This is a genomic window from Pseudomonas sp. PDM18 (assembly GCF_014852585.1).
Lineage (GTDB): Bacteria > Pseudomonadota > Gammaproteobacteria > Pseudomonadales > Pseudomonadaceae > Pseudomonas.
In genome coordinates this window covers 1-228,865 of sequence record NZ_JACVBX010000009.1, presented here as the reverse complement: position 1 = coordinate 228,865, position 228,865 = coordinate 1, and the positions used below count along the sequence as shown (strand labels likewise).

196 protein-coding genes, 3 tRNA genes, 1 pseudogene and 1 riboswitch are annotated in these 228,865 nt (G+C 64.9%); of the genes and pseudogenes, 110 read left to right on the top strand and 90 right to left on the bottom strand.

Annotation, left to right across the window (positions count from 1 at the left end):
- The first annotated feature begins 71 nt into the window (after positions 1-71).
- On the top strand, positions 72-857 hold the full coding sequence (locus IB274_RS19350; RefSeq protein WP_192433820.1) for a sulfite exporter TauE/SafE family protein: 786 nt from the start codon (positions 72-74) through the stop codon (positions 855-857).
- A 19-nt stretch (positions 858-876) separates the two neighbouring features.
- Here IB274_RS19350 and IB274_RS19345 read toward each other — a convergent pair whose 3' ends face one another.
- Entirely contained in the window at positions 877-1,893 is a 1,017-nt protein-coding gene (locus IB274_RS19345; protein ID WP_192433818.1) for an AraC family transcriptional regulator, read from the bottom strand.
- Positions 1,894-2,039: 146 nt separating this feature from the next.
- On the opposite strand from IB274_RS19345, the gene IB274_RS19340 reads away from it, so the two are divergent.
- From IB274_RS19340 to IB274_RS19315, 6 genes are all read left to right on the top strand, one after another.
- Positions 2,040-3,515, top strand: coding sequence for a flavin-containing monooxygenase (locus IB274_RS19340; RefSeq protein WP_192433816.1), 1,476 nt, complete (start codon positions 2,040-2,042; stop codon positions 3,513-3,515).
- On the top strand, positions 3,499-4,461 hold the full coding sequence (locus IB274_RS19335) for an alpha/beta hydrolase (protein WP_192433814.1): 963 nt from the start codon (positions 3,499-3,501) through the stop codon (positions 4,459-4,461). Before IB274_RS19340 ends, IB274_RS19335 begins: the two co-directional genes overlap by 17 nt.
- Positions 4,458-5,219 carry an SDR family oxidoreductase gene (locus tag IB274_RS19330; RefSeq protein ID WP_192433812.1) on the top strand — a complete coding sequence of 254 codons (762 nt, stop codon included), beginning with the start codon at positions 4,458-4,460 and terminating at the stop codon, positions 5,217-5,219. The genes IB274_RS19335 and IB274_RS19330 overlap by 4 nt, the downstream gene beginning before the upstream one ends.
- Positions 5,220-5,252: 33 nt before the next feature.
- Positions 5,253-5,936 carry a VIT1/CCC1 transporter family protein gene (locus tag IB274_RS19325; RefSeq protein ID WP_192433810.1) on the top strand — a complete coding sequence of 228 codons (684 nt, stop codon included), beginning with the start codon at positions 5,253-5,255 and terminating at the stop codon, positions 5,934-5,936.
- Positions 5,937-6,212: 276 nt separating this feature from the next.
- Positions 6,213-6,551 (top strand): ribonuclease E inhibitor RraB, encoded by a 339-nt coding sequence (locus tag IB274_RS19320; protein WP_045208619.1) that lies wholly within the window; start codon positions 6,213-6,215, stop codon positions 6,549-6,551.
- A gap of 215 nt (positions 6,552-6,766) precedes the next feature.
- Entirely contained in the window at positions 6,767-7,471 is a 705-nt protein-coding gene (locus IB274_RS19315) for a type 1 glutamine amidotransferase (RefSeq protein ID WP_192433808.1), read from the top strand.
- A gap of 160 nt (positions 7,472-7,631) precedes the next feature.
- Here IB274_RS19315 and IB274_RS19310 read toward each other — a convergent pair whose 3' ends face one another.
- The 5 genes from IB274_RS19310 to ydcS form a co-directional block, all read right to left on the bottom strand.
- A complete protein-coding gene (locus IB274_RS19310; protein WP_192433806.1) occupies positions 7,632-9,056 on the bottom strand; it encodes a gamma-aminobutyraldehyde dehydrogenase in 1,425 nt (474 codons plus the stop codon).
- A 166-nt stretch (positions 9,057-9,222) separates the two neighbouring features.
- Positions 9,223-10,044, bottom strand: coding sequence for an ABC transporter permease (locus IB274_RS19305; protein WP_192433804.1), 822 nt, complete (start codon positions 10,042-10,044; stop codon positions 9,223-9,225).
- On the bottom strand, positions 10,034-10,885 hold the full coding sequence (locus IB274_RS19300; protein ID WP_225614938.1) for an ABC transporter permease: 852 nt from the start codon (positions 10,883-10,885) through the stop codon (positions 10,034-10,036). Before IB274_RS19300 ends, IB274_RS19305 begins: the two co-directional genes overlap by 11 nt.
- Before the next feature lie 47 nt (positions 10,886-10,932).
- Positions 10,933-11,952: an ABC transporter ATP-binding protein gene (locus IB274_RS19295; RefSeq protein WP_192433802.1), complete on the bottom strand. Its 1,020-nt coding sequence runs from the start codon at positions 11,950-11,952 to the stop codon at positions 10,933-10,935.
- 276 nt (positions 11,953-12,228) lie between these two features.
- Positions 12,229-13,401, bottom strand: coding sequence for a putative ABC transporter substrate-binding protein YdcS (gene ydcS / locus IB274_RS19290; RefSeq protein ID WP_192433800.1), 1,173 nt, complete (start codon positions 13,399-13,401; stop codon positions 12,229-12,231).
- Positions 13,402-13,726: 325 nt separating this feature from the next.
- Here ydcS and IB274_RS19285 point away from each other — a divergent pair, with 325 nt between their 5' ends.
- The 4 genes from IB274_RS19285 to IB274_RS19270 all read left to right on the top strand — a co-directional run bounded on the left by IB274_RS19285 (position 13,727) and on the right by IB274_RS19270 (position 17,703).
- On the top strand, positions 13,727-15,139 hold the full coding sequence (locus tag IB274_RS19285) for a circularly permuted type 2 ATP-grasp protein (RefSeq protein ID WP_192295392.1): 1,413 nt from the start codon (positions 13,727-13,729) through the stop codon (positions 15,137-15,139).
- Between the two features lie 2 nt (positions 15,140-15,141).
- The gene (locus tag IB274_RS19280) at positions 15,142-16,092 is read left to right on the top strand and encodes an alpha-E domain-containing protein (RefSeq protein WP_192433797.1); all 951 of its coding nucleotides are present in this window, start codon (positions 15,142-15,144) and stop codon (positions 16,090-16,092) included.
- Positions 16,089-16,898: a transglutaminase family protein gene (locus IB274_RS19275; protein ID WP_192433795.1), complete on the top strand. Its 810-nt coding sequence runs from the start codon at positions 16,089-16,091 to the stop codon at positions 16,896-16,898. Before IB274_RS19280 ends, IB274_RS19275 begins: the two co-directional genes overlap by 4 nt.
- Positions 16,899-16,968: 70 nt before the next feature.
- Positions 16,969-17,703, top strand: a complete 735-nt coding sequence (locus tag IB274_RS19270; RefSeq protein ID WP_192433793.1) for a proteasome-type protease — start codon at positions 16,969-16,971, stop codon at positions 17,701-17,703.
- Positions 17,704-17,938: 235 nt separating this feature from the next.
- Here IB274_RS19270 and IB274_RS19265 read toward each other — a convergent pair whose 3' ends face one another.
- Positions 17,939-18,742, bottom strand: a complete 804-nt coding sequence (locus IB274_RS19265; RefSeq protein ID WP_192433791.1) for a cytochrome c — start codon at positions 18,740-18,742, stop codon at positions 17,939-17,941.
- Positions 18,743-19,413: 671 nt separating this feature from the next.
- Between IB274_RS19265 and IB274_RS19260 the strand changes: the two genes are divergently transcribed.
- The 4 genes from IB274_RS19260 to IB274_RS19245 all read left to right on the top strand — a co-directional run bounded on the left by IB274_RS19260 (position 19,414) and on the right by IB274_RS19245 (position 24,377).
- Positions 19,414-20,619: an acetyl-CoA C-acetyltransferase gene (locus IB274_RS19260; protein WP_192433789.1), complete on the top strand. Its 1,206-nt coding sequence runs from the start codon at positions 19,414-19,416 to the stop codon at positions 20,617-20,619.
- Positions 20,620-20,636: 17 nt separating this feature from the next.
- Positions 20,637-22,781, top strand: coding sequence for a 3-hydroxyacyl-CoA dehydrogenase NAD-binding domain-containing protein (locus IB274_RS19255; RefSeq protein ID WP_192433787.1), 2,145 nt, complete (start codon positions 20,637-20,639; stop codon positions 22,779-22,781).
- A 100-nt stretch (positions 22,782-22,881) separates the two neighbouring features.
- Complete coding sequence (locus IB274_RS19250; RefSeq protein ID WP_192433784.1) at positions 22,882-23,436, top strand: cysteine hydrolase family protein; 555 nt, start codon at positions 22,882-22,884, stop codon at positions 23,434-23,436.
- 203 nt (positions 23,437-23,639) lie between these two features.
- Entirely contained in the window at positions 23,640-24,377 is a 738-nt protein-coding gene (locus tag IB274_RS19245) for an amidotransferase (RefSeq protein WP_192433782.1), read from the top strand.
- A 101-nt stretch (positions 24,378-24,478) separates the two neighbouring features.
- On the opposite strand, the gene IB274_RS19240 is transcribed toward IB274_RS19245, so the two are convergent.
- The 4 genes from IB274_RS19240 to IB274_RS19225 all read right to left on the bottom strand — a co-directional run bounded on the left by IB274_RS19240 (position 24,479) and on the right by IB274_RS19225 (position 27,151).
- Positions 24,479-25,450 (bottom strand): magnesium and cobalt transport protein CorA, encoded by a 972-nt coding sequence (locus IB274_RS19240; protein WP_192433780.1) that lies wholly within the window; start codon positions 25,448-25,450, stop codon positions 24,479-24,481.
- A gap of 91 nt (positions 25,451-25,541) precedes the next feature.
- Positions 25,542-25,763: a hypothetical protein gene (locus IB274_RS19235; protein WP_192433778.1), complete on the bottom strand. Its 222-nt coding sequence runs from the start codon at positions 25,761-25,763 to the stop codon at positions 25,542-25,544.
- Positions 25,764-26,110: 347 nt separating this feature from the next.
- Complete coding sequence (locus IB274_RS19230) at positions 26,111-26,302, bottom strand: hypothetical protein (protein WP_192433776.1); 192 nt, start codon at positions 26,300-26,302, stop codon at positions 26,111-26,113.
- A gap of 159 nt (positions 26,303-26,461) precedes the next feature.
- Positions 26,462-27,151, bottom strand: coding sequence for a crotonase/enoyl-CoA hydratase family protein (locus IB274_RS19225; protein ID WP_192433773.1), 690 nt, complete (start codon positions 27,149-27,151; stop codon positions 26,462-26,464).
- Between the two features lie 237 nt (positions 27,152-27,388).
- Here IB274_RS19225 and IB274_RS19220 point away from each other — a divergent pair, with 237 nt between their 5' ends.
- Complete coding sequence (locus tag IB274_RS19220) at positions 27,389-28,663, top strand: hypothetical protein (protein ID WP_192433771.1); 1,275 nt, start codon at positions 27,389-27,391, stop codon at positions 28,661-28,663.
- Positions 28,664-28,685: 22 nt separating this feature from the next.
- Complete coding sequence (locus IB274_RS19215; protein ID WP_024765462.1) at positions 28,686-28,970, top strand: GNAT family N-acetyltransferase; 285 nt, start codon at positions 28,686-28,688, stop codon at positions 28,968-28,970.
- A gap of 121 nt (positions 28,971-29,091) precedes the next feature.
- On the opposite strand, the gene IB274_RS19210 is transcribed toward IB274_RS19215, so the two are convergent.
- Both IB274_RS19210 and IB274_RS19205 read right to left on the bottom strand, forming a co-directional pair.
- The gene (locus tag IB274_RS19210) at positions 29,092-30,168 is read right to left on the bottom strand and encodes a 3-deoxy-7-phosphoheptulonate synthase (protein WP_138216372.1); all 1,077 of its coding nucleotides are present in this window, start codon (positions 30,166-30,168) and stop codon (positions 29,092-29,094) included.
- A 180-nt stretch (positions 30,169-30,348) separates the two neighbouring features.
- Entirely contained in the window at positions 30,349-30,768 is a 420-nt protein-coding gene (locus tag IB274_RS19205) for a PilZ domain-containing protein (protein ID WP_192433769.1), read from the bottom strand.
- On the opposite strand from IB274_RS19205, the gene IB274_RS19200 reads away from it, so the two are divergent.
- From IB274_RS19200 to cysB, 5 genes are all read left to right on the top strand, one after another.
- Entirely contained in the window at positions 30,767-31,153 is a 387-nt protein-coding gene (locus IB274_RS19200; protein WP_192433767.1) for a thioredoxin, read from the top strand. The two genes, IB274_RS19205 and IB274_RS19200, sit on opposite strands and share 2 nt — an antisense overlap.
- Positions 31,153-32,100, top strand: coding sequence for a putative 2-dehydropantoate 2-reductase (locus IB274_RS19195; protein WP_192433765.1), 948 nt, complete (start codon positions 31,153-31,155; stop codon positions 32,098-32,100). Before IB274_RS19200 ends, IB274_RS19195 begins: the two co-directional genes overlap by 1 nt.
- 17 nt (positions 32,101-32,117) lie before the next feature.
- Complete coding sequence (locus IB274_RS19190) at positions 32,118-33,029, top strand: 5'-nucleotidase (protein ID WP_192433763.1); 912 nt, start codon at positions 32,118-32,120, stop codon at positions 33,027-33,029.
- Positions 33,030-33,125: 96 nt separating this feature from the next.
- Positions 33,126-33,611: a universal stress protein gene (locus tag IB274_RS19185; protein ID WP_192433761.1), complete on the top strand. Its 486-nt coding sequence runs from the start codon at positions 33,126-33,128 to the stop codon at positions 33,609-33,611.
- Between the two features lie 167 nt (positions 33,612-33,778).
- Complete coding sequence (cysB, locus tag IB274_RS19180; RefSeq protein WP_192433759.1) at positions 33,779-34,753, top strand: HTH-type transcriptional regulator CysB; 975 nt, start codon at positions 33,779-33,781, stop codon at positions 34,751-34,753.
- A gap of 56 nt (positions 34,754-34,809) precedes the next feature.
- On the opposite strand, the gene IB274_RS19175 is transcribed toward cysB, so the two are convergent.
- The 3 genes from IB274_RS19175 to IB274_RS19165 all read right to left on the bottom strand — a co-directional run bounded on the left by IB274_RS19175 (position 34,810) and on the right by IB274_RS19165 (position 37,237).
- Complete coding sequence (locus tag IB274_RS19175) at positions 34,810-35,994, bottom strand: MFS transporter (RefSeq protein ID WP_192433756.1); 1,185 nt, start codon at positions 35,992-35,994, stop codon at positions 34,810-34,812.
- 77 nt (positions 35,995-36,071) lie between these two features.
- Positions 36,072-36,416 carry a hypothetical protein gene (locus tag IB274_RS19170; protein ID WP_192433754.1) on the bottom strand — a complete coding sequence of 115 codons (345 nt, stop codon included), beginning with the start codon at positions 36,414-36,416 and terminating at the stop codon, positions 36,072-36,074.
- 86 nt (positions 36,417-36,502) lie between these two features.
- Positions 36,503-37,237, bottom strand: a complete 735-nt coding sequence (locus IB274_RS19165) for a phosphoadenylyl-sulfate reductase (protein WP_192433752.1) — start codon at positions 37,235-37,237, stop codon at positions 36,503-36,505.
- A 189-nt stretch (positions 37,238-37,426) separates the two neighbouring features.
- Between IB274_RS19165 and thrH the strand changes: the two genes are divergently transcribed.
- A complete protein-coding gene (gene thrH / locus IB274_RS19160; RefSeq protein ID WP_024765701.1) occupies positions 37,427-38,044 on the top strand; it encodes a bifunctional phosphoserine phosphatase/homoserine phosphotransferase ThrH in 618 nt (205 codons plus the stop codon).
- 58 nt (positions 38,045-38,102) lie between these two features.
- Here the strand turns inward: thrH and pabB are convergent, their stop codons facing one another.
- Positions 38,103-39,446 carry an aminodeoxychorismate synthase component I gene (pabB, locus tag IB274_RS19155; protein WP_192433750.1) on the bottom strand — a complete coding sequence of 448 codons (1,344 nt, stop codon included), beginning with the start codon at positions 39,444-39,446 and terminating at the stop codon, positions 38,103-38,105.
- 162 nt (positions 39,447-39,608) lie between these two features.
- Between pabB and IB274_RS19150 the strand changes: the two genes are divergently transcribed.
- The 7 genes from IB274_RS19150 (at position 39,609) to IB274_RS19120 (ending at position 50,443) form a co-directional block, all read left to right on the top strand.
- Positions 39,609-42,317, top strand: coding sequence for a LuxR C-terminal-related transcriptional regulator (locus IB274_RS19150; RefSeq protein ID WP_192433748.1), 2,709 nt, complete (start codon positions 39,609-39,611; stop codon positions 42,315-42,317).
- A 1-nt stretch (position 42,318) separates the two neighbouring features.
- Positions 42,319-45,042 (top strand): helix-turn-helix transcriptional regulator, encoded by a 2,724-nt coding sequence (locus tag IB274_RS19145; protein WP_192433746.1) that lies wholly within the window; start codon positions 42,319-42,321, stop codon positions 45,040-45,042.
- A gap of 231 nt (positions 45,043-45,273) precedes the next feature.
- Positions 45,274-45,729 carry a DUF6160 family protein gene (locus IB274_RS19140; protein WP_045208563.1) on the top strand — a complete coding sequence of 152 codons (456 nt, stop codon included), beginning with the start codon at positions 45,274-45,276 and terminating at the stop codon, positions 45,727-45,729.
- Between the two features lie 90 nt (positions 45,730-45,819).
- Entirely contained in the window at positions 45,820-46,581 is a 762-nt protein-coding gene (locus IB274_RS19135; protein ID WP_192433744.1) for a C39 family peptidase, read from the top strand.
- 48 nt (positions 46,582-46,629) lie between these two features.
- Positions 46,630-47,634, top strand: coding sequence for a transporter (locus IB274_RS19130; protein WP_192433742.1), 1,005 nt, complete (start codon positions 46,630-46,632; stop codon positions 47,632-47,634).
- 18 nt (positions 47,635-47,652) lie between these two features.
- Positions 47,653-49,251 carry an outer membrane protein transport protein gene (locus tag IB274_RS19125; RefSeq protein ID WP_192433740.1) on the top strand — a complete coding sequence of 533 codons (1,599 nt, stop codon included), beginning with the start codon at positions 47,653-47,655 and terminating at the stop codon, positions 49,249-49,251.
- Between the two features lie 55 nt (positions 49,252-49,306).
- Positions 49,307-50,443 carry a MalM family protein gene (locus tag IB274_RS19120; RefSeq protein WP_412548436.1) on the top strand — a complete coding sequence of 379 codons (1,137 nt, stop codon included), beginning with the start codon at positions 49,307-49,309 and terminating at the stop codon, positions 50,441-50,443.
- Between the two features lie 157 nt (positions 50,444-50,600).
- Here the strand turns inward: IB274_RS19120 and IB274_RS19115 are convergent, their stop codons facing one another.
- The 6 genes from IB274_RS19115 to IB274_RS19090 form a co-directional block, all read right to left on the bottom strand.
- A complete protein-coding gene (locus IB274_RS19115; RefSeq protein ID WP_024765708.1) occupies positions 50,601-51,587 on the bottom strand; it encodes an alpha-L-glutamate ligase-like protein in 987 nt (328 codons plus the stop codon).
- A 3-nt stretch (positions 51,588-51,590) separates the two neighbouring features.
- Positions 51,591-53,123, bottom strand: coding sequence for an inactive transglutaminase family protein (locus IB274_RS19110; RefSeq protein WP_192433736.1), 1,533 nt, complete (start codon positions 53,121-53,123; stop codon positions 51,591-51,593).
- A 4-nt stretch (positions 53,124-53,127) separates the two neighbouring features.
- Positions 53,128-53,670: an ATP-dependent zinc protease gene (locus IB274_RS19105; protein WP_081520578.1), complete on the bottom strand. Its 543-nt coding sequence runs from the start codon at positions 53,668-53,670 to the stop codon at positions 53,128-53,130.
- Between the two features lie 283 nt (positions 53,671-53,953).
- Positions 53,954-54,847, bottom strand: a complete 894-nt coding sequence (locus tag IB274_RS19100; protein WP_192433734.1) for a DUF2950 domain-containing protein — start codon at positions 54,845-54,847, stop codon at positions 53,954-53,956.
- A gap of 10 nt (positions 54,848-54,857) precedes the next feature.
- A complete protein-coding gene (locus tag IB274_RS19095; protein ID WP_192433732.1) occupies positions 54,858-56,474 on the bottom strand; it encodes a DUF3300 domain-containing protein in 1,617 nt (538 codons plus the stop codon).
- Positions 56,475-56,628: 154 nt separating this feature from the next.
- Complete coding sequence (locus tag IB274_RS19090; protein ID WP_017516884.1) at positions 56,629-57,447, bottom strand: pyruvate, water dikinase regulatory protein; 819 nt, start codon at positions 57,445-57,447, stop codon at positions 56,629-56,631.
- A gap of 166 nt (positions 57,448-57,613) precedes the next feature.
- Between IB274_RS19090 and ppsA the strand changes: the two genes are divergently transcribed.
- From ppsA to IB274_RS19050, 8 genes are all read left to right on the top strand, one after another.
- On the top strand, positions 57,614-59,983 hold the full coding sequence (gene ppsA / locus IB274_RS19085) for a phosphoenolpyruvate synthase (RefSeq protein WP_192433730.1): 2,370 nt from the start codon (positions 57,614-57,616) through the stop codon (positions 59,981-59,983).
- Positions 59,984-60,048: 65 nt separating this feature from the next.
- Entirely contained in the window at positions 60,049-61,023 is a 975-nt protein-coding gene (locus IB274_RS19080; RefSeq protein WP_192433728.1) for an alpha/beta fold hydrolase, read from the top strand.
- A 96-nt stretch (positions 61,024-61,119) separates the two neighbouring features.
- A complete protein-coding gene (gene rraA, locus IB274_RS19075; protein WP_024765711.1) occupies positions 61,120-61,608 on the top strand; it encodes a ribonuclease E activity regulator RraA in 489 nt (162 codons plus the stop codon).
- 101 nt (positions 61,609-61,709) lie between these two features.
- Positions 61,710-62,708, top strand: coding sequence for a zinc transporter ZntB (locus IB274_RS19070; protein ID WP_081516451.1), 999 nt, complete (start codon positions 61,710-61,712; stop codon positions 62,706-62,708).
- 54 nt (positions 62,709-62,762) lie between these two features.
- Positions 62,763-63,011 carry a hypothetical protein gene (locus tag IB274_RS19065; RefSeq protein WP_017516812.1) on the top strand — a complete coding sequence of 83 codons (249 nt, stop codon included), beginning with the start codon at positions 62,763-62,765 and terminating at the stop codon, positions 63,009-63,011.
- Positions 63,012-63,013: 2 nt separating this feature from the next.
- Positions 63,014-63,838 (top strand): mechanosensitive ion channel family protein, encoded by an 825-nt coding sequence (locus tag IB274_RS19060; protein ID WP_045208529.1) that lies wholly within the window; start codon positions 63,014-63,016, stop codon positions 63,836-63,838.
- A 73-nt stretch (positions 63,839-63,911) separates the two neighbouring features.
- Complete coding sequence (sigX, locus tag IB274_RS19055) at positions 63,912-64,502, top strand: RNA polymerase sigma factor SigX (RefSeq protein ID WP_138216354.1); 591 nt, start codon at positions 63,912-63,914, stop codon at positions 64,500-64,502.
- 109 nt (positions 64,503-64,611) lie between these two features.
- Positions 64,612-65,670, top strand: coding sequence for an OmpA family protein (locus IB274_RS19050; RefSeq protein ID WP_192433726.1), 1,059 nt, complete (start codon positions 64,612-64,614; stop codon positions 65,668-65,670).
- Between the two features lie 68 nt (positions 65,671-65,738).
- On the opposite strand, the gene cobA is transcribed toward IB274_RS19050, so the two are convergent.
- The 11 genes from cobA to acnB form a co-directional block, all read right to left on the bottom strand.
- Positions 65,739-66,476 carry a uroporphyrinogen-III C-methyltransferase gene (gene cobA / locus IB274_RS19045; RefSeq protein ID WP_192433725.1) on the bottom strand — a complete coding sequence of 246 codons (738 nt, stop codon included), beginning with the start codon at positions 66,474-66,476 and terminating at the stop codon, positions 65,739-65,741.
- Positions 66,473-69,226, bottom strand: a complete 2,754-nt coding sequence (locus IB274_RS19040; RefSeq protein WP_192433723.1) for a nitrate reductase — start codon at positions 69,224-69,226, stop codon at positions 66,473-66,475. The genes cobA and IB274_RS19040 overlap by 4 nt, the downstream gene beginning before the upstream one ends.
- A gap of 32 nt (positions 69,227-69,258) precedes the next feature.
- On the bottom strand, positions 69,259-69,588 hold the full coding sequence (gene nirD / locus IB274_RS19035) for a nitrite reductase small subunit NirD (RefSeq protein WP_192433721.1): 330 nt from the start codon (positions 69,586-69,588) through the stop codon (positions 69,259-69,261).
- Between the two features lie 53 nt (positions 69,589-69,641).
- Entirely contained in the window at positions 69,642-72,092 is a 2,451-nt protein-coding gene (nirB, locus tag IB274_RS19030) for a nitrite reductase large subunit NirB (protein WP_192433719.1), read from the bottom strand.
- Positions 72,093-72,360: 268 nt separating this feature from the next.
- Entirely contained in the window at positions 72,361-74,031 is a 1,671-nt protein-coding gene (locus tag IB274_RS19025) for a bifunctional protein-serine/threonine kinase/phosphatase (protein ID WP_192433717.1), read from the bottom strand.
- Between the two features lie 116 nt (positions 74,032-74,147).
- Positions 74,148-75,359 (bottom strand): nitrate/nitrite transporter, encoded by a 1,212-nt coding sequence (locus IB274_RS19020; protein WP_192433715.1) that lies wholly within the window; start codon positions 75,357-75,359, stop codon positions 74,148-74,150.
- Positions 75,360-75,672: 313 nt separating this feature from the next.
- Positions 75,673-76,101 carry a thioesterase family protein gene (locus IB274_RS19015; RefSeq protein WP_192433713.1) on the bottom strand — a complete coding sequence of 143 codons (429 nt, stop codon included), beginning with the start codon at positions 76,099-76,101 and terminating at the stop codon, positions 75,673-75,675.
- Positions 76,102-76,199: 98 nt separating this feature from the next.
- Complete coding sequence (locus IB274_RS19010) at positions 76,200-76,892, bottom strand: polysaccharide lyase family 7 protein (protein WP_192433711.1); 693 nt, start codon at positions 76,890-76,892, stop codon at positions 76,200-76,202.
- A gap of 237 nt (positions 76,893-77,129) precedes the next feature.
- Entirely contained in the window at positions 77,130-77,708 is a 579-nt protein-coding gene (locus IB274_RS19005) for an ANTAR domain-containing response regulator (RefSeq protein ID WP_192433709.1), read from the bottom strand.
- 2 nt (positions 77,709-77,710) lie between these two features.
- Positions 77,711-78,913 (bottom strand): CmpA/NrtA family ABC transporter substrate-binding protein, encoded by a 1,203-nt coding sequence (locus tag IB274_RS19000; protein WP_192433707.1) that lies wholly within the window; start codon positions 78,911-78,913, stop codon positions 77,711-77,713.
- 395 nt (positions 78,914-79,308) lie between these two features.
- A complete protein-coding gene (gene acnB, locus IB274_RS18995) occupies positions 79,309-81,918 on the bottom strand; it encodes a bifunctional aconitate hydratase 2/2-methylisocitrate dehydratase (RefSeq protein WP_192433705.1) in 2,610 nt (869 codons plus the stop codon).
- A gap of 381 nt (positions 81,919-82,299) precedes the next feature.
- Here acnB and IB274_RS18990 point away from each other — a divergent pair, with 381 nt between their 5' ends.
- Positions 82,300-82,776 carry a DUF1289 domain-containing protein gene (locus tag IB274_RS18990; RefSeq protein ID WP_192433703.1) on the top strand — a complete coding sequence of 159 codons (477 nt, stop codon included), beginning with the start codon at positions 82,300-82,302 and terminating at the stop codon, positions 82,774-82,776.
- 61 nt (positions 82,777-82,837) lie between these two features.
- Here the strand turns inward: IB274_RS18990 and IB274_RS18985 are convergent, their stop codons facing one another.
- Positions 82,838-83,701 carry a universal stress protein gene (locus IB274_RS18985; RefSeq protein ID WP_192433701.1) on the bottom strand — a complete coding sequence of 288 codons (864 nt, stop codon included), beginning with the start codon at positions 83,699-83,701 and terminating at the stop codon, positions 82,838-82,840.
- A 173-nt stretch (positions 83,702-83,874) separates the two neighbouring features.
- Here IB274_RS18985 and IB274_RS18980 point away from each other — a divergent pair, with 173 nt between their 5' ends.
- Positions 83,875-84,486: a tRNA-(ms[2]io[6]A)-hydroxylase gene (locus tag IB274_RS18980; RefSeq protein WP_412548433.1), complete on the top strand. Its 612-nt coding sequence runs from the start codon at positions 83,875-83,877 to the stop codon at positions 84,484-84,486.
- A gap of 69 nt (positions 84,487-84,555) precedes the next feature.
- Here the strand turns inward: IB274_RS18980 and IB274_RS18975 are convergent, their stop codons facing one another.
- The 3 genes from IB274_RS18975 to IB274_RS18965 form a co-directional block, all read right to left on the bottom strand.
- Positions 84,556-85,884, bottom strand: a complete 1,329-nt coding sequence (locus tag IB274_RS18975; protein ID WP_192433698.1) for an SPFH domain-containing protein — start codon at positions 85,882-85,884, stop codon at positions 84,556-84,558.
- Between the two features lie 123 nt (positions 85,885-86,007).
- Positions 86,008-86,730 (bottom strand): UDP-2,3-diacylglucosamine diphosphatase, encoded by a 723-nt coding sequence (lpxH, locus tag IB274_RS18970; protein WP_192433696.1) that lies wholly within the window; start codon positions 86,728-86,730, stop codon positions 86,008-86,010.
- Positions 86,731-86,734: 4 nt separating this feature from the next.
- A complete protein-coding gene (locus tag IB274_RS18965) occupies positions 86,735-87,241 on the bottom strand; it encodes a peptidylprolyl isomerase (RefSeq protein WP_192433694.1) in 507 nt (168 codons plus the stop codon).
- A 121-nt stretch (positions 87,242-87,362) separates the two neighbouring features.
- Between IB274_RS18965 and IB274_RS18960 the strand changes: the two genes are divergently transcribed.
- Positions 87,363-89,045, top strand: a complete 1,683-nt coding sequence (locus IB274_RS18960; RefSeq protein WP_192433929.1) for a glutamine--tRNA ligase/YqeY domain fusion protein — start codon at positions 87,363-87,365, stop codon at positions 89,043-89,045.
- 3 nt (positions 89,046-89,048) lie between these two features.
- Positions 89,049-90,437 carry a cysteine--tRNA ligase gene (cysS, locus tag IB274_RS18955; protein ID WP_192433692.1) on the top strand — a complete coding sequence of 463 codons (1,389 nt, stop codon included), beginning with the start codon at positions 89,049-89,051 and terminating at the stop codon, positions 90,435-90,437.
- A gap of 63 nt (positions 90,438-90,500) precedes the next feature.
- Here cysS and folD read toward each other — a convergent pair whose 3' ends face one another.
- Positions 90,501-91,355 carry a bifunctional methylenetetrahydrofolate dehydrogenase/methenyltetrahydrofolate cyclohydrolase FolD gene (gene folD / locus IB274_RS18950; protein ID WP_192433690.1) on the bottom strand — a complete coding sequence of 285 codons (855 nt, stop codon included), beginning with the start codon at positions 91,353-91,355 and terminating at the stop codon, positions 90,501-90,503.
- A 262-nt stretch (positions 91,356-91,617) separates the two neighbouring features.
- Between folD and IB274_RS18945 the strand changes: the two genes are divergently transcribed.
- The 9 genes from IB274_RS18945 (at position 91,618) to IB274_RS18905 (ending at position 100,567) form a co-directional block, all read left to right on the top strand.
- Positions 91,618-91,694 (top strand) — tRNA-Arg (locus IB274_RS18945).
- A 31-nt stretch (positions 91,695-91,725) separates the two neighbouring features.
- Positions 91,726-91,801, top strand: a tRNA-His gene (locus IB274_RS18940).
- Between the two features lie 52 nt (positions 91,802-91,853).
- Positions 91,854-91,938 (top strand) — tRNA-Leu (locus IB274_RS18935).
- A gap of 142 nt (positions 91,939-92,080) precedes the next feature.
- Positions 92,081-93,391: a trigger factor gene (gene tig / locus IB274_RS18930; RefSeq protein ID WP_192433688.1), complete on the top strand. Its 1,311-nt coding sequence runs from the start codon at positions 92,081-92,083 to the stop codon at positions 93,389-93,391.
- A 93-nt stretch (positions 93,392-93,484) separates the two neighbouring features.
- A complete protein-coding gene (gene clpP / locus IB274_RS18925) occupies positions 93,485-94,123 on the top strand; it encodes an ATP-dependent Clp endopeptidase proteolytic subunit ClpP (RefSeq protein ID WP_138216336.1) in 639 nt (212 codons plus the stop codon).
- Positions 94,124-94,230: 107 nt separating this feature from the next.
- Complete coding sequence (gene clpX, locus IB274_RS18920; protein ID WP_192433685.1) at positions 94,231-95,511, top strand: ATP-dependent Clp protease ATP-binding subunit ClpX; 1,281 nt, start codon at positions 94,231-94,233, stop codon at positions 95,509-95,511.
- A gap of 133 nt (positions 95,512-95,644) precedes the next feature.
- Positions 95,645-98,041, top strand: coding sequence for an endopeptidase La (gene lon / locus IB274_RS18915; protein WP_192433683.1), 2,397 nt, complete (start codon positions 95,645-95,647; stop codon positions 98,039-98,041).
- A gap of 136 nt (positions 98,042-98,177) precedes the next feature.
- Positions 98,178-98,450, top strand: coding sequence for a nucleoid-associated protein HU-beta (gene hupB / locus IB274_RS18910; RefSeq protein ID WP_003087931.1), 273 nt, complete (start codon positions 98,178-98,180; stop codon positions 98,448-98,450).
- 227 nt (positions 98,451-98,677) lie between these two features.
- Positions 98,678-100,567 carry a SurA N-terminal domain-containing protein gene (locus tag IB274_RS18905; protein ID WP_192433681.1) on the top strand — a complete coding sequence of 630 codons (1,890 nt, stop codon included), beginning with the start codon at positions 98,678-98,680 and terminating at the stop codon, positions 100,565-100,567.
- Positions 100,568-100,654: 87 nt separating this feature from the next.
- Here the strand turns inward: IB274_RS18905 and fabI are convergent, their stop codons facing one another.
- The 8 genes from fabI to gloB all read right to left on the bottom strand — a co-directional run bounded on the left by fabI (position 100,655) and on the right by gloB (position 111,490).
- Complete coding sequence (fabI, locus tag IB274_RS18900; RefSeq protein ID WP_192433679.1) at positions 100,655-101,452, bottom strand: enoyl-ACP reductase FabI; 798 nt, start codon at positions 101,450-101,452, stop codon at positions 100,655-100,657.
- 33 nt (positions 101,453-101,485) lie between these two features.
- Positions 101,486-103,090, bottom strand: a complete 1,605-nt coding sequence (locus tag IB274_RS18895; protein WP_192433677.1) for an ABC transporter ATP-binding protein — start codon at positions 103,088-103,090, stop codon at positions 101,486-101,488.
- 1 nt (position 103,091) lies between these two features.
- A complete protein-coding gene (locus IB274_RS18890; protein ID WP_192433675.1) occupies positions 103,092-104,111 on the bottom strand; it encodes an ABC transporter permease in 1,020 nt (339 codons plus the stop codon).
- Positions 104,112-104,115: 4 nt separating this feature from the next.
- The gene (locus tag IB274_RS18885; RefSeq protein WP_081516482.1) at positions 104,116-105,198 is read right to left on the bottom strand and encodes a microcin C ABC transporter permease YejB; all 1,083 of its coding nucleotides are present in this window, start codon (positions 105,196-105,198) and stop codon (positions 104,116-104,118) included.
- Positions 105,198-107,063, bottom strand: coding sequence for an extracellular solute-binding protein (locus tag IB274_RS18880; protein WP_192433673.1), 1,866 nt, complete (start codon positions 107,061-107,063; stop codon positions 105,198-105,200). Before IB274_RS18880 ends, IB274_RS18885 begins: the two co-directional genes overlap by 1 nt.
- Complete coding sequence (locus IB274_RS18875) at positions 107,060-108,889, bottom strand: extracellular solute-binding protein (protein WP_192433653.1); 1,830 nt, start codon at positions 108,887-108,889, stop codon at positions 107,060-107,062. The genes IB274_RS18880 and IB274_RS18875 overlap by 4 nt, the downstream gene beginning before the upstream one ends.
- 116 nt (positions 108,890-109,005) lie before the next feature.
- Complete coding sequence (locus tag IB274_RS18870; protein ID WP_192433651.1) at positions 109,006-110,616, bottom strand: LysM peptidoglycan-binding domain-containing protein; 1,611 nt, start codon at positions 110,614-110,616, stop codon at positions 109,006-109,008.
- A gap of 79 nt (positions 110,617-110,695) precedes the next feature.
- Positions 110,696-111,490, bottom strand: coding sequence for a hydroxyacylglutathione hydrolase (gloB, locus tag IB274_RS18865; protein WP_192433649.1), 795 nt, complete (start codon positions 111,488-111,490; stop codon positions 110,696-110,698).
- 89 nt (positions 111,491-111,579) lie between these two features.
- Here gloB and IB274_RS18860 point away from each other — a divergent pair, with 89 nt between their 5' ends.
- From IB274_RS18860 to nudC, 9 genes are all read left to right on the top strand, one after another.
- Positions 111,580-112,335, top strand: a complete 756-nt coding sequence (locus IB274_RS18860) for a class I SAM-dependent methyltransferase (RefSeq protein WP_138216456.1) — start codon at positions 111,580-111,582, stop codon at positions 112,333-112,335.
- An 11-nt stretch (positions 112,336-112,346) separates the two neighbouring features.
- A complete protein-coding gene (gene rnhA, locus IB274_RS18855) occupies positions 112,347-112,790 on the top strand; it encodes a ribonuclease HI (protein ID WP_192433647.1) in 444 nt (147 codons plus the stop codon).
- Between the two features lie 72 nt (positions 112,791-112,862).
- The gene (gene dnaQ / locus IB274_RS18850) at positions 112,863-113,600 is read left to right on the top strand and encodes a DNA polymerase III subunit epsilon (protein WP_192433645.1); all 738 of its coding nucleotides are present in this window, start codon (positions 112,863-112,865) and stop codon (positions 113,598-113,600) included.
- 192 nt (positions 113,601-113,792) lie between these two features.
- Positions 113,793-116,045: an Orn/Lys/Arg decarboxylase N-terminal domain-containing protein gene (locus tag IB274_RS18845; RefSeq protein ID WP_192433643.1), complete on the top strand. Its 2,253-nt coding sequence runs from the start codon at positions 113,793-113,795 to the stop codon at positions 116,043-116,045.
- 106 nt (positions 116,046-116,151) lie between these two features.
- Positions 116,152-118,338: a putative bifunctional diguanylate cyclase/phosphodiesterase gene (locus IB274_RS18840; protein WP_192433640.1), complete on the top strand. Its 2,187-nt coding sequence runs from the start codon at positions 116,152-116,154 to the stop codon at positions 118,336-118,338.
- Between the two features lie 191 nt (positions 118,339-118,529).
- Positions 118,530-119,873 carry an amino acid permease gene (locus IB274_RS18835; protein ID WP_192433638.1) on the top strand — a complete coding sequence of 448 codons (1,344 nt, stop codon included), beginning with the start codon at positions 118,530-118,532 and terminating at the stop codon, positions 119,871-119,873.
- A 238-nt stretch (positions 119,874-120,111) separates the two neighbouring features.
- A complete protein-coding gene (locus IB274_RS18830) occupies positions 120,112-120,924 on the top strand; it encodes a crotonase/enoyl-CoA hydratase family protein (RefSeq protein WP_192433636.1) in 813 nt (270 codons plus the stop codon).
- A gap of 42 nt (positions 120,925-120,966) precedes the next feature.
- Complete coding sequence (locus tag IB274_RS18825; protein WP_192433634.1) at positions 120,967-122,640, top strand: ferrous iron transporter B; 1,674 nt, start codon at positions 120,967-120,969, stop codon at positions 122,638-122,640.
- Positions 122,640-123,479, top strand: a complete 840-nt coding sequence (gene nudC, locus IB274_RS18820; RefSeq protein ID WP_192433632.1) for an NAD(+) diphosphatase — start codon at positions 122,640-122,642, stop codon at positions 123,477-123,479. Before IB274_RS18825 ends, nudC begins: the two co-directional genes overlap by 1 nt.
- Positions 123,480-123,646: 167 nt before the next feature.
- Here nudC and IB274_RS18815 read toward each other — a convergent pair whose 3' ends face one another.
- Complete coding sequence (locus IB274_RS18815) at positions 123,647-124,429, bottom strand: TSUP family transporter (RefSeq protein WP_192433630.1); 783 nt, start codon at positions 124,427-124,429, stop codon at positions 123,647-123,649.
- Positions 124,430-124,584: 155 nt separating this feature from the next.
- Here IB274_RS18815 and IB274_RS18810 point away from each other — a divergent pair, with 155 nt between their 5' ends.
- Entirely contained in the window at positions 124,585-125,229 is a 645-nt protein-coding gene (locus tag IB274_RS18810) for a hypothetical protein (RefSeq protein WP_192433628.1), read from the top strand.
- 153 nt (positions 125,230-125,382) lie between these two features.
- On the opposite strand, the gene IB274_RS18805 is transcribed toward IB274_RS18810, so the two are convergent.
- From IB274_RS18805 to IB274_RS18790, 4 genes are all read right to left on the bottom strand, one after another.
- Positions 125,383-126,150, bottom strand: coding sequence for an SDR family oxidoreductase (locus tag IB274_RS18805; RefSeq protein WP_192433626.1), 768 nt, complete (start codon positions 126,148-126,150; stop codon positions 125,383-125,385).
- A gap of 168 nt (positions 126,151-126,318) precedes the next feature.
- Positions 126,319-127,386 (bottom strand): phosphotransferase family protein, encoded by a 1,068-nt coding sequence (locus tag IB274_RS18800; RefSeq protein ID WP_192433624.1) that lies wholly within the window; start codon positions 127,384-127,386, stop codon positions 126,319-126,321.
- 334 nt (positions 127,387-127,720) lie between these two features.
- A complete protein-coding gene (locus IB274_RS18795; RefSeq protein ID WP_081516542.1) occupies positions 127,721-128,032 on the bottom strand; it encodes an SCP2 sterol-binding domain-containing protein in 312 nt (103 codons plus the stop codon).
- A gap of 58 nt (positions 128,033-128,090) precedes the next feature.
- A complete protein-coding gene (locus tag IB274_RS18790) occupies positions 128,091-128,801 on the bottom strand; it encodes a histidine phosphatase family protein (RefSeq protein WP_192433622.1) in 711 nt (236 codons plus the stop codon).
- 211 nt (positions 128,802-129,012) lie between these two features.
- Between IB274_RS18790 and sohB the strand changes: the two genes are divergently transcribed.
- Together sohB and IB274_RS18780 are read left to right on the top strand one after the other, a co-directional pair.
- On the top strand, positions 129,013-130,041 hold the full coding sequence (gene sohB / locus IB274_RS18785; RefSeq protein WP_192433620.1) for a protease SohB: 1,029 nt from the start codon (positions 129,013-129,015) through the stop codon (positions 130,039-130,041).
- Between the two features lie 74 nt (positions 130,042-130,115).
- The gene (locus tag IB274_RS18780; RefSeq protein WP_192433618.1) at positions 130,116-131,108 is read left to right on the top strand and encodes a YhdH/YhfP family quinone oxidoreductase; all 993 of its coding nucleotides are present in this window, start codon (positions 130,116-130,118) and stop codon (positions 131,106-131,108) included.
- A gap of 33 nt (positions 131,109-131,141) precedes the next feature.
- On the opposite strand, the gene IB274_RS18775 is transcribed toward IB274_RS18780, so the two are convergent.
- Complete coding sequence (locus IB274_RS18775; RefSeq protein ID WP_192433616.1) at positions 131,142-131,996, bottom strand: alpha/beta fold hydrolase; 855 nt, start codon at positions 131,994-131,996, stop codon at positions 131,142-131,144.
- An 11-nt stretch (positions 131,997-132,007) separates the two neighbouring features.
- Complete coding sequence (locus tag IB274_RS18770; RefSeq protein ID WP_192433614.1) at positions 132,008-132,445, bottom strand: hotdog fold domain-containing protein; 438 nt, start codon at positions 132,443-132,445, stop codon at positions 132,008-132,010.
- A gap of 126 nt (positions 132,446-132,571) precedes the next feature.
- Between IB274_RS18770 and IB274_RS18765 the strand changes: the two genes are divergently transcribed.
- Positions 132,572-133,150: a TetR/AcrR family transcriptional regulator gene (locus IB274_RS18765; RefSeq protein WP_192433612.1), complete on the top strand. Its 579-nt coding sequence runs from the start codon at positions 132,572-132,574 to the stop codon at positions 133,148-133,150.
- Positions 133,151-133,308: 158 nt separating this feature from the next.
- On the opposite strand, the gene IB274_RS18760 is transcribed toward IB274_RS18765, so the two are convergent.
- The 5 genes from IB274_RS18760 to IB274_RS18740 all read right to left on the bottom strand — a co-directional run bounded on the left by IB274_RS18760 (position 133,309) and on the right by IB274_RS18740 (position 138,114).
- Positions 133,309-133,812 (bottom strand): DUF934 domain-containing protein, encoded by a 504-nt coding sequence (locus IB274_RS18760; protein ID WP_192433610.1) that lies wholly within the window; start codon positions 133,810-133,812, stop codon positions 133,309-133,311.
- Positions 133,796-135,454 carry a nitrite/sulfite reductase gene (locus IB274_RS18755; protein ID WP_192433608.1) on the bottom strand — a complete coding sequence of 553 codons (1,659 nt, stop codon included), beginning with the start codon at positions 135,452-135,454 and terminating at the stop codon, positions 133,796-133,798. The genes IB274_RS18760 and IB274_RS18755 overlap by 17 nt, the downstream gene beginning before the upstream one ends.
- A 256-nt stretch (positions 135,455-135,710) precedes the next feature.
- Entirely contained in the window at positions 135,711-136,208 is a 498-nt protein-coding gene (locus tag IB274_RS18750; protein ID WP_192433606.1) for a PaaI family thioesterase, read from the bottom strand.
- Between the two features lie 315 nt (positions 136,209-136,523).
- Complete coding sequence (locus IB274_RS18745; RefSeq protein ID WP_192433604.1) at positions 136,524-136,739, bottom strand: DUF2970 domain-containing protein; 216 nt, start codon at positions 136,737-136,739, stop codon at positions 136,524-136,526.
- Between the two features lie 49 nt (positions 136,740-136,788).
- Positions 136,789-138,114, bottom strand: a complete 1,326-nt coding sequence (locus tag IB274_RS18740; protein ID WP_192433602.1) for an MATE family efflux transporter — start codon at positions 138,112-138,114, stop codon at positions 136,789-136,791.
- 230 nt (positions 138,115-138,344) lie between these two features.
- Positions 138,345-138,432: riboswitch (cyclic di-GMP riboswitch) on the top strand.
- Positions 138,433-138,553: 121 nt separating this feature from the next.
- Here IB274_RS18740 and IB274_RS18735 point away from each other — a divergent pair.
- The 4 genes from IB274_RS18735 (at position 138,554) to IB274_RS18720 (ending at position 140,554) form a co-directional block, all read left to right on the top strand.
- Complete coding sequence (locus tag IB274_RS18735; RefSeq protein ID WP_192433600.1) at positions 138,554-139,153, top strand: hypothetical protein; 600 nt, start codon at positions 138,554-138,556, stop codon at positions 139,151-139,153.
- Positions 139,150-139,680: a GTP-binding protein gene (locus IB274_RS18730; protein ID WP_192433598.1), complete on the top strand. Its 531-nt coding sequence runs from the start codon at positions 139,150-139,152 to the stop codon at positions 139,678-139,680. The genes IB274_RS18735 and IB274_RS18730 overlap by 4 nt, the downstream gene beginning before the upstream one ends.
- A 32-nt stretch (positions 139,681-139,712) precedes the next feature.
- A complete protein-coding gene (locus tag IB274_RS18725) occupies positions 139,713-140,123 on the top strand; it encodes a roadblock/LC7 domain-containing protein (RefSeq protein WP_192433596.1) in 411 nt (136 codons plus the stop codon).
- Positions 140,124-140,194: 71 nt separating this feature from the next.
- Positions 140,195-140,554 (top strand): hypothetical protein, encoded by a 360-nt coding sequence (locus IB274_RS18720; protein WP_024763315.1) that lies wholly within the window; start codon positions 140,195-140,197, stop codon positions 140,552-140,554.
- 81 nt (positions 140,555-140,635) lie between these two features.
- On the opposite strand, the gene IB274_RS18715 is transcribed toward IB274_RS18720, so the two are convergent.
- From IB274_RS18715 to metH, 3 genes are all read right to left on the bottom strand, one after another.
- The gene (locus tag IB274_RS18715) at positions 140,636-141,997 is read right to left on the bottom strand and encodes an FAD/NAD(P)-binding protein (protein WP_192433594.1); all 1,362 of its coding nucleotides are present in this window, start codon (positions 141,995-141,997) and stop codon (positions 140,636-140,638) included.
- 173 nt (positions 141,998-142,170) lie between these two features.
- Positions 142,171-142,521 carry a 50S ribosome-binding protein YggL gene (locus IB274_RS18710; RefSeq protein ID WP_081516557.1) on the bottom strand — a complete coding sequence of 117 codons (351 nt, stop codon included), beginning with the start codon at positions 142,519-142,521 and terminating at the stop codon, positions 142,171-142,173.
- Positions 142,522-142,706: 185 nt separating this feature from the next.
- Positions 142,707-146,399, bottom strand: coding sequence for a methionine synthase (metH, locus tag IB274_RS18705; protein WP_192433592.1), 3,693 nt, complete (start codon positions 146,397-146,399; stop codon positions 142,707-142,709).
- A gap of 222 nt (positions 146,400-146,621) precedes the next feature.
- Between metH and IB274_RS18700 the strand changes: the two genes are divergently transcribed.
- Positions 146,622-148,859, top strand: a complete 2,238-nt coding sequence (locus tag IB274_RS18700; RefSeq protein ID WP_225614934.1) for a fatty acid cis/trans isomerase — start codon at positions 146,622-146,624, stop codon at positions 148,857-148,859.
- A gap of 164 nt (positions 148,860-149,023) precedes the next feature.
- On the top strand, positions 149,024-149,608 hold the full coding sequence (gene nfuA, locus IB274_RS18695) for a Fe-S biogenesis protein NfuA (RefSeq protein WP_184597512.1): 585 nt from the start codon (positions 149,024-149,026) through the stop codon (positions 149,606-149,608).
- Between the two features lie 222 nt (positions 149,609-149,830).
- Here the strand turns inward: nfuA and IB274_RS18690 are convergent, their stop codons facing one another.
- From IB274_RS18690 to lpdA, 10 genes are all read right to left on the bottom strand, one after another.
- On the bottom strand, positions 149,831-150,997 hold the full coding sequence (locus IB274_RS18690; protein WP_192433588.1) for an MFS transporter: 1,167 nt from the start codon (positions 150,995-150,997) through the stop codon (positions 149,831-149,833).
- Positions 150,998-151,006: 9 nt separating this feature from the next.
- A complete protein-coding gene (locus tag IB274_RS18685; protein ID WP_192433586.1) occupies positions 151,007-151,249 on the bottom strand; it encodes a DUF1272 domain-containing protein in 243 nt (80 codons plus the stop codon).
- 29 nt (positions 151,250-151,278) lie between these two features.
- Entirely contained in the window at positions 151,279-152,283 is a 1,005-nt protein-coding gene (locus IB274_RS18680) for a GlxA family transcriptional regulator (protein WP_192433584.1), read from the bottom strand.
- A gap of 84 nt (positions 152,284-152,367) precedes the next feature.
- Complete coding sequence (locus IB274_RS18675) at positions 152,368-155,421, bottom strand: efflux RND transporter permease subunit (protein ID WP_192433581.1); 3,054 nt, start codon at positions 155,419-155,421, stop codon at positions 152,368-152,370.
- Positions 155,421-156,503, bottom strand: a complete 1,083-nt coding sequence (locus tag IB274_RS18670) for an efflux RND transporter periplasmic adaptor subunit (RefSeq protein ID WP_192433579.1) — start codon at positions 156,501-156,503, stop codon at positions 155,421-155,423. The genes IB274_RS18675 and IB274_RS18670 overlap by 1 nt, the downstream gene beginning before the upstream one ends.
- Before the next feature lie 151 nt (positions 156,504-156,654).
- Positions 156,655-157,200, bottom strand: coding sequence for a DUF4256 domain-containing protein (locus tag IB274_RS18665; protein ID WP_192433577.1), 546 nt, complete (start codon positions 157,198-157,200; stop codon positions 156,655-156,657).
- A gap of 63 nt (positions 157,201-157,263) precedes the next feature.
- Positions 157,264-158,265 (bottom strand): two-component system response regulator, encoded by a 1,002-nt coding sequence (locus IB274_RS18660; RefSeq protein WP_192433575.1) that lies wholly within the window; start codon positions 158,263-158,265, stop codon positions 157,264-157,266.
- Positions 158,262-161,945: a PAS domain S-box protein gene (locus tag IB274_RS18655; protein WP_192433573.1), complete on the bottom strand. Its 3,684-nt coding sequence runs from the start codon at positions 161,943-161,945 to the stop codon at positions 158,262-158,264. Before IB274_RS18655 ends, IB274_RS18660 begins: the two co-directional genes overlap by 4 nt.
- Before the next feature lie 315 nt (positions 161,946-162,260).
- Positions 162,261-162,530, bottom strand: coding sequence for a hypothetical protein (locus IB274_RS18650; protein ID WP_026079120.1), 270 nt, complete (start codon positions 162,528-162,530; stop codon positions 162,261-162,263).
- A 244-nt stretch (positions 162,531-162,774) separates the two neighbouring features.
- Positions 162,775-164,175, bottom strand: a complete 1,401-nt coding sequence (gene lpdA / locus IB274_RS18645) for a dihydrolipoyl dehydrogenase (RefSeq protein WP_192433571.1) — start codon at positions 164,173-164,175, stop codon at positions 162,775-162,777.
- A 210-nt stretch (positions 164,176-164,385) separates the two neighbouring features.
- Between lpdA and IB274_RS18640 the strand changes: the two genes are divergently transcribed.
- The 5 genes from IB274_RS18640 to IB274_RS18620 all read left to right on the top strand — a co-directional run bounded on the left by IB274_RS18640 (position 164,386) and on the right by IB274_RS18620 (position 168,013).
- Positions 164,386-165,507 (top strand): M14-type cytosolic carboxypeptidase, encoded by a 1,122-nt coding sequence (locus IB274_RS18640; RefSeq protein ID WP_192433568.1) that lies wholly within the window; start codon positions 164,386-164,388, stop codon positions 165,505-165,507.
- Between the two features lie 289 nt (positions 165,508-165,796).
- A complete protein-coding gene (locus IB274_RS18635) occupies positions 165,797-165,952 on the top strand; it encodes a hypothetical protein (protein WP_192433566.1) in 156 nt (51 codons plus the stop codon).
- Between the two features lie 337 nt (positions 165,953-166,289).
- Positions 166,290-166,682 (top strand): hypothetical protein, encoded by a 393-nt coding sequence (locus tag IB274_RS18630; RefSeq protein ID WP_192433564.1) that lies wholly within the window; start codon positions 166,290-166,292, stop codon positions 166,680-166,682.
- A 145-nt stretch (positions 166,683-166,827) separates the two neighbouring features.
- Complete coding sequence (locus IB274_RS18625; protein WP_192433562.1) at positions 166,828-167,280, top strand: PaaI family thioesterase; 453 nt, start codon at positions 166,828-166,830, stop codon at positions 167,278-167,280.
- 175 nt (positions 167,281-167,455) lie between these two features.
- Positions 167,456-168,013 (top strand): hypothetical protein, encoded by a 558-nt coding sequence (locus IB274_RS18620; RefSeq protein WP_192433560.1) that lies wholly within the window; start codon positions 167,456-167,458, stop codon positions 168,011-168,013.
- A gap of 202 nt (positions 168,014-168,215) precedes the next feature.
- Here the strand turns inward: IB274_RS18620 and IB274_RS18615 are convergent, their stop codons facing one another.
- Positions 168,216-168,722, bottom strand: coding sequence for a BRO family protein (locus tag IB274_RS18615; protein ID WP_192433558.1), 507 nt, complete (start codon positions 168,720-168,722; stop codon positions 168,216-168,218).
- Positions 168,723-169,441: 719 nt separating this feature from the next.
- Here IB274_RS18615 and IB274_RS29705 point away from each other — a divergent pair.
- Positions 169,442-170,722, top strand: a complete 1,281-nt coding sequence (locus IB274_RS29705) for an S-type pyocin domain-containing protein (protein ID WP_412548435.1) — start codon at positions 169,442-169,444, stop codon at positions 170,720-170,722.
- A complete protein-coding gene (locus IB274_RS18605) occupies positions 170,722-170,979 on the top strand; it encodes a bacteriocin immunity protein (RefSeq protein ID WP_192433556.1) in 258 nt (85 codons plus the stop codon). Before IB274_RS29705 ends, IB274_RS18605 begins: the two co-directional genes overlap by 1 nt.
- 464 nt (positions 170,980-171,443) lie before the next feature.
- Here the strand turns inward: IB274_RS18605 and IB274_RS18600 are convergent, their stop codons facing one another.
- The 4 genes from IB274_RS18600 to pobA form a co-directional block, all read right to left on the bottom strand.
- Complete coding sequence (locus tag IB274_RS18600; RefSeq protein ID WP_192433554.1) at positions 171,444-172,598, bottom strand: catalase family protein; 1,155 nt, start codon at positions 172,596-172,598, stop codon at positions 171,444-171,446.
- A 268-nt stretch (positions 172,599-172,866) separates the two neighbouring features.
- Positions 172,867-174,774, bottom strand: coding sequence for a di-heme-cytochrome C peroxidase (locus tag IB274_RS18595; protein WP_192433552.1), 1,908 nt, complete (start codon positions 174,772-174,774; stop codon positions 172,867-172,869).
- A 191-nt stretch (positions 174,775-174,965) separates the two neighbouring features.
- Positions 174,966-175,202 carry a hypothetical protein gene (locus IB274_RS18590; RefSeq protein ID WP_192433550.1) on the bottom strand — a complete coding sequence of 79 codons (237 nt, stop codon included), beginning with the start codon at positions 175,200-175,202 and terminating at the stop codon, positions 174,966-174,968.
- 469 nt (positions 175,203-175,671) lie between these two features.
- Entirely contained in the window at positions 175,672-176,856 is a 1,185-nt protein-coding gene (gene pobA / locus IB274_RS18585) for a 4-hydroxybenzoate 3-monooxygenase (RefSeq protein ID WP_192433548.1), read from the bottom strand.
- Positions 176,857-176,972: 116 nt separating this feature from the next.
- Between pobA and IB274_RS18580 the strand changes: the two genes are divergently transcribed.
- From IB274_RS18580 to IB274_RS18490, 19 genes are all read left to right on the top strand, one after another.
- Positions 176,973-177,842, top strand: a complete 870-nt coding sequence (locus IB274_RS18580) for a helix-turn-helix domain-containing protein (RefSeq protein ID WP_401090810.1) — start codon at positions 176,973-176,975, stop codon at positions 177,840-177,842.
- A 6-nt stretch (positions 177,843-177,848) separates the two neighbouring features.
- The gene (gene pcaQ / locus IB274_RS18575) at positions 177,849-178,778 is read left to right on the top strand and encodes a pca operon transcription factor PcaQ (RefSeq protein WP_192433545.1); all 930 of its coding nucleotides are present in this window, start codon (positions 177,849-177,851) and stop codon (positions 178,776-178,778) included.
- A 117-nt stretch (positions 178,779-178,895) separates the two neighbouring features.
- Positions 178,896-179,615 carry a protocatechuate 3,4-dioxygenase subunit beta gene (gene pcaH, locus IB274_RS18570; protein WP_192433543.1) on the top strand — a complete coding sequence of 240 codons (720 nt, stop codon included), beginning with the start codon at positions 178,896-178,898 and terminating at the stop codon, positions 179,613-179,615.
- Positions 179,616-179,627: 12 nt separating this feature from the next.
- Positions 179,628-180,233 carry a protocatechuate 3,4-dioxygenase subunit alpha gene (pcaG, locus tag IB274_RS18565; RefSeq protein WP_192433541.1) on the top strand — a complete coding sequence of 202 codons (606 nt, stop codon included), beginning with the start codon at positions 179,628-179,630 and terminating at the stop codon, positions 180,231-180,233.
- Entirely contained in the window at positions 180,223-181,302 is a 1,080-nt protein-coding gene (zapE, locus tag IB274_RS18560) for a cell division protein ZapE (RefSeq protein ID WP_192433539.1), read from the top strand. Before pcaG ends, zapE begins: the two co-directional genes overlap by 11 nt.
- A gap of 292 nt (positions 181,303-181,594) precedes the next feature.
- Positions 181,595-182,437: an IclR family transcriptional regulator gene (locus IB274_RS18555; protein WP_017519476.1), complete on the top strand. Its 843-nt coding sequence runs from the start codon at positions 181,595-181,597 to the stop codon at positions 182,435-182,437.
- Between the two features lie 290 nt (positions 182,438-182,727).
- Positions 182,728-184,077 carry an MFS transporter gene (locus IB274_RS18550; protein WP_192433537.1) on the top strand — a complete coding sequence of 450 codons (1,350 nt, stop codon included), beginning with the start codon at positions 182,728-182,730 and terminating at the stop codon, positions 184,075-184,077.
- 276 nt (positions 184,078-184,353) lie between these two features.
- On the top strand, positions 184,354-184,866 hold the full coding sequence (locus tag IB274_RS18545) for a GspH/FimT family pseudopilin (protein WP_192433535.1): 513 nt from the start codon (positions 184,354-184,356) through the stop codon (positions 184,864-184,866).
- A gap of 8 nt (positions 184,867-184,874) precedes the next feature.
- Positions 184,875-185,420 (top strand): type IV pilus modification protein PilV, encoded by a 546-nt coding sequence (pilV, locus tag IB274_RS18540; protein WP_192433534.1) that lies wholly within the window; start codon positions 184,875-184,877, stop codon positions 185,418-185,420.
- 1 nt (position 185,421) lies between these two features.
- Complete coding sequence (locus IB274_RS18535) at positions 185,422-186,198, top strand: PilW family protein (protein ID WP_192433532.1); 777 nt, start codon at positions 185,422-185,424, stop codon at positions 186,196-186,198.
- The gene (locus IB274_RS18530; protein WP_192433530.1) at positions 186,195-186,737 is read left to right on the top strand and encodes a PilX N-terminal domain-containing pilus assembly protein; all 543 of its coding nucleotides are present in this window, start codon (positions 186,195-186,197) and stop codon (positions 186,735-186,737) included. The genes IB274_RS18535 and IB274_RS18530 overlap by 4 nt, the downstream gene beginning before the upstream one ends.
- 28 nt (positions 186,738-186,765) lie before the next feature.
- A complete protein-coding gene (locus IB274_RS18525; RefSeq protein ID WP_225614927.1) occupies positions 186,766-191,103 on the top strand; it encodes a pilus assembly protein in 4,338 nt (1,445 codons plus the stop codon).
- 12 nt (positions 191,104-191,115) lie between these two features.
- Complete coding sequence (locus IB274_RS18520) at positions 191,116-191,529, top strand: type IV pilin protein (protein WP_192433528.1); 414 nt, start codon at positions 191,116-191,118, stop codon at positions 191,527-191,529.
- Between the two features lie 221 nt (positions 191,530-191,750).
- Positions 191,751-192,704 carry an AraC family transcriptional regulator gene (locus tag IB274_RS18515; protein WP_192433526.1) on the top strand — a complete coding sequence of 318 codons (954 nt, stop codon included), beginning with the start codon at positions 191,751-191,753 and terminating at the stop codon, positions 192,702-192,704.
- A 191-nt stretch (positions 192,705-192,895) separates the two neighbouring features.
- Positions 192,896-193,339, top strand: coding sequence for a cupin domain-containing protein (locus IB274_RS18510; protein ID WP_192433524.1), 444 nt, complete (start codon positions 192,896-192,898; stop codon positions 193,337-193,339).
- 150 nt (positions 193,340-193,489) lie between these two features.
- The gene (gene benA / locus IB274_RS18505; RefSeq protein ID WP_192433522.1) at positions 193,490-194,857 is read left to right on the top strand and encodes a benzoate 1,2-dioxygenase large subunit; all 1,368 of its coding nucleotides are present in this window, start codon (positions 193,490-193,492) and stop codon (positions 194,855-194,857) included.
- On the top strand, positions 194,857-195,342 hold the full coding sequence (benB, locus tag IB274_RS18500) for a benzoate 1,2-dioxygenase small subunit (protein WP_225614926.1): 486 nt from the start codon (positions 194,857-194,859) through the stop codon (positions 195,340-195,342). Before benA ends, benB begins: the two co-directional genes overlap by 1 nt.
- Positions 195,343-195,496: 154 nt before the next feature.
- A complete protein-coding gene (gene benC, locus IB274_RS18495) occupies positions 195,497-196,507 on the top strand; it encodes a benzoate 1,2-dioxygenase electron transfer component BenC (protein WP_192433518.1) in 1,011 nt (336 codons plus the stop codon).
- Positions 196,508-196,695: 188 nt separating this feature from the next.
- Entirely contained in the window at positions 196,696-197,469 is a 774-nt protein-coding gene (locus tag IB274_RS18490; RefSeq protein ID WP_192433516.1) for a 1,6-dihydroxycyclohexa-2,4-diene-1-carboxylate dehydrogenase, read from the top strand.
- A gap of 18 nt (positions 197,470-197,487) precedes the next feature.
- On the opposite strand, the gene IB274_RS18485 is transcribed toward IB274_RS18490, so the two are convergent.
- Positions 197,488-198,360: a LysR family transcriptional regulator gene (locus IB274_RS18485; RefSeq protein WP_192433514.1), complete on the bottom strand. Its 873-nt coding sequence runs from the start codon at positions 198,358-198,360 to the stop codon at positions 197,488-197,490.
- Between the two features lie 148 nt (positions 198,361-198,508).
- Between IB274_RS18485 and IB274_RS18480 the strand changes: the two genes are divergently transcribed.
- The 9 genes from IB274_RS18480 (at position 198,509) to pcaC (ending at position 206,941) form a co-directional block, all read left to right on the top strand.
- Positions 198,509-199,630 carry a muconate cycloisomerase family protein gene (locus IB274_RS18480; RefSeq protein ID WP_192433512.1) on the top strand — a complete coding sequence of 374 codons (1,122 nt, stop codon included), beginning with the start codon at positions 198,509-198,511 and terminating at the stop codon, positions 199,628-199,630.
- 41 nt (positions 199,631-199,671) lie between these two features.
- Positions 199,672-199,962 carry a muconolactone Delta-isomerase gene (catC, locus tag IB274_RS18475; protein ID WP_081516603.1) on the top strand — a complete coding sequence of 97 codons (291 nt, stop codon included), beginning with the start codon at positions 199,672-199,674 and terminating at the stop codon, positions 199,960-199,962.
- 46 nt (positions 199,963-200,008) lie between these two features.
- The gene (gene catA, locus IB274_RS18470) at positions 200,009-200,941 is read left to right on the top strand and encodes a catechol 1,2-dioxygenase (RefSeq protein ID WP_192433510.1); all 933 of its coding nucleotides are present in this window, start codon (positions 200,009-200,011) and stop codon (positions 200,939-200,941) included.
- A 388-nt stretch (positions 200,942-201,329) separates the two neighbouring features.
- Entirely contained in the window at positions 201,330-202,178 is an 849-nt protein-coding gene (locus IB274_RS18465) for a CoA transferase subunit A (protein WP_192433508.1), read from the top strand.
- A complete protein-coding gene (locus IB274_RS18460) occupies positions 202,178-202,960 on the top strand; it encodes a CoA-transferase subunit beta (protein ID WP_138216258.1) in 783 nt (260 codons plus the stop codon). The genes IB274_RS18465 and IB274_RS18460 overlap by 1 nt, the downstream gene beginning before the upstream one ends.
- Entirely contained in the window at positions 202,957-204,162 is a 1,206-nt protein-coding gene (pcaF, locus tag IB274_RS18455; protein WP_192433506.1) for a 3-oxoadipyl-CoA thiolase, read from the top strand. Before IB274_RS18460 ends, pcaF begins: the two co-directional genes overlap by 4 nt.
- A 98-nt stretch (positions 204,163-204,260) precedes the next feature.
- Positions 204,261-205,631, top strand: coding sequence for a 3-carboxy-cis,cis-muconate cycloisomerase (locus tag IB274_RS18450; protein WP_192433504.1), 1,371 nt, complete (start codon positions 204,261-204,263; stop codon positions 205,629-205,631).
- Positions 205,632-205,640: 9 nt separating this feature from the next.
- On the top strand, positions 205,641-206,429 hold the full coding sequence (gene pcaD / locus IB274_RS18445) for a 3-oxoadipate enol-lactonase (protein ID WP_192433502.1): 789 nt from the start codon (positions 205,641-205,643) through the stop codon (positions 206,427-206,429).
- A 113-nt stretch (positions 206,430-206,542) separates the two neighbouring features.
- Entirely contained in the window at positions 206,543-206,941 is a 399-nt protein-coding gene (gene pcaC, locus IB274_RS18440; protein WP_045208224.1) for a 4-carboxymuconolactone decarboxylase, read from the top strand.
- A 387-nt stretch (positions 206,942-207,328) separates the two neighbouring features.
- Here the strand turns inward: pcaC and IB274_RS18435 are convergent, their stop codons facing one another.
- From IB274_RS18435 to IB274_RS18385, 11 genes are all read right to left on the bottom strand, one after another.
- Positions 207,329-209,284, bottom strand: coding sequence for an acetoacetate--CoA ligase (locus IB274_RS18435; RefSeq protein ID WP_192433500.1), 1,956 nt, complete (start codon positions 209,282-209,284; stop codon positions 207,329-207,331).
- A gap of 94 nt (positions 209,285-209,378) precedes the next feature.
- Entirely contained in the window at positions 209,379-210,149 is a 771-nt protein-coding gene (locus IB274_RS18430) for a 3-hydroxybutyrate dehydrogenase (RefSeq protein WP_192433497.1), read from the bottom strand.
- 58 nt (positions 210,150-210,207) lie between these two features.
- A complete protein-coding gene (locus tag IB274_RS18425; protein ID WP_192433495.1) occupies positions 210,208-211,599 on the bottom strand; it encodes a GntP family permease in 1,392 nt (463 codons plus the stop codon).
- 79 nt (positions 211,600-211,678) lie between these two features.
- A complete protein-coding gene (locus IB274_RS18420) occupies positions 211,679-212,944 on the bottom strand; it encodes an OprD family porin (RefSeq protein WP_192433493.1) in 1,266 nt (421 codons plus the stop codon).
- A gap of 310 nt (positions 212,945-213,254) precedes the next feature.
- Positions 213,255-214,679, bottom strand: coding sequence for a sigma-54 interaction domain-containing protein (locus tag IB274_RS18415; RefSeq protein ID WP_192433491.1), 1,425 nt, complete (start codon positions 214,677-214,679; stop codon positions 213,255-213,257).
- Between the two features lie 122 nt (positions 214,680-214,801).
- On the bottom strand, positions 214,802-215,704 hold the full coding sequence (locus tag IB274_RS18410; protein ID WP_192433489.1) for a hydroxymethylglutaryl-CoA lyase: 903 nt from the start codon (positions 215,702-215,704) through the stop codon (positions 214,802-214,804).
- 157 nt (positions 215,705-215,861) lie between these two features.
- Positions 215,862-217,817, bottom strand: coding sequence for an acetyl/propionyl/methylcrotonyl-CoA carboxylase subunit alpha (locus IB274_RS18405; protein WP_192433487.1), 1,956 nt, complete (start codon positions 217,815-217,817; stop codon positions 215,862-215,864).
- Positions 217,817-218,629 carry a gamma-carboxygeranoyl-CoA hydratase gene (locus IB274_RS18400; protein ID WP_192433485.1) on the bottom strand — a complete coding sequence of 271 codons (813 nt, stop codon included), beginning with the start codon at positions 218,627-218,629 and terminating at the stop codon, positions 217,817-217,819. The genes IB274_RS18405 and IB274_RS18400 overlap by 1 nt, the downstream gene beginning before the upstream one ends.
- 10 nt (positions 218,630-218,639) lie before the next feature.
- Complete coding sequence (locus IB274_RS18395; protein WP_192433484.1) at positions 218,640-220,247, bottom strand: carboxyl transferase domain-containing protein; 1,608 nt, start codon at positions 220,245-220,247, stop codon at positions 218,640-218,642.
- A gap of 114 nt (positions 220,248-220,361) precedes the next feature.
- A complete protein-coding gene (locus IB274_RS18390) occupies positions 220,362-221,525 on the bottom strand; it encodes an isovaleryl-CoA dehydrogenase (protein ID WP_024765596.1) in 1,164 nt (387 codons plus the stop codon).
- Positions 221,526-221,693: 168 nt separating this feature from the next.
- Positions 221,694-222,098: a MerR family transcriptional regulator gene (locus tag IB274_RS18385; RefSeq protein ID WP_081516619.1), complete on the bottom strand. Its 405-nt coding sequence runs from the start codon at positions 222,096-222,098 to the stop codon at positions 221,694-221,696.
- Positions 222,099-222,348: 250 nt separating this feature from the next.
- Here IB274_RS18385 and IB274_RS18380 point away from each other — a divergent pair, with 250 nt between their 5' ends.
- From IB274_RS18380 to IB274_RS18360, 5 genes are all read left to right on the top strand, one after another.
- On the top strand, positions 222,349-224,247 hold the full coding sequence (locus IB274_RS18380) for a sigma-54-dependent Fis family transcriptional regulator (RefSeq protein ID WP_192433481.1): 1,899 nt from the start codon (positions 222,349-222,351) through the stop codon (positions 224,245-224,247).
- Positions 224,247-225,974 carry an ABC transporter ATP-binding protein gene (locus IB274_RS18375; RefSeq protein ID WP_192433479.1) on the top strand — a complete coding sequence of 576 codons (1,728 nt, stop codon included), beginning with the start codon at positions 224,247-224,249 and terminating at the stop codon, positions 225,972-225,974. The genes IB274_RS18380 and IB274_RS18375 overlap by 1 nt, the downstream gene beginning before the upstream one ends.
- On the top strand, positions 225,964-226,635 hold the full coding sequence (locus tag IB274_RS18370) for a S8 family serine peptidase (RefSeq protein WP_192433477.1): 672 nt from the start codon (positions 225,964-225,966) through the stop codon (positions 226,633-226,635). Before IB274_RS18375 ends, IB274_RS18370 begins: the two co-directional genes overlap by 11 nt.
- Before the next feature lie 187 nt (positions 226,636-226,822).
- Positions 226,823-228,139: an NAD(P)/FAD-dependent oxidoreductase gene (locus tag IB274_RS18365; protein WP_192433475.1), complete on the top strand. Its 1,317-nt coding sequence runs from the start codon at positions 226,823-226,825 to the stop codon at positions 228,137-228,139.
- A gap of 63 nt (positions 228,140-228,202) precedes the next feature.
- Positions 228,203-228,730, top strand: coding sequence for a DUF3828 domain-containing protein (locus IB274_RS18360; protein WP_192433473.1), 528 nt, complete (start codon positions 228,203-228,205; stop codon positions 228,728-228,730).
- 24 nt (positions 228,731-228,754) lie between these two features.
- Here the strand turns inward: IB274_RS18360 and IB274_RS29700 are convergent.
- A pseudogene (locus IB274_RS29700) lies at positions 228,755-228,865 on the bottom strand (IS110 family transposase); the annotation flags it as partial.

The window sequence follows — 228,865 nt, the reverse complement described above, 5'->3', positions numbered from 1 at the left end:
ATGAATTATAAGAAAACTCGTTATCCTGCCGCCCACACCACGAGGTGATCAGTTTTCGTCAGGACGCGTAGATGGATGTTGGCAATATCGGTTTCGTAATCGCGGGTCTTGTCGTTGGCTTTATCGTTGGAATGACTGGTGTCGGCGGCGGTTCGCTGATGACGCCGATTCTCCTCTGGTTCGGTATCAATCCCGCTGCCGCAGTGGGCACCGACCTGCTCTATGCCGCCATCACCAAGTCCGGCGGCGTCCTGGTTCACCGCAACAACGACAACATCGACTGGCGCATCACCGGCTGGCTGGCCTTGGGCAGTGTCCCGGCGGCGGCGCTGACGCTGCTGTTCCTGCACAGCCTGCACACCGATACCGCGGCGATGAACGCCGTGATCAAAAACGCCCTGGGCGTCGTGCTGCTGCTCACCGCGCTGGCGGTGCTGTTCAAGAAGCAGGTGCTGGCCTTCGCCCAGCGCCATGCCGGCGACAGCTTCCACTTCAGCGGCTCGAAGCTGAACACCCTGACCGTGATCACCGGCGCCATCCTCGGCGCGATGGTCGCGTTGACCTCTATCGGCGCTGGTGCGCTGGGCACCGTGGCGCTGTTCATCCTCTATCCCTTCCTCGCCACCCGCCGCCTGGTAGGGACCGAGATCGCCCACGCCGTACCGCTCACCCTGGTCGCCGGCCTCGGCCACGCCAGCATGGGCAACATGGACTGGGGCCTGCTGGGCTACCTGCTGATTGGCTCGCTGCCGGGCATCTACGTCGGCAGCCACCTGGCTGGGCGTATTCCGGACGGCATCCTGCGGCCGTGCCTGGCGGTGATGTTGGCAATGATCGGCTACAAGCTGGTCTTCTAAGCGCTCGTTTGCCCTGCGTTCAGTTGCGGCGGAAACGCCCCGGAGTCACGCCTTTCCAGCGGCGGAAGGCGTGGATGAAGTTCGACACCTCGCCATAGCCGAGCCGCTCAGCAATCTCTTCCAGACGAATCGCTCCGGTGGCCAGTAATTCCTCGGCCAGCGCCTGGCGCACCTCGTCCAGCAAAGTGCGATAACTGCTGCCCTCGGCTTCCAGCCGGCGGCGCAGCGTGCGCGACGTCATGTGCAGTTCGTCCGCCAGTTGTTCCATGTCCGGCAGCCGCCCCGGCGTGCCCAGCAGCCGATCACGGATCTGCCCGGACAGCCCTGTGCGCACCTGGCGCCTGGCGAGCAGGGCGCGGCACTGTTCCTCGCAGCGGCGCGCCACCTCAGGATTGGCGCCGGGCAGCGGCATTTCGAGGATGTGGCTGTCGAAGACGATGCGGTTCTCTGCCTGGCCAAAGAGTGGCGTTACGCCCAGTTCGTCGATGTAGGGCTGCAGGTCGGCCGGTGCCTCGCGGCGAAACAGCGCCTGGCGGATCGGCGGCGGCTGGTTGGTCAGGTCGCGCTGGATGCGCAGCACGCCGCCGCCGTCGCGGTCGATGAGAAAGTCGCGCAGGTCCTCCGGCACCGCTGCATCGTCCAACACCAGATGCGCCTCGCCGTCGTGCTCCTCCAGCGTCATGCGGTGGAAGGCGTAGGTCAGGTCGAGGTAGCGCAGGCCCAGGTGCGCCGCGCTGAGGAAGGTCGAGCTGCTGAGCAGGGCGAAGCCCCAGATGCCGTACGTATTCAGGTGATAGCGCAGACCGGCCTTGAGGCCGATGCCGGGGCGCTGGCCGATCTGCCGGTTGATGTTGCGCAGCAGCTCCAGTTCCTGCGCGGCTTCCACCTCGGCGCCGGGGTCGGCGAGCACGCCGATATCCAGGCCGGTGCCGTCCAGGCACTGTTCCAACGTCATGCCATGGTCGAGGCCGAACTGGGTCATTAGCTGCACGCTGATGGCGCTGCGCCTGGATGACCAGGCTGGAGTGGCAGGCATCGGGACCTCGGCTTTCAAGTGACCGAAAATCAGGGGTGACCGAAAGTCACAATTTTATGTCCGACTATGCCATAACCCGCCGTAGGAAGTCGCACTAGGATGTTGTCATCCGCCGCCGTGCGGACTTCGAAACCGGGAGCACAACAATGACAACACCTTCCCGTCGATCGGCCGCCCCGCGCGTGCTGATCATCGGTGCCGGCTTCGCCGGCCTGGGCCTGGCGATCCGCCTGCAGCAAGCGGGTATCCAGGACTTCCTGATCCTCGAAAAGGCCGCCGACGTCGGTGGCTGCTGGCGTGAGAACGTCTATCCGGGCGCCGCCTGCGACGTGCCTTCGCACCTGTATTCGTTCTCCTTCGAACCCAAGGCCGACTGGTCGCGTAAGTTCGCGCCACAGGCGGAAATCCTCGACTACGCGCGGCACTGCGCGGACAAGTACCGCTTGCGCGAGCACATCCGCTTCAACTGCGAAGTGCGCGAGGCGAGCTTCGACGAAGCGGTCGGCGAGTGGCGGGCAATCTGCGCCGATGGCGAGGAGCTGCGCGCCCAGTCGCTGGTCTGCGCCCTTGGCCAACTGAGCCGCCCGCTGATCCCGAAGCTGCCGGGCATCGAATGCTTCCAGGGCAAGGCGTTCCACTCCGCGCAGTGGGACCACGGCACGCCGCTGGAGGGCAAGCGCGTCGCGGTGGTTGGCACCGGCGCCAGCGCCATCCAGTTCGTCCCGCAGATCGCTCCGAAGGTGGCCGAGTTGCTGCTGTTCCAGCGCAGCGCCGCCTACGTGATTCCCAAGCCGGACCGCCTCTACGCCGACTGGGAGCGCCGTATCAAGGCGCGCCTGCCCTGGCTGCAGCGTCTGGACCGCGGCCTGAAGTACATCCAGCACGAGGCACGCGCTCTAGCCTTCACCGTGTTTCCGCCGATGATGAAAATCATGCGGATCAGCTTCCACCTGCACATGCGCAAGAGCATCAGCGATCCGCAACTGCGCGCGCGGCTGGAGCCCGATTACCCCATGGGCTGCAAGCGCATACTGATCAGCAACGACTATTACCCGGCGCTGGCGCGCAGCAACGTGAAGCTGGTGGACGCCGGTATCCGCGAGGTCACCGAGGACGCCATCGTCACCCGTGACGGTGTGCGGCATCCGGTGGACACGATTATCTACGGCACCGGTTTCGCCGCCACCGAGTTCCTCGCACCGATGCGCATCACCGGCCTGGGCGGGCGCGAGCTGAACCAGGCCTGGAGCGATGGCGCGGAGGCCTACAAGGGCATCAGCGTCAGCGGCTTCCCCAACTTCTTCATCCTCTACGGGCCGAACACCAACCTGGGGCACAACTCCATCATCTACATGCTGGAGAGCCAGTTCCCCTACGTGCTCAGTTGCCTGCAGCGGATCCAGCACGACGGCCTGAAGTACCTGGACCTCAAGGCGCCAGCGCAACAGGGCTTCAACCGCCAGTTGCAGCACGACCTGCAGCACACCATCTGGGAGCGCGGCTGCAGCAGCTGGTACAAGACCGCCAGCGGACGCAACACCGTGAACTGGCCGGGCTTCACCTTCCGTTACCGCCAACAGACCCGTCAGCCGGAGTTCGCCGACTATGACTGCATCCGTTGAACCGCAACTGCCGCAATCGACCCGCCAGAAGCTGCTGACGGCCACTCTGCGCGGCGCGCTCAACCTGCTGTTCCGCGGGCTGATGGGCCCGCAGTTGCCGGTGAAGGCGCAGCGCGCCCTGCTGCGCGGGCTGACGGCCGCCACGCTGACGCCGCGAGGTGTGTACCGGGAGCAGACGACGCTGGGTGGCGTTCCCGCCGAAGTCTGGCGACCGGAAGGCGTGGGCGAGGGCCGGGTGATTCTCTATCTGCACGGCGGCGCCTACCTGATCGGCTCGCCGGCCACGCACCGGGCAATCACCGCCAACCTGGCGCGGCGCTGCAAGGCCGAGGTCTGGGTGCTCGACTACCGTCTCGCCCCCGAATACCGTTTCCCCGCACAGCGTGACGACGCCGTGGCGGCCTACCGCGCTCTGCTGGACAAGGACATTTCCGCACCAGGCATTGCGGTGGCGGGGGATTCCGCCGGCGGCCACCTGACTCTGCAACTGGCCTTGGAGGCCAAGGCGCAGGGCTTACCGGCGCCGGGCGCGCTGGTGACCTTCTCGCCGGTGACCGATCTCTCCAACGAGCACCTGCACGCTCCAGCGGCGGGCGACCCGTTGATCACCCGCGCCTGGATGGACAGCGCCATGCAGATGTTCTGCCCGCCGGGCGTGCCCCGCGCGGACGCCCAGCTGTCGCCGCTGCACGCCGATCTCAGCGGCCTGCCGCCGCTGCTGATCCAGGTTGGCGAGGACGAGGTGCTGCGCAATGACAGCCTGCGCTTCGCCGATGCCGCGCGGCGCTATGGCAATACGGTGCAATTGCAGCGCTTCCCCGGATGCTGGCATGTGTTCCAGGCTCATGCCGGGCTGCTGGACGTAGCCGACCGTGCGTTGCAAGACGTTGCCAAATTCCTCGCCGGGCACTTGCGGGCCGGCAATCCGCAAGGAACGCCTCTATGAACACCATCCTGATCAGCGGAGCGGCCTCGGGCATCGGTGCCGCCACTGCAAAACTGTTCCACCAGCGCGGCTGGCGCGTAGGCTTGATCGATCTCAATCCCGAACCGCTGGCGGCTCTGGCTGCCGAACTAGGCGGCGCCTGGCAGCGTGCGCTGGATGTCACCGACGCCGAGGCAGTGACGGCGGCGGTGCGCGAGTTCGCCGAAACCAACGGCGGCCACCTCCGCCTGCTGTTCAACTGCGCGGGCATCCTGCGCTTTGGGCGCTTCGAGGACATCAGCCTCGCGGAGCACAACCGCATCATTGCCATCAATGTGCAGGGCGTACTCAATTGCTGCTATGCCGCGCTGCCGTTCCTCAAGCGCACGAAGGGCGCGCAGGTGCTGAACATGGGGTCCGCGTCCGGGCTCTACGGTGTGCCGCTGATGGCCAGTTACTCGGCGTCGAAGTTCGCCGTGCGCGGGCTGACCGAGGCGCTGGAGCTGGAATGGCGCGAGCTGGGAATCCGCGTCGCCGACCTGATGCCGCCCTTCGTGCGCACGCCGATGGTTGCCAGCCAGACCGTCGAGCCGCCGGTGTTGCGTCGCCTCGGCGTTACCCTGGTGGCCGAAGATATCGCCAAGGCCGCGTGGCGGCAGGCCCAGAGCGGCGGTGTGCATCGGCCGATAGGTGCGATGTTCCGCGCGATGTACTGGTCCGGACAGTTGTCGCCACCGGCGATCAACCGCTGGGTCATGGCCTGGCTCAGCCGCGCCTGAGTAGACTGCAGGGGCGGCGAAGGAGGCCGTCCCATGCAGCAGAACCCTGAACCTCAGCCATCGGCCTGGCAGCGCGTGCTGCAGGACATCACCTCGCCCTTCGACCGCATCAGCGAGATGACCTACGGGGTGATCATGACCCTGACCATCATCTCGGTGATTTCCGCCGCCAGTGCAGGGGCGAGCCGGCAGGACCTGATCGTCGCCGCGCTGGGCTGCAACCTGGCCTGGGGCCTGGTGGATGCGCTGATGCTGCTGGTACGCCTGCGGGTCGAGCGGGTGCACCAGCACAGCCGGCTGCGTGCCCTGCGCGGTACTTCCAGCGATATCGATTTCCGCGAGGGGCTCGACGAGTTCCTGCCACCGCGACTGGTGGCCGCGCTGCAACCCGACGAAGTCTGGCGGCTGCGCCAGCGCCTGATGCGCTCCGAACTGGGCACCGGGCAACTGCGTCATGGTGGTGCCGAGGTCTGGCTGGCGGCTTTGCTGATCGTGCTGCTGGTCACCGGTATCACCCTGCCGCTGATCCTCCCGCTATGGCTGGTGCCGGACGACCGGCTGGCGCTGCGCGTGGCCCAGGGCATCGGCGTCGCCATGCTGTTTGGCCTGGGCTGGTTGCTCAGTCGTTGGTCAGGTGACTCGCCTTGGCCGGGTGCACTCGGCTTCATGGCGCTGGGTATCGCCATGACCGGCTTGTGCATCGCGCTGGGTGGCTAGCGGCGATGGATTGGGGTATCGCCGCCTGTCGCCGGCGAACGGCGCAAAACGTCAAAGTGGCGGCACGTACCGCCCTCAGGCGCTACTCTGAGCAAAGTGGCTGGGAGATTTCCGCTGCGCCGCTCGGCGCGTTCGGCGGAGTTGGCCACCATTTCGGGGGACGTTGCATCATTTGACGTTTCCCGGCGGCACACTGAAGTGCCCGGAATGCGCCCACTCAGGGCGTGTTCGTTGGCGGGGAATACACTCTGAACGTCTCGACAGGAGGTGCGTACCATGGAAAAGCCCCTCTCGGAGGATATCAGCGTCAACGTGTTGCGCCGGATGAAGGAAGGTGGCTTCGATTTCGCTCGTATTCATCCCATCGACTTTTTCGCCATCTTTTCCGATGAACAGAACGCCCGCAAAGCTGCCCGGCAGTTTCGCGGAGAGTCGCTGAGAACCCAGGTCGAAGCGCGCGATGACGGCGGCTGGAACCTGCAGATCAGCAAGGTGATGTTCGCCACCCATGCCGCCATCGGCGATTTCGAACACGACCTTGAGGAAGTCGTGGTGCCACTGGGCGGTACGCTCGATGGATGGGGCGTGACCCAGGAGGTCACCTCCCTGCGTTGATCGCAACACGTCGTTGAGCCGTCTTTCGACGGCCGATCTTCTACCCGCGCTCTTTACCCGTAAGAATGAAAATGCGCGCCGTTGCCAACTGTGACGGCGCGCCTTTCTTCGCCCGGCAAACGTCTCCAGGGCGGCAGCCGTGCAAGGACGAGCTTGCGGGCACGCCCGGTTTCCTCATCGCCACCGATGCGGCAGACTGCCGCGCGGAGGTGACCATGACCGATATCCTGATCCTGACGCACGTCGATTTCTGCCCGCCCGGCCACCTGGGCGCGCTGCTCGACCGTCTGCAATTGCCGTTCGATGTACGCCGTGCCGACCTGGGCGAGCTGCAGGGCTACGACCTGGAGCGGCCAAAAGCCGTTGCCATCATGGGCGGGCCCATGAGCGTGAACGATGACCTGCCATGGCTGCGGGACGAGATCAGTGCAATCCGTCGCTTCATCGAGCGCGACGTACCGATGATCGGCCACTGCCTGGGCGGCCAGCTGCTGGCCAAGGCGCTCGGCGCCGATATCCACCGCCTGCCGTACACCGAGATGGGCTGGCAGCCGATGCGCCGCCAGGAAGGGCAGAGTCCGTGGCTGGCGCACCTTCCCGAGGAATTCCCGATCTACCAGTGGCATGGCGATACCTTCGACATTCCCGAAGGCGCCACCCGCTTGCTGTCCAGCCCCTGGTGCGAGAACCAGGGCTTCAGCTTCGGTGAACGCATCCTCGGCCTGCAGGGCCATCCGGAGATGACCGAGGAGCTGGTGAGCGGTTGGGTCAATGACTTCCCGGAATACCAGGACCCCAGCCAGCCGAGCCAGGAGTGCGCGGAAGCGATGCTGGCCGAGCTGCCGCAGAAGGTCGCGGCGATGAACCGCGTGGCGGAGGGGTTCTACCAGCATTGGCTGAAGCTGGCCGGGTTGGTCTGATCCTGCTGTTTCGGCACGGCGGCGAGCCATCGCGGGCAGAGTCCGCTCTACGCTGCGGTGACGCTTTTCGTAGGAGCGAGCTTGCTCGCGAACCCGCCCCCGCAGCGGGGGGTTGTTCGCGAGCAAGCTCGCTCCTACAGGTAAAACACTCCCGTGCAGCTCAATGCTTGAACATGATGTGCCGCGCGATGGTGTAGTCCTCCAGGCCATACATGGACAGGTCCTTGCCGTAGCCGGACTGCTTGAAGCCGCCGTGGGGCATCTCGCTGCACAACATGAAGTGGGTGTTCACCCAAGTGCAGCCGTACTGCAGCCGCGCCGCCACCCGTGAGGCGCGGCCGACATCCTTCGTCCACACCGACGAGGCCAGTCCGTAGTCGGAGTCGTTGGCCCAGCGCACGGCTTCGTCGGCGTCGCTGAACGGGGTCACCGATACCACCGGACCGAACACTTCGCGGCGGACGATCTCGTCGTCCTGCTGCGCGTTGGCCACCACCGTCGGTTCGTAGAAGAAGCCGTTGCCACTGACCACTTTGCCACCCGTGGCGATCTGGATGTGCGGGCTGGCCTTGGCGCGCTCGACGAAGCCGGACACGCGGTCGCGCTGGGCCGCAGTGATCAGCGGGCCGAGTTCGGTACCGGGGTCGTTCTGCAAGCCCGTCTTCAGGCTCGACACGGCGCTGGCGAGGTCGGCGACGAAGTTGTCGTACACCTTCTTTCCGGCATAGATGCGGCACGCGGCGGTGCAGTCCTGCCCGGCGTTGTAGAAGCCGAAGGTGCGGATGCCGGCGATCACGTCTTCCAGGTCGGCGTCGTCGAAGACGATCACCGGGGCCTTGCCGCCCAGCTCCATATGCAGGCGCTTCACGCTGTCGGCGGCGCTCTTGATGATGGCCTTGCCGGTGCCTACGGAGCCGGTCAGCGAAACCATGCGCACCAGATCATGGCTGACCAGCGGCGCGCCCACGCTCGGGCCGCGGCCGAACACCAGGTTGACCACGCCGGCGGGGAACAGCTCGGCGATGAATTCGGCCACCCGCAGGGCAGTCAGCGGCGTCTGCTCGGAAGGCTTGAGCACCACGCAGTTGCCGGCGGCGAGCGCCGGGCCGAGCTTCCACGCGGCCATCATCAGCGGGTAGTTCCACGGCGCGATGGAGGCGACCACGCCCACCGGGTCGCGGCGGATCATCGAGGTGAAGCCGGGCAAATACTCGCCGGCGGCGGAGCCGGGCAGCACGCGGCAGGCGCCGGCGAAGAAGCGGAACACGTCGGCGATGGCCGGGATCTCGTCGTTCAACGCGGCGGCGTAGGGCTTGCCGCAGTTGTCGGATTCCAGCCGGGCCAGTTCCTCGGCGTGTTCCTCGATGCGGTCAGCGAGGCGCAGCAGGAGCATGGCGCGGTCTTTCGGGGCGGTCTGCGACCAACCGTCGAAGGCTGCGTCGGCGGCGCGCACGGCGCTGTCCACCTGGGCTTCGCTGGCCTCGGCGATCTGGCCGATCACGGCGCCGGTGGCGGGGTTGAGGATGTCCAGCGGGGCGCCTTCGCCGGCGACGAACTGGCCGTTGATCAGGAGTTTGGTTTGCATGGGGGCTCCTCCTTCAATGGGTTTCCCCTCACCCCAACCCTGGCTGCGCGCCCCGCTCCTGAGGGAGAGGGGGCTGTCCTCTGCGCGGTGGTATCCCGCTGCACGGATGCTCCCTCTCCCTTCAGGGAGAGGGCGGGGGAGAGGGCGCTTCGCAAAACGCCAGGATTCATTTCCCGCCCCCCGCCACGTCGCTGGTCCCGCGCGTCAGGTAGTAGGCGCCAAGAATGGGCAGCATGGTGGCGAGCATCACCAGCATGGCGACGACGTTGGTGATGGGCACGTCGCGCGGGCGACTCAGCTGGTTGAGCAGCCACAGCGGCAGGGTGCGCTCGTGGCCGGCGGTGAAGGTGGTGACGATGATCTCGTCGAACGACAGGGCAAAGGCCAGCATGCCGCCGGCCAGCAGCGCCGTGGCGATGTTCGGCAGGATGATGTAGCGGAAGGTCTGCCAGCCGTCGGCGCCCAGGTCCATGCTCGCTTCGATCAGGCTGAAGGAGGTGCGGCGGAAGCGGGCGATCACGTTGTTGTAGACGATCACCACGCAGAAGGTCGCGTGGCCGATGACGATGGTCAGGAAGCCGGGTTCGATCCCCAGCGTCTTGAACGCCGACAGCAGGGCGATACCGGTGATGATGCCGGGCAGCGCGATGGGCAGGATCAGCATCAGCGAGATGCTCTCCTTGCCGAAGAAGTCGCGGCGGTACAGCGCGCCAGCGGCCAGGGTGCCGAGGACCATGGCGATCAACGTGGCGACGCAGGCGATCTTCACCGACAGCCAGATGGCGTCGAGCACGTCGCCGCGCTGGAAAGCAATGCTGAACCACTTCAGGGTGAAGCCCTGCAGCGGGAAGCTGTAGGCCGACTCCTCGGTGTTGAACGCGTAGAGCAGGATCACCAGGATCGGGAAGTGCAGGAACACCAGCCCGCCCCAGGCCGCCAAGCGCAGGAACCAGGAGGGCCGATCGGTGGAGTGTGCGTCAGAGCGCATCGAAGGCCCCCAGTCGCTTGGCGATGGACAGGTAGACGGCGATCAGCACGATGGGCACCAGGGTGAAGGCCGCCGCCAGCGGCATGTTGCCCACCGCGCCCTGCTGCACGTAGACCATGGTGCCGATGAACAGCCCGCTGGGGCCGACCAGTTGCGGGATGATGAAGTCGCCCAGGGTCAGGCTGAAGGTGAAGATCGAGCCCGCCACCACGCCGGGGAAGGCCAGCGGCAGGATCACCTGGAAGAAGGTCTGCCGCGGGTGCGCACCGAGGTCCGCCGAGGCTTGCAGCAGCGAGGGCGGCAGGCGTTCCAGGGCGGCCTGGATCGGCAGGATCATGAACGGCAGCCAGACGTAGGTGAACACCCAGAAACGGCCCAGGTGCGAGGTGGACAGCGTGTTGCCGCCCACGGCTGGCACTTGCAACAGCAGGTCCAGCAGGCCGAGCAGGTGCAGGTGCTCGATCACCCAATAGAGGATGCCGCCCTTGGCCAGGATCACTGTCCAGGCGTAGGCCTTGACGATGTAGCTGGCCCACATCGGCAGCATCACCGCGATGTAGAAGAACGCCTTCTCCTTCGGCCCGGCGTAGCGCGCCATGTAGTAGGCGATGGGGAAGGCGAGGACGGCGCTGGCCACCGACACGGTAATCGCCATGCTGAAGGTGCGCAGGACGATGTCGTAGTTGGCCGGGTTGAACAGGGCCTGGTAGTTGGCCAGGGTCAGGTCCGGCGTCACCGCCATGGTGAAGTCGTCGAAGGTGTAGAAGCTCTGCCAGAGCAAGGCGAACAGCGAGCCGATGTAGATCACCCCGAACCACAGCAACGGCGGGATCAGCAGCATCAGCAGATACAGCGTGCTGCGCCGGTAGAGGAAGCTGGAGATCGCCCTCACGGCGCCGGTTCCTCGAGCAGCGGCACCAGCGCGCTGCGCGCCCAGCAGGCGGTCACCGCGTCACCCGGTTTCGGCCGTTGCTCCTCTCGCTCGCCATTGGGTAGGGCGGCCACCAGACGCACGCCATTTTCCAGTTCGATCTCGTAGCGGCTGCTGGCACCCATGTACTGCACGTCGAACAGCGTGCCGCTGACTTCCAGCTCGCCTTCGCCGGCGCGGCCGAAGCGCACGTGCTCGGGGCGCAGCGAGTGCGGGCACGACTCGCCCAGCAGGCGTTGGCCGAGGTCGCCGCGCAGCACGTTGGCAGTGCCGACGAACTCGGCGACGAAGCGCGTGGCGGGGCGCCGGTAGAGGTTGCCGGGGGTGTCGACCTGTTCGATGCGGCCCTTGTTGAACACCGCCACGCGGTCGGACATGGACAGCGCTTCGCTCTGGTCATGGGTGACAAAGATGAAGGTGATGCCGAGCTGGCGTTGCAGCTTCTTCAGCTCCACCTGCATCTGTTCGCGCAGCTTCAGGTCGAGCGCGCCGAGGGGTTCGTCCAGCAGCAGTACGCGCGGGCGATTCACCAGCGCACGAGCGAGGGCGACGCGCTGGCGCTGGCCACCGGAGAGCTGCGCCGGCTTGCGCTTGCCGTAGCCGGCCAGGGCGACCATGCCGAGGGCCTCTTCGGCGCGGTGGTAGCGCTCGGCCTTGGCCACGCCTTTCACCTTCAGGCCGTAGGCGACGTTGTCCAGCACGCTCATGTGCGGGAACAGCGCGTAGTCCTGGAACACCGTGTTCACGTCGCGCTCGTAGGGCGGCAGGCCCGACGCTTCCGCGCCATGGATGCGGATGGAGCCGGAGGTGGGCTGCTCGAAACCGGCGATCAGGCGCAGGCAGGTGGTCTTGCCCGAGCCGGAAGGGCCGAGCATGGAGAAGAACTCGCCGTCGCGGATCTCGATGGACACCGAATCGACGGCGCGCACCTCGCCATAGTGACGGCTCACGTCAGTGAATTGGACGGCTGTGGTCATGCTGCTGGCTACCTGAATGGCGGGGCTGCATCAGAAAAGGTAGCGCATGGGGGGAAGGGCGCTTGGTCAGCTGGAGATCATGGTGTGGCTCATATCGCGCTCCCTCTCCCTAACCCTCTCCCTGAAGGGAGAGGGGACTGTTCGGCGAGCGCGGTTGATTCACCACTCACTGCGAAAACGAAGTTTCCGGCTGGCTCAGCTATCAGCTCCCGCTCGAACGACTCCCTCTCCCTTCAGGGAGAGGGCTGGGGAGAGGGGCTCTCAATCGCGGAAGTGTCACCGGCCCCCCATGATCGCAATGTAATCCTGCGTCCACCGGCTGTACGGCACGCACTGCCCCTGGGAACACTTGGCCTGCGGGGTCTTCCAGAAGGCGATGCGATCGAACTGGTCGTAGCCGTTGGTGGCGCAACCCTGGGCGCCGAGCAACTGGCTGCCGGTGCAGCCGTCCGGCACGGCCGGTACCGAGCCGAACCAGGCGGCGACGTCGCCCTGCACCTTGGGTTCCAGCGACCAGTTCAGCCACTTGTAGGCGCACACCGGGTGCTTGGCGTCGACGTGCAGCATGGTGGTGTCGGCCCAGCCGGTGACGCCTTCGCCGGGGATGGTGGAGGCGATCGGCTGCTTCTCGCCCAGCAGCGCGTTCACCTGATACGGCCAGGAGCCGGAAGCGGCCACGCCCTCGTTCTTGAAGTCGCTCATCTGCACCGTCGCGTCGTGCCAGTAGCGGTGGATCAGCTTCTGCTGTTCACGCAGCAGCTTGAGCGCGGCGGCGTACTGTTCCTCGTTGAGCTCGTAGGGGTCCTGGATGCCCAGCTTGGGCTCGGCGGTCTTCAGGTAGAGCGCAGCGTCGGCGATGTAGATCGGGCCGTCGTAGGCCTGCACGCGGCCCTTGTTGCTCTTGCCGTCGGGCAGCTTCTGTTCGCTGAACACCACACTCCAGCTTTCCGGCGCCTTGGGGAAGACCTTGGTGTTGTACATCAGCACGTTCGGCCCCCACTGGTAGGGCGTGCCGTAGTGCTTGCCGTCCACCGTGTGCCAGGGCGCGTCCTGCAGGCGCTGGTCGACGTTCTTCCAGTTGGGCACCAGGGCGATGTTGATCGGCTGCACGCGCTTGCCGTAGACCAGCCGCAGCGAGGCGTCGCCGGAGGCGGTGACCAGGTCGTAGCCGCCCTTGGCCATCAGGCTGACCATCTCGTCGGAGGTGGCGGCGGTCTTCACGTTGACCTTGCAGCCAGTGTCCTTCTCGAATTGGCTCACCCAGTCGTAGTTCTTGTCGCTCTCGCCGCGTTCGATGTAGCCGGGCCAGGCAATGATATCGAGGGCGCCTTCGGGGTTGCCCAGCTGCTTGAGCGCCTCGGCGGCCTGCAACGAACCGCTGGCGAGCAGGCTGATGCCGGCGAAAGCCAGCGCCGCGACTTTCGCTGAAGACAATTGCACGGATGACATGGACGGACTCCTGTTGTTCTTCGTGTGGGAGCCACTGCGGAACCAGCGCGCAGAAAAATGGCACCTCCGTTCACCGCTGCGTGTCCATGGGGAATGGCCACGCTCTTGCAGCGTAGTTCTGGCCCCGGAGGCTGACAAGCGAGCCCCGGCGCGGCCCGTGGGCGCAAAAAGGGCGCAGCGCACGCGGCCTGCAGCGGTTTCGCACCATGGCAGTGCGGTCTGCGCCAACAGCCTTTGCAAGTCATTGAATGGACAGGAAATCGACCTCTGGCACGAGCCTTGCGAAGCTCTGTTGCCGAGTGAGAGCGGCAACAAGGAGTGGAAGATGGCTCGGGTGTTCTATGACGAAATGCATGACGCCGCTGGCGCCTGCCGACCGCACTACACGGAGTTCGCCCGCTGGCTGGCGGACATGCCCGGCGAACAGCTGCAGCAGCGCCGCCGAGAGGCCGACCTGCTGTTTTATCGCGCGGGTATCACCTTCACCCTCTATGGCGACGACCAGGGCACCGAGCGCCTGATCCCCTTCGACACCATCCCGCGCAGCATCCCCGCCAGCGAGTGGAAGATCATCGAGGCCGGCTGCATCCAGCGGGTGCAGGCGCTCAACCTGTTCCTCGCCGACCTCTACCACGACCAGCGCATCCTCAAGGAAGGCCTGATCCCGCCCGAGCAGGTCCTGGCCAACGACCAGTACCAACTGGCGATGCAGGGCCTGGACGTGCCCGGCAACGTCTACGCGCACATCGCCGGCATCGACCTGGTGCGCGACGGCAACGGCGCCTACTACGTCCTCGAAGACAACCTGCGCACTCCCAGCGGCGTCTCCTACATGCTGGAGAACCGCAAGATGATGATGCGCCTGTTCCCCGAACTGTTCGGCGCCCAGCGCATCGCGCCCATCGACCACTACCCGAACCTGTTGCTCGACACCCTGCGCCAGGCCAGCGAAGTGGAGCAGCCCTGCGTGGTGGTGCTGACGCCGGGCCGCTTCAACAGCGCCTATTTCGAGCACGCCTTCCTTGCGCGCGAGATGGGCGTGGAGCTGGTGGAAGGCGCCGACCTGTTTGTCCGCGACGAGCGCGTCTACATGCGTACCACCTCCGGCCCGATGCCGGTGGACGTGATCTACCGGCGCGTCGACGACGACTTCCTCGATCCGCTGGCCTTCAACCCCGACTCCATGCTCGGCGTGCCCGGCCTGCTGGCCGCCTATCGCGCGGGCAACGTGGTGCTGGCCAACGCCATCGGTACTGGCGTGGCCGACGATAAATCCGTCTATCCCTACGTGCCGGAAATGATCCGCTTCTACCTCGACCAGGAACCGATCCTGCACAACGTTCCGACCTGGCAGTGCCGCCGGCCGCAGGACCTGTCCCACGTGCTGGCGCACCTGCCCGAGCTGGTGGTGAAGGAAGCCCAGGGCTCCGGCGGCTACGGCATGCTGGTCGGGCCGGCCGCCAGCAGCGCCGAAATCGAAGCCTTCCGCGCCCGGCTGATGGCGCGTCCGGAGGCGTACATCGCGCAGCCGACCCTGAGCCTGTCGACCTGCCCGACCTTCGTCGAGAACGGCATCGCCCCGCGCCACATCGACCTGCGGCCGTTCGTTCTGTCCGCGCCGGACAACGTGCGCCTGGTGCCCGGCGGGTTGACCCGCGTGGCGCTGCGCGAAGGTTCGCTGGTCGTCAACTCGTCACAAGGTGGCGGTACCAAGGACACCTGGGTGGTGGGGGATTAAACATGCTCAGTAGAACCGCTTCCGACCTGTACTGGATGTCGCGCTACCTGGAGCGCGCCGAGAACCTCGCGCGCATGCTCGACGTGTCCTACTCGCTGTCGCTGATGCCCCAGGACGGCCGTGGCGATGGCCTGGAGGAGCTGGCCATGCCGCTGCTGATCACCGGCAACCTCGACGCCTATCTCGCCCGCCACGGCGACCTGCACGCCGAACGTCTGCTGAACTTCTTCGCCCTCGATGCGCAGAACCCGGCGAGCATCTATTCCTGCTTCGGCGCGGCCCGTGCCGGCGCCCATGCGGTGCGCGGACGGATCACCACCGACATGTGGGAGAACATCAACGCCACCTGGCTGGAGATGCGCGACATCGCCCACCAGGGCCTGCTGCGCTACGGCATCAGCCACTTCTGCGAATGGGTGAAGGACCGCTCGCACCTGTTCCGCGGCGCCACTTTCGGCACCAGCATGCGCAACGATGCCTTCCACTTCATCCGCCTGGGCACCTACATCGAGCGCGCCGACAACACTCTGCGCCTGCTCGACGCACGGCATCAGGTGCTGGGCGAGCACAGTGCCGGCCCGGCCGAAGGCACGGCGCGCGGCTACTACCAGTGGACCGCGCTGCTGCGCGCGCTGTCGGCGTTCGAGGGCTACACCGAGCTGTACCGCGACGCCCTCAACGCACGGAATATCGCCGAACTCCTGCTGTTGCGCGAGGACGTCCCGCGCTCGCTGCTGGCCTGCGCCGAAGAGCTGCGCCAGATCCTCGCCAGCCTGCCCGGCATCAACGGCCGCCCGGCCCAGCGTCTGGCCGCCGAACTGGAGGCGCGGGTGCGCTACACCGGTATCGACGAAGTGCTGGGCAGCGGCCTGCATCCCTGGATCACCGACCATATCGGGCTGGTTCGTCAGCTCGCCAACGCCATTCACAGCTCGTACCTGGAGGCCGCATGAAACTCTCCATCCGCCATGACACCACCTACCGCTACGAAGACCAGGTGCGCGCGAGCATCCAGTACCTGCGCCTGACCCCGCAGGAAAGCGAGCGCCAGCACGTGCTCGACTGGCAGCTGCACCTGCCGCGCCCGGCGCATCCGCAGCGCGATGCCTACGGCAACATCCTCCACGTGCTGACCCTGGACGAGCCCCACGAGGCCATCGTCATCGCCGCCCACGGCCAGGTGGAGATCGACGTGGAGAACGAGCGCGAGCACGATCACCTGTCGCCGCTGCCGTTCCTGCGCAGCACCCGCCTGACCCAGGCCGACGGCGCGCTGCAGGAGTTCGCCCGCGCCCAGTGCGCCGAGCGGCGCGACCGCAAGGCGATGATCAGGCTGATGCAGGCCTTGAACGAGCGCATCGCCTACGTGCCCGGTTCGACCCAGGTCGACAGCACTGCCGCCGAAGCCTTCGCAGCGGGGCAGGGCGTCTGCCAGGACCACGCCCACGCCTTCCTCGCCTGCCTGCGCCACCTGGGCGTGCCGGCGCGCTATGTGTCCGGCTACCTGTATACCGACGTCGAGGACCACCTGGCCAGCCACGCCTGGGCCGAGGCCTGGCTCGACGACGCCTGGTACAGCTTCGACGTGACCAACGTGCTGGACCGCCCGGAGCGCCACCTGAAGCTGGCGGTGGGCCTGGATTACCTCGACGCCTGTCCGGTGCGCGGCATGCGCCGGGGCGGCGGTGGCGAGCAGATGCACGCCCGCGTCACCGTGGCGCCTGGGCATCTGCAGCAGATGCAACAGGCGCAGCAGTGATGAGGTTGCGTGGCACAAGCGTCGGCACCGGCATAAGATCGGTGCCAGTTCCCGCCGCCATGAGAAAGCCATGACCTACTGCGTCGCCATGAACCTCGCCCAGGGCCTGGTCTTCGTTTCCGATTCGCGCACCAACGCCGGCGTCGACAACATCGCGGTGTTCCGCAAGCTGCATATCTTCGGCACGCCGGGAGAGCGCCTGATCGTGGTGCAGAGCGCCGGCAACCTGGCCACCTCCCAGTCGGTGATCAGCACGCTGCGCCAGCGCATGGGGAGCGACGGGCCCAACCTCGGCACGGTGGAAAATCTCTTCGAGGCCGCGCGCCTCGTGGGTACGACGCTGCGCGAGGTGGTCGATCATGACGAGAACATCGGCCAGAACCAGGGTGTCGACCTGGGCAGTTCCTTCCTGGTCGGCGGGCAGATAGGCACTGAAGTGCCGCGCCTGTTCAACGTCTACCCACAGGGCAACTTCATCGAGTCATGCCGTGATACGCCGTACTTCCAGATCGGCGAGAGCAAGTACGGCAAGCCGATCATCGACCGCGCCATGAGCTACGCCACGCCGCTGGAACAAGCCCTGCGCTGCGCGCTGATCAGCTTCGACTCGACTATCCGCAGCAACCTCTCGGTGGGCATGCCGCTGGACCTGCTGGTGTACCGCGAGGGCAGCCTGGAAGTGCCGGCGGGGTACCGCATCCAGGAGGGCGACCCATACTTCGAGGGCATTCGTAACCAGTGGGGCGCCGGGCTGCGCCAGTTGCTGGGCGAACTGCCGGCGCCGCCGGGGGATTACTGGCACTGAGGCCTGGTTAAGCATCTGCGCTTGAGCTGAAACCCCTCACCCCAGCCCTCTCCCAAGGGGAGAGGGAGCCGTCCGTGCCGGCTGACGCGGTCGTTTCATCCTGCTCCGAACGGTCCCCTCTCCCTCTGGGAGAGGGTTAGGGTGAGGGCAATCCCTTGCGCCGATGCACCCAGAATTTTCGATGGATGCTCTGCAGGAGTGAGCATGCTCGCGAGCCATTACCGTGCCGGTTTGGTTACCCGCCAGCCTTCACCTTCCGCCCCGCCATGTGCTTCAGGTAGGCGACTATCTGGTCCAGTTCTGCATCGCTGATCACATCGGCGGCGAAGCCTTTCATCCGCGCTTCCGGCCAGTGCCGCAGGCTCTGCGGGTCACGGATGTACTGCTTGAGATAACCCGGCGCGAAGTACTCGGTGGGGTTGTGCGGCAGGTTCAGGTCCGGGCCGAACTGAGAGTCGCCGGCGCCGTTCAGACGGTGGCAGGCCAGGCAGTTCTTCTGGAACTGGGCGAAGCCCTTCTGCACTGATTCCGGCGCATTCTTCGCCGGCAGCAGCGCCGGGAAGCGCTCGGCCAGCGGCTTGAGGTAACGAATGCTGGCGACCTGGAAGGGCCATTGCTCCGGGCCGATGCCAGCGGCTTTCGGATCGCTCCACACCAGGTAGAAAGGCCCGGCGGATGGCTTGCCCTCGGCCAGCGGGGGCCAGGGTTTACCCGACTCCTCGATGGCCAGCCAGGCGCGCGAACCTTTTTCTGCCAGCAGCGGCGCGGCCGGCAGTTCGGCGGCGAATCCATCCAGCGCCACGGCCTGCAGGTGGTCGGCCGGCTGCACACCTTGCAGCAGCGCCGCCAGCGGCACCGCGCGGTAATGCATGGTGCGGTTGTAGGAGACGTCGGCGGGAATCTCGATGTCCTGCGCCTTTGGGTTGGCCAGCAACTGTTCCGTGCTCAAGTCGTGCTTGCCGTCGGGCAATTCCAGGGTGAGCGTGGCGGCGAAGGTGGTGGGGCAGAGCAGGAGCAGCGTCAGCAGCAGTGGGCGCATGGTCGCATCCGTGGCGGGAGTGGGCCGCGGAACATTAGCAGAGGTGCGGGCGTAGCAGGAGGTAGGTGGCTCCCGCGCTGCGTTGACCGTGGCTCGCGGATGGCGGCGCGCGGTACGCAGCGGCGGGGTAGCCGGGTGTTGGCCCTAGCCGACCAGACGACTCAGATTGGGGATGATCAAGACTACAGTGGTTGCGAACACGATCAGGCTAGCCTGACGCCATTTTCTCGATTGTTTGTCCATGATGTCCTTCCGCCTTTCTTGTTCTTGGCACGGCTCACTCACGGCCTGTTGATAGTGACGCGCATGCCTTGGCTTCTGGTTTATCGAGCCGAGCCGGCAAACCCGGCAACGGCACTCTTCGCATCATCTGCCTGATTGAGTCTAAGCCTAGTGCCGCGCGGGCTTAGACCATCTGGCAGCAAGTCCTGCAGCTTCAGGCATATTCCCTCTATATGACCGAATCGTGACAGCTGCGTTCAGCTTTTCGACCGCTCGTCCATCTTCCCCGACAGGCCCTTTCCAGAGCCTTCGAGCTTTTCGCCGCCGGTCGGTCGCTGAGCGTGGCGGTCAATTGCGCTGAGCGCTGCGGTCATTGCCCCTTGCCGATACGCCGCTAAGGTAGGCCGACACGCCACGCCTGCGTGACGACAACTCTAAGAGAGAACGCCATGACCGAAGCATTCATTTACGACGCGGTGCGTACTCCCCGCGGCAAAGGCAAGAAGGACGGCGCGCTGCACAGCGTCAAGCCGGTCAACCTGATGGCCGGTGTCCTGCGCGCGCTGCAGCAGCGCAACCAGCTCGACACCGCCCAGGTCGACGACATCGTCCTGGGCTGCGTGACCCCGGTGGGCGACCAGGGCTCGGACATCGCCAAGACCGCCGCGCTGGTCGCCGACTGGGACGAGCAGGTCGCCGGCGTGCAGATCAACCGCTTCTGCGCCTCGGGCCTTGAAGCGGTCAACCTGGGCGCCATGAAGGTGCGCTCGGGCTTCGAGGACCTAGTGGTGGTCGGCGGCGTGGAATCCATGTCCCGCGTGCCCATGGGTTCGGACGGCGGCGCCTGGGCGCTGGACCCGGAAACCAACCTGCACACCAGCTTCGTCCCCCAGGGCATCGGCGCCGATCTGATCGCCACCCTGGAAGGCTTCAGCCGCGCCGACATCGACGCCTTCGCCCTGCGCTCCCAGCAGAAAGCCGCCAAGGCCCGCGCCGAAGGGCTGTTCGCCAAATCCCTGGTGCCGGTGACGGACCAGAACGGCATCGTCCTGCTCGACCATGACGAATTCATCCGCGCCGACTCCACCCTCGAAGGACTCGGCGCGCTCAAGCCCAGCTTCGAGATGATGGGGCAGATGGGCTTCGACGCCAGCGCGCTGCGCAAGTACAGCTACGTCGAGCGCATCGAGCACGTGCACACGCCGGGCAACAGCTCCGGCATCGTCGACGGCGCCACCGCCATGCTCATCGGCTCCGAGGCCAAGGGCCGCGAGCTGGGCCTGAAGGCCCGCGGGCGCATCGTCGCCACCGCGGTGACCAGCACCGACCCGACCATCATGCTCACCGGCCCCGCGCCGGCCACCCGCAAGGCGCTGGCCAAGGCCGGGCTGAAGGCCGAGGACATCGACCTCTACGAGGTCAACGAAGCCTTCGCCTCGGTGGTGATGAAGTTCATGAAGGACATGGGCGTGCCGGAGAGCAAGGTCAACGTCAACGGCGGCTCCATCGCCATGGGCCACCCACTTGGCGCCACCGGCTGCATGATCCTCGGCACCCTGCTGGATGAGCTGGAGCGGCGCAATTTGCGCTACGGCCTGGCCACCCTCTGCGTGGGCGGCGGCATGGGTATCGCGACGATTATCGAAAGGGTTTGAGGCCGGAGAACAAGAAAATGACCGACGCCATCCGTTATGAGAAAGGCCAGGACAATATCGTCGTCCTGACCATGGACATGCCCGGCCAGAGCGCCAACACCATGAACGGTGTGTACCGCGAGGCCATGGCCGCCACCGTGGCGCGCCTGGAAGCCGAGAAGGAGTCGATCGCCGGCGTGGTGATCACTTCCGCGAAGAAGACCTTCTTCGCCGGCGGCGACCTCAATGAACTGATCAAGGTGACCAAGGCCGACGCCCAGGCCTTCTATGAAGGCATCCTGGTGCTCAAGGGTCAGCTGCGCCGTCTGGAAACCCTCGGCAAGCCGGTGGTCGCCGCCATCAACGGCGCGGCCCTGGGCGGCGGCTGGGAAATCTGCCTGGCCTGCCATCACCGCATCGCCCTGGATGAAAGCCACGTCCAGCTCGGCCTGCCGGAAGTCACCCTCGGTCTGCTGCCCGGTGGCGGCGGCGTGGTGCGCATGGTGCGTCTGCTCGGCCTGGAGAAGGCCCTGCCGTACCTGGCCGAAGGCAAGAAGGTGCGCCCGGACCAGGCGCTCAAGGCCGGCCTGGTACACCAGCTGGCTTCCAGCCGCGACGAGCTGCTGAGCAAGGCCCGCGAGTGGATCGCCGCCAACCCGGCCGCCAAGCAGCCGTGGGACAGCGCCGGCTACAAGATCCCCGGCGGCACCCCATCCAGCCCGGCTGTGGCGCAGATGCTGGCCATCGCCCCATCGGTGCTGCGCGACAAGACCAAGGGCTGCTTCCCGGCGCCGGAGAAGATCATGTGCGCCGCGGTCGAAGGCGCGCAGGTGGACTTCGACACCGCTCAGCTGATCGAGGCGCGCTACTTCACCGAGCTGACCACCGGCCAGGTGGCGAAGAACATGATCGGCACCTTCTGGTTCCAGCTCAACGAGATCAACGCCGGCAAGTCCCGCCCGCAGGGTGTCCCGCCGCAGCAGACGAAGAAGGTCGGGGTGGTCGGCGCCGGCATGATGGGCGCGGGCATCGCCTACGTCTCGGCCGCCGCTGGCATCGAGGTGGTGCTCAAGGACGTTTCCCTCGAAGCCGCCGAGAAGGGCAAGGCCTACTCCGCCGGCCTGCTGGACAAGAAGGTCGGCCGGGGCCAGATGAGCGTCGAGAAGCGCGACGCCTTCCTCGCGCGGATCAAGCCGACGGCCAGCGATGCCGATTTCGAAGGCTGCGACCTGATCATCGAAGCGGTATTCGAGGACCGTGGCCTGAAGGCCAAGGTCAGCGCTGCCGCCGAATCCGCCGCGCAGCCCGATGCGGTAATCGCCTCCAACACCTCGACCCTGCCGATCACCGGCCTGGCCGAAGCCGTGGCGCAACCGCAGAAATTCATCGGACTGCACTTCTTCAGCCCGGTGGACAAGATGCCGCTGGTGGAGATCATCCGCGGCGAGAAGACCGACGACGCCACGCTGGCTCGCGCCTTCGACTTCGTCCTGCAGATCAAGAAGACCCCGATCGTGGTTCACGACAGCCGTGGCTTCTTCACTTCGCGCGTGTTCGGTACCTTCACCAACGAAGGCCTGGCCATGCTCGGCGAGGGCGTGTCGGCGGCGATGATCGAGAACCAGGCGCGCCAGGCCGGTATGCCGGTGGGCCCGCTGGCGATCAGCGACGAAGTGTCGATGAGCCTGATGACCCACATCCGCGAGCAGACCCGCAAGGACCTGGAGGCCGAAGGCAAGCAGTTGCCCAAGCATCCGGCCTTCGCCGTGGTGGACCTGATGGTCAACGAGTACAAGCGTCCGGGCAAAGCTGCCGGCGCTGGCTTCTACGACTATCCGGCCAACGGCAAGAAGCACCTGTGGCCGGAGCTGAAGCAGCGCTTCGAGAAGGCTGACGCGCAGATATCCGCCGAGGATGTGCGCGACCGCATTCTCTTCGTGCAGGCGATCGAGACGGTGCGCTGTGTGGAGGAGGGCGTGCTGACCTCCACCGCCGACGCCAATATCGGCTCGATCTTCGGCATCGGCTTCGCGGCCTGGAGCGGCGGCGCGCTGCAGTTCATCAACCAGTACGGCCTGAAGGACTTCGTCGCTCGCGCCCAGTACCTGGCCGAGCAGTACGGAGAGCGCTTCCTACCGCCGGCGCTGCTGTTGGAGAAGGCGGCGCGGGGCGAGAGCTTCTGAGGCGTTCTCCTCTGAATGAGAAAACCGGCCCGAGTGGCCGGTTTTTTCTTGCCCGAGCAAATCGTAGGATGGCGCCTTCCCCATCAGCAGGATCGCCCCGATGACGCCTCCCGCCTTGTTGATCATCGACCAGCAGAAAGGCATGCGTGACAGCCGCGAGCCGCGCAACCACCCGCAGGCCGAGCAGCGCATCGGCGAACTGCTGGCGGCCTGGCGCCGGGAAGGTTGGCCGCTGGTTCATATCCGCCACATGTCGCGCACGCCGGGCTCACCGTTCTGGCCGGGACAGCCGGGCGCCGAGTTCCAGGAGGCGCTGGCGCCGCTGGAGCATGAGCACGTGGTGGAGAAGAACGTCCCCGACGCTTTCATCAACAGCGGGCTGGAGCGCTGGCTGCGTGTGCGGGACATCGGGGCGCTGGTGATCTGCGGGGTCAGCACCAACAACTCGGTAGAGGCCACGGCGCGTTCTGCGGGCAACCTGGGCTTCGCTGCGCAGGTCGTCGCGGACGCCTGTTTCGCCTTCGACAAGCGCGATTTCAACGGTGTGCAACGCAGCGCCGAGGAAGTTCACGCCATGTCGCTGGCCAATCTGCAGGGCGAGTACGCGCAGGTGCTGGAGACGAACTTGGTGCTGCAAAGGCTGTCCATCGGCTGAATCCTTGCCAACCGGCCGTCACCCCTGTGCATCCGTGCAATTGAAGGAAGTCGGTTTTTCCGGTATTTCCCCTGAAATTCCTGCACAAGAATCCGCTCGGCATCTTGTGTGGTGAAAAAATAGGGCGTAATTTTCACGCGCGTTTCATCAGTGTCAGGAAAACCATCCTTATCAGCCGCTAACCCCCCAGGAATCACCCCTGCATGTCGTTGCACATCTGCATTCTGGAAACCGACATCCTCCGCCCCGAACTCATCGATCAGTACAAGGGCTATGGCTGGATGTTCCAGCAACTGTTCGCCAAGCAACCCGTTCCGGCCGAATTCACGGTCTACAACGTGGTGGAAGGGCATTACCCGCCCGACGATGAGAAGTTCGACGCGTATCTGGTGACCGGCAGCAAGGCGGACTCCTTCGGCACTGATCCCTGGATCCAGACCCTCAAGGACTACGTGCTCAAGCTCTACCAGCGTGGCGACAAGCTGCTGGGCGTGTGCTTCGGCCATCAGTTGCTGGCGCTGGTGCTGGGCGGCAAGACCGAGCGCGCGAGCCAGGGTTGGGGAGTGGGCATCCACGACTACCGCATCGAGGAGCAGCCGCAGTGGATGAGCCCGTCGCTGGGCGATGGCCTGACCCTGCTGGTCAGCCACCAGGACCAGGTCACCGAGCTGCCCCATGGCGCGCGTCGCATCGCCTCCAGCGACTTCTGCCCGAACGCGGCCTACGCCATCGGCGACCAGGTGCTGTGCTTCCAGGGCCACCCGGAGTTCCAGAGCGACTATTCCCAGGCGATCCTCGAACTGCGCAAGCACATCTTCAGCGAGCCGGTATTCCAGTCCGGCATCGACAGCCTCTCGCGCCCGCACCAGGGAACGGCAGTCGGCGAATGGATGATGCGCTTCGTCCAGCAAGGTCGCGATGAGAAGAAGAGCGCGGCCTGATTCCTGCCGTGTTGACTGAAAACGCCGCTTATTCGAGCGGCGCTTTTGTTTCTGAAGAGCGCCTTGCAGGTGCTTATCCTGGGCATGGCCGTCTGGCCGGACTAAAGCCAATCCGCCTGCTTGAAGCTGATGTAGAGTCCGACGCAGCCCAGCGCCAGCAGCCCCATGATCAGGAAGTAGCCATAGTGCCAGTGCAGTTCCGGGATGTACTCGAAGTTCATCCCGTAGATGCCGGCCACGGCGGTGGGGAAGGCGAGGATCGCCGCCCAGGCGGCGAACTTGCGCTGCACCACGCTCTGCCGCGAGGATTCCAGCGCCAGCCCGACCTCGATGGTCTGGCTGGCCACGTCGCGCAGGGTGGTGAGGTCTTCGAGCAGGCGGTTCACGTGGATCGCCACATCGCGGAAGTAGGGTCGCATCTGCTTGTCGATGAAGGGGAAGTCCAGGCGCTGCAGCTCCTGGCAGATCTCCACCATGGGCGCGGCGTAGTGCTTGAGCTTGAGCACCTCGCGGCGCAGGCCGTAGATCTTCTCGATCTGTTCCTGGGTCAGCGACTTGCGCAGCACCTGCTGTTCCACCTCTTCGATTTCCGCGCGGATCGCCTCGACCACCGGCTCGTAGTTGCTCATCACGAAATCCAGCAGGGCGTAGAGCACGAAGTCGGTGCCATGGGCCAGCAGCAGCGGTCGCGCCTCACAGCGCTGTCGGACCTGGGCGTAGGACTGGGAGAAACCGTGGCGTGCGCTGATGATGTAGCCGATTCCGGCAAAGAGATGGGTTTCGACGAACATCAGCCGACTATCGGCGCGGATCGGTGAGTAGATGACGATGAACAGCGCGTCACCGAAGGTTTCCAGCTTCGGCCGGCTGTGCTTTTCCAGCGCGTCTGACACGGCCAGTTCGTGCAGGTTGAACTGCCGTTGAAGATTGAACATCTCTTCCGGCGTTGGCTCCTGCAGGCCGGTCCAGACGAAGTGGTCGGGCTGGCACGCCCAGCGGTAGCCGTCCTCCAGCGGGATGTCGGAGACCTTGCGGCCCTTGCTGTAGACGGCGGAAGCAATGACTCGGCCCATGCTGAAGCCCACCCTGCTGCGGATCGGTCGGGAGTCGTTCTGCTGGGATTGAGTGTTGGCCAGCCTGGCGCGACGCGCCAGCGCAGCGGAATCAGGAGTGAGGTGTGAGCGCTTCCTGAAGGCCCTGCAGAGCCACTGGCACCGCCTGGTTGAAGCGTTCGAAAAGCCCACTGCGGTCGATGTTGTCCACTGGGGCACGGCGCGCGTCGTCGAAGCCGGCGCTGAGGGCGGTGACTACCAGGATCACGATGGTGTAGAGCCCCAGGACGGCGAGGGCGCCGTTGCGGGCGTAGCGGTGGGCTTGGCGGTTCATGCTGGCGACTCGGGCTCGGGGAAGTGATGGCCTAGTGTCGCTTTGGTCAATTCGATTGAATAACGATGCCGGTTGGTTCTCGGTATCAGGCAGATTGATAGATAGCGGCGCTACGACCAGACGCAAGGAGGTGAGTGGCGGGACGCTATCGGAGGTTTTCGGGACTCTGGCGGGCTTCATGGCTGCTTGACCCTCGTCAGGGAGAGGAGGCGACGGGCGTGGCGGCCGTCGAAAAGCACTGAGAGTGCGTCATCGTCTCTGAAAGGCCCGGCATCACGCCGGGCTTTTCGCTTCGGGCAGGGCTGCATGACGTCACCTGCGGCAGGCGGCTGGCGGGATGGGAGGTTTCAGCCCTGCTTGGAAGCGGCTTCGACATTCACCTGGCTGGCGGACTGTTCGGACTGCTGTTGCCCGATAGCGGCCTGGGTCATGTGAACCATGCGGTCCTGCATCAGCGGCGATTCTTCGGCGAAGCTGGCTTGGGCGGCAAAGGCGGTAGCGGCGGCAAGTACACTGGCGGCGATGATGTTGAGTTTCATGATGAACACCTCTGGGTTGGTTTGTTTCGGGTTCATCCATAGGTTAATGCGTAATAATTTTTGAAAAATAGCAAAAAGGCTTAATCAGTATTGCTATTTAGGTAATAGTGATGGCATGAAAAAGCCCGGTACCAGGCCGGGCTTTTTGTCATCGGGCGATCAGACCAGGTGGTTCCGGTCCAACTCGATGGACTTGTCCAGGGTTTCCAGCAACTGCTTGCGCACTTTCAGCTTGGTGTTGCGGTGGGCAGTCATGTTCAGCTTCTTCAGGTGCTGGGCGGCCTCCAGAGCAGCGGCCTGGAGTTGTTCGACCGGCACCACCTTGTCGAGGAACCCGGCGTCCACGGCGTCGCGCGGGTTGAACATTTCGGCGTTCACCACGGAGCGGGTGAAGGCGGAGCGGCGCAGTCGGTCACGGGCCAGTTCGATGCCGACGTGGTGCATGGTCATGCCGATGGCCACTTCGTTGAGGCCGATCTGGAACGGGCCGTCGACGCCGATACGGTAGTCCGCCGAGAGCAGGATGAACGCGCCCTTGGCTACCGCGTGGCCGGTGCAGGCGACAATGACCGGGAACGGGTGGGACAGCATGCGGCGGGCCAGGGTGGAGCCGGACGCCACCAGGTTCACGGCGTTTTCCGGGCCGGAGGTCATCACCTTGAGGTCGTAGCCGCCGGAGAGAATGCCTGGCTGGCCGGTGACGATGACGATGGCACGGTCCTTTTCCGCCTGGTCCAGGGCCTGGTTGAAGGCTTCGATGACCGCCGGGGAGATGGCGTTCACCTTGCCGTTGTTCAGGGTCAGGGTGGCGATGCCGTCTTCGAATTGGTAGCTGATCAGCTCACTCATGGCAGAGGGTCCTGGGTTGCAGTCCTTGGGTTGGAAGTGGCCAGAACATACTGACGCGGGCCTGGTGCGTAAAGCGTTTTGACTGACTGATGAGTCAGCTGCATGCCACTGGATTCGGGCGATTTCTGTGCGCTGTGCACGCAATTTCCGACTGCATTCGTGGAGAGGTCTCAGGCGTACTGTTAAGCTGCCACTATCCCTACGCGCTGCTCTCGCACAATCCAGGATGTGCCTGCCATGTCGAAGATTCTCAAGTGGTCCCTTTTTGCCGTCGTGGCGATCGCCCTCATTATCAAGGCGTCGCTGTGGCTTTCCGTGCGCAGTGTGGTGAACGATGCCATAGCCCGCGTCTCGCCGTTCATGGACATCACCTATGGCGGCATCTCCTCGTCGTTCGACGGCCGGGTGGGATTGCAGAACGTGGTGATCAGGGTGCCCATGGCCGGCGACAGTCTGAAGGTTTCCCACGCCCAGCTGACGTTCAATGGGCTGCGCGAGCTGCTGAGCTTCAAGGAGCGCCTGGATGAGGGCAAGCTGCCGGAGCAGTTGGCAGTGGACCTGAAGGGTGTCGAGTTGCAGATCCACGGTCCTTTCATGCAATCGCTGTATGCCCAGCCGGCAGAGAAGAGTGCCTTCACCGCCATGAGCGAAGTGGCCTGCGACAACGTACGCAATATCGGCGTCGACGAATTGCTGCAGATGGGGTACCGCACCCTCGAGTCGGATATCGAATTCTCCTACCGCATGCAGCCAGGTGCGCAGACCCTGACCTTCGACCTGCGCAGCGATACCCGTGACATGCTGGACATGCACACCAGCATGACGCTGATAAACGTTTCCGAGCGTCCCGGCGACATGCGCGTGAACCCGCCGCGGGTCTCCCAGGTCGTTATCGAGATGAACGACAACCAGTACCAGCGCCGGGTCAGCGAATTCTGCCGCGGCAAGCTGGGCGTGGATCAGAAGGCCTATACCGCGCTCTCGCTGGAGAAATTCGACAAGTCCCTGCGCCAGCAGCGCATCGCACTCGACAAGCCGGTACTTGAGGCTTATGGCCGTTACCTGGAAGATCCGCGCTCGCTGCGCATCGAGTTGACGCCGAGCGAAGGCATGACCTGGGGCGGTCTGCAATTTTTCAAGCCGAAGGATGTGATTCAGATGCTGCATCCGGTCGTCTTAGTGAACCAGCAGTCAGTCACACCGCTGGGGTTCGCCTGGGTCGATCCGGTTAAGGAAAAACTCACGCCGGAAAGCCAATATCAAATGGTTTCGGCCCCGGAAACGGTTGAGTCGCAGGCCAAAACGCAGCAATATGAGTTCGTTAGCGTTGAAAGCCTTGCCCAGTACACTGGCAAGCGCCTGCAGTTCATCACGTTTGATGGTGCCTATTATCAGGGTGTGCTGCACAAGGTGGAGAACGGCCGAGTCTATATCACTGTCCTGATCGGGACGGGCTCGGCGGAAATGTTCCTCCGCCTGAACAAGATCAATCAGGTGCGGGTCATGTTGTGAGGCCCTGCGAAGGAGAGAGCAAGTGAGTGAGTCGTTGTCCATCCAGCATGATGAAACCAGCCATCAGTTCGTAACGACTGTTGATGGTCATCGCGCCTATCTGGCCTACATGGATCTGGGCAAGCAGACGCTCGACATCTATCGCACCTTCGTTCCGGACAGCCTGCGTGGCCGTGGTATCGCCGCCGCACTCACCGAACATGCGCTGCAGTTCGCCGAGCGCAAGGGCTACAGCGTCATCCCGTCGTGCTCCTACGTCGAGCGCTACCTGGAACGCCGCCAGCGCCACACCGATACCGCGCTCTGACTTTCAGCGCGCAGAAATAAAAAAAGCCCGGCCAATGCCGGGTTTTTTGTGCCTGCAGAATTGTTGCAGCGCCAAAGAAAAGCCGGGCTGATGCCCGGCTTTTTCGTGCGTGCCTGGAGTGTCAGCCGCGCTGGCGCTTGGGCAGAACTTCCTTGAGCTTGGCGTGCATGCTGCGCACGGCCTTCTCGGTGGTGTCCCAGTCGATGCAGGCATCGGTGATCGACACGCCGTACTGCAGCTGGCACAGGTCCTTCGGGATCGGCTGAGCGCCCCAGCCCAGGTGGCTTTCCACCATCAGGCCGACGATGGAGTTGTTGCCTTCGGCGATCTGGTTGGCGACGTTGTCCATCACCAGCGGCTGCAGGGCCGGGTCCTTGTTGGAGTTGGCGTGGCTGCAGTCGACCATCACGTTCAGCGGGATCTTCGCTTTGGTCAGTTCCTGTTCGCACAGGGCGACGCTGACCGAGTCATAGTTCGGCTTGCCGTTGCCACCGCGCAGCACTACATGGCCGTAGGCATTGCCCTTGGTGGTGACGATAGAGACGCCGCCTTCCTGGTTGATACCCAGGAAGCGGTGCGGGCTGGAAACCGACTGCAGCGCGTTGATCGCCACGGTCAGGCTGCCATCGGTGCCGTTCTTGAAGCCGACCGCCGAGGACAGGCCGGAAGCCATCTCGCGGTGAGTCTGGGATTCGGTCGTGCGCGCGCCGATGGCCGACCAGCTGATCAGGTCCTGCAGGTACTGCGGGGAGATCGGGTCGAGCGCCTCGGTGGCGGTGGGCAGGCCCATCTCGGCGAGGTCGCGCAGCAATTGGCGGCCGATGTGCAGACCGTCCTGGATCTTGAAGGAGTCGTCCAGGTACGGGTCGTTGATCAGGCCTTTCCAGCCAACCGTGGTGCGCGGTTTCTCGAAGTACACGCGCATCACAAGGAACAGCGTGTCGGAAACTTCCGCGGCCAGCACCTTCAGGCGCTCGGCGTATTCGTGGGCGGCCTTGATGTCGTGGATCGAGCAGGGGCCGATCACTACGAACAGGCGGTGGTCCTTGCCATCAAGGATGTCGCGGACGACCTGGCGGCCGTTGGCGACGGTGCGCAGGGCGGCGTCGGTCAGGGGGATTTCGCGCTTGAGCTGCTCCGGCGTGATCAGTGTCTCGTTGGAGGCAACGTTAAGGTCGTCGATCTGTAAATCAGCCATCGTGGTACTCAATCAGGTCACGGGTGCCGGCCGCCAGAAATCCCCGTGCGATGGGGCGCAGGCAGAGGTGTCGCTAAGGGGAACCCGAACCTTAACCGTTCAGGCAGCGCCTCGACAATGGCTCGATGCAGGAAAATGCCCGCAACACGGGCATTTGCGCGACTTTCTGCGGGGTGCCGATCAGACCGCGCAAAACATTGGGAAGTCGGCGGCGTTCTGCGCGATCCACTCCAGTGCCAGGGTCTCGAACGGCAGGCTGGCGCCGCTGGCCTGCTCCCGCTGGCGGCGGTACTGCTCTATCTGGCAGACCTGCTCGACCATGCGCGCCCGGAACAGAGTGTCCTCGTCGATGAAGGCAATGCCCACACGGTAGTCGCTGGCCTGCTTGCGGCTCCAGGCGATGACGCCGGGGTAGCAGGCGGAGTCGCCCAGCAAGGGGATGCGCAGCTCGATAGAGGTGCCGCGGCGAAAGCCCCGTGGCGAATTGCACGCGACGCCGCCGAGGCTGATATTGTGCAACCGCTGGCGCGGCAGGAAAGTCTGTTTGCGGATGACCAGCTCGACCGGGAAATCGCAAGGGTGACGCAGGAACTGACGCATGACGGAACGCTCCGACTGCAATCTTTATAGTGGTGGCACCTTGAGTATAGTGCCGGCCCACGAGCTGACCGACCTGGACGCCGACCGCCGGCTGCTGGAGCTGCCGGGCGTGTCGCTGCTGATTTTTACCGGGGAAGGCTGCTCTACCTGTCGCTGGGCGAGGCAAGTGCTGCCGGAGTTCGGCCTGCCCATCGACCGCCTGTGCTGGATCGACGCTGGGCACAGCGGCGGGCTGGTCGAGCGCTACGAGGTCTTCCACTTGCCGTCCCTGTTCCTGGTGCGCGACGGCCACTTCCTGGGCCCCGTCCATTCGCCGCTGCGCCCTGAACCTCTAATCCAAGCCCTGCGCGCCGCCCTGGCGCGCCCTGCTGAGGAATTGCCTTGATGAATCTGCGAATCGGCATCATCGGAACCGGCGCCATTGGCGGCTTTTACGGCCTGATGCTGGCCCGCGCCGGCCATGACGTTCATTTTCTGCTACGCAGCGAGTATCCCACCGTCGCGCAGAACGGCTTGCGCCTGAACAGCCAGGTGCACGGCGCGCTGAGCCTGTCGCCGGTGAATGCCTACGATGACGTGGCGAAGATGCCGCCCTGCGACTGGCTGCTGGTGGGCGCCAAGACCACCAGCAACGCCGATCTCGCGCCGCTGATCATTCAGGCCGCCGCGCAGGGCGCCAAGGTCCTGCTGTTGCAGAACGGCCTTGCCGTGGAAGACGAACTGCGCGCGCTGCTGCCCGAACACATTCACCTGCTGGGCGGGCTCTGCTTCATCTGCGTGCACCGCGCCGAGCCGGGCGTGATCGAACACCAGGCCTTCGGCGGGGTGAACATCGGCTATCACTCGGGTTCCGCAGCGGAGGCCGAAGCTCGGCAGGCGATCGTGGAGGAGGGCGCCGCGCTGTTCCGTAGCGCCGGCCTGGACTCCAACGCCATGCCCAACCTGGAGCAGGCGCGCTGGCAGAAGCTAGTCTGGAATATCCCCTACAACGGGCTATCCGTGCTGCTCGACAGCGGCACGCGGGCGATCATGGACAACCCCGACAGCCGCGCCCTGGTGGCCGAGCTGATGGAGGAAGTCATCGCCGGCGCCGGCGCCTGCGGGCATTCGCTGCCCCAGGGCATCGTCGGGGCGATGCTCAGCTCCACCGATGCCATGCCGGACTACCTGCCCAGCATGTACCATGACTTCGCCCAGCGCCGGCCGCTGGAGCTGGGCGCAATCTACGCGGCGCCTCTGGAGGCCGCACGCAGGGCCGGACGTGAACTGCCTAAGATCGAGGCGCTGTATCGCGCGCTGCGATTCATCGACGCACGCAACCGGACTCGCTGACGAACACCGGGGGAAACATGGCAAAAGGGCTGGGCGACAAGCTGGTAGTGGCGATCTCCTCGCGGGCGCTGTTCGACCTCCGGGAAAGCCATCAGGTCTATGAAAGCGAGGGCGTCGAAGCCTATCGCCAGTACCAGATCGACCGCGAGGACGAAGTCCTGCCGCCGGGCGATGCCTTTGCTCTGGTGCAGAAGCTGCTCGCGCTGAACGGCGGGACCGATAGCGCACCGGTGGAGGTCGTACTTGTGTCGCGCAACAGCGCCGACACCGGCCTGCGCGTGTTCAACTCCATCCAGCACTACGGCCTGGGTATCTCCCGCGCCGCCTTCGTCGGCGGCCGCAGCCCTTATCCCTACCTCAAGGCGTTCAACTGCCACCTGTTCCTCTCCACCCATATAGAGGACGTGCGCAATGCGCTGGACGCCGGCTTCGCTGCCGCGACCATCCTGTCCGGCGGCACCCGCCGGGAAGCCAGTGGCGAATTGCGCTTCGCCTTCGACGGCGATGCGGTGCTGTTCTCCGACGACTCCGAGCGCGTCTACCAGCAGGGCGGCCTGGAAGCCTTCCAGACCCACGAGCGCGAGTCCGCCCGCGAGCCGTTGGGCGGCGGGCCGTTCAAGCCCTTCCTGAAAGCGCTCAACCGCGTGCAGCAGGCCTTCCCGCAGGAGTCCTGCCCGATCCGCACGGCATTGGTCACCGCGCGCTCCGCACCGGCCCACGAGCGGGTGATCCGCACCCTGCGCGAGTGGGACATTCGTCTCGACGAATCGCTGTTCCTCGGTGGCCTGGACAAGGCCGCCTTCCTCGAAGCCTTCGCCGCCGACGTGTTCTTCGACGACCAGCCGATGCACTGCGAGATGGCGCGGGAGGTGGTGGCGACCGGCCATGTTCCCCACGGCGTGAGCAACGAGCAGAAGGTCTCGGGATAGCCGCCCGGCCGCGACATCCGGCCTTCTCGGAGCGATTCGCGTTCTCCTGCTACGCTGCTGGATAGGCCCCGCCGCGCAGGCAGTCGAGGAGGCCTTATGATCCGAACGATTCTCTACGCCACCGACCTCGGTCTTTACGCCCCCTATGTCCTTCAGCACGCACTTTCGCTGGCCCGTGCCTACGGAGCCGAGGTGTATGTCGTGCACGCGGTAGAACCGTTGGGGTTGTTCGCCGAATCCGTCCTGCAGACCTATCTGGACGAAGGCACGCTGAAGGAGATGCGTACCAACGGCCTGACCAACGTCATGGGCAGCATCGAGCAGCGGGTTATGGAAGGGTTCCGCGATGAACTGGGGGAGGCGCGCCAGGACGCCGAGCTGATCCGCTCGGTGCGCGTGGTGCAGGGGGATGCGCCGATGGTGATTCTCGACGAGGCCAAGCGCCTGGACGTCGACATCATCGTCGCTGGCAGCCACAGCCACGGTGATGGGCTGAACGCGCCGCTGGGACGCACCGCTGCGCGCCTGGTGCAGCTGGCCGAAGTGCCGGTCTACCTGGTGCCGATGCTGCAGCACCGCTGAGAGCTTTGTGACGATACGTCGGCCAAGCCCGGAATTTCCGTGGGGCTTTAGACGAATGGCATGCACGGCGAAAAAAAACGTCTAGTTTTATTCCTTAAACCATTAATATGGTTATAAAACGACAAGGCCCTGATCGCGGGTCGCGACATTCATTTCGAGGAAAGTCCATGAAGCTTCAACAACTGCGCTATATCTGGGAAGTCGCGCACCACGATCTGAACGTCTCGGCCACTGCCCAAAGCCTGTACACCTCCCAGCCCGGTATCAGCAAGCAGATTCGCCTGCTGGAAGACGAGCTGGGTGTCGAAGTCTTCGCCCGCAGCGGCAAGCACCTGACCCGCGTCACCCCGGCTGGCGAGCGCATCATCACCACCGCCGGCGAGATCCTGCGCAAGGTCGAGAGCATCAAGCAGATCGCCCAGGAATTCTCCAACGAGAAGAAGGGCACGCTGTCCATCGCCACCACCCACACCCAGGCGCGTTACGCCCTGCCCGGCGTGATCAGCGGCTTCATCAAGCAGTACCCGGACGTCTCCCTGCATATGCACCAGGGCACGCCGATGCAGATCGCCGAGATGGCCGCCGACGGCACCGTCGACTTCGCCATCGCCACCGAGGCGCTGGAGCTGTTCGGTGACCTGATCATGATGCCGTGCTACCGCTGGAACCGCTGCGTGATCGTGCCCCAGGGCCACCCGCTGACCAAGGTGCCGAAACTGACCCTGGAACTGCTCGCCGAGCAGCCCATCGTCACCTACGTTTTCGGCTTCACCGGCCGCTCCAAGCTCGACGAAGCCTTCAACCAGCGTGGCCTGGTGCCGAAGGTGGTGTTCACCGCCGCCGACGCCGACGTGATCAAGACTTACGTGCGCCTGGGCCTGGGCGTGGGCATCGTGGCCCACATGGCGGTCGATCCGAAACTGGACAACGATCTGGTGATGCTCGACGCCAGCCACCTGTTCGAGTCCAGCGTGACCAAGATCGGTTTCCGTCGCGGCACCTTCCTGCGTGGCTTCATGTGCGACTTCATCGAGAAGTTCGCCCCGCACCTGACCCGCGACCTGCTGGCCAAGGCCGTGCAGTGCCACAACAAGACCGAGCTGGACGAGCTGTTCGACGGCATCGAGTTGCCGATCTACTGATCGCGGCCCGTACCCGAAAAAAGCCCGGCATCTGCCGGGCTTTTTCATTGCTGACTTCAGTGGATACGCCAGCGCAGCAACAGCAGGGCGGCGAAGGCGAGTGCCGCGCCAATCAGAAAGGTCCAGCTGGCGCCGAAGCTCTGCCACAGCCAGCCGGCCAGTATGCTGGCCAGCAGCATGGCGACGCCGCTTGCCAGGTTGAACACACCGAATGCGGTGCCCTTGAGATCGGCTGGCGTGGTATCGGCGATCAAGGTCGCCAGCAGTCCCTGGGTGAAGCCCATGTGCAGGCCCCACAGTGCGACGCCGACGAGCATCAGCGGCGTGGAGTCGGCCCAGGCCAGCAGCAGGTCGGCCGCCACCAGCAGGAGCATGCCGATAGCCAGCAGGCCGGTGCGGTCGGTGCGGTCCGACCACCAGCCCACCGGGTAGGCCGAGAGCATGAATACCAGGGCCATCACCACCATGACGATTGGCGTCCAGGCCATCGGCAGGCCAATGTCCTGGGCGCGCAGCACCAGAAAGGCTTCGCTGAAGCGGGCGAGGGTGAACACCGCGCCGATGCCGACCACCCACCAGTAGCGCGCCGGGAAGCTGAGCAGCGCATCGCGATGGATCGGCGAGCGGAAGCGCTGGGTGCCTTCCGCCTGTTCCGGTTCCTTGACGAAGAAGATGATGGCCAGCACCGCGATGCCGGCGGGAATGCAGGCGAACCAGAACACCAGCGGCAGGTTGTTGCCCAGCCAGAGCATCAGCACGATGGCCAGCAGCGGGCCGGCGAAGGCGCCGACGGTATCCATGGACTGGCGCAGTCCGAAGCACGCGCCACGGATCGACGGCGGCGAAACGTCCGCGATCAGTGCATCGCGTGGTGCGCCGCGGATGCCCTTGCCGATACGGTCGAGCAGGCGCGCGGCGAAGATGGTCTCGCCGGAGGTAGCCAACGGGAACAGCGGCTTGGACAGCGCCGCCAGGCCATAGCCGAACAGCACCAAGCCCTTGCGCCGACCGAGGAAGTCGCTGATGGCGCCGGAGAACACCTTGACGATCAGCGCGGTGGCTTCGGCGATGCCTTCGATCAGGCCCACCGCGACCATGCTCAGCCCCAGACTACCGACCAGAAACAGCGGCAGCAGGCTGTGCAGCAATTCGGAGGACACGTCCATGAACAGGCTGACAAAGCCCAGCGCCCAGACTGTGCCGGGAATGCGAGGGTGTGTGGAGTCCGAGCCGTCTGCCATGAGTTACATCCTTGTACGTCAGGGAAGGAACAAACAGTCTGGCCGGACGGGCATCAAGAAAGCGTCAAAGGCGGCGCTCAGAGGCGATCGAGGTCGTCGCGCTGGGCCAGTTCGGCCAGGGCTTCGCGGGAGTCCAGCGGGAGTTCGCCCCGGCCTTCGAGCACTTCGTGGAGGAAGCTCATGAACACCGTGTAGACGACCTCGTGGCCGTCATCGTGGCGGACGACGAAAAAGGGTGCGGTGTCCACGCCGTACTGCGCGGCGACCAGCCAGCCGGTGCTGGCGGGGTTGCGCTCGTCGGCGACCAGGGTGCGGTCGATTCGACTCAGATAGCCGCCCTTGACCAGGCGTTCGTGGACTTCGCGGCACTTGCGGCAGTCCTGGCCATCGGCCAGGACTTTCTTCACCAGGGTGATACGCATGGGATCGGCTCCGTCGCAGGCGTGCAGGCGTCCGATCCTGGGCTGCGGGCTGACAGGGAATATTCCGTCAGCGAAAGGGTAAGACCTCAGGCCTTGCTGATCAAATTGCCAGCGTGCAGGCCGCACTCTTTCTGTGTGGCTTCTTCCCACCACCAGCGGCCTTCTCGCTCGTGCTGGTTCGGCAGTACCGGGCGGGTGCACGGCTCGCAGCCGATGCTGATGAAGCCGCGCTCGTGCAGGCTGTTGTAGGGGATTTCCAGCATGCGGATGTAGGCCCAGACCTCTTCGCTGCTCATGTTCGCCAGCGGGTTGAACTTGATCAGCGGTTTCTCCGGGGTGGAGAAGGCGCCGTCCAGTTCGACCACGGCGACTTGGCTGCGGGTGCCGGGGCTCTGGTCCTTGCGCTGGCCGGTGGCCCAGGCGGTCACGGTGGACAGCTTGCGCTTGAGCGGCTCGATCTTGCGGATGCCGCAGCACTCGCCATGGCCGTCCTTGAAGAAGCTGAACAGGCCCTTTTCCTTGACGAACGGCTCCAGTAGACGCGGGTCCGGAGTCATCACCTCGATGGCGATGCCGTAGTGCTCGCGAACCTGTTCGATGAAGCGGTAGGTCTCCGGGTGCAGGCGGCCGGTGTCGAGGCTGAACACCTTGACGTTCTTGTTGAGCTTCCAGGCCATGTCCACCAGTACCACGTCCTCGGCACCGCTGAAGGAAATCCACAGCTCATCGCCGAAGTGCTCGAAGGCAAGCTTCAGGATGTCCTGTGGGGCTTTACTGGCATAGCTCGCGGCGATTTCCGCGATATCGAACGGGAGGCTCATCAGGCGGTATTCCTAGTTTTAATGGCGCAAGGCGCTCTGTGGGCGCGATGGTAGCAAAGAGGGGAATATGCCCCTAAATAACCATCAGGAAGGTTGACTGTGGTGTTTGGGTATAAGTGGCGCGTTGCACGGGTTGGAGCGAGCGGCTAGAGTGCCGCCTCTCAAGTCAAACCTGCGGGGAAATCGTTCGTGGAAATCGCCTGTCTCGACCTGGAAGGGGTTCTGGTTCCGGAAATCTGGATCGCCTTCGCTGAAAAAACCGGTATCGAAGCGCTGAAGGCGACGACCCGTGACATCCCGGATTACGACGTGCTGATGAAGCAGCGTCTGCGCATCCTCGACGAGCACGGCCTGAAGCTGTCCGACATCCAGGAAGTGATCGCCACCCTGAAGCCGCTGGAAGGCGCGGTGGAGTTCGTCGACTGGCTGCGCGAGCGCTTCCAGGTGGTGATCCTCTCCGACACCTTCTACGAGTTCTCCCAGCCGCTGATGCGCCAGCTCGGTTTCCCGACCCTGCTGTGCCACAAGCTGATCACCGACGAAACCGATCGTGTGGTGGATTACCAACTGCGCCAGAAGGACCCGAAGCGTCAGTCGGTCATCGCCTTCAAGAGCCTGTACTACCGTGTGATCGCCGCCGGCGACTCCTACAACGACACCACCATGCTCTCCGAAGCCCACGCCGGCATCCTGTTCCACGCGCCGGAAAACGTGATTCGCGAGTTCCCGCAGTTCCCGGCCGTGCACACCTATGAGGACCTGAAGAAGGAATTCCTCAAGGCGTCCAACCGCCCGCTCAGCCTGTAATACCGGCTGTGACGAAAAAGCCCCGCTGATGTGGGGCTTTTTGTTTTCTACGTTTCTGTCAGAGGCTTTCCAGGGTCCGCAGCAGCACGCCCACCTTGGTCAGCGATTCCTCGTATTCCTCTTCCCAATTCGAGTCGGCCACGATGCCGCCGCCGGCCCAGCAGCTCGCCTGGCCGTCCTTGACCAGTACGGTGCGGATGGCGATGGAGCTGTCCATTTCGCCGCGCACGTCGAGGTAGAGCAGGCTGCCGCAGTAGATGCTGCGCTGGGTCGGCTCCAGCTCGTCGATGATCTGCATGGCGCGGACCTTCGGTGCGCCGGTGATGGAGCCGCCGGGGAAGCTGCCTTCGAGCAGGTCCAGCGCGTCCTTGCCGTCCGCCAGTTCGCCACGCACGCTGCTGACCAGGTGGTGGACGTTGGGGTAGGTCTCCACCGCGAACAGCTCGGGCACACGCACGCTGCCAGGGCGGCAGCTGCGGCCCAGGTCGTTGCGCAGCAGGTCGACGATCATCAGGTTCTCGGCACGATCCTTCTCGCTGGCGAGCAGGGCATCGGCATTCTGTCGGTCGGCCTCTGGGGTGTCGCCGCGCGGGCGGGTGCCCTTGATCGGGCGGGTTTCCACCTGCTTGCCGTGGAGCTGGATGAAGCGCTCCGGCGACAGGCTGAGGACGGCGCCTTCAGGCAATGCCAGGTAACCGGCAAAGGGCGTAGGACACGCCTCGCGCAGCGCGCGGTAGGCCAGCCAGGGCGAGCCCTGGCAGGGCGCACGGAAGCGCTGCGTGTAGTTCACCTGGTAGCAGTCGCCAGCGAGGATGTAGCCATGCACCCGCTCCAGCGCTTCGCGGTACTGCTCGCGGCTCAGGTCCGGACGGAAGGGCGCAGCAAGCTGGAAGGGCGGCAGCGCTTCATCGTCGTGGGCGTTCTCGAACAGCGCGATCAGACGCTCCCGCTCGCTCGTCGCCAGTGACGGGTGGATAACCAGCTGGCTGCTGCGCTCCTCGTGGTCGGTGACCAGCGCCCAGGCATACAGGCCCAGGCGTGCGTAGGGGAGAGCGAGGTCGTCGAGGTTCGGTTCGGGCAGGTGCTCGACGCGCCGGCCGAAGTCATAACCGAGATAACCGATCATTCCGCCGACGAATGGCAATTGGTGATTGTCCGGGACTTTTGCCTCGCCCAGGCTCTGCAAGGCGGCTCTTGCGCGGGCGAAGAAGCGCTTGGCCGATTCGTCGGCGGTTGGTGCCAGTTCTGCCAATGGCCAGGCGCTCAGAAGGTCATAGCGTCCACGTGTGGCAATGGGTCGACCGGCGTCCAGGAGTACGGCGCCGGGTGCCCGATGAATCAGGGCGAAGCGTTCGCCCGGGTCTTCCCGGTAAGGAAGCGGGTACAGAAAACAGTCAGGCATGGGTAACAGCGTGCAGGCAAATGAGGTGATCAGGTCGGCTGAAGTGTCGATCCTAGAGCTATTTCTTCAGTTTACGTAGGAAAAGCATTCTGATAAGAAGTGACGAATCCCACGCGGACAGTGCTCCGTACCAACAACGATAATGACATAGGGATACAGGCCGTGGATGTAGTGCTCGAGCCCGCAGCCGGCAGCCTTCTGCGCTCCAGATTAACACCCCCTCGGGTGCCTGCTGATTATTTGATTCGTCCCGAGGTCCAGAATGCCCTGGACCGACATCCTTATGCCTCGATCCTGTCGTTCTCGGCGCCCGCCGGCTTCGGCAAGACCACCGCACTGGCGGCGCTGGCCGGCAAGCGTGCAAGCGAAGGCCACAAGGTCGCCTGGCTCTCGCTGGAGAGTGACGACGACGATCCCGGTCGTTTCTGCCTGAAGCTCATCCAGGCCCTGGCTACCTCCGTGCCGGGCACTGGCGAGGATGCGCTGGGCTACGTGCACAACACCATGCGTGTGCCAGTGGTCGCGGTCATGGAAAGCCTGCTGATGGACCTCTCCCGCGACGAGCGCAAGGTCCTGCTGGTACTCGACGACCTGCATGAGATCACCCATTCCGATGTCTTCGCCGGCCTCAATCGCCTGGTGCAGTACGCGCCGCCTGGCCTCACCCTGGCCATCGGCAGCCGCTCCCAGCCGCCGCTGAACCTCGCCACCTGGCGGGCCAAGGGCCTGCTGCTGGAAATCGGCCAGGACGAGTTGCGCCTGTCCCGCGACGAAACCCGTGAATACCTGGCCCGCGATGGCCTGCAACTCGAAGATAGCTGCCTGCAGTCGTTGCACAACCAGACCGAAGGTTGGATGGCGGGGGTTCACCTGGTCAGCCTGTGGTTGCGTCAGCAGCCGGGCGCTCCGGAAGACCTCAAGCTGCTCAGCAACGACAAGGCAGCGGTCGGGGATTACCTGCTGCGCGCGGTGTTCGAACGTCTGCCGGCCGATGTGCAGGGCGCGCTGCTGTCCCTGGGGATTGCCAATCGCCTGAACGGCGACCTGGCCAACACCCTGACCGGTCGCCAGGACGGCCAGGCGTTGCTGGAGCACCTGGACAGCATGCAGCTGTTCCTCCTGCCGCTGGACCGCGACCGCCAGTGGTACCGCTTCCACCAGCTGTTCGCCGACTTCCTCCGCGCCCGCCTGCGCGAGCGTGATCCGGAGCGCTTCAAGCAACTGCACTTCAACGCCAGCCTGTGGTTCACCAACCACCACATGCCGACCCTGGCCATCGAGCACGCCTGCCTCGCCGAAGACCCGGAGATGCTCGCCGCGCTGGTCGATGGCTGCGGCCTGGAGCTGATCAACCGTGGCCAGCTCTACCTGATCTCGCGCTGGCGCAAGCACGTGCCGAACGAGATCGCCGAGCGCTACCCGATCCTCGTGCTCAGCGACGTCTGGACCCGCGCCACCGAGCTCAGCCTTCCCGAAGCCAACCGTATGATCGACGAGTTGCTGGCGCGCTGGGGCGACGCACGCGGCAGCGGCCCGATGGGTAACCAGTACCTTTCGGCGCTGGCGGTTAAAGCCGTGCTGGCGCTGCAGAAAGATGACCTCGAACAGTGCATCACCCTGGCGCGCAAGGTGGAGAGTCAGTTGGGGCAGAACTCGGCGTTCCTCGAGGGCGCGATTCTGCTGATCGGAGCTTTCGCTCAGGTCGTGCGTGGCCAGGCTGAACAAGCGCGTCGCCTGATGGGGTTGGCGCAGCAGCGCAACCACTTCCTCGACGGCCGCTATCTGCACATGCAGCAATGCACCATCGAGGTGGTGCTGGCGCTGGAGCAGGGCCAGGTCAAACAGGCGCAGATGCTCATCGAGCGCGTGCGCGAGCAGGCCATGCCGCTGTTCGACAAGCGCTCGCAGGCTCTCGCGCTGCCGGCCATCGCCGAAGCGCTGACGGCCTATTACCGCACCGAGCTGGATGGCCTGGAAGAGCGCCTGCGCTGGGCGCTGGGCCGGGTCGACGTGGTCAACCCGATCGACCTCTATGCCCAGGGCATGCAGTGCCTGGCGCGCATCCAGCGCCTGCAGGGGCGCGGCAAGGAGGCGCTGGCCACCCTCGGGCTGATGCAGACCCTGGCTTCGCGCAACCAGTCCTGGCGCTTCTTCGCCATGGCGGTGGGCGAGGAGATCAACCTGATCCTCCAGGAGACCGCCACCGACCGCTGCAAGCGCGCCGAGCAGCGGCTAAAGGCGATCGACTGGGCGAAGCTCGCCAGTCACTACAAGCAGATGCCGTTCAACCCGGTGCTCTGGGTGCAGGGCATCAGCCGCGTGCGCCTGCTCCAGGCGCGCGGGCACTTCAGCGAGGCGCTGCACGAAATCACCCAGCTGCGCGGCATGCTGCAGCCGGGCTGGCACGGCCTGCAACGGCTGCGCCTGGATCTGCTGGCGGCCCTGAGCTACCAGCGCCTGGGTTACCAGGAACGTTCCCACAGCCTGCTCGGACAATGCCTGGTCGGCGCCGAGCGGGAAGGGGTGCGGAGCATTTTCATCGAGGAAGGCGAGGGGATTCGCCAGTTGCTGCAGCAACTGGAATCCACCGAGCGACAACCGGCGCTGCAGGTCTTCATTCGCGGAATGTTGACCGTCTGGCCGGGGCAGGAAGCACGCAGGTCCCCCGAAGTGCTCGAAGAAGGTCTGACCGACCGCGAGCGCGAAGTGGTATGCCTGGCGGCCCAGGGACTCTCCAACGAGGAGATCGGCCAGCAGCTGTCGCTGGCCCTGGGCACCGTCAAATGGCACCTGCACAACATCTACGAGAAGCTCAAGGTGCGCAATCGGACCCAAGCGATACGCCGTGCCCGCGAGCTGAGTCTGCTCTGACATGACGACCCTGACCACACTGCCGCAGCAACCCTTGCCGCTGCTGCGTACCAAACTGTTCCCGCCGCGCACCGACAGCGATTCGCTGTTGCCGCGCCGCGCCCTGATCGACCGCCTGTACGCCAACCGCCAGCAGCGCGTGCTGATCCTCAGTGCGCCGGCCGGGTTCGGCAAGAGCACTATTCTCAGCCTGTTCCGCCAGCGTCTGCTGGAGGGTGGCGCGCGGGTTGCCTGGATGTCCTGCGACGAGGGCGACAGCGAACCGCAGCGTCTGGTGCAGTACCTGGTGGCGAGCATCCGCAGCGTCGAGGCGGATTTCGGCACCAACACCTCGAACCTGCTGCAGTCGGATATGACCCTGCCGTTGGAAGGCATCATCGACGCCTTCCTTTCAGACCTGCGCCGCCTCGACGGACCGATCTACCTGCTGCTCGACGACTTCCACCAGATCCGCCACCCGGCGCTGGCACATGGCGCGCGTTACCTGATCGAGCACCTGCCGGACAACATCCGCCTGGTCACCAGCACCCGCTATCGCCCGCGCTTCCTGGTCGACGAACCGGGCCTGGCGCCCTGGGCCTTCTGCCTGAGCGGCGACGACCTGCGCCTGACCCGCGAGGAAACCGACACCTTCCTCACCGGACTCAAGGGCCTGGCGCTGAACGACAGCGAGCTCAAGCTGCTGCACAAACGCACCGAGGGTTGGATCACGGCGCTGCACCTCGCCGCCCTGGCGCTGGCGCGCAACCCGGACCGCGCGGCGCTGCTCAAGGGGCTCTCCGGCACCGAGCGCGACCTCGCCGATTACCTCGCCGAGGATGTGTTGCGCAGCCTGCCCGAACCGCTGCAGCAGTTCCTCGACCAGACCTCGGTGCTCGACGAATTCTGCGCCGAGCTGTGCAACGCCCTGACCGGGCGCCGCGATGGCCTGGACATGCTGATGCGGCTGCAGAACGAGCAGTTGTTCATCATCCCGCTGGACGACCAGCGCGAGTGGTTCCGTTACCACCACCTGTTCGCCGAGTTCCTCCAGGGCCGCCTGGCGCGCAACGCCGACCCGACGCCGCTGTTGCACGCCGCCGCGCGCTGGTGCGAGGGCCGCGACATGGCGGACCGGGCGATCAAGTACGCCCTGCGCGCTCGTGACTATGCCTTCGCCGCCGACCTGCTGGAGCGCCAGGGCGCCAAGCTGATCGCCGGCAACCGCGTGTACGGCATCCTCGGCATGCTCAGCAGTATTCCCGCCGAGGTGATCCGCGAGCACCCGGTGTTCCAGATCTTCTATGCCTGGCAGCTGGCCTTCGAGCAGAAGTTCGCCGAGGCCGAGGCGCAGATCGAAGAACTCAGCGTCCGCCTGCTGCAAGGGCAGGGCAAGGTGCGCCACTTCGGCATGGCCGAACTGCTCGCCGTGGCCCAGGTGCTGAAGGCGCTGGTGTTGCTCTACCAGGACAAACTGGAGGCCTGCCTGAAGGTGGCGCGCCAGTGGCTGGCGCTGGTGCCAGGCAACCAGCCGGTGTTCCGCGCCAGCCTGTCATGCATCCAGGCGGCGGCCTATGCGCTGCTGGGTGACTACGCCGAGGCGGCCAATGCCATTGGTGTCGCCCGCGATTGCCTGCGCATGGCCGACAGCGAATACCTGCAGGTCGTCGTCAGCATGATCGAGGCGCTGATCTGCAAGGAGCGCGGTGAGCTGGAGCGCGGGCGGACTATCGCCGAGAGCGCGCGCAGCCGCGTGGAGCGGGTCTTCGGCCGGCGCAGCCGGGTCGGAGGACCGTTGTCCCTGGCCTATGCGGACCTGCTGTACGAGCAGGATCGCCACGCGGCAATCCTCGCCGAACTGCCGCTGGCCACCACCTGGCGCGACGTTGCCACACCGGTGGAGCTGATCAGTCGTGGCCAGTTGGTGATGGCCAAGGCGCGATTCTTCGCTGGTGAGGCCGAACAAGGGTTGGCCCAGCTCGACGAATGGCTGGTTGGCCTGCAGTCGCCGGGCTACGAGCGGGTGCATGCGCTGGCCATGAGCTGCAAGGTGCAGCTGCTGCTGTGGATGCGCCGGCCCAACGAGGCCGAGCGCGTGTGTCTGCAACTGGCGCGGCACCTGTCAGGGCTCAACGCCGAACGCTACGCCGATGCCCACGCGGCGCTGGTGATGGCGGAGGCGCGCCTGGCGCTTTCCGAGCGCCACGCCGAACGTGCGCAGCAGCGTCTGGAATCGTGCCTGGCGGGCTTTACCTCGCCCTATCAGCGCGACCGGCGGCTGCGTCTTTCGCTGTTACTTTCTGTGGCGTATTGGCAGAAAGGTAACAGCGAAAAAGCCTTCGCTCTGTTCGCCCCCACCCTCGAGGAAGCCTGGAACCTGGGTTACCGGCGCCTGTTCCAGGACGACGCCCTGTGGCTACTGCCGCTCTGGGAGGCCTGGAAAGGCGCCGAACCCAAGCGCGCATCGGCCTGGCAAGGGGTGGCCGAGATGCTTCGCGAACAGTGCCGCAGGCTCTCTGTAGATCCTGAAAGTTTCGATGAAAATCAAGATGTTAGCCATCGCGAGCGGGAAATCCTGCGGCTCGTGGCGGCGGGTTTGTCGAACCGGGATATCGCCCAGGCGGTGCATCTGTCGGAGGCCACCATCAAGTGGCATCTGCACAACCTGTTCGCCAAGCTCGGCGTGCGCAGCCGCACCCAGGCGGTACTCAAGGGGAAGAGTCTGGGACTGCTCAGCGAAGCTTGAGTCGGAAGGTTGGTTTTGCGCCATCCCTTGGATGGGCTGGCAGGTTCACGGCGGGTCAGTAGCTTGGAGACCAGGACGAGAAGCTTCGTGCTTCACGAATCCATACCCGCGGCGCCTAAGGAAGAAGTCGGGGGTCTGGAAGATCGGCATCAGCCGGTCAACCTGCAGCGGGGTAGGACGCCCCTTGCAGTGCCTGGGGCAACCCCACCTGAACACTGGAGAGTTATAACAATGAAAATCAAGCAACTGGTTCTTGCAAGCGCAGTTCTGGCCGCTCCGTTCCTGGCACATGCCGACATGAAATCCATGGATGACGCTGCACTGTCCGGTATCACCGGCCAGGATGGCATCAGCATTTCCGGTACCTTCAACGCCTCCATTGGCGCTGTCACCTACAAGGACGCCGACACCAACGGCGGTTCCCTGGTCCTGCAGGGTATCCACCTGCCGAGCGTGACCATCGCCGACAACGCCCCGATGACCGTCGACGTGGTGAAAACCAACATCACTCCAGTTGGCGGCGGCACTGCCGTAGCCACCGAGCAACTGGCCATCGGCCTGCCCACCGTGACCGGCGACGTTACCATCGACGCCGTCAAGGTCGGCGCCACCGGTGCCAGCATTGGCTCGCTGACCGTTTCCAACCTGAACCTGGCGGGCTCGACCGTGAAGGTCTGGGGTCACTGATCCCGAAGGTTGCAGCGCAGTACCCCTCGCCGGCGCTTGCCGGCGAGGGTCTTCCAGGAATGATTTCCAGTATTTGAAGCGAGGGGTGGGATGTTCGAGATTCTGCTGGGAAGCCTGTTGGGCCTGTTCGGATTTACCCAGGCCGTGGATACCAAGCCGCAACAGCAGGGCACAGTGAACATCTCGCAGTCGCTCACGCCCAATGGTCCCTTCCGTGAGTCGGTCCAGCTCGAGCCGATGAGCCAGGTGCAGTTCCGCAATGTCATCCGCCAGGCCTACGACTACAGCTGCGGCTCGGCGGCGTTGACCACACTGCTGGACTACTACCTGGGCCGCAACCTGGAAGAGCGTCAGGTCATGGAAGGCCTGATCAAGTACGGCGAGGCCGACAAGATCGTCCAGCGCCGTGGATTCTCGCTTCTGGACATGAAGCGCTATGCCGCCGCACTCGGCTACAAGAGTGGCGGCTTCCGTGCCGAGTTCTCCGACCTGGACTCGCTCGAACACCCGGCGCTGGTGCCGATCCACTATGCCGGCTTCAAGCATTTCGTCGTGGTCCGCGACGTCTACAACGACCACGTCTTCGTTGCCGATCCTGCCTTGGGCAACATCAGCTTCACCCGCGCCCGTTTCGAGGAAATCTGGGACCAGAACGTGCTCTTCGTCATCTACCCCAGCGGCCAGGAACCCAAGAATGCCCTGGAACTGAAGGAGGCCGACATGCGCCTGGTGGATGACCGGACCGTCAGCCTGCTCGCATTCCGGGAATTCCCGGAGATGAGCAAGCTCACCCAGAACCAGATTGGCGAAGCCGCCTCGAAGGGGGATGTCCAGTACATCCGGCGCAAGTGATTGTCCGATCGGCCCATACGAATAAGAACAAGACCAGGGGATAGCAACATGGATTTCAAGGGGTTTGCGTGCGTTGCCGCTCTGGCCTTGCTGGCAAGTACCAGCACCTTCGCCGAGGAAGCGACAACCGAGGATGCGCGTGATGCGCTGGCCAAGAAGGATACCGATGCCGATAGCGCCAAGGCGCTGGAGCAGGTATTCCAGGCCGCCGAGAAGAGTTACACCCTGCTCAAGAAAGGTGAGCGCCAGCTGACCTATGGCTTCGACTACACCCTGATGCGCGACACACGCTTGCAGGCCGTGCGCAGTGGCGAGAACGTCTACAGTGTGCTGGCCCAGAGCGAGGCGCAGCACACCTTCACCAACTCGTTCACCTTCGACTACGGCATCTGGGACAACCTGACCTTCAGCATGCGCCTGCCGTTCGTGGCCAAGTACGACACCGAACGCGACATCCATGCCTACAGCCTGGGCGATGTGTCAGCGACCCTGCGCTGGCAGCCCTGGGCCGCGCGCCGCGGCGCTCCGGTCACCACGCTCTACGCGACCCTCGGCCTGCCGACTGGCGACAGCCCGTACAAGGGCAACGTGCAGGACGACGTCTCCACCGGAAACGGCTTCTACAGCCTCGGTGCTGGCGCCAACATGTCCTACGTGATCGACCCGGTCGTGCTCTACGGCTCGCTCGGTTACACCTACAACATGAAGGTCGATGACATCCACCAGAACCAGTACGGCGAAGAGCTGGAGAAGGTGGTGCCGGGCGATACCGTCAACTTCGCCATGGGCATGGCCTACGCGCTGTCCTACGACGTTTCCCTGGCCACCTCCTACCAGATGGCCTACTCGTTCAAGAACAAGTACTACTTCAACGACCGGTCGGTGGAAGCACCGGAGCAGACCAGCGCGATCATGAACTTCTCGCTGGGCCTGCGAACATCGCCGGACTACATCGTCAACGTGAACGCCGGTTTCGGTCTGACCGAAGACTCGCCGGATGTACTGCTGGGGCTTTCCCTTCCCCTGGATATCCAAGGCCTCAAGGCCCAGTAACCGACGAGCGACCAACACATGACTATGCGCATTTCGCCCCTTGCGGTGGCGATGGCAGGGGTAAGTCTTGGCTGGGCGACGTTCGCCCACGCCCAGCTCGCCAACGACCTGACCATCGGCAACCCCAAGGCCATGGCCATGGCCAACGCGGTCACGGCCGACTCCACCGGCATCGACGCGGTGCACTACAACCCCGCCGCCCTGACCAAGCTCAAGGGCCGCCAGACCCAGCTCAAGCTGATCACCGGGGTCATGGATATCCGCGCCGGCTTCAAGGCGCCTTCGGACTATGGGTCTTCTGCCTTCGGTCTGGACGACGACCCGGTCGCCGGCGAGAACAGCCGTACCCTGACCCCGACCATGTATTTGCCAGGCCTCGGCGGCATGACCGACATGCCGCTGCTGGTGGCACCGCTGGCGGGCCTGTCGATCAACCCGCCGGGCTCCAAGTTCACCTTTGCCACCAACGTCTACGCACCCCAGGCGCTGGGCTATTCGCGCGACTCCGACAGCGATCCGGCGCGCTACGAAGGCCGCCGCGTCTCGCTGCAGCGCATCACCTACTTCTCGCCCTCGGTGGGCTACGAGGTCAACGACGACCTGTCGGTGGGCCTGAGCGTCGGTTTCTCCCACCAGGCCATGGCGCTGGATACCGACTTCCGCAACCCGGGCCTGCTCACCGGCCTGCTGCAGACCCTGCACGACACCACCTGCGTGCCCGGTGCGCAGGAGATCGTCGAGCTGGTGTTCAACGTCTGTGGTGGGCGAATCGGCCCCTACGACTCGCTGGCGAACCTCAAGTTGGACATGCAGCAGACCCTTTCTCCGAGCTTCAACCTCGGCGTGCTCTGGGAGCCCTACGACTGGCTGGCCTGGGGCGCGACCTACCAGAGCGAGTCCCGCATGCACCTCAAGGGCAAGTACCGCGTCGACTACACCAAGGACTGGCAAGGCTTCTGGTCCGGCATGCAGAACTCGATCTTCGGCGCCTTCCTGAGCCCGCTGTTCCCCTATGGCAACGCCGAGGAAGAGCACGGCGTGGCGACGCTGAACATGGTCAACCCCGACAGCTTTTCCACTGGCATCAAGCTGCGCCCGTTCGACAAGTGGCAATTCAACTTCGACCTGAAGTGGACCGATTACAGCGACTGGAACAACTTGGAAATCAAGTTCGACAAGGAACTCGACCTGCTGCGCATCGCCAAGAACTTCGCCCCCAACGGCGCCACCGACCACAGCATCATTCTCGACCGTGGCTACCAGGACACCTGGAGTTACGCCATGGGTGTGCAGTACGACGTCAACGACCGCCTGCAACTGCGCGCCGGCTACGAATACCGCCCCTCGGCGATTCCCAAGGACAAGGCCGACGCCCTGGTCCCGATCGGCGACGCCGATCTCTACGGACTGGGCCTGGGCTACCAGTGGGACAAGGACACGGTGATCGACCTGGGCTTCAACTACTTCGTCTCCAAGCAGAGCATCAAGGCGGGCACCAGCTGCAACCTGAACTGCACCGGCATCGACAACCTGGTGTACAACCCCTATGCCGGCCTTGATGTCAGCACCACGGTGAAGGCCTACGTCTTCGCCATGACTTACCGCACCACCTTCTGAGGGCATGGACATGGGCAGGTTGACCCTCCTGATTTCCTGCATCGCCGTCGTCGGCATGAGCGCATCGGCGCAGGCTGCGAGCGGCCGCTACCTGTCATGGATCGACGACAGCGGCCAGGTGCACAACACCTTCGTCGACGCCAACTACGCCCAACAGCAGCGCCAGGCGGACAGGCGCATCGACCAGAGCGACCGCGCGCGACTGATCGACCTCAGCGCCACCCAGTGGCCTGGCAGCCGGCCGGCGGGGGAGAGCAAGCGCCGCTACTTCACCTGGGTGGACGCCCAGGGCAACCTGCAGAACAGCTTCTACGCCGCTGGCCAGGTCGCACCCGGTCGCGCCGATTACGTGCTGCCCAACGGTGATCACTCTTCCGAGTACATCGACGCGGAATCCTATGAGGACCGCGGTTTCGTCCGCAGTGAGAACGGCAACCCGTACTTCACCTGGGTCGATGACAAGGGCCAGGTGCGCAACTCGCCGATCACTGCGGAACAGCGGGGGGCGATGTTCCGCCGCGGCGAACAGGGCGGCAGCAATATCGCCTTCACCGAAGGCCGGCAGATCGACCTGAAAGGGCGGTCGAACAATTTGCCGGGGCTCGACGGCATGGGCGAGCAGACTGATGCCATGAAGGCGCTGCTCAAGGGCAGCGGCAAGACCCTGGACGACCTCTACGTCGACCTGCAGCGGCGCTGCTGCGACCAGATGGGCGACGGTGACTTCACCGAGCTGTCGGTGGAGGAGCCCCGCTACGAGGAGCTGAACAAGTTCTCGCCGAGCTTCGACTTCCCCATGGGCAAGAGCTACTTCGTGGCGATGAAGCTGCCCAGCTCACAGCACGTCTACGGCTTGCGCGTGCGCAGCTTCGCCAACCACCAGGTGGTCTACCCGTCGCTGCTGTTCCTCGACGAGCAGAAGCGCCCGACGCGACTGGTGAGCGATGCGGTGTACAAGCTCAACCCGGAGACCTGGTACCGCTATGCCTTCATCGAAGGGACTATCCCGGTGCGCGCCAACCAGGGGGAGCGCTACGTGCTGCTGCTGACCACCGACGAGGACCGCAGCCTGCAGACCCTCGACAACAAGCCTTACAAGCGCCCGCTGGAAGACCTGGCGGTGAACGAGGCGGGGATGAAGGTGCGCGAGCACGGCGATCAGGGTGGGTTCGAGTTGGCCGTAGTGCGCTGAAGTCGTTCCGTAGGGCGGATAACCCGGAACGGGTTATCCGCCAGCCTTCACGGCGCATAACGCCGTTGGCGTTATGCGCCCTACGCGCCACAGCCTGAATGAGCGTGAATGAAAAAGCCCGGCGAATGCCGGGCTTTTTTTTGTGGGGCAGGGCGCCTCAGACTTCCTTCGGATGCACGTGGCCGAAGAGCTGCTGGGAGAAGCGCACGCGCTCTTCTACGGTTTCCTTCACGCCCTTGGCTTCCAGCTCGGCGATATGCGCCTCGACGGCATGGGTGCGCAGGGTCAGGCCGCAGTCGTTGGCGATCTGGATGTTCAGGCCGGGGCGGGCGTTGAGCTCAAGAATCAGCGGGCCCTTGTCCTGGTCCAGCACCATGTCCACGCCGATGTAGCCCAGGCCGCACAACTCGTAGCAGCCGGCGGCGAGTTTCATGAAGCCGTCCCAGTTGGGCAGCTGTACGCCGTCCACTGCGTTGGTGGTGTCCGGGTGCTTGCTGATCTTGTTGTTCAGCCAGGTGCCGCGCAGGGTCAGGCCGGTGGCCAGGTCTACACCCACGCCGATGGCGCCCTGGTGCAGGTTGGCCTTGCCGTTGGACTGGCGGGTCGGCAGACGCAGCATCGCCATCACCGGGTAGCCCATCAGCACGATGATGCGGATGTCCGGCACGCCTTCGTAGCTGATGCTCTTGAAAATCTGGTCCGGGGTCACGCGGTACTCGATCAGCGCGCGGTCGCGGTGGCCGCCCAGGGAGTACAGGCCGGTGAGGATGCTCGACAGCTGGTGCTCGATTTCCTCATGGCTGATGATTCGCCCGGAGACCGTCTTGTAGCGCTCCTCGAAGCGGTCGGCGATCACCAGGATGCCGTCGCCGCCGGCGCCCTGCGCCGGCTTGATCACGAAGTCGCTGCGCTCGCCGATGATTTCCGGCAGGCGCTCGATCTCCTTCTCGGTGGAGATGATCCCGTACATTTCCGGTACGTGGATGCCCGCCTCGATGGCGCGCTGCTTGGTGATGATTTTGTCGTCGACGATCGGATACAGGTGCCGCTGGTTGTACTTGAGCACGTAGTCCGCGTTGCGTCGGTTGATGCCCATGATGCCTTTGGCTTCCAGGGCTTTCCATCGCTTGATCAGGCCGAACATGGCTTAGTCCTTGAGGAAGGCTTTGAAGCGGAACAGTTCGGTCAGGCGGTAACCGCGGTAGCGACCCATCGCCAGCATGAACGCCACCAGAATCAGCAGCACGGCCGGGAAGGTGAACACGAAGTACACCAGCTCCGGGACGCGCATCAGGATGTGCGCCAGGGCGGCGGCGAACAGGGTGCCGATGGCGGCCTTCATGGCGTGGGCGGCGCCGCGCTCTTCCCAGGTGATCGACAGGCGTTCGATGCTCATGGTCAGGATCACCATCGGGAACAGGGCGACCGACAGGCCGCTCTCGAAGCCGAGCTTGTGGCTGAGCAGGCTGATGGCGGCGATCATCACCACCACGAAGGTCAATACCACCGACAGGCGCGGCAGCATCTGGAGCTTCAGGTGTTCCAGGTACGAGCGCAGCGACAGGCCCAGCGCGGTGATCACGGTGAACAGGCCGATACCCCATTGCAGGCCGGTCTCGCGGAAGGCGAGGGCGATCAGTACCGGGGTGAAGGTGCCCAGAGTCTGCAGGCCGATCAGGTTGCGCAGGATCAGGATCACCAGCACGCCGAACGGGATCATGATCATGATCTGGAAGGTCTGCTGGGTGGACAGCGGCAGGCCGTAGAGCGAGTACTCGAGGAAGGCCGCGTCGGTGTTCTCGTCCGACAGCTTGGCCAGGCGGATGGCGTTCATCTCGCTGCTGTTGAGGCTGAAGCTGACCTGGGCCTTCTTGCCACCTTCGATGGACAGCAGGCTCTCGTCACCCAGCCACCAGATCAGGCGATCGTTGGGCAGGCCGCGCTCGCCGGTTTCCGGGTTGAAGTACAGCCATTCCTTGCCGTTGTAGCTGCGCAGCCAGAGTTCGGGCTGCTGCGGCTGATTGGCGACCAGGCGGATGGTGTGCACGCGCTCCAGCGGCACGTGGGCCACCGCGAGCAGGGTTTCGACCACGTGGGAACGCTTGTCCAGGCTGGTGTCGCCGGCCAGCAGCAGTTTCACGTTGTCATCGTTGAGGTTGTTGGCGCGCTTGATGGCTTCGCTGACGAAGGTCTCGACGTCCGCAGAGTGCTGGCGGATGGGCGCGATCAGGGCTTCGGCGGCGATCTTGTCCGGGCCTTCCAGGGGAAGGCTGTCGCGGAAGATCGGGCCCTTTTCCTTGGCCTTCTCGGTGGCGCCGGCATAGCGCTTGGTCAGCACCAGGCGGTAGTAGAGGGTCTGCTGGCCGTTGGCGCGGCGCGAGGACCAGGTCACCTTGCGGTTGCCGTCGGAGCGGTTGATGCCCACACCGTAGTTGTTGGAGACGAAGCTCTCGTTGAGGCTGACGTAATCCTGGGCCAACGGCGGCACGAACATCTGCACCTTCACCGGAGTCTTCGGCGTGGCGACGAACTCGACCTTGGCGTCGATGTTCCACAGGTCGTCGGTCTCGGCCTCGGTCATGGGAATGCCGAGGACGAAGATCTGGTAGGCGGTGATCGCGACGCCCAGCGTCAGCAGGATGGCGATCAGGACCTTCAGATGCAGGGTAAGAGAGCGCATGGGATTACTCGGCAGGTTTCGCTACGGGTTGGCAGCCGGGCTTGCCGGCAGCGTATTTCAGGCTCGGGTCGACCAGGGCGCCGAAGCGCTTGAGCGCGTCGGAGCCGATCAGAAGCGGGTATTGGAAGGCGCTGCGGTCGGTAAGGTTCACTTCGATGGTGCGCAGGGCCTTGCCCATGCACAGCTGAAGCTCGATGACCGGACGCGCGGTGTAGGCCTTGCCTTCGTCGGGGTCGTAGTCGCCGTGGCGGCGCTTGATCTTGCTGATGCGCGCCAGGGGTTTCTCGATCGGCTGGCTGTCGGCGGTGTCGGTGGCCAGGTAGAAACGCACCCAGGTCTCGCCATCGCGCTTGAAGCGCTTGATGTCGCGGGCACTGAGGGAGGCGGTCTTGGCCCCGGTGTCGAGCTTGGCGGCGAGCTCGATGTCCAGGTCGTTGATCCGGGCGTACTCGTTCAGGCCATAGACGGTCTTGCCGGCAGCTGCGCTGATGCCGGGAAGCAGGAAGATGCTCAGGAAAAGGAGCAGGGCAGTGGGCTTGAGTCTCATGGGCCTTGATGAGTGAGTGGCCGCAAAGCCTTGAAAAGAAACGCCCCGGTCGTCACCCCAAATAGCTGTGGCCGGCATGCCGGCCGGCGTGGCCTGGTGACGCCAGGCAATAGCGCGCCGAATTCTACCATGTGGTTTTTCGCTGGCGACAGTCGGTTGGCGCGTTGGCAGGGTATTTGTTTCAGGCGTATGACGGGGCCTTGCGCGCCCGTCGAGTGCCGGGCGAGCGACGGGCTCTGCCAGAACCCGTCCGACCGCCGGACAGTCGGACGGGTTCAGTCACTCAGGGCTTTTCCTCCTCGGTGGTGACCTCGGTCCAACTGCTGTCCGGGTCGAAACGGCTCATCTTCTTGGCGATCTTGTCGCTCTCCGGGCCGAGGTTCTTGGAGAAGATCTCGCCGTCGTGGCTGATCATGAAGCTCATCACGCCGCTGTCGCCGTACTTCACCGGCCAGGCGATCAGGGCGAAGCCGCGGGTCATCCTGCCGCCGATCTTGTAGTCGTAGGCGCCACCGGGGGCCGAGGGGCCCTGGGCGGTGAGGATGCGGTAGTGGTAGCCATGCCAGCCGTCGCCCGGCAGGTCGTCGCCGAACAGCGGGCCGAGCGGGCTTTCCTCGCCGCCGTCTTCCTCCGGCCAGTACAGACCGTCATGGTGCCCGTCGCTGCTGACGAACTTCTGCGCGTATTCCAGGACGCCGTCGCCGTTGCGGTCGACCTCGGCGTAGTCCATCTGCGCATCGTGGTACGCCTGCACGGCTTCCAGGGTCGACTCCTCGTTGCGGCCGATGCGGCGAATGCGGATTTCTTCGCCGCCAGCCTTGGCATTGAAGGCCCAGCCGTTCTTGTCGTGGACGATCGGCAGGGGCAGGGTCCAGGGATCGTTGCCGACGACCAGGTGGGCGAGGTGCGGGTTGTCTTTCTCGATCTGGTGCTTGTCCTTGTAGTGGGCGAGGAAGGCGTCCACTTCATCCCGGTCGATGCCGGCGGTCGGTATATAGCTCTGCCAGTCCTTGCCCAGCAGGGCGGCCAGGCGTTCGGGGTCGGCCTTTTCGGTGCCGAGCGCGGCAATGAAGGCGTCGGCGGCCGCGTCGGGGGTGGGGAAGCTGTCCTGGGCCAGCAGGCTGGCGGGCAGGGCGGCGAGGAGGGCGAGCGCCAGCAGGCGCGATGCGATGGGCATGGCTCGTCTCCTAGCGGCGCCGGCCGCCGCCGGAGGGCGCGCGGGCAGGACGTTGGACGGTGTGGCCGGCGCGGGCAGCCTGCGGGCGGCTGGCTGCGGCGCGACTGACTTGGCCGCGGTTGGCAACTTCGCGGGACTGTCTGGGATTGTTGGCGCCGGCAAAGGCATTGTTGCGCGGGGCCTGGGTGCGGGCATGCTGCTGGCGCGCCTGTTCACGGATCTGCTGGTTGTTCTGAGTCCGCGGCCGTTGCTGTGCCTGGTTGCTGCGGTTCTGCACCTGGTTCTGAGCGCGCTGGCGGTTTTCCTGCGTGCGGTTCAGCTCGCGGGTGGCGGCCTGCGCCCGATCACGGGCTTGGGCGTTGTCTCGGTTGCCTTGCTGCAGACGCTGCTGGGCTTGCGGGTTGTCCCGCAGGTCGCGGGTCGCCGCCTGGGCGCGCTCGCGGGCCTGGGCGTTGTTTTGCGCCGGTGGGGCAATGCCGCGTTGGCTCAGGCTTTCCCTGGCCTTCGCGCGTTCCTGGGTGCGCGTCGAGTCGAACCCGCGCAGGGCATCGCGCTGCTCGCTTCCGGCCAGCCGGCGGTTGTACTGCGCGCGGCTGGCAGAGTCGCGGTAGGGCACTCCGTTGCGGTAGGTCGGGTTGTGCTGCCACTTTGCCCGGTTGCCGTTGACGTTCCCGGTGAAGTCTCGGTTTACATTCCGGTTCACGTTCCGGTTGCTGTTGAAGTTGTTGTAATGCTCCACATCGACGTCGATGTCATGGTCGTCCCAGTCGCAGTCACCCCACAGCGAGCCGACGATGGCGACGCCAGCGCCGAACGCAAGGCCGGTGGCCAGCGCCGTGGCCACCGGGTATTCGGGCGGCGGTGGGTAATAGACAGGCGGGCTGGCGGGATAGGGCCAGGATCCGTAGACCTGCGTGGGGTTGTAGCTGGGCACGTAGACCACTTGCGGATTGGCGGGCTCGATGATGATCGTTTGCGCCGCTGCCGGTTGCTGCACTACTACGGTGTCTCCACCGGAAGCGGGCTGCGCCGGTGCCGGCTGGGCGGCCGGCTTGATGGTCACGGTCTGCTGCTCGTTCGACTGCAGGTTGCCGGCGGCCTGGGCCTGACGACGCAGGCGCTGGATGGAATCCATCACCGCATCGGGCTGGGCGAGGAAGGCATCGCCGACGCGTTGCACCCAGGCCGGGTCCTGCCCCAGCGTGGCGAGCACCAGGGGGAAGGCGACCAGCGACTGGACGCTGGGGTCCCAGGGTTGGTTGGCGACCTGTTTCACCGCGTCATCGCCTACCGCCTTGGGATTGGCCTTCGACCAGGCTGCGGCGTCGGCCACGTTACCGGGGTAGGTGGTGGCCATCAGCACCTGGGCCAGCAGCGAGTCGGGATACAACGCCAGCGGCGCGAGCATCTGGTCCAGTTCCTCGACGCTGAACACCGCCTGCGAGGGCGCGGCAGCGGGCGCGGCTGGAGGCGGAGCAGGGGGCGCTGGCGGGGGAGGCGCTGTCGCGGTGGGCGGGCTGGAGGGTGGTGTGGCGGCCGTGGCGGTCTTGGCGACGGGCTTGTCGCCCGAGTCGCAACCCGTCAATGCCAACAAGGCGACCAGAATCAGGTACTGACATTCTCGCATGGCGCTCTCCTGTGCCGGGAATGCCCGATCCGTGAAAACTGCCACGGGTAAAACGCGGGTTCAGAGAATGATAGGCGCCCGAATGAAAGGCTGCAGAAAGTCGAACGGCCGGTGATGCCGGCCGTCGGTTGGGGGATTTTTACGCGGTGGACGGTTACTTTAGCCGGCGCTCGACGCCTTTCTCGACGAGAATCTTGGCGGAGATCTCCTCCACCGAGAAATGCGTCGAGTTGATGTAGGCGATGTTCTCGCGGCGGAACAGGTTCTCCACCTCGCGAACCTCGAATTCGCACTGGGCGAAGCTGGCGTAGCGGCTGTTGGGCTTGCGCTCGTGGCGGATGGCGGTGAGCCGGTCCGGATCGATGGTCAGGCCGAACAGCTTGTGCTTGTAGGGCTTGAGCGCGTTGGGCAGTTGCAGGCGCTCCATGTCTTCTTCGGTCAGCGGGTAGTTCGCCGCGCGGATGCCGTATTGCAGGGCCATATAGAGGCAGGTGGGTGTCTTGCCGCAGCGCGAGACGCCGACCAGGATCAGGTCGGCCTTGTCGTAGTAGTGGGTGCGGGCGCCGTCGTCGTTGTCGAGGGCGAAGTTCACCGCATCGATCCGCTCCATGTAGTGCGGGTTATGGCCGATGCTGTGGGATTTTCCGACGGAATACGACGAGTCTGAGGATAATTCTTGCTCGAGCGGGGACAAAAAGGTCGAGAAGATGTCAATCATGAAACCGTTGGATTGCGCCAGGACCGAACGGATCTCACGATTGACGATGGTATCGAAGATGATCGGTCTTGCCCCGTCTGCCTCCGCAGCCCGGTTGATTTGCTGTACCATGACGCGCGCCTTTTCTTCGGTATCGATGTAAGGTCGTGTCAGTTTGGTGAAGTTGATGTTCTCGAACTGCGCCAGAAGGCTCTGGCCGAGGGTTTCGGCAGTGATGCCGGTGCCGTCGGAAATGAAGAATGCAGTTCGTTTCATGTGCGCTGCGGGCCTTATAGGTAGGATCGAATCCTGGTTATGATAGGCCCCGCGTTTGCAAGGCCCTTTGCCGGGGCATTCTCACCCATTTTTCCGGCTCCGGCCAGACAGGGTGGGGCCGCGCCGACTTGTATGACCTTTTCCAACACTTAGTGGAGAGATCACCTTGGTAGAGTACGTAGTTTCCCTCGATAAGCTCGGCGTCCATGATGTCGAACATGTGGGGGGCAAGAACGCATCCCTGGGCGAAATGATCAGCAACCTCGCCGGTGCCGGCGTTTCCGTACCGGGTGGCTTCGCCACTACCGCCCAGGCCTACCGTGACTTCCTCGAGCAGAGCGGCCTGAACGATCGCATTCACGCGGCCCTCGACGCCCTGGACGTGGACGACGTCAATGCCCTGGCCAAGACCGGCGCGCAGATCCGCCAGTGGGTGATGGACGCCGAGTTCCCCGAGCGTCTGGATGCTGAAATTCGCAAGGCCTTCGCCGAGATGGCTGGCAGCAACGACAACATGGCCGTGGCCGTGCGTTCCTCCGCCACCGCCGAAGACCTGCCGGATGCGTCCTTCGCCGGCCAGCAGGAGACCTTCCTGAACATCCGCGGCGTGGACAACGTGATCCGCGCGGCCAAGGAAGTCTTCGCCTCCCTCTTCAACGACCGTGCCATCGCCTACCGCGTGCACCAGGGCTTCGACCACAAACTGGTCGCCCTGTCCGCCGGCGTGCAGCGCATGGTCCGCTCGGAAACCGGCACTGCCGGCGTGATGTTCACCCTGGACACCGAGTCCGGTTTCCGTGACGTGGTGTTCATCACCGGCGCCTACGGCCTTGGCGAGACCGTGGTGCAGGGCGCGGTGAACCCCGACGAGTTCTACGTCCACAAGCCGACCCTGGAAGCCGGCCGCCCGGCCATCCTGCGTCGCAACCTGGGCAGCAAGGCGATCAAGATGATCTACGGCGACGAAGCCAAGGCCGGCAAATCGGTCAAGGTGGTCGACGTGGAGAAGGCTGATCGCGCCCGCTTCGCCCTGTCCGACGCCGAAGTGACCGAGCTGGCCAAGCAAGCCCTGATCATCGAGAAGCACTACGAGCGTCCGATGGACATCGAGTGGGCCAAGGATGGTGACGACGGCAAGCTGTACATCGTGCAGGCCCGTCCGGAAACCGTTAAGAGCCGTTCCAGCGCCAACGTGATGGAACGCTACCTGCTCAAGGAAAAAGGCAAGGTCCTGGTCGAAGGCCGCGCCATCGGCCAGCGCATCGGCGCCGGCCCGGTGAAGGTGATCCACGACGTTTCCGAGATGGACAAGGTCCAGCCGGGCGACGTGCTGGTCTCCGACATGACCGACCCGGACTGGGAACCCGTGATGAAGCGCGCCAGCGCCATCGTCACCAACCGTGGCGGCCGTACCTGCCACGCCGCGATCATCGCCCGTGAACTGGGTATCCCGGCAGTCGTCGGCTGTGGCAACGCCACCGCGGCGCTGAAGGATGGCCAGCGCGTGACCGTATCCTGCGCCGAAGGCGATACCGGCCTGATCTACGAAGGTGAACTGGGCTTCGACGTCCGCCAGAACTCGGTCGACGCCATGCCCGACCTGCCGTTCAAGATCATGATGAACGTCGGCAACCCGGATCGCGCCTTCGACTTCGCCCAACTGCCGAACGAAGGTGTGGGCCTGGCCCGCCTGGAATTCATCATCAACCGCATGATCGGCGTGCACCCCAAGGCGCTGCTGAACTTCGCCAGCCTGCCGGCGGACATCAAGGAAAGCGTCGAGAAGCGCATCGCCGGCTACGACGATCCGGTCGGTTTCTATGTCGAGAAACTGGTCGAGGGCGTCAGCACACTGGCCGCCGCTTTCTGGCCGAAGAAAGTCATCGTGCGGCTGTCTGACTTCAAGTCCAACGAATACGCCAACCTGATCGGCGGCAAGCTCTACGAGCCGGAAGAAGAGAACCCGATGCTCGGCTTCCGTGGCGCCTCGCGCTACATCAGCGAGTCCTTCCGCGACTGCTTCGAGCTCGAATGCCGCGCGATGAAGAAGGTCCGCAACGAGATGGGCCTGACCAACGTCGAACTGATGGTTCCGTTCGTCCGTACCCTCGGCGAGGCCTCCCAGGTCGTTGACCTGCTGGCCACCAACGGCCTCAAGCGTGGCGAGAACGGCCTGCGCGTCATCATGATGTGCGAGCTGCCGTCCAACGCCCTGCTGGCTGACGAGTTCCTCGAGTTCTTCGACGGCTTCTCCATCGGCTCCAACGACCTGACCCAGCTGACCCTGGGCCTGGACCGTGACTCGGGCATCGTCGCGCACCTGTTCGACGAACGTAACCCGGCGGTGAAGAAGCTGCTGTCCAATGCCATTCAGGCGTGCAACCGCGCCGGCAAGTACATCGGCATCTGCGGCCAGGGCCCGTCGGACCACCCGGACCTCGCCAAGTGGCTGATGGAGCAGGGCATCGAGAGCGTGTCGCTGAACCCCGACTCGGTCCTCGACACCTGGTTCTTCCTCGCCGAAGGCCAGGCCTGACGGTTCCTTCTCCATCCTGAGAGGGGCGGGTGATTTCACCCGCCCTTTTTTATGCAAGCGATTCCATGCAAAGCAGCAGTCAACTCTTCCCCGTCGCTCTAGTCAGCGCGGAATTGCGCGGCGACCTCACCGAGGACGTCTACCGCCTCAAGCCGAACAACAGCCCGGACTCCAGCGTCGAGCTGGCGGTCACCCGTCTCGGTCGCCCCGAAGGGCGGCGTGGCGTGCCGGTGATCCTGTTGCACGGCAGCTTCTCCAACCGCCGCTTCTGGTTCTCGCCCAAGGGTATCGGCCTGGGTGCGTATCTGGCGCGCGCCGGCTTCGATGTCTGGGTCGCCGAGATGCGTGGCCATGGCCTGTCGCCGCGCAACGAGGATTACGATCGCAATCGCGTCGCTGACTACGCACGTTTCGACCTGCCGGCCATTGCCAATTTCGTGGTCGAGCAGAGCGGTCAGATACCGCACTGGATCGGGCATTCCCTGGGCGGCGTCACTCTGGCTGCAGCGCTGGGAGGTGGCTACCTGAACGAGCAGCAGGCGGCCAGCGCGGCGCTGTGCGGCAGTCAGATCAGCCGTACCTACTGGCCGTTGAAGCTGCCGCCCGTGGCCTGGAGTGGGCGCTTGCTGCTCAAGCGTATGGGCGGGCTGTCCGGTTCGCGGCTCAAGCGCGGTCCGGAGGACGAGCCGTTGGGACTCGCCCTCGAGGCCCTGCACTGGTACAGCCTGTTCGGCCGCTTCGGCGAGAAGGACAACGACTGGTGGGGCGGTTTGCAGAAGGTTTCCCTGCCGGTGCTGGCCATCGGCTCCGATGGCGATATCCAGGACCCGGCCTGGGCCTGTCGCAAGTTGCTGGAGCAGTTCGGCTCCGAGATTCGGCAGTTCCTGCACCTGGGCCGCCGCCACGGCTTCTCGGAAGATTTCGGCCACGTCGAGATGCTGATCAGCAAGGGGGCCCAGCGTGAAGTCTGGCCGCTGCTGCAGTATTGGCTGGAGCACAGCGGCTTGCCGGAAGGGCAGGGCGCTCTGGCGCAGGCTTGAGCTTGACGTGGCAGGGAGTAGACTGTGACGCCATTGCGGCTTTCGGTCACATCCAGGCCTGAAACCCTGCCGGATTTCATCAAGAGGAGCTTCTCCATGCATTACGTCACCCCCGATCTGTGCGATGCCTACCCGGAGCTGGTCCAGGTCGTCGAGCCGATGTTCAGCAACTTCGGCGGACGGGACTCCTTCGGTGGCGAAATCGTCACCATCAAGTGCTTCGAGGACAACTCGCTGGTCAAGGAGCAGGTCGAGAAGGACGGCAAGGGCAAGGTCCTTGTGGTGGACGGTGGCGGCTCGCTGCGCCGTGCACTGCTGGGTGACATGCTGGCCGAAAAGGCCGCCAAGAGCGGTTGGGAAGGTATCGTGGTGTACGGCTGTATCCGTGACGTCGACGTGATCGCCCAGACCGATCTGGGCGTGCAGGCGCTGGCCAGCCACCCGATGAAGACCGACAAGCGCGGCATCGGCGACCTCAACGTGGCCGTGACCTTCGGGGGCATCACTTTCCGCCCGGGCGAGTTCGTCTATGCCGACAACAACGGCATCATCGTTTCGCCTAAAGCATTGAAAATGCCGGAATAATTCGAACCTTCCCGCTAAAGTTCGGGTCAATGCCGGGAGCGGGAGCTTCCGGCATTTTTCATGGGGCCTCGCGCAAGCGACCTTGAGCGAAGGAAAAGGGCATGCAGCAGTACGAGAGCGGCACGGAACGCGGATTGATCGACGGCTTCGTGCTGGACGGCCACGGTGGTGGCCGGCGGATCACCCGCAGCGAGTTGCCGCTGCTGGATCTCAAGCCCGAGGAAAGCCTCTGGGTGCATTGGGATCGCGGTGTGCCCGAAGCTCAGTCCTGGCTGCGCGAGTCCAGCGGCCTGAATGAATTCGCCTGTGACCTGCTGCTGGAAGAGGCCACCCGTCCGCGCCTGGTCGACCTGGGGGGCGAACGCCTGCTGCTGTTTCTGCGCGGGGTCAACCTGAACCCCGGCGCGGTGCCCGAGGACATGGTCTCGCTGCGGGTCTATGCCGAGTCGCAGCGGGTGATTTCCCTGCGTCTGCGTCCGCTCAAGGCCGTAGCCGACCTGCGCGCCGACCTGGATGCCGGCACCGGCCCGAAGACCGCCTCGGAAGTGGTGCTGTACCTCGCCCACTACCTCACCGACCGCGTCGATACCCTGATCGGCGGCCTGGCTGATCAGCTCGACGCGATGGAAGAGGCCATCGAGGAAGACGAGCGCAGCATTCCCGACCAGCACCAGCTGCGCACCTTGCGGCGACGTGCCGCGGGATTGCGCCGTTACCTGGCGCCGCAGCGGGAAATCTACTCGCAGATGGTCCGGTTCAAGGCTTCCTGGACGGTGGCCGACGACGCCGACTACTGGAACGAGCTCTACAACCGCCTGACCCGCAACCTGGAAGAACTGGAGCTGGTGCGCGAGCGCATCAGCCTGATCCAGGAAGCCGAACATCGTCGAATTACCGAGCGGATGAACCGCACCATGTACCTGCTTGGTATCATTACCGGCTTTTTCCTGCCCATGAGCTTCGTGACCGGTCTCCTGGGCATCAACGTCGGCGGCATTCCCGGCTCCAGCGCACCTTACGGCTTCGCCGTGGCCTGCCTGGTGATCCTCGGGATAGTGGCTTTCCAATGGTGGATATTCCGCCGCATGCGTTGGCTCTAGGTGTGACTTTCGAGGTGGTGGGGGCGTCAAGCACCTCACACAGGCGAGGTGCGTATGCACGACCCATTTGAAGAATCCTTGCGCGATCTGCTGCGAATGCCCCCGGAACAGCCGGGAGACGACTCGCGCCTGGATCGCGTCCTGAAGACCGCCAACCGCCAGGTGGGCGCGGGCGATCTGTTCAGCCTGATGGGGCATTGGTTCCAGGCCCTGTCCATCGGCGTGAGTCGAGGCGCCGCACATCTTGCACCCGTCTCGCGCCACGCGCAGAATTCCGCCCCTTCCGCTGACAAGGCCGACTGAACATGCAATTCGACATCTGGACGCAAAGCCTGCTCACCGCCATGAACACTCTGTGGGGTAAGCTGGCCGGGTTCATCCCGAACCTGCTCGCCGCGCTGGTGATCGTGCTGCTGGGCTTCGTCGTCGCCAAACTGCTCGATGCGCTGCTTTCCAAGCTGCTGGCCAAGCTCGGCCTGGATCGCCTGATGGCGGGTACCGGCCTGACCAAGCTGCTGGCCCGCGCCGGCATCCAGGTGCCGGTCTCGACCCTGATTGGCAAGATCATCTACTGGTTCGTGCTGCTGGTATTCCTCGTTTCCGCGGCGGAATCCCTCGGTCTGCAGCGCGTCTCGGCAACCCTGGACATGCTCGCGCTGTACCTGCCCAAGGTGTTCGGGGCGGCGCTGGTGCTGATCGTCGGCATCCTGCTCGCCCAACTGGCCAACAGCCTGGTGCGCGGCGCGGCCGATGGTGTCGGCCTGGAATACGCCAACGGCCTGGGTCGCGTGGCCCAGTGGCTGGTCATCATCATCAGCATCTCGGTGGCCATCGGCCAGCTCGAGGTCAAGACCGACCTGCTGAACTACATCATCGCCATCGTGCTGATCACCATCGGCCTGGCTGCCGCCCTGGCCCTGGGCCTGGGCAGTCGTGAGGTGGCAGGGCAGATCATCGCGGGTATTTATGTGCGGGAGCTGTATCAGGTCGGACAACAGGTGAAAGTGGCTGATGTCGAAGGCATCATCGAGGAAATTGGTACCATCAAGACTATCCTGCTGACAGACGAGGGTGAGCTGGTGTCGATCGCCAACCGCATCCTGCTCGATCAGCGTGTAACCAGTCGCTGAAGATGATGACCGATTACCGGTACGGCTTCCTGAAAGCCGCGCCGGACGCTGACTTGACCTGGCCCGACCCGACTTGAACAAGCCGCAATCACTGTCCTTGCGCTATGACCCGCGCCAGCTCACCGACGAGGAGCTGGTGGAGCGTTCCCACGAGGAGCTCTACCACGTGACGCGGGCCTATGAAGAGCTGATGCGCCGCTACCAGCGCACGCTCTTCAACGTCTGCGCGCGCTATCTGGGCAATGACCGGGACGCCGATGATGTGTGTCAAGAGGTCATGCTCAAGGTGCTGTATGGTCTGAAGAACTTCGAGGGGAAGTCGAAGTTCAAGACCTGGCTGTACAGCATCACTTACAACGAGTGCATTACCCAGTATCGGAAGGAACGGCGTAAACGCAGATTGCTCGATGCGCTGAGTCTGGATCCCATCGAGGAAGCTTCTGAAGAGAAAGCTCCGAAAGTCGAAGAACGGGGTGGACTAGACCGCTGGCTAGTTCATGTCAATCCCATTGATCGGGAAATCCTCGTGCTTCGATTTGTTGCGGAACTGGAGTTCCAGGAGATCGCCGACATCATGCACATGGGGCTTAGCGCTACGAAGATGCGCTACAAACGTGCACTCGATCGAATGAGAGAAAAGTTTTCGAATGTGACGGAATCTTAGTCCGGGAAATATTGTCTCTCTGTTTGGCAAGTTCTGATAAACTTGCCACCCAAGTTGTACGGCCTATGGTTAGGACAACTTATTGACCACCAAGATGGGGATTTAACGGATGAAACTGAAGAACACCTTAGGCGTCGTAGTTGGCTCGCTGATCGCCAGCGCCGCTGTCAATGCCTTCGCTCAAGGCCAGGGCGCCGTCGAAGTCGAAGCATTCGGTAAGCGCTACTTCACCGACAGCACCCGCAACATGAAGAACGCGGACCTGTACGGCGGCTCCGTTGGTTACTTCCTGACCGACGACGTCGAGCTGGCTCTGTCCTACGGTGAGTACCACGACGTACGTGGCACCTACGAGACCGGCAACAAGAAGGTCCACGGCAACCTGAGCACCCTGGACGCCATCTACCACTTCGGCACTCCGGGTGCTGGCAACCTGCGTCCGTACGTTTCCGCAGGTATCGGCCACCAGAGCCTGACCAACATCAGCGATGCCAATGGCAGCCGTCAGAACCTGACCATGGCCATGATCGGCACCGGCCTGAAGTACTACTTCACCGAGAACTTCTACGCCAAAGCCAGCCTCGACGGTCAGTATGGCCTGGAGCAGCGTCAGAACGGTCACCAGGGCGAGTGGATGGCTGGCCTGGGCGTCGGCATGAACTTCGGCGGCGGCGCCAAGCCGGCCCCGGCTCCCGAGCCGGTTGCTGAAGTCTGCTCCGACTCCGACAACGACGGCGTCTGCGACAACGTCGACAAGTGCCCGAACACCCCGGCCAACGTCACCGTTGACGCCAACGGCTGCCCGGCTGTTGCCGAAGTCGTTCGTGTTCAGCTGGACGTGAAGTTCGACTTCGACAAGTCCAAGGTTAAAGAGAACAGCTACGCTGACATCAAAAACCTGGCTGACTTCATGAAGCAGTACCCGTCCACCTCCACCACCGTTGAAGGCCACACCGACTCCGTCGGCACCGACGCCTACAACCAGAAGCTGTCCGAGCGTCGTGCCAACGCCGTTCGTGACGTACTGGTCAACGAGTACGGTGTTGAAGGCGGCCGCGTAAACGCTGTTGGTTACGGTGAGTCCCGTCCGGTTGCTGACAACGCAACCGCCGAAGGCCGCGCTGTTAACCGCCGCGTAGAAGCCGAAGTGGAAGCCCAAGCCAAGTAATTGGTCTGAGCTGACGAGAAAAACCCGGCCTAGGCCGGGTTTTTCTTTGCCTGCAGGAAATGTGAGCTTCAGGCGGAGCGGGCCAGGATTGCCTGCTGGGCAGCGGCGGCGACTTCGCCGATCACCAGGATTGCCGGGCTCTTCAGGGCGAAGCTATGGGCGTCTTCGAGCATGTCGCCCAACTGGCTGCGGTATTCGCGTTGGGTGGGCAGGGAAGCGTTCTCGATCATCGCCACCGGCGTGCCGGCCGCCATGCCGCCTTCGAGCAGTCCGTCGCGGATTTCCGCCAGTTTCGCCACGCCCATGTAAACCACCAGCGTTGTTCCGCCTTCGGCCAGGCCGCGCCAGTTCAGTGGGCTGTCGTCCTGGGTGTGCGCGGTCACCAGGGTCACGCCCCTGCTGACGCCGCGCAGGGTTACGGAGATGCCGCACTGAGTCGCTGCTGCCAGCCCGGCAGTGATGCCGTTGACCAACTCGCAATCGATACCCCGCGCAATCAGCCAGTCAGCTTCTTCACCGCCACGGCCGAAGATGCACGGATCGCCGCCTTTCAGGCGTGCGACGCGGCGCCCCTGGCGGGCGTAGCGCAGCATCAGGCGGTGGATAAAGTCCTGCGGGGTGGAGCGGCAGCCGCCGCGTTTCCCGACGCAAATCACTCGCGCCGAAGGGCTGTGCTCCAGCACCGCCGGATTCACCAAGTCGTCGATGAGCACCACGTCGGCCTGAGCCATGGCCCGGACGGCCTTCAAGGTCAGCAGCTCCGGGTCCCCGGGGCCGGCGCCGATCAGCCAGACTTTTCCACTCATGCCGTTCTCCTCAGGCTGCCGTCTTCGCGGCTTGATTCAGGCGTATCTGCCAGTGGCTCTTGAGCCAGTAGGCGCTTGATTTCCGGTACGCAGGAGCCGCAGGCGGTCCCGCACTTGAGCTCACATTTGAGGCCTTCCAGGTCAAGGCCCTTGTCGATTCCGGCCTGGATGCGGCTCTGGCTGACGTTCAGGCAGTTGCACAGGGTCTTGTCCGCTGCTGCGCCGGCTTTGCCCGGGGCAGCACTGAGCGGGGCGAGCAGCCAGCGGCGCAGTTCCTGGTCGGCGCGGCCTTCCTTCCACAATTCGCGCAGCCAGGCGCGAGCGGCGGTTTCACCGGCGAGCCGCAGCGAGACGATTTGCGATTGTTCGATACGCACGCGTTTGCCGACGGTGCGGCGCGGGTCGTCATAGGCCATGACCGGGCCGGAACCGAGGTCGAGCAGGGCGTCGATACGGGCCAGCCACTCCGCACTGGGGGCTTCGTGGTGTGCGGCACGGATCACCAGTGCCGGGCGTTCACGGCCGGTAGGGCTGAAGCTGGCGTAGCGCAGGTCTTCGAACAGCGGGCGCAGGGCGTCGAAGCGCTTCTGCACCTCACCTTCCACCAGCGCGAAGAACTGCCAGGGCAGCTCGATGCGGCTGACCTCGACCGTGGCGTGTTTCAACTCGGGTTGGCGGGACAGCGGGTCCACCGCAGGCAGGGTGAGCACGTTGATGCCCAGGCCCTTGAGGAAGCGGTCGCCCCAGTGCATCGGCAGGAAGGCCTGGCCGGGGCGCAGGCGGTCGTCAGCCTGCACCGGCAGCACCAGTTCGCCCCGGCGGCTGTGCAGGCGCACCAGTTGGCCGTCGCGCAGGCGCCGGCGGCGCAGTTCATCCGGGTGCAGGCCGAGCACGGCTTCTTCCACGTGGCCGAACAGTTGCGGCGCGGTGCCGGTGCGGGTCATGCCGTGCCACTGGTCACGCAGGCGGCCGGTGTTGAGGATCAGCGGATAGCGCGCGTCACGCTGCTCTTTCGGCGCGCGGTAGGGCTCGGCGATCAACCGGGCGCGGCCATTGGCGGTGGGAAACTGGCCGTCGCCGTACAGGCGCTCGGTGCCGCACGTTGCGCCGGGGCGGAACGGCCATTGCTGCGGTCCGCGACTGTCCAGCAGCGCGTAGTCGATGCCGGAAAGGTCGAGGTCGTGCTCACGGGTCAGCAGTTTGTATTCGTCGAACAGTGCGGACGGCGAGTCGAAGTCGAACAGGCTGGGTTTGCCGGGACGCAGGCGATGCTCCAGGCGGCGGGCGAAGTCGCAGACGATGTTCCAGTCCGCCCGTGCTTCGCCGATGGCCGGGATGGCCTGGCGCACGTGGCTGATGCGGCGTTCGGAGTTGGTCACCGTGCCTTCCTTCTCGCCCCAGCTGGCGGCCGGCAGCAGCAGGTCGGCGTAAGGGCAGGTCTCGCTGGTGATGAAGGCTTCCTGGACAATGACGAGGGGGCAGGCGGCCAGGGCTTCGCGCACGCGGGTCTGGTCCGGCAGTGATTGAGCCGGGTTGGTGCAGGCGATCCACAGGGCCTTGATGCGCCCGTCGCGTACGGCGTCGAAGAGTTCGATGGCGCTCAGGCCGGGGTTCTCCGGCAGTTGTTCGACACCCCAGTAAGCCGCCACTTCGGCACGGTGTTCGGCGTTGGCCGCCTCGCGGTGGCCGGGCAGCAGGTTGGATAGGCTGCCGGTCTCGCGCCCGCCCATGGCGTTGGGCTGGCCCGTGAGGGAGAAGGGGCCGGCGCCGGGGCGGCCGATCTGCCCGGTGGCCAGGTGCAGGTTGATCAGCGCGCTGTTCTTCGCGCTGCCGGTGGTGGACTGGTTCAGCCCCATGCACCAGAGCGAGAGGAAGGAAGGCGACTGGCCGATCCACTGGGCTGCGCGCTGCAGGTCATCGACGGCGATGCCGCAGATTTCCGCCACGGCCAAGGGCCCGTAGTCGCGCACTAGGGCTTTGAGTTCATCCAGGCCGTCGGTGTGGGCATCGATGAAGGCGCGGTCGATCCAGCCTTCCCAGAGCAGGATATGCAGGATGCCGTGGAACAGCGCCACGTCGGTGCCGGGCAGGATCGCCAGGTGCAGGTCGGCTTGCTCGGCAGTGTCGGTGACGCGCGGGTCGATGACGATCAGCTTCATCTGTGGGCGACGTGCGCGGGCCTCTTCCAGGCGGCGGAACAGCACCGGGTGGGCGTAGGCCATGTTGCTGCCGGCGATCATCACGCAGTCGGCCAACTCGATGTCCTCGTAGCTGCAGGGTTGGGCGTCCGCGCCCAGGCTGCGCTTGTAGCCGACCACTGCCGAGGACATGCACAGGCGCGAGTTGCTGTCGATGTTGTTGGTGCCGACCAGGGCGCGGGCCAGTTTGTTGAAGGCGTAGTAGTCCTCGGTCAGCAACTGGCCGGAGACGTAGAAGGCCACGCTGTCCGGGCCGTGCTCGCGGATGGTTTGGGCGAAGACGCCGGCAGCATGCTCCAGCGCGGTGTTCCAGTCGGTGCGGGCGCGCGACAGGCCCTTGCCCAGGCGCAGCTCCGGGAACTGCGCGCGGGCATCCGCATCGCCGGTGAGGTGCAGGGTCGAGCCCTTGCTGCACAAGCGGCCGAAGTTGGCCGGATGCTGCGGGTCGCCCTGAACGCCGAGGATGCGCTCGTCGTCGTGCTCGATCAGTACACCGCAACCCACGCCGCAGTAGCAGCAGGTGGAGGCGGTGGTGCTAAGGTTCGGAGTCATGGCGCGGCCTCGCTCTGAATCAAATACTGGGGTCAGGCGCAGTGGGCCAGGTTGTCGCGCAGGGCCAACAGCACGCGGCCATCCTCGATCTTCACCTCGTGGCGATGGGCGCAGCCCTGGTCGGGCGCCACGGCCTCGCCGCTTTCCAGTTCGATCTGCCAGTTGTGCAGCGGGCAGGCCACGCGCTTGCCGTAGATCAGGCCCTGGGACAGCGGTCCGCCCTTGTGCGGGCAGCGGTCGTCGAGGGCGAAGACCTCGTCATCGGAGGTGCGGAAGATCGCGATGTCGCCCTTGGGGCCGGCGATGACGCGCGAGCCCAGCGGGTTGATGTCGTCCAGGGCGCAGATGTCTAACCAGTTCATGGGGTGTCTCCGGCAATCGGGTAGGGGCCCCGGTGGCGGGGCCCGGCGGGCACTCAGGCGGGTTCCAGCTGCTTGAGAGGAATCCGTTCGAATTCCTTCTTCAGCGGCTGCTGGGCGATGCGCTCCTGCCACGGGTCCTGCTCCAGCGACAGGGAGAACTGCAGGCGGGCATTGAGCGCCTTGCGGTTTTCCGCGTCTTCCAGCACGGCCTTCCTGATGCGCTCCATGCCGACCCGCTGCAGGTAGTGCACGGTGCGTTCGAGGTAGAAGGCTTCCTCGCGGTAGAGCTGGAGGAAGGCGCCGCTGTACTCGCGGACCTCGTCGGAGGTCTTGAGCTTGACGAAGAACTCCGCCACCTCGGTCTTGATCCCGCCGTTGCCGCCGATGTACAGCTCCCAGCCCGAATCCACGCCGATGATGCCGATGTCCTTGATGCCGGCCTCGGCGCAGTTGCGCGGGCAGCCGGAGACCGCCAGCTTGACCTTGTGCGGCGACCACATGTTGAACAGGTCGTGCTCGAGGTCGATGCCCAGCTGGGTCGAGTTCTGCGTGCCGAAGCGGCAGAACTCGCTGCCGACGCAGGTCTTCACGGTGCGGATGGACTTGCCGTAGGCGTGGCCGGAGGGCATGTCCAGTTCCTTCCAGATCGCCGGCAGGTCGTCCTTCCTGATCCCCAGCAGGTCGATGCGCTGGCCGCCGGTGACCTTGACCATAGGTACCTGGTACTTGTCGGCGACGTCGGCGATGCGCCGCAGTTCGGCGGCGTTGGTGACGCCACCCCACATGCGCGGGACCACCGAGTAAGTCCCGTCCTTCTGGATGTTGGCGTGGGCGCGCTCGTTGATCAGGCGCGACTGCGGGTCATCCTTGGCTTCGCCCGGCCAGGTGGAGATCAGGTAATAGTTCAGCGCCGGGCGGCAGGTGGCGCAGCCGTCCGGGGTGCGCCAGTCCATGAAGCGCATGGCGCCGCTCAGGGTGATCAGGTGATGGTCGCGGATCGCCTGGCGCACCTGGCCGTGGTTGAGGTCGCTGCAGCCGCAGATGGCTTTTTCGCTCTTGGGCTTCACATCCGCCGCGCCGCCCACGGTGCTGATCAGGATCTGCTCGACAAGCCCGGCGCAGGAGCCGCAGGAGCTGGCGGCCTTGGTGTGCTTCTTCACCTCGTCGACGCTGAACAGGCCGTTCTCCTGGATCGCCTTGACGATGGTGCCCTTGCACACGCCGTTGCAGCCGCAGACTTCGGCAGTGTCAGGCATGTTCGCCGCACTGTTCTGGCCCTGGTGGCCGACGTCGCCGATGCTGCTCTCGCCGAACATCAGGTGGTCGCGGATTTCGCCGACGTTGTGGTTCTCGCGGATCTGCCGGAAGTACCAGCCGCCATCGGCGGTTTCGCCGTAGAGGCAGGCACCGACCAGCACGTCGTCCTTGATCACCAGCTTCTTGTACACGCCGCCGATGGGATCGGAGAGGGTGATGGTCTCGGTGCCTTCGCCGCCCATGAACTGGCCGGCGGAGAACAGGTCGATGCCGGTGACCTTGAGCTTGGTGGAGGTCACCGAGCCCTGGTAGCGGGCGAAGCCGAGCATGGCCAGGTGGTTGGCGCAGACCTTGGCCTGCTCGAACAGCGGGGCCACCAGGCCATAGGCGATGCCGCGGTGGCTGGCGCATTCGCCCAGGGCGTAGATGCGCGGGTCATAGGTCTGCAGGGTGTCGTTGACCAGGATGCCGCGGTTGCAGGGCAGGCCGGTCTTCTCCGCCAGTTCGGTGTTGGGGCGGATGCCGGCAGCCATCACCACCAGGTCGGCGGCGATCGTTTCGCCGTCCTTGAAGCGGATGGCGCAGACGCGGCCGCTGCCGTCGTCGATCAATTCTTCTGTGTGGGTGTTCAGGCGGAACTGGATGCCGCGCGATTCCAGCGCTTCCTGCAACAGCTTGCCGGCGGTGCGGTCCAGTTGGCGCTCCAGCAGCCAGTCAGAGAGGTGCACCACGGTGACGTCCATGCCGCGCTGCTTGAGGCCGTTGGCCGCTTCCAGGCCGAGCAGGCCGCCGCCGATGACCACCGCGTGGCTGTGGGTGCCGGCGGTGTCGATCATGGTCTGGGTGTCGGCGATATCGCGGTAGCCGATCACGCTCTGCAGGCGGCTGCCCGGCACCGGCAGGATGAAGGGATTGGAGCCGGTGGCAATCAGCAGTCGATCGTACTCGGCCTCGGTGCCGTCTTCGGCATAGACCTTGCGGCGATGACGGTCGATGCGGGTGACCTTGCGGTTGAGCAGCAGGCGGATGCCGTTCTCGCTGTACCAGTTGAGGTCATTGAGGACGATGTCCTCGAAGGCCTGCTCGCCGGCCAGTACGGGGGAGAGCAGGATGCGGTTGTAGTTGGGGTGGGGCTCGGCGCCGAACACGGTGATGTCGTAGAGGTCAGGTGCGATCTTCAGCAGTTCTTCCAGGGTCCGCACACCGGCCATGCCGTTGCCGATCAGTACGAGCTTGAGCTTTTTCATGTCAGGGCTCCGTCACGCAATCGCGGAAAACAAAAAAGGCGTCCCGCCGGTTACCCAGCGAGGACGCCTTTGTCCAAGTCCCGATCGATCGGGAAGTGCGAGCCTCTTCGTTGAGGGACGCGCTTTTGTAGATTGTTGAAACGGTTATTGCAGGGGTTGTGCCAACTTACTCAGTGCCTGGCTTTCGCGGCTTTGGGAGGCTTCCTTCGGCATTCCGGCTTTGACTGTTGCACTGAGGTGATGCGCTGCGAACCGAACTGGTGCGACTTCAGCCCCCGTGTAGCAGCCAGAACAGCAGCCCCAGGTTGATCGCCAGCGAGGCCAGTGCGACGCCGCGCCAGACCCGCAGCGGCTCGCGTTCCAGCAGAGGACGCGGACGCGCCGGGGCCTGCCGTTCGCCTTGCTCCAGGGCAAGCAGGCATTCCTCGGCGGTTTCGAAGCGCTGCTGCGGCTGGGCGGCGATCAGTTTCGCCAGCCAGTCGTCGAGCCAGGCCGGTACGTCCGGGCGATAGCGGCTGGCCGGGGTGGCCGTGCCAAAGCGCGGATGCTGGAAGGCTTCGATCTCGCCGTAGGGGTAGTGCCCGCAGAGCAGTCGGTAGAGCGTGACGCCGGCCGCATAGAGGTCTTGGCGGGCCTCCGGCGCCGCGCCCTGAAAGGATTCCGGTGCGAGGTAGCTCGGGGTGCCGGGCAGGTCGTGCGGGTCTTCCTGGGACAAGCCGGGGCAGTAGGCCAGGCCGAAGTCCAGCAGGCGCAGCTCGCCGTCGTCGGCCCAGTGCAGGTTTTCCGGCTTGATGTCGCGGTGCAGGATGTTACGCCGGTGCAGTTGGCCCAGGCCGCGCAGCAGGCGCTGGGCGAGGTCGAGCCAGTCGGGCAGGTTCAGCGGGCCGTCGAGCTTCAGGTGCTCGTCCAGGGTCTGCCCCGGATGCTCGCGCATCACGTAGTACAGGTGCTGCCGTTGCGGCAGGCTGTGCAGTTCGGGGAAGTAGCGGCCCTGCACGCGGCGCAGGAACCACTCCTCCAGCAGCAGCGCCTGGGCGGCTTCCGCGGAGTCGCGCAGTGCCGGCGGCAGGGTCTTGAGCAGCCAGGGACGGTTCTGCCGGTCGCGCACGCGGTAGATCAGCGATTGGCGCGACTGCGCCAGTCGTCCCTCCACCTGCCAGCCTTCGAACTCCTGGTCGTCCCGCAGTGCGGGCGGCGCGGGCCAGTGGTCGAGTTGGGCGAGGGCGTCGCCGAGGCTCGCGGGCGGCAGTTCGTCCACCTGCAGGAGCAGGGCGCTGGCGTTGTCCTGGCTGCCGGCCAGGTGGGCGGCGCTGACCAAGGCGTCGGCGCAGGCCTGCAGGCTCTGTGCGTCCTCCAGCAGGCGCTGGATGGCGCTGTCGCCCAGCGCGGCCCAGATACCGTCGCTAACCAGCAGGAAGCTTTGCCCGGCCTCCAGCTCGCCGTCGCAGTAGTCCACCACCAGGTGCTGGTCGAGGCCCAGCGCGCGCTTGAGCACGTGCTGCATGCCGGGCTGTTCCCAGACATGGTCCTGGGTCAGGCAATCCAGTTGCCCGGCTTGCCAGCGGTACAGGCGGCAGTCGCCGACATGGGCGAAGGTGAAGCGCCGGCCCCGTAGGACCAGCGCGGTGAGGGTGGTAAGCAGCGGCTGGCCGCCGCCGTTGGCCTGCAGCCAGCGGTTCTGCGAGATCAGCAGGCGGTCGAGTGCCTGGGCGACGGCCCAGGTCTCGGGGGTGGCGTAATAGTCGGCGGCCAGCGCCTGCAGGCTCAGGCGCGCGGCCAGGCCGCCGTCGGCGCAATGGCTGACGCCGTCGGCGATGGCGAACAGGTGTCCCTTGCTGGCAGCCAGCCCGGCGGGCGGGGTGACCACCCGCAGGGCATCCTGGTTCTCGTCGCGCGGGCCGGTGGCGCTGGCCTGGGCAAAGGATAACTGCAAGGTCATCGCCACCACCTGTAGGAGCGAGGGGGACGCCATCGTTGTTGCTCGCGAACTGATTTCCAGGCGACTTCGGTGTCAAGCGGTTCGCGAGCAAGCTCACTCCTACAAAGGCGCATCGTTCAGACTCGCGCCGCGGTAACGGCCGCGCTACCCCAGGTGGTGCGCCAGCGGGCTTTCACCGCGTGCAGGCCGAACCAGGCCAGTACGCCGAGGCTGGCGAACAGCCAGAGGCCGATCTGGTAGTCGCCGGTGGCCTGCTTGATTGCGCCCAGACCCGCCGTCAGGCAGAAGCCCCCAATGCCGCCGGCCATGCCGATGAGGCCGGTCATCACGCCGATGGTCTGGCGGAAGCGCTGCGGCACCAGCTGGAACACCGCGCCGTTGCCCGCGCCGAGGCTGAGCATGGCGACCACGAAGAGGCTCAGTGCTGCCACCGCGCTGGGCAGGTGGAAGCCCACGGCGGCGATGCAGATCGAGGCGACGGTGTACATCACCAGCAGGCTGCGGATACCGCCGATGCGGTCGGCCAGGGCGCCGCCCAGCGGACGCATCAGGCTGCCGGCGAAGACGCAGGCGGCGGTGTAGTAGCCGGCTTTCACCGGGTCGAGGCCGTACTGGTCGTGGAAGTAGCCGGGCAGGGTGCTGGCGAGGCCCAGGAAGCCGCCGAAGGTCACGCTGTAGAAGAACATGAACCACCAGCTGTCGCGGTCGCCCAGGGCCTTCAGGTAATCCGCCAGTGACTTGACTGGCGGGCGCTCCGGGGCGTTGCGGGCGAGCAGGGCGAACACCACCAGGGTGGCCAGCAGCGGGATCAGCGCGAAGCCGAAGACATTCTGCCAGCCGAACGCGGCGGCGATAGCCGGGGCGAACAGCGCGGTGAGCACGGTGCCGGAGTTGCCGGCGCCGGCGATGCCCATGGCCTTGCCCTGGTGCTGCGGCGGGTACCACTGCGAGGCCAGCGGCAACGCCACGGCGAACGAGGCGCCAGCCATGCCCAGCAGCACGCCGAGGATCATCGCCTGCTCCAGGCTGTGGATACCCAGCCGCCAGGCGCCGAACAGCGCGCTGATGACGATCACTTGGCCGAGGATGCCGGCGGCCTTGGGCGACCAGCGATCGGCCAGCAGACCCATGAGGAAGCGCAGGATGGCGCCGGAGAGGATCGGCGTGGCGACCATCAGCGCGCGCTGCTGGGTGGTCAGTTGCAGGTCGGTGGCGATCTGCACCGCGAGCGGGCCGAGGACGTACCAGACCATGAAGCTCAGGTCGAAATACAGGAAGGCGGCAAACAGGGTCGGCGCATGGCCGGCTTTCCAGAAACTCGTGTTCATCGAACACCTCGTCAGCAACGGTAGAGGAGCCCGGTCATGCGCCGCGTGGCAGCCGCCGGGTTCGAGAGGATCCTGAGCCCCTGCGCCGGGGCAAACGAAAAAGGCGTCGCTCCACCCACCGCACTGCGCGGGTGTGGATGCGACGCCTTTGTCGAAGTCGGGTAATCGCCGTTGATTACCATCGCCTTGTGTAGAGCAAGGCGCGGGCCAGGATGAAAAATCCCAGTTGGATCAAGGGGATGGATAGTGAGGTCGGATCATGGATGATCCATCGAAGGGCGCGCCGTGCCGCGGCGTGCCCTCTACTGGAGCGTCAGGCGATCCAGTTAACGTTGGGGAAGGTGTCGCGGAAGGCCTCGGGGATCGGTACGACCTTGCCGATCTTGTAGTCGAAGAACACGAAGCCCGACTTGGCCATGGCCACCAGGGTGTCGTCGGCTGGGCGGGTGATGCGGAAGATGATGTCGCCGCCGTACTTGTTGAAGTCCATCACGCCGACCTCGAACAGCAGCTGGTCGCGGGCGTGGGCCTCGGCGCGATAGGTGGTGGCGAGATCGGTGACGATGATGCCGGTCTCGCGGATGCCGTAGTCGAACAGGAAGCGCGCACGGGCCTCGGAGATCATCGAGATCATCGAGTCGTTGCCCAGGTGGTTGGCGCCATTGATGTCGGTGACGCGGACGGTGAGCTTGGTTTCGTAGATGAAGAGTTCTTCGGGGAATTCCAGTTTCAGGCGGGCCATGGCGGTCTCGGTGACAAGGCAACGGGTGGTGCGGATGTGCTGCGCATTCTACGCGCAGTCCGCGCGCCCCGCGCCTCATCAGGCCAGTGAATGGCGAATCAGCGGTGCGCCGAGTTCAGGTGGAAGACGGTCACCCGCGCGCCCTCGCTGTTGTCGCCGTAGTTGTCGTTGATGTAGGCCCCGGCCTTGAAGTAGAGCAGTTGCTTGGACCAGGTAGTGCTGAGGATCTTGCGGTAGTAGTTGGCCCGGCCGTCGGAGGTTTCCACGCGAATCGCCAGGTTGCCCACCGAGGTGACGCGCAGGCTGTAGTTGAAGGTCTGGTCCAGGGCTATGTTGTCGATCAGCGGGACGTTGATGCTGGCGCTGTCGTCGGGGTGGTTGCGCACCAGTGCTTCCAGTCGTCCGCTCTCCAGGGTGGGCAGGTAGTGGTACTGCAGCTTGACCAGCGGCTCGCCGTCGCCGGTATAGGGCGAGCGGCTGTGGATCTGGCCGATGATGATCTTGTTCTTCGAGGGCACCTGCTGAACGCTCATGGTCACGCGCAGCTCGTTGTCGCCCTGGGTGTAATACCAGTTGGAGACCTCGCCGTTGGACAGGGTCTCGCGCAGCTCGCTGCGCGGGTAGACGCTGTCGGAGGTGTGCGAGCCGGTGACGGGCACCCAGAACACCACCTGGCTGCCGCCGCGCTGGAAGTAGCGGCTCTGGTAGCCGCGGGCAATCTGCTCGGTGGTGACTTCGGTGGGGCGAGGGTCGGTGGGAACGCTGAGGTTCCAGGTGGAGAGGTCGATCATGGGCTTGCCCTTGCTGAGCCGCGCAGGCGGCGAGGTCGGGTGGGCGCCGAGGTGCCTAGCCGGCGGCGGCCACTTCGATGCGCCATCGAACCCTGCCGATGACGCTCCTGGGGCCCGGCCAGAAGACCGGGCGGCCGCAGAATAGGGCGTTGCGGGCGGGGCGGGGGCCAGCTCGGCGACTGGCGAAATGATCGCGCCGTGCCGCCGCTGGCAGATGGCCGGCCCCTGCTGGCAGCCTCAGGGGCCGAGCATCTCGTGCATCGCGATGATCTGTTCCGCCACCTGCGCCAGCTTCTGCTGGCGGCCCATGGCCTGGCGGCGCATCAGGGTGTAGGCCTCTTCCTCGGTGCAGCCTTTCATCTTCATCAGCAGCCCCTTGGCCAACTCGATGCGCTTGCGCTCGGCCAGTTGCTGCTCACGGGCCTGCAGTTGCGCGCGCAAGGCCTGGTCGCTCTCGAAGCGGGCCATGGCGACATCGAGGATCGGCTGCAGGCGCTCGGCCTGGATACCCTCGACGATGTAGGCGCTGACCCCGGAGCGGATCGCCTGGCGCATCACCTGTGGGTCGTGCTCGTCTGTGAACATGACGATGGGGCGCGGCTGGTCGCGGCTGACCAGTACCACCTGCTCCAGCACGTCGCGGCCGGGGGATTCGGTGTCGATCAGGATCACGTCGGGTTGCAGCGCTTCCACGCGCTGCGCCAGGTCAACCGTGAGGCCGGATTCGTCGATGACCTCGAAGCCGCTTTCCATCAGGGCGGCCTTGAGGCGCCCGACCTTCTTCGGGGTGTCGTTGATCAGCAGGACGCGCAGCATGCTCAACCTCGCTCCGCCAGGGCATTCAGCTCGAAGCTGCGGGCGTAAGCGGCCGGGTCGCTGCCGTCCCAGAGCCGGCCGTCGATCAGGGTCGAGGCGCGCATCGGGGTATCCGGCACGCTGACGCCGATGGCGCTGGCGGCTTCTCGGTAGAGGTCGAGTTGCTGGACCTGGCGGACGATGCCCAGGTAATCGACGTCTTCGCGCAACAGGCCCCAGCGGCGGAACTGGGTCATGAACCACAGTCCGTCAGAGAGCCAGGGAAAGGTCGCGTGACCACCACTGAAGAAGCGCAACGAATGCGCGTCCTGCCAGGCATGGCCGAGCCCGTCCTGGTAGCGGCCGAGCAGGCGCGGCTCGATGCTGGCGAGCGGGGCGTCGACGTAGTCTTCGCTGCTGATCAGTTGGGCAGCGCTGCGCAGGTTGTCGGCGTTGGCTTCGATGAAGCGGCTGGCATCGAGCAGGCTCATGATCAGTGCGCGGGCGGTATTGGGATATTCCTCGACGAAGGCGCGGGTGGTGCCCAGGACCTTCTCCGGGTGGTCCGGCCAGATCTGCTGGCTGGTGGCGAGGGTGAAGCCCATCCCTTCGTCCACCGCCAGTGCGCCCCAGGGACCGCCGGCGCAGAAGCCGTCGATGCGCCCTGCTTTCAGGTGCTCGACCATCTGTGCCGGCGGCACCACCAGGCTGCGCACGTCATGCAGGGGATGGATGCCGTGGCTGGCCAGCCAGTAGTAGAGCCACATCGCATGGGTGCCGGTGGGAAAGGTGTGCGCCAGGGTGAGTTGCGCACCATTCTGGCGCACGTGGCTTTGCAGTGCCTCGGCAGAGGTCACGCCATCGCGCATCAAGGGGGCGGAGAGGTTGATCGACTGGCCATTCTGGCACAGGCCCATGAGCACGGCCATGTCGGTAGCTGGGGCGCCGCCCAGGCCAAGTTGTAGGTCGTAGATGAGCCCGTAGAGGCTTTGCGCGGCGTCCAGTTCGCCGCTGAGCAGCCGATCGCGCAGGGCGGCCCAGGAGTTTTGCCGCTGCAGGTTGAGTGTCAGGCCGTAGGGCTGGCCGAAGCCCTGGGTAGCAGCTACCACCAGAGAGGCGGAGTCAGTCAGGGCCATGAAGCCCAGGTTGAGCGCAGTCTTCTCCGGGGCATCGGAGCCGGCCACCCAGGCCAGGCTGTCGGGCAATGGGCTGGTGCTGTCGATCATCTCCACCTCTGAGCACGTGATCCATACAAAAAAGCGCCGCGCTGCCTGCCGTCAAAGGAAGGTAGCCGCGACGCCATTGTCGGGGGCGGTCCATCGTTGGGCCGCAGGTAGCAGGAGTCGAGCAAGTGCTGTGCCAGTGGCAGTGCGGAAAAAAAAGAAGCCCCGCCATGGAGGCGGGGCGCAGAGGAAGGGAGCGCACCTCTGGAGGGTTCCACAAGGGCACCTGAGCACGGATATCGGCAGGAGCCTGTCGTCCACCTTAGACCCGGTAGCCCGTGGCGCAACCGGTCAATAAGTATTAGGCCCATCGTTAGGAGAGGGCGTGAGCGCTCTATTCCGGGTCCTGGAAAAGAAAAGCCCCGCACGAGGCGGGGCTTTTCATCACGCTAGGAATCTCAGACCTGGACGGCCGGGATCTTCGCGTTGGCTGCAGCTTCGCGGAACTCGGCGATCTGGTCGAAGCTCAGGTAGCGGTAGATATCGGCAGACATGCTGTCGATGTCCTTCGCATAGGCCATGTACTCCTCGACGGTCGGCAGCTTGCCGATGATCGAAGCAACAGCGGCCAGCTCGGCGGATGCCAGGAACACGTCGGTGGCGTCGCCCAGACGGTTCGGGAAGTTACGGGTCGAAGTGGAGACCACGGTGGAACCGGTCTGTACGCGAGCCTGGTTACCCATGCACAGCGAGCAGCCCGGCATTTCCATGCGCGCGCCGGCCTTGCCGTAGATGCCGTAGTAGCCTTCTTCGGTCAGCTGGTGGGCGTCCATCTTGGTCGGCGGAGCCAGCCACAGACGGGTCGGAATGCCACCCTTGACCTTGTCCAGCAGTTTGCCGGCAGCGCGGAAGTGACCGATGTTGGTCATGCAGGAGCCGATGAAGACTTCATCGATCTTGCGGCCTTCGACGCTGGACAGCAGACGGGCGTCGTCCGGGTCGTTCGGAGCGCAGAGTACCGGCTCCTTGACGTCGGCCAGGTCGATCTCGATGACCGCTGCGTACTCGGCGTCCTTGTCGGCTTCCAGCAGTTGCGGGTTGGCCAGCCAGGCTTCCATCGCTTGCGCGCGGCGCTCCAGGGTACGGGCGTCGCCGTAGCCTTCGCCGATCATCCAGCGCAGCAGGGTGATGTTGGACTTCAGGTACTCGGCGATGGCCTCTTCCGGCAGCTTGATGGTGCAACCGGCAGCCGAACGCTCGGCGGAGGCGTCGGACAGCTCGAAAGCTTGCTCGACGGTCAGGTCGTTCAGACCTTCGATCTCGAGGATGCGGCCGGAGAAGATGTTCTTCTTGCCCTTCTTCTCAACGGTCAGCAGGCCAGCCTGGATGGCGTAGTACGGGATCGCATGGACCAGGTCACGCAGGGTGATGCCCGGTTGCAGCTTGCCCTTGAAGCGCACCAGAACCGATTCCGGCATGTCCAGCGGCATGACGCCGGTGGCAGCGGCGAAGGCGACCAGGCCGGAACCGGCCGGGAAGCTGATGCCGATCGGGAAGCGGGTGTGCGAGTCGCCGCCGGTGCCGACAGTGTCAGGCAGCAGCATGCGGTTCAGCCAGCTGTGGATGATGCCGTCGCCCGGACGCAGGGAAACACCGCCGCGGGTCATGATGAAGTCCGGCAGGGTGTGGTGGGTCTTGACGTCGATCGGCTTCGGGTAAGCAGCGGTGTGGCAGAAGGACTGCATCACCAGGTCGGCGGAGAAGCCCAGGCAAGCCAGGTCTTTCAGCTCGTCGCGGGTCATCGGGCCGGTGGTGTCCTGGGAACCGACGGTGGTCATCTTCGGTTCGCAGTAGGTGCCCGGACGTACGCCCTGGCCTTCGGCCAGACCGCAGGCGCGGCCAACCATCTTCTGGGCGAGGGTGAAGCCCTTGCCGCTGTCGGCCGGCGCTTCCGGCTTCTTGAACAGGTCGGACGCAGGCAGACCCAGCTCGGCGCGGGCCTTCTCGGTCAGGCCACGGCCAACGATCAGCGGGATACGGCCGCCGGCGCGGACTTCGTCCAGCAGAACCGGGGTCTTCAGCTCGAAGGTGGTGACCACTTCGCCGCTGTCATGACGCACGACCTTGCCTTCGTACGGGTACACGTCGATGACGTCGCCCATGGCCAGGTTGGTGCAGTCGAATTCGATCGGCAGGGCGCCGGCGTCTTCCATGGTGTTGTAGAAGATCGGGGCGATCTTGGTGCCGAAGCAGAAGCCGCCAGCGCGCTTGTTCGGAACGTAGGGGATGTCGTCGCCGAAGAACCACAGCACCGAGTTGGTGGCGGATTTACGGGACGAACCGGTGCCGACCACGTCGCCGACGTAGGCAACCGGGAAGCCTTTGGCCTTGACGGCTTCGATCTGCTTCAGCGGGCCGACGGAGCCCGGCTGGACCGGCTCGATGCCGTCGCGAGCCATCTTCAGCATGGCCAGGGCGTGCAGCGGGATGTCAGGGCGCGACCAGGCGTCCGGAGCGGGGGACAGGTCGTCGGTGTTGGTTTCGCCGGGGACCTTGAACACGGTCAGGGTCAGCTTCTCGGCGACGGCCGGACGGGCCTTGAACCACTCGCCTTCGGCCCAGGATTGCAGCACGGCCTTGGCGGCGGCGTTGCCTTTCTTGGCGCGCTCGGCGACGTCGTGGAAGGCGTCGAACATCAGCAGGGTGTGCTTCAGTTGCGCGGCGGCGACTTCGGCCAGCTCGGCGTTGTCCAGCAGCTCCACCATGGTGGCGATGTTGTAGCCGCCCTGCATGGTACCCAGCAGCTCGAGGGCGCGGGTCTTGGAAATCAGCGGGGAAGTGGCCTCACCCTTGGCGACGGCGGACAGGAAACCGGCCTTGACGTAGGCAGCTTCGTCCACGCCCGGCGGTACGCGGTTGGTGATCAGGTCGAGGAGAAATTCTTCTTCGCCGGCCGGCGGGTTCTTCAGGAGTTCGACCAGACCAGCGGTCTGTTCGGCGTTCAGCGGCTGGGGCACGACGCCCTGGGCGGCACGCTCTTCTACGTGTTTGCGATAGGCTTCAAGCACAGTATTTCCCTCATCAGTGGTCCCGGAGGACGCGTATCCAGGAGACCCCTCCGATCCATTCGTCAGGCATGGTGGACGGTAATCCACTGACCTACGACGGCACCGGCGATCTCCGGGCAGAAGCTGTTTTCAAAGTTTTACGCCGGGTGGCCTGGGACTGATGGGTCTGGGCGCTTGAGGGAGGCGCCCAGACCGCGCGGCTGCCGGAATCTGTGCTTCGTGACGCTTTGAAAACAGCTTCTTTCGGACAATGACGCCAAAAAGGCGCAGCCATTCTAATGGAATTAATGGGGCTTGGTAAGCCGAATTGCGTGGCGCCAAAGGGTGATCTTGCCTAGACAAAGGGCTAACATGCCCGCTTTGCCAGCTATCTGCTCAGCCATGTCTTCGCAACGCATCAAAACCCCCTGTGTCGGGCTCTGCTCGACGGTCTATGGCGACCTGGTCTGCCGTGGCTGCAAGCGCTTCCACCACGAAGTGGTGAACTGGAACCGCTATGGCGACGAAGAGAAGCGGGCGGTCCTGAGCCGTCTCGAGATCCTGCTGACGCAGGTGATGATGGCCAAGCTGGAAGTCTTCGATGCGTCCCTGCTGCGGAGCCAGCTGGAGCAGCGGCAGATCCGCTTCGTGCCCGAGCAGTCGCCCTATTGCTGGGCCTACCAGCTGATTGCCCGGGGTTCGCGGATGATCAACCAGGTGGAGGCCTACGGCTTGGCGCTGCTGCCGGAGTTCCGCGAATGGCCGTTGCCGGATCTGCGCGACGCCATCGACAAGGAGTTCTTCATCCTCTCCGAGGCGCATTACGAGCGGTACATCGCGCCGAGCTTCCTGGCTGACGGGCTGGAAGCGCGGCTCTGAGCTTCACGTTGCGATAAAAAAGAAGCCGCCCGAGGGCGGCTTTTTTCGTCGCGGCGCTGGATCACGGCTTGGCGACCAGTTCCTCCAGGTGGGCAATGATGTCGTCCGGCTTGAGGACCAGGATGTCGCTCTCCAGCGAATCCAGCACCACTTCGGCGGTGTTGCCGATCAGCGCGCCAGATAATCCGGTGCGCGCCACGCTGCCGATTACTGTGACCGCTGCGTCGAGATTATGCGCTGCGCGGGGAATCAGTACGTCCGCCGGGCCTTCCTCGATATGCAGGTGCTGATCGTCGACGCCGTATTCGGCCTGGAACGCCTTGCACGCCTCGCGGTACTTGGCCTCGATGGTCTCGCTGAGCTGGAAGGTCGGGTCGGCGGCCGAGAGCATGGGCGAGGGGTGCGCGCTGATGACGTGCAGCTGGCCGTGGGCGAGGCCGGCGATGTCGTAGGCGTGGCTGACGATCCCCGCATGCAGGGTGCGGTGCTCGACGTCATTGTTGCCCACATCCACGGCGGCGAGGATGTTGCGCCCGGCCCAGGGCAGGCTGGTCTTCACCAGCAGTACCGGGGCGGGGCAGAAGCGCAGCAGCTTCCAGTCGTCCGGGGTGAGCAGGGCTTTCTTCAGCGGGTTGTCCGGGCTGTGCTGCTTGATCACCAGCCCGCAGCCTTCGGCCTGCTGCTCGGCGATGATGGTCTGGTGCAGGTTGTCCTTCCAAGCCTGGCGGCTGGAGGCGCTGAAGCCCTCCTGGCGCAGCACCTCGGCGACTTCCTCGAGCTTGACGCTGTAGTCGGCGCGCCGCTCGCAGGCCAGCAGGTGCAGGTGCGACTGGGTCACGCTGGCGATCAGGCGGGCCCGTTTCAGCGCGAGACCTTCCGGCTGGTCCGGGTCTACGACTACGAGGATGCTACGGATGGCTTGCATGATCGTCTCCCTTCGTGCGCGTTGTTTATGTGGAACAACTGTAGTCGGGATATCTCGTTCATGACGTTGAGGCATATCAACGCCGGAAGCTGGTTCCGCGCGGTGGCATTCGTATAATGCTCCGCCTTTATGACACCGGCCAGCCGGTGGGTCGCGAGCTCGGAGTTTTGAAAATGCTGTCTGAAATCAGGGAATTCCTCGGTTGTGCCACGCCGGATGCGTGGGTGGAAGCCGCGCTGCGGGATCAGGCGGTGATGCTGATCGACCACAAGAACAACGAGTTCAAGGCCGCCAGCACGGCCCTTGCCCTGATCGCCAAGTACAGCGCCCATGAGGAGCTGGTGAACTTCATGTCGCGCCTGGCGCGCGAGGAGCTGCGTCACCACGAGCAGGTGCTGGCGATCCTGAAGAAGCGCGGCATCCCCCTGCGGCCGATCTCCGCCGGCCGCTACGCCTCCAGCCTGCGTACCGTGGTGCGCAACCACGAACCGCAGAGGCTGGTGGATACCCTGATCGTTGGCGCTTTCATCGAATGCCGCAGCTGCGAGCGTTTCGCCGCGCTGGTGGATCACCTGGACGCCGACCTGGCGAAGTTCTACGGCTCGCTGCTGAAATCTGAGGCGCGGCACTTCCAGGGCTACCTGAGCCTGGCGCGCCGCTATGGCGATGAGGCCGACATCGACCGCCGTGTGGCGGAGATCCGCGAAGTGGAGGCTGGCCTGATCCAGTCGCCGGACAGCGAGTTCCGTTTCCACAGCGGTGTGCCGGTCGAGCTGGCAGCCTGATCTTTCTGCCGAAATAAGAAAGCGCCCGACTGGGCGCTTTTTTTTATTTCGGCTCTTCGTAGGAGCGACTCAGTCCTTCACCTTCAGATCCAGCGCCAGATCGCGCGCGGCCTTGGTCGCCAGGACGCCCATCAGCTGGCCGATTTCATCCTGGCGACTGCTGGCACTGTTCTGTCCGCCGGCCATCATCACGCTGGGGACGGGCGCCTGGGCGGCAGCTTCGGCCCAGACCTTGTTGATGGCAATCAGCGCGTCCAGCTTGGGCTGCAGCGCGCCGTCCGCCTTGATCACCGCTTCGCGGGCGTAGGCATCGGCGTCGGCGGTGATCTTGGTGGCTTGCGCCGTCACGGCAGCCTTGTCTCGCAGCAACTCAGCAGTTTGCTTCTCGATCTCGGCGCGCTGCCTCTCGCGCTCAGCGTTGATCACCGCCAGCTGCTTCTCGGTTTCCGCCTGGGTGGTGCGCTCGATCTGGTCGCGCAGGGTTTCCTGGCGCTTGGCTTCCACTTCCTTCTCGCCGCGGGCGGTAACCAGCAGCTTCTCTTCCTCTTCCTTCAGGCGGTTCTGACGAGCGACGGCCAGCTCGGCCAGCGCCTGCTGGACCTTGACCATGCGCTGCTTGTACTGCGGATTCGGGTCGACGTTGGTGATGCGTGCTTCCACCACTTCCACGCCGAACTTGCGGAACTGCTGTTGCTTGCGGACCGGGATGCCCTTGGCATCAGTGACTTTCTCGGTGACGAACTGGCTGGCGTTGTTGTCGCCGAAGCTGCCCTGTTCGGTGCCGGCCTGGAGGATGGCGGTCTGGTGCGGTACGGCACCACGCGGGCCACGGACCTCCTTGCGCTTGATCAGGTACAGGCCGTCGTTGAGCTGGTTCTCGAACTCCGCGGCGAATTCGCTGCGGGCGCCGGCATAGTAGTCGTCGGCGGTCATCAGCGAGGCGGTAGCCTGCAGGGTTTCCTTGATCGCCGGGACCAGCGCGGTACGGATGAAGTTGTCCGGGTTGCGGTATTCCTGGGCCATCTTCAGGAACTGGTCGCCGCCGGGGAGGCGGAAGCGCGCCGAGGATTCGACCTTGGCGTCTACGTTGCCGAGGAAGACGATGGGGAAGGCTTCGATGGTGGCACCCAGCCCATCGTTATCCGGGTTGTTGTCGTTCTCATCCATGATCAGCACGGACTGCACGCTGATGGCCTTCTTCCAGGTGGTGGCGCGGCCGAACCACTTGGTGGAGTAGCCCACGTCGTCGACGATCTTCTCGTCGCCGAAGATGGTCCGCACGTGGGTCATGAAGCCGGCTTCGTTATAGAAGAAGACGCCGTTGAACAGGATGAAGGCGGCGGCGACCAGTGCCAGGGGCAGGGCGCCGAACTTGATGAGGTTTCCCTTGCTGAACATGTTTCTTCCTTGAGTGAGCAAACCGCGAATGCTGCGCAAGGCGGTCGGTGCCGGTCAAGGAGAAATGTCTGACAGTGCGGCTGGGTTAACGCCAAAAGGCCACCATTGCGGTGGCCCGGAGCGTCACAGCGGGAACGGTGCCTGCTGCAGGCCCTGCTCGTCAGCCTCCAGGGCCCAGCCTTGGCTGTCCCAGTCGCCGAGGACGATGCGTCGCGCGGGGCGGCCGTCGATTTCCAGTTCGTGGACGGCGGGGCGGTGGGTGTGGCCGTGGATCAGAATGCGTACGCCTTTGTCGCGCATGATCTTCTCCACTTCCGCCGGGGTGACGTCGACAATCTCGCTGGCCTTCATGCGGGTCTGCGTGCGGCTTTCCTTGCGCAGCTTGCGCGCCAGCTTGTGGCGGGTAGCCAGTGGCAGGTTGCGCAGGATGAACAGTGAGAGCGGATTGCGCAGCCAGCGGCGCAGCTTCATGTAGGCCGCGTCGAGGGTGCACAGGCTGTCGCCATGCATCAGCAGGATTTTCTCGCCGCCCAGGTCGATCAGGCTCGGGTCGCGCAGCAGGGTGCAGCCGGCTTCCCGGCAGAAGGCCTGGCCAATCAGGAAGTCGCGGTTGCCGTGCATCAGGAAGATGCGCGTGCCGCTGTCGGACAGCTCGCGCAGGGCGCGGGCGATGGAGTGCTGGAACTCGTCCATGCCGTCGTCGCCGATCCAGGCTTCGAAAAAGTCGCCGAGGATATACAGCGCCTGCGCCCTGCGGGCTCGGGTGGAGAGGAAATGCAAGAACGCCCGGGTGATATCCGGGCGTTCTGCTTCGAGATGCAGGTCCGAGATGAACAGGACGCTCATCAACTCACTCGCCGATGACTTCTGCTTTCTCGATGATCACGTCGTCGGCCGGTACGTCCTGGTGGCCGGAGCGCATGGTGGTGGCGACAGTCTTGATCTTGTTGACCACGTCCATGCCGTCCTTTACTTCACCAAACACGCAGTAGCCCCAGCCCTGTACGGTCGGCGCGCTGTGGTTGAGGAAATCGTTGTCGGCGACGTTGATGAAGAACTGCGCGCTGGCCGAGTGCGGCTCCATGGTGCGGGCCATGGCGACGGTGCCGATCTTGTTGCCGACGCCGTTGTTGGCTTCGTTCTTGATCGACTTGCGGGTGGACTTCTGCTTCATGCCCGGCTCAAAACCGCCGCCCTGGATCATGAAGTTGTTGATCACGCGGTGGAAAACGGTGTTGTCGTAGTGGCCGGCCTTCACGTACTCCTTGAAGTTGGCCACGGTTTCCGGCGCCTTGTCGTCGAAGAGTTCAAGGGTGATGTCGCCGAAGTTGGTCTGCAGTTTGACGGTGGTAGGCATCAGGGAATTCCGCTCTTTGAAAAAATCGAAGGCCTGTCAGGGGGTTGACAGCTTCGGCTATGATAAGCGCTTTGGTTTGGCTGGCCTACCCTGGCCGAACACCAGCATGATCAAGGACACCATGAGCAAGCCTACCGCCGATACGAAAGAAGCCACTGTTGCCGCCAACTTCCTGCGCCCGATCGTTGCGGCCGACCTGGAAAGTGGCAAGCACCAGAAAATCGTCACCCGCTTCCCGCCGGAGCCCAACGGCTACCTGCATATCGGTCACGCCAAGTCCATCTGTCTGAACTTCGGCCTGGCCAAGGAGTTCGGCGGTGACTGCCACCTGCGCTTCGACGACACCAACCCGGCGAAGGAAGACCAGGAGTACATCGATGCCATCGAGGCCGATGTGAAATGGCTGGGCTTCGACTGGGCCGGCCAGGTGCGCTATGCGTCCAACTATTTCGATCAGTTGCATGATTGGGCGGTAGACCTGATCAAGGCCGGCAAGGCGTTCGTCTGTGATCTGAACGCTGAGGAAATGCGTGCCTACCGTGGCTCGCTCACCGAGCCGGGCAAGAACAGCCCGTTCCGCGAGCGCTCGGTGGAAGAGAACCTGGACCTGTTCGCCCGCATGAAAGCCGGCGAGTTCCCGGACGGCGCCCGCTCGCTGCGCGCGAAGATCGACATGGCCTCGCCGAACATCAACCTGCGCGACCCGATCCTCTACCGCATTCGCCACGCCCATCACCACCAGACTGGCGACAAGTGGTGCATTTACCCCAGCTACGACTTTACCCACGGTCAGTCGGACGCCATCGAGGGCATCACCCACTCCATCTGCACCCTGGAGTTCGAGGATCACCGCCCGCTGTACGAGTGGTTCCTGGCCAACCTGCCGGTCCCGGCCCAGCCGCGCCAGTACGAATTCGCGCGCCTGAACCTCAACTACACCATCACCAGCAAGCGTAAGCTCAAGCAACTGGTCGATGAAAACCACGTGCATGGCTGGGACGACCCGCGCATGTCGACCCTGTCCGGCTACCGCCGCCGCGGCTATACGCCGGCGTCGATCCGTACCTTCTGCGACATGATCGGCGTGAACCGCGCCGGTGGCGTGGTGGACATCGGCATGCTGGAGTTCGCCATTCGTGACGATCTGGATGCCAACGCCGGCCGCGCCATGTGCGTGCTCAAGCCGCTGAAAGTGGTCATCACCAACTACCCCGAAGGCCAGGTCGAGAACCTCGAGCTGCCGCGCCATCCGAAGCAGGACATGGGTGTTCGCGTGCTGCCGTTCAGTCGCGAGATCTACATCGATGCCAGTGACTTCGAGGAAGTCCCGCCGGCCGGCTACAAGCGCCTGATCCCGGGTGGTGAGGTACGCCTGCGCGGCAGCTACGTGATCCGCGCCGACGAGGCCATCAAGGATGCCGCCGGCAACATCGTCGAATTGCGCTGCAGCTACGACGAGAACACCCTGGGCAAGAACCCCGAGGGCCGCAAGGTCAAGGGCGTGATTCACTGGGTGCCGGCTGCCGAGAGCGTCGAGTGCGAAGTGCGCCTATACGACCGCCTGTTCCGCTCCGCCAATCCGGAGAAGTCGGAAGAGGGCGGAAGCTTCCTCGACAACATCAACCCGGACTCCCTGGTGGTGCTCAAGGGTTGCCGCGCCGAGCCGTCGCTGGCCAGCGCCACGGCCGAGGACCGCTTCCAGTTCGAGCGCGAGGGCTACTTCTGCGTGGATGCCAAGGACTCCAAGGCTGATGCCCTGGTCTTCAACCGCACCGTGACCCTGCGCGATTCCTGGGGGCAGTAACGGATGGCTGACTTGCAGATCTACAGCACGCTGTCCAAGACCAAGGACCGCTTCAAGCCGCTGGTGGGCAACCAGGTGCGCATGTACGTGTGCGGCATGACCGTGTACGACTTCTGCCACATCGGTCATGCCCGCGTGATGGTGGCGTTCGACGTCATCGCCCGTTGGCTGCGCCATCGCGGCTATGACCTGACCTATGTGCGCAACATCACCGACATCGACGACAAGATCATCCGTCGGGCCCAGGAGAACGGTGAATCGTTTGAAGACCTGACTGCTCGTATGATCGCCGCGATGCATGAAGACGAGGCGCGCCTGTCGGTCCTGCGTCCGGACATCGAGCCGCGCGCCACCGGCCATATCGCCGGCATGCACGAGATGATCCAGACGCTGATCGACAAGGGTTACGCCTACGCGCCGGGCAATGGCGACGTCTACTACCGGGTCGGCAAGTTCGCCGGCTACGGCAAGCTGTCGCGCAAGAAGATCGAGGACCTGCGCATCGGTGCGCGGATCGAGGTCGACGAATCCAAGGAAGACCCGCTGGACTTCGTGCTCTGGAAGGGCGCCAAGCCCGGCGAACCGAGCTGGGAGTCGCCCTGGGGGGCCGGGCGTCCGGGCTGGCACATCGAGTGCTCGGTGATGTCCACCTGCTGCCTGGGCGAGACGTTCGATATCCACGGCGGCGGCCCGGACCTGGTGTTTCCGCACCACGAGAACGAGATCGCCCAGAGCGAGGCGGCCACTGGCAAGCTCTATGCGGCCAGTTGGATGCACGCCGGCGCGGTGCGCGTGGATGGCGAGAAGATGTCCAAGTCCCTGGGTAACTTCTTCACCATCCGCGAGGTGCTGGAGAAGTACCACCCGGAAGTCGTGCGCTTCCTACTGGTGTCCAGCCACTACCGTAGCCCGATCAACTATTCCGAAGACAACCTGAAGGAAGCCAAGGGCGCGCTGGAGCGTTTCTACACCGCGCTGCGTGGCCTGCCGCAGGCGGCTGCCGCGGGTGGCGAGGAGTTCGTCGAGCGCTTCGGTGCCGCTATGGACGACGACTTCGGTACGCCGGAAGCGGTTGCTGTGCTGTTCGAGATGGTCCGCGAGGTCAACCGCTTGCGCGAAAGCGATCCGGCGGCAGCGGCTGCATTGGCGGCGCGCGTGCGCGAGCTGGGTGCTCTGCTGGGTGTTCTGCAGCTGGATGCCGACGAGTTTCTCCAGGCTGGCGCAGCTGGCAAGGTCGATGCGGCGCAGGTCGAGGCGCTGATCCAGGCTCGCCTGGATGCCCGCGCGTCAAAGAACTGGGCCGAGTCCGATCGCATTCGTGAAGAGCTGACCGCTCTGGGCGTGGTGCTGGAAGACGGCAAGGGCGGCACTACCTGGCGTCTTGCTGAGTAATAGCTTCCCGGGAATGAAAAAGGCCGCTGATCAGCGGCCTTTTTCTTGCTCGTCGAAAACCTGTCAGCTGTGCAGGTGCTCTGCGGCGTACAGGGTGTTTTCAAGCAGGCAGGCGCGAGTCATCGGGCCGACGCCGCCCGGAACCGGGGTGATCCAGCTGGCGCGCTCGGCAGCCACGTCGTACTCCACGTCGCCCACCAGCTTGCCGTCTTCCTGGCGATTGATGCCCACGTCGATGACGATGGCGCCTTCCTTGATCCATTCGCCCTTCACCAGGCCTGGTTTGCCAGCGGCAACCACGACCAGGTCGGCGCGACCGACGTGTTCGGCCAGATCACGGGTGAAGCGGTGAGTGACGGTGACGGTGCAGCCGGCCAGCAGCAGCTCCAGTGCCATCGGTCGGCCGACGATGTTGGAAGCGCCTACTACGACCGCGTCCAGGCCGTACAGGTCGACACCGGTGCTCTGCAGTAGGGTCATGATGCCCTTAGGCGTACAGGGGCGCAGCAACGGGATGCGCTGAGCCAGGCGGCCGACGTTGAAGGGATGAAAGCCGTCCACGTCCTTGTCCGGGCTGATGCGCTCCAGTAGTTGGGATGCATCGAGGTGGGCGGGGAGGGGCAGTTGGACGAGGATGCCGTCAATGGCCGGATCGGCGTTCAGGCGGTCGATCAGCGCCAGCAGCTCTTCCTGGGTGGTGCTGGCGGGGAGGTCGTACGCCTGGGAGAGGAAGCCGACCTCTTCACAGTCCTTGCGCTTGTGCGCGACATAGACCTGAGAGGCGGGGTCGCTGCCGACCAGGATCACAGCCAGGCCGGGGATGCGCAGTCCTTGCTGGCGGCGCTCATTGACGCGTTGGCCAATCTGCTGGCGGAGGCTGGCGGCGATCGCTTTGCCGTCGATCAGTTTTGCAGTCATGTCGGGGGGATAACCATTAAGGCGGGTGAAAAGAAGGCGCGCATTTTCGCATGCTGCCTCCATAAGGCAAAGGCGGGAGCCCCTGATTTGGCGTAACTCCTTTATCTCTTTGAATTTTTTTTAAAAAAGTTGTTGACGGGGTATGGTCTCATCGATAACATGCGCCCCGCTTGCCGAGCACAGCCTGAAACACGAAAGAGGCAGTGCCAACCGATTCGGTGGTTTCCACTGAGTCTGCTTAGCAAGGGTTGCCGCCACTAAAGCGCCCGTAGCTCAGCTGGATAGAGCATCCGCCTTCTAAGCGGATGGTCGCAGGTTCGAGTCCTGCCGGGTGCGCCAAGTGGCGTTCGGTACAAGCAAGTGTAATATGGTGGGCGTAGCTCAGTTGGTAGAGCACAGGATTGTGGCTCCTGGTGTCGTGGGTTCGATTCCCATCGTCCACCCCATATTCCGAAGCGCCAGGCCCAGAGCCTGGCGTTTTCGTTTCTGCGGTACCCTGCGGACGTGGTGAAATTGGTAGACACGCCGGATTTAGGTTCCGGTGGCGCAAGCTGTGAGAGTTCGAGTCTCTCCGTCCGCACCATCTTCTTTCCATAAGCTCTCGCATCCGTGAATTTCCGCAGCTTCCGCTCGGGGTGACTTCTGCATTTCTAGCTACTAGAATGCTTGCCCTTGATTCTGGGAGCCGGAAGGACCGGCTTACGTCTGTGCCACGAGGAATATCCATGCAAGTTTCCGTTGAAAGCACCTCCGCTCTTGAGCGCCGCATGACCGTTGGCGTGCCGGCCGAGCGCATCGAGACCGAAGTCAGCAAGCGTCTGCAGCAGACCGCTCGTCGCGCCAAGGTTCCTGGCTTCCGTCCCGGCAAGGTGCCGATGAGCGTGATCCGTCAGCGCTACGAAGCCGCCGCTCGTCAGGAAGCCCTCGGTGACCTGATCCAGGAAACCTTCTACGAAGCCGTGGTCGAGCAGAAGCTGAACCCGGCCGGTGCTCCCTCCGTCGAGCCGAAAGTGTTCGAGAAAGAGAAGGGCCTCGAGTACATCGCTACCTTCGAAGTCTTCCCCGAGTTCCAGGTTGCCGGTTTCGACGGCATCAAGGTCGAGCGCCTGCAGGCTGACGTGGCTGACGCTGATCTCGACAACATGCTGGAAATCCTGCGCAAGCAGAATACCCGCTTCGAAGCTGTTGACCGTGCCGCTCAGAACGACGATCAGGTAAACATCGATTTCGTTGGCAAGATCGACGGCGAGGCCTTCGCTGGCGGTTCCGCCAAGGGCACCCTGCTGGTGCTGGGCTCCGGCCGCATGATTCCGGGCTTCGAAGAAGGTCTGGTTGGCGCCAAGGCCGGTGAAGAGCGTGTTCTGAATGTGACCTTCCCCGAGGACTACCAGAACCTGGATCTGGCCGGCAAAGCCGCCGAGTTCACTGCTACCGTCAACAGCGTCGCCGAGCCGAAGCTGCCGGAACTGAACGAAGAGTTCTTCGCTCTGTTCGGCGTGAAGGAAAGCACTCTGGAAGGCTTCCGCACCGAAGTTCGCAAAAACATGGAGCGTGAGCTGCGTCAGGCCATCAAGTCCAAGGTGAAGAACCAGGTGATGGAAGGTCTGGTCGAGACCAACCCGATCGAAGTTCCGAAAGCCCTGATCGGCAACGAAGTCAATCGTCTGCGCGTCCAGGCTGTCCAGCAGTTCGGTGGCAACATCAAGCCCGACCAACTGCCGGCCGAGCTGTTCGAAGAGCAGGCCAAGCGCCGCGTCGTGCTGGGCCTGATCGTCGCCGAGCTGGTCAAGCAGCACGAGCTGAAGGCTGACGAAGCCCGCGTTCGCGAAATGATCGAAGAGATGGCTTCCGCTTATCAGGAGCCGGAACAAGTTGTTTCCTGGTACTACAAGAACGACCAGCAGCTGAACGAAGTTCGTTCGGTTGTACTGGAAGAGCAAGTTGTAGATACTGTCCTGCAGAAGGCCAATGTGACCGACAAGCAGGTATCCTACGAAGAAGCGGTCAAGCCTGCAGAAGCTCCGCAAGCGGCCTGATCCAACGCTTCGTTCGATTGTCACAAGCCAGCCTTCGGGCTGGCTTGTGCGTCTATAGAGACATGAATTTTTATTAGGGAGTGATCGTCGGACATGCATAATCCTTATATGCCGCAAGTTCCGAACATTCAGGCCGCTGGTGGTCTGGTGCCGATGGTGGTGGAGCAGTCCGCCCGCGGTGAGCGTTCCTACGACATCTATTCGCGCCTGCTGAAGGAGCGGATCATCTTTCTGGTCGGCCAGGTTGAGGACTACATGGCCAACCTCGTGGTTGCCCAATTGCTATTCCTCGAAGCCGAGAACCCGGACAAGGACATCCATCTCTACATCAACTCGCCGGGTGGTTCCGTGACCGCTGGTATGTCGATCTACGACACCATGCAGTTCATCAAGCCCGACGTATCCACCATCTGTGTGGGGCAGGCGTGCAGCATGGGTGCACTGCTGCTGGCTGGCGGCGCCGCTGGCAAGCGCTACTGCCTGCCGCATTCGCGCATGATGATCCACCAGCCGTTGGGCGGCTTCCAGGGACAGGCTTCGGACATTGAGATCCACGCCAAGGAAATCCTCTTCATCAAGGAGCGTCTGAACCAGGTGCTGGCACACCACACCGGCCAGCCGCTGGACGTTATTGCACGCGATACCGACCGTGACCGCTTCATGAGTGGCGAGGAAGCCGTCAAGTACGGTCTGATCGATCAGCTCTTCACCCAGCGTCCTGCTGCCAGCTGAGTCTCTCCGCACTGCCGCGGCCGGTAATCCGGCCGCTCGCGGGCTTGAAAATGCCTGCGAATGCCTTCATCTTGTCCTTCACGTATATCCCCGATTGGAACGATCGAATGACTGACACCCGCAACGGCGAGGACAACGGCAAGCTGCTGTATTGCTCCTTCTGCGGCAAGAGCCAGCACGAAGTGCGCAAGTTGATTGCCGGCCCCTCGGTCTTTATCTGCGACGAGTGCGTCGACCTGTGCAATGACATCATCCGTGAGGAGGTGCAGGAAGCACAGGCGGAGAGCAGTGCGCATAAGCTACCGGCGCCGAAAGAGATCCGCACCATCCTCGATCAGTACGTGATCGGCCAGGAACGTGCCAAGAAAACCCTGGCAGTAGCGGTTTATAACCACTACAAGCGCCTGAATCAGCGTGAGCGCAAGGACGATGTCGAGCTAGGCAAGAGCAACATCCTGCTGATCGGGCCGACCGGCTCGGGCAAGACCCTGCTTGCCGAGACATTGGCCCGTCTGCTTAATGTTCCCTTCACCATCGCCGATGCCACCACCCTCACCGAGGCTGGCTACGTGGGCGAGGACGTCGAGAACATCATCCAGAAGCTTCTGCAGAAGTGCGACTACGATGTCGAGAAGGCCCAGATGGGTATCGTCTACATCGACGAAATCGACAAGATCTCGCGCAAGTCCGACAACCCGTCGATCACCCGCGACGTGTCCGGCGAAGGCGTTCAGCAGGCTCTGCTGAAGCTGATCGAAGGTACCGTGGCTTCCGTGCCGCCCCAGGGCGGCCGCAAGCACCCGCAGCAGGAGTTCCTGCAGGTCGACACCCGTAACATCCTGTTTATCTGCGGTGGCGCGTTCGCTGGCTTGGAAAAGGTCATCCAGAACCGTTCTACCAAAGGCGGCATCGGATTCAACGCCGAGGTTCGCAGCCAGGAAGCGGGTAAAAAGGTGGGGGATGCGCTTCGCGAAGTCGAGCCGGAAGATCTGGTGAAGTTTGGCCTGATTCCGGAGTTTGTCGGTCGTTTGCCGATCATCGCGACGCTCGAAGAGCTGGACGAAGCTGCGCTGATGCAGATTCTGACCGAGCCGAAGAACGCGTTGACCAAGCAGTACGCCAAGCTCTTCGAAATGGAAGGTGTGGACCTTGAGTTCCGCCCGGACGCACTCAAGGCCGTTGCCCGTCGCGCGCTGGAGCGCAAGACCGGCGCCCGTGGCTTGCGTTCGATCCTCGAAGGCATCCTGCTCGACACCATGTACGAGATCCCCTCGCAGAACGACGTCAGCAAGGTGGTGATCGACGAGAGTGTCATCGAGGGCTCCTCCCAGCCGCTGCTGATCTACGAGAACAGCGAGCAGCCGGCCAAGGCTGCACCTGACGCCTGAAACCAGAAGGGGCCCTAGGGCCCCTTTTTTCTTCCCATCTACCGCGCTTGTTTTTTCCTAGCCCTAACCCCATCTTAGGCCGAAGGGTCCAATCCCATAGTTTTGGCCAAGTGCCGCTGTAGAGCCGAATATCATGAAAACACTCGTCGAGTTGCCCCTGCTCCCCCTGCGTGACGTAGTGGTGTATCCGCACATGGTCATCCCGCTTTTCGTGGGGCGAGAGAAATCAATCGAGGCCCTCGAGGCCGCCATGACCAGCGACAAGCAAATCCTGTTGCTGGCGCAGAAGAATCCGGCCGACGATGATCCGGGCGCCGATGGGCTGTACCGCATGGGTACCGTCGCCACCGTTCTGCAGCTGCTAAAGCTACCCGATGGCACCGTCAAGGTATTGGTCGAGGGCGAGCAGCGCGGCCAGGTAGAGCGCTTTATCGACGAGGAAGCCTATTGCCGTGCGGAGGTTTCGATCATTGACGAGGCGACCGTCGGCGAGCGCGAATCCGAAGTCTTCACCCGCAGCCTGCTCAGCCAGTTCGAGCAATATGTGCAGCTGGGCAAGAAGGTCCCGGCGGAAGTCCTGTCCTCGCTCAACAGCATCGACGAGCCTGGCCGCTTGGTGGACACCATGGCTGCCCATATGGCGCTGAAGATCGAGCAGAAGCAGGAAATCCTCGAAATCACCGAGCTTTCGGCCCGCGTCGAGCACGTGCTGGCCATGCTGGATGCCGAAATCGACCTGCTGCAGGTCGAGAAGCGCATCCGTGGCCGCGTGAAGAAGCAGATGGAGCGCAGCCAGCGCGAGTACTACCTCAACGAGCAGATGAAGGCCATCCAGAAAGAACTGGGTGACATCGACGAAGGCCACAACGAAGTCGAGGAGTTGAAGAAGCGCATCGACGCCGCCGGCCTGACCAAGGAAGCCATGGCCAAGGCCACTGCCGAGTTGAACAAGCTCAAGCAGATGTCGCCGATGTCCGCCGAGGCGACCGTGGTACGTTCCTACATCGACTGGCTGGTGAATGTGCCTTGGAAGGCCGAGAGCAAGGTGCGTCACGACCTGGACAAGGCCGAGGACATCCTTGACGCTGACCACTATGGCCTGGAAGAGGTCAAGGAGCGCATCCTTGAGTACCTCGCTGTCCAGAAGCGCGTGAAGAAGCTCAAGGGGCCGGTGCTCTGCCTGGTTGGCCCGCCCGGCGTGGGCAAGACCTCGCTGGCCGAGTCCATTGCCCGTGCGACCAACCGCAAGTTCGTGCGCATGGCCCTGGGCGGTGTTCGCGACGAGGCCGAGATTCGCGGTCACCGTCGTACCTACATCGGTTCCATGCCCGGTCGTCTGATTCAGAAAATGACCAAGGTGGGCGTACGCAACCCGCTGTTCCTGCTCGACGAAATCGACAAGATGGGCAGCGACATGCGCGGGGACCCCGCGTCGGCGCTGCTGGAAGTGCTCGATCCTGAGCAGAACCATAACTTCAACGACCACTACCTCGAAGTCGATTACGACCTCTCCGATGTGATGTTCCTCTGCACGGCGAACTCCATGAACATTCCGGCAGCGCTGCTGGACCGCATGGAAGTCATCCGCCTGCCGGGTTACACCGAAGACGAGAAGATCAACATCGCCGCGAAATATCTTGTACCGAAACAGACTGCGGCCAATGGTCTCAAGAAGGGCGAGGTTGTCTTCGAAGAAGCGGCTACCCGTGACATCATTCGCTATTACACCCGCGAAGCCGGTGTGCGCAGCCTTGAGCGCCAGATCGCCAAAGTATGCCGCAAGGCGGTCAAGGATGGGGGTAAGGCCAAGCGCATCGAAGCCGTAGTGACTCCGGATTCGCTGGAAAACTATTTGGGTGTGCGCAAGTTCCGCTACGGCCTGGCCGAGCAGCAGGACCAGATTGGCCAAGTCACCGGCCTCGCCTGGACCCAGGTGGGCGGCGAATTACTGACCATCGAATCGGCCATGGTTCCCGGCAAGGGCGCACTGACCAAGACCGGCTCGCTGGGCGACGTCATGGCGGAATCCATCACCGCTGCGCTGACTGTTGTTCGTAGTCGTTCGAAGAGCCTGGGCATCGCACCAGACTTCCACGAGAAACACGATATCCACATCCACGTGCCGGAAGGTGCGACGCCGAAGGACGGCCCTAGCGCGGGCATCGGCATGTGCACCGCACTGGTTTCGGCGATCACTCAGATCCCGGTCCGTGCGGACGTTGCCATGACCGGCGAAATCACCCTTCGGGGTCAGGTGCTGGCCATTGGCGGTCTGAAGGAAAAACTTCTGGCCGCGCACCGGGGTGGAATCAAGACAGTCATCATTCCCGAGGAAAACGTACGAGACCTTAGGGAGATTCCGGATAATATTAAGGCCGATCTCGTTATTAAACCGGTTAAATGGATTGACGAAGTCCTGCAAATTGCGCTGCAATACGCCCCGGAGCCCTTGCCCGATGCGGCTCCCGAGATGGTTGCAAAGGATGAGAAGCGCGAGTCTGATTCCAAGGAGCGAATCAGCACGCATTAGTTGGGGGGCTTTCTTGACACTGTTTTTGAGCCCTTGTTATAAAGCGGCACTTGCTTTGTCAGTTGGCAAACCAGCACCTGCTTTTGCTTACACCTAACACATAGAAACATACTCAACAGAAATAAGGGGACTTAGAGTGAACAAGTCGGAACTGATCGATGCTATCGCCGCATCTGCTGATATCCCGAAAGCTGTTGCCGGTCGCGCTCTGGACGCGGTGATCGAGTCTGTAACTGGCGCCCTGAAGGCTGGTGACTCCGTCGTACTGGTAGGCTTCGGCACCTTCGCTGTCAAAGAGCGCGCTGCTCGCACCGGTCGCAACCCGCAAACCGGCAAGCCGATCAAGATCGCTGCTGCTAAGATCCCGGGCTTCAAGGCCGGTAAAGCCCTCAAGGACGCTGTCAACTAAGCGTCTTTTTGGACTTGACCTGGATCGGTTCAACTTCGGTTGGGCCCGGTCACGGAGCGATGACCCGGCTGGCGTAGGTCGGTTGGAATCATCAGGGGTCACGGGCTAAATGCCCGCAAGCTCCACCAGTTACGAGAAGGCGCATCCTCGGATGCGCCTTTCTTATATCCGCTTTTTTCCACGCCGCGCCGCCATTGACGGTGGGCCGTGGCCGCGTCGGGGGCCGCATGCTGCAAAACATCAGGGACAATTCCCAAGGCTGGATCACCAAGACCATCCTGGGCGTGATCGTTGTCCTCATGGCTTTGACCGGGTTCGATCAGATCATTCGCGCAACCCATCACGAGAACGTCGCTGCTCAGGTCAACGGTGATGACATTAGTCTGCCGGAACTGCAGCAGGCTGCGGACATGCAGCGTCGCCAGCTGATGCAGCGTCTGGGCAAGGACTTCGATTCGTCCATGCTCGACGACAAGCTGCTCAAGGACTCCGCGCTGAAGTCGCTCATCGAGCGCAAGCTGATCCTGCAGGCTGCCCAGAACGACAAGTTCGCCTTCTCCCAGCAGGCGCTGGATCAACTGATCCTGTCGACCCCTGAGTTCCAGGTGGACGGCAAGTTCAGCGCCGAGCGTTTCGACCAGGTCATTCGCCAGATGGGCTATGACCGAATGCAGTTCCGTCGCATGTTCGGCGAGGAAATGCTCATCGGTCAGCTGCGCGCCGGTATCGCCGGTACCGGCTTCGTCACCGATGACGAGCTGAATGCCTTCGCTCTCCTGGAGAAGCAGACCCGCGACTTCGCCACCCTGACCCTCAAGGCCGACCCGGCCAAGAGCAAGGTCGAGGAAAGCGAGATCAAGGCGTACTACGACGCTCATAGCTCCGAGTTCATGACGCCCGAGCAGGTCACCATCGATTATGTCGAGCTGAAGAAGTCCGCCTTCTTCGACCAGGTGGAGGTGAAGAAGGAAGACCTCGATGCCCTCTATCAGAAGGAGATCGCCGGTCTGGCCGAGCAGCGCGACGCCGCGCATATCCTGATCGAGGTGAACGACAAGCAGAACGACCAGCAGGCCAAGGCCAAGATCGACGAGATCAAAGCACGCCTGGACAAGGGTGAAGACTTCGCCAAGCTGGCCAAGGAGCTGTCCAACGACACCGGTTCCGCCGCCAACGGTGGTGACCTGGGCTTCGCCGGTCGTGGCGTGTATGACCCGGCCTTCGAAGAGTCGCTGTATGCACTGAAGAAGGGCGAAGTCTCTGCCCCGGTGAAGACCTCCTACGGCTGGCACCTGATCAAGCTGCTAGGCGTCGAAGCACCGGAGGTTCCGACCTTCGACAGCCTCAAGGCCAAGCTGGAGCACGAAGCCAAGACCCAACTGGTCGAGCAGCGCTTCGTCGATGCGACCAAGCAGCTGGAAAGCTCCGCCTATGAAGCCTCCGATCTGGGCCAGCCGGCTCAGGACCTGGGTCTGAAGGTGCAGACCAGCAAGCCGTTCGGCAAGGAAGGTGGTGAGGGCGTGACTGCCAACCGCCAGGTCATCCAGACCGCTTTCAGCGCTGAAGTGCTGGAAGAGGGCGCCAATAGCGGCGCCATCGAACTCGACCCGGATACCGTGGTCGTGTTGCGCGTGAAGGAGCACCACAAGCCTGAGAAGGAAACCCTGGAACAGGTGAGTGCCGATATCCTCAAGCGTCTGCAGGTCGAGCACGCCGCCACCGATGCTAAGGCTCGTGGCGAAGCGCTGCTGGCTGGTCTGCGCGACGGCAAGATCCCGCTGACCCAGGCTCAGGAAGGTCAGGACTGGAAAGTCGTGGAAGCGGCAGCCCGTGGTCAGGAAGGTGTCGACCCGGTGGTGCTGCAGAGCGTGTTCCGCATGGCTCGTCCGGAAGGTGCCGGCAAGCCCAGCCTGGGTGGCGTCGCACTGCAGAACGGCGACTTCGTGCTGGTCAAGCTCAGCGGTGTGAACGAGCCTACCGCCAAGCCGACCGAAGAAGAGAAAGCGATGTACCAGCGCTTCCTTGCCTCGCGTAGCGGCCAGGACGATTTCGCTGCGTTCCGTCGCTACCTGCAGGATCAGGCGAAGATCGAGAAGTTCGACGACGCCAAGAAGTAAAAAACAGGGGCCGCGCAAGCGGTCCTGGTTTTCAGTAGAAAGAAAAAGGCCGCTGATGCGGCCTTTTTCTTTGCCCGGTTGAAAGCCTCAATCGTCGCTCAGCGGACCCATCGCCGTGGTGTTGAAGCCGCCATCGACATAAAGAATTTCGCCGCTGATACCGCTGGCCAGGTCCGAGCAGAGGAAGGCGCCGGCGTTGCCGACCTCATCAATGGTGACGTTGCGCCGCAGTGGGGTCTGGCGCTCGTTGGCGGCGAGCATCTTGCGGAAGCTCTTGATGCCTGACGCTGCCAGGGTGCGGATCGGGCCGGCGGAGATGGCGTTGACGCGGGTGCCTTCCGGGCCGAGGCTGGCGGCCAGGTAGCGCACGCCGGCTTCCAGGCTGGCCTTGGCCATGCCCATGACGTTGTAGTTGGGCATCGTGCGATCGGCGCCCAGGTAGGAGAGTGTCAGCAGGCAGCCGTTGCGGCCCTGCATCAGTTCGCGGCCGGCCTTGGCCAGGGCGACGAAGCTGTAGGCGCTGATGTCGTGGGCGATGCGGAAGCCGTCGCGGGTGGTGACTTCGGTGAAGTCGCCGTCGAGCTGCTCGCCCGGTGCGAACCCCACCGAGTGGACGATGCAGTCCAGGCCGTCCCACTGCTTTGCCAGTGCGGCGAACACGGCTTCGATGTCTGCATCGCTGGCCACGTCGCAGGGGAAGCACAGCTCGGCGCTGGAGCCCCAGCCGGCGGCGAACTCCTCGACGCGGCCCTTGAGCTTGTCGTTCTGGTAGGTGAAGGCGAGCTCGGCGCCTTCGCGGTGCATCGCCGCGGCGATGCCGGAGGCGATGGACAGCTTGCTGGCGACACCGACGATCAGTACGCGTTTACCGGCGAGAAACCCCATGTCATTGCTTCCTTGTCTGCAGCTGGTTCAGCCTTACGTGGGCACCATGAAGGCTGCCTCCAGTAGTTGCTGTGTGTAGGCATGCTGTGGCGCGGCAAAGACGTCTTCGGCCATGCCCTGTTCGACCACCTTGCCGTGGCGGATCACCATCAGCTGGTGACTGAGGGCTTTCACTACAGCCAGGTCGTGGCTGATGAACAGGTAGGTCAGGTTGTACTTGGCCTGCAGTCCGCGCAGCAGTTCGACGACCTGGCGCTGCACGGTGCGGTCCAGTGCCGAGGTCGGTTCGTCCAGCAGGATCAGCGCCGGCTTGAGCACCAACGCGCGGGCGATGGCGATGCGCTGCCGCTGGCCCCCGGAAAACTCGTGGGGGTAGCGGTGGCGGGTGTCCGGGTCGAGTCCGACTTCCTTGAGCGCCTCGATGATCGCCTGCTCGCGTTCCTCTTGCGTGCCCATGCCGTGGATCTCCAGACCTTCACCCACGATCTGGCCCACCGACATGCGCGGGCTGAGGCTGCCGAACGGGTCCTGGAAGACTACCTGCATCTCGCGGCGCAGTGGCCTGACTTCCGCCTGGTTCATGTCTTCGATGGCCTGGCCCTCGAAACGGATGCCGCCCTGGCTGTTGATCAGTCGAAGGATAGCCAGGCCGAGCGTCGACTTGCCCGAGCCGCTTTCGCCGACAATGCCCAGGGTCTGGCCGCGTGGCAGGCTGAAGTCGATGCCGTCGACCGCCTTGACGTGGTCGACGGTCTTGCGGAAGACGCCTTTCTTGATCGGGAACCACACGCGCAGGTCGTCGACCTCCAGCAGCGGCGCTCCAGGCTCGTTCTGCGCGGGGGTGCCACTGGGCTCGGCACCGAGCAATTCGCGCGTGTAGGGGTGCTGTGGGGCCGCGAAGAGGGTATCGCAATCGGCCTGCTCGACGATGCAGCCGCGTTTCATCACGCAAACGCGATGGGCGATGCGCCGGACGAGGTTGAGGTCGTGGGTGATCAGCAGCATCGCCATGCCCAGGCGCTGTTGCAGGTCGCGCAGCAGGTCGAGGATTTTCAGCTGTACCGTGACGTCCAGCGCCGTGGTCGGTTCGTCGGCGATCAGCAGCTCCGGCTCGCAGGCCAGCGCCATGGCGATCATCACCCGCTGCCGCTGGCCGCCGGACAGTTCGTGCGGGTAGGCCTTGAGTCGGCTGGCGGGGTTGGGAATGCCGACCAGATCGAGCAGCTCCAGCGTGCGTGCGCGGGCCTGGTTGCCGCTCATGCCCTTGTGCAGTGCGAGCACTTCGCCGATCTGCTTCTCGATGGTGTGCAGCGGGTTCAGCGAGGTCATGGGTTCCTGGAACACCATGGCGATGCGGTTGCCGCGGATGCCGCGCAACTTGCGCTCGGGCAGCTTGAGCAGGTCCTTGCCGGCGTAGTGGATGCTGCCGGAGGGATGGCTGGCGGTGGGGTAGGGCAGCAGGCGCAGGATGGAGTGCGCGGTGACTGACTTGCCGGAGCCGCTTTCGCCTACCAGCGCGAGGGTCTCGCCCTTGCGGATGTCGAAGCTGATGTGTTCCACCGCGCGGACCTGTTCGTCGCCGCAGAGGAAGTCGACGGAGAGGTCGCGGACTTCGATGAGGTTCTCGTTCTGGCTCATGTCACTTCCTCGGGTCGAAGGCATCGCGGGCGGCTTCGCCGATGAACACCAGCAGGCTCAGCATCACGGCCAGCACCACGAAGGCGGTGATGCCCAGCCAGGGCGCCTGCAGGTTGGACTTGCCCTGGGCAACCAGCTCGCCCAGCGACGGCGCGCCGGCGGGCAGGCCGAAGCCGAGGAAGTCCAGGGAGGTCAGGGTGCCGATCGCGCCGGTGAGGATGAAGGGCATGAAGGTCAGGGTGGAGATCATCGCGTTGGGCAGGATGTGGCGGAACATGATCGCCCCGTTGCGCATGCCCAGGGCGCGGGCGGCGCGTACGTACTCGAGGTTGCGGCCACGGAGGAACTCGGCGCGCACCACGTCCACCAGGCTCATCCAGGAAAACAGCAGCATGATGCCCAGCAGCCACCAGAAACCCGGCTGTACGAAGCTGGCGAGGATGATCAGCAGGTAGAGCACCGGCAGGCCCGACCAGATTTCGAGGAAGCGCTGGCCGAGCAGGTCGATCCAGCCGCCGTAGAAGCCTTGCAGCGCGCCCACGGCGACGCCGACGATGGAGCTGAGCACGGTGAGGATCAGGGCGAACAGCACCGACACGCGGAAGCCGTAGATTACTCGCGCCATGACGTCGCGCGCCTGGTCGTCGGTGCCCAGCCAGTTCTCCGCGCTGGGCGCTGAGGGAGCCGGTACTCGCAGGTCGTAGTTGATGGTGTCGTAGCTGTAGGCGATCGGCGGCCAGAGAATCCAGCCGTTCTTCTGCGCGATCTGCTCACGCATGTACGGGCTCTTGTAGTTCGCCTCCATGGGGAACTCGCCGCCGAAGGCAGTTTCCGGGTAGCGCTTGGCCACCGGGAAGTACCACTCGCCGTCGTAACGGATCGCCAGTGGCTTGTCGTTGGCGATCAGCTCGGCGCCCAGGCTCAGGATGAACAGCGTGAGGAACAGCCAGAGTGACCACCAGCCGCGCTTGTTGGCCTTGAAGCGCGCCCAGCGGCGCTGATTGATGGGAGACAGGCGCATCGGATTACTCCCGGTTCTCGAAGTCGATGCGCGGATCGACCAACGTATAGAGGACGTCGCTGACCAGCTTCATGATCAGGCCGAACAGGGTGAAGATGAACAGCGTGCCGAACACCACCGGATAGTCGCGGTTCAGCGCCGCCTCGAAGCTGAGCAGGCCCAGGCCGTCGAGGGAGAAGATCACCTCGATCAGCAGCGAGCCGGTGAAGAAGATGCCCAGCAGGGCCGAAGGCAGGCCGGCGATGATCAGCAGCATGGCGTTGCGGAATACGTGGCCGTAAAGCACGCGACGCTCGGTCAGGCCCTTGGCGCGGGCGGTGACCACGTACTGCTTGCCGATCTCGTCGAGGAAACTGTTCTTGGTCAGCAGGGTGATGGTGGCGAAGTTGCCGATCACCAGCGCGGTGATGGGCAGCGCGAGGTGCCAGAAATAGTCGCGGACCTTGCCGCCCCAGGTCAGCTCGTCGAAGTTGTTGGAAGTCAGCCCGCGCAAGGGGAACCAGTCCCAGTAGCTGCCGCCGGCGAACAGCACCACCAGCAGGATGGCGAAGAGGAAGGCGGGGATGGCGTAACCGACGATGATCGCCGAGCTGGTCCAGACGTCGAAGTGGCTGCCGTGGCGCACTGCCTTGGCGATGCCCAGCGGGATCGACACCAGGTACATGATCAGCGTGCTCCACAACCCGAGGGAGATGGACACGGGGAGTTTCTCGACGATCAGGTCGGTGACCTTGGCATCGCGGAAGAAGCTCTGGCCGAAGTCCAGGTGCACGTAGTTCTTGAGCATGATCCAGAAGCGCTCGGGTGCCGGCTTGTCGAAGCCGTACATGCGCTCGATTTCCTTCACCAGTTCCGGGTCCAGGCCCTGGGCGCCGCGGTAGTGCGTGCCGGCGGAGGCGACTTCACCGCCGCCGCCGGAAATGCGCCCGGTGGCGCCGCCGCTGGCGGCATCGAAGCCTTCCAGCTTGGCGATCATCTGTTCCACCGGGCCGCCGGGGGCGGCCTGGATGATGATGAAGTTGATCAGCAGGATGCCGAACAGGGTGGGGATGATCAGCAGCAGGCGCCGCAGGATGTAGGCCAGCATCAGTGGGTCCCTTGGGCGACGGCGCCGTCTGCCGGCGTTTCGCTCGCGGCATTGGTATCCGTCTTGGTCGGTACGGCCTTGTCGCGGGCTTGCCACCAAGTCTGCAGCGCGTAGCTGTAGGGCGGCAGTTTTTCCGGGTGGGCGATGCGGTTCCAGTAGGCGATGCGCCAGTTGCCCAGGTACCAGTTGGGCACCACGTAGTGGCCCCAGAGCAGCGCGCGATCGAGGGCGCGGGCGTGGCGCACCAGGCTTTCGCGGGAGCTGGCGTTGATCAGGCCTTCCACCAGGGCATCGATGCCCGGATCGCGCAGGCCGATGAAGTTGCGGCTGCCGGGCTTGTCGGCGCTGCTGGAGTGCCAGAACTCACGCTGTTCGTTACCGGGCGAGCTGGACTGCGGCCAGCTGCTGACGATCATGTCGTAGTCGCGCGAGCGCAGGCGGTTGATGTATTGCGAGACGTCGACGCGGCGCAGCTGCATGTCGATGCCCAGCTCCGCGAGGTTGCGCTTGAAGGGCAGCAGCACGCGCTCGAAGTCGGCCTGGGCGAGCATGAACTCGAAGCTCAGCTGCTTGCCGTCGGGGCCGACCATCTTGTCGTTCTCGATCTTGTAGCCGGCATCCAGCAGCAGCTGGTAGGCCTTGCGCTTCTGCTCGCGGATGATGCCGCTGCCATCGCTGGTGGGCGGCACGTAGACCCGGGTGAAGACTTCCGGCGGCAGCTTGTCGCGCAGCGGCTCGAGAATCTTCAGCTCCTCGGCGTCGGGCAGCTCCTTGGCGGCCATCTCGGAGTTCTCGAAGTAGCTGCCGTCGCGCAGATAGGAGCCGAAGAACAGCTGCTTGTTGGTCCACTCGAAGTCGAACAGGTTTGTGATCGCTTCACGCACGTGCGGGTCCTGGAACACCGGGCGGCGGATGTTGAAGGCATACGCCTGCATGCCCCACGGGTTGCCGTTCACCGGCTCCTCGCGGACGATGCGGCCGTCGCGCACGGCGGGCGAGTCGTAGGCGGTTGCCCAGTTTTTCGCGATGCGCTCGTCGTTGAAGTCGAACTGCCCGGCCTTGAAGGCTTCCAGGGCGACGGTGAGGTCGCGGTAGGACTCCACCACCACGGCGTCGAAGTTGTTGAAGCCACGATTCACCGGCAGTTTCTCTCCCCACCAGTCCTTGACCTTCTCGTAGCGGATCGAACGGCCCGCCTCGACCTTGGCGATGCGGTACGGGCCGCTGCCCAGTGGTGGTTCCATGTTGGTCTTGTTGAAGTCGCGGCTGGCCCACCAGTGCTTGGGCAGGATCGACAGCTGGCCGAGGATGAGCGGCAGCTCGCGGTTGTCGCCGTGCTTGAAGTCGAAGCGCACGCGCAGCTTGTCCTCGGCCACCACCTTGTCGACATCCGCGTAATAGTTGCGGTACATCGGGTCGCCGTCCTTCATCAGCGTCTCGAAGGTGAACACGACGTCTTCGGCGGTGACCGGTGTGCCGTCCTGGAACTTCGCCTCGGGGCGCAGGTAGTAGCGGACGAAGCGGTGCTCCGGGTCCTTCTCGATCTTCTCGGCGAGCAGGCCGTATTCGGTGAAGGGTTCGTCGAGGGAGTGGAAGGTCAGGGTGTCGTAGATCAGGTTGATCTGCGGAGCGGAGTTGCCCTTGGCGATAAAGGGATTGAGGCTGTCGAAGCCGCCGAAGTCGGAGAGGCGCAGCGTGCCGCCCTTGGGTGCATCGGCATTGACGAAGTCGAAGTGCTTGAAGTTTGCCGGGTACTTCGGCGCCTCGTCATACAGGGTGATGGCGTGCTGCGGCGCGGCCTGCGCACTGCCCAGCAGTCCCAGCAACAGGCCGGCGCAGAGCGCGGCGCGGCGGGGGCTTTTCATAGGGTTTTCTCCTGGTCTTTTTGCCACCAGGCTCGCAGGCCCAGCGTATAGGGTGGCGTGGTGACGAAAGCGAAGCGGTTGCGGTACGCCAGTCGGTGCTTGTTCAGGTACCAGTTGGGAATGCTGTAGTGCTGCCACAGCAGCACGCGGTCCAGGGCGCGTGCAGCGGCTTCCTGCTGGTCGCGGTCGCTGGCGCCAAGCAGTTTCTCGAGCATCGCGTCCACCACGGGGTTGGCAATGCCTGCGTAGTTCTTGCTGCCCTTGACTGCCACCTGGCTGGAGTGGAAGTACTGCCATTGTTCAAGGCCGGGGCTCAGGGTCTGGGGCAGGGTCATCAGAATCATGTCGTAGTCGAACTGGTCCAGACGCTGTTTGTACTGGGCGCGGTCCACGGTGCGCAAGCTCGCATCGATACCAATGCTGGCGAGGTTCTCGCGATACGGCTGGAGAATGCGTTCCAGGCTGGGGTTGACCAGCAGGATCTCGAAGCGCAGTTGCTTGCCGTTGGCGTCCAGCAGGCGGTCGCCGGAGAGCTTCCAGCCGGCTTCGCCCAGTAGACCCAAAGCGTGGCGCAGGGTTTCCCGCGGGATGCCGGCACCCTTGGTCACCGGCACGGTGAAGGGGCGCTTGAACAGCGCTTCGGGCAGTTGCGAGCGGTACGGCGAGAGCAGCAGCCACTCCTGGCCCTGAGGTACGCCGGTGGCCGCGAGCGTGCTGTTGGGGTAGTAGCTGCTGGCGCGCACGTACGCATCGTTGAACAGCGCGCGGTTGGTCCATTCGAAGTCGAACATCATCCCCAGAGCCTCGCGCACGCGGCGGTCGGAGAACGTCGCGCGGCGAGTATTGAGGAACAGTGCCTGGGTCTGGGTGGGAATCTGGTGGGGGATTTCCGCCTTCACCACGTCGCCCCGGCGCACCGCCAGGAAGCGGTAGTTGCTGCGCCAGTTCTTCGCCTGGTGTTCGATGTAGACGTCGAACTCGCCGGCCTTGAAGGCTTCGAAGGCGATGCCGGCGTCACGGTAGAAGTCCACCTCGACGCGGTCAAAGTTGTACTTGCCACGATTCACTGGCAGATCCTTGCCCCACCAGTCCTTGACCCGCTCGAACACCAGGCGGCGTCCCGGCTCCACCTCGGTGATCTTGTACGGCCCGCTGCCTAGCGGTGGTTCGAAGGTGGTGGCCTGAAAGTCGCGGCCCTTCCAATAATGCTGGGGGAGTACCGGCATCTCGCCCAGGCGCAGGATCAGCAGCGGGTTGTCGTGACGCTTGAAGACGAAGCGGATGCTCTGCGGCGAGAGGATATCGACCCGCTGCACTTCCTGCAGATTGGTGCGGTACATCGGGTGGCCGTGGTGCAGCAGCGTGCGATAGGAGAACGCCACGTCGTAGGCGGTGATCGGCTTGCCGTCGTGGAAACGGGCTTCCGGGCGCAGGTTGAACACCACCCAACTGCGGTCCTCGGCGTATTCCACGCTGCGCGCGATGAGGCCGTAGCTGGAGGCCGGCTCGTCGCCGGACGGGTCGTATAGGCCGGTGCCGACCATCAGCGGCTCGTTCAGCTCGCTGACGCCGTACTGCAGGAAATCCGCGGTGCTGACCGGCGGACTGCCCTTGAATGTGTAGGGATTGAGTGTGTCGAAGGTGCCCAGGCCCATCAGCCGCAGCAGGCCGCCCTTGGGCGCCCTGGGGTTGACCCAGTCGAAGTGCTCGAAGCTGGCCGGGTACTTGAGGTCGCCGAACTGGGCGTAGCCGTGGCTCTCGGTGATCTGGGCGGAGGCAGGGTGGCCCAGGAAGAGTCCCAGGAGCAGGAGAGACAAGCGACGCATCAGGCGTAGGATCCGATCCCGGCTGGCTGAAGGAGGTTAGCGTCGTACAGTAGCAGCTTGTCCTTGCTGCCAGAAGACATGCGGCCGGGGCTGTGCGCCCCGGCGCAAGGTGGAACTCAGCGGCTGGCGGTATCGAGGTACAGCATGATGGTCTGGCCCGGCTTCAGGGCCTGGCCGCTGCGCGGGTTCCAGCGCTTGATGTGCTGCATCTCGACGTTGAAGCGCTTGGCGATCAGGTACATCGAATCGCCCTGCTTGACCTTGTAGTAGGTTGCGGTGTCCTGCTTGGCCTTGCTCTTGCTGCTGGAAGCCAGCTGGGTGGCGGCGGCGCTTTGCATCTTGAGGGTCTGGCCCGGCTTGACGCCATGGCTGTCCAGGCCGTTCCAGCGCTTGAGGTCCGCAACCTCGACGCCATTCTTCTTGGCGATGTTCCACAGGGTGTCGCCATTCTTCACGGTGTAGTTGCGAGTAGCGACACGGGCGCTGGCAATGGTCTTCGAGCTTTCGACCTGGGCCAGTTGGCGCGGGCTCTCCGGCTCGATGGTCGGACGGCCGGGCTGTCCCGGGATGACCAGGGTCTGGCCATTGCGCAGGCGGTTGGCGCTCAGGCGGTTGGCGGCCTTGAGCTCGGCGACGCTAAGACGGTAACGCTGGGCGATGCTGTGCAGGCTGTCGCCTTTGCGCACGCGGTAATGGCCGTTGTTCGAAGCCACCAGCGGTTTGACCTGCACCGGCTCCAGGTTGGCGACGCCGGCCTTGAGCGAATCCGCCTTGGCCAGCGGCACCAGCAGGTGATGCGGGCCATCCAGGGTCACGCCGCGTTTGAAGGCGGGGTTGAGCTGCTGCAGTTCGTCCTGGTCCAGATCGCCTGCGGCGGCGACCTGGGAGAGGTCCAGGCCCGGCTTGACGCGGATCGAGGTGAAGTAAGGCTGGTTGGCGATCGGGCTGAGGTTGATGCCGTAGATGGTCGGGGCATTCACCAGCTGCGACAGGGCCAGCAGCTTGGGCACGTAGTCCTGGGTTTCCTGCGGCAGCGGCAGGTTCCAGTAGTCGGTGGGCAGGCCGAGGCGCTCGTTGCGCTCGATCGCGCGGCTGACGGTACCTTCGCCGGCGTTGTAGGCGGCCAGCGCGAGCAGCCAGTCGCCGTTGAACATGTCGTGCAGGCGGTTCAGGTAGGTCAGCGCAGCGTTGGTCGACGCGGTGATGTCGCGGCGGCCGTCATAGAAGTTGGTCTGGCGCAGGTTGAAGTGCGTACCGGTGCTTGGGATGAACTGCCACAGGCCCACGGCCTGGGCGCGCGACACGGCCATCGGGTTGTACGAGCTCTCGATCATCGGCAACAGCGCCAGTTCCAGCGGCATGTCGCGCTCTTCCAGGCGCTCGACGACGTAGTGCATGTACGGCGCGCCGCGCTCGCTGGCGTTTTCCAGGAACGACTGGTTGCTCATGAACCACAGGCGCTGACGCTCGATACGCGGGTTGGTATTGAGCTGGTCCTGCAGTTGGAAGCCGCCGCGCATGCGTTCCCAGATATCGTTCTGGGCCTGGTTCCAGGCGGGGTTGAACTGCACGTCGACGGCGCGGGAGGCGCTGCGGGCCTGGTTGTTGCTGGCGGTCTGCTGGGTCGACTGGCAGCCCGCCAGGCCCGCCGCGAGGAGGACAATAGAGACTCGGATGGCGCGTGCCAATGCGTCTAGATCGGAGGTTTTTCTGGTCTTTGGCGGCATTGGCTGATGACTATGTCCGGGGCAAAAATTTCGGCGATTCTAGAAACCGAGCCGGCCCTGGTCAAGATTTCGCCAGCCTTCAGAACTGGTCCTTCCAGCGGCGAATGGTCGCAAAGACCTCTTCCGGCGTGCGGATTTGCTGGCCGCTCCGCTCGTCGGCGACTTTCTTAACGGATGTTTCCGACACGCGAAGGAAAGGATTCGTCGCGCGCTCCAGGGCAATGGAAGAAGGAAGACTGATCTTCCCTTGTTCGCGCCAGCGGCTGACTTCTTCGAAACGTGCGAGGACTTCGGGATTCTCCGGTTCGACTGCACAGGCGAAGCGCAGGTTGCTCAGCGTGTATTCGTGGGCGCAGTACACGGCGGTGCGACCGGGCAGGGCGGCCAGCCGGCTCAGCGATGCATGCATCTGCGCCGGCGTGCCTTCGAACAGGCGGCCGCAACCGGCGGCGAACAGCGTGTCGCCGCAGAACAGCAGCGGCTGCTGTTCGTCACCATGGCTATCCGTTGCATGGAAATAGGCGATGTGCCCCAACGTATGGCCGGGCACGTGGATGACTTCGAAGCCCAGGCCGAGCACTTCGACCCGGTCGCCGCCCTCCAGCGCCACGTCGCGTCCCGGAATCTTTTCCCCGGCCGGGCCCAGCACACGGGCGCCGGTTTCCGCCTTGAGGCGGGCGACGCCGCCGACGTGGTCGGCATGGTGGTGGGTGATGATGATGTCGGTCAGTTTCCAGCCGGGATGGACCTGCAGCCATTGCTCGACCGGCGCGGCGTCGCCCGGATCGACTACGGCACATTCGCGGCGGGTCACATCCTGCAACAGCCAGAGGTAGTTGTCAGAAAAGGCGGGCAGAGCATCTATCTGTATCATGGGTGGAAAGTCGCCAAGTGGTGGGCATTGGCGCATAGTAGTGCGGATACACACTTTTGTGTCGCGCTGTCCCACAGGGGGTAGTGATGATCGAAGAACCCTTCGCCCAGGCCGATGCCGACTGGCTCGAACTGATCGACCAGGCACGCCACTGGCTGTCGGGACCGATCGGCGGAATGATGCTCGCCGAAGAGCAGCAATTGCTGATCGACGAACTGGAGCGCTATTTCGGCGGCTATCTGGTGCATTACGGGCCGCATGCCGAGCTGCCGGCCAGTGTCGGCAACATCCAGCGCGGCGTGCGCCTCGGGCCACCTTTGCCCGGGGTGGAAATCGCCTGCGACGAGGCGGCCTGGCCGCTGGGCGAGCATGCCGCCGACGTGGTGCTGCTGCAGCATGGCCTGGATTTCTGCCTGTCGCCGCACCGCCTGTTGCGCGAAGCCGCGCGCAGCGTGCGTCCGGGAGGGCACCTGCTGGTGGTCGGGGTGAATCCCTGGAGCGCCTGGGGCATTCGCCATTACTTCGCCCGCGATGCCTTGCGCCGCGCGCGCTGTATCGCGCCGAGCCGGGTCTGCGACTGGCTCAATCTGCTGGGCTTCGCGCTGGAGAAACGCCGCTTCGGGTGTTATCGTCCGCCGCTTGCATCGGCGAAATGGCAGGGCCGTCTGGCCCGCATGGAGACCTGGGGCCCCGTCCTGCAGGGCTCCGGCGCCGGCTTCTATCTATTGGTGGCGCGCAAGCTGGTGGTCGGTCTGCGGCCCCTGCGTCAGCCCCGTCGCGAGCCGCGCGGCCAACTGGTGCCGCTGCCGGTGGCCAAGGTCAGCCGCCGCGATTCCGAGTCCTGAAAGCGAGCCAAATGAGCGAAGAGAAAGTCGAGATCTACACCGACGGCGCCTGCAAGGGTAACCCGGGCCCAGGTGGCTGGGGCGCCGTGCTGTTCTACAAGGGCGCCGAGCGCGAACTGTGGGGCGGCGAGCCCGAAACCACCAACAACCGCATGGAACTGATGGCCGCCATCATGGCCCTCGCGGCGCTCAAGCGGCATTGCGACGTGCGCATCGTCACCGACTCGCAGTACGTCATGCAGGGCATCACCGAGTGGATGGTCAACTGGAAGAAGCGTGGCTGGAAGACCGCCGCCAAGCAGCCGGTGAAGAATGCCGACCTGTGGCAGGCGCTGGACGAACAGGTGAACCGGCATAATGTCGAGTGGCGCTGGGTGCGCGGCCACACCGGCCACCCCGGCAACGAGCGCGCCGATATGCTCGCCAACCGTGGTGTGAGCGAACTGCCGCGCTAAGCGTCCGACTCTCAGAATCAAGGTCGCCCGAAGCCATCCGGGCGAATCAATTGCAAGAAGGTTTCACACAGAATGCGCAGCGTCGTACTCGATACTGAAACGACCGGTATGCCGGTCACCGACGGCCACCGGATCATCGAGATCGGTTGCGTCGAACTCGACGGTCGCCGCCTCACCGGCCGGCATTTCCACGTCTACCTGCAGCCTGATCGCGAGATCGACGAAGGTGCGATCGCGGTCCACGGCATCACCAATGAATACGTCAAGGACATGCCGCGCTTCCGCGAAGTGGCGGATGACTTCTTCGAGTTCATCAAGGGCGCCCAACTGATCATCCACAACGCGGCGTTCGACGTTGGTTTCATCAACAACGAGTTCGCCCTGCTGGGGCAGTCCGAGCGCGCGGACGTCGCTGACTACTGCGGCATCCTCGACACCCTGCTGATGGCTCGCGAGCGCCATCCGGGTCAGCGCAATAACCTCGACGCCCTGTGCAAGCGCTATGGCGTCGACAACTCCGGCCGTGACCTGCACGGCGCACTGCTCGATGCCGAGATTCTCGCCGACGTCTACCTGGCGATGACCGGTGGCCAGACCAGCCTGTCGCTGGCTGGCAATGGTGCCGAAGGGGATGGCAGCGGTCGTGCCACGGCCTCGGCGATTCGTCGCCTGGCGGCGGATCGTGGGCTGACCCGTGTGATTCGTGCGAGTGATGCGGAGATCGAGGCGCATCTGGCGCGCCTGGCGGTGATCGAGAAGTCCGCCGGTGGTCCGTCGCTGTGGGCGCAGATGGAAGCCCCGAAGGAGTGATCCTCCTCGCTACCTGAGAAAAGGCCCCTGAACAGGGGCCTTTTTGTTTTTCATAGGAGCGCGCAGCTTCACTGTGGCCTGTCAGCCACGCGACGTTTTATTACAGCCGTCAGCCGGCTACATTCCCCTACATTCCGTGAGTCCATACTCTGAAAGGGATCGACGCAGTCGTACGTCATTCAGGGGTTCACAATGTACAAAGACTTGAAATTCCCCATTCTCATCGTTCACCGCGACATCAAGGCCGATACCGTGGCCGGCGACCGGGTGAGGGATATCGCGCGGGAGCTGGAGCAGGACGGCTTCAGCATTCTTTCCACCGCCAGCTCCGCTGAAGGGCGCATCGTCGCCTCGACCCACCACGGTCTCGCCTGCATTCTGGTCGCCGCCGAGGGGGCGGGGGAGAATCAGCGTCTTCTGCAGGATGTGGTGGAACTGATCCGCATGGCGCGGGTGCGTGCGCCGAAGTTGCCGATCTTCGCCCTCGGTGAGCAGATGACCATCGAGAACGCGCCGGCTGAGTCCATGGCTGACCTGCACCAGCTGCGTGGCATCCTCTACCTGTTCGAAGACACCGTGCCCTTCCTCGCCCGCCAGGTCAGCCGCGCCGCACGCAAGTACCTGGAATGCCTGCTGCCGCCGTTCTTCCGCGCGCTGGTGGAGCACACCGCGCAGTCCAACTATTCCTGGCACACGCCCGGCCATGGCGGCGGCGTGGCCTATCGCAAGAGTCCGGTGGGGCAGGCGTTCCACCAGTTCTTCGGGGAGAATACCCTGCGCTCGGATCTCTCCGTCTCGGTGCCCGAACTGGGCTCGCTGCTCGATCACACCGGTCCGCTGGCGGAGGCGGAAGCCCGCGCGGCGCGCAATTTCGGCGCCGATCACACCTACTTCGTGATCAACGGCACCTCCACGGCGAACAAGATCGTCTGGCACTCCATGGTCTGCCGCGACGACCTGGTGCTGGTGGATCGAAACTGCCACAAGTCGATCCTCCATTCGATCATCATGACTGGCGCCATCCCGCTGTACCTGACGCCGGAGCGCAACGAGCTGGGCATCATCGGGCCGATCCCGCTGTCCGAATTCAGTCGTGAATCCATCGCCGCGAAGATCGAGGCCAGCCCGCTGGCGCGCGGCCGCGAGCCCAAGGTGCGGCTGGCGGTGGTGACCAATTCCACCTACGACGGCCTTTGCTACAACGCACAGATGATCAAGCAGGCCCTGGGCGACAGCGTCGAGGTGCTGCATTTCGACGAAGCCTGGTACGCCTATGCGGCCTTCCACGAGTTCTACGCCGGACGCTACGGTATGGGCACCAGCCGTGACGACAGCGGCCCGCTGGTGTTCACCACCCACTCCACGCACAAGATGCTCGCCGCCTTCAGCCAGGCCTCGATGATCCACGTGCAGGATGCCGGCGCGCGGCGCTTCGAGCAGGCGCGCTTCAACGAAGCCTTCATGATGCACATCTCCACTTCGCCGCAGTACGGCATCATCGCCTCGCTGGACGTGGCCTCGGCGATGATGGAAGGCCCGGCGGGGCGTTCGCTGATCCAGGAGACCTTCGACGAGGCCCTGAGCTTCCGCCGCGCCCTGGCCAACGTGCAGCAGAATCTTGTCGAGGACGACTGGTGGTTCTGCGTCTGGCAGCCGCCGGGCGTGGAGGGTACCGACGAGGTGAAGACCCGCGACTGGGTGCTGGAGCCCAATGCCGACTGGCACGGCTTCGGCGATGCAGTGGAAGACTACGTGCTGCTCGATCCGATCAAGGTCACCCTGGCCACGCCGGGGCTCACCGCCGGCGGGCGCCTGGATTCGCGCGGAATTCCGGCCGCGGTGGTCAGCCGCTTCCTCTGGGAACGCGGGCTGGTGGTGGAGAAGACTGGGCTGTACTCCTTCCTCGTACTGTTCTCCATGGGGGTGACCAAGGGCAAGTGGAGCACCCTGGTCACCGAGCTGCTGGAGTTCAAGCGCAGTTACGACGCCAACCAGCCGCTGGCGGACGCACTGCCCAGCGTCGCCCAGGCCGGCGGCGCGCGTTATGCGGGCATGGGCCTGCGCGACCTCTGCGACGAGCTGCACCGCTGCTACCGCGACCACGCCACCGCCAAGGCGATGAAACGCATGTACACGGTGCTGCCGGAGATCGCCATGCGCCCGGCGGACGCTTACGCGCAACTGGTGCGCGGCGAGGTCGAAGCGGTGCCCATCGATCGGTTGGAAGGGCGCGTCGCCGCGGTGATGCTGGTGCCCTATCCGCCAGGTATCCCGCTGATCATGCCGGGCGAGCGGTTCACCGAATCCACCCGCTCCATACTCGATTACCTGGCCTTCGCGCAGAGTTTCGAGCGCAACTTCCCCGGCTTCGATTCAGACGTCCATGGCCTGCAAGTGCGCGAGGTAGACGGCGAGAAGCGCTACACCGTGGAGTGCTGCAAGTGACCGTCCGGCTACTGACGACAGCGACATACATCACTGTATGAAAAGTGGAACTATCCTTGTGCGCATCGGTAAAGGGAGAAATTGAGGAAAAAGGGAGGTTTCCCCCATGCGCTGTCCCGTGACGTTGCCGAATGAGAGCGAGCGCCTGAGTGCGCTCTCCGATTACGGATTCGACGACGAAAGCCTGCTGCCCAGCCTTGACCCGGTGGTGCAGATCGCTGTCCGCATGTTTGGCATGCCGGTCGCAGCGGTGAACATGATCGGCAGTGACCACGTGTTCTTCGCCGCCGCCACTGGCATCGGCGAAGTCGACATGGGGCGCGACGTATCCTTCTGCGCCCATGCCATCGCCCAGGACGGCGTGATGGTGGTGGGCGACGCCAGCCGCGATGAGCGCTTCCACGACAACCCGCTGGTGACGGCGCCCAATGGCGTGCGCTTCTACGCGGGCGTGCCGTTGCTCTCGGTCGAGGGACAGGCGCTGGGCGCGCTGTGCATCATCGACAGCCAGCCCCACGAAGACTTTTCCGGCGAGGACCGCGAGCGCCTGGTCGAGCTGGCGCGCATGGCGTCGGACCGGCTCGAATTGCGCCGCATCGAAGTGGCCTCCTCGCGTACCCGGCCGCTGTTCGAGGAATATGCAGGCACTTCGCCAACGCCCGTGGTGTGGTTCGACTGCTGGGGCGAGATCGTCGCCTGGAACGAGGCGGCGGCCAACCTGTTTGGCTACGACTTGATCGAAGGCAGCGGCCAGTCCTTCGAATTGCTGCTGCCCGAGCGCAGCCGCCAGTCCTTCCGCGCCCTGATCAGCGGGGCCAGCGATGCCACGTCCCTCGACGGCATGCCTGTGCCCGGGGAAATCTCCGGCCTGCGTAAGGACGGTTCCGAACTCTCGCTGGGCCTGACGCTGTTCAGTTGGTCGGAAAGGGGCAAGCTCAAGTTCGAAGCGGTGCTCAAGGACCTCACTGCCCGCCATCTGGAGGAGGAGGCGCTGCGTCAGTTGGCCAGCGTCGACGTGCTCACCGGTCTGGCCAACCGCGGCCAGTTCTACCGGCGCACCGAGGAAGTCCTGGTGCAGTCACGCCCGGCGGCGGTGCTGATGATTGACCTGGACGGCTTCAAGGACGTCAATGACTCCCTCGGCCATGCCGTCGGCGACGGCATTCTGCGGCAGGTTGCCGCGCGACTGGCCCGGCTGGCCAGCGCTGGCGCCACTGTTGCGCGCATCGGTGGCGACGAGTTCGCCATCCTCGAGCCGAACCTGCTTTCACCCGAGCACGCCATGCGCCTTGCCCAGGCGGTGATCGCCAGCATTGCCGAACCTATTGTCATCGACGCTCATGAGGTGCGGGTCGCTGCCAGTTGCGGCGTGGCTCTGGCGCCTCTGCACGCGCAGGAAGCGCTGGAGCTGGTGGGTGACGCCGACCTGGCGCTGTTCAAGGCCAAGAGCAGCGGTCGCAGCCACGCGTTCGTGTTCCTTCCGGCGCTGAAGATGGAAGCGGCGGCGCGGCACCTGTATGGCATGGAGTTGCATCGCGCCGTCGCCAACGGCGAGTTCCTGTTGTTCTACCAGCCCCAGGTCAGCCTGCGCGACGGCTCCCTGCGCGGGGCCGAGGCGCTGATCCGCTGGCAGCATCCACAGCGCGGCCTGCTGTCGCCGGCGGCCTTCCTGCCGTCGCTGGAGGGCGGGCCTCTGGCGGCCATCGTCGGCGCCTGGATACTGGATGAGGCCTGCGCCCAGGCTGCCTACTGGCGGCGCAACGGTGCGCCCGACCTGCGCATGGGGGTGAATCTGTTCGGAGCGCAGTTCCGCATGGGCAACCTGGTCACTCAGGTGCTGGAGGCGCTGGAACGGCACGGCCTGCCGGCGGAGGCGCTGGAGCTGGAGATTACCGAGAACATCGTGCTCAATCACGACGACACCGTTCTCAGTACCCTGCAGAGCCTGCGCTCCTATGGGGTCGGGATCGCTTTCGACGACTTCGGCACCGGCTACGCCTCCCTCAGCCTGCTCAAGACCTATCCGCTGAGCCGCATCAAGATCGACCGCACCTTCGTCATCGGCATGCTGGAGACCCAGCAGGACCTCTCGGTGATCCGCGCGATCCTCGACATGGCCCGCAGCTTCGACCTGGAGACCATCGCCGAAGGCATCGAAACCTCCGCCCAGCGCGACCGCCTGCGCGCCGAGCGCTGCACCGAAGGGCAGGGCTACCTGTTCGCCAAGCCGATGCCGTCGATGCAGTTCGAGCAGCTCTACGAGATCGGCACGCGGCGGGTCGGCTCCGCCTGAGCGGCGGAATTTCTGCAGCGGCATTGACCGCGCGGGGCGAAATCGCTCGAAACGGGCGGTCTCGTCCTGCAAAACGGTTTCCTCCTTTGCCCGGCGCTGTCTACCCTGTAGGACAGATCGCCGCTCTGGGACTTTTCCACGGGCGGGGCGATAACACGAAAATACAGATCGCGGGCTTCTAAGGAGCGCAGATGGCGGAAGCGAAAAAGGGCAGCATGGGTTTCTGGAGCTGCACCGCGCTGGTGGTTGGCAACATGGTGGGGTCGGGGGTGTTTCTGCTGCCGTCGAGCCTGGCGGCGTTCGGTGGGCTCAGTCTGTTCGGCTGGCTGGTGTCGAGTACCGGGGCGGTGATCCTGGCCTTCACTTTCGCTCGGCTGGCGCGGCTCAATCCTGGCGCTGGCGGGCCTTACGCCTATACCCGCGACGGCTTCGGCAGCTTTGCCGGCTATCTCTGTGCCTGGACGTACTGGAAGGCTGCGTGGATCGGCAACGCAGCCATCGCCGTCACGCTGGTGGGCTACCTGCGGGTGTTCATCCCGGCGCTGGCCGACCCACTGTTGATGGTCGCCACAGCCATCGGCGCCATCTGGCTGTGCACCCTGATCAACCTGCGCGGCATCACTGCCTTCGCTGTCGTGCAGAACTGCCTGACCGCGCTCAAGCTGATCCCGCTGCTGCTGGTGGGCATCCTCGGCTGGTTCCACTTCAACCCCGACTACCTGACTATCCCGGCGCCCAGCGAGCTGCCGAACATGGGCTACGCCCAGGCGATCGCCACCACGGCGGCGTTGACGCTCTGGTCGTTTATCGGCCTGGAGTCGGCCACCGTGCCGGCGGACGATGTGCGCGACCCGAAGAAGACCATCCCCCGCGCCACGCTGTTCGGCACCCTGGCCGCCGCTGCGGTGTACATCCTGTCGATCACGGCCGTGCAGGGCCTGATGCCACCGGATGTGCTGGCCAAGTCCACCTCGCCGTTCGCCGATGCCGCGCGCATCCTGCTGGGCACCTGGGGCTATTACCTGGTGGCTGGCGGCGCGGTGATCGCCTGCCTGGGCGCGCTCAACGGCTGGGTGCTGCTGCAGGGCCAGATTCCGGTGGCGCCGGCCCGCGACGGGCTGTTCCCCGAGTCCCTGGGCAAGCTCAACAAGAACGGTGCGCCGGCCAACGGCCTTCTGTCATCAGGGTTGCTGGTCACCGCGCTGGTGATGGTCGATGGTCATGGCGAGCTGGTGGAGGTGTTTAACGTCATCATCCTGCTCGGCACCATGACCGGCGTCGTGCCCTATGCCTTCTGCACTGCCGCGTTGATCCAGATGCTGGCGGTGAAGCCCGAGTCCTTCTCTCCGCGCTCGCGTCCGCAGGTGCTGGCGATTGGTTGCCTGGGCTTCCTCTACTCGCTGTGGGCGCTCTATGGCACGGGTCAGCAGGCGATCTTCTGGGGCTTCCTGGTGTTCATGGCGGGCATCCCGATGTACACCTGGCGCCAGTACCGCAACCGCGCACAGGGGCTGCCGATGGCCGCTGGCGACTGATTGCCGCGGCGACCGCCTTCCTGCCAGATCAAGCAGTTGCTGAGCGAATGGCGAGCGGATTCACGACCGATGCCGTGGCCTGTGTCACAGACCGCGGCATCGACTTTTAGTCTTGCCTTGTTATAGTGGCGCGATGCCAAAAATCTGTATCCAGCACCCATAAGAACTGTCGGCCCGGGCTCCAGCGGCAGCGCGCCGCACCCAGACGAGAAGCAGGGCATTCCCGAGGACATCTCCCGTGACCGAATACAAAGCCTTCCGCGTTGAACTGGCGGACAAGATCGCCCATGTGCAGATCAACCGCCCGGAAAAACTCAACGCGATGAACGCCGATTTCTGGAAGGAAATCATCGATATCTTCCAGTGGGCCGATGAAACGGATGAAGTCCGCGTCGTCGTCCTCAGCGGCGCCGGCAAGCACTTCTCCGCCGGTATCGACCTTGCCCTGCTGGCCCAGGCCGCCAGCCACCTGGGCAAGGACGTCGGCCGCAACGCCCGCGCCCTGCGCAAGACCATCCTGCAACTGCAGGGCTCCTTCAATGCCGTGGACAAGTGCAGCAAGCCAGTCCTCGCGGCGGTCCAGGGCTACTGCATCGGCGGCGGCATCGACCTGATCTCCGCTTGCGACATGCGCTACTGCAGCGCGGACGCGCAGTTCTCCATCAAGGAAATCGACATGGGCATGGCGGCCGATGTCGGCACCCTGCAACGCCTGCCGAGGCTGATCGGCGATGGCATCATGCGGGAGCTGGCCTACACCGGGCGCAACGTCAGCGCCGAGGAAGCGCAGCGCATTGGCCTGGTCAACAGCGTGTACGCCGACCATTCCGCGCTGCAGGACGGCGTGATGGAGCTGGCCCGGCAGATCGCCGCCAAATCGCCGATCGCGATCCGCGGCACCAAGGAAATGATCGGCTATGCCCGCGACCACCGCGTCGAGGATGGCCTCGAATACATCGCCACCTGGAACGCCGCGATGCTGCAGTCCGCTGACCTGCAGGCCGCCATGATGGCGCACATGAGCAAGAAGACCCCCGAGTTCGCCGATTGATGTCCGCCCACTCTTCTCGCGCGCAGGAGGCGCACTAGGCCGATGGTTACTGGAGCCACGTCCCTCAGTCTGGTCCGCGACGAGCTGTTCGCAACGATGGAGGAGGCCGAGCAGAATCTCGAGCACTTCATCGCCGAGCGCCAGAACGGCAGCCTGCTGCAACATTCCGTCGATTGTCTGAGCCAGATTCGCGGCACGCTGAATCTCATCGAGCTCGCCGGCGCCGAACTGCTGGCGCAGGAAGCGCTGGACCTGGCCACCGACATTCCGACCGGGGTCAGTGAAGACCGCGACGGTCAGCTGGCAGCGCTCGGCAATGCGCTCTACGTGCTGCGCCGCTACCTGGAAAACCTCGAGGCGCACCGCCAGGAAATCCCCGAGCTGCTGCTGCCGGCGATCAACGATGTGCGCCAGGCCGCTGGCCAGCCCGCGCTGCCGGAGAGCTTCTTCTTCAGCGCGCGCCTGGACCTGCCGCGCCCGCTGCGCGCCGTCACCGCGCCGCAGGTGGAAGACCCGGCCCGCGAAGTCCGCCGCCTGCGGCAGATGTACCAGGTCGGCCTGGTGGGACTGATCCGCGAGCAGAATCTCTACCCCAGTCTCAAGCTCATGGGCCGCGCACTGGGCAAGCTCGACGTGCTGCTGGGCAGCGCCGCGCGCACCCGTCTGTGCTGGGTTGGAGCAGGTGCGCTGGAGTCGCTGGTGGACGCGCAGATGCTGCCGCGCAAGACGCGCAAGCAGGTGTTCGCGCGCCTGGATCGCGAGCTGAAGCAACTGATCGCCAACCCGCAATACGAAACGCCGCGCCAGTTGCTCAAGGAGCTGCTGTATCTCACCGCGCTGGCAGACACCAGCGGCGTGCGAGCTACCGAACTGCGCCAGGTGTTCGGCCTGGCGCCGCTGCCGTTCACCGATCACTTGCTCGAAGATGAGTCGCAGCGCCTGTCCGGCCCGGGCAAGTCGGTGATGCGTTCGCTCTCGGTGGCGATCCGCGAGGAACTCACGGCGGTGAAGGACCAGCTCGACCTGATCGAGCGCGGCGTGTCCCAGGCCGATGCGCTGGGCATCCTGCACACCCAGCTGGGCAAGCTGGCCAAGACCCTGGGCATGGTCGGCTTGAACTCCGCCGCCACCTCGCTGCAGCACCAGCATGGCGTGGTCGCCGGCTGGGTTGCCAAGGGCTCGGTGGACGAACCGGCCGCACTCAACGCCCTGGCCGATGCGCTGCTGTACGTCGAGAGCATGGTCGGCAATCTGGAGCGGGGCGAGCGCATGAGCGCGCGTCCGGCGCCGGTGGGCGAGGACGATTCTTTCGCCGTGCACCAACTCGCCGAAGCGCGCATCGTGGTAATCGACGAGGCCCAGGCGGGCCTGGCGCTGGCCAAGCGCGCGATCACCGCGTACCTGGAGTCCAACGGTGACAAGCTGCACCTGGCCAACGTACCGATCAGCCTGCAAGCGGTGCGCGGTGGTCTGTGGTTCCTCGGCCAAGAGCGCGCGGCATTGCTCGTGGGCGCCTGTGCCGATTACATTCAGGGGCAGATGATCGAGACGACCCAGATGCCGTCCGAGCAGATGCTGGAAACCCTGGCGGATGCGCTGACCGGCCTGGAGTACTACCTGGAGGGTGGAGCCATGATGCGGCCTGAAGGTCAACCCGACGTCCTCGACGTCGCCAGCGAGAGCGTCAAGGCCCTGGGCCTGACGGTGGCAGCCTGATGCGTACCGGACGCTGGGAATCCTCGATGTTCGAGGTCGCTGCCAACGGCGGCTGGGCGCTCGCCCACTGCCAGCAGCAGTTCCTCGCCGACAGCAACGGCGTGCTGTTCCCCCGTGACTGGCTCAAGCGCCAGGATCTTTCGGTGCTCTCCGAGCACGCCGTCGGGCAGTTCGACGGCGAGCCGGTCTACCTGCTGGAAGTCGACCGTACCGACCCGCTCGAAGGCGCCAGCTGGATCGGCCTGCGCCAGTTCATGATGCAGGCCGAAGAAGACATCTTCGCCATGCTCGGCTTCGCCAGCCAGATCGGTATCTGGTGGCGGCAGAACCGCTTCTGCGGCAGCTGCGGCCAGCCCAGCCTGCGCATGCCCCGTGACCGCGCCATGCACTGCGAAAGCTGCGGCATCCAGCGCTACCCGCTGCTGTCGCCGAGCATGATCGTGCTGGTGACCCGTGGCGATGAAGTGCTGCTGGCGCGTTCGCCGCGCTTCGTGCCGGGGATGTACAGCACCCTGGCCGGCTTCGTCGAGCCGGGTGAGTCGGTGGAGCACTGCGTTGCGCGCGAGGTGCGCGAAGAGGTGGGCGTCGAGATCGGCAATATCCGCTACATGGGCAGCCAGCCCTGGCCGTTCCCGCATTCGTTGATGTTCGGCTACCACGCCGAGTACGTCAGCGGCGAGATCGTCATGCAGCCGGACGAGATCGAGGATGCCCGCTGGTTCCACGTCGACGAGCTGCCGCGCCTGCCGGCCGAGCGCTCCATCGCCCGCTACCTGATCGAGGTCTACCTGGCGCGCCGCGCCGGTCGTCCCGATCCTGTCCTACCCGGCGGCGCCTGAACCCGGGCGCCGCTCCGGCCTGTCTCAGAACCTGGTTACTATCTCGCGAGCTCGCGCAGAACAAGGCAAAAACAGGCGAGGATTCGGAGTTTACGTGCTGTAAATGAGCAGTCCGAGCCTGTTTTTAACGCCGTTCTGCCGACGCGCAGCAGATCATAACCGGGTTCTCAGGCTGCGGCGGTAAACCAGTGCTGCCAGGCCAGGCGCACGGTCAGGGCGAGTACAACCAGGATGAACACCGGGCGGATGAACTTGGCGCCGCCGCCAATAGCCGTGCGCGCGCCGAAGTAGGCGCCGATCATCAGCGAACTGCCCATGCACAGGCCCATCAGCCAGACCACCTGACCCGAGGCGATGAACACCGCCAGCGCCACGATGTTGCTGACGAAGTTCATGCTGCGCGCCACGCCGCTGGCGCGGACCAGGTCGAGCGGGTACATCAGCAGGGTGCTGACGGTCCAGAATGCACCGGTGCCGGGGCCGGCCACTCCGTCGTAGAAGCCCAGACCGAGGCCCTGCGGCCACTGACGGCGCTGGGCGATGCGTGGGTTGGCGTCCAGCGGCGCTTCGGGCGTCTTGCCGAACAGCAGGTACAGGCCGCAACCGAAGACCACCACGGGCAGCATGCGGTTGAGCCATTCCGCCGGCATCAGGTGGGCAGCCCAGGCGCCGAGCGCTGCGCCGATGGCTGTGGCGATCAGGCCGTTGCGCCACTGGCGCGGCTGGAACAGTTTGCGTCGATAGAAGGTGTAGCTGGCCACGGCGGCGCCAAAGGTCGAGCTCAGCTTGTTGGTGCCCAAAGCAAGATGCGGCGGCACGCCGGCAGTGAGCAGGGCGGGGATGGTCAGCAGGCCGCCACCGCCGGCGATGGCGTCGATGAAACCGGCAAGGAAGGCAACGCCGGCGAGGATGACAAGAGTGGTCGGGTCTACGACGAGTTCGAAGGGCATGGGTCCGCCTTGATCGGGGGCCCGTGGCGCCACTCTCTCGTAAAGAGTGGTGCGCGGGAAACGTTAACGGGCCCGAAAGCTGCGACGGTCTGGCTGGCCGTGCAGGTACGCGGTGCGCATAATGCCGGCAATTCTACGAGGAAGGAAATCATTCGATGCAGTACGACGGTCTGGCCTGGGTCGTTGCCTTCTTGGCGCTGTTGGCGCTGGTGGTAGCCGCCCGCATTCTCATCGACCGTCACTGGTTCCTCGGCTGGCTGCGGGGCACGGCAGGAATGTTGTTCGTGGCCGTGGCCGCGCTTGTGGCGTTGGTAGCCTGGGACCTGCGTAGCTACGACCCGCTGCCGGCAGAGCGCCCGCTGGCGACGCTGAGCTTTCACAAAGTGGGCGAGCAGCGCTATGACGTCACGCTGTTGCAGGGTAATGACGAGCGCCGCGTGGAACTGGCAGGCGACCTCTGGCAGCTGGACGCGCGGGTACTGGAGTGGAAAGGCCTGGCGCGGTTGATAGGGATGGCGCCGGGTTATCGCCTGCAGGACCTCAGCGGCCGCTTCCTGGCTGTGGAACAACAGAGCCTGGGGCGCAAGGTGGCGCTGGCGGATGACGCGCTGGGTGTCGACCTGTGGCGCTGGCTGCGCGACGGCCAGCATGATCTGCTGACCTTCGTGCCCAAGGCGGGCCGGGTGACCTACCTGCCGATGGCCGATCAGGCTGTTTTTGCAGTGCGCTACGGAGCCGGCGGGCTGACCGCCGAGCCGATGAATGCGGCGGCGAACCAGGCGCTCAAGGATTGGCAGTGACATTGTAGGAGCGAGCTTGCTCGCGAACCTGCTTCCCGCTGGAGATAGAGAGTGCGATGCGGTTCGCGAGCAAGCTCGCTCCTACGAAAAGCCCAATCCCCGCCCATGAAAAAGGGAGCCGAACGGCTCCCTTTTTCGTTTCCGCGACCACGCTTAGGCGAGGAACCCGCCGTCAACGTTCAGCGTTACGCCAGTGGTGTAGCTGGATGCGTCGCTGGCGAGGTACAGCACGGCGCCGGCCATTTCGCTTGGGTCTGCCACACGCTTGAGCGGGATGCGCTGCAGGGCGACGTTGCGAATCGCGTCGTTGCTTACCAGCGCCGAGGCGAACTTGGTGTCGGTCAGGCCCGGCAGCAAGGCGTTGCAGCGGATGTTGAACTGCGCGCATTCCTTGGCGAAAACCTTGGTCATGCTGATCACCGCAGCCTTGGTCACCGAGTAGATGCCCTGGAACTCGCCCGGGGTGACGCCGTTGACCGAGGCGACGTTGATGATGCTGCCGCCGCCGTTGGCCTTCATCAGCTTGCCGCCTTCGATGGACATGAAGTAGTAGCCGCGGATGTTCACGTCGACGGTCTTCTGGAAGGCCGACAGGTCGGTGTCCAGCACGTTGCAGAACTGCGGGTTGGTGGCGGCGTTGTTGACCAGGATGTCCAGGCGACCAAACTGCTCGCGGATCTGCGCGAAGACGGCCTGAATCTGCTCCATCTCGCCGATGTGGCAGGCAATCGCGGTGGCCTTGCCGCCGGCGGCGACGATTTCGTCAGCCACGGCCTGGCAGCCGTCGATCTTGCGGCTGGAAACGATCACTTGGGCGCCCTGTTGGGCCAGCAGTTTGGCAATGGCCTCGCCGATGCCTCGGCTGGCGCCGGAGACGAAGGCGATCTTGCCGTCGAGGTCGAACAGTTGGGTCTTGGACATGGAAATTCTCCTTGTTTTTGGGCCGCGAGAGTCGCCTGGCGACCGGCTGCGCGTCGGCCGTACTGCGTTGGAAGCCGGACTCAGATGCTCATTTACAATCGGTAAACTCCGCTCTTCGTCCGGCTTCCGCCTTGTACGGCTCTAGCTCGCCAGGTCGACAGTCGACTCTCACAGGCGGGACTTGCCGATGACCTGCAGGCTCACCTGTTCCAGCAGCTTGTTGGCGTGGATGAAGGTGGCGAAGCGCTTGTCCTGGGTCTGGCCGTGGAAGAAGCGGTAGTAGATCTGCTGCATGATGCCGGCCAGGCGGAACAGGCCGTAGGTGTAGTAGTAATCGAGGTTGTCGATCTGGATGCCGGCGCGCTCTGCGTAGTAGTCGGCGAACTGCTGGCGGGTCAGCATGCCCGGCTCGTGGCTGGGTTGGCGGCGCAGCATCTGCATCGGCTGCGGGTCGTCGGCCTGGATCCAGTAGGCGAGGGTATTGCCCAGGTCCATCAGCGGGTCGCCGATGGTCGTCATCTCCCAGTCGAGCACGCCAATGATCTGCATCGGGTTGTTCGGGTCGAGGATGACGTTGTCGAAGCGGTAGTCGTTGTGGACGATGCCAGGTTTGTGGTGGTCGGCCGGCATCTTCTCGCGCAGCCACACCTTCACCTGTTCCCAGGCCGGCGCGTCGGGGGTCAGGGACTTCTCGTAGCGATCGATCCAGCCACCGATCTGACGCTGCACATAGCCCTCGGGCTTGCCCAGGTCGCCCAGGCCGCAGGCGTTGTAGTCGACGTTGTGCAGGTCGACGAACTTGTCGATGAAGCTCTTGCACAAGGCGGTGGTTTTCCCGGCATCGAGGTTCAGTTCCTTGGGCAGGTCGCTGCGCAGGATGATGCCGTTGACCCGCTCCATGACGTAGAACTCGGCGCCGATCACCGACTCGTCGGTGCAGTAAGCGTACGCCTTGGGGCAGTAAGGGAAACCGTCCTTGAGCTGATTCAGGATGCGGTATTCGCGGCCCATGTCATGGGCAGACTTGGCCTTCTTGCCGAACGGCGGGCGGCGCAGGACCAGTTCCTGGTTATCGTACTGGATCAGATAGGTCAGGTTCGAGGCGCCACCGGGGAACTGGCTGATGCGCGGCTGACCCTGCAGGCCGGGAATGTGGTCCTTGAGATAGCCGTCGATCACGGCGGCATCGAGTTCTTCGCCTTCGCGGGAGCGGATGGTCTGGTCGGTCAACGACATGCTGGTCCCTTTTTATCTAGGAGCTCGTCTTGTACTGGCTCGTACTGATCTCCTCGCGAGGGCCCAGGGCTCCTGGCGAGGTGCGCGCAGGCCGGCGTCTTTGTCTAGCCCGATGGGGTGCGGCAGGATCAGGCAAAGCAATGATGGCGCCGGGTGATCATTGGCTAATCTAATGTCCGGCCCTGTCCGTCACAAGCACACAAAGCCCTTATTGGCGTTCGTGTTGCACCCCGATCAGGCTGCCTGATCCGGGCCTTGCAGCGGGGCGCGGGCATAAAAAAACCGGAGCCATGGACTCCGGTTCTTCGTGCTGCGCGGGCAGGTTTTCCTCGGATCAGACCGGGAACAGTTCGCCCAGCTTCATCGCCAGCATCATGTCGCCTTCGGCGCGCAGCTTGCCAGCCATGAAGGCCTGCATGCCGTCGGTTTCGCCGCTGGTGATGCCCTTGAGGGTTTCGCTGTCCATGATCAGGGTGACGTTGGGGGACTCGGCGTCGCCCTGTACGACCTGGCAGGTACCGTCCTTGACGACCAGGTAGTGGTTGTCGCCGTCTTCGATGTTGAACTGGAACACCAGATCCAGGCCGGCGGCCGCGCTGGCGTTGAACTTGCTCTGCATGGTGGAAACGATGTCAGCAACACTCATGGTTCTATTCCTTTTCTAGGTTTTCTCGCGCGACGCTCGCGTCGCAATGGGCCGGTACTCAACGATAGGTGATGAGTTCCGGCGCCCTCAACAGTTCCAGATGCACGTGACTGTTGAAGGAAGCCAGGGCCACTTCGCTGCCGCGGAACTTCAGGCGGTTGAGCGAGGTGTTGACGATCTGCCAGTTGAGTTCGAAGGCGTTCAGCGCCGGAATCCCGGTCACGTGCTGGAGGACCGCAGTGATGGTGCCGCCGGAGGTGAACACGCCGATGTTGTCCTTGCCGCTGGCCGACTCCAGCAGACGTTGGAGGCCGCCGTGCACGGTGTCGAGGAATTCTGCCCAGCTGACCAGGCCGTCCTTGTCGTGGTCGCCGGAAACCCAGCGGGCGATCACGGTGGAGAACAGGCGCTGGAACTCGGCGCGGTGGTCGGCGGCGTTGCGCATGATGTGCAGTGCCTGCGGCTCGATCTCGAGCAGGTCCGGCAGGTGCGCGCGGATCACCGCGTCGGCTTCGAATTCGTTGAAGGCGGAGTCGATTTCCAGGGCGGGGGTTTCGATCCCGGCTTCATTCAGCCGACCCATCACCGCTTCGGCGGTGTGGCGTTGGCGGCGCAGGTCGCCGGCTACGCAGCGATCGAAGCGCAGGCCCAGGCCAGCCAAGTGCTCGCCGAGGATTTGGGCCTGGCGTACGCCGGTGGCCGAGAGCACATCGTAGTCGTCGGCGCCGAACGAAGCCTGGCCATGTCGAATCAGGTAGATGCTTCCCACGCGCAGTATCCCGGCAGGGCTGAAAGTTCCGGCGAGGTTATGAGGATCACCTGGGGCTGTCAACGAAAAAACATACGCTTGTTTGAATGGCATTCGCTGGACTGATGCAGCGGTTTGCCAGCGCTGGTGGCGGGCCTGCGGCGTGGGTATGCTTGCGGGATTCGCTGCGCTCGCCTGGCGGGCTCGACCAGAATTGTAAAAGGGGATGTGAGTGGAGTTTCTAGCGGATTACGCGGGTTTCCTAGCCAAGACCTTCACCGTGGTGGTGGCCATCGTCATCGTCCTGGTGGTGATCGCCGCACTGCGCGGCCGCGGCCGTCGCGGCGGGAGCGGGCATCTCGAGGTGCACAAGCTCAACGACTTCTACAAGGAGCTGCGCGAGCGCCTGCAACATAGCGTATTGGAAAAGACCAAGCTCAAGGCGCTGCGCAAGTCCGAGGCGAAAAACCTGAAGGAAGCGAAAAAGAAGAAGGGCGGCGAGAAGAATCGCGTCTATGTGCTCGACTTCGACGGCGACATCAAGGCTTCGGCCACCGAGCAGCTGCGCCATGAAGTGACCGCGCTGCTGACCCTGGCCACCCCGCGCGACGAAGTGGTTCTGCGCCTGGAGAGTGGCGGCGGCATGGTCCACGGCTATGGCCTTGCTGCTTCCCAGCTGGCGCGCATCCGCCAGGCCGGCGTACCGCTGACCGTCTGCGTCGACAAGGTTGCAGCCAGTGGCGGCTACATGATGGCCTGTATCGGCGAGCGCATCCTTTCCGCGCCCTTCGCCATCCTCGGCTCCATCGGCGTGGTGGCTCAGTTGCCCAACATCCATCGCCTGCTGAAGAAGCACGACGTCGATTTCGAGGTGCTCACTGCTGGCGAGTACAAGCGCACCCTGACCGTGTTCGGCGAGAACACCGACAAGGGCCGGGAGAAGTTCCAGGAAGACCTGGAAACCACCCACGAGCTGTTCAAGCGCTTTGTCGTCCACTACCGCCCGCAACTGGCCATCGACGAGATCGCCACCGGCGAGGTCTGGCTGGGCCAGGCGGCGCTGGGCAAGAAGCTGGTCGACGAGCTCAAGACCAGTGACGAGTACCTGGCCGAACGCGCCCGCGAGGCGGATGTCTACCAGCTCAGTTATGTACAGAAGAAGTCCATCCAGGAGCGCTTTGGCGTGGGCGTCAGCGGCGTGGTCGATCGCGTACTGGTGACCTGGTGGGACCGCCTGGGCCGCAGCCGCTTCTGGCAGTGACTCGTCTGGCAAAGATCGGGTGTCGGGCGCCGGGATTGCGCCCGTTTTAGCGAATTCGAAAGAGGAGGGTCGAGATGAGTGCATTCAAGGCGTTGTGGGTCACGGAGAGCGCGCATGGCGTGTATGACCTGCAGGTGGCCGAGCGGCAGGTTGCCGATCTGCCCGCGGGTGAAGTGCTGGTGCGGGTGAAGTATTCCTCGCTGAACTACAAGGATGCGCTGTCCGCCAGTGGCAACCGTGGCGTCACCCGCAAGTACCCGCACACTCCCGGTATTGATGCGGCCGGCGTGGTGGAAGAGTCTTCGGTGGGCGAATTCTCTGCCGGCGACGAAGTCATTGTCACCGGCTACGACCTGGGCATGAATACGCCCGGTGGCTTCGGCCAGTACATCCGCGTGCCTGCGGCCTGGCTGATCAAGCGCCCACAGGGCCTTTCGCTGCGCGAGTCGATGATCCTCGGTACCGCCGGCCTGACCGCCGCGCTGTGCGTCGACAAGTTGGAGCGTGCTGGCGTCACGCCGTCCGCGGGCCCGATCCTGGTCACGGGCGCTACCGGCGGCGTGGGTAGCATCGCGGTGATGCTGCTGGCGCAACTGGGCTACACCGTGGCCGCCGCCACCGGCAAGCTGGAGCAGGCCGAACTGCTGAACCGCCTCGGCGCCCGGCAGATTCTCGACCGCGCCACCGTCTCCGATGGCGTCGACAAGCCGCTGCTGCGCGAGCAGTGGGCCGGCGCGGTGGATACCGTGGGCGGCGACATCTTGTTCAACGTGGTCAAGTCGCTGCAATACGGCGGCAGCGTCGCCTGCTGCGGCCTGACCGCCGGCGCCGCCTTCAAGGCCACCGTACTGCCCTTCATCCTGCGCGGCGTGAACCTGCTGGGCGTGGACTCGGTGGAGCTGCCGCTGGTGGTCAAGGCTTCCATGTGGGACAAGCTGTCCCTGCAGTGGAAGCTCGACAACCTCGAAGCGGCAGTGCGCGAGGTCAAACTCGACGACCTGCCGGCTGCCATCCACCAGATCCTCGCCGGCAAGCTGGTCGGCCGGGTGCTGGTGACGCTGGACTGATTCTTCGTTCGATGCCTCTGCCGGGCTTGGGTGTCAGCCCAGGTCCGGCAACAGGTAACCCGTCCACAGCGAATCGGCGAATTGGCTGCGGAAGAAGCCGAAGTGGCCGATGCGCTTCACGCCGATGTCCTGCGGGGCAATTCTCTTCACGGTCTTGGGTGAGCCACGGTAGAAACCGTGCAGCGACTCGGTGTTGCGGCCGGACATCATCTCGTCGTCGGTGAAGGAGATGGAGGTGATGGGCGTGCGCACCGATGAATACGCCTCGCGCACCGCACCGCCTTCCGCGCCCACCGAGTACTCGGGATTCAGGCACCAGCGCCGCCATTGTTCGATCACGCCGCGCGGCAGGTCGCCGACCACGCCCAGGCGCTTGCCGGGGAAGTAGCCCAGCACTGGCGTGATGGTTGGCGCCAGCAGGTACCAGAGCAGCCAGGCCTTGTGTCTTAGGCCCTTGGTGTTCTCGCGCCAGTAGCCGCTGCCGGTAGCGATGGTAAAGGCGCGGTGGATTCGCTCGGTGCCGCGCACGAAGGGCAGGATCTGCCCGCCGAGGCTGTGGCCGATCCAGTACACGGGCAGCTCGCCAGCGGCCTCGACCACCGCGTCGAGCATAGCGCTGCAATCGTGGTTGCCCCAGGCCAGTATGTCGATATCCAGGTCGCGCAGATGGCCGGTGCGGGACTTGCCCATGCCGGTGTAGTCGAAGGTCACGGCGAGGAAGCCGCGCTCGGCCAGCCAGTGTGCGAAGGCTGCGTAGAAGCGCTGTTCGACGCCCATGGCGGGGACGATCAGCACCGCTCCGCGAGCCTCGCCGGGCGGGTAGTACCAGTGGCTGGAGAGGCTGTGGCCGTTTCCGTTGTCCAGTGGGCGGGGGAGCGGGGTGATCATGGCGGGGACCCTCAGGCCTGGCTGATGTACATGGTGATGTCGGCGCGGAAGACCTTCTTGTCACCGACGTAGGCGAGCACCGGGACGATGACGTCGCCTTCCTGGTTCCAGTCGATCGCTTGACCGTCGGCCACGGCGCGCACATCGCCCTCGGCCTTGGCCAGGTATTCCACGGTCATGCCGCGGGGAATCCAGCGCCGGCCTTTGGGGATCGACACGTCGGTCATGGTTCCTGCGGCCAGCTCGGCCGCATTGCACAGGGCAATGGCGTGCACGGTGCCGATGTGATTGAGCACTTCGCGGCGTTTGGGGAAGGTGACTTCTGCATAGCCCGGACGCAGCTCGACGAACAGCGGCGCGATGCTGGCGAAGTAGGGGGCTACCTGGCCGATCATGGCGCTGAACTGCGCGGGGCCGGCCTGCTGGTACATTTGCATCATCTGACTCATGGCAACTCCGGGATAAAGCGGATTGAAGAAGGATGCGCGCCCAGGCAGTATACGAAGATTAGAAAGTAATTCTAGAAAAATATTCTAGAATTACTTTCTGGACCCAATTCCCGAATCAGGACCCCCATGGCCCGACCTTCCCGTAAAGACGACATCCTCCAGGCCGCGCTCGCCTGCTTCAGTGAATCCGGCGTAGACGCCACCACCATCGAGATGATCCGCGACCGCTCCGGCGCCAGCATCGGCAGCCTCTATCACCATTACGGCAACAAGGAGCGGATCATCGGCGCGCTGTACCTCACGGGCGTTGGCCAGTACGCGGCGCTGCTGGACGCTGGAGTCGAGGAGGGGATGAGCGCGGAGGCCTGCGTGAAGCTGTTCGTCACCAGCTACGTCGACTGGGTGGCGGCCAATCCGAACTGGGCGCGTTTCATTCTGCACAGCCGCGGCCGTGTCGAGGCGGGAGAGGTGGGCGAGGCGTTGCGCGAGGCCAACCGCGAGCAGGGGCGGCGCATTGCCGGGCTGCTTTCCGAGCACCGCAAGGCCGGCGCATTCAAGGAGCTCGCGCCGGAATTGTTCAATTCGGTGGTGATCGGTCCGAGCCAGGACTACGCGCGCAACTGGCTGGCCGGGCGCACGCGGGTGGATCTGATCGAGTGCCGCGAGCAACTGGCTCAGATCGCGTGGGAGAGCGTGCGAGCTTGAAGGTCACTACGTGATCGTAGGGCGAATAACGTGGAACAGGTTATCCGCCGTCCTACTAGTTAATGGCGGATAACGCTGGCGCGTTATGCGCCCTACGAGAAACGTGCCGAGCAGAAATGAAAAAGCCCCGCAGTGCGGGGCTTTTTCCTGTCGCTTAATCAGGCGAGCTGACGGCGACGGAACAGCGGTTGCGGCTGGGTCACCGAGGTCTGGTAGACCTCGGAGAAGTCGTCCAGGCCGGCCAGCGCCGCTTGCGGGTCGCGGTCGGCGCGGATGGCATAGGCGTCGAAACCGCAGCTTTGCATGAAGAACAGCTGATCACGCAGCACGTCGCCGATGGCGCGCACTTCGCCCTTGTAGCCGAAGCGCTCGCGCAGCAGGCGCGCGGTGCTGAAGCCGCGACCGTCGGTGAAGGCGGGGAAGTTCACGGCGATTACCCTGAAGTTGTCCAGGTCGCCGGCGATGGCCTCGGGCTCTTCGTCCGCGTCCAGCCATACGCCCAGGCCGCCGTCACGGCCGCGCAGGGCTGGGCCGTGTTCCAGCCACAGGTTCAGCGGGATGATCACGTCGTCGCAGTTGGGCACGGTCTCGAGGGTCGCGTCCTTGGGCAGCAGGTGCCAGCGATCGTCGACGACCTCACGGTTCTTAATGATTCGCTGCATATACGCGCTCCTTGAAGGGGTCGATGCCGATGCGACGGTAGGTATCGAGGAAGCGTTCCTCTTCGGTGCGCTGTTCCACGTAGACGTTGATGATCTTCTCGATCACGTCGGCCATCTGGTCCTGGGCGAACGACGGGCCGAGGATCTGCGCGAGGCTCGCCTCACGGCTGGCGCTGCCGCCGAGGGAGACCTGGTAGAACTCCTCGCCCTTCTTGTCCACGCCGAGGATGCCGATGTGGCCAACGTGGTGGTGGCCACAGGCGTTCATGCAGCCGGAGATGTTGAGGTCGAGGTCGCCGATGTCGAACAGGTAGTCAAGGTCATCGAAGCGACGTTGGATGGCTTCGGCTACCGGCAGCGACTTGGCGTTGGCCAGGGAGCAGAAATCACCGCCCGGGCAGCAGATGAGGTCGGTGAGCAGGCCCACGTTCGGGGTGGCGAAACCGTTCTCGCGCAGTTCGCCCCAGAGGGTGAAGAGCTGCGCCTGCTCGACGTCGGCGAGGATGATGTTCTGGTTATGGCTGTTGCGCACTTCGCCGAAGCTGTAGCGGTCGGCGAGGTCGGCGACTGCGTCCAGCTGCTTGTCGGTGATGTCGCCAGGCGCCACGCCGGTGGGCTTGAGCGACAGGGTCACGGCGACGTAGCCGGGTTTCTTGTGGGCGAAGGTGTTGCGGGTGCGCCAGCGGGCGAAGCCGGGGTTCTCGGCGTCCAGCTGGGCGAGGGCGGCGTCCTGGTCTTCCAGGGCCTGGTAGGCCGGATCGACGAAGTGAGCAGCCACGCGCTGCAGTTCGGCGTCGGTCAGGGTGCTCGGGCCGTCCTTCAGGTTCGCCCATTCTGCGTCGACCTTCTGGGCGAAGACTTCCGGCGTCAGCGCCTTGACCAGGATCTTGATGCGCGCCTTGTACTTGTTGTCCCGACGGCCATAGCGGTTGTACACGCGCAGGATGGCGTCCAGGTAGGACAGCAGGTGCTGCCAGGGCAGGAATTCATTGATGAAGCTGCCGACGATCGGAGTACGGCCCAGGCCGCCACCGACGGAGACGCGGAAGCCCAGCTCGCCGGCTTCGTTCTGCACCGCTTCCAGGCCGATGTCGTGCACCTCGATGGCCGCGCGGTCACTCACGGCGCCGTTGACGGCGATCTTGAACTTGCGCGGCAGGTGGGCGAATTCGGGGTGGAAGGTCGACCACTGGCGGATGATCTCGCACCAGGGGCGCGGGTCCACGAGTTCATCGCGGGCGACGCCGGCGAACTGGTCGGTGGTGGTGTTGCGGATGCAGTTGCCGCTGGTCTGGATCGCATGCATCTGCACGGTGGCCAGCTCCGCGAGGATTTCCGGCACATCTTCCAGTTCCGGCCAGTTGTACTGGACGTTCTGGCGGGTGCTGATGTGCGCGTAGCCCTTGTCGTAGTCGCGGGCGATCTGCGCCAGCTTGCGAACCTGCCGGGAGGACAGCAGGCCGTAAGGCACAGCCACTCGGAGCATGGGCGCGTAGCGCTGGATGTACAGGCCATTCTGCAGACGCAGCGGGCGGAATTCCTCGCCGGTCAGTTCGCCCGCCAGGTAACGGTGGGTCTGATCGCGGAACTGCTTGACGCGATCTTCTACGATCCTCTGATCGTATTCGTCATATACGTACATGAATCATCCTGCTGTCAGGCTATAGCGCTCAGGGCGTATTGCGTATCCCAGCGCGCACGGCAACGCGCTCCACGCGGAGTGGGGCGCACGATACCAGTTCGGGAATATGCGCAAAAGTGATGTTTGAGTATATGGCGAGAACTTTCGGGTATAAGTCGCGCCAGGCCTGAAACTCAAGCGGGACGGGGACTTGAAGCAGGGCGTCAGTTCCTCGGTTGCGCTGCCTGGCTATCGACGGCGGCGCAACGGGAGTCGATCAGGCATCGCGGCCGTGGGCGGCGTCACGCAACTGCGAGGTGTCGACGCGGACGAAGATCGAGTCGCCGACGCAAGTCAGCACATCCCCGGCGTAGACCTCGCAGATAATCCGGCTCTTGCGCCCGACTTCACCTTCTACATAAGCCTTCAGGGTCAGCGGCACGCCCATGGGCGTCGGTTTGATGTATTTGACGCCCAGGTTGCCGGTCACGCAGTCGATGCGCGGCAGACTGCCCGGCTCTCGGCCTTCGGCGCGGTAGTGGTGGGCCATGGCAGTCCAGTTCGAGTGGCAGTCCACCAGCATGGCGATCAGGCCGCCGTAGACCAGTTCCGGCCAGCCGCAGTACTTGGCTTCGGGCAGGTGCTCGGCAACGACGTGGATGCCGTCCTCGTGCCAGCGGCTCTTGATGTGCAGTCCGTGCGGGTTGCTGCCTCCGCAGCCATAGCAGACGCCTTCCGGCGCGACAGTGTCTTGCAGTGATTCCACGTGCTTCATCCACTCGCTTGTTCTTATGGAGCCAGCAGCCTAACGGCATTTGCGCAGCGGCGGAAAGGGGCAGTTCCTTGAGCAGCGGGCCGGGCTGGTCTTAACTCTTGCCTGTGGTCCTTCAGCCAATAACGAGAAGATGGGGGAAGCATGAGCGAAGAAACGTCCAACAAGACCAGCGACAGCGTCGTCGATGCCCGCGCCGCATTCATTCTGATCCTGCTGGTGGTCGCGACCGCCGTGTTCTGGGTCAGCCACCAGTGACAGCGGTGCCGGCGGGTCGTCCTGCGGCCCGCCCGGTACCTCATCTTTCAGCCGGCTTTCCTACAGCCCGGCGAAATGCAGCACCAACTGCACCAGCCCGTAGAGCAGCAGCGCGAAGACCAGCGTGAAGAGAATGCCCATGGCGATGAAATGACTGGGCTTGCCGTGGGTGAAATCGCGCGCGCGATTGCGCCCGCTCTGTACGCCGAAGGCCGCGGCCAGCACGCTGTGGAGCATCTGCCAGAAGCTTGGCGGCTTATTCTGTTGCTCGTCCATCGGTGGTCCTCCTTTTTGCCTGCAAGCCTAGCGCCTGACGGAGCGAACGCTAGAGTTCGATCTGCGTCCACTGGCGTTTCTGCCACATCACCGCGAAGATCGCCGAGGCCAGCCCGCGCTGCAGTATCTGCATGCTCCAGATCGCCAGCAGCCCGCCGCCCAGCACCGGGCCGACCAGGTAGGCCAGCGGCAGGAAGAACAGCCATTGATTACCCAGGCTGACCGCCATCACCGTGCGCACGGCGCCCGCGCCCAGCAGCGCCTGGGTCAGCACCAGCGCGGTGGCATCGATCACCATGCCCATGCCGGTCAGCATCAGTGGCACGCGGCCCAGTTCGATCAGCGCGTGGTCGCTTACAAACAGCCGCAGGATGGTTTCGGGGAAAATCCAGAACGGGGCGCCCAGCAGCGCCAGGCCGCAGGCCGCCACCTTCACCACGTCCCAGCCCCAGCGGTGCGCGCTGTCGAAGTCGCGCTCGCCCATGCTCTGGCTGACCAGCGTGGTCGCCGCCATCCCCAGGCCGACGCCAGGCAGGATCAGGAATAGCGCGAGGTTGATCAGCACGTGGGCCACCGCCAACTCGCGAGTGCCGACCTGGGCGATGATCCAGAACAGCAGGGTGATGCCCGCGGCGAAGAAGAACTGCTGCAACGAGTTTGGCAGCGACAGGCGCAGCAGAGTGCGGATGTCCCTTTCGCTTGGTGGGTGCGGGTGAAAGCCCTGGGCTCGGGCGTCGCGCCAGGTGATCCAGGTGTATATCAGCGAGCCGAGGTACAGCGCCAGCGTGGTGCCCAGGCCGCTGCCCACCGCGCCCATCCGTGGCAGGCCGAACAGGCCATGGATCAGGCTGTAGCTGATAGTCGCGTTAGCCAGGTGCATCACCACCAGGGTGCGCATGTACATGCCCGAGCGGCGAGTGCCGTTCCAGTAGCCGCGGAATGAGAAATTGAGGCCGACGGCAAGCACCGACAAGGCACGCCATTCGAAGTACGGGATACCAACCGCGAGCACTTCGGGATCGTTGGACAGCGCGCGGACGATTGGCTCGGCGAACAACAGGCAGATCAGCGTTATCGGCAGCGATAGGCCCAGCGCCACCAGCAGCCCGCAGTTCAACGGAGCGGCGAGCTCGGCGTTGCGGCCTTCACCCCGCCGGCGCGCCACCAGTGCCTGCACGCCTGCGCCCAGGCCCATCACCAGCGAGATGGCGACGAAGTTGGCGTAGCTGCCGATACCGACCCCGGCGAGGGACTTTTCCCCGAGGTGGCCGACCATGGCCGCATCCACCAGGTTAAGCAGGCTCTGACTGAGCATCCCGCCGATGATCGGCAAGCCCAGGCTGAGAATATTCTGGAACCGCTGGCGCTCTAGCATGGCGTCTCTGGGCAGTGAGCTCCGGCCTGTTCTGGACATCCGGCGGGCCCGTGCCGGTGGGACTCCGCTGTAGGAAATCCTAGCCGAAGGGGGCGTTTCATGCCCCCTTTTAGAACGGAATATGCCTACGAATATTGCGAAGTTGTTCCGGCGATATTTCCGATATTTGTGTGAGGTGTATCACGATTTTTCGCCTTGGCGAACGAAATCGGCGTACTACGCTGAGATTCAATTGACCAGGGCAAACCTGTGCGAAAGCCAGGGACGCAAAGCCACCGATCTACAGCCCGGAAGGGCCATGACCGCGGGGTTGCCAAGCAGGCCGGATGTTCGTCCGCGCCTTCTGCGAGCTTGCGCTCGGCATCTTCCAACGTCCCGGTGAGCCTCCTGATCAACCCGTGCAGGTTGATGGTGTTTGTTGGCCAAAGGGAGCGCGCCGATGAATCAGCCGTATCAGGTTCAATATACCTACGGGTTCGCCCGGATGTCGTTGCGGGATCAGGTGGTGTTCAAGTCCATCGTCGGGCTGCTCAGCGGCCGCACGCTGGCCAACTGGGCCTATGTCGACGGTCCGGCCGACCTGCTGGTGGAGGGTGAGGAAGGCGAGCCACGGGTGCAGTTGCGCATCGCGGAGGGTGAACCCTTCTGGGTGCACTGGCCGTTACGCGCCAGTGAAGTCTTCGACTGCCTGGAGCGAGCCGCTCGCGCCATTGGCCACCGGCCGGTGGAGACTCCCGGCGGAGCGTTGCGCCTGAAGCATTGGCCGGCGGCCTCCCTGCTCAAGGGAGATCATCGTTATGTGCGCCTGGCCACGCTGCTCTGCGCGCGGGCCATGAGCCTGGATGAGTTGTGCGAGCGCTCGGGCGTGTCGCGCCAGGTGGCGGAGAGCTTCGTTCGCCTGATGGGCGCCCGGGAGCTGCTTCAGCACACCGAGGCCATGCCTGTTGCACCTGCGCAGCAAACCACTGCGCCCATCGGCCTGCTGGCGCGCATCCGTCGTCATCTTGGCCTGGGTGGTGCTATGGAGGATGGCCGATGAGGGAATACAAGATCCTTTTCACCGGCACGATGGGCGCCGGCAAGACCACAGCCATCGCCGCGTTCAGCGATATCGAGCCGGTCAGCACCGATGTGCAGAACAACGACCCGAGCCTGGACAAGGCGCGCACCACCGTCGGCCTGGACTACGGCGAAGTGGTGCTTGGCACGGACGAGCGCCTGCGCCTGTACGGCACTCCCGGCCAGGCCCGCTTCGCCTTCATGTGGGGAATCCTCGCCCGAGGTGCGCTCGGGCTGGTAATCCTGATCGACAACTCAAGGCCCGACCCGCTGGGCGACCTGCGCGTCTACCTCGATGGTTTCGCCGATTGCATCGGCCGCGCGCCCTGTGTGATCGGTGTGGGCCGCCTGCCGGGCAATCCCCATCCGGGCTTGGACGACTATGCGGCCGCCCTGGCGCAGGCCGGATACAGCTTCCCGGTGATCGAGGTAGACGTACGCGAAGCCGAGCAGGTGCGGCTGCTGCTTGACCTGCTCCTGCTGCAACTGGAATGCACGGCGGCCTGAGGCCTGATGTTCGCCACCGACTGGAGTCAATCATGGAACAAGCCCTGATGAGCCTGCCGGAAAGACTGCGCCACGACGCCGAGCGGGCGCTGGATGAACTGGGCGCCAGCCTGGGCCGGCTGAGCGCGGCGGTGATTGCCACCACCGATGGTTTCGAAGTGGCCTCCCGCGCCGGCAAGGGGCTGGAGGTTTCCAAGCTGGCGGCAATGGCCTGCTCGATCTCCGCCCTCGGCGCGATGGTCGGCCAGGAGAGCGAAGTCGGGCCGCACCAGAACGTGATCGTCGAGGCGAGCGAAGGCTACATCGTCATCGTCGATATCCCGCACCCGAGCCACCCGATGATCCTCAACCTGGTCGCCGACCGCGAGGAGATGCTCGGCCAGGTGCTCTACCAGGCAAAACGTATGGCAACACGGCTGGCGGATCTGTCGCTGGCCGGCTGAGACAAAAGGCGTCGCGGCGCGCGCGGCTGCGGGGCCCCTACAACAGGACGCGCACTCGAGGAGTTATCGCTATGGCAGCACTGCAACAATCGCTGGACGAACTGCTGAACCTGGATGGTGCCCTGGCGTCGGCCGTGGTGGATGCCAAGAGCGGCATGCTGCTCGGGCAGGCGGGTGGTGGCGTGGACCTGGAACTGGCGGCGGCCGGCAACACCGAAGTGGTCCGCGCCAAGCTCAAGACCATGAAGTCGCTGGCGCTCAATGATGTGATCGAGGACATCCTCATCACCCTCGGCCGCCAGTACCACATCATCCGCCCAATGGCGAAGCACGAAGGCGTGTTCATGTACTACGTGCTGGACAAGGTGAAAGCCAACCTCGCCCTGGCTCGGCGCAAGCTGCAGGAGGTGGAGGGGCAGATGGCGATCTGAGCCTCGCGTGATCGACAGGCGGACGGGGAGGTCTGCCCGTCTTCGTCGTACCCGACTGGCCCTTTGCGGGCCAGTCGCGTTTCAGGCCAGCAGCAACTCGGCTAGGCGAGCCGCGTAGTTGCGCAACTCAGGTACGGCGGTTGCTTCCCAGTGGCTGGCGCGCAGCATAGGGCTGAGCAGGTAAAGGTTCGGGTTGGCCGTGCCCTCGGCGTCCAGCAGGCGAAAGCCGCTGTCGGTATCCAACCCCAGTCCTTGCTTGTCCTGGCGGATCACGCCGTGCTCCAGCAGTCCATTGAGCATTGGTTCGTTCACGGTGCGCAGGTTGGTACAGGGGCCGGTGCAGTTGATCAGGTAATCGAAGCGTTGCCGCTGCGACTTATCGGTCCCGCGTTGGCGGATTTCCAGCTCGATGCCTCCTTGCGCCTTACTCGCTGACAATACGCGGCCTGCCCGAACGCTCAGTTGACCGCTGTCGCGCAGGTCATTGATGCGCTGGGCCACGGGCGGCGCGGCGCGGTGACGGTGAACATCCCAGTACGGCTGCAGATGCCGCAGGAATCGGCTGCGCTCGCGGTCATCCAGTACCTGCCAGAGTTGTGACGTGACCGGGCGCAGTGCGGCGATCACGTCGCGCCAATCGTGGCCGTCTGCGGCTGCCTGACGGATTAGAACGCGCAGGCTGCGAAGTCGCTGGTTCAACCCCATTTCACGCAGGAATGCCTCCGGCAGCTCCGGCAATTGCGGATGGCTCGCGTTGTCACGGTGCGCCTGGGGCAGCAGTGCGCGGCGGGAGAGAGCCCGCAGCGGGCCGCGATGGCCCTGGTCCTGCAGCGCCAGCGCCATGTCGTACATGGTCAGGCCGGCCCCCAGCAGCAGTATCTCGGCATCGGCCGGAATGCTTGCCAGGGCGCCTGGCGTCCATGGATCACGCAGGTAGCGTGGATCGTCTTCCAGCACCTTGAGCGGGCCGGGAGTGGCCGGGGCGAAGTTGCCGGTAGCGATGACGACTTTCGCGCTGTCCAGCGGCTGGCCGTCATCAAGCAGCAGGCGCAGGTGATCGCCTTGATCGGACAGTTCCAGCACTTGCTGGCAGTGGCTGCTGAAACGGACGCCGGGAGCGGCTTCGGCGATGGCGTGGCCGAGACGGTCCTGCAGATAGTCGCCGTAGAAGCGGCGGGGCAGGAAGTCGCTTGGTTTCGCCTCGGGCATTTGTTTTCGAGCGAATTCGAGGAAGTCCGATGGCCGATCGGGGAACAGGCTCATGCGTTCGGCCGGCACATTGAGGATGTGGCTGGCGGAGCGGGTACCGTAGGCCAGGCCGCGGGCAAGACGCCCGGAACGGTTGATCAGGCTGAGGCGCAGTGGGCCCCTGGCATTTCGCAGCAACTGGATGGCCAGTGCTGTACCGCAGAATCCGCTGCCGATGATGGCGATGTGTTCCATGCAACCCGCTCCCTGTTCGGATCGGGGCAGGTTCGCAGAGCGAGGAATGACTGACAACCATATGACAAAGGAATCTTTGATCGCATCGTGCGATTCCATCGATTGTCGCGCCGGACGGAAAGCCCCGGCATGCAAAACAACAAGGCGACCCGTGGGTCGCCTTGTAGTCGCTCTTATTCGAACAGGCCGTGCCAGCAGTCGCTCAGCTCGCCCAGTTCGAAGGACTTTGCCCAAGACTGTTTTTCCAGCCACAGGCGGGTGGTTTCGCGGTCGGCCTCGGTCAGGCTGCCGACGGCGTTCAGGCACAGGTAGCCGGTGAACTCTCCATCTTCGGTGGCGCCGCCGACGAAGACCCAGCCCTCGGACTCGACGAAGGCGATCCACTGGTCGAGCACGTCATCCAGGTCGCCGCTGTAGTTCACTTCCAGGCTGAAGCCGAACTCCTGGAACTCGGCCAGGCGCAGTTTCTTCAGCAGGCGGCGCTTGCGCGGTTTGGCCATCTGTTCGGGGGTGAGGTATTTCATTCGTATTGCTCTCGTCAGCGGAAGCCTGGCGGGTGGCCGGCTTCGATCCGTTGTGGCCCAGGGGTACCCAGGATGGCGGGATTATCCCGCATCTGCGGCGCAAGTGCAGCGAAGGTTTTGCCCGGGCAGTGGAAAGCCCTGACGAGGATGTCGCGCCGGGTGGGCCCGGTCGCGACATGGGTTGCTCAGTTGTCGTAGCCCAGATTCGGCGAGAGCCAGCGCTCGCTGGTGGTGATTTCCTGGTCCTTGCGCGCGCTGTAGCGTTCGATCTGGTCCTTGTCGACCTTGCCCACGGCGAAGTATTGCGCCTGCGGGTGGGCGAAGTACCAGCCGCTGACGGCGGCGGCGGGGAACATGGCGTAGTGCTCGGTCAGGGTCACGCCGGAGATGCCCTTCGGATCGAGCAGCGTGAACAGTGTGCCTTTCTCGGTGTGGTCCGGGCAGGCCGGGTAGCCGGGCGCCGGGCGGATACCGACGTACTGCTCCTTGATCAGCGCCTCGTTGTCCAGGTGCTCCTCGGGCTGGTAGCCCCAGTATTCCTTGCGCACGCGCTGGTGCAGCCACTCGGCGCAGGCTTCGGCGAGGCGGTCGGCCAGGGCCTTGACCATGATCGCGTTATAGTCGTCGCCCTTGGCCTCGTAGGCCTTGGCCACTTCCTCGGCGCCGATGCCGGCGGTGGTGATGAAGCCGCCGACGTAGTCCTTCACGCCGCTGTCCTTCGGCGCGACGAAGTCGGCCAGGCTGAAGTTGGGCTTGCCGTCGGGCTTGATGGTCTGCTGGCGCAGGTGGTGCAGGGTAGCCAGCTTGTGGCCATCGTCACCGTAGACTTCCAGGTCGTCGTGGTGCACCTGGTTGGCTGGCCAGAAGCCGAAGACGGCCTTGGCGCGAATGAGCTTCTCGCCGATCAGCTTCTTCAGCATCGCCTGGGCGTCGTTGAACAGGCTGGTCGCCGCTTCGCCGACGACTTCGTCGGTGAGGATGCGCGGGTACTTGCCGGCCAGGTCCCAGGAGATGAAGAAGGGCGTCCAGTCGATGTATTCGGCCAGCACGTTCAGATCGATGTCATCCAGCACCTTGACGCCGGTGAAGCTCGGCACCGGCGGCTGGTAGCCGGCCCAGTCGAACTTCGGCTTGGCGGCGATGGCCTGTTCGTAGGTCAGGCGTTCGGTGCGCGCGCTGCGGTTGGCGGTGCGCTCGCGGACTTCCGCGTACTCCTCGCGCAGCTTGCGGGTGTACTCGGGCTTCATTTCCTTCGACAGCAGGGTGGTCGCCACGCCTACCGCACGGGAGGCGTCGGTGACGTAGACCACGGCGTCGTTGCTGTACTGCGGATCGATCTTCACCGCGGTGTGCGCCTTGGAAGTGGTGGCGCCACCGATCAGCAGGGGCAGGTGGAAGTTCTGCCGCTGCATTTCCTTGGCGACGTGAACCATCTCATCCAGCGACGGGGTGATCAGGCCGGAGAGCCCGATGATGTCGCACTTCTGCTCGCGGGCGGTCTGCAGGATCTTCTCGGCCGGGACCATCACGCCCAGGTCGACGATGTCATAGCCGTTGCAGCCCAGCACCACGCCGACGATGTTCTTGCCGATGTCGTGCACGTCGCCCTTCACCGTGGCCATGAGGATCTTGCCCTTGGCCTCGGGCTTGTCGCCTTTCTCGGCTTCGATGAAGGGGATCAGGTGGGCCACCGCCTGCTTCATCACGCGGGCGGACTTCACTACCTGCGGGAGGAACATCTTGCCGGCGCCGAACAGGTCGCCGACCACGTTCATGCCGTTCATCAGCGGGCCTTCGATGACCTCGATGGGGCGCGCGCACTTCTGCCGGCACTCCTCGGTGTCCTCGACGATGAAGGTGGTGATGCCCTTGACCAGTGCGTGCTCCAGGCGCTTCTCGACGCTGTGGCTGCGCCACTCTTCGTCTTCCACTTCCTTGACCGCGCCGCCGCCCTTGTAATTGTCGGCGATGGCCAACAGCGCCTCGGTGGCGTCCGGGCTGCGGTTGAGCACCACGTCCTCGACCTTGTCGCGCAGTTCCTGCGGGATCTCGTCATAGATCTCCAGCTGGCCGGCGTTGACGATGCCCATCGTCAGGCCGTTCTGGATGGCGTAGTAGAGGAATACCGAGTGGATCGCTTCGCGCACCGGGTTGTTGCCGCGGAACGAGAACGACACGTTGGACACCCCGCCCGAAGTCAGGGCGTAGGGGAGGTTGTCGCGGATGTAGGCGCAGGCCTCGATGAAGTCGACCGCGTAGTTGTTGTGTTCCTCGATGCCGGTGGCGACCGCGAAGATGTTCGGGTCGAAGATGATGTCTTCCGGCGGGAAGCCCACTTCGTTGACCAGGATGTCGTAGGAGCGCTGGCAGATTTCTTCCTTGCGCGCCTGGGTGTCGGCCTGGCCGGCTTCGTCGAAGGCCATTACCACCACCGCAGCGCCATAACGCTTGCACAGGCGGGCGTGGTGCTTGAACTGCTCGACACCTTCCTTCATGGAGATCGAGTTGACGATGCCCTTGCCCTGGATGCACTTCAGGCCTGCCTCGATCACGTCCCACTTCGAGGAGTCGATCATGATCGGCACGCGGGAAATGTCCGGCTCGGAGGCGATCAGGTTGAGGAATCGGACCATGGCGGCCTTCGAATCCAGCATGCCCTCGTCCATGTTGATGTCGATCACCTGGGCGCCCGCTTCCACCTGCTGCTGCGCCACTTCCAGCGCTTCGGCGTAGTTCTCCTCGCGAATGAGGCGAGCGAACTTGGCCGAACCGGTGATGTTGGTGCGCTCGCCGACGTTCACGAACAGCGAGCTGCGGTCGATGGTGAACGGCTCAAGGCCGGACAGGCGGCAGGCGCGGGGGATTTCCGGAATGGCGCGCGGGGTGTACTTGGCTACGGCCTTGGCGATGGCTTCGATGTGCCCAGGCGTGGTGCCGCAGCAACCGCCGATAATGTTGAGGAAGCCCGACGCGGCGAACTCTTCCACGACCACGGCCATTTCCGCCGGGGACTCGTCGTATTCGCCGAAGGCGTTGGGCAGGCCGGCGTTGGGGTGCGCGGAGACGTGGGTGCCGGCCTTGGTGGCCAGCTCTTCCAGGTAGGGGCGCAGCTCTTTGGCGCCGAGGGCGCAGTTCAGGCCGACGGAGATCGGCTTGGCGTGGCTCACCGAGTTCCAGAAGGCTTCGGTAGTCTGGCCCGACAGGGTACGGCCGGAGGCGTCGGTGATGGTGCCGGAAATCATGATCGGCAACTCGACGCCCAGTTCCTCATAGACGCCCTGTACGGCGAAGATCGCGGCCTTGGCATTGAGGGTGTCGAAGATGGTCTCGATCAGGATCAGGTCCGCGCCGCCCTCGATCAGGCCGCGAGTGGATTCGCTGTAGTTCTCCACCAGTTCGTCGAAGGTGACGTTGCGGAAACCGGGGTCGTTGACGTCCGGGGAGATCGAGCAGGTACGGCTGGTCGGGCCGAGGACGCCGGCGACGAAGCGCGGGCGGTCCGGGGTTTCGGCGGTCTTGGCGTCGGCCACTTCACGGGCCAGGCGCGCGCCCTCGACGTTCATCTCGTAGGCCAGTTCCTGCATGTCGTAGTCGGCCTGGGACACGCGGGTGGCGTTGAAGGTGTTGGTTTCGAGGATGTCGGCGCCAGCGTCGAGATAAGCCTTCTCGATGGCCTGGATGACGTCCGGGCGGCTGAGCAGCAGCAGGTCGTTGTTGCCCTTCACGTCGCTCGGCCAGTCGGCGAAGCGCGCGCCACGGTAGTCCTCTTCCTGCAGCTTATAGCTCTGGATCATGGTGCCCATGCCGCCATCGAGGATCAGGATGCGCTCCTTGAGGGCTTGCTGGAGGGCTTGCAGGCGTGCGGCACGGTCGATCATTGGAGTTCTCGGAAAAAGGCGTGACGAAAGGTCGCTGATGATAACAAAGCTGCAGGAAATTTGACCGCGCGCGGTTTTACATGAAAATTCCTCATGTTCAGTCTTTGGTTGGAGCGCATTGCGCCGGCACTCCCGCTAGAATCCGCTCCATCCTGATGTCCGGAGTCCTTCATGTCCCTGCGAGCCCGCTTCACGTTGCTCATCGCGTCCCTTGTGTTTTCGATGCAGGCCCTGGCGGGAGGGCTGTCCTACACCAAGGACATCCAGCCGATCTTCACCGAGAAATGCGTGGCCTGCCACGCCTGCTACGACTCGCCTTGCCAGCTCAACCTGACGGCCGCTGAAGGTGCGCAGCGCGGAGCGAACAAGCTGCCGGTCTACGACGGTGGACGCAGCAAGGCGCAGGATCCGACGAGGCTGTTCCTCGATGCCCACGGCGCGGATGCCTGGCGGCGCAAGGACTTCTGGTCGGTGCTCGACGGCCGCGGCAGCCAGGCGGCGCTGATGGCACGGATGATCGACTTGGGACGTGAGCACCCCCTGGTGCCCAACGCGAAGATTCCCGACGGGCTGGACCTGTCGATCAACCGCACCAACCAGTGCCCGACGCCCGAGTCCATCGACGACTTCGTGGCCAAGAACCCGCGCAGCGGCATGCCTTTCGCCGTTACCGGCCTGAGCGACAGGCAGCTCAAGACCATCAAGACCTGGCTGGCCCAGGGCGCGCCGGTAGACGAAAACGCCTGGCAGCCAAGCGCTGGCGAAGCTGCGCAGATCGCCGACTGGGAAGCCTTCCTCAACCAGCCCGGAGCGCGCCAGAGCCTGGTGCAGCGCTGGATCTACGAGCACCTGTTCCTCGCTCACCTGTACTTCACCGAGCGCGGCGAGCCGGGGCATTTCTTCCAGCTGGTGCGTTCGCGCACGCCCAGCGGCCAGCCCATCGACCCGATCGCCACGCGCCGGCCGAACGACGATCCGGGCAATACCTTCTATTACCGCTTGTGGCCCATCCAGGGCGTGATCGTGCACAAGACCCACATCACCTATCCTCTCAATGACTCGCGCCTCAAGCGCAACCAGGAGTTGTTCTACGGTACCAACTGGAACACCGACAAGGTTCCCGGCTACGGCCTGCAGCACCGCGCAAACCCCTTCGTGACCTTCGAGGCGATCCCGGCGCGGGCGCGCTACCAGTTCATGCTGGACAACGCCGAGTACTTCGTCCGCACCTTCATACGCGGGCCGGTGTGCCGCGGGCAGATCGCCACCGACGTGATCCGCGACAACTTCTGGGCGCTGTTCCAGGATCCGGACCACGACCTCTACGTCACCGACCCGAAATTCCAGCGCCAGGCCTCGCCGCTGCTGGCGTTGCCAGGGCAGATCGATGACATGGGCGCCATGCTGTCGCAGTGGCGTTCCTACCGCGACAAGCGCAACAAGTACGAAGAACTGCGCCAGGACGTCTATGACGATGCGCCGCCGCCGACCTGGGCCGACATCTGGGCCGGCAACGACAACGCGGTGCTGAGCATCTTCCGCCAGTACGACAGCGCGTCGGTGCGCAAGGGCCTGATCGGCGGCGTGCCGCAGACCATCTGGTGGCTGGACTATCCGCTGCTGGAGCGCACCTACTACGGGCTGGTGGTGAACTTCGATGTGTTCGGCAACGTTGCCCACCAGGCGCAGACACGACTGTACTTCGACCTGATCCGCAACGGCGCCGAGCAGAACTTCCTGCGCCTGATGCCCGTCGGTGCACGCAGGAAGCTGCTCGACGACTGGTACCAGAGCAGCGGCAAGCTGAAGATGTGGGCCGACTACTACAACAACGACAGTGATGAGCCGACCGGGCTGTTCCTGCCGGAGAAGGGCGCCAAGCTGGCCTTCGCCAGGCAGTTGCTGAAGAACTACGTGGCGCTCAATGCGCGGCCCGACCCGATCAACCTGTGCGAGAACGGCGCCTGCTACCGCAACACCGTCGCCGCGCCGCTGCAGGATGCCGAGCAGGCCTTCAGCCGGCTGGTCAGCCGTCCTGCCGCGGGGCTTCCGGTGATCGACCAGTTCCCGGAGGCAACGATCCTGCGTGTGGAACTGCCGGGCGGGCAGCGAGAGATCTACACGGTGCTGCGCAACCGAGCGCACAGCAACGTCGCTTTTATCACGGGTGAATCCCTGCGCTACCAGCCAGGGCTGGACACGCTGACCATCTACCCCGGCGTGCTGTCGAGTTACCCGAACTTCATGTTCAACCTGAAGGCCGCCGAGGTGAGCGATTTCGTCGCCGCGCTGGAGCAGGTGAAGAGCGCCGCGGACTTCGAGAAGGTCGCCGACCGCTGGGGCATACGCCGCAGCCATCCGCAGTTCTGGTTCTACTTCCACGACCTGGATGCTTACCTGCGCGAAACCGAGCCGGTGGAAGCGGGCGTGCTGGACATGAACCGCTACGAGAACCTCTGATCCTCTCGCCCCCTGCGGGAGCGCCCGTGATTATCTAGAAAAGGGCCGCTCCTGCAGGATGTGTTGCGAAATCCACAGCTGCGAATTATTCCTACTAAAACGGTAGGGCTTTATCCCGTCCCCCCGAATGGCGTAAACTGGCGCCACGTTTGCGAGGAGTTGCCATGAGCGCTATCACCATCACCGAAGCCGCACAGGATTACCTGGCCGAGCTGCTGTCCAAGCAGGACACTCCCGGCATCGGCATTCGCATCTTCATCACCCAGCCGGGCACCCAGTACGCCGAAACCTGCATCGCCTATTGCAAGCCGGGCGAGCAGAAGCCGGAAGACACCCCGGTCGGCCTGAAAGCCTTCACCGCCTACATCGACGCCATCAGCGAGCCGTTCCTGGACGACGCCGTGGTCGATTACGCCACCGACCGCATGGGCGGCCAGCTGACCATCAAGGCGCCCAACGCCAAGGTGCCGATGGTCAACGAAGACAGCCCGCTCACCGAGCGCATCAACTACTACCTGCAGACCGAGATCAACCCAGGGCTTGCCAGCCACGGCGGCCAGGTAAGCCTGGTGGACGTGGTCGAGGACAACATCGCCGTGCTGCGTTTCGGCGGTGGTTGCCAGGGCTGCGGCGCGGTCGAGATGACCCTGAAGGATGGCGTCGAAAAGACCCTGATCGAGCGCATCCCGGAGCTGAAAGGCGTGCGTGACGTCACCGACCACAGCAACCGCGAGAACGCCTACTACTGAGTTGGCGTCCGGCAGCAAAAAGGCGACCTTCGAGTCGCCTTTTTTGTTGGGGTTGTTTTCACCGCAGGGCCAAATCGTAGGGCGCATAACGCCCCAGGCGTTATCCGCCATTGTGGCCAAGGTTCGCGAGCAAGCTCGCTCCTACGAAAAGCGCGAACCCGACCTGTAGGAGCGAGGGGGACGCCTAGTTCTTGCTCGCGAACCGCATAGGCGCAGGAGCTATCAGGCCTGCGCTAACTCCCGCCGTCCCGACCAGACCATCACCAGCGCCACCAGCAGCACCGGCCATACCAGCAGGTTCACCGCGCTCCAGCCGACGCTGGTGATCAGCGCGCCGGAGCTGAAGGACATCAGCGCCGCCAGGCTGCCATTGCCCAGCTCCATCAGGCCTTGGGCATGGCCGCGCTCCTGTGGCGTGTGGCCAAAGGCAAGCAGCGTGGTGCCCGCCACCAGCATCAAGTTCCAGCCCATACCCAGCAGCAGCGAGCTGACCAGGAACTGCGCTACCGACTGACCGCTCAGGGCCACCGCGGCGCTCACCGCCAGCAGCGCCATGCCTACCCATGCCACGCGGCGTCCGCCCAACCTGTCCACCAGCGGACCGGCGACGAAGGCGGGCAGGAACATCCCCAGCACGTGCCACTGAATCACGCTCACCGAGCGCTCCAGCGGCAGCCCGCAGAAGCTCATCGCCAGCGGCGTGGCGTTCATGATCAGGATCATCAGCCCATGGCCGGCGGCGGTGCAGGCCATGGCCGCGCGGACCGCTGGGCGCGACAGCAGTTCGCGCATCACCTTCCAGCCGCCGGTGGATGGCGCGGGCGCCGCACCCTCCGGCAAGCGACTGAGCACCGCGATGGCGACCAGCGCCAGCGCGGCAATCGCCAGGTAGGAACCCACGAAGGGAGCGGGCAGGGCGTTGCGTGACCACAGTGCCAGGCTCGGCGCCAGCAGTGCCGCGAGCACGCCGCCGCCGATCACATAGGCCGTCGCACGGCCCTTGTGGGTTTCATCGACCGCCTCCAGCGCGGCAAAGCGGTAGTACATCGCCGAGGCCTGGTACGCGCCGATGGGCAGCGCGCCGAGACAGAACAGCAGGAAATCCGCCAGCCACACCCCCAGCGCGCAGAGCAGGCCGCCGAGCACGCCGCAGGCGGCGCCCAGCAGCAGGCCGCGCCGGCGCCCGTGGCGCTGCATGAACAGCGACAGCGGCTGCACCGCCAGCAGATTGCCCAGCACCAGGATCGCCAGGGGCAGCGTGGCCAGGCTGTTGAGTGGAGCGAGCTGGGCGCCCACCAGCGAGGTGAGGGTGATACCGATCAGCGAGCAGGACCAGTACAGCGCCTGGCTGGTGAACAGCAGGCGGATTGCCGGGGTGCGCAGCAGCATGGTCCGTCCTCAGTCCTGGCAGCCGTTGGGCTTGAGCACCCGCTGGGTCGAGGCCGGATTGGCCGCCAGCTTCGCCAGCGGCCGGCGCGGACGCGGCACCAGCTCACCGCCGCAGTTCGGGCATTGGCCTTTCAGCACCTGCTCGGCGCAGTCGGTGCAGAAGGTGCATTCGAAGCTGCAGATGCGGGCGTCGGCGCTGTCGCCGGGCAGGTCGCGGTCGCAGCACTCGCAGCCGGGGCGGAGTTCGAGCATGGCGATGTTCCTTTGGGTGGTTGTCATTGTCAGTGCAACTGGCCGAAGCGCTCGGCGTATTCCTGCGGGCTGATCGCCAGGTGCTTGTGGAAGGTGCGGCGCAGGTTTTCCGGATGACCGAAACCGCACAGCCGCGACACCGTGCTGATCGACGCCTGGGCGTCCTGCAGCAGCGCCCGCGCCGCTTCCAGGCGCACCCGTTCGACGTAGCGGCCGGGCCCCATGCCCAGTTCGTTGATGAATACCCGCGAGAGCGTGCGCGGGCTCATGCAGGCCTGCTCGGCCAGGGCTTCCAGCGACAGGTCGGTGCCCAGGTGCGCCGGTATCCATTCCAGCAGCGCGGCCAGGCGCGGCGTGCGGGTCGGCTCCGGGGTCAGCCAGTGGCTGAACTGCGCCTGTCCGCCGGGGCGCTTGAGAAACATCACCAGTCGCCGTGCGACCGCCAGGGCCAGCGCGCGACCGAGGTCGGTCTCCACCAGCGCCAGGGCAAGGTCGATACCGGCGGTGACGCCCGCCGAGGTGAACACGTGATCGTCGCCGTCGCGGCGCTGCGGGTCGTAGGTGTGCAGACGGTCGCCCTGGACCAGGACTTCGGGGAAGCCGGCGCACAGTTCGTCGACATCCGCCCAATGCGTGGTGGCCGGGCGGCCATTGAGCACGCCGGCGGCGGCGAGGATCAGCGCACCGGAGCACACCGAGCCGAGGCGGCGCACCTGGGGTTCGGCGGCTGCCAGCCAGTGCAGCAGCTCGCTGTTCCCGCATTGTTCCGGTACGCCCAACCCGCCGGGCACCAGCAGGGTGTCCAGGCTCGAGGGATCGACTTCGCGCCACGCCTGGTCGGCGCAGATGCGGATGCCAGCCGAGGTCGCCACCGGCCCGGCCTGTTCGCCCAGCACCAGCAGCTCGTAGAGCGGCGCCAGGCCTTGGCGTTGGCGCTCGACGTTGGCGGAGGCGAACACCTGCAGCGGCCCGGTGATGTCCAGGCTCATGACCTCGGGGTAGAGCAGGCAGGCGATACGGCGTGGCGATTCCATGGCAAGGCTCGTTCATTGGATGCCACGAGTGTGGCGGTGACCGACGCTGGCGGCAACGTCAGTCACCCCACGGATCTTGCCAAATCAGTGGGCAGCCCCCTTCGAACCGCCGAGGCGGTAGGCGCTGGCATACAGCACCGGCAGCACGATCAGCGTCAGCAGCGTGGCGAAACCCAGGCCGAACATGATCACCACCGACATGCTCTGGAAGAAGGCGTCCAGCAGCAGCGGCGCCAGGCCGAGGATGGTGGTCAGCGCGGTCAGGCAGATCGGCCGCAGCCTCGCGCAGGCAGCGTTCACCAGCGCCTCGCGGGGCGGCTGGCCGCTTTCGGCGAGGTTGTCCACTTCTTCCAGCAGCACGATGCCGTTGCGCACCAGCATGCCGGACAGGCTCAGGAGCCCCAGCAGGGCCATGAAGCCGAAGGGGATGCCGGTGAGCAGGAAGCCCAGGGTCACGCCGATCATCGCCAGCGGCACGGTCAGCCAGATCAGCAGCGCCTTGCGCGGCGAGGAGAACATCAGCACGGTGATGATGAACATCGCCAGGAAGGCCATGGGCAGGCTGCCGAGCACGCCGTTGCGGGCGTCGCTGGAGCTTTCCACGTCGCCGCCCCAGGCCAGCTCGTAGCCCGGCGGCAGGGTCAGCGCCTCGATCTGCGGGCGCACCCGATTCAGCAGTTGCGAGGAGGTCTCGCCGCTCTGCGGGGCGACGTCGGCCATCACCGTCAGCGTGCGCTTGCGGTCCTCGCGCAGGATCAGCGGGTCCTCCCAGACGCTGTCGAAACCGCCGACCACCTGCTCGATGGGCAGGTAACGCTGGCTCACCGGGCTCCACAGCATCAGGTCGTTGATCTGCCCGGCGTCGACGTCGCGTTCGCGCACGACGATCGGCATCTGCTGGGTGCCGTCGCGGTAGAGGCCTACGGTCAGGCCGCTGAAGCTCATGCGCAGCAGGCTGTCGAGGTCGCGCTTGTCGATGCCCAGCTCGCGGCCGCGGGCCTCATTGAACTGCGGCCTGACCAGCAGCGCACGGGCCTGCCAGTCGTGGCTGACGCCGGTGGCCACCGGGTCGGCGGCGAGGATGTCGCCCACCTGCGCGCCGAGGCGGCGCAGCTTCTGCGGGTCCGGGCCGGTCAGGCGCACTTCGATGGCGCTGCCGTTGGATGGGCCGAACATCAGGCGTTTCAGCCCCGTCTGTACCTGCGGGTAGTTCTCGTCGAGGTAGTGCTGCAGGCCTGCGATCAGCCCCGGAATCTGCGCGCGGTTCTCGGTGCGCACCAGCACCTGGGCGTAGTTGGCGTGCTGGCGCTCGGCGCCGTAGGTGAGGATGAAGCGCGGCGCGCCCTGGCCGATGCTGGTGACCGTGCGCTCCACGCCCGGCAGGGCGGTGATGTGCCGGTCGATCTCGGCGGCCAGGTCGCGGGTGTGCTCGATGGCGGTGCCCTGGGGCAGCCACAGGTCGACGAAGAACATTGGCGTGTTGGCCGGTGGGAAGAAGTTCTGCCGCACCTGGGAGAAGCCCAGCAGCGAGGCGGCCAGCGCCACGGCGAGTACGCCGAGGGTCAGCGCGCGCTGGCGCAGGCAGGCTTCCAGCAGGCTGCGGTAGGCACGGTACAGCCAGCCGGCGTGCGGCTCGGCGCTGTCCGCCTTCACCGGCATTTTGGCGAAGGCCCAGCGGGCGAACAGCGGCGCCAGGGTCATGGCGGTGACCCAGCTGAGCAGCAGCGACACCAGCAGCACGTCGAACAGCGAGCGGCAGTATTCGCCGGTGGAGTCCGCGGACAGGCCGATGGGGGCGAAGGCCAGCACCGCGATCACCGTGGCGCCGAGCAGGGGCAGGGCAGTGAGGCGGACGATGTGGCGGATCGCGGCGTCGATGCCCTGGCCTCGCAGGCGGCCGACCAGCACGCCCTCGACCACGACGATGGCGTTGTCCACCAGCATGCACAGGGAAATGATCAGCGCGCCGAGGCTGATGCGCTGCAACTCGATGCCCAGCAGGTACATCAGCAGCAGGCTGCCCAGCACGTTGAGCGCCAGCACCCCGGCGATCACCAGCCCGCTGCGCAGGCCCATGAATACCAGCAGCGTACCGACGACGATGGCCAACGCGGTGACGAAGCTGAGCAGGAAGCCGTTGACCGCGCCATGCACTTCCACGGCCTGGTCATAGAAGGGCGTCAGTTGCATGCCGGCCGGGCGTTCGCTTTCCAGTTGGTCGAGGCGCTGGTGCACGGCGTCGCCGACTTTCACCACGTTCACCTGCGGGGCGAAGGCGATGCCCAGCGCCAGCGCCGGCTTGCCATCGGCGCGCCAGAGGTGGCTGGGCGTGTCGGTGAAGCCGCGCTTCACCGTGGCGATATCGGCTAGGCGGATCAACTGGGCGCTGCCTGGCGCGCTGACCAGCAGGCGCTCCAGCTCGCCGACGTCGGCGAACTCGCCGGTCGGGTGCAGGCGGATGCTCTCGCTGCCGACCCGCAGGCTGCCCGCGTCGGACACCACATTCTGCCGGTTCAGTAGGTCCGCCAGACGCTGCAGCGGCACGCCCATGGCGTTCATCTTCTCCCGCGAGACCTCCACCTGGACCTGCTCGGCCTGCAGCCCGGAAACCACCACCTTGCTCACGCCCGGCACCAGCACCAGTTCGCGGCGCAGATAGTCGGCGTAGTCGCGCAGTTCCTGGTAGCGATAGCCGTCGCCGGACAGCGACAGGAGGATGCCGTAGACGTCGCCGAAATCATCGTTCACCTGCGGCGGCGAAGCGCCCGGCGGCAGATGCGGGGCGAGGTCGTTGACCTTGCGCCGCAGCTCGTCCCAGATCTGCGGCAGCTCGCCTGCGCGATACTGCGGCTTCACGTTGACGGTGATCTGCGACAGCCCGGCGCTGGAAATCGAGGTGAGCTTGTTGACGTAGGCCAGCTGCTGGATGGCGTTTTCCAGCGGGTAGGTGACCTCTTCCTCGACCTGTTGCGGCGAGGCGCCGGCATAGCGGGTGGCGACCACGGCGGTCTTCACGGTGAAGGCCGGGTCTTCCAGGCGGCCGATCTCGAGGATCGCGTAGAGGCCGCCTAGGGCCAGCAGGAGGATGACGATCCAGCTGCTGACCTTGTTGTGGATGAAATAGCCGCTGATGTCCATCACAGCCCCCGTTCGCGTTGCCATGGGCGCACGCGCTGGCCTTCGCGCAGCTCGGCAGTGCCGGCGGCGACTATGTGCTCACCCGGCTCGAGCCCGGAAAGGATCTGGATGCCCTCGGCGCCCGGCTGGCCGAGCTGCACCGCGCGGCGCTCGACGTGCAGCGCATCGCCAGTACCTTTCACCACCCACACCTGGCTCTGGCCCGGCGCGCCGTCGTCAGCGCTGAACACTGCTTCCACCGGGATGCGCAGGCTGGTCTGGGCGTCGCGGCCGAGCTGGGCGAAGTCCACCTCGACGGTGGCGCTCATGCCCGGCAGCAGGGTGACGTCCTTTGGCCGCTGCAGGGTCAGGGTGACGGTGTAGCTCAGGGTCGCCGGATCGGGGCGGGTGCTGTGCTCCTTGTATTGCGCGGGGAAGTCGCGGCCAGGCACGCGGGCCAGGCGCACGATGGGCTGGTAGTCGCTGCGCAAGCTGGCGCCGTCGACCCGCTCCAGCAGGCTTTCCGGCAGCTGGAACTGCACGTCATAGGTATCGGCGGACTGCAGGATGGCCACCGGCTGCTTGGGTTGCAGCATCTGGTGGTTCTGCACCGGTAGTTGGGCGATGACGCCGTCGAATGGCGCGGTCAGGCGAGCGTAACCGAGCTCTTGGCGGGCCAGCTTCAGCGCGGCCTCGGCGGAGTCCAACTGGGCCTTGCGCTGGTCCAGTTCGGCGCGCGCCACCAGTTGCCGCTGGTTGAGCGTGGCGACGCGCTGGTACTGGGCGCGGGCCAGGTTGAAAGTGGCTTCGCGGTCACGCAGGCGCAGGCGCAGGTCGGCATCATCCAGCTCGGCGATCAGCTGGCCGCGCTCCACGCGCTGGCCGGTCTTCACCGCCAGGGTCTTGAGATGCCCGGCGAGGCGGAAGGACAGGTCGACTTCATCCGAGGCCACCAGTTGGCCGGGGAACTGACGCACACCTTCGGCAGCCGCGGCGGGCACGCTGTAGAGCTTCACCGGGCGCACGCTGTCGGCCGGCACCGAAGGCGTCGGGCCGCAACCGACGAGCAGGCTGGCGAGCAGAAGGCAGACGGGGGTTTTCACGGAAGATTCCTCGTCATCGAGTGGGATGCGCCAAGGCTGCGCGCCACTCGGAGGAATCCGCCTGACTTGTATCAAGGGCCGTCGGGCGGCCCAGGGAAAGTTCAGCGGCGGTACAGGAATCGTTCAGAAACGGACTTCATCCAGCCTTTCGTCAGACCTTCAGCACGCCACGGAAGCCCCGTGCCGCGTAATACGACTGCACGCCGTTGTGGTAGGTGAAGACCCGCTCGTAGCGGCGGTCGCCGAACAGCGCACCGTCCAGTTTGCGCATGGAGCCGGGGGTGCGCAGCCAGCTGGAAGTCTTCTGATCGAAGCTGCCCAGCTCTTGCAACTGGCGGTACTGCGCCTCGTCCAGCAGCTCGATGCCGATCTGCGCGGCCAGCTCAGTGGCGCAGCCGGCGGGCTTGTCCTTCTTGCGGGCGTCCAGCGCCTCGCGGTCGTAGCACAGGCTGCGGCGGCCGGCCGGGGTCTCGGCGGAGCAGTCGAAGAACAGGATGGCGCCGCTGGCGCTCTCGCGGCCGACCACGTCGGGCTCGCCGCCGGTGGCTTCCATCTGCTCCAGGGCCTTGAGTTTGGCTGGGGCCTCCTTCAGGCGCGCCTGGACGTCCGCCCAGTGGATGCCCTGGTGGCGCTCGGGGTGCTGTTCGAAGCGGGCCTGCAGTGTCGCCAGCAGGGTGTCGTGCTGTTTCGCATTCATCTTGCTTACTCTCGGCAGGGGTTGAAGGTCTGAGAGTAAAGCAGGATTTGCGCGAGCCGAGGTTCAGCCAGCGTCGGCCCAGCGCTCGCGCACGGCGAGAACGTCGGGCAGGCAGCCAAGGAACAGCTCCACCAGATCGGGATCGAACTGGTTGCCTTTCTCCCGGCGCAGCAGTTCCACCGCCTCGTCGATGCTCCACGCCGGCTTGTAGGGGCGCACGCTGGTCAGCGCGTCGAACACGTCGGCGATGGCGACGATGCGCCCCTCGATGGGAATCTCCTCGCCGCGCAGACCTTTCGGGTAGCCGGTGCCGTCCCAGCGCTCGTGGTGGGTGAGGGCGATGCTGCGGGCCAGGCGCAGCAGATTGGAGTCATGTTCGCCGATGATCCGTGCGCCGATCTCCGGGTGCTGGCGCATCACCTTCCATTCGCGCTCGTCGAGCCGGCCAGGCTTCTGCAGGATGGCGTCGGGGATGCCGATCTTGCCCACGTCGTGCATGGGCGCGGCGTTGAGCAGGTCGTCGGCGGCCTTCTCCGAGTAGCCGGCAGCCAGTGCCAGGAGGTGCGCGTAGTGGCTCATGCGAATGACGTGCAGGCCGGTCTCGTTATCCTTGTACTCGGATGCCTTGCCCAGGCGCTGGACGATCTGCAGGCGCGTCTCGCGCAGCTCCTCCACGCTCACCAGCGAAAGGTGCGTGCGCACGCGGGCCTTGACGATAGGCGGGCTGACCGGCTTGGTGATGTAGTCCACCGCGCCTACTTCGAAGCCCTTGGCCTCGTCCGGCACATCCGCCAGGGCGGTGACGAAGATCACCGGGATAGCGCTGGTGGCCTGCTCGGCCTTGAGCCGCTGGCAGACCTCGAAGCCGGTCATGCCGGGCATCATCACGTCCAGCAGGACCAGGTCGGGGCGCTCTCGGTTGGCCAGTTCCAGGGCCTTGTCGCCGTCCTTGGCGAACAGCAGACGGTAATCGTCCTGCAGGATGTGGCGCAGCACCTGGAGGTTGGTGGCTTCGTCGTCCACCAGCAGCAGACAGGGCCGATGATCGTGGGCGGTCAGGGTCATGCTTGCTCCAGGCGGGTGCCGAGGGTCCAGACCCATTCCAGGGCCTGGTCGAAGTCGAAATCGTCGATGGCGTAGCGCAGGGCTTCGAAGGCCTCGCGGTGTTCGCCCTGTGCGGTACCCAGGCGCAGGCGTTCCAGTGCCTGGTCGTCCAGGCCGCCACGAGAGAGGGCCAGTTGCAGAGCTTGCAGCGCGTCGCGCAGGTCCTGCGAGGCGGCTTCGCCCACGGCCTGGCCTACGGCTTCGGCAACCGCTTCCGGCACCAATGGCACCGATTCGCGGACGGTGGCGAACTCCCCGCGGACCCGCTCCAATGCCGTTCCCAGCTGCTCGGCTGTACCGTGGTCGGCGGCGTCCTCCAGCGCGCCGATGGCGCCGGCCAGACGCGGCAGTGCGAGGTTGGCAGCGGCACCGCGCAGGCGGTGGGCGAGGGCGGTGACGGCAGCGCGGTCGCTATCGTTCACGGCGTTTTCCAAAGTGATCAGGCTGGCTTCTTGTTCATCGAGGAAACGTGCGATGGCCCGAGCCATGGGCAGCGGGCCGCCCCACAGGCGCGCGCCGACGTTCCAGTCCAGGGTCGCCAGCGGTGCGGGCTGGCTGGCTAGTGCGCTGCGAACCGCCGGCGCGGTGCCGAGCAGGCGGGCCATTTCATCCAGCAGGCCGGCCAGCTCCAGCGGTTTGCTGGCGAAACCGTTCATCCCGGCGTCCAGGGCGTTCTGCCGGTCGCGGTCGAGCACGCTGGCGGTGAGGGCGATGATTGGCACGGCTTCCACGCCGCGTTCCTGTTCGATGCTGCGGATGCGCCGGGTCGCTTCCAGGCCGTCCATGCCGGGCATCTGAACATCCATCAGGATCAGATCGAAGCCCTGTGCGCTGTAGGCTTCCACGGCGGCGTGGCCATCACCGACGCTGTGCGGGAGGTGGCCCAGGCGACGCAGGTTGAGCTCCAGCAGCTCTACGTTCTGCGGTACGTCGTCGGCTACCAGAATGCGCAGCGGTGGCAGGCTCGGCGCGTGGCTGCGGGCCGTCGGTTGCACGCTGCGCCCGGCCGGCAACGGCAGGTCGACGGTGAACACGCTGCCGCGGCCCACTTCGCTTTCCACGGTGATGCGACCGCCCATCAGTTCCACCAACTGGCGGGAGATGGTGGTGCCCAGCCCGGTGCCGCCGAAGCGCCGGCTCATGGAGGCGTCGGCCTGGGCGAAGGGGTCGAAGATGCGTTCCAGGCGGTCGGCGGCGATGCCGATGCCGGTGTCGCGGATGGCCAGGCGCAGGGCGCCGGGTTCGCCGCTGATGACCAGTCGCACTTCGCCGCGCTCGGTGAATTTCACCGCGTTGCCCAGCAGGTTGGTCAGCACCTGCTGCAGGCGCAGCGGGTCGCCCTGGAAGTACTCGCCGGCCCGCTGGCCGTAGTCGATCTGCAGGCTCAGGCCCTTGCGTTCGGCGGACAGTCGCAGCGCCGCGCAGACCTGCTCGCACAGCTCAGGCAGGGAGAAGTCGAGGGCTTCCAGTTCGATGGCGCCACGGTCGAGCTTAGCGGTGTCGAGGATGTCGTTGAGCAGGCCCAGCAGCGAGCGCGAGGCGTTCTGCACGGTGGTCAGGTAGCGCCGCTGGTTTTCTTCCAGCGGCGAATCCAGCAGCAGTTCGGTGAAGCCCATGATGGCGTTCATCGGCGTGCGGATTTCGTGGCTCATGTTGGCGAGGAAGCTGCTGCGTGCGGCGGCGGCCTGTTCGGCGCGGTCGCGGGCGCTGCGCAGTTCCTGCTCCATGACGCGGCGCGGGGTGAGGTCGGTGGCCAGTTTCACCACCTTCACCGGCTTGCCGTCGAAGTCGAGGATCGGATTGTAGGTGGCGTGGATCCACACTTCGCGCCCGTCCTTGGCCAGGCGGCGGTATTCGCCGGCACTGTACTCGCCGTCGCGCAGTCCCTGCCAGAACGTCTGGTAGCGGGCGCTGGCGGCGATGTCCGGCGGGCAGAACAGGCTGTGGTGCTGGCCCAGCACCTCGGCTTCGGTGTAGCCGAAGAGTTCGAGGATGTTCTCGTTGGCGGCGAGCACGCGGCCGTCCAGGTCGAACTCGATCAGCGCCATGGCGCGCCCGATGGCGGTGACTTTGCCTTCGTACTCGTTGCTCAGCAGCTTGGTTTCGGTCTGGTCGAGCAGTACGCCGTCGATCCACTGCGGCTTGCCGGCTTCGTCGTAGCAGGCGCTGCCGCCTTCCCAGATCCAATGCTCCGCGCCGCTGCGATCGAACAGGCGGTATTCGACGACATAGCTGCGGTGTTCAGCGATGGCGCGACGGACTTCTTCGTTCACCGCCGGTTGGTCATCGGGGTGATATAGCTCGCCGAAGGTGATGCGCCGGTCGATAAAGTCCTGTGCCGACCAACCGGTGACGGCCTCGACCGCGTCGCTGACGAACAGGATGCTCCAGACGTCGTCCGGCAGGACTCGGAAGGCGATGCCGGGCATGTTGCGGATCAGCGAGCGGTACTGTTCCTCGCTGGTGCGCAGGGCCTGTTCCATCACGCGGCGCTCGCTGATGTCGGCGACGAACACGACGAACCAGGGTTTGCCGTCGTGGTCGGTGACGCCAAGACTGACCCGCGCGGGGAATTCACGGCCGTCGCGGGTCAGGCCTTCCAGCTCCAATTCGGAGTTGTGGAACTGGCGCTCGCCGCTGCGCTTGTAGTTCTCCAGCGCAATGCGGAACTGCTGCCCGTAGGCCTCGTTCATCAGCACCTGCATGCTCTGGCCGACCAGTTCGTGGGGGTGCCAGCCGAACAGGCGCAGCACGGCGTGGTTGACCGAGCGGATCACGCCGCTGTGGTCGATGGTGAGAATGGCCTCGACGGCGGCGTCGAGCAGCGAATCCAGGTGCTTGCGCCGGCGCTGCAGTTCCTGGAACAGCTGGCGGTAGCGCAGCAGGCCGTTCACCGCGGCGACGCAGATGCTCAGGCTGATGGTGGCCATGGAAACCGCCATCGCCAGGTAGAAGCTGCCCTGCACGCCCTGCGGCACGCCGAACTCCTCCCTGCCGACGAAGCGCGCTGCAGCCATCCCGGTGTAGTGCATGCCGGCAATCGCCAGGCCCATCACCATGCCGCTGACCAGGATCGTCAGGTTCGGCCGCATCCGCCCGCGCAGGCCGAAGCGCACCCACAGCGCGATTACTGCAAGGACCACGGCGACGAGAATCGACAGGGCGAACATCCACGGGTTGTAGCGCAGCAGCGGGGCCATTTGCATCGCCGCCATACCGCTGTAATGCATGGCGCCGATGCCGGCGCCGACCAGAATGCCGCCGCCGATCAGCTGTAGGCGGCTGACGTTGCGCCGAGCCAGAAGATTAAGGGCGATCCACGAGGCGAAGAGGCTCGGCAGGCCGGAGAGAAGGGTAATCAGCGGGTCATAACGCACCGCCGCGCAGAGCTGGAAGGACAGCATGCCGATGAAGTGCATCGCCCAAACGCCGCCGCCCAACGCCACCGCGCCGGTGCCGATGGCCAACTGACGGTAGAACGGGCTGCGCGCCAGCCGCGCTACGCCCGACAGTTGCAGAGCCATGGCCGAAGTGAAGATGGCTATGAGGATGGATAGCGCTACCAGCGCCGGGTTGTGCTCGCCGAAAACCAGCAGCGAAGGGGTGTCGCCGCTGTAGAAATATCGCTGCAGATCGAGCATTGAACGAAGACCGTACTGCGTGCCGAAGGCCCGGTGGAAGACGAGACTGGGGAGTCAGTGCGAAGCAAATCACCGGATGGATGCAAATTGCCATCATTGTCGGTCGTGGCGCCCGCGAAACCCGCGCCACGAGAGCGGATTCTGACGAGCGGAAAGCCAGGGTTCGGATTCGAAGCTGAAACGATGGAGCCCGGACGACAACCGATAATCTGCTATCGGCATGGGAGGCGGGAAATTGAGCGGGGGCCGACGGCTGGCGTCGGAAACGAAGAAGCCCGGCGCGGGCCGGGCTTCAACGGGGTACCTGTCGGTCGATCAGGCGGGCATGTGCCATTCCTGCAGGCGGTAGCCTTCGCGGTTCAGTTCGTCGCGTGCCTGGTTCAGTAGGCCTTCGAGCTGCTCCGGGTCGGAGTAGGCGGAGCTGGGAATGCGGGTGAGGCCCAGCAGACGGGCACCGGTACGATCCAGGACGGACAGGTCGAGGCTGCCGTCGCCCCCTTGGTCAACCCAGGTCACGCAGTGGAAGGGTTGGAAGGCTCGTCCGGTGATCAGCAGAGCCTCGTTGAAACGAAGAGTCGCATGCATGGTTGTGATCTCTCTGCGGTAATCCATTGCGAAGATGGCGAAAGCGGTTCATCCACTTTCGTGTTCGTTCACGCAATTGATGGTTTCAGAGTCGAAGAAAGTCACAGCCTATGTCGCGTTTGTACACAAAGTAGTCGCAAATTAATCCATGTTAAACGCTGCAGGCCCCGTCTGCCGTGGTCTGCAGCGCTAGGATGGGTGCGCTGTCGCGCCGCACCTACCGCTCGTCAGAGGCGACGGGCGGTCAGGCCTGCATGGCCCAGCCGTCCACATTCATCGCTGCCTGGCGCAATGCCTCGGAGCGGGTCGGATGCGGGTGACAGGTGCGTGCGATGTCCTCGGCGGCTCCGCGGAATTCCATCGCCACGCAGTACTCCGCGATCATGTCGCCGACGTTCGGCCCGATCATGTGCACGCCGAGGATCTCGTCGCTGCGCTCGTCCGCCAGCACTTTTACGAAGCCCTCGGTTTCGTGGTTGATCTTCGCCCGACTGTTGGCGGTGAAGGGGAACTTGCCCACCTTGTAGGTGCGGCCCTCGGCCTTGAGTTGTTCCTCGGTCTTGCCCACGGTCGCGACTTCCGGGTGGGTGTAGATCACGCTGGGGATCACGTCGTAGTTCACTTCCCCTGCCTTGCCGGCGATCAGCTCGACGCAGGCGATGGCTTCGTCCTCGGCCTTGTGCGCGAGCATCGGGCCGGAGGTGACGTCGCCGATCACCCAGATGCCCGGCACGCTGCTGCGGTGCTCGTGGTTCTCCAGCATGCCGCGCTGGTCGGTGGTCAGCCCCACGCTCTCCAGCCCGAGCCCCTGGGTATAGGGGCGGCGGCCGATGGCGAGCAATACATAATCGGCCTCGATCGACTCCGCCGCGCCGCCGGCGGCCGGCTCTACGCTCAGGGTCACCTGCTTGCCGCTGACTTTGGCCTGGGTGACCTTCGAGCCGAGCTTGAAGCTCATGCCCTGCTTGGTGAGCGCACGCTGGAAGGTCTTGGCGGTTTCCAGGTCCATGCCGGGGCAGATGCGGTCGAGGTACTCGATGACTGTGACCTCCGCGCCCAGGCGGCGCCATACCGAGCCCAGCTCCAGGCCGATGACGCCGGCGCCGATCACCACCAGGTGCTTGGGCACCTCGGGGATGGACAGCGCGCCGGTGGAATCGAGGATGCGCTGGTTGTCCACCTCGACGCCCGGCAGCGGGGAGGGCTCCGAGCCGGTGGCGATGATGATGTCCTTGGCGGTCAGCGTGGTCTTGCTGCCTTCAGCGCCGGTCACTTCGACCTTGCCCGGCCCGTCGATGCGGCCCCAGCCCTTCACCCAGTCCACCTTGTTCTTGCGGAACAGGAACTCCACACCCTTGGTCAGCGCGGTCACGCTTTCGGCCTTCTGCTTCATCATCTGCGCCAGGTCCAGCTTGGGCTTGACCTGAATGCCGAGGTTGGCGAACTCGCCGCCGGCTGCCGCCTCATACAACTCGGACGCATGCAGCAGCGCCTTGGACGGCATGCAGCCGACGTTCAGGCAGGTGCCGCCCAGGGTCTCCCGGCCCTCTACGCAGGCGACTTTCAGACCTAGCTGGCCCGCGCGAATCGCAGCGTTGTAGCCACCGGGGCCGCCGCCAATGACGATCACATCGTATGCGCTCATGCAGTGTTCTCCGCAGTTGGAAAAGGGGTGACTCGAGGTTAGTCCGTGCCCGCCGGATCACCAGCACAGGGCCTGGGAATAGCGTTACCTGATTTATATTACGAACATAATGTATGTGGCGGCACAAGTCACGCGAACATGACAGGAGCGGCGGGGAGGGCGAAAATGTGGGGCTTTGGCGCCTCAGGTTCGTGCGCCTACGGAGAATTCATGAAGATCGACTGCGATTTCGACAGTGGCAACATCCAGGTCATCGACGACAGCGACCCGCGCCACGTGCGTCTGGCACTGCGGCCGGACACCAAAAGCCCGCACTTCCAGTGGTTCCACTTCAAGGCCGAGGGCCTCGAACCCGGCCAGCAGTACCAGTTCAGCCTGACCAACACGCCCGATTCCAGCTACACCGGCGGTTGGCCGGGCTACAACGCCGTGGCTTCGTTTGATCAGCGTGACTGGTTCCGTGTGCCCAGCACCTACGACTCCAACGGCCTGCACTTCAGCCTCGATGCCGAGCAGCCCCAGGCCTGGTTCGCCTACTTCGAGCCCTACAGCCGTGAACGCCACGCTGAACTGGTGAAGCGCGCCCAGGACAATGGCGCCGAACTGCTCGCCACCGGCCACAGCCTCGAAGGCCGCGAACTGCCACTGCTGCGCATCGGTAAAGGCGCGGCAGGCGCGCGCAAGATCTGGCTGATCGCCCAGCAGCACCCCGGCGAGCACATGGCCGAGTGGTTCATGGAAGGGTTGATCGAGCGCCTGCAATCCAGCGACGTCGAAGTCCAGCGTCTCCTGGAACGCGCCGACTTCTACCTGGTGCCGAACATGAATCCGGATGGCGCCTTCCACGGCCATCTGCGCACCAACGCCGCCGGCAAGGACCTCAACCGCGCCTGGGCCGCGCCCAGCGCCGAGAAAAGCCCCGAAGTGCTGTTCGTCCAGCAGCAGATGGCCAAATACGGCGTGGACCTATTCCTCGACGTACACGGCGACGAGGAAATCCCCTTCGTGTTCGCCGCCGGCTGCGAAGGCAACCCGGAGTTCACGCCGCGGCTGGAGCGCCTGGAAAGCCTGTTCCGCGAGCGTCTGGAAGCCAACGGCGAATTCCAGAGCGTGCACGGTTATCCGAAGGACGCTCCCGGCCAGGCCAACCTGACCCTGGCCTGCAACCACGTCGGCCGTACCTACGACTGCCTGTCGCTGACTCTGGAGATGCCGTTCAAGGACCACAACCTGTCGCCCAATGCGCGCACCGGGTGGAGCGGGGCGCGTTCGAAGGTGCTGGCGGAAGCGGTGCTGGTGACGGTGGCGGACCTGATCGACGAATTGCGTTGATTCGTAAGACGTACAAGCGTTCGTGGTTGTACGCCGTGGTACAGGCTCTTTGTAGGAGCGAGCTTGCTCGCGAACAGCTCAACGTTGGCGCTGCAGGGGAACTCGTTCGCGAGCAGTAACGATGGCATCCCCTCGCTCCTACAGGTTGTTCGTCAGCCATGTCACTTTCGCGTGGTGTTCCTACACCTCGCCCGCCTGACCGTTTGGTCAATCCGTCCCGCCTGGATGTTGAATCTTCGTACCCGCGTGCTAGTCCAATTAATGAGGCATCAGCACGCAGGAGGTGCGTATGACTCGACATCGCAAGCTGTTGACCCCGCAGGTCATCGAAGACCTGCGGGAACGCATGGACGCCCCGGAAGAACTGGACTTCAGAGAGCGCCGGGAAGTGCGCAAGAACCGCTCGGGCGAACACAGGCCCCGCATTTTTGCTGGCGTGGCCTGAGCAAGCGGGCCCCAGGGCCCGGCCTCACTGGCGCCTGCGCCAGCCAAGGAGACACGGCAAGGTCGATTCGGCATGGCGCCGGACCGGCCTTGCGTGACGACGAGCCCTCTCATTCATTTCGTCGGACCGTATTCGGTATTCCGTAGCTACCGCGGCACTTCCTTCAGCTCATTCAGGCAGCAGAGTCGCATTCCAGAGCGGCTCGCTTCTGTAACGTCACGCATACTCAATAGCGGTTGTCTTACAAAAATCCGACTGAAAACTTGAACTGCTTCACATAAAATCGAGTCTTCCGATAGTGCATTTCGCTCTACCCCCTGCAGTCAGAAGTAGCCCCATGGAAAACCACAGCACCCCCCTGGGTCCGGTTCCCGCTCATCTGGTCCGTGAAGCCGTGGCCAAGAAGACCGGTCTGGGCTGGGTGGTCGAGTTCAACGTCGCCACCTGGCTCAACCTGGCTGTGCGCGACGACACCGCCATCGCCCTCAAGGTCAGCTACCTGGACGGCGAAAAACCTCGTGAAGTTCTGGTCGACAAGGGCAGCATCTTCGGCGCCCAGCGCATCCTGCTGTGCGGCATCGCCCGCCTCGGCGTTAACCAGAAGTTGGAATCGATGAGTCTGTCGTTGGAAACCCGCGCGCCCATCCAGTCCCTGCTGGTCGAGGAACTCTTCGTCCAGGCCGTCGAGCGCCAGAGCGAAAAGAAGAACAGCACCCGCCGGTCACGTTGACCACCCGGGGCGAGCGGTGCCGATTGTTCGCCTGAGTGCTGCAATTGGCGAGCATTCCTGTCATGCATGAAGCTACTTCGGGCTTGCGATCCGCCGGCCGGAGCGGGGAACATCGCCTGGCCTCACTCGTGCACCAGGAAGCCCCATGTCCCTCGATATCGACCAGCTCGAGCTCTACACCGCCCACCGTGGCATCGCCATTCCCATGCTCGATTTCCTGCAGTTCCGCCACGCTCCGGCGGAAGACGGAAACGGGCCGGGCCGCCTGGTCATACGCGTCGAACCGCAGCATGTGAATGGCTGGGCCAACGCGCATGGTGGCCTGATCATGACCCTGCTCGACGTCGCCATGGCCCTGAGCGCCAGCGATGCCGACGAAGCCTATCGCGGCGTGGTGACCGTGGAGATGAAGACCAGCTTCCTGCGCCCCGGCGGCGAAGTCGGCGAAGTGCTGGAAGCCCACGGCAAGGTCCAGCACCACACCCGCTCCATCGCCTTCTGCGAGGGCGAGCTGCGCAACAGCCAGGGCGTCGTCGTTGCGACCGCTTCGGGCACCTTCAAGTACGTCAACAAGCCGCGCCCGCTGGCCGACGCCTAGCACCGTTGCCGGTCGGAAATCCCCCTGTAGGGCGAATAACCGCGTAGCGGTTATCCGCCGTCTCGCTTCCACGGCGCATCACCTTGCACCACCGCCGCGCAGCGCCCATGCGCGATATTGAAAGATGGCACTGCTGAGATGCCCGCCGCCCTCAACCCAGGCAGGACACCCCGCCATGAGCCTTGAACCCTCGACTCTGCTGTGGAGCGCACCGCTGGTGATGCTGCTCGGCGGCTACCTGCTGATCCGCTGCATCGGCGGGCTGCGCCGGGTGATCGCACCCGACCTCTGCTACCGCTGGGCCGACCCCGCCCACGCGGAGGTGGTGACGCTGCCGCAACCGGGGCGCTACGTGGTCAATATCGTCTTCCCGCCCTTTACCGTCGTCACCGGTACCGCGCACTTCGACGCAGATTTCGCCGTCACTGCCTGCGCCACCGGCAACCCCGTGCCCTACGAGGCGTGCAGCCGCTTCAACGTCTTCACCGTGCGCCGCAGCGACATGGGCGGCAACGCCAGCAATCCCCTCGGCGAATTCCACTGCAGCGACCCCGGCGATTACCGGATCACCTGCCTGACCCCGTATCACATCCGCTCCGGCTTCCTGCTGGAAGTGACGCCCTACGTCTCGCCGGGCGGCGTCGTCCCGCTGATCCTCGGCACGCTGCTAGCCTCCTTCATGACCATCGGCGGGCTCATAATGACCCTGCTGAAGCTGGGCGGGCAGCTCTGACGCCACCGCGACGTGACGCACCAGCAGGATGGGTGAAGCGTAGCGATATCCATGCTGTCGGCGCCCAGGCATTGATGGGTATCGCCGCGCTCCACGCCATCCTACGAACGGTATTTTCTGTGAGCCCGCAGGGCGAATAACCGCGAAGCGGTTATCCGCCGCCACAGCGTCACGGCGGATAACGCGTGCCGCGTTATGCGCCCTACGTCCGCAACCTTTTCGCCCAACCGCGCCAGCCGGTGCGCCCGGCAATCGGCGAACGCCCGCCGAGCACGCGCGGCAGGTCGCCGAAGCTCACCCACAGGTCATCCTGCCAATCCAGCACCCGCAGGCATTGCCGTTCGAATTGCAGCTGCACATGGCGCGGGCCGGCGGAGTTGAACTGGCTGCGCACCTGCGGCACCACCGTGCCGCTGATCCAGCGCCGCAGCGAACCGAAGTCCGGCACGTTGAACAGCACCAGCGCCTGGTACACGGCGGATTCGCTGATCAGCACGTAGTCGAGCTCCAGCCCGTCCTCGGTCAGCAGCCGCTCCTGGCGAATCTGGTCATCCGCCAGGCGCATGGCCATGCGGTCTTCGTGCGGGTAGCCCGTCACACGGCAGAAGTCAGAGAGGATGAACCAGACCTGATCGTCGATCAGCAGGGCACGCAAGGTGCGGCGATTGCGGAGGAAGAGGAGTGGGGTGGGGAAGGGTAGATCGTCCATGGTGGTAAACCTTTGGGATTGTCCAAGAATTCGCCACCGGCCGCTGCTAATCGGTAATGGAGGCGAGCCGCACGGGGTTAGCAGTACCGATTCCCAAAGACATCGGCAGACCCGAAGGTCTCCCTATGCGGCCGCCATAAGAGGCGATCTCCAGACGAACGCAATCGTCGGGAAATGCCGGGGCATTACCGAGTCTTTGGGAGTTTCGGGCTGCTAATCCCGGCCCCGTCGGTTTCACGGGGCGGGTGGAGGGTAGGGAGCTTGGATCTCAGTAGTCAAGGGCATGCATTTTTGAAGTCAGCGGCAGAGTTCTCCGCGGGGAGTTTGAGACCGGTCCTACATACGGCGTTGATGGGCGATCGCTACGGTCCGAAGTCCCCGATTGTTTGATCGGCGCCATTGAGGAGGGACTCTGATTGAGAGCGCTTGCCTGTCTTGGAGACAAAACCACTTACGGTGAAGTGATATCGGCCACGGCCACGTGGTTCGAAGGTAATAGACCTATTGCCCAGAGAGGCGACCTTGCACGGTGCGGCAAGTGCAAGGGCACGTTTCCTATCAACGGAACAGCCTATGAATGGTCCGAATCGCAGCCCTATGTAGCCACGGGTGACAGAGTGCTATGCAAATGCCCGGACCACGTGGTTTACGGTTCAACCACGCAATATACGGATTCGCCGGCCGTTCCTACGCTTGCCTCCATTCCGGCCCGGACTTTCATCGCTCCTGCGCCAGCCCCTACCCCTGTTGCTAGGTCCTTCACGTCGGAGCCGTCCCAGGCAAAGACTGCTTCCGTGTTTGCTAAGTGCTGCAAGCTGCCTGACTCGGTGATCGATTACAGCCGGTCTTCGGGGGCCTTTCCCATCGACTCCGCCAGGGACTTTGGTAATCTGGTGTTGTTGGGTGGTCGGGAGGTCGATGACAGCGGATCGCTTCCGCTCAAGAAAATCAGCGGGAATGTTCCCTCCGGAATTGGCAGTTTCACTTTGCGCGGAGTTGCCGCTGATCCAGGAGTATCCTGTGGCGGGCTTTGCGATGTAGCTTCTGCCGGAGGAGCGCTGGGCACTGGTGCCCGTGTCGCTACTGGTGCAGGCGGCCGAGTCGTTGGCGGTGGCATACTCTCGGGCGGTGTGGTCGGCGGAGCATTGCTGGGTGTAGTGGCGATGCTCTGGCCGTCGAGCTTGGGTGATAGTGCGCTCTATACAGAAGAACAACTGCGCTCGATGAAGCAGGCCCGAACTCGTGTGCGGATTCGTGTGGAAACACAGCCGGATGGCACGCTGAAGGGCTATGGCTATAACACGGAGTTGCGTCGCGATTGGGAAATAATCCCGGTCGTTCAGTTCGCCCAAATTGGCAGCCAGATGGTGGCTGATTTTGGTGGTGGCGTTGAGCTGATCTGGACACCTGCCGCCAACCCCGCTGACACGCTTGGCATTCCTGCTCTGGATGCTGCTCCGCAGGCTCCTCAAATCACTATTTATCCGCCGACTGAGCAGACGGATAATCTCATCGTCAATCCAATCTATCCGCCGGAATATCGGGATTTCATCCTAGTGTTCCCGGCTGGCTCTGGGATTAAACCGCTCTATATCGTGGTGAACGCCCGGCATGATCCGGGTACGGTGACGGGTGTTGGTAAGGATGTTTCTGGTATCTGGTTGGTCGGAGCTGGTGAAGGGCTTGGCTCTCCGATTCCCCAAGAGGTGGCGGATCAACTTAGGGGGAAAAGCTATAGTTCTTTCGATAGTTTCAGGCGTGCTCTATGGAAGGCCGTAGCCCGTAGCTCTTCGCTCACAGGGCAGTTCGTAGAAAATAATGTTGATCGTATGCGAGAAGGTAAAGCCCCTAAGGTTCGATACAAAGATAGAGCGGGAAAGCGAAGCTCTTTTGAATTGCACCATATAGATGAAGTGGCCCAAGGTGGCAGGGTTTATGATGTTGATAATCTCACCGTTGTCACTCCTAAATTTCATATTGATATTCATAGGAATGGGTAATGAAAAACAAAATCACTGACTTTACAGAAGCTGAGTTTGTCAGTTTTATAGAGAAAATTTTAGTCGAAAACAAATCTCCTACTGATGACGTGCTTGATGTTCTGCTGGATCAGTTCTGTGAGTTAACTGGGCATCCGGACGGTACAGACTTGATCTATTACCCTGAAAATGGTTCTAGCGGATCGCCAGTTGACGTTACGCGAGTAGTGAAGGAATGGCGCGCCGCCAATGGACTGCCTGGATTCAAGAAAAGCTGATGTTGAAATTAAATAGGAGCGTGTCGTGAGAGTATTCGCAAGGATATGATTTTGCTGCCGCCGCCGACGTCATGAAAAGGCTTGTCGCTCTCCTTCTGATACTGTGCGTGGCCCATTTATATGTGGCTTTCTACAATACGCGCTGGGCCGAGGATAATAAGCATGTCTTCTTTATAAAGAAATATCCTTCGTTGCAGGTTGAGTTTGTAAATCTCTTTGCCAGCGATGCGGACGATAAGCCTCTTGATCAGTTGAGTCCACTAGAACGTACTACGGTACGTGATTACTGTAAGTATCGACTAGGTATCGAGACTGAGCTGAAGACGCAGGCAGAATTAGACGTTTGCAAGACTCGCTGAGCTAAGTGGTTTTGATTCAACAAGCCCGCACGTTAGCGGGCTTGTTGTTTCGTTCTTTATGTTGCTCCCTGCCTCCTTGCTGCATCGGAATATCTTCGTGCAGCCTTACTCCCCACCCACCCCATTCCTCTGATGCCGATAAACACTCACCGCCTCATAAACCGCCTTCCGCAACCGATTGATCCCGCCAATCGGCCGGTGCTCCGGCAGGGCGTGCCAGGGGTTGTAGGAGAGGTTGTCGCAGGCGAGGTTCTGCTCGCGGCTGTCGAAGTCCTGGGGCGGGATGCTGACGGTGGCGACGGTCTGGAAGGGGGAGTCCTTTTCGCTCCATTCGACGCTGACGTCTTCGATGGGCATGTAGTGGCTCGGGTCCTGTTTCTGCACTTGCAGGGCGAAGCAGGCGGGGACGCGGTCGACCGAGAGTTGCTGGTACATGGCGGTGCGCAGGAAGTTGGGCAGTTTCTCGTTGAGCTTGGGTAGCTGGTAGGCCGGGCAGCCTTCGCTCAGCGGGATGACGCGGTATTTGATGTTGTTTTCCTCACCCAGCTTGTACGGGGCGATGCCGTTGTAGTCGGCCTGCAAGGGGCTGTCGGGGGCGGGGGCGAGGGTCTGCAGGGCGATGATCAGGTGGCGGATTTCCCAGGTGCTGGGTTTCCAGCTGGGGAAGAACGCGGCGACCTTCTGGCCGCTGGCTTGCGCGGCGAAGTTCTGCCGGTACTCGGCGACGTCGCGGACGAAGAATACCGGGTGGTTGAACATGACGAAGTCCTGTTCGGTGTCGTGGCCCTTGCCGGGCATCAGCTTGGCGCCGGGGACGTCGAGCAGTTTGATGGCCATGCCGCGGGCGTCGCGGGCGCTGTCGAACTGCGGGTAGGCGTTGCCGTTGGAGAAACGGACCATGGCCTGCCACTTGTGGCCGGGTTCGGCGAACACGCCCTGGCGCAGGCCGGGGGCTATATCGCCAGCGACTGTGACTTCGGCCTTCACGCAGCCGTGGGCCTTGGCGTGGGCATCACGCAGCACGCGGGTGTTGTCGCGGTGCTGTTCGACGATGCGCACGGCGTCTTCGATGATGGCCTGGGTGAGCTGGGCTTCGCCCGGCGGGATTTCCTCCTGGGCGGAAACGGGGCCGGAGAATTTCCAAGCGTAGTAGAGGCTGCCAAGGCCCCAGCCGAGCAGGCCGATGGCGGCGACGGCGAGCAGCAGACGGCCGAGCCATTTGCCGAAGAAGAGCCAGATGCGGGTGAGCAGGGAGCGCATGGCACGGGGTCCTTTCGTGTTCTTTTTATGGAGGGGATTCCGTTCCCTGGCCCTTGCGGGTGCAGCGAGGTGGGCCTGGTGCCGGGCGTTTCCCTCTCCCTAGCCCTCTCCCTGAAGGGAGAGGGGATGGGTTCGGTGTTTCGGTGGTGGTTAGGATTTGGCCTTCACTAGTAGGAGCGAGCTTGCTCGCGAACCCGCCCGGAGCCGGAGCTGCCGGGGAATCTATTCGCGAGCAAGCTCGCTCCTACGAAGATCAATCCGGCGCAGGTCATTCGCACTTCGGCCCCGGCGTCCACGGCGGGGTGGGGACGTTCGGATCGAGGCGGTTTTCGTATTCGGAGTTGCCCAGCACCTTCAGGTATTCCACCAGCGCCCAGCGTTCTTCCGGCGAGAGGGCGCGGCCGATGACACCGTCCTTGCGGCAGCCGTCGCGGAATTCGTGGCCGCCGTTGCTGTTGCCGGTGACGCTGGTCTTGTAGAGGAAGCCGCCGGGGAAGCGCTCGGTGCGGTAGCCGGCGTACTTCGGGTCGTACTCGAAGCTGCCGACCCAGAACTGGCTGTCGCGCTCGGCCACCGGGGAGAGCATCTGGAACAGGTTGGGCACCGAGCCGTTATGCAGGAAGGGCGGGGTGGCCCAGATGCCGTCCAACGGGCGGGCCTTGTAGGCACGTAGTTCGCGCACGCCGATGTCGAGGCCGTAGCCGTTCATTTCCTTCTGCTGCTCGGGGCTGATGTGGGCGTCACGGTAGGCGCGCTGCTCGACGTAAGCGGTGACGAAGGCCAGGCCCTTGGCGGCGGAGATCTTCGACAGGTCCGGCTGCTCTTTACTCTCGGGGTAGAGCTGCACGTTCATGTTCTTCAGCTCTTCCAGGTTCCACTTCAGCGAGCGCACGTCGAAGGTGTGGTCGGCGATGTTGTCGGCGGTGGTGGGGTCGGTGCCTATCTCGCTGGTGGGAACCATCTTCATGCGCCACTCGGGCACGCGGGCCGGGGCGATGTAGTCCTTGGCACCGGGTTCCTTCACGTGCGGGCCGTGGCAGTAGACGCAGTTGGCCTGGAACAGGGCGCGGCCCTGGGAGGCCTTCTTCAGGTCGATCTCGCCGAACACGTCTTTCGGCCAGGCCGGCGGCTTGAGCTGCTTGAGGGTTTCCTCGAGGGTGTAGAGGTCGCGCAGGCGCACGCTGGAGGCGTAGCGCTCATCGCCCATCACCGGTTTGCCGTCGCTTTCGAACATGCGCAGGGTGGCGCCGACGCCGAGGGCCTCGCCGATGTTGCGCGCCATGGGTTGCATGGCCGAGCCGTTCCACTGCACCCAGTCGAATTTCCAGATGTCCCACACCTGCGGGTAGTTCACCGGGGCGTTGGCGACGCGGTAGTTGGAGGCGTCGATGCCGTCGCCGAACACGCTGTTGGCTATGCGGCCGAAGGCGTCGGCGCGGCCGGGGCCTTCCAGGGTCGGGTAGAGGCCGCGGTGGGTGTCGTTCCAGGCGGTGGAGACGAGGGTGCCGAGCACGTTGCGCACGTCGCGCTTGAGCGCGGCCTTGCCCTTGGGATAGCGGTCGCCCAGCACGCCCTTGGCGAAGCGGTCGAACTTCCACGGCACGTAGTAGGTGGAGGCGAGGCTGGCGCCCAGTGCCTGACCGAACGCGCCGCCGCGCAGGGTCGGCACGGTGGAGGCGATGGAGTGCATGGCGGCGCCGCCGTCGATGCGCACGGCGGTGCCTTTGTAGCGCAGCTCGCCGGTGTGGCAGGCGGAGCAGGTGATGTCCAGATACCAGGTGCCGGTCTCGCCGTCCTGGTGGCGGGCGAAGCCGACCGGCAGGTTGCCAGGGTTCTTGGAGGTGGCCGCCAGGGTGTCGTCGGCGTCGCGGCCGATCTGCTCGGGCTCGATCAGGAAGCCGAAGCGCGCGAGGTTCTCGGGGCTGGCGAACTTGTCCTTGTTGAAGGGCTGCTCGAGGTGGGTGAACCAGTCATAGCGCAGGCCTTTCACCTGGGTGCCCTGGGGCGTGTAGTAGTAGGTTTCGCGGTCCGCCGGGCTCCACTGGTCGAGGTGGACCATCTTCTCCGGCTTGGAATACTCGGGAAGATTGGGGTGCGCGGTGTACCAGGCGACGAGGCCCACGATGAGCAAAAGCAGCAGCAGGACTGCAAGTAGGACGCGGCCGATAATGCGCATCGAAACTTCCTTGTTATGTGTGCGAAATAGAATCGGACGTTTATGCCAAGTACGCGGCGGCTTGGCAAGGTGATGCCGTACGGAATTCAGGGTTTTTATGGCGGGTTACGGGGCCTAGATGGGGGTGTTTGCGGTTTCGCGGGGAATTTAGGTGTGGCGGCAGCGATACCCATCGCCTTTCAGATGAATGCCTAGGACGCGGGCCGCAGTTCCAACAGCAGGCTGAGGCAGATCGCCGCGCCGATCAGTACGCCGACCACGCTGGCTATGATCAGCGGCCAGCGCAGGCCGGGGCTGTCTGCCTCGTCATTGGGAATGCGCGCGTGGATGGCGGGCCAGAGTTCGTCCGGTGGTGGCAGTTCTGGCCAGGGTTCGTCGCTGGGTGGCGGGGAAGGGTGCTCGGCGAGCTGGTAGAGCAGGGTGATCATCCAGTCCAGCGCGGCGATGCGCGTGGGGTGGTAGCGGTCGGCGTCGGTCCAGACGTGGAGGAAGGTGTCGACCAGCAGGGCATCGGCTTCTGCCTGGTCGGTCTTCAGCTTCAGCGCCAGTGGGTAGAGACGCGACGCCGTGTTGCGGTACAGCGTGGCAAAGGCGCGCGCGTCGCCGTCGCCGCTTTCGGCAAGCAGGTAGCTGAGGAAGTTCGCTTCGTCCGGGTCGATGACGGCCTCCGGCGGTGTCGCGGCGAGCGGCGTGGCTGGAGAGGTAAGGATAGTTGGTGGGGCTTTTCGTAGGAGCGAGCTTGCTCGCGAAGGGGGGCGGTTCGCTGCGGCGGCCGTATGTGGACGTTGGGCAAATTCGTAGGGCGAATAACCTGGAACAGGTTATCCGCCGGCTATTGAACGGCGGATAACGCTGGCGCGTTATGCCCCCTACGGGGCTTACGACCCGGAAGGGGGTTTAGATCACTTCCTCGAACGGAAGGCCGACATAGTTCTCCGCGATGGTCGTGCGGCCGGCCTCGGAACCAAGGAAGTAGTCCAACTCGGTCTCCAGCATGCGCCGGGTGAAGGCGTCGCTGTCGGGGAACTGGTGCAGCATCGAGGTCATCCACCAGGAGAAGCGCTCGGCCTTCCAGATGCGCCGCAGGGCGATGGGCGAATACTGTTCCAGCAGGTCGGTGCGGCCTTCGCCGTAGACCTTTACCAGGATGCGCTGCAGCGCGTCGACGTCGCTGGCGGCAAGGTTCAGGCCCTTGGCGCCGGTGGGCGGGACGATGTGTCCGGCGTCGCCGACCAGGAACAGTCGGCCGTATTGCAGTGGCTCCACCACGAAGCTGCGCAGCGGGGCGATGCTCTTTTCCAGCGACGGGCCGGTGACCAGCTGGCGCGCGGCGTCTTCGGGAATACGGCGTTTGAGTTCTCCCCAGAAGCGCTCGTCGGACCAGTCCTCCACCTTCTCCTCCAGCCCTACCTGCAGGTAGTAGCGGCTGCGTGTGGCGCTGCGCTGGCTGCACAGGCTGAAGCCGCGTTCGCTGCTGGCGTAGATGAGTTCGTGGTTGACCGGCGGGGTATCGCTGAGCAGACCGAGCCAGCCGAAGGGGTAGACGCGCTCGAAGACGCTCAGGCGCTCGGCGGGGATGCTGCGCCGGGCCACGCCGTGGAAGCCGTCGCAGCCGGCGATGTAGTCGCAGTCCAGGCGCACGTGTTCGCCTTGATGAGTGAAAGTGACGTAGGGCTTTTCGCTGGTGACGTCATGCAGTTCCACGTCGGCGGTTTCGTACACGCTCATCGCGCCGCTGGCTGCGCGGGCCTGCATCAGGTCGCGGGTAACTTCGGTCTGGCCGTAGACCATGACCTGCTTGCCGCCGGTGAGGGCCTTGAGGTCGATGCGCTCGCGGCGGCCGTTGAGCACCAGTTCGAAGCCGTCATGCAGCAGGCCTTCGGCGTCCATCCGGGCGCTGGCGCCGGCTTCGCGCAGCAGGTCGGCGGTGCCTTGTTCCAGCACGCCGGCGCGGATGCGGCCGAGTACGTAGTCAGGTGCCTGGCGTTCGAGGATCACGGTGTCGATGCCAGCCTTGTGCAGCAGTTGGCCAAGCAGAAGGCCGGCGGGGCCGGCGCCGATGATGGCGACTTGAGTCTTCATGGGTGGCTCCTTGGAGAGCGCTGTTGTTTTTGTCTCCTGCATTTTTTGTGGATGGGATCGGCCTTTGAAGGTAATTTCCAACAGTATTCTTGGATTTTTCATGGATGTGGGCGGTGATCGAACAACGCACTGACACGCCGGTCCCGGTGTTCCGTCTTTATGGCGAGACGACGGTGTGGCCGACGCCGGACCTGATTCACTGCGAATCCATCGCCTCGCGCAGCCGCCTGCACGACTGGGAAATCCGCCCGCACCGGCACGTGGACCTGGTGCAACTGCTCTATGTGCAATCGGGCGCGGCGGAGCTGGAAGTGGAGGGGCGGGTGACGCTGGTCCGCGAGGCTTCGCTGCAGGTCACGCCGGCGCTCGCGGTGCACGGCTTCCGCTTTGCCGAGGACGTGCAGGGCTGGGTGCTGAGCATGGGCCTGCCGCTGGCCGAGCAGCTTGGCGGACTGCTGCAGAGCCCGGTGCTGGAGCAGCCGGCGTGCTTTAGCGTGGGCGATGGCAAGCGCCAGCTGGATGCGCTGTTCGAGTCCATCGACGTTGAGTACGCCCGGCAGGCGCCGGGTCGCGACCTGATGCTGCAGTCGCTGCTCAATATGCTGCTGGTCTGGCTCAGCCGCCAGGCACTGGAACAGGCCCGCGCGAAGGCGAGCCAGCAGGATCGCGGCGTCGAGCATATGCATGCGTTCTCCCGCCTGCTGGAACAGGATTTCCGCGAACACCGTCCCATCGAGCACTACGCGGCGGCGCTGGGTATCAGCGCCGCGCACCTCAATGCGCTGTGCCGGCGGTTGGCCGGGCAGTCCGCCCTACAGATGGTCCATCAGCGCCTGCTGCTGGAGGCCAAGCGCAACCTGGTGTACACAGCCATGACCATCCAGCAGGTGTCGGACAGCCTGGGCTTCTCCGAACCCGCTTACTTCTCCCGATTCTTCAAGCGCTACGCCGGGGTTTCACCCCGCGCGTTCCGCGAGCCGCGTTGAGCTGCCATGAATATCGATTCGCGTATCAAGTTCCGCCACCTGGTGTGTTTCCTCGAAGTGGCCCGCCAAGGCAGCCTGGCCCGCGCGGCGGACGCCCTCGCGGTGAGCCAGCCGGCCATCTCGAAGACGCTCAAGGAGTTGGAGAACCTGCTCGAAGCCAGTCTGTTCGAGCGCGGCAAGAGCGGCGCCAGCCTGACCGAGGCCGGCGTGGCCTTCCTGCGCTACGCCGGCCCCTGCGTGCAGGCGCTGCGCGACGGCGTGAACAGCCTGCGCGGCGGTGAGTACGCCTCCAGCACGGTGCGCCTGGGCGTGCTCTCTACCGTGGAAAGCCTGCTGATGCCGGAGACGGTGCGGCGCCTGCACGAGCGCCACCCGGCGCTGGTGGTCAGCGTGGTGACCGGGCCGAGCGCGCATCTGCTCTCGCAACTGCGGGTGGGCGAGTTGGACCTGGTGGTCGGCCGAATGACTGAAAGCCCGCAGATCCAGGGCCTCGCCTTCGAGCATCTGTACAGCGAATCCATGACCCTGGTGGCCCGCGCCGGCCATCCGCTGCTGGGCCGTCCACTGCCGCCCTCGGCGCTCGACGACTGGCCGCTGGTGATGCCACTGGCCGGCACCACCATCCGCAAGTCCGCCGACAGCCTGCTGGTGCAAAGTGGCCTCGGCCAGCCCCGTCGCCGGCTGGAAACCCTGTCCACGGTGCTCAGCCGCCGTTATGTATTGACCAGCGACGCGCTGTGGATCGCCCCGCTGGATTCGGTGCGCCTGGACCTGCGCTCCGGCGAGATGGTCGAACTGCCTCTGGACGTACAGGAACCGGGCGGTTCGGTAGGGGTGTGCAGCAACTCGACGTTGCCGCTTTCGCTGGGTGCGCACTGGTGCCTGGAGGTGCTGCGTGAGGTCGGCGAAGCGTACCGCGAGGGTGCTTATCCATAACTAAATGGTTATGGATTGTGAGCATCTTTTCAGTTTTCGGCACCGGGCATGCGGGCGACACTCCGCCGCACTGCCTGATGCAACAGGCTCCGATAAATCCAACAAGAGGAGACCGACATGTCCGACGCGGAAAACAGCCGCTTCGTCATTCGTGACCGAAACTGGCACCCCAAAGCCCTCACGCCCGACTACAAAACCTCCATCGCCCGGTCCCCGCGCCAGGCCCTGGTGAGCATTCCGCAATCGGTCTCCGAAACCAGCGGCCCGGACTTCTCGCACCTGAAGATGGGTGAGCACGACAACGACCTGCTGCTCAACTTCAACAACGGTGGCCTGCCCATCGGCGAGCGCATCATCGTCTCCGGCCGGGTCATGGACCAGTACGGCAAACCGGTGCCACATACCCTGGTGGAGATGTGGCAGGCCAACGCCGGCGGCCGCTATCGCCACAAGAACGACCGCTATCTTGCGCCGCTGGATCCGAACTTCGGTGGCGTCGGCCGGGTGTTGACCGACAGCGAAGGGCGCTACATCTTCCGCACCATCAAGCCCGGTCCGTACCCGTGGCGCAACGGCCCGAACGACTGGCGTCCGGCGCACATCCACTTCTCCATCAGCGGTCCGTCGATCTCCACGCGGCTGATCACCCAGTTGTACTTCGAGGGTGACCCGCTGATCCCGATGTGCCCCATCGTCAAGTCCATCGCCAACCCGGACGCGGTGGAGTCGCTGATCGCGAAGCTCGACATGAGTAACGCCAACCCCATGGACTGCCTGGCCTACCGCTTCGACATCGTGCTGCGCGGCCAACGCAAGACCCATTTCGAGAACAAGTGAGGAGGACCGACCATGCCTATCGAACTGCTGCCGGAAACCCCCTCGCAGACTGCCGGCCCTTATGTGCACATCGGCCTGGCGCTGTCTGCCGCCGGCAACCCCGCCCGTGACCAGGAAATCTGGAGCGAGATGGCCAAGCCCGGCACGCCCGGCGAACACATCCTGCTGATCGGTCACGTCTATGACGGCAACGGCCACCTGATCCGCGATTCTTTCCTGGAGCTGTGGCAGGCGAATCACGAGGGTGTGTACGACACGGCCTACGATCTGGAAAAGCCTTTCAATGGCTTCGGACGCACGGCAACGACCTTCGATGCCGGCGAGTGGCAGGTGCAGACCATTAAGCCCGGCGTGGTGAAAAACGCCGCCGGCGTGCCCATGGCGCCGCACATCAACGTCTCGCTGTTTGCCCGTGGCATCAACATCCACCTGCAGACCCGCCTGTACTTCGAAGATGAGGCGCAGGCCAACGCCGTGGACCCGGTCCTGAACCTCATCGAGCAGCCCGAACGTCGGCAAACCCTCATTGCAAAGCGTTGCGAGGTGGACGGGAGGCTCGCTTACCGGTTTGATATCCGCGTCCAGGGAAATGCGGAAACGGTGTTCTTTGACTTCTGATACACGACTTCACGAGACATCCGCCGAACCGGTCGCCGACCGTGTCCGGCGGCACTTCGCTGCCGCGCTCGACGAGCGCGGCTATCGGGCGGACGAGGCACAGACTGCGGCGGTGGACCACCTCGCCAATTGGCTTGACGACTTCCTCGCCGGCCGCCACGGCTTCCTGCGCAAGCCGGTCGCCGGCGTCTATCTGTGGGGCGGAGTAGGGCGCGGCAAGAGCTTCGTCATGGACCAGTTCTTCGCCGCCGCACCGACCCAGGCCAAGCGCCGAGTGCACTTCCATGCCTTCCTGCAGGAATTGCAGGGGCGCATGCTGGCGATTACCGGGCAGTCCGATCCGCTGGTGCGCGTTGCCCGCGCAATCGCCGAAGAAACTCGCTTGCTGTGCTTCGACGAATTCCACGTGCACGACATCGGTGACGCCATGCTTCTGGGGCGGATGCTGAAGGTGCTGGTGGACGAAGGTGTAGGCCTGGTCTGTACGTCCAATTACGAGCCGGAAAATCTCTGTCCGAATCCGCTGTACCGCGAGCGCTTCCGCCCGGCCATCGAGCTGATCGAAAAACGCTTCGAGGTGATCTCGGTGGATGCCGGGCAGGATTACCGCGAGCACAGCACTTCGCTGGAAGAGTGGGGCAGCTTCCTCTGGCCGGCTCGTGCCGATGACCTGGAGCTGATCGGCTCACGCCTGGGGCTGGCGGTGGACGCCAAGTTCGACGAGGTGCTCAGTGTCAATCACCACCCGCTGAAGGTGCACGCCCACGACGATCACTGCGCGTGGATGGATTTCAGCGAGATGTTCGAACGCCCGCGCTCGGCTAGCGACTATCTGTGGCTGATCGAACACTACCCGCGCATGGCGGTGAGCGGTCTCGGCCCGCTGGCGGATTATCCGCCGGACGTGAGCATGCGTTTCCTCAATTTCATCGACATCGCCTATGACCGGCAGCTGAAGCTGCAGCTGTTCGCCACGGTGTCGCTGGAGGAGCTGGCGGCGGGCGGGGCGGCGCTGGACTTCTCGCGCACACTGAGCCGGTTGCGGCAGTTGAAGCTGGAGCCGCTGTAGAGGCTGCGAGCGGGCTTGGCAAGGTATGTTCGCGAGCAAGGGCTAGGCGCTCCCCTCGGTCCTACAGGTCCGTGCCGCCGCGCTTTTCGTAGGAGCGAGCTTGCTCGCGAACCAACCCCTACACCAAGTGCCAGCGGGAAGCCATCGCGGATGGAGTCCGCTCCTACGCTCAGGCGAAGGAGGGGCATTTCCGGGTGGGGAGAAGCTCTGTTCGATAATCGGTCAGCCGTGTTGCGATAATCGCCCGCGCGTGTCGATAATCGCCCGAAATTCGCCTGCCAGGACAACAACAATGACCGACGCTCCCCGTGCCAGCCTGCCGCCCCTCGCGCCGCCAATCATCGCTTCGCCCGCCAAGCGCATCGAAGCCTTCACCGGCGACCCGAATTTCATGACTTCGCTGGCCCGTGGCTTGGCGGTGATCCATGCGTTCCAGGAGCGCAAGCGCCACCTGACCATCGCGCAGATCAGTCACCGTACCGAGATTCCGCGCGCCGCCGTGCGCCGCTGCCTGCACACGCTGATGAAGCTCGGCTACGTGACCTCCGACGGTCGCACCTATTCGCTGCTGCCCAAGGTGCTGACCCTCGGTCACGCCTATCTGTCCTCGACGCCCCTGGCGGTCACCGCCCAGCCGATCCTCGACCGCTTGAGCGAGCAACTGCACGAGGCCTGCTCCATGGCCACGCTGGAAGGCGACGAGATTCTCTATATCGCCCGCTCGGCCACGCCGCAGCGCTTGATCTCGGTCGACCTGAGCGTCGGCAGCCGCCTGCCGGCCTATTGCACGTCTATGGGTCGCATCCTGCTCGCCGGGCTGAACGACGACGCGCTAGAGGATTACCTCGCCCACGCCGACCTGCAGGTGAAGACCAGCCGCACCGTGCACACCCCGGAAATGCTCCGCGCGAGCATCGCCGAGATCCGCCAGCAGGGCTGGGTGATCATCGATCAGGAACTGGAGGTCGGCCTGCGTTCCATCGCCGTGCCGCTGAAGGATTCCGCCGGCCAGGTGCTGGCCGCGCTGAACGTTGGCACCCACGCCGGCCGCGTGTCGCGCCAGGAGCTGGAAACGCGCTTCCTGCCGGTGCTGCTGGAGGCCAGTCGCGAGCTGGGTACGCGGCTTTTCCATTGAGTCTGGGGAGGCTGGCCGGTCTTTCGCCGGCCTCTGGCATTCCCTGTTCGCTAACCGCCCACTGTGGCGATTATCGAATTGAACGGCTCTACGTCTCTTCGTACTGTTGCTCGACCCGTCCAGCCGGACGGGCAATAACAACAATGAGCGTCAGCCATGGCCCCTGTATGCCTGTCCGATCTGCCGGTTCGTGCGTCCATCGGCTCGCGCCTCATTCCTGTCCAGCTTGCGGGAGTGCAGGGCGATAAAGCCGGCCTTCCCGCGACGACGCCTTCGCAGGAAGTCTTCGCATGACCAGTTCCGCCCACGTGCCCGCTGCCGGCACTCTTGACGTCCAGTCGTTCATCAACGCCCAGCCGCTGTCGCTGTACCAGTGCCGTATCGTGCTGCTGTGCTTCCTCATCGTCTTCCTCGACGGGCTGGATACCGCTGCAATGGGCTTTATCGCCCCGGCGCTGACCCAGGACTGGGGCATCGATCGCGCCAGCCTCGGCCCGGTGATGAGCGCCGCGCTGATCGGCATGGTGTTCGGCGCCCTGGGCTCCGGCCCGCTGGCCGACCGCTTCGGGCGCAAGGGCGTGCTGGTGGTGGCGGTGTTCCTCTTCGGCCTGTTCAGCCTGATCTCGGCCTACAGCAGCAACCTCGAGCAATTGATGGCGCTGCGTCTGCTGACCGGCATTGGTTTGGGCGCGGCGATGCCCAACGCCACCACGCTGCTCTCGGAGTACACCCCCGAGCGCCTCAAGTCGCTGCTGGTGACCAGCATGTTCTGCGGCTTCAACCTGGGTATGGCGTCGGGCGGCTTCGTCTCCGCCAAGCTGATCCCGGCCTACGGCTGGCACAGCCTGCTGCTGCTCGGCGGCGTGCTTCCGCTGCTGCTGGCGGTGGTGTTGCTGGTGTGGCTGCCGGAGTCGGCGCGCTTCCTGGTGGTGCGTAATCGCGGGGCGGACAAGGTCAAGCGCGTGCTGGCGCCCATAGCTCCGGCCGAGGTGGTCGCGGCCCGTGACTTCAGCGTGCCCGAGCAGAAAACGGTGCAGAGCCGCAACGTGTTCAAGGTGATCTTCTCCGGTACCTACAGCGCAGGAACCCTGCTGCTGTGGCTGACCTATTTCATGGGTCTGGTGATCGTCTACCTGCTCACCAGCTGGTTGCCGACGCTGATGCGCGACGCCGGCGCGAGCATGGAGCAGGCCGCCTTCATCGGCGCGCTGTTCCAGCTTGGCGGGGTGCTCAGTTCGGTGGCGGTGGGTTGGGCCATGGACCGCTTCAACCCGCACAAGGTCATCGGCATCTTCTACTGCCTGGCCGGCGTGTTCGCCTACTTCGTCGGACAGAGCCTGGGTACCGTCACGCTGCTGGCGACCCTGGTGCTGGCTGCTGGCATGTGCGTGAACGGCGCGCAGTCAGCCATGCCGTCGCTGGCGGCGCGCTTCTACCCCACCCAGGGGCGCGCCACCGGGGTGTCCTGGATGCTTGGCATCGGCCGCTTTGGTGCCATCCTCGGTGCCTGGATAGGCGCGACACTGCTGGGCCTGGGCTGGAACTTCGAGCAGGTGCTGACCGCGCTGATGGTGCCTGCCGCCATCGCCACCGCGGCGGTGCTGATCAAGGGGCTGGTGAGCCACGCTGACGCCACCTGACAGGCGCTTCTGACAGGGCCGCGATGCAAGGTCGCGGCCTTCCTGTTCGCCGGCGCCCAAGGCGCCCGTCGGGCTCGACGCGATGTCGGCTGCCCTGCCGCCAGGAGGATGAACGGTCGCCCAGTAGGAGTGAACGGTCGAAAAAATTCCCTGTTTCGCTTAATCGGATTCAACTCCCTGAAGAAATTGCTGTCGGACCAGTAGCCAATCTTTGTCTTGGCACCCGCAAGGGGGCTCCTGTTTGAGCCAGCCACCTGACCATCGTTGGAAAAGTCCATGGTTCTTCATGCAGTGGGATGCTCGATTTTCCGCCCGATAGTGCGGCGCGGCCCCGGACGCCAGGAAGGCTTCTCCCTGGTGGAGCTGATGGTGGCGGTCGCATTGCTGGCGATCTTCGCCGGCGTGGCCCTGCCAGGCTTCCGCTACCTGATCGAATCCAGCCGGGTGCAGAGTGGCGCCTCGACGCTTTACCGGCTGCTCCAGGCGTCCCGCGCCGACGCCGTGAATTCCCGCCAGACCCTCACGCTTTGCCCCAGCAGTGGAAACCTGCAGTGGGTGGTGGTGCGCGCGAGCACCTGTGGCTCCATCACCGCCACCTCGGTGGGCCAGCGCCTGGACCTGCCGAGCAGCCTCAGTATCAGTAGCAGTGTCAACAACCTCTCGTTCAAGCCCGATGGCAGCGCCGCAGCGGCTGATCTGGGCATATCCAGCGATGGCACCAACAAGGCGTTCAGCATCAAGGTGGCTGCTTCGGGTTACATCAGCCTGCAGAGTGCGACCGGCCAATGAGACGGAGCATGGCGAGACACAGCGTGGCCGGTTTCAGTCTGGTGGAGGTGATGGTGGCTCTGCTGGTCACCTGCTTCGGCGTGCTCGGCATGCTGGCGATGCAGGGGCGAACCATCGCCTACGCCCAGGACACCATCCTGCGTAGTAGTGCGGCGGAACTGGCGGACGAACTGATGGAGATGATGCGCACCGATATCTATTCCACCCAGGACGGCAGCGCGGCACAGGTGGTGCCACCGTCGAGCTGGGGCTACTACAAGGCCGCCAGCGCGTCATTTCCCATCGCTCCCGGCAGTTGCGCGTCACTGGCGAAATTGACCGCCAGCCAGCGCCTGGCCTGCTGGGCGCAGCGGGTGAACCAGGCGCTGCCGGGTGCTTCGGACCTGGCTGGCGAGTTCCATGTCTGCCGCACCAATGGCAGCAGCACGTGCAGCAACAGCGGGTCGGCCATCGAGATCCAGCTGGCCTGGCGGGTGAAGGCCGGTGAGTGCCTGGACGCCAACGCCACCGGCGATAACACCATCTGCCGTTACGTACTGCGGGAGGAACCCTAGGATGCGCGGGCCGGGTGTGCGTGCGCAGGCTGGGGTGACGCTCATCGAGCTGATGATCGCCATGGGCCTGAGCCTGTTCCTGATCCTGGGCATTACCCAGATGTTCCTCGATGGACAGGACCGTTCGCGCTACTTCGATGGCCAGGCGCAGAACCAGGACAACGCGCGCTACGCCCAGCAGATGCTCGACGCACGCCTGTCGAAAGCCGGTTACCGGCGCCTGCCGTCCTCGCGGATGACCGCCGCGTTTCCCGCGCAGACCAGCAACGGCTGCGTCTTCGCAGCCGGTCAGGCACTGGTGCGGGTAGATGCCAATACCGTCTGCCTGCGCTACCAGCCGCGCGACACTACCGATGTCGATTGCACCGGTGCTTCACTGGCCAGCCGCGCCGGGGTGAACAAGCCCTACAGCAACTACAGCCCGAGCAACAACGTGGTCGAGAAATTCACCCTGGGCAACGGTCAACTGACCTGTAACGGCAGCGCCCTGGTGGAGAACGTGGTGGCGCTGCGCTTCGATTTCGGAGTGGACAGCGAGAGCGACGAATTCAATCGCCAGGTGACGCAGTACGTCGCCACGCCGGCCACTGGCCAAACAGTGCGCAGCCTGCGTTACGCGCTACTGCTGGCCAGCAGCGGCTCGGTGAGCAGCAGGTTGGCTGCCACCACCTGTCAGCGCTGGCAGGACCTGTACGGCAGCAAGGCTTGCACCGATGGCGATGGGCCCGTGCGGCGCATCGTCAGCGGGACCAGCATGTTGAGGAACCTGATGCCATGACCCGACTGTCTTCCCGCCGGCAGCGCGGCGCGGTTTTATTCGTCGCACTGGTGATGCTGTTGCTGATCACCCTCGCCGCCGTCGGTGGCATGCGCGGCATGCAGCTGGAAGGGCGGATGACCGGCAATCGCCTGGAGCAGCAGCGGCTGATGAGTGCGGCCGAATCCGCGCTGCGCGAAGGGGAAGGGCGCCTGCGCAAGAGCCCCCGCGCGTTGGACAACTGCACGGCGGGCACCTCACCTTGCTTCACCGCGGCGGCGATCAGCTACAGCACCGACTTCAGCAAGTCCAATCTCTACTCCGGCATGGACGGCGGCACCAGCCTGCTGCGCAGTGCGCGCTGGTACCTGCGCTACATCTCGAACAACTGCAAGGGTGGCGCGGGTGGCAGCGCCAACTCCTACCTGTCGAAAGGGCAGGTGGGGTGCACCTACTACTACGAGGTCAACTCGCAGGCCTACAAGGGCACCGCCACGAGCAAGGCTTGCGGGGCCGATGCGCTGTGCCTGCGTTCGACCTTCGGGCTGGTGATCCCGTGAATCGTTGTGCTCGAAGGATGCCGACGCCATGGCTTGCTCAATGAGCATGCTGCGCACGACGCTGTTCCTGCTGCTGGTGTGCCTGGCGGGCGCGCCGGCGTGGGGGGCGTCCCTGGCGCAGACGCCGCTGTTCGTCAGCAACATCGCCCCACCGATGAACATGCTGGTCGTCGGACGTGACCAGAAGTTGTACTTCCCGGCCTACAACGACGCTTCCGACATCGACGGTGACGGCCAGCTGGACACCTACTACAAGCCCGGCATCGACTACACCGGCTACTTCGATTCCTACAAGTGCTACGTCTACGACGTGCTCAGCGGCACCTTCGCGCCCTCCAGCACCACGAGCACCAAGAAGTGCACCAGCGCCGTGGGACGTTGGAGCGGCGATTACCTCAACTACCTGACCATGTCGCGCCAGGACGTGCTGCGCAAGGTGCTCTACGGTGGCTATCGCTCCACCGACAGCACCCTTTCCACGGTACTCGAGCGGGCTTTCATCCCTAACGACGCGCACAGTTGGGGCAAGGAGTATCTGAGCGTCGCCCGCGACGGCTACAGCCTCTCCGACTACACCCCGATCCCGGTTCCCACCAACGGCAAGTACGTGCTCTTCGCCAACACCTCGATCGGCAGCGGCACACTGGGCGCCTACAACAGCGCAGCAGTGCCCCGCTTGCGCGTCATCACCAGCACCCAGCAGACACTGGGCACCTACCGCATCTGGGGCTGGGTCTCGCGGGAGTCGGCCCAGGGCACCAATACCCTCACCAGCACCACCAACAGCGACGCCACCATCGTCCCCGCCTACGATCTCAACGTCCGGGTGCAGGTCTGCGTAGCCGGCCTGCGGGAAAGCAACTGCGCGCAGTACGGCAGCCTCTACAAGCCCACGGGCGTGCTGCACGACTATGGCGCCTCGGACAAGATGTACTTCGGCCTGGTCACCGGCACCTACGCCAACAACCTGCGCGGCGGCGTAGTGCGCAAGGCGGCGGCGTCCTTCAGCAACGAGTACAACAGCTCCACCGGGCGCTTTCTGACCGACTCCACCACCGGCACCGGCTGCCTCAACGGTCGCTGCTACGTAAACAACAGCGGCATTGTCGCCAACCTCGACCGGCTGGTGTTCTCCGCCGGCTGCACCGACTCCAGCGGCTACAACCTCAATCCGCTGACCAACGGCAAGTGCGTCGACTGGGGCAACCCGCTGGGCGAGATGGCCTACGAGACCCTGCGCTACTACGCCGGCAAGGCGCCGACCGCGGCTTACGCGGCCGGCACGGCCGACACCAACGTGGGCCTTTCCAGCCTGACCAGCTGGGCCAACCCCTACAGCACCTATCCGTCCTGCACCCGGCCGTTCATGACGCTGATGAGCGACGTCAACCCGAGCTACGACTCGGATGTGCCGGGCAGCTCCCTGGGCACCGACAGCCAGCCGACCAACGACATCAGCTTCAACTTCGCCAGCGTCGGCGCCACCCTGTGGAGCCGCGAAGTGGGCGGCAGCGCCTCGGTGAACGTCGGCCAGTCCGGCGGCACCAATGACTCGGCACCCACCGCCAAGACTGCCAGCAGCTTCGCCACCATTCGCGGACTGGCCGAGGAGCCCACGCGCCAGGGCAGCTACGCGACCTCGGCTGTGTCCTTCTTCGGCAGCCAGAACGCGCTGACCACCGCGGGCTCGAACAAGGTGCAGAGCTTCTCCATCGCCCAGTCCTCGACCCTGCCCAACATCCGTATCAAGACCAGCAAGGGCATGCTGCGCCTGGTGCCGTTCAGCATGAACGTCAGCCAGGGCGTGGTCAGCCAGATCACCGGCTTCTACATCGACACCCTGACTCGCGACGGCGCCGGCAACCTCACCTCCATCACTTTCCGCGTGGTCTACGACGACTCCGCCCAGGGCCGCGACTACGACATGGACGCCATCGTGCTATATACCGTGACGGCCAGGAGCGATGGCTCCGTGGACGTGACCAGCCAGACCGAATACTCGGTGGCCGGTGACGAGTCGCACATGGGCTACACCATGGCCGGCACCACCAAGGACGGCGTGTACCTGGAGGTCACCGGCGGCGGCAACGGCTCGGTACGTAACAGGCTCGACACCCCCGACGGCAAGTTTCCCGGCGATTGCGCGGCGACCGGCATCAGCTGCGCTCTGCTGCCCGGCCTGAGCGGCAGCAGCGGGGCGCTCAGCGGCAACCGCCTGGCCTACCACACGCGCAATTTCACGCCCTCGGCCACCACCGCGGTGACCAACCTGCAGGACCCCCTGTGGTACGCCGCCAAGTACGGCAAGACCGACCTCATCAACTGGGATCGCGACGGCGACGGCGTGCCGGACAACTACTTCCTGGTCAGCAACCCCGGCAAACTGGCCTCCCAGCTCAAGTCGGCATTCGACGACATACTCCAACTCAATACCTCGGTCGCCGCCGTGGCGGTGGACTCGCAGTCGCTGGACAGTGGCAGCTACACCTACGGCACCAGCTTCGTCACTGGCGACTGGACCGGCGACCTGCTGAAGAAGCAGCGAAGCATGACCACCAGCAGCACCGGGGCGATCACCACGACCACCACCACCCTGTGGCGGGCATCGGCGCAACTGGGCACGCCCAGTGCGCGCAACATCCTGTTCGCCAAGAGCGGCGCACTCACTCCATTCAACTGGAGCAACCTGACTGCCGCCCAGCAGACCCAACTCAACCGCACCGTTGCCGGCGTGGTGGACAGCCAAGGGCAGGCACGGGTCGGTTTTCTGCGCGGTGAGAACAACACCTTCCGCACCCGAACCACATTGCTCGGCGACATGATCAATTCGGCGCCCGTGCTGGTCAGTGGCTCCGACTACTTGGCTTCGCGCGCCGACGCCCTGGAGGGCAGCGCCACCTATGCGGCGTTCGCCACCGCGCTGGCGGCGAAGCCCTCGGTGGTTTACGTCGGCGCCAACGACGGCATGCTGCACGCCTTCAACGCGACCACCGGCGCCGAGATCTTCGCCTTCATCCCCAGCGCGGTGATCCCCAACCTCAACGCCCTTACCGCGCCGGACTACGGCAAGCAGCAAGGCACCGAGCACCGTTATTTCGTCGACGGCACGCCGGTGGTGTCCGACGTCTACTACGGCTCGGCCTGGCACAAGGTCCTGCTGGGCAGTCTCGGCGCCGGCGGCCGCGAGGTATTTGCCCTCGATGTCACCGACCCCACCGCACCCAGACTGCTCTGGGAGTTCACCGGCGACAACGACAGCAGCCTCGGCTACACGGCGGCGCGGCCTTCCATTGCGCGCCTGCACAGCGGCAAGTGGGTAGCCCTGGTGCCCAACGGCTACGACACCGGCAGCAGTACCGCCTCACTGCTGATCATCGACATCCAGACCGGCGCGCTGCTGAAGAAGATCACCGCTATCCCGAGCCTGACCGCGGCCGAAACCGCTTCGCTGGACGCCCTCAACAACGGCCTGTCGCGACTATTCGTGGCGGATGCCAACAGTGACGGCATCGCCGACTACGCCTACGGCGGCGACCTGCTGGGCAACCTCTGGCGTTTCGACCTGATCGACACCAGCGTGGGCGACCCGCTCAACAGCACCGCCTCGGAGGCGCGCTACGCCGTGTCCTTCGGCGGCAGCCCGCTGTACGTCGCGCGCAACGCCAGCGGTACGCGCCAGCCGATCACCAGCGCGCCGTCCCTGGTCGACCATCCTGGCGGCATCGGCTACATCGTTGCCTTTGGCACCGGCCGCTACCTGCTCACTGCCGACAAGACCTCCACCGCGCCGCAGAGCGTCTACGGCATCTGGGACCGCAAGGTCGCCGGCGAAGCCACCACCTCCTCGCTGACGTCGGCGCGCACGCGCAGCAACCTGCAGGCGCAGACGCTCACGGCAGGCACTTTAAGCGGCACTTCGATCTACACCCTGAGCAACAACGAGGTGGCCTGGTACGACACCTCCGGCAACACCGCTGACGGCAACGTCAACAAGTGGGGCTGGTACTTCGATTTTCCGGTGGCCGGCGAGCGGCAGATCTATGACATGACGCTCTATGGCTCCAGCCTCATCTTCAGCAGTTCCACGCCACAAACCGGCACCTGCGCCGCCGGGCTCTCCGGAACCCGCTACGCGATCGATCCCGAGCGCGGCGGGCTGACGCCGTACAACGTCTTCGACCTGACCAACGATGGCACCTTCGATGCGCTCTCGGCGTTCATAACCGGCGGTGGCGATATCACCGTTTCCGGTGGCTACACCTACACCGGCGCCGAGGGCGGCGGCAGCCTGCTGCCGGATGCCATCCACACCAACACCGGCGCGGTCAGCGGCCGGCGCACCTGGCAGATCCAGCCAGCCAACTGACAGGAATAACGCATGAAGCAAACGCGGCGCGAGAGTGGCTTCACCCTGATCGAACTGATGATCGCGGTGGTGATCGTGGCGATCCTCGCCGGTATCGCCTTCCCCAGCTACCAGCGCTACGTGCTGCGCAGCCATCGGGTCGAGGCCCAGGCGCTGCTCAGCGAGGCGGCTGCCCGGCAGGAGCGCTACTACTCGCAGAACAACGCCTACGCCAGCACCGCCGCCGCGCTGAACATGACCAGCAACGTCAGCGCACTGCAGTACTACAGCCTGGCCATTTCCAACGTCACGGCCACCACCTACACCCTGACTGCCACTGGCAAGGGAACTCAGGCCAAGGATGCCCAGTGCCTGAGCCTGAGCCTCGACCAGGCCGGCACTCGCAGCAACACTGGCACGGGAACCGGCACCACCTGCTGGCAATGAGCAGGCGCCGAAAGCGTGCGATTGGCGAACACTGCGCCCCAGGTCGAATTGCGCCAGTGGCTGCCGGTCCCTAGGGTGAAGCGGATTCGCGGGCCTGCCTTGCATCTGGATTGCCCGCACGACCGTCCATCCCGGCCGATGCCCGCATTCCGGGCCACGGCATAGACTGGGCGCACGAGCCGCGACGAAGAGCGCGGCCAACCACAAGAGTGAGTGCCTGTATGCAAAGCCTGCTGAGCGAGCGCAGCCGCGTGTTCGAACGTGCCGACCCTTACGCGGTATCCGGCTACGTCAACCAGCATGTGGGCACCCACGACCTGTGTTTGCCAGCCCACGGTCATCCCCAGGCCAGCCTCAACCACCGCCGCTTCGCCAGCCTCGACCTGTGCCGCATCAGCTACGGCGGTGCGGTGCGCGTTACCTCGCCTGCACTGGAGAGCATCTTCCACTTGCAGATACTGCTCAGCGGCCATTGCCTGTGGCGTGGCCAGCGCCAGGAACACTACCTGGCGCCGGGCGAACTGCTGCTGATCAACCCGGACGACCCGGTCGACCTGACCTACTCGGACGACTGCGAGAAATTCATCCTGAAGATTCCGGTGACCCTGCTCGAAGCCATCTGCGCCGAGCAGCGCTGGAGCCATCCGCGCGCCGGTGTGCGCTTCACCGAGAACCGTTACCAGTTGGGCGAACTGGAAGGCTTCGTCAACCTGCTGTCGATGGTCTGCCAGGAATCCGAAGCCGGCGAGCGGCTGGCGCGGGTCGACGAGCACTACCAGCAGATAGTTGCCAGCAAGCTGCTGACCCTGCTCAAGACCAACGTCAGCCGCGAACCCATCGCCGGTGCGAGCGCTTCCTTCGAACGCATCGAGGCTTACATCGAAGGCCACCTGCGCGAGGACATCGACGTCGAAGCCCTGGCGCGCCAGGCCTCCATGAGCCTGCGTTCGCTCTACGCGTTGTTCGAGCGGCACGCCGGTGCCACGCCGCGCCAGTACATCCGCCGCCTCAAGCTGGAGCGCATCCGCGCTTGCCTGAGCGATCCGGCCTGCCCGGTGCGCAACGTCACCGAGCTGGCGCTGGACTATGGCTTCCTGCACCTCGGGCGCTTTGCCGAAGGCTACCGCCAGCAGTTCGGCGAGCTGCCATCGGAGACACTCAAGCGCCGCAGCTGATCTCCGCCCCCTGAAGGAGCGGACCATGCCGGTGATCCGCCGGCAGGCCGGCGTTTCAGACGGTTTGCGAAGTGGCCGGAAGTAGCGATGCCACCTTGCCGTTCCTCCGATTCCCCGCTTCGCTTGCGCGGATGGGGCTGTACTTGGGATACACGTACCAATGCGTGCGCAACCCCAGGGAGGTCGCGTCCATGAATCCCACCCCGTTCATCCTCTCGCCGGGAGAGCGCAGCCCGGCCCTCAATGTTGTCGGCATCCGCATCAACGTGCTGGTGGCCGACACCGACTCGGCGGCGCAGCGGATCACCTTCCAGGCAGGCGAGGAGGGCGCCGGGCCGCCGCCGCATACCCATGACTGGGACGAGTCCTTCTATGTGCTCCACGGCGCGGTCGTCTTCACGGTCGCCGAGCGCACGGCCGCCTGCCTGGCCGGCACGTTGATTCATATTCCCGCCGGCACCTTGCATGGCTTCAGCTTCGGCCCCGGCGGTGGCGAGATGCTCGAAATCACCGGCGCCCAGAGCCAGGCCATCGAGATGTTCCGCGCCCTGGATCGCGAGCTTGTGCCTGGCCCCGTGGACGTGCCGAAGACCGTTGAAGTGGCCGCTGAATACGGCGTCATCTTCCACCTCTGAATCCCCGGCGGCCTGCTCGCGCGGGCCGTCATTGCGGCTTCACGGCAAACCTGCAGAAAACGGATAGCACTCTGCACAAAGCGGATATTGCCCCGCCGAACCCAGCCCTAACCTGAGCCTGCCTGAACAAAAACAACGGAGGCCCCGGCCATGTCCCTGGGTATCGACTACTTGCGTTCGCTGCTTGAGGAAGACCCTGCCAAAGGCGTCTATCGCTGCCGGCGGGAGATGTTCACCGACCCGCGCCTGTTCGACCTGGAGATGAAACACATCTTCGAAGGCAACTGGGTCTACCTCGCCCATGAAAGCCAGATCCCCGAGAAGAACGACTTCCTGACCGCCATGATCGGCCGCCAGTCGATCTTCATCGCGCGCAGCAAGGACGGCGTGCTCAACGCCTTCCTCAACGCCTGCAGCCACAAGGGCGCCATGCTCTGTCGGCACAAGTCCGGCAACCGCGCAAGCTACACCTGCCCGTTCCACGGCTGGACCTTCAACAACTCCGGCAAGCTGCTCAAGGTGAAGGACCCTGCGGCGGCCGGCTACCCGGAAGGCTTCAACTGCGAAGGCTCCCATGACCTGACCAGAGTGGCGCGCTTCGAGTCCTATCGCGGCTTCCTCTTCGGTAGTCTCAAGGCCGACGTCAAGCCGCTGGTGGAGCACCTGGGCGAGTCGGCGAAGATCATCGACATGATCGTTGACCAGTCTCCCGAGGGCCTGGAGGTACTGCGCGGGTCCTCCAGCTACATCTACGAAGGCAACTGGAAACTCACTGCCGAGAATGGCGCCGATGGCTACCACGTAAGCTCCGTGCACTGGAACTACGCCGCCACCCAGAACCAGCGCCAGCAGCGCGAAGCCGGCGAAGAAGTGAAGACCATGAGCGCCGGTGGCTGGGCCAAGCAGGGCGGGGGGTTCTATTCCTTCGACCATGGCCACCTGCTGCTTTGGACCCGCTGGGCCAACCCCGAAGCGCGCCCGGCCTTCGAGCGCCGCGACGAACTGGCCCGCGACCATGGCCGCGCCCGCGCCGACTGGATGATCGAGAACTCGCGCAACCTCTGCCTGTACCCCAACGTCTACCTGATGGACCAGTTCAGCTCGCAGATCCGCATCGCCCGGCCCATCGACGTCAACCGCACCGAGATCACCATCTACTGCATCGCGCCCAAGGGCGAGAGCAGCGAGGCGCGTGCCCAGCGCATCCGCCAGTACGAAGACTTCTTCAACGTCAGCGGCATGGCCACGCCGGACGACCTGGAGGAATTCCGCTCCTGCCAGCAGGCCTACCAGGGCAGCGCTGGCGGTTGGAACGATATGTCGCGCGGGGCGAAGCACTGGGTTGAAGGCGCCGACGACGCGGCGCGGGAGATCGACCTGGCGCCGGCTCTGTCCGGCGTGCGCACCGAGGACGAAGGTCTGTTCGTGCTGCAGCACCAGTACTGGCAGCGGACCATGATCGATGCGCTGGCCGCCGAGCAGGCCAAGCGCATTGCCGTGACAGAGGAGGGCGTGTGATGAGCCGCTACGAGACCGTTCGCGACTTCCTCTACCGCGAAGCGCGCTACCTCGATGACAAGGACTGGGATGCGTGGCTGGAGCTGTACGCCGCTGACGCCACCTTCTGGATGCCCTCATGGGACGACCGCGACCAGCTCACCGAAGACCCACAGCGGGAAATCTCGCTGATCTGGTACGGCAGCCGTGGCGGTCTGGAAGACCGCGTGTTCCGCATCAAGACCGAGCGCTCCAGCGCGACCCTGCCGGACACGCGCACCTCGCACAACCTGAGCAACATCGAGGTGCTCGGCGAGGCCAACGGGCAGTGCCAGGTGCGCTTCAACTGGCACACCCTGAGCTTCCGCTACAAGACCGTCGACAGCTACTTCGGCACCAGCTTCTACACGCTCGATGTGCATGGCGAGCAGCCGCTGGTAAAGGCGAAGAAGGTCGTGCTGAAGAACGACTACGTCAGGCAAGTCATCGACATCTACCACATCTGAAAAACACGGCGTGAAGCTGCTGCGCTTGCCCGTGCTGCGTTGGAGAACGGTCCGTAATGCTCATTCACTGGAGTGAACTGCGCTTCCGAACCGTCCTCCGCCTTGCCCGGCCTGCGCTCGCGACGCTTCAAACCGCGTTTTTGAGGCGAATAACATGAACAAGATCGCGCTCAACTTCGAAGACGGCGTTACCCGTTTCATCGACGCCAGCCCCAGCGAGACCGTGGCCGATGCGGCCTACCGCCAGGGCATCAACATTCCGCTGGATTGCCGCGACGGCGCCTGCGGCACCTGCAAGTGCTTCGCCGAAGCCGGCCGCTATGACCTGGGCCAGGAATACATCGAGGACGCGCTCACCGAGGACGAAGCCGAGCAGGGCTACGTGCTCACCTGCCAGATGCGCGCGCAGAGCGATTGCGTGGTGCGCGTGCCGGCCTCCTCGCAAGTCTGCAAGACCGCCCAGGCCAGTTTCGAGGCCAGCATCAGCGCGGTGCGCCAGCTCTCCGAAAGCACCATCGCGCTATCGATCAAGGGCGAGTCGCTGAGCAGGCTGGCCTTCCTGCCGGGGCAGTACGTCAACCTGCAGGTGCCGGGCAGCGAACAGAGCCGCGCCTACTCCTTCAGCTCGCTGCAGAAGGACGGCGAGGTCAGCTTCCTGATCCGCAACGTACCGGGCGGCCTGATGAGCAGCTTCCTCACCGGCCTGGCCAAGGCCGGTGACGCGCTGTTCCTGGCCGGCCCGCTGGGCAGCTTCTACCTGCGCGAGATCAAACGGCCGTTGTTGCTGCTGGCCGGCGGCACGGGCCTTGCGCCCTTCACCGCGATGCTCGAGCAGATCGCCGAGCGCGGCAGCGAGCATCCGCTGCACCTGATCTACGGCGTCACCCACGACTTCGACCTGGTGGAGATGGACCGCCTGGAAGCCTTCGCCGCGCGCATCCCCAACTTCACCTGGAGCGCCTGCGTGGCCAGCCCCGAGAGCAGCTACCCGCGCAAGGGCTATGTGACCCAGCACATCGAGCCGGCGCACCTGAACGACGGTGAGGTGGATATCTACCTGTGCGGCCCGCCGCCGATGGTTGAGGCGGTCAGCCAGTACATCCGTTTACAGGGCATCACCCCGGCGAATTTCTACTACGAGAAGTTTGCGGCGAGCGCGGCCTGATTGATTGGAGCTGCTGGTGGGACCCTCTCCCCAGCCCTCTCCCTAAAGGGAGAGGGAGCCGTCAGTGCCGGCTGACACCTTTGCATTCATCCTGCGCCGATCCAGCCCCCTCTCCCTTCGGAGCGGGGCGCGCAGCCAGGGTTAGGGAGAGGGCGGTGGGCCAAACGAAGATGCCAAAAGAGGTCACCATGAACCGATTCAAAGACAAGATCGCCCTCGTCACCGGAGCCGCCCAGGGCATCGGCCGGCGCGTCGCCGAGCGGCTGGTGGAAGAGGGCGCCAGGGTCATCGCCGTGGACCGCTCGGAGATCGTCCACGAACTGCAGGACGCCCTCGGCCAGCGCGACGAAGTGCTCACCCTGACCGCCGACCTGGAACGCTTCGCCGATTGCCAGAACGTGGTCGACGAGGCAGTAAAGCGCTTCGGCCGCCTCGACATCCTGGTCAACAACGTCGGCGGCACCATCTGGGCGAAGCCCTTCGAGCACTACGCCGAAGACGAGATCGAAGCCGAGGTACGCCGCTCGCTGTTCCCCACCCTGTGGTGCTGCCGCGTGGCGCTGGTGCCGATGCTGGAGCAGGGCACGGGGGCCATTGTCAACGTCTCGTCCATCGCCACCCGTGGCGTTAACCGCGTTCCCTACGGTGCGGCAAAGGGCGGGGTGAACGCGCTGACCGCCTGCCTGGCCTTCGAGACCGCCGAGCGCGGCGTGCGGGTCAACGCCACCGCGCCCGGCGGCACCGAAGCGCCGCCGCGGCGCATCCCGCGTAACGCGGCGCAGCAGAGCGAGGAGGAGAAAGCCTGGTACCAGCAGATCGTCGACCAGACCGTGGGCAGCAGCCTGATGAAGCGCTACGGCAGCATCGACGAGCAGGTCGGCGCGATTCTCTTCCTCGCCTCCGACGAAGCCAGCTACATCACAGGCGTGACCCTGCCGGTGGGTGGCGGCGACCTCGGCTGAGTCGCCGCCATGATGCGCTCAGGGCAGGTTTGCGCCGATCAGCTGCAGGCAGCGTTGCAGCGGCGCACTGACGTCGCCGCGGCGCTGGCTGAGGATGATCGGCGAGACCGCCTCGGCGTCGGTCAGCGTCGCGTAGCCGATGTCGGCGCGGTGCTGCTGTTGCACCGACGCCGGAACCAACGCTACGCCGAGGCCGGCGGCGACCAGGCCGATGGCGGTCTGCAGCTCGTTGGTCCATTGCGTGACGCGCACGCTCAGGCCGTGAGTGGCGAACAGCGCCAGCACATGGTCGGCGTAGCTGGGGCGCGGGTTGGCGGGGTAGAGCACAAAGTCCTCGCCGGCCAGCTGCGCAAGGCTCAGCGGCGGGCCGAGCAGGCGATGCCCCGCCGGCAGTACGGCGACCATCGGCTCCTCGCGCAATACCTGCTGGACGATGGCCGGATCGTCGATGCGGATGCGCCCGAAGCCGATGTCGATGCGCCCGCTCTTCAGCGCCTCGACCTGCTGCACTGTGGTCATTTCCTGCAGCCCGAGCTCCAGCCCGGCGTCGCCGCGCAGCTCGCGGATCAGCCCGGGCAAGCCGTCGTACAGCGTCGAGGGCGCGAAGCCGATGCCGAACCACTGGCGCTCGCCGTGGCCGATGCGCCGGGTGCTCTCGCAGATGCTTTCCAGCTGCGCCAGCAGGGTGCTGGTCTGCTCGTGGAAGTAGCGTCCGGCGTCGGTCAGGCGCAGCGGCCGGCCACGCTCCAGCAGCGCCACGCCAAGCAGTTCCTCGAGCTGCTGGATCTGCCGGCTCAGTGGCGGCTGGGCGATGTGCAGGCGCTCGGCGGCGCGGGTGAAGTTGAGGGTGCCGGCCACCTCGCGGAAGTAGCGCAGGTGTCGCAGTTCCATGATACCTCCAGGGTATGCAACAAGATGGCAACGATATTGGACTGCCTGCAGGCCCCGGCGCAATCCTTCGTCAATCGTGAAAAGACCTGTCGGGTATCGCCGCAATGCGGCCCGGCCCATCCACAAATCCAAGACCGGAACGCCGTCCATGAGTAGCCCCGTCATCGAACGCATCGAGTCGATCATCGTCGACCTGCCGACCATCCGCCCGCACAAGCTGGCCATGCACACCATGCAGCAGCAGACGCTGGTGATCATCCGCCTGCGCTGCTCCGACGGCGTCGAGGGCATCGGCGAAGCCACCACCATCGGCGGCCTGGCCTATGGCAACGAGAGCCCGGAAAGCATCAAGGCCAACATCGACGCGCACTTCGCGCCGCTGCTCAAGGGCCAGGACGCCAGCAACATCAACGCCTGCATGCAGCGCCTGGACAAGTCGATCAAGGGCAACACCTTTGCCCGCTCGGGTATCGAGAGCGCGCTGCTGGACGCCCAGGGCAAGCGCCTCGGCCTGCCGGTCAGCGAGCTGCTTGGTGGTCGGGTGCGCGACAGTCTCGAAGTGGCCTGGACCCTGGCCTCCGGCGACACCGCCCGCGACATCACCGAAGCCGAGCAGATGCTCGACATCCGCCGCCACCGCATCTTCAAGCTGAAGATCGGCGCCAACCCGCTGGAGCAGGACCTCAAGCATGTGGTGGCGATCAAGAAGGCCCTGGGCGAGCGCGCCAGCGTGCGCGTGGACGTCAACCAGGGTTGGGACGAATCCCAGGCCATTCGCGGCTGCCAGGTGCTCGGCGAGAACGGCATCGACCTGATCGAGCAGCCCATCGCGCGGATCAACCGCAGCGGCCAGGTGCGCCTGAACCAGCGCAGCCCGGCGCCGATCATGGCCGACGAATCCATCGAAAGCGTGGCTGATGCCTTCAGCCTCGCCGCCGACGGCGCCGCCAGCATCTTCGCCCTGAAGATCGCCAAGAACGGCGGCCCGCGCGCTGTGCTGCGCACTGCGCAGATCGCTGAAGCCGCCGGCATCGCGTTGTACGGCGGGACCATGCTCGAAGGCGCGGTCGGCACCCTGGCCTCGGCCCACGCCTTCATCACCCTGGAGAAGCTGACCTGGGCCACCGAGCTGTTCGGCCCGCTGCTGCTCACCGAGGAAATCGTCACCGAGGCGCCGCTCTACCGCGACTTCCAGCTGCACGTGCCGCGCACGCCCGGCCTGGGCCTGACCCTCGACGAGGAGCGCCTGGCGCGCTTCCGCCGCCACTGATTTGCAACCCTTTCCGACTGCCCGATAGAGGAGAAGACCCGATGCTGTTCCACGTGAAGATGACCGTGAAATTGCCCGTCGACATGGACCCGGCCAAGGCCGCCCAGCTCAAGGCCGACGAGAAGGAGCTGGCCCAGCGCCTGCAGCGCGAGGGCAAGTGGCGCCACCTGTGGCGCATCGCCGGGCACTACGCCAACTACAGCGTGTTCGACCTCGCCAGCGTCGAGGAACTGCACGACACCCTGATGCAGCTGCCGCTGTTCCCGTACATGGACATCGAGGTCGACGGGCTCTGCCGCCATCCGTCCTCGATCCATACCGACGACCGCTGATTTCTGTCCGAACGACTCAACAAGAACAAGACTTGAGGATCGCATCATGACCGTGAAGATTTCCCAGACTGCCGACATCCAGAAGTTCTTCGAAGAGGCCAGCGGCGCCCTGAATGACCAGGGCAACCCGCGCGTGAAGAACCTCGTCCTGCGCATCCTGCAGGACACCGCGAAACTCATCGAAGACATGAACGTCACCCCCGACGAATTCTGGAAAGCGGTGGACTACCTCAACCGTCTTGGCTCCCGCCAGGAAGCCGGCCTGGTCGTCGCCGGCCTCGGCGTCGAGCACTACCTCGACCTGCTGCTGGACGCCCAGGATGAAGCTGCCGGCCTCAGCGGCGGTACCCCGCGCACCATCGAAGGCCCGCTGTATGTGGCCGGCGCGCCGCTGTCTGAAGGCGAAGCGCGGATGGACGACGGCAAGGACGCGGGGACCGTGATGTTCCTTTCCGGCCGCGTGTTCGACCCGCAGGGCAAGCCGCTGGCCGGCGCCGTGGTCGACCTCTGGCACGCCAACACCCAGGGCACCTACTCGTACTTCGACAGCACCCAGTCCGAGTTCAACCTGCGCCGGCGCATCGTCACCGATGCGGAAGGTCGCTACAAAGCCCGCAGCATCGTACCCAGCGGCTACGGCTGCCCGCCGGACGGCCCGACCCAGGAGCTGCTCGATCAGCTTGGCCGCCACGGCCAGCGCCCGGCGCACATCCACTTCTTCATCTCCGCGCCGGGGCATCGCCACCTGACCACGCAGATCAACCTCGCGGGCGACCAGTACCTGTGGGACGACTTCGCCTACGCGACCCGTGACGGGCTGATCGGCGAGGTGCGTTTCGTCGAGGACGCGGCGGCTGCCAAGGCGCGCGGTGTGGAAGGGCGCTTCGCCGAGATCGAATTCGACTTCCAGCTGCAGCAGGCGGTTTCCGCCGACGCCGAAGACCGCAGCAACCGTCCCCGCGCCTTGCAGGAAGCCTGACTCCCGCCAGTGCTCCGGCCTTTCCGGTAACCCCGCCGTAGGATGGCATGGCGCGCAGCGATACCCATCAATCCGTGCGCCGGCAGCATGGGTATCGCTCCGCTCCACCCATCCTGCGCAGAGCGCTCTGTAGCTCCGCAGTTGGGCTGTCGCAGGCATGGCCAGCTCCTACAGGTCAACGCTGTGCCCCCCTGTAGGAGCGAGCCATGCTCGCGATCGCGGACAAGGTCCCCGCCCGCCCGAACGACTTTCCACGCCGCAAGAACCAGCCGTTAGCCCCCTAAGAGAAGTGTTCGATATTCGCACCAATAGTCGATTATCGCATTGTTCGTCCATCCCCCCGACGGTACTGTTTTCCCATCGGCACCCCTACACAACGAGACCGACCATGGCTGAACTCCTGACTCTCCGCGAAGCGGTCGAGCGCTTCGTCAACGACGGCGATACTGTCGCGCTCGAAGGCTTCACCCACCTGATCCCGACCGCCGCCTCCCACGAGCTGATCCGCCAGGGCAAGAAAGACCTGCACCTGGTGCGCATGACCCCCGACCTGGTCTACGACCTGCTGATCGGTGCCGGCTGCGTGCGCAAGCTGACTTTCTCCTGGGGCGGCAACCCCGGTGTCGGTTCGCTGCATCGCCTGCGTGACGCGGTGGAGAAGGGCTGGCCGCGCCCGCTTGAGATCGACGAGCACAGCCACGCCGACCTCGCCAACTCCTATGTCGCTGGCGCCTCGGGCCTGCCGTTCGCCGTGCTGCGCGCCTACGCCGGCTCCGACCTGCCGAAGGTCAACCCGAACATCAAGTTCATCAATTGCCCGTTCACCGGCGAGCAACTGGCCGCCGTGCCTTCAGTGCGTCCGGACGTCACCGTGATCCACGCGCAGAAGGCCGACCGCAAAGGCAACGTGCTGCTGTGGGGCATCCTCGGCGTGCAGAAGGAAGCCGCCCTGGCTGCCAAGCGCTGCATCGTCACCGTGGAAGAAATCGTCGACGACCTGAACGCACCGATGAACTCCTGCGTACTGCCGACCTGGGCGCTGTCCGCCGTCTGCCTGGTGCCCGGCGGCTCGCATCCGTCCTACGCCCACGGCTACTCCGAGCGCGACAACCGCTTCTACCAGGCCTGGGACCCGATCGCCCGCGACCGCGACACCTTCAACGCCTGGATCGATACCTACATCCGCGGCACCAAGGATTTTGCTGAGTTCCGTACCAAACTCGCGGAGGCCAAGTAATGAGCGCCTACAGCACCAATGAAATGATGACCGTGGCCGCCGCCCGCCGCCTGAAGAACGGCGCCGTCTGCTTCGTCGGCATCGGCCTGCCGTCCAAGGCCGCCAATCTCGCGCGCCTGACGGCATCGCCGGACGTGGTCCTGATCTACGAATCCGGCCCCATCGGCGCCAAGCCCAGCGTGCTGCCGCTGTCCATCGGTGACGGCGAGCTGGCCGAAACCGCCGACACCGTGGTGCCCACCGGCGAGATCTTCCGCTACTGGCTGCAGGGCGGTCGCATCGATGTCGGCTTCCTCGGCGCGGCCCAGGTCGACCGCTTCGGCAACATCAACACCACCGTCATCGGCGACTACAACAAGCCGAAGGTGCGCCTGCCCGGCGCCGGTGGCGCGCCGGAGATCGCAGGTTCCGCCAAGGAAGTTCTGATCATCCTCAAGCAGTCCCACCGCACCTTCGTCGACAAGCTGGCCTTCATTACCTCGGTCGGCTTCGGCGAGGGCGGTGATCACCGCCAGCAGCTCGGCCTGCCCGGCAAGGGCCCGGTGGCGATCATCACCGACCTGTGCATCATGGAGCCGGAAGCCGGCAGCAACGAATTCATCGTCACCACCCTGCACCCAGGTGTGACCCGCGAGCAGGTGGTCGAGAACACCGGCTGGGCGATCCGCTTCGCCGAACAGGTGACCGAGACCGTCGCGCCGACCGACGTCGAGCTGGAAGCCCTGCGCGCCCTCGAAGCCCGCACCGCCGCCGCCCACGGCCAGCTGGGAGGTGAAGAATGAGCCGCGAGGTCTTCATCTGCGACGCCGTGCGTACGCCCATCGGCCGCTTCGGCGGCTCGCTCTCCGGCGTACGCGCCGACGACCTCGCCGCCGTGCCGGTGAAGGCGCTGGTGGAACGTAATCCGCAAGTCGACTGGGCCGCGCTGGACGAGGTCTACCTCGGCTGTGCCAACCAGGCCGGCGAGGACAACCGCAACGTGGCGCGCATGGCGCTGCTGCTGGCGGGCCTGCCGGAAAGCGTGCCGGGCGTGACCCTCAACCGTCTCTGCGCCTCGGGCCTGGACGCGGTGGGCACCGGCTTCCGCACCATCGCCAGCGGCGAGGCCGAATTGGTCATCGCCGGTGGCGTCGAGTCGATGTCCCGCGCGCCTTACGTGATGGGCAAGGCCGACAGCGCCTTCGGCCGCGGGCAGAAAATCGAAGACACCACCATCGGCTGGCGTTTCATCAATCCGCTGATGAAGGCGCAGTACGGCGTGGACGCCATGCCGCAGACCGCGGACAACGTGGCCGACGACTACAACGTCAACCGCGCTGACCAGGACGCCTTTTCCCTGCGCAGCCAGCAGCGTGCCGGCGTCGCCCAGGCCAACGGCTACTTCGCCGAGGAAATCGTCCCGGTGGTGATCAAGGGTCGCAAGGGCGAGACCGTCGTCGACACCGACGAACACCCGCGCCCGGACACCACCCTGGAAGCGCTGGCCAAGCTCAAGCCGGTCAACGGCGAAGGCAAGACCGTCACCGCCGGCAACGCTTCCGGCGTGAACGACGGCGCCGTGGCGCTGATCCTCGCCAGCGCTGAAGCCGTGAAGAAACACGGCCTGACGCCGCGGGCGAAAGTGCTCGGCATGGCCAGTGCCGGCGTCGCTCCGCGCGTAATGGGCATCGGCCCGGTGCCGGCGGTGCGCAAGCTGCTGGAGCGCCTGAACCTGTCGGTGGACCAGTTCGACGTCATTGAACTGAACGAAGCCTTTGCCGCGCAGGGCCTGGCGGTGACCCGTGATCTTGGCATCGCCGATGATGACGTACGGGTGAACCCCAACGGCGGCGCGATTGCCCTTGGCCACCCGCTGGGTGCCAGCGGCGCGCGCCTGGTGCTGACGGCGGTACACCAGCTGCAGAAGTCCGGCGGCAAGCTCGGCCTGTGCACCATGTGCGTGGGTGTAGGGCAGGGCGTGGCGCTGGTTGTCGAGCGCGTATAGCTCTTTGCTCTTCGTAGGAGCGAGCAAGCTCGCTCCTACAGGGGCCTTCTCTCCGGTCATACTGTCCGACAACGCCCGCCGATCTCCGGAGCCACCTCGTGAGCACCAACCTTCTGTTCGACGCTTACTTCACCCAGCCCGCCATGCGCGCGATCTTCAGCGACCACGGCCGGGTGCAGGGCATGCTCGACTTCGAGGCCGCACTGGCCCGTGCCGAAGCCCGCGTCGGCGTGATCCCGGCGAGCGCCGTGGCGCCCATCGCCGCCGCCTGCCGCGCTGACCTCTACGATTTTGCTGCACTGAGCCAGGCGATCTGCAACGCCGGCAACTCCGCGATCCCGCTGGTGAAGGCGCTGGGCAAGCGCATCGCCGCCGACGACGCCGAAGCCGAGCGCTACGTGCACCTGGGCGCCACCAGCCAGGATGCCATGGACTCCGGGCTGGTCCTGCAACTGCGCGCTGCCATCGAGCTGCTCGAAGGCGACCTTGCCCAGTTGGCCGACGCGCTCGCCGTTCAGGCACAAGCCCACGCCGCTACACCCATGGTCGGCCGCACTTGGCTGCAACACGCCACGCCCGTCACCCTGGGCATGAAGATCGCCGGCTGGCTGGGTGCGATCACCCGTCATCGCCAGCGTCTGAATGAACTCAAGCCGCGCCTGCTGTGCCTGCAGTTCGGCGGGGCATCCGGCAGTCTCGCCGCGCTGGGCGAGCAGGGCTTTGCCGTGGCCGAGGCGCTGGCGGAAGAACTGAACCTGCAAGTGCCCGAGCAACCCTGGCACACCCAGCGCGACCGCCTGGTGGAGTTCGCCAGCCTGCTCGGCCTGATCGCCGGCAGCCTCGGCAAGCTGGGTCGCGACCTTAGCCTGCTGATGCAGACCGAGGCCGGCGAAGTCTTCGAGCCTTCCGCGCCGGGCAAGGGCGGTTCCTCCACCATGCCGCACAAACGCAACCCGGTGGGCGCCGCCGTGCTGATCGGCGCGGCCACCCGCGCGCCGGGTCTGGTCTCGACCCTGTTCGCCGCCATGCCCCAGGAGCACGAGCGCAGCCTCGGCCTGTGGCACGCCGAATGGGAAAGCCTGCCGGAGCTGTGCTGCCTCGTCTCCGGCGCACTGCAACAGGCACTGAGCCTGGTGCCGGGCCTGGAAGTCGATGCCGAGCGAATGCTCGCCAACCTCGATCTGACCCGTGGCCTGGTGCTCGCCGAAGCCGTGAGCATCGCCCTGGCCCAGCGCATCGGCCGCGACGCCGCGCACCACCTGGTGGAGCAATGCTGCAAGCAGGCGGTGAAGGAGGGCGCGCATCTGCGCACGGTGCTCGGTGCCAACGCCGAAGTCGCCGCACAACTGAATGCCGGGGAGCTGGATCGCCTGCTCGATCCCGCCCATTACCTGGGCCAGGCGCGCCGCTGGGTCGAGCGCGCGCTGGCCGAACACCAAGTACTTTCCTTGCGCAAAGAATCCCGATAGGAGCCTTGCATGCCTGCCGTACATCTCGCCGATGGCGACCTGAATTACCTTCTTGAAGGGTCCGCCGGCGCCCCCGTGCTGGTGCTGTCCAACTCGCTGGGTACCGACCTGCACATGTGGGACGCGCAGGTCGCCGCCTTCGCCGAACACTTCCGCGTGCTGCGCTATGACACCCGTGGCCACGGCGCTTCGCTGGTAACTCCCGGCCCGTACAGCATCGAACAGAACGGCCGCGACGTGCTGGCCCTGCTGGATGCGCTGGAGATTCCCCGCGCGCATTTCTGTGGCCTGTCCATGGGCGGCCTGATCGGCCAGTGGCTCGGCATCCACGCGCCGGAGCGCATCGAGCGCCTGGTGCTGTGCAACACCGCCGCCAAGATTGGCACCCCGGAAATCTGGAATCCGCGCATCGAGACCGTGCTCAGCGGCGGCGCCGAGGCTATGCGCAACTTGCGTGATGCTTCGATCTCGCGCTGGTTCACTGCCGACTTCGCCGAGGCCGAGCCGGGCAAGGTCGAGCCGATCGTCGGCATGCTGGCGCAGACCTCGCCGGAAGGTTACGCAGCCAACTGCGCGGCCGTGCGCGACGCCGATTTCCGTGGCGAGATCGGTGCTATCACCGCGCCGACCCTGGTGGTCTGTGGCGCCGCCGACCCGGTGACCACCACCGAGGACGGCCGCTTCCTGCAGGCGCGCATTCCCGGCGCCGAGCTGGTGGAATTCCGCGTCGCGCACCTGTCCAACGTGCAGGCCGGCGATGTCTTCAGCCAGCGTGTGCTGGACTTCCTGCGCGCATAACTGCTTTTCGTAGGAGCGAGCTTGCTCGCGAACCCCAGCCCCGCAGCGGGGATTGTTCGCGAGCCAGGGCTAGGCGCCCCCCTCGGTCCTACAGGTTGAATTTGGAGTTAGAGATGGACGAGAAAGAACGCTACGAAGCCGGCATGCAGGTGCGCCGCGCGGTGCTGGGCGACGCCCACGTCGACCGCAGCCTGCAGAAGCGCAATGCCTTCAACGAAGAGTTCCAGGAAATGATCACCCGCCACGCCTGGGGTGACATCTGGACCCGCCCCGGCCTGCCGCGCCACACCCGCAGCCTGATTACCATTGCCATGCTGATTGGCATGAATCGCGAGGGCGAGCTCACGCTGCACCTGCGCGCAGCGCGCAACAACGGCGTGACCCGTGAAGAGATCAAGGAAGTCCTGCTGCAGAGTGCGATCTACTGCGGCATCCCGGCCGCCAACGCCACCTTCCACCTCGCCGAGGCGGTGTGGGACGAGCTGGGCACCGAGTCGCTGGGCGACGCCTGATCAGCGCCGCCCGGACCACGCATCCGGGCGGTGGCTGATTGGCGAGAGCGCTGATCGCAGGTAGGGCTGCTCTTGTAGAGCGCATAACGCGCCAGCGTTATCCGCCGCCGGATTGCCGGCGGATAACCTGTTCCAGGTTATGCGCCCTACGACGCTGTGGGGCAGGGGGCGCGAGCAATAACGATGGCGTCCCCCTCGCTCCTACGAAGAGCGCCCCGGCATAAGCCTGTAGGACCGAGGGGGGCGCCTAGCCCTTGCTCGCGAACCAGGGCCTGCACGCAGGCGTAGCCGGGAAGAGATCGCGGAGAAGCTCCGCTCCTACGAGAGCAAGAGCCCTCACCTTGGCTGGGGATAGGGTATGCATAGGCGCGACGTCGCCTATGTCCCTCAGCTCTCCAGCTCCTTCCGATCCCTGAACAACTCCAGCGCCTGCGGGTTGGCCAGCGCGTCGGTGTTCTTCACCGGCTGGCCGTGCACCACGTTGCGCACCGCCAGTTCGACGATCTTGCCGCTGATGGTGCGCGGGATGTCGCTGACCGCGAGGATCTTCGCCGGTACGTGGCGAGGGGTGGTGTTGCTGCGGATGGTCTGGCGGATGCGCTCCTGCAACGTGTCGTCCAGTTCCACGCCGTCGCGCAGGCGTACGAACAGCACCACGCGAACATCGCCCTGCCAGTCCTGGCCGATGGCGATGGATTCCAGCACCTGCTCGATCTTCTCCACCTGGCGGTAGATTTCCGCGGTGCCGATGCGCACGCCGCCGGGGTTGAGCACGGCATCCGAGCGGCCATGGATCACCAGGCCGCCGTGTTCGGTTTCCTCGGCGTAGTCGCCGTGGGCCCAAACGCCGGGGAAGGTGGCGAAGTAGGCGTCGAGGAATTTCTCGTCGTTCTCGTCGTTCCAGAAGCCCACCGGGATCGATGGGAAGTGCCGCACGCAGACCAGCTCGCCTTTCTCGCCGTGCACCGGCCTGCCGGCCGCGTCCCAGACCTCCACCGCCATGCCCAGCGCCTTGCACTGGATTTCCCCACGCCAGACCGGTGCGGTCGGATTGCCGATGGCGAAGCAGGAAACGATGTCGGTGCCACCGGAGATCGACGACAGGCAGAGATCGGGTTTCACGTCACGGTAAACGTAATCGAAGCTCTCGTGGGCCAGCGGCGATCCGGTGGAAAGCAGTGTCTTCAGGCGCTCCAGCGAATGGGTCTGGCGCGGTCGCACGTTGGCCTTTTCCAACGCGGCGATGTACTTGGCGCTGGTGCCGAAGACGCTGATGTTCTCCGCGTCGATCAGGTCCATCAGGCGCTCGGGGCCGGGGTGGAAGGGCGAGCCATCGTAGAGCACCAGCGTCGCGCCGACCGCGAGGCCCGAGACCAGCCAGTTCCACATCATCCAGCCGCAGGTGGTGTAGTAGAACAGCGTGTCGTCCGGCCCCAGGTCGACGTGCAGGCCGTGTTCCTTGAGGTGCTGCAGCAGCACGCCACCGGCGCCGTGGACGATGCACTTGGGCACGCCGGTGGTGCCGGAGGAGTAGAGGATGTACAGCGGGTGGTCGAAGGGCACCGGGGTGAACACCGGGTCGCCGCCGCTGTGGTAAAAGTCCTGCCAGAGGCTGACCCGCGCCGGCGTCTGGAAGTCGCTGCGGCGCGCGTGGCCGTTGGCGTAGGGGACGATCACCAGCTGCTCCAGGCTGGGCAGCTGGGCGAGGATTTCGTTGAGCTTGGCGCTGAGGTCCAGCACCTTGCCGGCGTAGCGGTAGCCGGCGCAGGCGATCAGCACCTTGGGTTCGATCTGGCCGAAGCGGTCGATCACGCCATGGGTGCCGAAGTCCGGCGAGCAGCTCGACCAGGTGGCGCCCAGGCTGGTGGTGGCGAGCATGCCGACCACGGTCTGCCAGGTGTTGGGCATGAAGGCCGCGACGCGGTCGCCGACGCCCACACCTGCTTCACGCAATGCGCGCTGCAGGCCGGCGACCTGGGCGGCCAGCTCGGCGTGGCTGATCACCTCGCGGCGTTCGTCCTCGCTGATGGCGACCAGCGCCGGCTTGTGGTCGCGGCGACGCAGCAGGTGTTCGGCGAAGTTCAGGGTGGCGCCGGGGAACCAGCGCGCATCGGGCATTTCCGGGCCTTCCTCGAGCACCGCCGAGGGGGCTTCGTGGAACTGCACGCCGAAGGTGTCGACGATGGCCAGCCAGAAGGCCTCGCGCTCGGCGATGCTCCAGGCATGCAGGGCCGCGTAGTCGGGCAGGTCGAGCCCGTGCTGCTGCGCCACCTTGCGGCGGAAGGCATCCAGGCGGGTGGCGGCGATGCGTTCGGGGGAGGGGCTCCAGAGCGCCTGATTCATCGACTACGACTCCATCGGGTTCGTGTGGGCGAAGGGCACCGCCGACGAACGGTGCCCACACATCATGTCACGAAGCGCCGCAGGAACCCTCGAGTCATTGGGCGACCCAGCCGCCATCCATGTTCCAGGCGGCGCCACGGACCTGCGCGGCGGCTTCAGAGCACAAGAATAGCGCCAGCTCGCCGAGCTGGTCGGCGGTGACGAAATCCAGCGACGGCTGCTTCTCCGCCAGCAGGTCGTGGCGCGCCTGTTCGGGGCTGGCGCCGGCCTGGACGCGCGCGTCGATCTGCTGCTGTACCAGCGGCGTCAGTACCCAGCCGGGGCAGATGGCGTTGCAGGTGATGGCCGTGGTGGCGGTTTCCAGAGCGGTGGTCTTGGTCAGGCCGATCACCCCGTGCTTGGCGGCCACGTAGGCGCTCTTTCCCGCCGAGGCGACCAGGCCGTGGGTCGAGGCGATGTTGAGGATGCGTCCCCAGCCGCGCTGGCGCATGCCCGGCAGCGCCAGGCGGGTGGTGTGGAACACCGAGGAGAGGTTGATGGCGATGATCGCGTTCCAGCGCTCCACGGGGAAGTCTTCCAGCGCCGCGACGTGCTGGATGCCGGCGTTGTTGACCAGGATGTCGAGGCCGCCGAACTCGCGCTCGACGTAGGCGATCATCTCGGCGATCTGCTCGGGTTGCGCCATGTCCGCGCCGTGGTGGCCGATGCGCGTGCCATGCACCGACAGCTCGCGCACGGCCGCGTCGATGTCGCCGAAGCCGTTGACCACCACATTGGCGCCCGCCTGCGCGAGGCGCGCGGCGATGCCCAGGCCGATGCCGCTGGTGGAGCCGGTGACCAGTGCGGTCTTGCCCTTGAGTGTCATGCAAATCTCCTCTGCAACGGGGCGGTCGCCGCGCGGCGACCGCTTGGTAACAACCGGTCTAGACGATTCCGGTGGCGTAGAAAGTGCCGATCACCACGAACACCGCGAGGGTCTTGATCAGGGTGATGGCGAAGATGTCCTTGTAGGCCTCGCGGTGGGTCAGGCCGGTGACCGCGAGCAGGGTGATCACCGCGCCGTTGTGCGGCAGGGTGTCCATGCCGCCGGAGGCCATGGCCGCTACCCGGTGCAGTACTTCCAGCGGGATGTTGGCGGCGTGGGCGGCGGCGATGAACTGTTCGGACATGGCGGCCAGGGCGATGCTCATGCCGCCCGACGCCGAGCCGGTGATGCCGGCCAGGGTGGTGACGGTGATGGCCTCGTTGACCAGCGGATCGGGAATCTTCTTCAGTGCGTCGGCCAGTACCAGGAAGCCCGGCAGCGAGGCGATCACCGCGCCGAAGCCGTATTCCGAAGCCGTGTTCATGGCCGCCAGCAGCGCGCCGGACACGGCGGTCTTGCTGCCCTCGGCGATCTTGCTGCGGATCACCGCGAAGCTGGTCACCAGCACCAGCAGGATGCCCAGCAGCAGCGCCGCCTGCACCGCCCAGATGCCGGTCAGCTTGGCCACGTCGCTGGCCACCGGCGCGGCCATGCCGGCCAGCTGCAGGCTGTGGGTCTTGCCGTAGACCTGGGGAATCCAGTGGGTGAACAGCAGGTTGGCGACGCCCACCAGCACCAGCGGCGAGAGCGCCAGCAGCGGGTTGGGCAGTTTCATGTCGTCGGCGGTTTCCGGCTCGTTGCGCAACTCGGTGCCGTAGCCTTCACCGGCGGCGCGCGCCTTGCCGGCCTGGCGACGGAGGAACAGCATGCCCACGCTGAACACGAACAGGCTGCCGATCACGCCCAGCCAGGGCGCGGCCCAACCGGTGGTGTTGAAGAAGGCGGTGGGGATGATGTTCTGGATCTGCGGGGTGCCGGGCAGGGCGTCCATGGTGAAGCTGAAGGCGCCCAGGGCGATGGTCGCCGGGATCAGTCGCTTGGGGATATTGCTCTGGCGGAACATCTCGGCGGCGAACGGGTAGACCGCGAACACCACCACGAACAGCGACACGCCGCCGTAGGTGAGCAGGGCGCAGACCAGCACGATCACCAGCATCGCCTGGCGGGTGCCCAGCAGGCGGATGGCCGCGGCGACGATGGAGCGCGAGAAGCCCGACAGCTCGATCAGCTTGCCGAACACCGCGCCGAGCAGGAACACCGGGAAGTAGAGTTTGACGAAGCCGACCATCTTCTCCATGAACACCCCGGTGAAGGCCGGGGCGACGGCGGAAGGGTCGGTCAGCAGCACCGCCAGCAGCGCGGCGATGGGGGCGAAGAGGATCACGCTGTAGCCGCGGTAGGCGGCGAGCATCAGCAGGGCGAGGGCCGCGAGGGCGATGACCACGCTCATCGGAGAGTCTCCAGGTGGCGCGCGGCGATCGGCCGCGCGTGGTTCTTGTTGTAATGGTTGAGGATGACGAAAAAAGCGCTTACCAGAGCGGCAGCACGTAGCTGAGGATCAGGCGGTTCTCGTCGAGGTCGTTGCCGAAGTGGCTGGAGCGCACCGTCGCGTTACGCCACTTCACGCCGAAGTTCTTCAGTGGCCCGTTCTGCACCACGTAGCCGATGTCGGTGTCGCGCTCCCACTCCTTGCCTTCGGGCTTGCCGGCACCCAGTTCGATGTTGTCGCCGGACAGGTAGCGCGTCATGAAGGTCAGGCCGGGTACGCCGAGGGCGGCAAAGTCGTAGTCGTAACGCGCCTGCCAGGACTTCTCGTCGCGGTTGGCGAAGTCGCCGATCTGCACGAAGTTGACCAGGAAGGCGTCGGTGCCGCCGATGTAGGCGAAGCCGGTGTCGCCGCTCATCTTCTGGTAGCCGGCGCCGAAGCCGTGGCCGCCCAGGGTGTAGGTGAGCATGGCGCCGAAGGCGCGGTTGTCGACGTTGCTGTGGCCGTCGTCGTCGGAGCGGGCGTAGCGCAGGTCGGTCTTCAGCGATTGGCCGGCGGCGATGTGCAGTACGTGCACCAGGTTGACGATGTGCTGGTCGTAGAGCCCGTCGAGCTTGGCGTAGCTGTAGCCGGTGGTGAGCTGCGGCGTCCACTTGTAGTTCAGGCCGGCGAAGTCGAACTGGTCGCTGGTGTCGGTGGCGACGATGCCGCGCGCGCTGCCGCTGGTGACGGTCATGTCCTCGCGGTTGGAGGAGTCGCGCTGGCTCACCTGACGCAGGCGGCCGCCGTCGAAGGTCAGGCCGGCGAATTCGGCGGAACTCAGGTGCGCACCTTCGAAGGTCTGCGGCAGCAGGCGCGAATCGTTGGCCAGCACGGTCGGCAGCTTGGGCAGCAGGGTGCCGATCTTCAGCACGCTTTTGGAGGCACGCAGCTTGGCGGTCAGGCCCAGCTCGCTGTAGTCGTCGGGTGCGCCGTTGACCTTGTCCTTGTCGCGTGGCAGCAGGCCGGAACCGGCGCGGTCGGGGCTGGAGTCCAGCTTGACGCCGAGCAGACCGAGGGCATCGACGCCCACGCCGATGGTGCCTTCGGTGTAGCCGGATTCGTAGCGCAGCAGGAAGCCCTGCGCCCACTCTTCCTGCTTGGACTGCGCGGCATTGTCCTGGCGGAGGTCGCGGTTGAAGTAGAAGTTGCGCAGTTCGACGCTGGCCTTGCTGTCAGCGATGAATTCGGCGAAGGCCTGGGGCGAAAGGGCGAGGGTGGAACCGAGGGCGGTCAGTACGGCGGCATGATTGAGCGTGGAGCGGCTCATCGGGTGATCTCCTGGCGCTATACCGAGGGCGAGGCGGAACTTGCCGGGTGTTCCGCTGGGGTGGAATTCGCGTTCGGGCAGCGTTGATTGTTGTTATGTCGGCTGTGCGGCGCGAAGGCCGCGAGAGGCGACATAGCCAGGACCGTGCCAGGATTGTAACTATCTGATTTATAAGTCTTATTTTGAGATTTTCATGAATGGGGAGAAGCGCTTCGTCTCTAATTTGAGACAAGGCGGCGGATTGAATCGCCTGGTGGCTTTCAATCAAGAGTTTTGAGTGGTTGTCTCTTTTTTGAGACTTGTCTCTTTTTCAGGATTGAAGGCCCAGTGCTGCCATCTTCTTGTAGAGGGTCGAGCGCCCCAGACCCAGGCGCTGCGCGGCGGCATCGACATTGCCGGCGTGCTCGGCCAGGGTGTTGGCAATCAGCTCGCGCTCGAAGGCGTCCCGCGCCGCGTAGAAGTCCTGCCCCTCGGTCAGACGGGTTCCCGGTGTGGCCGAGGGGGTGGGCAGTGGCTGCAATTCGCCCAGTGCTGCACGCAGCGCGGCGGCGTCGATCTGCGGGCGATCACCCAGCAGTACAGTGCGCTCCAGCAGGTTGCGCAGTTCGCGCACGTTGCCCGGCCAGGCATGCCGGGCGAGTAAAGCGAGACCACCGGCATCCAGCTCGTAAAGCGTCTGGCGGTCGTCGCGCAGGCCGTCGAGGATGGCTTCGCACAGCGCCGGCAAATCCTCCAGGCGCTCGCGCAGCGGCGGAATCTCGATGGGCAGGACGTTGATGCGGTAGAACAGGTCGGCGCGGAAGCGGCCCTCGCGCACGGCCGCATCGAGGTCGATGGAGGTGGCGGCAATCAGGCGGATGTCGCTGCGCAGGACTTCGTTCGAGCCGACCGGTTCGAACTCCTTCTCCTGCAGCACCCGCAGCAGTTTGCTTTGCAAGGTCAGCGGCATGTCGCCGATCTCGTCGAGGAACAGCGTGCCGCCCTGGGCGATCTGCAGCTTGCCGGCGCGACCCTTGCGGTCGGCGCCGGTGAAGGCGCCCGGCGCGGTGCCGAAGAACTCGGCCTCCAGCAGGGTTTCGGGAATGGCGGCGGCGTTGAGGCTGACGAAGGGCTTGTCGGCGCGTGGAGAGGAGGCATGAATGGCGTGGGCGAGCAGTTCCTTGCCGGTGCCGGTCTCGCCCAGCAGCAGGATCGGCGCTTCGCTGGCGGCCCCCCGGCGCGCGCGGCGCTTCACTTCCAGGCTGGCGGCGCTGGTGCCGATGAAATGCCCGAAGCTGTACTTCGCCTGGCGCGCCTGCAGCAGCGAACGGGTCGAGGCCAGCTCGGCCTGCATGCGCTGGTAGCGGGTGAGCAGCGGCGACAGCGCACGCAGTTCATCGAACAGGGCAAAGCCGATGCCACCGATGACCTCGCCCGCGTCGTCGCGGATCGGCACGCGCATGACCACCAGCGGGTCCTTGGCCATGTCGAGGATGTCCAGCAGCATCGGCCGGCCGCTGCTGACCACCTCGCGCATCAGGCTGCCGGGGATCACCTGTTCCACCGGGCGCCCGACGGCCTGCTCGGCGCTGTCCAGGCCGAAGCGCTGGGCATAGCGCTGGTTGATCCAGACAATGCGCGCCTCGCGGTCGACGATCACCGTGCCCTCGCTGAACTGCTCGAAGATCTCGAACAGCGAGCGGATCGCCAGTTGGCGGACGCTGGGGTAGTCCTTGAGGCTGTGGGTGTCGGTCATGGTCAGGCCGTGCGCGGGGAGGGCAGAGGGCGCACTGTACCGGGATGTGGCGGTAGGTTGTACCTGTAGGAGCGGGCCATGCCCGCGATCGCGCGCATGGCGCGCTCCTACAGGGATGGGCTTCAGCGTTTGGACAGTTGCGCCTTGGCCACCCGCGAGCCGTTTGGCTTGTCGAGCACCGCGCAGATGCGCTGGCCGGCGTCGATCAGCAGGTCCAGGTCGATGCCGGTGTGGATGCCCAGGCCGTTGAGCAGGTAGAGCACGTCCTCGGTGGCGACGTTGCCGGTGGCGCCCTTGGCGTAGGGGCAACCGCCGAGACCGGCGACCGAGCTGTCGAACACCGCGATGCCTTCCAGCAGGCTGGCGTAGATGTTCGCCGTGGCCTGGCCGTAGGTGTCGTGGAAGTGCCCGGCCAATTGCGCGCGCGGCACACGCTGGCCGACGACCTCGAACAGGTGGCGGGTGGCGCCGGCGGTACCGACGCCGATGGTGTCGCCGAGGGAAACTTCGTAGCAGCCCATGGCGTGCAGCTCTTCGGCGACGGCGGCGACCTGCGCCGCGTCCACCTCGCCCTGATAGGGGCAACCGAGCACGCAGGAGACGTAGCCGCGCACGCGCACGCCGTGCTGGCGGGCCGCTTCCATCACCGGAACGAAGCGCTCCAGGCTCTCCTTGATCGAGCAGTTGATGTTCTTCTGCGAGAAGGCCTCGGAGGCGGCGGCGAATACCGCGACTTCCTTGACCTTCGATTCCAGCGCGGCCTCGAAGCCCTTCAGGTTCGGCGCCAGGGCGGCGTAGGTGACGCCGGCCTTCTGTCGGATGCCGGCGAAGACTTCCGCCGAGCCGGCCATCTGCGGCACCCACTTGGGCGAGACGAAGCTGCCGACTTCGATGTAGTCCAGGCCGGCGGCGGTGAGGTCGTCCACCAGGCGTACCTTGTCGGCCACGGCGATGGGTTGTTTCTCGTTCTGCAGGCCGTCGCGCGGGCCGACTTCGACCAGGCGGACGGATTTTGGCAGGGTCATGGAATGTCCTCGTACTTTCGGTGGAGCGTAGGGCGTATAACCGTTCGCGGTTATACGCCGCTACACCGCAGCTTGCAGTCGATGTCCTGGCTGAACCTGGCGCAGGCTGACCAGGGCCAGTCGGCGTATAACGCGGAGCGTTATACGCCCTACGGATTCAGGCCTCTTCCAGCTCCACCAGCGCCGTCCCTTCGGACACCAGCTCGCCTTCGCTGCAATACAGCGATTTCACCACGCCGGCGTGCGGCGCGCGAATGCTGTGTTCCATCTTCATGGCTTCGAGCACCACCAGGGCTGCGCCAGCTTCGACGCTCTGGCCGGGCTCGACCAGGATGCGCACGATGCTGCCGTTCATCGGTGCACCCAGGCCGCCGTGGTGGGCGTGGGCCGCTTCGGCTTCGGCGATGGGGTCGAAACGCTGCACGCCGACCAGCTCGCCGTTCCATTCCAGGTAGAGGTTGGCGCCACGGCGGATCACCTGGTGGCGGCGGCGAATCTCGCCGTCCTTCACGTCCAGCCATTGCCCGTCGAGTTGGGCGATGCGTTGGCCGTCGGCGTGACGCAGGCGCACCACCTGCGACTCACCCTTGGCCAGCAGGTGCAGGTCGGTTTCCCCTGGCAGGCCGCTGCGCCAGCCGCTCTGGGCGGACCACGGGGAATGGGCGTCGTCACCGCGCACACGGGCGGCTTCGCTCTGCACCCAGGCTTCGCCGGCCAGTTGCCAGAAGCGCTCGGGCAGGGCGGTGGCGGCCGGCAGCAGGTCGTCCTGGTAACGGCCGATGAAGCCGGTATCCAGTTCGCCCTCGGCGAAGGCCGGATGGGCCAGCACGCGGCGCAGGAACGCCAGGTTGGTCTTGAAGCCGCCGACCGCGGTTTCGCTGAGCATCGACAGCAGGCGCTGGCGCGCTTCCTCGCGGTTCTCGCCCCAGGCGATCAGCTTGGCCAGCATCGGGTCGTAGAACGGCGAGATGTCATCGCTCTCGCGGATGCCGCTGTCGGTGCGGCGGCCGGGGCCGGCGGCGGGTTCGCGGTACAGCGCGAGGTGGCCGCTGGCGGGCAGGAAGCCGCCCTCGGGGTCTTCGGCATACAGGCGCACTTCGATGGCGTGGCCATTCAGCGGCACCTGTTCCTGGGTGATCGGCAGCGGCTCGCCACGGGCGACGCGGATCTGCCAGGCCACCAGGTCGAGGCCGGTGATGGCTTCGGTGACCGGGTGCTCCACCTGCAGGCGGGTGTTCATTTCCATGAAGAAGAACTGGCCGCTGCCTTCGTCGTAGAGGAACTCCACGGTGCCGGCGCCGACGTAGCCGATGGCCTGGGCGGCACGTACGGCGGACTCGCCCATGGCGGCGCGCAGTTCGGCGGAGAGGCCGGGGGCCGGCGCTTCTTCCACCACTTTCTGGTGACGGCGCTGGATCGAGCAGTCGCGCTCGTTGAGGTACAGGCAGTGGCCGTGCTGGTCGGCGAACACCTGGATTTCCACGTGGCGCGGCTTGGTCAGGTATTTCTCCACCAGCATGCGCGAGTCGCCGAAACCGGACTGCGCTTCACGCTGCGCGGACTCCAGCGCCTCGGCCAGTTCGCTTTCGCGCTCGACCACCTTCATGCCCTTGCCGCCACCGCCGGCGGCGGCCTTGAGCAGCACCGGATAGCCGATGCGCTCGGCTTCACGCTGGAAGGTGGCATAGTCCTGGGCCTCGCCGTGGTAGCCGGGCACCAGCGGCACGCCGGCGGTTTCCATCAGCGCCTTGGCGGCGGACTTGCTGCCCATGGCATCGATAGCGCTGGCCGGCGGGCCGAGGAAGACCAGCCCGGCCTCTTCGCAGGCACGGGCGAAGCCGGCGTTCTCCGAGAGGAAGCCGTAGCCGGGGTGAATGGCCTGGGCGCCGGCAGCTTTCGCGGCGGCCAATACGGCGTCGGCGCGCAGGTAGCTTTCAGCGGGCTTGGCGCCGCCCAGGTCGATGGCGATGTCCGCCTCCTCGACGTGGCGAGCGTGGCGGTCGGTGGCGCTGTGCACGGCCACGGTGGTCAGGCCCAGGGCCTTGGCGGTGCGCATCACGCGGCAGGCGATCTCGCCGCGGTTGGCCACCAGCAGGGTATCGATCTTCTTCATCAGACTTGCTCCTGCCAGGCCGGTTTGCGTTTCTCCAGGAAGGCGCGCAGGCCTTCCTGCCCCTCGGGGCTGATGCGGATGCGGGCGATGGCGGCTTCGGTGTAGCGGCGGCGTTCGGGAGTGAGTTCGCCGGCGCCGATTTCATGGAACAGTGCCTTGCAGGCCACCAGGGCCGCCGGACTGTTGTTCAGCAGGTTGGCGATCCAGGCCTCGGCCTCGTCATCCAGTTCGGCTGCCGGGTAGGTTTCGTCCACCAGGCCCAGCTCGCGACCGCGGATGCCGCTGAAACGCTCGGCGGTCATGGCGTAGCGGGTGGCGGCGCGCTGGCCGATGGCCTTGCTGACGAAGGGGCCGATGGTGGCCGGGATCAGGCCGATGCGCACCTCGGACAGGCAGAACTGCGCGTCCTCGGCGGCCAGCGCCATGTCGCAGCAGGCGACCAGGCCCACGCCGCCGCCGAAGGCGGCACCCTGAACCACAGCCAGGGTCGGCTTCTGCAACTGGTGCAGGTTGTAGAGCAGTTCGGCGAGCTGCTGGGCATCATTCAGGTTGCCCTGGTAGTCCAGCTGCACGGATTCCTGCATCCACGACAGGTCGGCGCCGCCGCAGAAGTGGCGGCCACGGCCGCGCAGCACGACGAGGCGCACGCGGTCGTCGCTGGCCACGGCGGCCAGCGCCTGGATCAGCTCGGCGATGGTCCGGGCGTTGAAGGCGTTGTTCTTCTCCGGGCGGTTCAGCCAGAGATGGGCGACGCCGCGCGGGTCGATAGCGAGCTCGATATTCTGAAAGGCGATGTTCTGAGAGTCGGTCATGGCAGCGGCCTTACATGCGGAAGACGCCGAAGCGGGTCGCTTCGACAGGCGCGTTGAGCGAGGCGGAGAGGGCGAGGCCGAGCACGTCGCGGGTCTGCGCCGGGTCGATCACGCCGTCGTCCCACAGTCGCGCGCTGGAATAGTAGGGATGCCCCTGGCGCTCGTACTGTTCGAGGATCGGTGCCTTGATCTTCGCCTCTTCCTCGGCGGACAGCGCGTTGCCGGCGCGTTCGGCCTGCTCGCGCTTGACCTGGGCCAAGACGCCTGCGGCCTGCTCGCCGCCCATCACGCCGATCCGCGCGTTGGGCCACATCCACAGGAAGCGCGGGTCGTAGGCACGGCCGCACATGCCGTAGTTACCGGCGCCGAAGCTGCCGCCGATGATCACGGTGAACTTCGGCACCTGGGCGCAGGCCACGGCGGTGACCAGCTTGGCGCCGTGCTTGGCGATGCCGCCGGCCTCGTACTTCTGGCCGACCATGAAGCCGGTGATGTTCTGCAGGAACACCAGCGGAATGCCGCGCTGGCAGGCCAGTTCGATGAAGTGCGCGCCTTTCTGCGCGGCCTCGGCGAAGAGGATGCCGTTGTTGGCGAGGATCGCCACCGGGTAGCCGTGCAGGTGGGCGAAGCCGCACACCAGGGTGGTGCCGAACAGCGCCTTGAACTCGTCGAATTCGCTGCCGTCGACCAGGCGCGCGATGATCTCGCGCACGTCGAAGGGCTGCTTGCTGTCCACCGGGATCACCCCGTACAGCTCGTCGCTGGCATACAGCGGGGCGCGCGGGGCGCGGGTGTTGAGCCGGCCCTGCTTGGTCCAGTTGAGGTTGGCGATGCAGCGGCGGGCGATGGCCAGTGCGTGCTCGTCGTCCTCGGCGTAGTGGTCGGCCACGCCGGAGGTCTTGCAATGCACATCGGCGCCGCCCAGGTCCTCGGCGCTCACCACCTCACCGGTGGCGGCCTTCACCAGCGGTGGGCCGGCTAGGAAGATGGTGGCCTGGTTGCGCACCATGATGGTCTCGTCGCTCATGGCCGGCACGTAGGCGCCGCCGGCAGTGCAGGAGCCCATCACCACGGCGATCTGCGGGATGCCCTGGGCGCTCATGTTGGCCTGGTTGAAGAAGATCCGGCCGAAGTGCTCGCGGTCGGGGAAGACCTCGTCCTGGCGCGGCAGGTTGGCGCCGCCCGAGTCCACCAGGTAGATGCATGGCAGGCGGTTCTGCTGGGCGATGGTCTGGGCGCGCAGGTGCTTCTTCACGGTCAACGGGTAGTAGCTGCCGCCTTTCACCGTGGCGTCGTTGCCGACGATCATGCATTCCACGCCTTCCACGCGGCCGATGCCGGCGACCACGCCGGCGGCGGCGACGTCTTCGCCGTACACCTCATGGGCGGCGAGGGCGGAGACTTCGAGGAAGGGGGAACCTGCGTCGAGCAGGCGGTTGATGCGCTCGCGCACCAGCAGCTTGCCGCGCGCGGTGTGCTTGGCCTGGGCGGCGGCGCCGCCGCCTTCATGGACGCGGCCGAGGACAGCGCGCAGGTCCTGGACGTTCTCCAGCATGGTCGCGGCGTTGGCGGCGTATTCCGGGGAACGGGTGTTGAGTTGGGTGCCGAGGATGGTCATGGCGTCTCCACGTGCGAAGGGCAGGTAGGATGGGTGGAGCCTGCGATACCCATCGCAGGTCAAGCTGATGGGTATCGCTTCGCTCCACCCATCCTACGAATCGGCGAGTTAGGCTTAACGGGTCTCGTTGAACAGCTCGCGGCCAATCAGCATGCGGCGGATTTCACTGGTGCCGGCGCCGATCTCGTAGAGCTTGGCGTCGCGCAGCAGGCGGCCGGTGGGGAACTCGTTGATGTAGCCGTTGCCGCCCAGGATCTGGATGGCGTCCAGGGCCATCTGGGTGGCGCGCTCGGCGGTGTAGAGGATGACCCCGGCGGCGTCCTTGCGGGTGGTCTCGCCACGGTCGCAGGCCTGGGCCACGGCGTACAGGTAGGCGCGGCTGGCGTTGAGCTGGGTGTACATGTCGGCGACCTTGCCCTGGATCAGCTGGAACTCGCCGATGCTCTGGCCGAACTGCTTGCGGTCGTGGATGTAGGGGACGATCACGTCCATGCAGGCCTGCATGATGCCGATCGGGCCGCCGGCGAGGACGACGCGCTCGTAGTCCAGGCCGCTCATCAGCACCTTCACGCCGCCGTTGACCGCGCCCAGTACGTTCTCTTCCGGCACTTCCACGTCATCGAAGAACAGCTCGCAGGTGTTCGAGCCGCGCATGCCTAGCTTGTCGAACTTGCTGCCACGGCTGAAGCCTTTCCAGTCGCGCTCGACGATGAACGCGGTGATGCCGTGGGCGCCTTTCTCCGGCTCGGTCTTGGCGTAGATCACGTAGGTGTTGGCGTCCGGGCCGTTGGTGATCCAGGTCTTGCTGCCATTGAGGACGAAGCGGTCGCCGCGCTTCTCGGCGCGCAGCTTCATCGACACCACGTCGGAGCCGGCGTTGGGCTCGCTCATGGCCAGGGCGCCGATGTGCTCGCCGCTGATCAGCTTGGGCAGGTACTTGGCCTTCTGCTCGGCGTTGCCGTTGCGCTTGATCTGGTTGACGCACAGGTTGGAGTGCGCGCCGTAGGACAGGCCGACCGAAGCCGAGCCACGGCTGATCTCCTCGATGGCGATGACGTGGGCCAGGTAACCCATGTTGGCGCCGCCGTACTCCTCAGCGACGGTGATGCCGAGCAGGCCCATGTCACCGAACTTCTTCCACATGTCCATCGGGAACAGGTTGTCGGCGTCGATCTGCGCGGCGCGCGGGGCGAGTTCGCTGGCGACGAAGCCCTGCACCTGCTCGCGCAGCATGTCGATGGTTTCGCCGAGGCCGAAGTTGAGGGAGGGGTAGCTCATGGGATCACCTGTACTTGTATTTGTAATCTGATGGGTGAATGGGCCTGCTGCGCGTCGGCCATGCTGCGTTGAAAGCCGCCGAGAACTGCTCATTTACAAGCGTAAACTCCGCGTTCTCGGTGCCTTTCGCCTTGCCTGGCTCTAGCTCGCGAGGTCCAGGAGATTGTCTTAAACCGGGACGCGCTGCTTGCGGGGTTTGTCGGTCTCGGCCATGGCCGCCAGGCAGCGCTCCTCGGCCGTGTCCAGTTCCAGTTTCATCTGCTCGATGTCGAGCAACTGCTGTTCCAGCTGTGCGCGGCGCGCGGTGATCTTGTCGAGGAAGGTCTGCAGCTGCTTGGTGTTGCCGCTGCTGGGGTCGTAGAGGTCGATCAGCTCCTTGCACTCGGCCAGCGAGAAGCCGATGCGCTTGCCGCGCAGGATCAGCTTCAGTGCCACCAGGTCCTTCGCGCTGTAGACGCGCTCCTGGCCGCGGCGCTCGGGGCTGAGCATTTCCTGCTCCTCGTAGAAGCGGATGGCGCGGGTGGTGACGTCCAGTTCGCGGGCAAGCTCGGAGATGGTGTAGGTCGTGGCCATGGGAATGCTCTTGCTAGGTCGTTTACCTTTACGTTAACGTAAACCTGCCTTGAGTCAGTGTCAATACAACTCGAAGGCGGCGTAGGAAGGGGGAGTGGCGCGGGAATTGCCTGCTGCTCCCTACTAGACTTTCCTACCTGGGGCTTCCCCTTTACTGACGCCATCTGCGGGTGTACACAGCCCTGACCAGCCTGCGAGTTCCGCGCCCCGACATCCCTGAAAAGGGGCACGGAACCTACCGGAGCGATGCATGACTACAAGAACAATAAGCAGCGACCTGCTGCGCGAAGCCCACCTGGCCCGTGAACGCCTGCAACAGGAAGGCGAAGTCCCCAGCGGCGTGCTCCGCGAGGAAATCGACGCCTCCTGGCGGCGCAGCGTCGGCCATGGCCTGGACTGCGCCAGCGGCACCGAGCACGGCCTCGACACGCGGGTGAAACCCGACGTGCTGCTGGCCGGCAACCGCCTGCTGCTCGACGCCGCCATCCCCGAACTCGACTACCTGCAACAACGCCAGGGCCATGACGGCGTGATCATCCTGGCCAACGCCGACGCCACCATCCTCTCCGTCGAGGGCGCCCGCGAGCGCATGCAGAGCAAGGGCCTGGCCGACATCGTTCAGGGCGCCTGCTGGAGCGAAGCCTCGCGCGGCACCAATGCCCTGGGCACCGCGCTGGTGGAGAAGCGCGCCACGCAGATCGACTGCGGCGAGCACTTCCTCGACCGCCTGAGCCGATTCTCCTGCACCTCGGTGCCCATCGAAGGGCCACAGGGCACGCTGCTTGGCGTGCTCGACATGACCCGCGAAGGGCCGCTTTCCGGCCCGCGTGAAAGCCTCTCGCTGCTCAGTCTCGCGGTGTTCCAGATCGAGGCGCGACTGTTCGCCGTCAGCCATCCGGGGCAGGTGGTGATCGCCTTCCATTATCGCCGCCAGTACCTGGATTCCGCCTGGCAGGGCCTGCTGGCGCTGGGGCTGGACGGCAAGGTGCTGGCCGTCAGCGGTCAGGCCTGCCAACTGCTCGGTGCCCACCGTGAAAGCCTGGTGGGCCGACGCAGCGAAGACCTTCTCGGCGTGCGCGGCGACCAACTGCTCGGCCGCCTCTACCAGGGCGGCGTCGGTAGCCTGCAGACGCCCAAGGGCGAGCTGTTCTACAAGACGCTCCAGGCGCCGCTGCGCAGCCACGCGGTGCCGGTCAGCGCCCGCGCGCCACGCCCGGCCGCCGGCCCCGAACTCGAAGCCCTGGCCGGCAGCCACCCGCGCTACGCCCGTGCCCTGCGCATGGCGCGCCAGGGGCTGGTGAACGAACTGCCGGTGCTGCTGCTGGGTGAAACCGGCAGCGGCAAGGAAGTGGTGGCGCGCGCCCTGCACCAGGCCAGCGCACGCAGCGACAAACCCTTTGTCGCGGTGAACTGCGCGGCGATTCCCGAAGGACTGATCGAGTCCGAGCTGTTCGGCTACCGCGACGGCGCCTTCACCGGCTCGCGGCGCGGCGGCATGGTCGGCCGGCTGCAACAGGCCCATGGCGGCACGCTGTTCCTCGACGAGATCGGCGATATGCCGCTGGCCCTGCAAGCGCGCCTGCTGCGCGTGCTGCAGGAGCGCAAGGTGGCGCCCTTGGGGGCCGGCGAGGAGCAGGACATCGACGTCGCGCTGATCTGCGCCACCCACCGCGACCTCAAGCGACTGGTGGAAGAAAAGCACTTCCGCGAAGACCTCTATTACCGCGTCAACGGCATCAGCGTGAAGCTGCCGGCGCTGCGCGAGCGCGACGACCTCGCCGAACTGGCTAGCGGCCTGCTGGCGCGCCTCGGTGCGCCCAAGGTGAAACTTTCCGCCGAACTGCTCGGCCTGCTGCGCGAGTACCACTGGCCGGGCAACATCCGCCAGCTGGAGATGGTCCTGCGCACGGCGCTGGCCATGCGCGAGGAGGGCGAGGAGGAGCTGAGTCTGGATCATCTGCCCGACAGCACCCTGGACGAACTCAGTGCCGGCGAGCGCGCGCCCAGCGGCAGCATCCGCGAGAACGAACTGGAGCTGATCCGCCAGGCGCTGGAGCGCCACCAGGGCAACGTCTCCGCTGCTGCCGACGCGCTGGGTATCAGTCGCGCCACGCTGTACCGCAAGCTCAAGCAACTCAAGGTGGGCTGATGTTCTTCACCCGCCTGATCGAGAGCGACGATCCGCAGGCGCTCAAGGCCTCGCTGCGCTGGTTGTACGGCTTCGTGCGCCCGCACAAGGCGGCCATTGCCGGTCTCCTCGGGTTGTCGTTCTGCGCCTCGCTGCTGGTGCTCGCGCAGCCGTGGCTGACCAAGACGCTGATCGACGACGGCCTGCTGGCGAAGGACTTCCCTGTGCTGGTGATGGTGGCTGGCGCGATGATCGTCGTCGGCCTGGTCGGTACGGCGTTGTCCGGACTGAACCGCTACCTGCACACGCGCCTGTCCGGGCGCATCCTGTTTTCCCTGCGCGACGCGCTGTACCGCCACCTGCAGACCCTGTCGCCGAGCTTTTTCGGCCGCCGTCGCATTGGCGACCTGATGTCCCGGCTCGATGGCGATGTCGCCGAGATCCAGCGCTTCGCCGTGGACTCGTTGTTCTCTGCGGTGTCCAGCGTGATCGGCCTGGTCGGCGCGCTGGTGCTGTTGCTCACCCTGTCGTGGAAACTCTCGCTGCTGGTGGCGCTGCTGATCCCGCTGGACGTCCTCTGGCTGCGCTGGATGCGGCGCAAGGTGGAGCGCGAGGCGCGCGGTTTGCGCGAGCGTTCGGCGGACCTTTCGTCGTTCTTCGTCGAGACGCTGCCGGCGATGAAGTTCATCCAGTCCGCTGGGCAGCAGAGCCGCGAAGCCGGGCGCCTGGAAGGGCTGGGGCAGGGCTATCTGGGCCAGTTGCTGCGCCTGCAGCTCACCGAGTTCTTCACCCAGGCGGTGCCCGGCACGCTGATGTCGCTGTCCCGCGCTTGTGCCTTCCTGGTAGGCGGCTACTGGGTGGTGCAGGGCACCTGGCAACTGGGTTCGCTGATCGCCTTTTCCACCTACCTGGGCATGGCCATCGGGCCGGTGCAGAGCCTGCTCGGCCTGTACGTCGCGTTGCAGCGCATGACCGTCAGCCTTGGCCGGGTGATGGAGTTGCGCGGTGAGGACGCCACCATCGTTTCGCCTGCCGCGCCAAGGCCGATGCCGACGGTGGGCGAGCTGCGCCTGGAAAACCTGCATTACGCCTGGCCGGGCCGCGCGCAGCCGGTTCTGCAAGCTGTGCAGGCAGTGATTCCCGCCGGTCTCAAGGTCGCGCTGAGCGGCCCTTCGGGCGTTGGCAAGAGCACGCTGATCGACCTGCTGCAACGTTTCTACGACCCCGATCAGGGGCGCATCCTGCTGGACGGCGTGGACCTGCGCGAACTTGACCTGCAAGCCCTGCGTCGGCGCGTGGCGGTGGTCAGCCAGGACATCGTGCTGTTCCGTGGCAGCCTGGCCGACAACCTGGCCTATAGCGCGCCCGAGTCGAGCCGTGAGGCCATCGAGAAGGCCGCCCGCGCGGCGCAGCTCGGCAGCCTGATCGCCAGTCTGCCCGAGGGCCTCGACAGCCCGCTGGGCGAGCGCGGCCAGCAGCTTTCCGGCGGGCAGAAGCAACGCATCGCCATCGCCCGCGCGCTGTTGCAGGACCCACTGATCCTGGTGCTCGACGAGGCTACGTCGCAGGTGGACGAGAGCACCGAGCGCGAGGTCATCGCGGCCATCGACCAGTTGTTCGCCGGGCGCACGCGCCTGCTGATCAGCCACCGCACCTCGACCCTGGCCGCCGCCGAGCTGCACCTGGAATTGCAGGATGGGCAGATGCGGGTGCGCGAGGCTCAGCCGGTGCAGCGTCATGAGGCCTGAGCTGCGGGTTGGGCTGGTCGACAGTGGTTTTGCCGAGTCGCAGTCCGCGAGCGTAAGCGGTGCGCGGCGCTTCTTCCTCACCGACGACGGCCACGCCCAGGGCGAGTCGTTAGCGGATGCTCTGGGCCACGGCAGCGTCGTCTGCGAAGCCATTCTTTCCCAGGCGCCCGATGCCCGCCTGTTCGTCGCCCAGGTCTTCGATGAGCGTGGCGTGACCAGCCCGCTGCAAATAGCCGCCGCGCTGCATTGGCTGGGCGAGCAGGGCGTGCGGGTGATCAACCTGAGTCTGGGCGTGCGCCAGGATCGACCGATCCTGCGTGAGGCCGTGACGGATCTGATCGAAGCCGGCGTGCTGGTTTGTGCGTCCAGCCCGGCGCGGGGGGAACCGGTGTTTCCGGCGAGCTATCCGGGGGTGATCCGGGTGACGGGCGATGCCCGATGCGGCGAAGGCGAGTGGTCCTGGCTGGATAGCCCGCAGGCGGATTTTGGCGCGGCGGTGAAAGTTGGCGGGCGCTCCGGCGCAAGCCTGGGATGCGCGGCCTTCAGCGGCCATCTGGCGGCTTTGCTCGCGGAGCGGCCGGAACTGTCCAATGTGCAGCTCGTCGAGTTGATGCGCGAGCGCGCGGCTTTTCGCGGGATCGAGCGGAAGGTGAGTTTGTGAGTGGAGGTCGAGCACAGTTCCCTCTCCCCAGCCCTCTCCCTGAAGGGAGAGGGAGCTGTTCGGCGCTGCTGGAAGTACGCAGTTTTCCTGTTGCTCAGCAATGCTCAGCCGAACGCCAATCTTCCCAACCGCTCCGGACAGTCCCCTCTCCCTTCAGGGAGAGGGTTAGGGAGAGGGTATTCGGAGCATGAATAAACTCCCGATCCTGATCCTCGGCGCCGGCCCCGCCGGAGCCGCCGTCGCCCTCGGCCTGCGCCGCCTGGGTCATCCGGTCATCGTGATCAGCGAATGGCGCCGCTTCGCCGCCGTCGAAGGCGTCTCCCAGCGCGTACTGGAAGGCCTGCGCAATGCCGGCCTGAAACATGCGCTGACATGCGCCGCGCCGCCTTCGCAACGGCGTGTGCAGTGGAATGGTGTGGAAAGCGCGCAAAACATAGAATGCGTTCTCGACCGCCCGCGCTTCGATGCGGGGCTGCGCGAGGACCTGAGGCAAGCCGGCGTCGAACTGATCGAAGCCCAGGTGCTGGGCGTGGCGGAAGACGGCCCCGGCTGGCGAGTGAAACTCGAAAACGGTCGGGAAGTGCAGGGCGCATTTCTGGTCGAGGCCCGAGGTCGGCAGGCGCCGCTGAACCAGAAGGGAATGAAAGCCCGGCGCGGCCCGGAAACCCTCAGCCTGCTCAACCGCTGGCAGGGCGAGCCTGGCCCGCTGGCAACGGCGGTGGAGAGCCTGGCCGATGGCTGGGCGTGGATGGCGCGGCTGGAGGATGGGCGCTGCTACTGGCAGCTCACCCTGGACGTCGCGAGCAGCCAACTGCCGCCTCGCGAGCAGTTGCTGGACTACTGCCGCGAGCGCCGCAGCGCGTCGAAGCTGGTGCGGGAGTTCTTCGGTGCCGCCGAGGAGCGGGAGCTGGACCTGCACGCCCGCAGCAGCACGGCGATCCTCAGCCTGGAGGCCTGTGGCGATACCTGGATTCGCGTGGGCGATGCGGCGATGGCGGTGGACCCGCTGTCCGGCAATGGCATTTTCCAGTCGCTGTCCTCGGCCTTGCAGGCGCCGCTGGTGATCAACACGCTGCTGCGCGCGCCGGAGCGGGCGGAATTGGCCCGGCGTTTCCATCAGCGACGGGTGGAGCAGCTGTTCCTGCGCTTCGCCCGCGTCGGCCGCGACTTCTATGCCAGCGAAACACAATGGGCCGCTCAGCCGTTCTGGCAAGCGCGCCGCGCCTGGCCGGACCAGCAGCCGAGCCACATGCCGGCCGACTTCGCCAGCCTGCGTATCGAGCGCGCCCCCGTGCTGAATGGCGAGTTCGTCGACGAAGCGGAAGTCGTGGTCAGCGCCGACCAGCCGCTGGGCATCTGGCATCTGGATGGCCTGGAGCTGGCGCCATGGCTGCGGCGGCTGCGCGCGGAGCCGGAGGCGCAGGTGCTGGCGGACCTGCCGCCGGAGCGCCGCCGGGCCTTCCAGGGGTGGCTGCTGTCCCAGGGCTACCGCCGGCAGCTTTAACCACATCACGGATTTTCGAGGCTGCGCTGGGCGATGATGCACGGCTGCCCGATGGAGAATCCCATGGCCTTCCTGCGATCCGCCTTTGCCCTGTCGCTGATCCTGCTGACGCTCTTCGATACCTCGCTCGCGGCTTCGACGTCGGCGACCGATACCGCCAGTGCGGAGCGCTTCCTGCGCCAGTTGTATGCCAGCTACTCGCCGGATGGTCCGGGCGTGCCGAACAAGACGCTGAAGGAGGAGGACGTCTACGACGCCTCGCTGATTGCGTTGATGAAAGCCGATCAGGACGCTGCCGATGGTGAGCTGGGTTACCTGGGTGGCGACCCGCTGTGCGATTGCCAGGACTGGGGCGACATCAAGGTGAGGTCGCTGGCGTTCACCACGGTGGACGACGAACGCATCAAGGCGCGGGTGGTGCTCAAGGATGCCCTGACGGGGGAGGACCGCGACCTTGGCCTGTTGCTGCATCGCACGGCCGGGGGCTGGCTGGTCGAGGACTGCTTCAATGAACAGGGCAGCCTGGCCGAGAACCTGCGGCATAGCACCCGGGAGCTGCTGCAGTTGAAGAAGGACGCGGCCAAGCCCTGAGTCCCGTTGTAGGAGCAACTGTCTTCACACGGCACCTGTCCTCCAACTGGTGCCGTCTCTCACCATCGCGTTGATCCGCACGATCAGTACGCGCATGCATGCCACTAATGCGACCTTCGGGCACCGCCCCTTGTC

What these genes read in the sequence shown, in the direction of transcription:
- IB274_RS19165 (WP_192433752.1), bottom strand. Translation starts at nt 37,237, where the DNA reads ATGAGCCTCCCGTTCGATATCGCGGAAATCGCCGCGAGCTATGCCAGT.
- IB274_RS18870 (WP_192433651.1), bottom strand. Translation starts at nt 110,616, where the DNA reads ATGCCGCCAAAGACCAGAAAAACCTCCGATCTAGACGCATTGGCACGC.
- IB274_RS19005 (WP_192433709.1), bottom strand. Translation starts at nt 77,708, where the DNA reads ATGCTGCGCGTCCTGCTGATCAACGACACCCCGAAGAAGGTCGGGCGC.
- IB274_RS18550 (WP_192433537.1), top strand. Translation starts at nt 182,728, where the DNA reads ATGACCAGTTCCGCCCACGTGCCCGCTGCCGGCACTCTTGACGTCCAG.
- IB274_RS19145 (WP_192433746.1), top strand. Translation starts at nt 42,319, where the DNA reads ATGACGACCCTGACCACACTGCCGCAGCAACCCTTGCCGCTGCTGCGT.
- pcaC (WP_045208224.1), top strand. Translation starts at nt 206,543, where the DNA reads ATGGACGAGAAAGAACGCTACGAAGCCGGCATGCAGGTGCGCCGCGCG.
- IB274_RS18980 (WP_412548433.1), top strand. Translation starts at nt 83,875, where the DNA reads ATGCTGTCTGAAATCAGGGAATTCCTCGGTTGTGCCACGCCGGATGCG.
- IB274_RS19120 (WP_412548436.1), top strand. Translation starts at nt 49,307, where the DNA reads ATGAGCGCATCGGCGCAGGCTGCGAGCGGCCGCTACCTGTCATGGATC.
- IB274_RS19210 (WP_138216372.1), bottom strand. Translation starts at nt 30,168, where the DNA reads ATGGCTGATTTACAGATCGACGACCTTAACGTTGCCTCCAACGAGACA.
- IB274_RS18975 (WP_192433698.1), bottom strand. Translation starts at nt 85,884, where the DNA reads ATGTTCAGCAAGGGAAACCTCATCAAGTTCGGCGCCCTGCCCCTGGCA.
- IB274_RS18360 (WP_192433473.1), top strand. Translation starts at nt 228,203, where the DNA reads ATGGCCTTCCTGCGATCCGCCTTTGCCCTGTCGCTGATCCTGCTGACG.
- benA (WP_192433522.1), top strand. Translation starts at nt 193,490, where the DNA reads ATGTCCCTGGGTATCGACTACTTGCGTTCGCTGCTTGAGGAAGACCCT.
- IB274_RS19255 (WP_192433787.1), top strand. Translation starts at nt 20,637, where the DNA reads ATGACCGACGCCATCCGTTATGAGAAAGGCCAGGACAATATCGTCGTC.
- IB274_RS19245 (WP_192433782.1), top strand. Translation starts at nt 23,640, where the DNA reads ATGTCGTTGCACATCTGCATTCTGGAAACCGACATCCTCCGCCCCGAA.
- IB274_RS18530 (WP_192433530.1), top strand. Translation starts at nt 186,195, where the DNA reads ATGACCCGACTGTCTTCCCGCCGGCAGCGCGGCGCGGTTTTATTCGTC.
- IB274_RS18685 (WP_192433586.1), bottom strand. Translation starts at nt 151,249, where the DNA reads ATGCTCGAACTCCGCCCCGGCTGCGAGTGCTGCGACCGCGACCTGCCC.
- pcaQ (WP_192433545.1), top strand. Translation starts at nt 177,849, where the DNA reads ATGAATATCGATTCGCGTATCAAGTTCCGCCACCTGGTGTGTTTCCTC.
- IB274_RS18405 (WP_192433487.1), bottom strand. Translation starts at nt 217,817, where the DNA reads ATGAAGAAGATCGATACCCTGCTGGTGGCCAACCGCGGCGAGATCGCC.
- IB274_RS19325 (WP_192433810.1), top strand. Translation starts at nt 5,253, where the DNA reads ATGCAGCAGAACCCTGAACCTCAGCCATCGGCCTGGCAGCGCGTGCTG.
- IB274_RS18480 (WP_192433512.1), top strand. Translation starts at nt 198,509, where the DNA reads ATGAGTAGCCCCGTCATCGAACGCATCGAGTCGATCATCGTCGACCTG.
- IB274_RS18650 (WP_026079120.1), bottom strand. Translation starts at nt 162,530, where the DNA reads ATGCATGCGACTCTTCGTTTCAACGAGGCTCTGCTGATCACCGGACGA.
- IB274_RS18590 (WP_192433550.1), bottom strand. Translation starts at nt 175,202, where the DNA reads ATGATCACCCTGCTCTACCAGCTCGCCGAGCACCCTTCCCCGCCACCC.
- IB274_RS19285 (WP_192295392.1), top strand. Translation starts at nt 13,727, where the DNA reads ATGGCTCGGGTGTTCTATGACGAAATGCATGACGCCGCTGGCGCCTGC.
- pobA (WP_192433548.1), bottom strand. Translation starts at nt 176,856, where the DNA reads ATGAAGACTCAAGTCGCCATCATCGGCGCCGGCCCCGCCGGCCTTCTG.
- cobA (WP_192433725.1), bottom strand. Translation starts at nt 66,476, where the DNA reads ATGAGTGGAAAAGTCTGGCTGATCGGCGCCGGCCCCGGGGACCCGGAG.
- IB274_RS18380 (WP_192433481.1), top strand. Translation starts at nt 222,349, where the DNA reads ATGACTACAAGAACAATAAGCAGCGACCTGCTGCGCGAAGCCCACCTG.
- IB274_RS19135 (WP_192433744.1), top strand. Translation starts at nt 45,820, where the DNA reads ATGTTCGAGATTCTGCTGGGAAGCCTGTTGGGCCTGTTCGGATTTACC.
- IB274_RS19015 (WP_192433713.1), bottom strand. Translation starts at nt 76,101, where the DNA reads ATGGCCCGCCTGAAACTGGAATTCCCCGAAGAACTCTTCATCTACGAA.
- metH (WP_192433592.1), bottom strand. Translation starts at nt 146,399, where the DNA reads ATGATCGACCGTGCCGCACGCCTGCAAGCCCTCCAGCAAGCCCTCAAG.
- IB274_RS19295 (WP_192433802.1), bottom strand. Translation starts at nt 11,952, where the DNA reads ATGACCACAGCCGTCCAATTCACTGACGTGAGCCGTCACTATGGCGAG.
- IB274_RS19280 (WP_192433797.1), top strand. Translation starts at nt 15,142, where the DNA reads ATGCTCAGTAGAACCGCTTCCGACCTGTACTGGATGTCGCGCTACCTG.
- IB274_RS19100 (WP_192433734.1), bottom strand. Translation starts at nt 54,847, where the DNA reads ATGCCCATCGCATCGCGCCTGCTGGCGCTCGCCCTCCTCGCCGCCCTG.
- IB274_RS18770 (WP_192433614.1), bottom strand. Translation starts at nt 132,445, where the DNA reads ATGAGTCAGATGATGCAAATGTACCAGCAGGCCGGCCCCGCGCAGTTC.
- benB (WP_225614926.1), top strand. Translation starts at nt 194,857, where the DNA reads ATGAGCCGCTACGAGACCGTTCGCGACTTCCTCTACCGCGAAGCGCGC.
- IB274_RS18535 (WP_192433532.1), top strand. Translation starts at nt 185,422, where the DNA reads ATGCGCGGGCCGGGTGTGCGTGCGCAGGCTGGGGTGACGCTCATCGAG.
- IB274_RS18800 (WP_192433624.1), bottom strand. Translation starts at nt 127,386, where the DNA reads ATGTCGTTGACCGACCAGACCATCCGCTCCCGCGAAGGCGAAGAACTC.
- IB274_RS18965 (WP_192433694.1), bottom strand. Translation starts at nt 87,241, where the DNA reads ATGCCTACCACCGTCAAACTGCAGACCAACTTCGGCGACATCACCCTT.
- IB274_RS18620 (WP_192433560.1), top strand. Translation starts at nt 167,456, where the DNA reads ATGAGCCTTGAACCCTCGACTCTGCTGTGGAGCGCACCGCTGGTGATG.
- IB274_RS19270 (WP_192433793.1), top strand. Translation starts at nt 16,969, where the DNA reads ATGACCTACTGCGTCGCCATGAACCTCGCCCAGGGCCTGGTCTTCGTT.
- IB274_RS19330 (WP_192433812.1), top strand. Translation starts at nt 4,458, where the DNA reads ATGAACACCATCCTGATCAGCGGAGCGGCCTCGGGCATCGGTGCCGCC.
- IB274_RS19350 (WP_192433820.1), top strand. Translation starts at nt 72, where the DNA reads ATGGATGTTGGCAATATCGGTTTCGTAATCGCGGGTCTTGTCGTTGGC.
- IB274_RS19020 (WP_192433715.1), bottom strand. Translation starts at nt 75,359, where the DNA reads ATGAACACGAGTTTCTGGAAAGCCGGCCATGCGCCGACCCTGTTTGCC.
- IB274_RS19250 (WP_192433784.1), top strand. Translation starts at nt 22,882, where the DNA reads ATGACGCCTCCCGCCTTGTTGATCATCGACCAGCAGAAAGGCATGCGT.
- IB274_RS19195 (WP_192433765.1), top strand. Translation starts at nt 31,153, where the DNA reads ATGAATCTGCGAATCGGCATCATCGGAACCGGCGCCATTGGCGGCTTT.
- IB274_RS18735 (WP_192433600.1), top strand. Translation starts at nt 138,554, where the DNA reads ATGAATCAGCCGTATCAGGTTCAATATACCTACGGGTTCGCCCGGATG.
- IB274_RS18750 (WP_192433606.1), bottom strand. Translation starts at nt 136,208, where the DNA reads ATGAAGCACGTGGAATCACTGCAAGACACTGTCGCGCCGGAAGGCGTC.
- IB274_RS18715 (WP_192433594.1), bottom strand. Translation starts at nt 141,997, where the DNA reads ATGGAACACATCGCCATCATCGGCAGCGGATTCTGCGGTACAGCACTG.
- IB274_RS19260 (WP_192433789.1), top strand. Translation starts at nt 19,414, where the DNA reads ATGACCGAAGCATTCATTTACGACGCGGTGCGTACTCCCCGCGGCAAA.
- IB274_RS18730 (WP_192433598.1), top strand. Translation starts at nt 139,150, where the DNA reads ATGAGGGAATACAAGATCCTTTTCACCGGCACGATGGGCGCCGGCAAG.
- pcaH (WP_192433543.1), top strand. Translation starts at nt 178,896, where the DNA reads ATGTCCGACGCGGAAAACAGCCGCTTCGTCATTCGTGACCGAAACTGG.
- IB274_RS18990 (WP_192433703.1), top strand. Translation starts at nt 82,300, where the DNA reads ATGTCTTCGCAACGCATCAAAACCCCCTGTGTCGGGCTCTGCTCGACG.
- folD (WP_192433690.1), bottom strand. Translation starts at nt 91,355, where the DNA reads ATGACTGCAAAACTGATCGACGGCAAAGCGATCGCCGCCAGCCTCCGC.
- IB274_RS18725 (WP_192433596.1), top strand. Translation starts at nt 139,713, where the DNA reads ATGGAACAAGCCCTGATGAGCCTGCCGGAAAGACTGCGCCACGACGCC.
- IB274_RS18745 (WP_192433604.1), bottom strand. Translation starts at nt 136,739, where the DNA reads ATGGACGAGCAACAGAATAAGCCGCCAAGCTTCTGGCAGATGCTCCAC.
- IB274_RS19105 (WP_081520578.1), bottom strand. Translation starts at nt 53,670, where the DNA reads ATGAGACTCAAGCCCACTGCCCTGCTCCTTTTCCTGAGCATCTTCCTG.
- IB274_RS18375 (WP_192433479.1), top strand. Translation starts at nt 224,247, where the DNA reads ATGTTCTTCACCCGCCTGATCGAGAGCGACGATCCGCAGGCGCTCAAG.
- IB274_RS19220 (WP_192433771.1), top strand. Translation starts at nt 27,389, where the DNA reads ATGTCGAAGATTCTCAAGTGGTCCCTTTTTGCCGTCGTGGCGATCGCC.
- IB274_RS18595 (WP_192433552.1), bottom strand. Translation starts at nt 174,774, where the DNA reads ATGCGCATTATCGGCCGCGTCCTACTTGCAGTCCTGCTGCTGCTTTTG.
- ydcS (WP_192433800.1), bottom strand. Translation starts at nt 13,401, where the DNA reads ATGTCATCCGTGCAATTGTCTTCAGCGAAAGTCGCGGCGCTGGCTTTC.
- IB274_RS19345 (WP_192433818.1), bottom strand. Translation starts at nt 1,893, where the DNA reads ATGCCTGCCACTCCAGCCTGGTCATCCAGGCGCAGCGCCATCAGCGTG.
- IB274_RS19070 (WP_081516451.1), top strand. Translation starts at nt 61,710, where the DNA reads ATGCAGCAGTACGAGAGCGGCACGGAACGCGGATTGATCGACGGCTTC.
- IB274_RS18985 (WP_192433701.1), bottom strand. Translation starts at nt 83,701, where the DNA reads ATGCAAGCCATCCGTAGCATCCTCGTAGTCGTAGACCCGGACCAGCCG.
- IB274_RS18640 (WP_192433568.1), top strand. Translation starts at nt 164,386, where the DNA reads ATGAAGATCGACTGCGATTTCGACAGTGGCAACATCCAGGTCATCGAC.
- lpdA (WP_192433571.1), bottom strand. Translation starts at nt 164,175, where the DNA reads ATGAGCGCATACGATGTGATCGTCATTGGCGGCGGCCCCGGTGGCTAC.
- IB274_RS18700 (WP_225614934.1), top strand. Translation starts at nt 146,622, where the DNA reads ATGCAGGCCCTGGCGGGAGGGCTGTCCTACACCAAGGACATCCAGCCG.
- IB274_RS18430 (WP_192433497.1), bottom strand. Translation starts at nt 210,149, where the DNA reads ATGACACTCAAGGGCAAGACCGCACTGGTCACCGGCTCCACCAGCGGC.
- pcaF (WP_192433506.1), top strand. Translation starts at nt 202,957, where the DNA reads ATGAGCCGCGAGGTCTTCATCTGCGACGCCGTGCGTACGCCCATCGGC.
- nudC (WP_192433632.1), top strand. Translation starts at nt 122,640, where the DNA reads ATGCGTACCGGACGCTGGGAATCCTCGATGTTCGAGGTCGCTGCCAAC.
- IB274_RS19310 (WP_192433806.1), bottom strand. Translation starts at nt 9,056, where the DNA reads ATGCAAACCAAACTCCTGATCAACGGCCAGTTCGTCGCCGGCGAAGGC.
- IB274_RS19130 (WP_192433742.1), top strand. Translation starts at nt 46,630, where the DNA reads ATGGATTTCAAGGGGTTTGCGTGCGTTGCCGCTCTGGCCTTGCTGGCA.
- IB274_RS19315 (WP_192433808.1), top strand. Translation starts at nt 6,767, where the DNA reads ATGACCGATATCCTGATCCTGACGCACGTCGATTTCTGCCCGCCCGGC.
- IB274_RS18625 (WP_192433562.1), top strand. Translation starts at nt 166,828, where the DNA reads ATGTCCCTCGATATCGACCAGCTCGAGCTCTACACCGCCCACCGTGGC.
- IB274_RS18740 (WP_192433602.1), bottom strand. Translation starts at nt 138,114, where the DNA reads ATGCTAGAGCGCCAGCGGTTCCAGAATATTCTCAGCCTGGGCTTGCCG.
- IB274_RS18555 (WP_017519476.1), top strand. Translation starts at nt 181,595, where the DNA reads ATGACCGACGCTCCCCGTGCCAGCCTGCCGCCCCTCGCGCCGCCAATC.
- catC (WP_081516603.1), top strand. Translation starts at nt 199,672, where the DNA reads ATGCTGTTCCACGTGAAGATGACCGTGAAATTGCCCGTCGACATGGAC.
- IB274_RS19205 (WP_192433769.1), bottom strand. Translation starts at nt 30,768, where the DNA reads ATGCGTCAGTTCCTGCGTCACCCTTGCGATTTCCCGGTCGAGCTGGTC.
- IB274_RS18795 (WP_081516542.1), bottom strand. Translation starts at nt 128,032, where the DNA reads ATGAGTGTTGCTGACATCGTTTCCACCATGCAGAGCAAGTTCAACGCC.
- IB274_RS18490 (WP_192433516.1), top strand. Translation starts at nt 196,696, where the DNA reads ATGAACCGATTCAAAGACAAGATCGCCCTCGTCACCGGAGCCGCCCAG.
- IB274_RS18760 (WP_192433610.1), bottom strand. Translation starts at nt 133,812, where the DNA reads ATGCAGCGAATCATTAAGAACCGTGAGGTCGTCGACGATCGCTGGCAC.
- IB274_RS18905 (WP_192433681.1), top strand. Translation starts at nt 98,678, where the DNA reads ATGCTGCAAAACATCAGGGACAATTCCCAAGGCTGGATCACCAAGACC.
- IB274_RS18810 (WP_192433628.1), top strand. Translation starts at nt 124,585, where the DNA reads ATGCAGTACGACGGTCTGGCCTGGGTCGTTGCCTTCTTGGCGCTGTTG.
- IB274_RS18615 (WP_192433558.1), bottom strand. Translation starts at nt 168,722, where the DNA reads ATGGACGATCTACCCTTCCCCACCCCACTCCTCTTCCTCCGCAATCGC.
- benC (WP_192433518.1), top strand. Translation starts at nt 195,497, where the DNA reads ATGAACAAGATCGCGCTCAACTTCGAAGACGGCGTTACCCGTTTCATC.
- IB274_RS18515 (WP_192433526.1), top strand. Translation starts at nt 191,751, where the DNA reads ATGCAAAGCCTGCTGAGCGAGCGCAGCCGCGTGTTCGAACGTGCCGAC.
- IB274_RS18365 (WP_192433475.1), top strand. Translation starts at nt 226,823, where the DNA reads ATGAATAAACTCCCGATCCTGATCCTCGGCGCCGGCCCCGCCGGAGCC.
- IB274_RS18885 (WP_081516482.1), bottom strand. Translation starts at nt 105,198, where the DNA reads ATGCTGGCCTACATCCTGCGGCGCCTGCTGCTGATCATCCCCACCCTG.
- IB274_RS18765 (WP_192433612.1), top strand. Translation starts at nt 132,572, where the DNA reads ATGGCCCGACCTTCCCGTAAAGACGACATCCTCCAGGCCGCGCTCGCC.
- IB274_RS19230 (WP_192433776.1), bottom strand. Translation starts at nt 26,302, where the DNA reads ATGAAACTCAACATCATCGCCGCCAGTGTACTTGCCGCCGCTACCGCC.
- IB274_RS18415 (WP_192433491.1), bottom strand. Translation starts at nt 214,679, where the DNA reads ATGACCGACACCCACAGCCTCAAGGACTACCCCAGCGTCCGCCAACTG.
- IB274_RS19000 (WP_192433707.1), bottom strand. Translation starts at nt 78,913, where the DNA reads ATGATCGACAGCACCAGCCCATTGCCCGACAGCCTGGCCTGGGTGGCC.
- IB274_RS19200 (WP_192433767.1), top strand. Translation starts at nt 30,767, where the DNA reads ATGACGGAACGCTCCGACTGCAATCTTTATAGTGGTGGCACCTTGAGT.
- pcaD (WP_192433502.1), top strand. Translation starts at nt 205,641, where the DNA reads ATGCCTGCCGTACATCTCGCCGATGGCGACCTGAATTACCTTCTTGAA.
- IB274_RS19175 (WP_192433756.1), bottom strand. Translation starts at nt 35,994, where the DNA reads ATGGCAGACGGCTCGGACTCCACACACCCTCGCATTCCCGGCACAGTC.
- IB274_RS18435 (WP_192433500.1), bottom strand. Translation starts at nt 209,284, where the DNA reads ATGAATCAGGCGCTCTGGAGCCCCTCCCCCGAACGCATCGCCGCCACC.
- rraA (WP_024765711.1), top strand. Translation starts at nt 61,120, where the DNA reads ATGCATTACGTCACCCCCGATCTGTGCGATGCCTACCCGGAGCTGGTC.
- IB274_RS18545 (WP_192433535.1), top strand. Translation starts at nt 184,354, where the DNA reads ATGGTTCTTCATGCAGTGGGATGCTCGATTTTCCGCCCGATAGTGCGG.
- IB274_RS18420 (WP_192433493.1), bottom strand. Translation starts at nt 212,944, where the DNA reads ATGAGCCGCTCCACGCTCAATCATGCCGCCGTACTGACCGCCCTCGGT.
- IB274_RS19010 (WP_192433711.1), bottom strand. Translation starts at nt 76,892, where the DNA reads ATGATCGACCTCTCCACCTGGAACCTCAGCGTTCCCACCGACCCTCGC.
- IB274_RS19095 (WP_192433732.1), bottom strand. Translation starts at nt 56,474, where the DNA reads ATGCGAGAATGTCAGTACCTGATTCTGGTCGCCTTGTTGGCATTGACG.
- nirD (WP_192433721.1), bottom strand. Translation starts at nt 69,588, where the DNA reads ATGAACTGGTTAGACATCTGCGCCCTGGACGACATCAACCCGCTGGGC.
- IB274_RS18400 (WP_192433485.1), bottom strand. Translation starts at nt 218,629, where the DNA reads ATGACCGACTCTCAGAACATCGCCTTTCAGAATATCGAGCTCGCTATC.
- IB274_RS19065 (WP_017516812.1), top strand. Translation starts at nt 62,763, where the DNA reads ATGCACGACCCATTTGAAGAATCCTTGCGCGATCTGCTGCGAATGCCC.
- IB274_RS18690 (WP_192433588.1), bottom strand. Translation starts at nt 150,997, where the DNA reads ATGCTGCTGCGCACCCCGGCAATCCGCCTGCTGTTCACCAGCCAGGCG.
- IB274_RS18675 (WP_192433581.1), bottom strand. Translation starts at nt 155,421, where the DNA reads ATGGACATCAGCGGCTATTTCATCCACAACAAGGTCAGCAGCTGGATC.
- IB274_RS19170 (WP_192433754.1), bottom strand. Translation starts at nt 36,416, where the DNA reads ATGCGTATCACCCTGGTGAAGAAAGTCCTGGCCGATGGCCAGGACTGC.
- IB274_RS18525 (WP_225614927.1), top strand. Translation starts at nt 186,766, where the DNA reads ATGGCTTGCTCAATGAGCATGCTGCGCACGACGCTGTTCCTGCTGCTG.
- IB274_RS18630 (WP_192433564.1), top strand. Translation starts at nt 166,290, where the DNA reads ATGGAAAACCACAGCACCCCCCTGGGTCCGGTTCCCGCTCATCTGGTC.
- IB274_RS19335 (WP_192433814.1), top strand. Translation starts at nt 3,499, where the DNA reads ATGACTGCATCCGTTGAACCGCAACTGCCGCAATCGACCCGCCAGAAG.
- IB274_RS18410 (WP_192433489.1), bottom strand. Translation starts at nt 215,704, where the DNA reads ATGACCCTGCCAAAATCCGTCCGCCTGGTCGAAGTCGGCCCGCGCGAC.
- fabI (WP_192433679.1), bottom strand. Translation starts at nt 101,452, where the DNA reads ATGGGGTTTCTCGCCGGTAAACGCGTACTGATCGTCGGTGTCGCCAGC.
- IB274_RS19320 (WP_045208619.1), top strand. Translation starts at nt 6,213, where the DNA reads ATGGAAAAGCCCCTCTCGGAGGATATCAGCGTCAACGTGTTGCGCCGG.
- gloB (WP_192433649.1), bottom strand. Translation starts at nt 111,490, where the DNA reads ATGATACAGATAGATGCTCTGCCCGCCTTTTCTGACAACTACCTCTGG.
- IB274_RS18600 (WP_192433554.1), bottom strand. Translation starts at nt 172,598, where the DNA reads ATGCGCTCCCTGCTCACCCGCATCTGGCTCTTCTTCGGCAAATGGCTC.
- IB274_RS19265 (WP_192433791.1), bottom strand. Translation starts at nt 18,742, where the DNA reads ATGCGCCCACTGCTGCTGACGCTGCTCCTGCTCTGCCCCACCACCTTC.
- IB274_RS19050 (WP_192433726.1), top strand. Translation starts at nt 64,612, where the DNA reads ATGAAACTGAAGAACACCTTAGGCGTCGTAGTTGGCTCGCTGATCGCC.
- pilV (WP_192433534.1), top strand. Translation starts at nt 184,875, where the DNA reads ATGGCGAGACACAGCGTGGCCGGTTTCAGTCTGGTGGAGGTGATGGTG.
- IB274_RS18755 (WP_192433608.1), bottom strand. Translation starts at nt 135,454, where the DNA reads ATGTACGTATATGACGAATACGATCAGAGGATCGTAGAAGATCGCGTC.
- IB274_RS19235 (WP_192433778.1), bottom strand. Translation starts at nt 25,763, where the DNA reads ATGAACCGCCAAGCCCACCGCTACGCCCGCAACGGCGCCCTCGCCGTC.
- nirB (WP_192433719.1), bottom strand. Translation starts at nt 72,092, where the DNA reads ATGAAAAAGCTCAAGCTCGTACTGATCGGCAACGGCATGGCCGGTGTG.
- IB274_RS18655 (WP_192433573.1), bottom strand. Translation starts at nt 161,945, where the DNA reads ATGCTCGATCTGCAGCGATATTTCTACAGCGGCGACACCCCTTCGCTG.
- IB274_RS19300 (WP_225614938.1), bottom strand. Translation starts at nt 10,885, where the DNA reads ATGCTGCTGATCCCGCCGTTGCTGTGGTTCGGGGTGATCTACATCGGC.
- IB274_RS18880 (WP_192433673.1), bottom strand. Translation starts at nt 107,063, where the DNA reads ATGAAAAGCCCCCGCCGCGCCGCGCTCTGCGCCGGCCTGTTGCTGGGA.
- IB274_RS18835 (WP_192433638.1), top strand. Translation starts at nt 118,530, where the DNA reads ATGGCGGAAGCGAAAAAGGGCAGCATGGGTTTCTGGAGCTGCACCGCG.
- IB274_RS18775 (WP_192433616.1), bottom strand. Translation starts at nt 131,996, where the DNA reads ATGATCACCCCGCTCCCCCGCCCACTGGACAACGGAAACGGCCACAGC.
- IB274_RS19340 (WP_192433816.1), top strand. Translation starts at nt 2,040, where the DNA reads ATGACAACACCTTCCCGTCGATCGGCCGCCCCGCGCGTGCTGATCATC.
- IB274_RS18520 (WP_192433528.1), top strand. Translation starts at nt 191,116, where the DNA reads ATGAAGCAAACGCGGCGCGAGAGTGGCTTCACCCTGATCGAACTGATG.
- lon (WP_192433683.1), top strand. Translation starts at nt 95,645, where the DNA reads ATGAAAACACTCGTCGAGTTGCCCCTGCTCCCCCTGCGTGACGTAGTG.
- IB274_RS18665 (WP_192433577.1), bottom strand. Translation starts at nt 157,200, where the DNA reads ATGAATGCGAAACAGCACGACACCCTGCTGGCGACACTGCAGGCCCGC.
- IB274_RS19140 (WP_045208563.1), top strand. Translation starts at nt 45,274, where the DNA reads ATGAAAATCAAGCAACTGGTTCTTGCAAGCGCAGTTCTGGCCGCTCCG.
- IB274_RS18845 (WP_192433643.1), top strand. Translation starts at nt 113,793, where the DNA reads ATGTACAAAGACTTGAAATTCCCCATTCTCATCGTTCACCGCGACATC.
- IB274_RS18840 (WP_192433640.1), top strand. Translation starts at nt 116,152, where the DNA reads ATGCGCTGTCCCGTGACGTTGCCGAATGAGAGCGAGCGCCTGAGTGCG.
- IB274_RS19305 (WP_192433804.1), bottom strand. Translation starts at nt 10,044, where the DNA reads ATGCGCTCTGACGCACACTCCACCGATCGGCCCTCCTGGTTCCTGCGC.
- IB274_RS18890 (WP_192433675.1), bottom strand. Translation starts at nt 104,111, where the DNA reads ATGCGCCTGTCTCCCATCAATCAGCGCCGCTGGGCGCGCTTCAAGGCC.
- dnaQ (WP_192433645.1), top strand. Translation starts at nt 112,863, where the DNA reads ATGCGCAGCGTCGTACTCGATACTGAAACGACCGGTATGCCGGTCACC.
- IB274_RS19090 (WP_017516884.1), bottom strand. Translation starts at nt 57,447, where the DNA reads ATGAAACGAACTGCATTCTTCATTTCCGACGGCACCGGCATCACTGCC.
- tig (WP_192433688.1), top strand. Translation starts at nt 92,081, where the DNA reads ATGCAAGTTTCCGTTGAAAGCACCTCCGCTCTTGAGCGCCGCATGACC.
- IB274_RS18825 (WP_192433634.1), top strand. Translation starts at nt 120,967, where the DNA reads ATGGTTACTGGAGCCACGTCCCTCAGTCTGGTCCGCGACGAGCTGTTC.
- IB274_RS18875 (WP_192433653.1), bottom strand. Translation starts at nt 108,889, where the DNA reads ATGCGTCGCTTGTCTCTCCTGCTCCTGGGACTCTTCCTGGGCCACCCT.
- IB274_RS18660 (WP_192433575.1), bottom strand. Translation starts at nt 158,265, where the DNA reads ATGACCCTGACCGCCCACGATCATCGGCCCTGTCTGCTGCTGGTGGAC.
- catA (WP_192433510.1), top strand. Translation starts at nt 200,009, where the DNA reads ATGACCGTGAAGATTTCCCAGACTGCCGACATCCAGAAGTTCTTCGAA.
- IB274_RS18395 (WP_192433484.1), bottom strand. Translation starts at nt 220,247, where the DNA reads ATGACCATCCTCGGCACCCAACTCAACACCCGTTCCCCGGAATACGCC.
- IB274_RS19240 (WP_192433780.1), bottom strand. Translation starts at nt 25,450, where the DNA reads ATGGGCCGAGTCATTGCTTCCGCCGTCTACAGCAAGGGCCGCAAGGTC.
- IB274_RS18425 (WP_192433495.1), bottom strand. Translation starts at nt 211,599, where the DNA reads ATGAGCGTGGTCATCGCCCTCGCGGCCCTCGCCCTGCTGATGCTCGCC.
- IB274_RS19115 (WP_024765708.1), bottom strand. Translation starts at nt 51,587, where the DNA reads ATGTTCGGCCTGATCAAGCGATGGAAAGCCCTGGAAGCCAAAGGCATC.
- IB274_RS18605 (WP_192433556.1), top strand. Translation starts at nt 170,722, where the DNA reads ATGAAAAACAAAATCACTGACTTTACAGAAGCTGAGTTTGTCAGTTTT.
- lpxH (WP_192433696.1), bottom strand. Translation starts at nt 86,730, where the DNA reads ATGAGCGTCCTGTTCATCTCGGACCTGCATCTCGAAGCAGAACGCCCG.
- IB274_RS18390 (WP_024765596.1), bottom strand. Translation starts at nt 221,525, where the DNA reads ATGAGCTACCCCTCCCTCAACTTCGGCCTCGGCGAAACCATCGACATG.
- IB274_RS19275 (WP_192433795.1), top strand. Translation starts at nt 16,089, where the DNA reads ATGAAACTCTCCATCCGCCATGACACCACCTACCGCTACGAAGACCAG.
- IB274_RS18460 (WP_138216258.1), top strand. Translation starts at nt 202,178, where the DNA reads ATGAGCGCCTACAGCACCAATGAAATGATGACCGTGGCCGCCGCCCGC.
- IB274_RS18780 (WP_192433618.1), top strand. Translation starts at nt 130,116, where the DNA reads ATGAGTGCATTCAAGGCGTTGTGGGTCACGGAGAGCGCGCATGGCGTG.
- IB274_RS18805 (WP_192433626.1), bottom strand. Translation starts at nt 126,150, where the DNA reads ATGTCCAAGACCCAACTGTTCGACCTCGACGGCAAGATCGCCTTCGTC.
- rnhA (WP_192433647.1), top strand. Translation starts at nt 112,347, where the DNA reads ATGAGCGAAGAGAAAGTCGAGATCTACACCGACGGCGCCTGCAAGGGT.
- IB274_RS19040 (WP_192433723.1), bottom strand. Translation starts at nt 69,226, where the DNA reads ATGACTCCGAACCTTAGCACCACCGCCTCCACCTGCTGCTACTGCGGC.
- pcaG (WP_192433541.1), top strand. Translation starts at nt 179,628, where the DNA reads ATGCCTATCGAACTGCTGCCGGAAACCCCCTCGCAGACTGCCGGCCCT.
- IB274_RS18385 (WP_081516619.1), bottom strand. Translation starts at nt 222,098, where the DNA reads ATGGCCACGACCTACACCATCTCCGAGCTTGCCCGCGAACTGGACGTC.
- IB274_RS19060 (WP_045208529.1), top strand. Translation starts at nt 63,014, where the DNA reads ATGCAATTCGACATCTGGACGCAAAGCCTGCTCACCGCCATGAACACT.
- IB274_RS19110 (WP_192433736.1), bottom strand. Translation starts at nt 53,123, where the DNA reads ATGCGCTCTCTTACCCTGCATCTGAAGGTCCTGATCGCCATCCTGCTG.
- IB274_RS18720 (WP_024763315.1), top strand. Translation starts at nt 140,195, where the DNA reads ATGGCAGCACTGCAACAATCGCTGGACGAACTGCTGAACCTGGATGGT.
- IB274_RS19185 (WP_192433761.1), top strand. Translation starts at nt 33,126, where the DNA reads ATGATCCGAACGATTCTCTACGCCACCGACCTCGGTCTTTACGCCCCC.
- IB274_RS18465 (WP_192433508.1), top strand. Translation starts at nt 201,330, where the DNA reads ATGGCTGAACTCCTGACTCTCCGCGAAGCGGTCGAGCGCTTCGTCAAC.
- IB274_RS18815 (WP_192433630.1), bottom strand. Translation starts at nt 124,429, where the DNA reads ATGCCCTTCGAACTCGTCGTAGACCCGACCACTCTTGTCATCCTCGCC.
- IB274_RS18485 (WP_192433514.1), bottom strand. Translation starts at nt 198,360, where the DNA reads ATGGAACTGCGACACCTGCGCTACTTCCGCGAGGTGGCCGGCACCCTC.
- IB274_RS18680 (WP_192433584.1), bottom strand. Translation starts at nt 152,283, where the DNA reads ATGGAATCGCCACGCCGTATCGCCTGCCTGCTCTACCCCGAGGTCATG.
- IB274_RS19225 (WP_192433773.1), bottom strand. Translation starts at nt 27,151, where the DNA reads ATGAGTGAGCTGATCAGCTACCAATTCGAAGACGGCATCGCCACCCTG.
- IB274_RS19025 (WP_192433717.1), bottom strand. Translation starts at nt 74,031, where the DNA reads ATGACCTTGCAGTTATCCTTTGCCCAGGCCAGCGCCACCGGCCCGCGC.
- clpP (WP_138216336.1), top strand. Translation starts at nt 93,485, where the DNA reads ATGCATAATCCTTATATGCCGCAAGTTCCGAACATTCAGGCCGCTGGT.
- IB274_RS18960 (WP_192433929.1), top strand. Translation starts at nt 87,363, where the DNA reads ATGAGCAAGCCTACCGCCGATACGAAAGAAGCCACTGTTGCCGCCAAC.
- IB274_RS18710 (WP_081516557.1), bottom strand. Translation starts at nt 142,521, where the DNA reads ATGAAATACCTCACCCCCGAACAGATGGCCAAACCGCGCAAGCGCCGC.
- IB274_RS19080 (WP_192433728.1), top strand. Translation starts at nt 60,049, where the DNA reads ATGCAAAGCAGCAGTCAACTCTTCCCCGTCGCTCTAGTCAGCGCGGAA.
- IB274_RS18635 (WP_192433566.1), top strand. Translation starts at nt 165,797, where the DNA reads ATGACTCGACATCGCAAGCTGTTGACCCCGCAGGTCATCGAAGACCTG.
- nfuA (WP_184597512.1), top strand. Translation starts at nt 149,024, where the DNA reads ATGAGCGCTATCACCATCACCGAAGCCGCACAGGATTACCTGGCCGAG.
- IB274_RS18510 (WP_192433524.1), top strand. Translation starts at nt 192,896, where the DNA reads ATGAATCCCACCCCGTTCATCCTCTCGCCGGGAGAGCGCAGCCCGGCC.
- IB274_RS19190 (WP_192433763.1), top strand. Translation starts at nt 32,118, where the DNA reads ATGGCAAAAGGGCTGGGCGACAAGCTGGTAGTGGCGATCTCCTCGCGG.
- pabB (WP_192433750.1), bottom strand. Translation starts at nt 39,446, where the DNA reads ATGCCTGACTGTTTTCTGTACCCGCTTCCTTACCGGGAAGACCCGGGC.
- IB274_RS18370 (WP_192433477.1), top strand. Translation starts at nt 225,964, where the DNA reads ATGAGGCCTGAGCTGCGGGTTGGGCTGGTCGACAGTGGTTTTGCCGAG.
- cysB (WP_192433759.1), top strand. Translation starts at nt 33,779, where the DNA reads ATGAAGCTTCAACAACTGCGCTATATCTGGGAAGTCGCGCACCACGAT.
- cysS (WP_192433692.1), top strand. Translation starts at nt 89,049, where the DNA reads ATGGCTGACTTGCAGATCTACAGCACGCTGTCCAAGACCAAGGACCGC.
- clpX (WP_192433685.1), top strand. Translation starts at nt 94,231, where the DNA reads ATGACTGACACCCGCAACGGCGAGGACAACGGCAAGCTGCTGTATTGC.
- IB274_RS18895 (WP_192433677.1), bottom strand. Translation starts at nt 103,090, where the DNA reads ATGAGCCAGAACGAGAACCTCATCGAAGTCCGCGACCTCTCCGTCGAC.
- IB274_RS19125 (WP_192433740.1), top strand. Translation starts at nt 47,653, where the DNA reads ATGACTATGCGCATTTCGCCCCTTGCGGTGGCGATGGCAGGGGTAAGT.